The following is a 224536-nucleotide window of genomic DNA, read 5'->3' as shown; positions in this document are numbered from 1 at the left end:
GCGAGGCGGTCGCGCACATCGAACTCGAGCCGTTCATCGAGGCATTCGTCATCATCATCGTCATCCCGCTGATCGCGGCCGCGGTCGTGCAAGCCATAGCCCGCCGACACCGGGCCGGTCGCGCCATCGAACACGTCATGGCGGGCGCGATGGTGCCGCTCATGATGCTCACCTTCGCGGTCGTGATCGGATCCCAGATCGCCGCCGTCGGCAGCGAAGCACTCACCCTCCTCCGCGTCGTTCCGCTCTACGTCGCATTCCTCGTCGTCATGCCACTCGCCGGCCTTGCGGCTGGCCGTTTGAGCCGGCTCAAGGTGCCAGAAACCCGTGCCGTGGTCTTCAGTGGCGCCACCCGCAACTCGCTCGTCGTACTGCCGCTCGCGCTCGCTCTGCCTGCCGAGCTCGCGATCGCGCCACTCGCCGTCGTCACTCAGACCCTCATCGAACTCGTCGGCATGGTCGTGTTCGTCCGACTCGTCCCGAAGCTCATTCCCGACCCTCAGCGGGCTGGGCTGATTCGATTGCATCAGCCCGACTCGTAATCGAGCAGCAAGGTTGAAAAGCGACCGGATCTGAACACTCCTCGCGACGTATTCAGAAGGCCGTATCGGTGATCAGAACTCATCATCTAGTGCCGGCTCTCGAACCCTCGCCGCGGCAACGTTTTCGACTCGTTGCCGTATACGGCCCGAGTCTCGTGAGAATAGAACACTGATCCCACGCCTCTTGCAGATCGAGGGCGCACACCTTCTCCGCGACCGGTGGAGGTGGCGCGGTGACGGTGTCGATGCGGGTGATGAGCGCCGGCGATGGGTTCCGGTACCTGCTCCGTACGGTTGCAGCCGGCGACGGCAATCGATCGATGTCAAAGCCGCTGACTCGTTACTACAGTGCGAAGGGCACGCCGCCAGGCCGATGGATGGGTACCGGGCTTCCAGGGATCGGAGCCGGCGCGATTGCCGAGGGCACTGAGGTCACCGAAGCTCAGCTCCAGCTCCTGATCGGCATGGGCCGGGATCCGGTCAGTGGGGACCCGCTCGGACGCGAATACCCGCACTACGAGCGCGGAGACAGTCGCCGTCGCGCGGTCGCCGGATATGACTTCACGTTCTCGATTCCGAAGTCGGCGAGCGTGCTCTGGGGCATTGCCGATGCAGCGACGCAGGAACGCATCGTGCATGCGCACCACACTGCCGTTGCGCAGGCGCTCGCGTTCCTCGAGCGGGAGGTTGCGGCCACACGCACCGGTGCAACATCCCGCGACGGGGCCGTTGCGCAGGTCGACGTCACCGGTGTGATCGCAACGGCGTTCGATCACTTCGACAGCCGGGCGGGCGATCCGCACCTGCACACGCACGTCGTGATCAGCAACAAGGTGCAGACTGCGCTCGATGGCAAGTGGCGCTCGATCGACGGCCGCCCGATGCACGCCGCGGTTGTCGCGCTCTCCGAACTGCACGAGGCCCTGTTCGCTGACGAGCTCACCCGCGAGCTCGGCGTGCAATGGGAACAGCGAGAGCGCGGCCCCGACCGGCATCCAGCTTGGGCGATCGCGGCCGTGCCGGAGAAATTGGTCAACGAGTTCTCAACACGGTCGCGGCACATCGACGCCGAGACCGACCGCCTGATCGCCGTATTCGTGGAAACGCACGGTCGCCGCCCGGGATCGGCGACGATCATGAAGCTCCGCGCACAAGCCACCCTTGCAACGCGGCCGGCGAAAGAGGTCCGCTCGCTCGCGGACCTCACCGCCGGTTGGCGGGAACGCGCGGCGAAGGTGCGCAGCGCGGATACCTCGAGCTTGACGCACACCGCAACCACGAACTCTGCACAACAAGCGCTGCACGCGGAAGATGTGCCGCTCGACGAGATCGCTGCGCTCGGCGCAAGCGTCATGGCAGCGGTGAGCGAGAGGCGCGCAACCTGGCGGCACTGGAACCTCGTGGCCGAATCGGCCCGCCAGACCATGGGCTACCGTTTCGCCGAGGCATCCGATCGCGAAGCCATCGTCGGGCTCGTCACTGATGCCGCCGAGCAGGCGTCGCTGCAGCTCACACCGCCCGAGCTTGCATCAAGCCCGGCAGCTTTCCGACGGGAAGACGGCTCCTCGGTGTTCCGCCCGAAGCACTCCACCGTGTTCACCGCGACCGAGCTGCTCGACGCCGAGTCGCGCCTGCTCGACCGCGCCGCCGACCAGACGGGTCCACGTCTGGCTCCGACTGCACTGCGCGAGATCGCACGAAAACGGCTGCCCGGCGGGGGAGTGATCGCCGTCGCCCAGCTCGAGGCACTCGAGCGGGTCGCCGGCTCCGGCCGCGTCGTCGAAGTCCTCGTCGGCCCCGCCGGTGCGGGCAAGACCACTGCGATGAACGCCCTCCGCCAGGCCTGGGAACAGGTGCATGGCGGAACGTCTGTCATCGGCCTTGCACCATCCGCCGCCGCCGCCCATGTCCTCGCGGAAGACCTCGGCATCGCGACCGAGAACCTCGCGAAATGGTGGCACGACCACCACGATCACGGCGCGATGTTCCGGCGCGGCCAGCTCGTTATCGTCGACGAGGCATCCCTCGCTGGCACCTTGCTGCTCGACCACGTCGCCACGCTCGCCGCGCAGTCGGGCGCGAAGGTGCTGCTCGTCGGCGACCCGGGTCAGCTGCAGTCTGTCGACGCGGGCGGTGCGTTCGCCCTGCTCGTCAACGACCGGCAGGATGCCGCGGAGCTCGTCGATGTGCACCGCTTCGTGAACGAGTGGGAGAAGGCGGCATCACTCGGCCTCCGTCGCGGCGATCCAGAATCGGTGGACCGGTACCTTGCCCACGGCCGGGTACGCGAAGGCGACACCGACGCGATGGCGGATGCCGCGTACTTGGCCTGGCGGGCAGATGCCCGCGCCGGCCGGGCAACCGTGCTGATCAGCGACTCGAACGACGCGGTCGCCGCGCTGAACCAGCGTGCTCGAACCGAACTCATCCTCGACGGCCGCATCGACGCGCTCCGCGAAATCGACCTGCACGACGGCACCCGCGCCGCCGTCGGCGACCTGATCATCACCAGGCGCAATGACCGCCGACTGCGCACGGGGAGACGCTGGGTGCGCAACGGCGACCGCTGGACGGTCGTCGCAGTGCACCGAAGCGGGGCGCTTGAGGTGCGGCGACCCGAGGGGCGGTGGGGGAGCACGGTGGTCCTTCCCGCCGGGTACGTCTGGCAACACGTCGAGCTCGGATACGCCGTCACCTCCTACCGCGCCCAGGGCATCACGACGGACACGGCGCACGTCGTCGCCGCGCCCGGCATGACCAGGGAGAACTTCTACGTCGCGATGACCCGTGGCCGAGAAGCGAACACTGCCTATGTCGCTATCGACCGCCCGGATGTCGCCCACGCCGGTCCGCGGCCCGGTGACGACAGGGAGCCGACCGCACGGAGCGTCCTGTTCGGTGTCCTGCAGCACGTCGGCGCCGAGCTGTCCGCTCACGAGACGGTCACGGCGGAGCAGGACGCGTGGGGCTCGATCGCGCAACTCGCTGCCGAGCACGAGACCATCGCGGCCGCCGCGCAACACGACCGATGGGTCGCGGTGGTGCGTGCGTCTGGGCTCACGCCGGAGCAGGCGAATGCGGCGATCGAATCGGATGCCTTCGGGCCACTGACTGCCGAGCTACGACGGGCCGAGGCGCACCACTTCGATGTCGAGCGACTGCTCGCGAGCGCGGTTCGCCTTCGCGGGTTCGAGGACGCAGCGGATGTCGCGGCAGTACTCCGTGCGAGGGTGGCCGCAGCCGTCACGCAGGGTGGCAGCCAGCACGCCACCGCCGGCCGTGTGCGGCGGAGCCCCCGTCTGATCGCCGGTCTCATCCCACAGGCGGTCGGCCTGATGGACGCCGAGATGCGGCGAGCCCTGCACGAACGCGCCGAGCTGATCGAGACTCGTGCCCGAGCCATCCTGGATCAGTCGCTGGTCGCGGGGGAGGCGTGGACGCGGGCGCTCGGAAAACCGCCGCCCGCAGACACTCCCGCGGCAGCCCAGTGGTGTCGTCAGGCGCGCACTGTCGCGGCCTACCGCGACCGGTTTGGCGTCGTCGGCGCGACCGCGCTCGGACCCACCCCCGACACGACCGCACAGAAGCTGGATGCCACGCGTGCCCACGCCGCGGTCGTCGCCAGTCGGCAGCTGTCGGCCCAGTACGCGGCCGAGCCGCTGCGACCAATTGTCCCGGCAGCGGTTCCGCCTGTCGGTCGTGAGTTCTAGCCTTTCTCTCAAGGCAATATCTGTACGCCCCGTCGCTCGTTGCGATGGGATGCCTCCCGATCAACGGGCGGCCCTCAAGGTTCTCGTTGCCGAACTCTTGGAGGGATGCAGCATGTTCGGACTCGTCTTGGTGACCGTTGCCCGCGCACGAGGCATCCTGCGTCGGCTGATGCCGACGAACCTCGTGCTCGACGCGATCCATACGCGCCGTGGGCTCAAGTGGGGCGTGCCGGCGATGCTGCTCGCCGTGCCCTACGGTCTGGCGGCGGTGTACTGCGTCGGGCTGGTCGAACGTGGTGCAGCGGGATGGCTGAACCTGCTCGCAATACTATTCGTCTGGAACGGTCTGAAGTTCCTCGTCGCCGGGCCGATGACGGCCATTCGGCTGATCCGTGTGCGGGCCAGTGAGGCTCGTGCACGACGGAGCGCGGCGGCAGGCATGCTCGAAACAGATGTCTCCGCGGAGCGCTTCGAAGAGTTGGAGTTCACTTCGGCCGGGGCTGCCGGCCGTGCGGGCCGATAGGTGCGGAACATTTTCGATTGGGATCGTGCGGCAACATCGCGACACGGACCCTAGAGAAGGCCGCTGATCGTGTTGAGCGGGCGTTCTACCGAGCGCCCGTGCCCGCGCTTCGTACCTCGACGGTGCGAATTGGAATCGAATCGCCTGCGAGGTCGATTTCAATCCACATCGACGAAATGTCTCCGCGCCTCGCTGTGTGAGGATCATGTCGTGAGCATCCTCAAACGAATCTTCGGCGGTGCCGACAAGAAGCCAGCAACGACGGTCGCTCTTCAGGCGCCCTCACCCGCTCCAGCGCAAGAGGGGCGTGTTCGTCTTGAGGTTTCATTCGCAGCGGCCTCCGAACAGGACTTGGTGAAGTTGACCGGAACGACCACCTTCGCGAAGGACGCCATCACGGAACTGGCCAGTCGGCACTCCATCGACGGCGGCGGCTACCTAGAGATCGAGGGCAGCCTGCAGCGCGAACCTGAGAACCAGGCTGACCCAAAGGCTGTGGCTGTACACGTCGAGGGGGAGCGTATCGGGTATCTCCCTGGCTACGTTGCCAGCGGCGTGGATTTGTCCGCTTCGGGTGGACGTGCGGTCAAGGTGCAAATCTTCACCGAAGTTTTGCCGAAGGGTTTGCGCGCCGAGGCCTGGGCGTGGCTGGGCAAAGGGGCGCCGAAATGGCAGTGGTCCGAATCGAAGCGACCTCCTATGTCGTCCGGCGCGAAAGTGGCCGCTCACCAACAAAGCATCGACGCGATGGTCGCTGACGCGCTCGCCAACGGCGGCTCCAGAGCGGAGTCGTTCGAGGACGGCATGGTTTCGGGCGTCCACTATCTCCAGCTCGTCGAACCGATCAAGCAGCTGAAACGCGAGGATCGACTCGAGGACGCACTCGTGCTTTGCTATGCCGCAATCGCCGGTGCAGAGGCTGCAGCAAGACGAGAAAAGCTTGATCCCGCGCCCTGGTACACCGAGCAGGCCGCGATCATCCACCGCAAGCTCGGGCAACGTGCGGAGGAGGTCGCTGTGCTGCGGCGCTACCTGGCCGCTTGTCCGCCAGATCGGAGAAATGGTCGCATCAAGGAGCGGCTTGAGAAGCTGAGAGCATAACGCGGTTACGGAACGAGAGGGTCGTCGCCCGCCTACTTTGCGTTCAGCAGGGGTTGCTGTTCAGCGAGTAGTGAGGATTCGAGGACTGCCGCGTCCTCACGCGTTGCTTGAGTCAGCCACGCGAGATCGCACGCTGCAATCCACGCGTTGACGGCGCGCGCTTGATCATCGGTCACGATGCTCGGACGCTGGCGCGTGGTCGCCCGATCGAGCCCTAATACGTGGACCGCCACCCAGGACCGGAAGGTGCTTCGGCTTAAGTCGTTAGATGCGCTGCGGTGGCTTGTGAGCCGATCGCGCAGGTCACCGGCGATGCCGAGATAGAGGCACTCGCCGTCTCGAAACCAGGCATACAGCCCGGGCTGCGCGGGTATCTCCGCCTTGTTCAAAGCCGAGGATCGGGTGCGCGGAGCCTCAAGTACGTCGGTCCATTCCTGGCTGGAGCGACTCACCGGCGCGGATGGCTGGGGTTCTCGCACGCGCGTTGGCTGCTCGGTTGCCGCAACACCGGTGGGCGCGACGCGGCGACGAGCGAAGTGCGAACGCGCGCGTTCGACCTGTTCCGGTGTCAGATCCCAGCGCGTATCGAACCGCGACGCAAGGTTGCCGTACTCGCGGCGGAGAAACGCTCTGAGCGTCTGGCCGGAGATGCCAAGACCGGCGGCGAGCTCGTTCGGTGTCATGAGCGTGAGAGTAGTCGCTAGCGCCGACAGCGCGACAGGCGCTTCCGGGACTCTGGCATCGACCGCGACGAAACGCCCTTGCCGCGGTTGACCGGAGCGATTCAAGCGGTCACCATCAGGGAGAACACCCCAAGGCACAAGGCGCTGAGATGCGCACATTCTCCAGCGGTTCCGACAGCCAGACCAGGAGCGAAGTCGCCCAGCCTGCGACGCGCGGGCCGAGGGCGTGTGGAAGCGCGAAGTACACTTCAAAGTTATGCATGTCACTCAGCAACGCGCCGCCCTGCAACGCCAGATCTGGCAAATCGCCAATGAGGTGCGCGGTGCAGTCGATGGCTGGGATTTCAAGCAGTATGTGCTCGGCACGCTGTTTTACCGCTTCATCAGCGAGAACTTCTCCAGCTACATCGAGGGTGGGGATGACAGCATCCGCTACTCGCGACTGTCCGACGATGTGATACCTGATGACATCAAGGACGATGCCATCAAGACAAAGGGCTACTTCATTTACCCCAGCCAGTTGTTCGCCAACGTGACCGCTGCTGCCCCAGCCAATGAAGCTCTAAATACGGATCTCGCCAACATCTTTACAGCCATCGAAGGATCCGCCAGCGGCTACCCGTCCGAGCTGGACATCAAAGGCCTGTTCGCTGACTTCGACACCACTAGCAACCGCCTCGGCAACACCGTCAAAGAGAAGAACGCCCGCCTGGCCGCGGTGCTTAAAGGCGTTGCCGAGCTTGACTTCGGCGACTTCGAGGGCAACCACATCGACCTTTTCGGTGACGCCTACGAATTCCTCATCTCCAATTACGCCGCCAACGCCGGCAAATCTGGCGGTGAGTTCTTCACCCCGCAGCACGTTTCCAAACTCATCGCGCAATTGGCCATGCACGGGCAAACCCAGGTCAACAAGATTTACGACCCGGCCTGCGGATCTGGATCTCTGCTACTGCAAGCCAAGAAGCACTTCGACTCCCACATCATCGAAGACGGATTCTTTGGCCAGGAAATCAACCACACTACGTACAACCTGGCGCGGATGAACATGTTCCTGCACAACATCAACTACGACAAATTCAACATTCAGCTCGGCGACACGCTGCGCACACCACACTTTGACGACGAGAAGCCGTTCGACGCCATTGTCTCCAACCCCCCGTACTCAGTGAAGTGGATCGGCTCGGACGACCCCACTCTCATCAACGATGATCGCTTCGCGCCCGCAGGAGTACTGGCACCGAAATCTAAGGCGGACTTCGCTTTCGTGCTGCACGCGCTGCACTATCTGTCCGGCAAAGGGCGTGCCGCTATTGTCTGCTTCCCTGGCATCTTCTATCGGGGCGGCGCGGAGCAGAAAATCCGCCAATACCTCGTAGACAACAACTACGTAGAGACCGTGATTGCGTTGGCGCCGAATCTATTTTTCGGCACCACCATCGCGGTCAACATTCTGGTGCTCTCCAAGCACAAGACGGATACTCTGATCCAGTTCATCGACGCGAGCGGGCTGTTCAAGAAAGCAGTCAATTACAACGTACTCACGGATGATGAGGACCAAGAGAATCCCGGGCACATTCAACAGATCATGCAAGTGTTCGGGAGCAAGGCCGATGTCGCGTATTTTGCCGCGTCGGTGGATTACGACGCCGTAGCCAACAAAGGCTACAACCTGTCGGTCAGTAGTTATGTGGCAGCCGAGGACACCCGCGAAGTTGTCGATATCACCGAACTCAATGCACGCATCGAACGACTTGTCTCACGCCAGGTCGAACTGCGTACTTCGATTGACGTGATCGTTGCTGAGTTGGAGGGCTCAGAGTGAGCCGCCTTGCCGAACTCGTTGCAGAGCACTGCCCGAATGGAGTCGAGTACAAGCAACTCTCTGAACTGGCAACCACAGTTCCAGGACTCAGCGGCAAGAGCAAAGCAGATTTCCATGACGGCAACGCCCGCTTTGCCTCGTACCGGAATATCTTCGCGAACCCTGCTTTGGATCTCGAAGCCCCAGACTTTGTCAAGGTCAAAGAAGGTGAACAACAGAATTCTGTTCAGCGTGGAGACATTCTCTTCACCGGCTCGTCAGAGTCATTCGACGAGGTCGGGATGTCATCAGTTGTTACTGCTGAGCCGTCGGAGCCCATCTACGTCAATAGCTTCTGTTTCATCGTCCGGCCGAACCGGAGTGACTCGCTGGAGCCTGAATTCGCAAAGCACTTGTTTCGTAGTGAGTCGATCAGGAAGCAGATTCGTGGAACCGCCAACGGAGTTACACGAATAAACATCTCGAAGCCGCGTTTCATGGAAGTCAAGATCCCGGTCCCGCCGGTCCAGGTGCAACGTGTGGTCGCTGAAATACTTGACGCGTTCAGCCTGCTCGAAGCGCAGCTCGAGGCCGAGTTGGAAGCTGAGATTGAAGCCCGCCAACAACAATATGTGTTCTATCGCCGCGTGGTGCTGCGGCGCATCGGCGCCGCGAGCGCCTCGTTAGCGAGCCTCGGCAAGTGGCAGGGCGGTGTGACCCCGTCCAAGAGCGACCCGCGCTACTGGGCGAATGGAGACATTCCTTGGCTTGCGTCGATGGATATCAGCGATGAGTCTACGGATGATATTCGGGGCCGAGTGACCCAAGCCGCCTTGGACGAGACGTCTCTCAGGATCGTGCCCGCTCCGTCCGTTGCCGTGGTCATGCGTTCCAATATTCTGCGCCGCCGGCTACCTATCGGTTTGGTCAAGGTTGACACGACCTTCAACCAGGACATGCGTGCACTGGCCCCGCGCGAAGGTGTCGATGCTGAGTACGTCTATCAGGTGCTGAGGGCTGACAGCGAAGAGATCCGTGGCCAGTGCGTGCGTACGGATGGATCGATGGCCGCTGTGAATTCGCAGGACTTTTTCGCATGGAAGATCCCTCTGCCTTCGATAGAGGAACAGCGGGCCACCGCCGCCGAACTTCGGTCGTTCGAAGTAATCGTCAACGACCTCCGTGCTAGCCTCCCCGCCGAGTTAGCTGCGCGGCGGACGCAGTATGAGTACCACCGCGACAGGATACTCGCCTTCAAGCAATCGGAGGAGGACGCGACCTGATATGGGCCAGACGCTCACAGAAATTGCTAGCCAGCTAAGAGACACCGATAAAAAGGTGCAGCTGATCTATGCCTTCAACGGCACCGGTAAGACGCGTCTTTCCCGTGAGTTCAAGCAGCTTGTTGCTCCTAAGGACTGGGGTAGCGACGAAGGATCCGCCGATAGACCCGACCCGCCCCGCACGAAGATTCTGTACTACAGTGCGTTCACCGAAGACCTGTTCTATTGGGACAATGACCTTGAGATGGACACCGCTCCGAAGTTGGTGATTCAGCCCAACTCGTTTACCGAGTGGTTACTCGCGCTACTCAGAGAGCTTGGGCAAGATGGAAACATCGTCAGATACTTTCAGCGCTACGCCAACGACAAACTGACCCCACATTTCAATCAGGACTTCACTGAAATTACCTTCTCGCTAGAGCGCGGCGACGATGAAAGCACCGGCAGCCTGAAGATTTCAAAGGGTGAAGAAAGCAACTTCATCTGGAGTGTCTTCTATACGCTGTTGGACCAGGCCATAAGCACGCTCAATGTCGCCGAAGCGGAAGATCGCGAGACCCGCCAGTTTGATCAGCTTGAATATGTGTTCATCGACGACCCGGTGAGTTCGTTGGATGACAACCATCTGATCGAGTTGGCCGTCAATCTTGCGGGTTTGATCAAGACAAGCCCGCCAGGGCTAAATTTTGTTATCACTACCCACAGTCCGTTGTTTTACAACGTACTGTTCAACGAACTCAACACGAAGACTTGTTACTTGTTCGAGCGTCTCGAGGACGGCACTTTCGCTCTCGAGGCCAAGAACGGGGATTCGAACAGTAGTTTCTCGTACCACCTGCATCTCCGGAGAACGCTTGAGCAAGCAATCTCTTCTAATCAAATCGAGCGATATCACTTCACTCTTCTGCGCAACATCTACGAGAAGACTGCAAGCTTCCTGGGTCACCCGAAATGGTCGGAGCTTCTGCCCGACGACAAGCAGGCCTACCTGAACCGCATTATCCAGTTCACGAGTCATAGCACTTTATCTAATGAAGCGGTTGCGGAACCGACACCTCAAGAGAAACAGACGGTCAAGTTCCTGCTGGACAATCTGATTGACAATTACGGCTATTGGCAGGAGTAACAGAGTGGTTGAACAGACCAAGCCCATCGCCGAATCTAGCAACTTCATCGTTCTTGACCGGTACGTCAAAGAGTGGGTGGCGGCGGAAAGCTTCCAAAGTGAGTCTGATCTAGAGCGCGAGTTGCTTCACGACCTTATCGGCCTCGGGTATGAGTACCTACCAGATCTCAGAACACCACAATCGTTGCTGGTCAATGTCCGTGAGCAGCTTCAATCATTGAACGGTGCGCGGTTTTCAGACAGCGAATGGACGCGTTTTGTAGAAGTTTGGCTTGATAAGCCGAGCGATGGAATCATCGAGAAGACTCGTAAAATTCACGACGACTACGTCCATGACTTTGTGTTCGACGATGGTCGCATCCAGAACATCTATCTGCTCGACAAGAAGAACACTGCCCGCAACAAGATCCAGGTGATCAAGCAGTTCCAACAAGCCGGTAGTCACGCTAACCGGTACGACGTGACCGTTTTGGTCAACGGGCTCCCACTAGTCCAGGTCGAGTTGAAGAAGCGGGGCGTGGCCATCCGCGAGGCCTTTAACCAAGTGCACCGCTACAGCAAGGAGAGCTTCAACCGCGAAAACTCTCTGTTCAGATATTTGCAGCTGTTTGTAATATCCAACGGTACTGACACGCGCTACTTCGCCAACACAACCCAGCGCGACAAGAACAGCTTTGACTTCACCATGAACTGGGCGAAGGCAGATAATGGCCCGATCAAGGACCTGAAGGACTTCACCGCCACCTTCTTTCAGAAACACACACTGCTTAACGTGCTACTGAACTTCTCGGTGTTCGACGTTAGCAATACGCTGCTAATCATGCGGCCGTACCAGATCGCCGCGACCGAGCGAATATTGTGGAAGATCAAGAGTGCGTATCAGGCCAAACGCTGGAACAGCACCGAAGGCGGAGGCTACATCTGGCACACGACTGGTTCGGGAAAGACTCTGACCAGCTTCAAGGCCGCGCGCCTTGCGACTGAGCTTGATTTCATCGACAAAGTCTTCTTCGTCGTGGACCGCAAGGATCTGGACTACCAGACCATGAAGGAATACCAGCGGTTCTCGCCCGATAGTGTGAACGGTTCGGACAGCACGGCGGGGCTGAAGCGCAACCTGGACAAGGACGACAGCAAGATCATCGTCACAACTATCCAGAAGCTCAACAACCTAATGAAGAGCGAAACCGATCTGCCAATCTACGGACGGCAAGTGGTCTTCATCTTCGACGAATGCCATCGTAGTCAGTTCGGCGAGGCGCAGAGGAACCTGACCAAGAGGTTCAAGAAGTTCTACCAGTTCGGTTTTACCGGTACCCCAATCTTCCCGCAGAACGCTCAGGGCGCGGACACCACAGCAAGCGTCTTCGGCCGAGAACTGCATTCATACGTCATCACCGATGCCATTCGCGACGACAAGGTTCTGAAGTTCAAGGTGGACTACAGCGATGTTCGTCCGCAGTTCAAGGTCATCGAGAGCGAGCAGGACGAGAAGAAGCTCAGCGCCGCGGAGAATCGGCAGGCATTGCTGCACCCAGATCGCATCCGTGAAATCACTGAGTACATCCTTTCCAGCTTCCGGCAGAAGACTCACCGCCTGCAAGCGGGCGCCAGCGGCTTCAATGCCATGTTTGCCGTGAGTAGTGTTGACGCGGCGAAGCTCTACTACGAAGCTTTCAGGACCCTGCAGAAGGACAGCGATAAGCCTTTGCGGGTTGCGACAATCTTCTCGTACGCTGCCAACGAGGAGCAGGATGCGTTAGGTGAGATCGCAGATGAAGGTTTCGAAGTGTCAGCCCTGGACACGAGCGCCAAAGAGTTCCTGAACGCAGTCGTTGCCGACTACAACGCACAGTTCAAGACCAGCTTCAGTGTGGACAGTAAAGGCTTCCAGAACTACTACCGGGACCTGGCAAAGCGCGTCAGAGACCGGGACGTGGACCTGCTTATCGTGGTTGGGATGTTCCTGACGGGCTTTGATGCGCCAGCGCTGAACACCCTGTTTGTGGACAAGAATCTGCGGTACCACGGTCTGATTCAGGCCTACTCGCGTACCAACCGCATCTTCGACTCCACCAAGACCTTCGGCAATATCGTGGCCTTCCGTGACTTGGAAGATGCAACCGTCGACGCCATCACGCTGTTTGGCGACAAGAACACCCGCAATGTGGTGCTGGAGAAGAGTTTCACTGAGTACATGGAGGGCTTCACTGACGTAGCCACAGGCGAAGCCCGACGCGGATTCGTCGACGTAGTGAGCGAACTTGAGCAGAGATTTCCTGAGCCCGCGGACATTGTGAAAGAGTCCGACAAGAAGGCTTTTGCAAAGCTATTCGGTGAGTACCTGCGGGTGGAGAACGTGCTGCAGAACTACGATGAATTCGCCATCCTCAAGGAGTTGAAAAGCGTCGACACAAGCGACCCGCAGGCTCTCGATAGCTTTAAGGCTACGCACTACCTGAGCGACGACGACCTGGCGGTACTGCAGAAGATCCGGGTTCCCGCCGATCGGACAATTCAGGATTACCGCTCCACCTACAATGACATCCGCGACTGGCTACGCCGCGAGAAGGCCTCGGAGGAGAAAGTACATTCCAGCATCGATTGGGATGATGTGGTGTTCGAAGTGGATCTGCTTAGGTCCCAGGAGATAAACCTTGACTACATCCTGGAGCTGATCTTTGAGAAGAACAAGAAGACCAAGGACAAGGTGTCTCTGGTCGAGGACGTGCGCCGGATGATTCGCGCTAGCCTCGGCAATCGGGCGAAGGAAAGCCTCGTGGTGGACTTCATCAATCAGACCGACTTGGACACGCTGGCAGATAAGGCCAGCGCAATCGAAGCATTCTTCAGCTTTGCCCAGTTGGAGCAGCAGCGCGAAGCGCAGGAGCTGATCAACGATGAAGCGCTAGATGCGGAAGCGGCCAGACGCTACATCAGCGCCTCGCTGAGGCGAGAGTTCGTCAGCGAGAACGGCACCGAACTCAACGCGCTTCTTCCCAGAATGAGCCCACTCAATCCGGAGTATCTATTTAGAAAGCAGAGTGTCTTCCAGAAGTTGGCTGCGTTCGTCGAAAAATTCAAAGGTGTTGGCGGCGAGATCTGAGCTGAGTCTCTTCTGTAGCGAACGGCGCAGTTGAAATGCGCATGTTGATCGATGAGACTGCTGCAGCTTCGGTTGACTCCTGACCTGTGGTGATTCGTCACTGCTGGAAGGATGTACTCCGTGCCTAAGCCTCGGATGAGAACGGGAACGGCGATCGACTACCAGAGCTCCACGTTCGTGTTCGCTCCGCTGGTGTGATCCCGGACGGCGGCTCTGATAGAGCTAGGAGACGACCGGCGCCCGCACGCTGGGGCCCACTTGGGTCCTTTTTGATCCACAGCCAAGACCAAAGAACCACATCCATCGGGAAGGCCGATCCGACGCGTTCACCGGCGTACCTCGTATAATTACTGGCATCCACAACAAAAGACGGTGCAGACTCTTACTTCAACGTCTGTCAGGGGGTCAGGGGTTCGAGTCCCCTCAGATCCACCAATAACCCCTGATGAACGTCAAGTTCTCAGGGGTTGTTTTCATTGGAGCAGGGCTTTTGGAGCCTTTTGGTCTCGGACGCCGTTCCACAGCGATCCACAGCGGATCACATCGGACGACGAAACAACAGGGTTTGTGCCGCACTCATGAGGAGTATGAGCACATCCGTTCCGTCCACCGCCCCGCCGGCTCGCCTGATCGAGAGCTTCGGGGACTGTCTCACCGTCGACAAGCTGCGCAGAATACGCAGCTGTCGAAGGAAGCGGCCTACCATCGCATCTGGCAGACTGCGACTCCGATGGCACGGATCGAACTAGCGCCTGGCTCGTACGGCGAGGTCACCTATCAGGGCATTCCCGACGGCCGGGTGCGCGGCACGCTGCGCTTCAGGTGTCTCGATGGCATCTAGGGCAAGCTCCGGACGCGAGCCGGGTCCAACGCGGCAGCACGTCGAACTTTGATGGCCTCGATCGAGGACCATTCTGCGCCGCTCGGTCCGTTCGGTGACCTCAGCCCTGATTCTCGGATCATCGACTCCGACGAAGAACGTCACGTATGAGGGCATGCCCTGACGACGGTCGCGCAGCGCGCGTTGGTCGCCACGGCGTAGCCGACCGATCCGAGAAACACCCGCCGCACTGGCCCAGTCTGGGGCGATGCGTCGAAGACCTCTTCGACGACACGTCGGACGATGCGCTTGGCATCAACCGGGGGCCGTACAGCACGGGGCCGTGTGCGGCGCGGCTGTCTCACGAGCCCGAGAAGCTGAAGCACGAGTCCGAGTTCGAACGCGCCTGCGGCGAAAATAGACGGCCTGCAGCCAGCTGAACGGGATCAGGATCATCTGCACGAAGATCCAAATGAGGATTGCGTACGCCGCTGCCGCTGCCGCTGCCGCTGCCGTGACCATCGCCATTGGTCGGCTACGGAGCACGAGTACGAAGGCGAGCGCATGGATCCCGCCGACGATTCCTGCGAGTCCGAGACCAGGAACGTTGTAGGAGTCGAACCACGACCCATCGAGCTACCCTGTCGGCGGCGTCAGTCCCACTTCGAACGTCGCATCGACTGACCTGACGATGAGCGCGAGTCCACCGAGCAACGCGGTGAACGCGACGAATGCCTCGGTGATCAGTAACGTCTGCCACGATGGTTCCTCATGCGTCAGCCTTCTGGAGAGATGGTGGCTGGAACGGACCGAAGGTCCCGCGTCGACGAGGGATGCGGGTTGTCTGCGGACGTGGGACCTTCGGCCCAGGCAGTTCGGTTCGAGTACCGCATCATGACCCTATGGACGAGACACTCGACGAGCGCGCTCCGACCCGCCGCATGGGTGAAGAGGAGTGCTGGCAGCGTATTGCCGATGCGCCGTACGGCCGCCTCGCAGCCGCGGCGGGCGGCGAGGTCGACATCTTCCCTGTCAACCACGCGGTCGACGATCGAACGATCGTGTTCCGCACGTCTCCCGGTACGAAGCTGCTCGAACTCACGATCCGCCATCGGATCGCATTCGAGGTCGACGGCACAGACGAGACGGAAGCGTTCAGCGTCGTCGTGAAGGGGCAGGCAGAGGAGTTCGATCGGCAGGCTGAGATCTTCGAGGCCGAGCGCCTCGGCGTCTCGCCGTGGGCTCCCGAGGAGAAGGACCGCTGGGTTCGCATCACCCCTGACGAGGTGCACGGCCGCGCCTTCCAGCTCCCTCCAGGGCGCCTCGGGTCGTAAACGGCTGAGGGTCGTCGGAGAACCGGTGCTCACTGGTGCGGATCGTGCCGCTCGAATTCGAACGCCGCTGCCTGAGTGCGCCGCTCGAGCCCGAGTTTGCGGAGCAGCCCGGAGACGTAGTTCTTCACGGTCTTCTCGGCAAGGGACAGGCGGTCGCCGATCTGCCGGTTGGTGAGTCCTTCGGCGATGAGCGCGAGCACTTGTCGCTCACGCAGGTTGAGCGAGCCGAACCTGGGGTCGTCGCGGCCTTCGGCAGGAGTCGCTGGGGGGCGAAGCTTCGAGATCAGCGCAGGGGAGAGGAGCGAGCGGCCAGCAGCGACCGCACGGACATCCTCGACGAGACGGCCACCGGCGATCGTCTTCAGCACATAGCCCGACGCGCCGGCGAGCACCGCTGCCATCGCCGCGTCATCATCGTCGTAGGCAGTGAGCATGAGGCATCGGACGGCGGGGTACCGGGATCGGATCTCTCGGCACAGGTCGATGCCATCGTCATCGGGCAATCGGACGTCGAGCAGTGCGACGTCGGGGGAGAGCGCCGCGATGCGTGCGAGCGCATGACGTGCGTCGGGTGCCTCGCCGACGACCTCGAGGTCGTGCTCGCGTTCGAGCAGCTCCGCGACCCCACGTCTGACGATCTCATGGTCGTCGACGAGAAACACTCTCGTCATCCTGCGCTCCCTTCCACGTATCGCGTTCCTCTTCGATGGGCGCGGACCACATCGAGGCGGTGTGGCCGGGTGTCGAGGTGGTCTGGAACGTTCCCCCGAGCGCCTCGGCTCTGGCCGAGAGGTTGGCGAGACCGCTCCGTCTGCCGTCCGGGGGAAAGCCCACCCCGTCGTCCTCGACGGAGACGCGGACGTGACCGAGCTCGGCGGCGACTCCGAGTTGGACGCTCGATGCCGACGAGTGCTTCGCGGCGTTCGTGAGCAGCTCCCGCACCACTGCTGTGACATCCTCGGCGAGCGGGCCGGTGATCATGAGGTCGACGGGGCCGGCGAAGCTCACCGCGACCGGGTGGGGCAGCCCGTTCGAGTAGGCCGCGGCGATATCGAGCACCTGGTGACGGATAGATTGGCTGCGCCCATCACGCGGAGTCATGGCGAAGATGATCGTTCGGATGTGTGCGATGCTCTCATCGAGCGTCGCGACGGCGATCTGGAGCCGGGTCGATATCCTGGGGTCGGGCACGGACTCGGCGACCGCCTGCAACTCGAGTCCAGTGGCGAACAACTCCTGAATGACGTGGTCGTGCAGGTCGCGTGCGATGCGAGAACGGTCTTCGACGAGCAACGTACGCTGCCGCTGTTCGCGCGCGCGGGCGAGCTCTATCGAAAGTGCCACGCGCCCGGCGAGGTCATCGGCGAGCACGAGCTCAGCGCTGCTGAATGCCGCACGCCCCGGCCGACGCGCGACCGCGAGCACGCCCCACGTCGTGGATCCGCTGCGGAGCGGGAGGAACATCACCGCTCCGGCGTTGCCATCCGCTTCGACGATCGCGAAGCCGTCGGAGTCCGGATCGTGCCTTCCTCCCGGACGGGTGCGCGGCTCGCCGTGCTCGAACACGACCGACGCGGCTGTGCGCATCGCCGGGAGCACACGCCCAGTCAGTTCGTCTGCACCGTCGCCGCGTGCTTCTGCGACACGGACGGTCAGTGGTTCGTCGCCCCGCAGGACCACGCACACCCGGTCGGCGGTTGTGCGCCCGATGAGTTCATCGGCGAGCAAGGGCAGGGCGGATTCACTCGACGACTCGAGCAGGGTGGAGGCGATCTGCGCGGCAGCGGCCGCCCACTGCTGTCGGAGTCGGGTCTCTTCGAACAGTCGCGCGTTGGCGATGACGAACCCCGCCGTCGCCGCGAGCGCGGTGACGAGCTCCTCGTCCTCCTCGGTGAATCCGCCGCGCCGCGGGTTCGTGAGGTAGAGGTTTCCGTAGATCTCGGATCGAACACGGATCGGCACACCGAGGAACGCGTCCATGTGGGGGTGCTCAGCTGGGAACCCGACCGAGCGCGGGTGGTCGGCGATGTGCTGCAATCGAATCGGATGCGGGTCGTCGATGAGTGCACCGAGGACACCGCGCCCCTCGGGCAGGTGCCCGATCGCGGCTGCGTCGTCGGTCGACATGCCGACGTGGATGAAGGACTCGAGTCCGTCGCGATCGGTGGCGATCACTCCCAGTGCGCCGTACTCGGCGTCGACGAGTTCGACGGCCGCCCGGGCGATGCGCTCGAGCACGACCGGGAGTTCCTCGAGTTCTACGACCGCTCGAGTTGCTCGAAGCAGCGCCCGAAGTCCCTGCTGCGTTTGCGTCACCATCTCGGCTCGTTCAGCCAGTTCGTGCAACGTGCGCCCGGGAGCCGACGGAGGCCGGTCGGAGATTGGGGATGATCGAGGACTCGCACGGCACCTCCGCTGTGATGCCCGCAGGTTACCACCGGGACTCGTCTGCGGCATCAGAGCGTATAGGACCAATGGCCCAGACGGTCAGCGGGAGCCGCGCGACGCTGTGAAAGCGAAGTGTCATGCTCTGCAGGAAGGAACTTCTCGTGGCGACAGGGATACTGGTCGGCGTCGACGGCTCGATCGCGAGTCGGGCTGCGATCATCTGGGCGATCGAGCAGGCTCGCGACACCGGCGACGAGGTCGCGTTGCTGCTGGTCGTCGACGACGAGTGGGGTGCCGTCGGAGCCAGCGCGATCACCGAACTGGAATCGGAAGCCCTTGCTATTGCTGCTCGCGAGCTGGAGTTCGCTCGTGAACATGCAGCCGAGGTTCCGGTAACGGCGGAGTACTCCATCGGCTCGCCGATGCTCGCGCTCGCGAGCGAGGCCGCCGACTACGCCGCCGTCGCGATCGGCACGCATAAGGTCGGTTCGTTCAATGGGCTCGCCCTCGGTACGCGGGCGATGCAACTCGCTGCGATGTCCCCGGTGCCGGTTTCCATCGTGCCGGTCGCATCCGGTGGGCATCGCAGCGGAGTGGTCGTCGGAGTCAGTGGTGCACCGGGGGAGGAAGCCGTCGTTCGAACTGCGGTCGCGGAAGCGCAACGCCGGAACCAACCTCTGATCCTCGTCCGGGCGAACGACACCTCGGCCGCCGTCAGTTCCGAAGCACTGGAGCGCGCGGGTGAGCTCGCCGAGCGCCTCGGCGTACCGGCAGGCATCACGCACCGGCGCGCGAGCGCTTCCGCCGGCGAGACGCTCGCCTCGATGTCCGGCCGCGCGGTGCTCACGATCGCCGGGCGGCCGACGCAAGCCGGGGCCCGCGGCTTCCGGCCGCTCGGGCGGACGGTCGGCGATCTGGTCATGAATCTCGGCGGGCCGGTCCTCATCGTGCCCTTCGTTCTGGAACGTGCAGTCAGCAGCAATCGCTGATAGCGAAGCAACACAGACAGATCTCGCAAGAGGAGAGAAGGGAAGTACGCCATGTTCGAGCGGATCGTGGTCGGAATGGACGGGTCCCCAGCAGCCGGGCACGCGATGGAGTGGGCGGCCGCGCTCGCGGGTGACACGCAATTGGTGCTCGTCCACGTCGGTCGTTGGTCGGTCGGGGTACGCCTCGCCGGCACACACGGAGGTGGCACAGTAGCGGTCGTCTCAGATGTGGCGAGCAGAGATACCGAACTCGGAGTGGTGGCCGAGATCGATGGCTCGGCCCCGGGTCAGGAGGTCGTGCATGTTGCCGCGGATAACCCAGAAGCCACGCGTCAGCCGATCACCCTGTTGCATGCCTGGGCCGCTCCCAAGATGTGGGAGCAGGATCTGGCGGGTTACGCGGGCGAGTTCGCCGAATACGAGCAGATGCACTGCGACACTCTGGCCGAGACCATCGACGTGGGTATCGACTACGGCGGTTCCGCAGTGGCGCGATTCCTGCTCGGCTCGATGAGCTACGAGTTGCTGTTGAGGTCGCAGATCCCACCGGATTGATCGCGAACCCGAGGCGGGCAGCCGAACGGCTGGGTGTGACCACCTGGGCACCCGGTGCGAAGAACCAATGGGTCCGCATCATCCCCCGCGACATCCAGGGGCGAGCATTCAGACTCTCGCGGCTGGAATCTACTCGCCCAGCATCTGCGTCATGAGCTCGATCTCGGCGGTCTGACTCTCGACGATGGCCTCACCGAGCGCCCGCACCTCGGGGTTGTCGGAGTCCAGGATCATCCGGGCCATCAGGATCGCACCTTCGTGGTGGTCGATCATGCCCTCGAGGTAGAGGCGGTCGAACTCGGCGGCGGTCGCATCCTCCAGTGCGGTCATCTCGTCATCGCTGAGCATTCCGCCCATGGGCATGCGGTCTCCCATGGGCATGCGAACCCCGGCATCTTCGAGCCAGCCCTCCATGAGCGCGATCTCGACGGTCTGGGCATCCCGGATCTGCTCGGCCAGGGCGAGCACTTCGGGGTCGGTGCTCTTCTCGATCGCGAGTTCCGACATGTCGACGGCCTGCTGGTGATGCGGAATCATCATTTGGGCGAACATCAAGTCAGCGGGGTCGTAGGCCGCTGAATCGGTGTCGCTCATCATCCCTGATCGGCGATCGCGGTCAGTGTCGGGGCTCCCGATGTTGATGGTGCACGCCGCCAAGGCAGCCCCCGTCGCAATGACGAGTGCGGCGATTCCTGCACCGCGATACCTGCGGGCGAACATGGCGTCGTCCTTTCGTGTAGTCGCTCCTCACGCGGCGGACGGGGCGCGAGAGCCCACACCCACACTCCTCGATTCCGCCCGGACGGACAGTGCCGTTGGTCCCACGAGCGCGAGGTCTCTCGTCGCGCGGGTCGAAGGTCCCGAGCACCGCGGTTCGCGCGCCATAACGTGAGACGAGCGGAACCGGAGGGAGCTGGTCATGCGCGCACTGGTGGTGTATGAGACGTTGTGGGGGAACACTGGCGAGATCGCCAGATCGATCGCCGATGGGATCCGGACGCAGCAGGGGGTCGATGACGTCCAGCTGGTCGAAGCGGCGACAGCGGCGGAGGAGCTCCCAAAGAGGATCGACCTCCTCGTGGTCGGCGGGCCCACTCACGCGTTCTCGATGTCGAAGGCGTCGACGCGGGACTCGGCACGCCAACAGGGCGCGAACACCGTTCCGGAGCGCGGCATCCGCGAATGGATTGACGGGCTGATGACGCCGCCGTCGCCGGTGATGGTCGCGACGTTCGACACGCGCACGGTCGCCCCGCGGCTGCCAGGCTCCGCGGCGAAGAAGGCGATGAAGAAGCTCGTGGGCCGGGGTTTCCGTCCTGCCGTCAAGCCAGAGTCGTTTGGTGTGCACGGATACTCTGGGCCGGTCGCGGACGGCGAACTCGAGCGTGCGCGCGAATGGGGTGCGGCGCTGACCGCGACGTGATGGGATCGCTCGGGGCCTGGTCGGTTCACGACGGACTTCTCATTGCGCCGCGCGGATCGTTCGGCGATTCGCCCACCGGGCCTCCACATCCCTGCGTGCGTTCGAGTCCCTTTTGAACCACAGGCAACGCCAAAGGTTCACATCGAACTGGAAGGCCGATCCGTCGCGATCGCGGATTCGTCCATTCAATTGCCGGTATCCACAACCACAGACGGCGCAGACTCGCACTTCAATGTCTGCCAGGGAGTTCGAGTCCCCGCAGATCCACCAATCACCCCGAAGAACTCCGGTTCTTCGGGGGTTTTCTGCTTCCGAAGCCTGTGTGCGGCCCTCGTATCGCCGCGAGATTCCGAGCGATCCGCAACTGCTGCGGCATTGTTCGGACTGGCGACGGACAACCGGTGATGGTTGTCGCGGGTGCCCGGCGCTACGCTCGTCGCGGGGGAGGTCGCGCGTCGCGGAGCGTTCGTGAGAGCGTCAGGTGACCGTGCCACGGGGGAGGAGCCGACCCATGAGTCTCGCTCGTACGCCGACCGACGGCGGCGCGTCGCCACGACGGATGCTGCTGCTCGCGATCCCCACGATCGCCCTCGGAGTCTTCGCGGCGTTCCTGTTGTGGGCCCTCGAGCAGCTTGCCGACCTGCTGAGCGGTGTGCTCTGGGACACGCTGCCCGACGTGCTCGACGTCGACCCGAACGGCTGGTGGATCGTGCTGATCCTCACGCTCACGGGTCTCGCGGTCGGCATCGGGCTGCGCTACCTGCCCGGCCACGGCGGACCCGATTCGGCGACGACGGAGCTGATCTCGCCGCCGCTGCGCCTGCGGGTGCTGCCGGGCCTCGCGGTCGTGACCGTGCTCAGCCTCGCCGGCGGGGTGAGCCTCGGCCCTGAGAACCCGATCATCGCCATCAACGTCGGCATCATCGTCGCCCTCTTCGCGCGGTTGCTTCCGCAGGTTCCCACTCAGATCGCGGTGCTGATCGCCGGCGCAGCGACGGTCGGTGCGCTGTTCGGCACTCCGGTGGCGGCGGCCCTGCTGTTCACCGGCATCGTTGCGGCCGCGAAGGGCGGCGGATCGTTGTGGGACCGGCTCTTCCTTCCCGTCGCCGCCGCGGGCGCCGGGGCGATCACGATGCACCTGCTCGGGGCTCCGCCGCTGGCCTTCGATCTCCCGACCTACGGCAGCCCGCAGGCGATCGACCTGCTCACCGGCTCCCTCGTCGCGTGCGGCGCCGTCGCGGTCAGCTTCGCAGCACTCGTCGCGTTCCCGATCCTCTGGCGGGGACTGCACGCGCTGCGGCATCCGATCCTCATCCCGCTCGTGGGTGGATTCCTGCTCGGCATCCTCGGCCTCATCGGCGGCCCGATCACGATGTTCAAGGGCCTCGATCAGATCGGCGAGCTGCTCCAGGATCCCGGCGCTTACGACGGCACCCAGCTCGCCGTGATCGCCGGCATCAAGATCCTCGCCCTGCTGGTGGCGGCTGGGGCGCTCTTCCGTGGCGGCCGCATCTTCCCTGCCACCTTCATCGGTGTCGCGCTGGGCATGCTCGGCCACGTGCTGATCCCCGGCCTGCCCCTCGGCTTGGCTGTGGCCTGTGGCATCCTCGGCGTCATCCTCGTCGTCGCACGCGACGGATGGCTCGCCATCTTCCTCGGCGTCGCCATCCCGTCCGACATCACCCTGCTGCCCGTGCTCTGCGTGATCGTCCTGCCGGCATGGCTGCTCGTCTCACGCGCACCCGAATTCCGGATCGTGCCACCCGACCCCGAATCGGAAGACCCCACAACCCCGAGTGCTCCCGAAAACTCTGCGGCCCACGACAGGTAGCCTTCGTCGCTGAGAACACGGAGAAGGAGGCGATCTCCGCCGGTCCCTGAGCAAGTGAGCGGTTGGGGTTGCCGCCCGAATACCACCGTTACGCGCTGGAGGATCGTGTCGGGCTTCCGGCAGATGACCCGTTGAGGGAGCGCATGCCGGAGCCCTGGTAGACGGGCCCGACGCCCGTCAACCGAGGTCGATCTCTCGCAGCATGTACGCCTCACCGACCTCGCCGGTTTGGAAGTACCTGTGGAAGATCTCGACCGCCTCGGCCTGCCCGAACACCTCGTCGTCGTAGACGAGAACGGAGTGCCCGTCGCCATAGGGCACCCGAACAACCGGTTCACCGTCGCGCGGACCGCCGCGACCAACAGCCAGCTGCGAAAAGGAACCATCCAGGTTCTGCCGGCGGACCTCGATCGCGAGCGCGTCTGCTCGGCCTGCACACTGGACGTACTGGTCCGGGCGCCAGCCGTTGCTCCCGAGCTCGTTGAACCGTTTCCCCTCAGGAAGAGCTCCGAGCTTGAACGCGAAGTTCTCGGTTCCATCGAGTCGCCCGATGGCGTGCACGAGCTGATCGCGATACGGCTTGAACCAATTGACGAAGTCCATCGAGCTCAAGCCGTTCCACGTCGCAACATGGGTCGGATAATCGCTAAGCACGCGGGAAGCTCCGTCTACTCGAACTCGACGATCACTCGCGTGATCTTGATCGACCTACCGTCCAGCATGGCATTTGCCGGATTCTCCGGCGAAACCAATTCGTCGAAGCGTTTCTGTGGACCGCTGTAGCCGGCGTTCCCCGATTTCGTTTCCAGGCCGGTGTAGGTGCCGTCACCGTTGTCAACGAGTCCGTCGTAGAACCTGCCGTCCTGCTCCTCGCCCTCCACATGGGCTTTCACCTGGCGTCGTTCGACCGGGACGCCAAGCTGCGCTTCGACGCGGTCGAGAATTCGCCGTTCAGCGTCTTTGGAGTCGTAATAGGCATCACGGCCGTTTGAGTAGGTCCCATCGACGAACCTGCCATCGCCGCGGTCTGGTCCGCGAGCTTCCCAGATTTCGACCTTCGACGGACCAGAGGCCTGTTGATCGAGCCCGCTCATCGCTGTGCCCGTGAGGCCAGCACCGGCGGTGGCGATCACCCCGCCCGCTACGACCGCTTCACCACCGCCGGCGATCACCCCGCCTGGGACGACTGACCAGCCGAGCCCACCGAGGACCAACGCACCACCGCCGGCCATCCCGCCGATCCCGCCGAGCAGCTCGAGCAGCAGATCGGGGTTCTGGAGCAGCGCGGCGCCGAAGCTCGCAGTGTCGTTGACCACCCGACGCAGCGTCTCCTCTTGTACCAGCAGGGCGGCGAGGGCAACGCCTTGCAGCCTACGCAGAAGACCCTCGAGGGTCACCGAGTGGTCAGCAAGGGCGGCGGAGCAGCGCGCCGCGGCGGTATCCAGGTCCTCGCGAGCCTCCGCGAGCCAGCGCATCGCCTGCCGCTGCATCTCTTCAGCATGCTCATCCGACGGTTCTCGGGGGATGACGAACGGAGCACCCGTGGCCGCAGCGGTGCGTCGCGCTTCATCGACGACGAGCTCGTAGAGCGATGCCGTCCGCCTGGTTTCCGCGTCGGCCCTCGCGAACAGGTCGGCCGCACGGATTGCCTGCCGCTGCGCCGCCTCGAGATCCTCGGCGTACGTGTGAAGGGCTGTGGCGCCTTCGCGGTACACGTCCGCCGCCGTCTGCCATCTGTCCGCGTGCTCGGCGATCTGTCTTGATGCAGTGCGAGCAGCTGGGCCGTCCCAAATATCGGTCAGGGAGACACGGCGGATCTCCACGGCGACCGCTTCCAGACCGATCGCCTGGGCTCTCCATGAGTCGGCCGCATCGCGGACGTCGCCCGGGCGACCAGGCAAGAACAACGTCGCGTCGAGCGTGACGGGTCCGGCGTCGATCACTCTGTGAGCCTCCGACGGCTCGCAACCGAGAGCGCTCCATGTGTTGCGGCCGCCTGCGTCAACGTCAACTGCTCGGCGCCGATCAGCTTCGTTGTCTGCTCGACCCACTCGACGTCGATGGCGTTGCGGTCAACACGGTGGTACTCGGCGCGCAGGACCTGTCGGTCGACGCCGCAGGTCACTCTTCGCGCATCGGAGACACTGAAGCTGGGTGTTTCCCGGTTCGAGAGCGGAGATGACTCCGTTGGCGAAGTGCCGCGTCTCGTCAGTCCGTGCGCGGGGTGAGCTGCAGCACCGGGATCCGGCGATCGGTCTTGTCGAGGTAGCCCCCGAACTGCGGCTCCTCGCTCGCGATGGCGCCGTACGCCTCCTGCCACTCGTCGCCGGCGATCTCGGTCGCCGTCACCGGCACCGTCACGATCTCGCCGTCGACGAGCGCCTCGATCTCGAATGACGGGTTCGCTCGCAGGTTGTGGTACCAGGCGGGATTCTCGGGCGAGCCGCCCTTCGACGCCACCACGCGCCATCCGTGCTCGTTGCGGAAGCCGACGACCGGATTCAGGTGCGTCTCACCCGACCTCGCCCCGATCGAGTGCAAGATGATCAGCTTCGGACCCCAGTGGTTCTCGGTGCCCTTGCTGCTGCGGAACGTCTCTACGACATCGTCATTCCAACCCATGAAACGGACAACGCAGCCGCAGCCCGGAATCTTCCGGTGAGCAGAGGCCGATCCGTTTGCGTGCCCATCGATCGAGCACACGAGGATGATGGAACCATGCCCGCTGCCCATCGCCCCGGTCTCCGGATCGACGCCGGCCTCACGATCCCCGAGGCCGAGCTGTCGTGGCGCTTCTCGCGGTCGTCGGGTCCCGGCGGGCAAGGTGTGAACACCGCCGACTCGCGAGTCGAGCTCACCTGGGATGTTGCAGGCTCGACCGTTCTCTCTCCACTCCAACGGGAGCGACTCCTCGAGCGTCTGAGCAGTCGCCTGGTCGGCGGGGTGCTGACGATCGCAGCATCCGAACATCGTGCACAATTGCGCAACCGGGATGCTGCGCGCTCTCGGTTGGCCGACGTCGTAGCTGATGCTCTGCGGCCATCGTCACCGTCGCGACGACGGACCAAGCCGAGTCGCGGTGCCAAGGAACGGCGGTTGGCAGCGAAGAAGCGGCGCACCGACGTCAAGCAGCTCCGTCGTCGGCCGCACGACTGAACATTCGGAACGGCCGCGCTACTCGACGAGCGTCCGGAACACCTCGTACACCATGAACGCCGGCCAGAAGATGCCCTGGAAGAACGCCCAGACGAAGGCCCAGAACGCATCGGCCTGCTGGAAGAAGAACACCCAGGCCCCGATGATCCCGAGCCCGTAGATCGCACCGCCGCCGGCGAAGCACCCGGCGTTCGAACTCCTGTCAGTCATCTCTCGACCTCCCGGCCACACGATACGCCGCCGGCACCGTTCCCGGGGAGCGACTCCTCGAGAGTCTGCGCGGTCGCCTCGCTCCCGCCGCCGAACATCGGCCGCATTCGGGTGCCCGGGCCTTCGTGCCCGATCTGCCCGCCTGAGTTCACCCCTGGGACACCGCGGGGCAATGACGAACGGAGAGAATCGGGCCCGTCCCTGTTTCCCTACCTTCGAAGGACGATCCATGCTCCGACGTATTCTCGCCGGCGGTGCGCTTGCCGCGACCCTCACCCTTGCCGCTGTCGGCGGCTCTGCGGTTGCCGATCCGGGCGATGCAGCAGACCGGACCGGCGCTCGCGTACTGGACGTGCTCACGTACAACATCCACCACGCCGAGGGCACCGATGGTGTGCTCGACCTCGAGCGCATCGCCGACGTGATCCGCGAGAGCGGCGCCGACGTCGTCGGTCTTCAAGAAGTGGACCGCCACTACTCGGCACGCAGCCAGTGGATCGACCAGCCCGCCGAGCTGGCCGAACTGCTCGGCTACCACGTCGTGTTCGGTGCGAACATCGACAAGCCGGCGCCCGCAGGCAGCACCGATCGAGTGCAGTACGGCACCGCGATCCTCTCCCGGTACCCGATCGTGTCCTCGGAGAACTCGCGCCTGTTCACCTCGCCGGGTGAGGAACCTCGCGGACTCCTCCATGCGGCGCTCGACGTGAACGGCGTGACCGTCGACGTCTACAGCACCCACCTGAACCACCGGCTCCAGTCGGATCGGATGCAGGAGACGGCGGACATCGTCGAGATCGTCGGCGACAACGATCCTGCGATCGTCGTCGGCGATGTCAACGCCGAGCCTGGTGCACCAGAGCTCGCCGTCCTCGACGCCACGTTCACCGACGCGTGGACGGTCGCGGGTCACGGCGACGGATTCAGCCACCCGGCTGAAGACCCGCACGCTCGGATCGACAACATCTATGTCTCCGACTCCGTGCGTCCGGTCCTCGCCCGGGTGCTCATGGACGAGCCCGAGGCCACGGACCACCTGCCCGTGCTGAGCAGGATCGTGGTGATGCCCGAGCAGGCGCCCGACGTCCGCTGATCTTCGCAGACGCATGACAGTTCGGCGGCCCGGGCTCAGGCCCGGGCCGTCGGCGATCGTGATCTGCCGGGACCGGCTGGAGACGCGACGCTCGCGGCAGCGCGGTGGAATTCTGTTGCGCGGGGCGCAGATATACTGCGTGTGGTAGCGCAAACATCGCGCAGCCCTCTTCCCGCTCCGAACCGTTGAGAAGCACATGGCACGAAACCTGACCACTGGCGCCCCGTGGCGGGTCATCCTCGTATTCGCGGTTCCGTTGCTCATCGGCAACGTGGTGCAGCAGCTCTACCAGGTGGTCGATGCGATCGTCGTCGGCCGGCAGCTCGGCATCGACTCGCTCGCGGCGGTCGGCGCGACCGGGTCACTGCTGTTCCTGCTGCTCGGATTCGCGTGGGGAGTCACCTCGGGCTTCGCGATCCCGACCGCGCAGGCGTTCGGTTCGGGTGACCTCGATGCCGTGCGCCGCTCGGTCGCGGCGGGCACGCTCCTCACCGGCGCTATGAGCGTCGTCCTCACGATCGGAGCGCCGCTCATCGCGGGCCCGGCGCTGCAGCTGCTGCAGACACCCGAAGAACTGCTCGCGGAGGCGACGGTGTTCGCGCAGATCAGCTTCGTCGGGGCATCCGCTGTCATGTTCTTCAACTACCTGTCCGCGGTCATCCGCGCGATCGGCGACTCACGCACCCCGCTCGTCTTCCTGACGCTCTCGTGCCTGCTGAACATCGCACTCGTGGTGCTCATGGTGGGCCCGCTCGGGTGGGGCGTCGCCGGGGCCGCCCTCGCGACGGTCGTCTCGCAGGCCGTGTCGGTCGTGCTGTGCCTCGACTTCATCCGCCGGCGGATCCCGGTGCTGCACGTGCGCCGCGCCGACTGGCGGGTGTCGCGTGCCGAGTTGGTGGAGCACCTGCGTCTGGGAATGCCGATGGGCTTCCAGACCTCGATCATCGCGATCGGTACGCTCACGGTGCAGGTGGCGCTGAACGAGCTCGGCGCCGATGCGGTGGCGGCGTACACGACGGCATCGCGAGTGGACTCGATCGCGGTGGCGCTCCTGTCGTCCCTCGGCCTCGCGGCGTCGATGTTCGCCGCTCAGAATCTCGGCGGTCGACGCCCCGACCGCATCCGACGCGGGGTGGTGCAGGCGACCTGGATGTCGATCGGTGCCGCCATCGCGATCGGCGCCCCGCTCATCATCTTCAGCGAAGAGCTGGTGCGCGTCTTCGTCGGCGACGGATCCGAAGCGGTCGTGGATGCCGCGGCGTACATGCTCGTCGTCGACGGCTTCACCTACTCGGCACTCGGCGTGCTGTTCGTGCTGCGCGGTGTGCTGCAGGGCCTCGGCCGAACGGTGGCACCGACCGTGACCGGGGTGGTCGAGCTCGTCATGCGGGTCGGCGCGGCGATCGTGCTCGGATCGGCGTTCGGCTTCGTCGGGGTGGTGTGGAGCAACCCGCTCGCATGGCTCGGTGCGATCGCACTGCTCGTTCCGGCCTACGTGATCGAGCACCGACGCCTCGGCAGGATGCGGGTCGAGCCGCTGGCCCCGACGCCGACCACGCCCATTCCGATCGTCGGCCCGGTCGACGGTTCCATGAACGTCGACGCGGTGGTGACCGGGTCCATCCCCGCACAGGATCCGGGACGTGCCACACGGCGTCGCCGCGCCCGCGACTCGGACTCGGACTCGGCTTCGGCGAGGTAGGCAGGCTCGAACAGCCGGGCTGTCGGCCCTCAGCCCGCGAGGCGCGCCCGGAGGCCGGTCAGCTCATCGGGTGTCAACCCTCCCGACACGAGGTAGCCGGCGGCGCCGCCGTACTCGCCGTCGACCCATTCGAGGGCGCGCTCGATCGCCTCGGGCGGCGTGCCCGTCACGAGGGTGCGCAGCTCGGGGGTCAGCGGGAGTCCGAACGACGCGATCATCTGCAGCATCCCGTCGGCCCAGGGGCCTGCGAGACGCTCCTCGGATGCTGCATAGTCCGCCACGACGGCGGCGCGCTCCGCGCCCGCCGCGTCGAGCATGAGCGCCGTCGCCACTCCCGTGCGGTCCTTCCCGGCGGTGCAATGCACGAGCACCGCGGAGGGGAAGTCATCGGTCGACGCCGCGATGAGGCGCGCGACCTCGGCGAACTGGGCGGCGCCGTGCTGCAGCATGCCGAGGTACAGGTCGCCGAGGGTGGGCACCGACGCCGCCGCGTCGGCGAGCGCCTCGGCTGACGGCGATGCGCCGTCGGCGAAGAACCGCTGTGCCATGTCGGCCATGGCGCCCTCGAGCAGTCCGAGCTGCACGACCGCGAACTGCCGTGACGTCGGAAGGCGGTCCGGAGCGGCCCGCCGCTCATCGGGAGTGCGGAAGTCGACGATGACGCCGATATCGGTGGCGGCGAGGTCGGCGAGCCCGGTGTCGGTCAGGCCCGAGAGGGCGTCGGAGCGGAAGAGCACGCCGCTGCGGGTCGTGCCCCCGTTCGTGAGCGGCATTCCGCCGGTGTCGCGGAAGTTGTGGAGTCCGTCGATCTGCATGATCGGTACCGTATCGCTCGGCTCGGAGATCGGACTGCCAACTGGCGGTGCTGCTGCGAACGGGCGACGAGGTCGATGCGTGATCGTCAGAGCAGTGAAGCAGGATGGATGCCGAACCAGCGAACGGTCTCGTGCGCGACCCCGATGAGCACGTACAGCGCGAGGCCGGTTCCGAGCGCCACCTCTCGCACCGACCCCGTGGCGCCGAGCACCGGCAGGGCGACGTGCCCGCTCGGGCGCCAGATGCGGCTGATGATCGGGGCCCGTCTGAGGAACCTGGGCGGACGCGGCATGATCGGCCAGAGGAGTCCGGGCAGGCCGCCGGTGGTGAGGAAGTCTCCGGCGAGGTGTGCGACGAAGCCGACGACGACCGCGAACGGGAACCAATCGACGCTGTCGGGGGCGAGCACCACGAGCACCAGTCCGAACGCCGCACCGATGGCCCAGGCCGTCAGCCACGAGTTCACCAGGTCGCGGGCCTTCACGGCGAAGCACATGAGGGCGGCGGAGCCGAGCATCATGCCGAGCGAGAAGGTGCCGAGCCGCCCGGTCGTCAGTGTCAGGAGGGTCAGCGCCCAGGCGCCGAGCCCGACGATGACGGCGGCGATGAGGGAGTGCGCGCCATACCGATGGCCGCCGGCGACCGAGCCGACCGCACCCGCCGTGAGCCGTCCGAGGATCGGCACGGACTGCGCGATGGTCGCACTGTGATGGTCGGCATCGGGCAGCAGCGCCGCACCGGCGCAGATGAAGGATCCGGCGACGACGCCGACGGGGTCGAGCGGGTAGACACCACTCGTGAGGTACGGCATCGCTCCGGTGACGGCGATCCACGCGGCGGCGCCGCTGGTGGCATGGTTGACGCCCAGCATCGTGGTGGGGTGGTCCTCTCGAGGGCGTGCATCGTCACCCGATGCGGGTACTCGACGTGCGCACAACCGCTCGTCATTGCGCGGCCTGAGACCGACTCCACCGACCGTATCGCGCCGCGCCGACACTGGGTCGCGAGGCCGGCGAGCGATCGGCCTCGACGGACACGACCGGTCAGGACGTCGTCGCCTCGCCGACGATCAGCGTTCGGAGTTCGTCGGCGAACCGCTCGACGGGGCCGTCGACGACGAGCCCCGGCGCGACGGTCGTGATCGCGAGTGCGGCGACCGGAGACGGCGTCATGCCGACCTCCCGGCGCCACTCGGCGATCTGCGCCGCCGAAGCCGCGTAGACGATCCGTCCCAACCCGACCCAGGCATGTGCCGCGGAGCACATCGGGCAGTGCTCGCCCGAGGTGTAGACCGTGGCGGAGGCGCGTTCCGCGCCCGTCAGGTTCACGGCGGCCCATCGTGCGATCTCGAACTCGGGATGCCGGGTCTCGTCGCCGAGGGTGGTCTCGCGATTGCGGTCGACGAAGCGCTCGACGCCGGCGGCGTCGACGAGCACCGAACCGAAGGCGCCGTCACCGTCGGCCACGGCCTCTCGGGCGAGTGTCACGGCACGCTCGAGGAACGCCAGGTCTTCGTCGGTGATGCCCACGCACCGAGTCTGCCGCGCTTCGCAGCGGTGCGAAACCGTGACTTCGCATTCGATGTGAAAGGGGCCTCGGTTGCCGCCGCCCGACGTAGGCTCGGATCGTGGACATCAGAGACATCCCCCTCACGACGATCGACGGAGCATCGACCTCCCTCGCCGAGTACGCCGACCAGGTCGTGATGATCGTCAACGTCGCGTCGAAATGCGGTCTCACGCCGCAGTACGAGAAGCTCGAGGCGCTGCAGCGCGAGTACGGCGATCGCGGGTTCACGGTGCTCGGCTTCCCGTGCAACCAGTTCGCCGGGCAGGAGCCGGGCAGCGGCGACGACATCAAGGAGTTCTGCTCCATGACCTACGGTGTCAGCTTCCCGCTCATGGAGAAGGTCAAGGTCAACGGGCGCAATCGGCATCCGCTCTACGCCGAACTGACCTCGGTGGCCGACGGCAACGGCAAGTCGGGCCGCGTGAAGTGGAACTTCGAGAAGTTCGTCGTGCAGCCGAGTGGGCAGGTGCAGCGCTTCCGTCCGACGACGCAGCCCGACGACCCCGAGGTGATCGCCGCGATCGAAGCAGGCCTCGCGGAGGCGCAGGCGGCCTGATCCCCGGGCCGGTCGGCTTCTGAGGCATGCCGCGCGGCACCTTGACCCGTCAACCGACCCGGCCCACAATTGGGGGGTTGATCCGAATGCCTAGGGGAGCGGAGCACGAATGTCCGACGCGTACACACGTCCGACCAACGACGAGGCGGCAGGCACTGCGGCACTGCCGAACTTCGCGCCGGCTCCAGGTGACGGGCCGACGCCGAACCGACCGGCCGAACGAGGCAAGTGGAGCGGCGACCTGCGCTTCATGCTCGTCGTGCTCGCAGCGATCGTCGCGCTCTTCCTCGCCTTCGCCCTGCTGATCGCCTTCAGCCCGACCGGTGCCGCGATCAGTGCGCTCGCGATCATCGCCGCGCCGATCGCCACCATGGTCGCGGCGTACTACGGCATCTCGCTCGCCCTCCGGCAGGTGAAGGACGCTCGCAACGCCGCCGAGGCGAGCGAGGCTCGCGCCCGTGCCGCCGAGCAGACCGCTCGCGAGTCCGATGCATGGGCTGCGCAGATGGAGTCCGGACTCCGTGTCGCGGTCGCGAAGCTCAAGGCCGGGGCGCAGGACACCCGCGACGTCGAGCGCGCAGCGGGCACGCCCGACGACTTCTTCTGATCCCGAGGCGATCGCGGCGCCGCATCGGGCGACGCCGCGTCGAACTCAGAGTTCGGCGAGCACCGACACGGGGCGCTCGATGCATCGCGCCACGAAGGTGAGGAATGCCGCGGCCTCTGCGCCGTCGCACACCCGGTGGTCGAACGAGATCGTCAGCTCCGTCACCGTGCGCACGGCGAGGGCGCCATCGACGACCCACGGGCGTTCGATGAACCGGCCGACGCCGAGCATCGCCGCCTCGGGGTGATTGATGATCGCCGCCGAACCGTCGACGCCGAGCGTGCCGTAGTTGTTGAGCGTGAAGGTGCCGCCCGTCAGCGCCGATGGAGGGAAGACGCCCGTGGCGGCCTCCTCGGTGCGTGCCGTGATCGCGTCGCGCAGCGTGCGCAGCGGCATCCGCTCCGCCCCGTGCACGACGGGCACGAGGAGCCCCCGCGGAGTCTGCGCGGCGAGGCCGAGGTTCACGGCCGAGTGCAGGACGAGTTCGTCGCGCTCGGCGTCGAAGCTCGCGTTGAGGGCGGGATGCTTCGCGAGGCCCGCGATGACGAATCGGGCGATGAGGGCGGTGATGCCGAACCGCTCACCCGTCGCCTCCTGCAACTGCCGGCGCGCGGCCAGCAGGCCGGTGGCGTCGACGTCCATCCAGACGGTCGCCTCGGGGATCTCCCGCCGTGAGCGGGAGAAGTGGGCGGCGGCGGCTCGTGCCATGCGGTCGAGCGGAACGCGCCGGTCGCCCTCGCGGTCGGCGATCGGCGCAGTTGCGGGGACCGCCGGCGTCGACGGGGCAGCGGATGCCGCGGCGGTCGGCGCCGTCGTCGGTGCCTCCTGCTCGGCGATGAAGGACTCGACGTCGCGTCGCATCACGAGGTGATCGTGACCCGAGCCGAGCAGCTGGCTCGCGTCGAAGCCGTGCTCACGCGCGAGGCGGCGCACGATCGGGGAGACGACAGGGGAGCGGCGCGCGGCGTCGAGTCGTGCTGCGCCGTTCGAGCGCGGCCCTGTGGACGCACCGCCACCGACGCCGCCGGAACCGGTACCGACTCCCGCGCCACCGCGGCGTCCGAAGCGTGCCGGCGCTGAGGCCGCCCGCTTCGTCACGGTCGATTGCCGCGTGCCGTAGCCGATCAGCACGGCGCCGGATTCCTCGGCGAGCGCGGTCTCACTCGTCACGATGCCGGGCTCGGCGGGCTCGGCGACATCCGGAACCTCTGCGTCACTGCGCAGCGTCAGCAGCACGGTGCCGGCGTGCAGCACCTGGCCGACCTCGCCGCCGAGCGACTCGACGACGCCGGCGAACGGCGTGGGCAGCTGCACGACCGATTTCGCAGACTCGAGCTCGACGACGACCTGGTCGATCGCCACCTGGTCGCCGGGGGCGACGAGCCAGGCGACGATCTCGGCCTCGGTGAGCCCCTCGCCGAGGTCGGGGAGGATGAACTCGCGGCTCATGCGTCCCACTCCCAGGTGTCGAGGGCGGCGAGCACCCGGTCGGCGGTCGGCAGGTGGTATTCCTCGAGCTTCGGCGAGGGGAACGGGATGTCGAAGCCCGCGATGCGCAGCACCGGCGCGGCGAGGTGGTGGAAGTTGCGCTCGGTGACCCGGGCGGCGACCTCGGCGCCGTACCCGCCGAACTGCGCGGCCTCGTGGATGACGGCGGCCCGGGAGGTCTTGCGCACAGAGGCGCCGACCGTCTCGTCATCGAAGGGGGAGAGGCTGCGGAGGTCGACGACCTCGATCGAGAGGCCTTCGGCGGCGGCCGCCTCGGCGGCCTCGAGCGCGGTGCGCACGGTCGGGCCGTAGCCGATGAGCGTCACGTCGGCGCCCTCGCGCACGACCTCGGCGCGATCCATCGGCGCGGTCGTGACCGGCAGGGCGAGCGGCGCCTTCGACCAGTAGCGACTCTTCGGCTCCATGAAGACGACCGGGTCGTCGCTGTCGATCGCCTCGCGCAGCATCGAGTACGCGTCGGCGGGATTCGAGGGCATGACGACGGTGAGGCCGGGTGTCGACGCCCAATACGACTCGGACGAGTCGGAGTGGTGCTCGACGCCGCCGATCGCGCCCGCGCACGGGATGCGCACGACCATGGGCAGTGTCACCCGCCCCTTCGTGCGGTTCCGCATCTTCGCGACGTGCGAGACCATCTGCTCGAACGCCGGGTAGCTGAAGGCGTCGAACTGCATCTCGACGACCGGGCGCATGCCGTACATGGCCATGCCGACGGCGGTGCCGATGATGCCGGACTCGGCGAGCGGCGAGTCCCAGATGCGCTGGTCGCCGAACTCGGCCTGCAGGCCGTCGGTGACGCGGAACACGCCGCCGAGCGGCCCGACGTCCTCGCCGTAGACGATGACGCGGTCGTCGGCCGCCATGGCGTCGCGAAGCGCCGCGTTCAGCGCGCCCGCCATGGTCAGTTGCGTCGGCGCAGCGGATGCCTCGGCGGCCGGGGTGCTCGTCGCGGTCGCGGTCATCGTGCCGCTCCCTCGTGGCTCGCGAATGCGCCGGCGGCGATCTCCGCCTCGAGCGCGGCGCGCTGTTCGAGGAGCGCGGCGCGCTCCCGCCCGTAGACGTGGTCGAAGAGCTCGAGGGGATCGAGCTCGGCCTCGGTCGTCATGACGTCGCGCGTGCGGGCGGCGAGGGCCTCGGCGGCATCCGTGATCTCGGTGCGCATGGCCTCGGTGAGCGCGCCCTCGGAGACGAGGAACTTCTCGAGCCGCTCGATGGGGTCGCGGCGCTTCCAGTGCTCGACGTCGCGGGCAGCGCGGTAGCGGGTGGGGTCGTCGGAGTTCGTGTGCGCCTCGATGCGATAGGTCACGCCCTCGATGAGCGTGGGGCCGCCGCCGCTCCGGGCGCGCTCGACGGCGGCGCTCGTCACCGCATACATGGCCGCGATGTCGTTGCCGTCGACGTGGTAGCCGGGCATGCCGTAGCCGACCGCCTTGTCGGCGAGGGTCGCCGCGCGGGTCTGCCGCTCGAGCGGCACGCTGATCGCGAACTGGTTGTTCTGCACGACGAAGACCGTCGGCGTCTGCCAGACCGCCGCGAAGTTGAAGGCCTCGTGGGCGTCGCCCTCGCTCGTGGCGCCGTCGCCGAGGAAGGTCAGCGCGACGATCGGGTCGTGTCGCAGGCGGGCCGCGTGCGAGAGGCCGACGGCGTGCAGCGCCTGCGTCGCGAGCGGCGTCGCCTGGGCGGCGGTGCGGTGCGCGTGCTGGTCGTAGCCGTTGTGCCAGTCGCCGCGGAACGACTGCAGGATGTCGGCGGGCTCGATGCCGCGGGTGAGCAGGGCGATGCTGTCGCGGTAGGTCGGGAACAGCCAGTCCTCGGCGGCGAGCGCGGCGACGGCGCCGATCTCGCAGGCCTCCTGGCCGTACGCCGAGGGATAGGTCGCGAGGCGACCCTGCTTCGTGAGCGCGGTGACCTGCACGTCGAAACGGCGGGCGACGACCATCTTGCGGTAGAGCTCGAGCAGCGTCTCGGTGTCGGGCAGACCGAACCCGCCGGTCGCGGAACCGGTGACCGCGTGACCGGCATTGTCGAGGAGGCGCAGGGGTTTCTCGCTCGGCAGGGTGCGGACGGATGCATGCTCGACATTGAGGCTCATGACCTCATCGTCGGACACTCTCGCGCGCCGTGGAGGAGTGCCCGAGCAACCGTGAACGAACGGCACGGCGGGCTCGAAAGCGATGCCGTTCGTCCGCCGCAATGGTCGTCAGGTGCGCCAGATGTCCAGCGTCTGCGCCGGGGGATGGCCCTCGATCTCGGCGAGGATCAGGTGCGAGCGCGTCGACACGACGCCCGGCATGTCGTGGATGTCGCGGAGGATCGCCTGGCTCAGCTGCTCGTGGTCGGGCGCGCTCACCGTGAGGATGATGTCGATGTCGCCCGAGACGGCCTGCACCTTCTCGACGAAGGGCAGCGTCGCGAGCTTGGCCGCGATCTCCTCCCACGAGACCTCGCCGATGCGCACCACGACGAGCGCCGAGATGTTCAGGCCGATCGCCTTGCGATCGATGTGGGCGCCGAAGCCGGTGATGACGCCGCGCTGCTGCAACTGCTGCACGCGGTTGTGCGCCGCAGTGCGGGAGATGTGCACGCGCTCCGCGAGGGTCCGCACCGAGAGGCGGCCGTCGCGGCTCAGCTCGGCGACGATGCTGCGGTCGATACTGTCGAGCGCATCATTGCGGTGCGGTACTGACTGGGTCATCCTCGTCCTCGTTGCTCGGTTCCAGCGTACCGGCTGCGACGCTTCGCGCGACGAAGGGATGCGCGCATCGGCGCGTGCCTGACGGCCCTGGGCAGCAGCGGCCAGACGGCGGCGATCGCGTCGAGCCATCCGTTCGCGACGCGATCGACCCGTGGCGTCCAGCGGAACCCGTAGGCCGTCCGGATCGGCGCCGGGAGCAGCGCTGCCGTCATGAGGCGCACGAGCGGCAGCAGCAGGCCCGCGCCGAACGGCAGAGCGGATGTCCCGCCGAGCAGGCTCCTCGCCACCGCTCGCGCCTCGTCGCCGACCTCGAGGGCGGCGAGCTGTTCGGCCCACCAGGCGTCGAACTCGGCGCGCGTCTCGGGCCAGCCCTCGCCTGCGGCCTGGAGCCGTGTGCCGAGCGGCGCGTAGCCCCGCACGATGACGTCGGCGGTCGCCGCGGGCAGCGGCCCCTCGAGACGCTCGTGCAGCTCGAGCGCGACGGCCAGCAGGGTCGAGGCGACCCAGCGCTGGGCATCGGCGTCGAACGCGTTGTACGCGGGCTGCCCGCCCTCGGCGTCGCCGCGCACGGGCGCGTGGCGACGGTTCACGGCGCGCACCGCTTCGGCGGCGAGCTGCTCGTCGCCGAAGCCGATCGCGTAGACGTAGTCGAGGGTGCCGATCAATCGGTCGAGCGGACGTTCCTTGAACCCGCTGTGGCGTGCCACGCCCCGGGCGACTCGGGGGTCGGCGAGCTGCAGCAGGATCGCGGCGCCGCCGCCGAGCAGCAGCACGCCCTCGGCGCCATGGCGCCGGAACACTGCGAGTTCGTGGTCATCGGTGTCGGCATGCATCAGTACCAGTTGTAGCGCTAGTACCAGTTGAACCGCTCCGAGTGCGCCCATGCCCCGCACGGTGCGCCGTACCGATCGGCGATGTACGAGAGGCCCCACTCGATCTGCGTGGCGGCGTTGGTGCGCCAGTCGGCGCCCGCGCTGGCCATCTTGCTGCCCGGCAACGACTGCGGAATGCCGTAGGCGCCGCTCGAGGCGTTGTAGGCGTCGGCCCGCCAGCTCGACTCACGGGTCCACAGGTCCAGCAGGCACTGGTACTCGCCCGAACCCCAGCCGTAGCGCGCGACCGCGCCTGCCGCGTAGGCCTTCGCGCCGGAGGTGTCGCCGACGACGCCCGGCGGCGGCGCGCTGCCCACGTCGACCGAGTTGCCGCGCGCCGCCTCGGCGGCGCGCTGCCGCTCCTCCTCAGCCATCCGCAGCTGCTCGCCTGCTCGGTACTGCCGCTCGAGCGCCGCGGTGCTGTCGCGCAGGCTCGCGAGTTGCGCGAAGAGCGTGTCGACCACGGTTCGCTGCTCGGCGAGTTCGGCCTCGGCGGCCGCGTGCGCGGACTCGGCTTCGGCGGCGGCACGGGCCGCCGCCTCCGCACGGCGCGATCGCTCCTGTTCGGCGACGTCGGCCTGGGCGGAGAGCGAAGCCGACTGCGCTTTCGCGGCCTCGGCGCGGTCGGCGATGCCGCCGTAGACGTTCGTGAGCTGGGCGGCACGGGAGAGCCCCTGCAGCAGATCGGTCGAGGCACCGTCGTCGAACACCAGTCGCAGCGTGACATCCGCCCCGCCCGAACGGGCGAGCACCGCCCCGACCCGGCCGAGCCGTTGGGCCGATGCCGCGGCCTCGGCATCCGCCGCGGCCGACTGCGTCGCGAGTGTCGCGGCTCGGTGCTCGGCCTCGGCGAGTGCCGCCGATGCAGTGGCGGATGCGCCGGCCGCCTGCACCGCTGCGTCTCCGAGCGCCGCGGCGGTCGTCTCGAGCGAGGCGACGAGCCCGCTGATCCGCGTCGCCTCCGCCTCGCGGGACGCCACGTCCTGCTTCGCGGCGGTGACCTCGTCCCAACTGGGGTAGTCCTCGCCGAACGCGGGGACGGCGGGCAGCACGAGCGCTGCGGCGACGAGTATCGCCGCGGCTGCCGCGTACCTCGGTCCAGTTCGCACGAGACCCCCTTCGAGGCGGCGAGTCTACCCACGGCGGCTCTCGGCGCTCGTTCGGACACGCACCGTAGAGTCGTTCGAATGCGCGCCACCCGAACTGCACGACTGCCGCTCCTCTTGGCGGCGATGCTGTTCGCACTGACGGCATGCGCGGGCGCCGGGGGCGACGCTGAGACGTCGGACCCGGCGCCGACTCCGACCTCGACTCCGACGCCGATCGATCCGATCGCCGAGTGGGTCGACGAGCGGATGTCGCAGCTCACGGTCGAACAGAAGGCGGCGGCACTGCTCATGGTGCACGCGCCAGGCACCGACCCGGCACCGCTCCGCGCGTACGTCGACGCTGGGGTCTCCGGACTCATCCTCATGGGCGACAACGTGCCGGCCGGTCCGGCCGAACTCGGTGCGCTCACCGCTGCCGTGCAGGCCGACGCCGAGGCTCCCGTGCTGATCGGCATCGACGAGGAGGGCGGCGAGGTGCAGCGACTGCCCTGGGACGGCGCTGCTGCCGCCGACACCCTGCGCGCCCAGGCGCCCGCGGCTGCTCAGGCGGCCTTCGCGGCCCGGGCGGCCGTGCTCGCCCAGAGCGGCGTCAACGTGAACTTCGGCATCGTCGCCGACGTCACCGCCGACCCCGACTCGTTCATCTTCGGTCGTGTGCTCGGCACCGACCCGGGCGGCGCGGCCGATCGGGTGGCCGGGGCCGTCACGGGGGAGCAGGGCGTCGTCGCGAGCACCCTCAAGCACTTTCCCGGGCACGGTGCGGCACCGGGCGACTCGCACTCGAGCGTGCCGACCGCGCCGCTCACGATCGATGAATGGCGCGCGGGCCCGGCCCTGCCGTTCGCGAGCGGCATCGACGCGGGAGCCGAACTCGTGATGACCGGCCATCTCAGCTACCCCGCCGTCGACGCGGCTCCGGCGTCGCTCTCGCCCGAGTGGCATCGGGTGCTCCGCGACGAGCTCGGCTTCGACGGTGTGGTCGTGACCGACGACATGCTCATGCTGCAGCACAACGGGCTGCCCGAGTACGCGGATCCCGGCGAGAACGCGGTGCGCGCGGTGGCCGCCGGCGCAGACCTGCTCCTCTACGTGCTTCCCGCCGATCCCGCATCGATGGGCATCTCGGTCGATGGTCTCGTCGGCGCGATCGTCGCCGGCGTGCACTCGGGGCGCATCACCGAAGCCCAGCTCGACGACGCCGTCGAGCGGGTGCTGACCCTGCGCCGCACGCTCGCGAGCTGAACCCGAGAAGTTCCTGAGACATCTCGGTCGGGTGGGAATACCCACGTTCTCCATGCGTTTGCATAGGCGTGGCCGAACGGCCGCCACGACACCGAACCACGGGAGACCGCCCAACATGACGACGACTGCACCGACGATCGAGATCCCCGGCTACCGCGCTGGCACCTGGAACATCGACCCCACGCACAGCGAGGTCGGCTTCAGCATCCGCCACATCATGATCAGCAAGGTCAAGGGCAAGTTCGAGCGCTTCACCGCGACGTTCGTCACCGCCGAGAACCCGCTCGACTCGAGCGTCACCGCGTCGGCCGAGGTCGCCTCGGTCACCACGAACGAGCCGAACCGCGACGCGCACCTGCGCACCGGCGACTTCTTCGAGGCCGAGACCTACCCGACGATCGACTTCGTCTCGACCGGCGTGCGTGTCGAGAAGGGCGACTTCAAGGTCGACGGCAACCTCACGATCCGCGGCATCACGAAGCCGGTCACCTTCGACTTCGACTTCGGCGGCTTCGGCGGCGACCCCTACGGCAACTACAAGGGCGGCGCCACGGCGAAGACCGTCATCAACCGCGAGGACTTCGGCCTGCTCTACAACTCGGCCCTCGAGACCGGCGGTGTGCTCCTCGGCGACCAGGTGACGATCACACTCGAGCTGCAGGCCGCACTCGAGCAGTAGTCCCGACGCTCCGCTGAACGGCGGCCGTGCACCCTGCACGGCCGCCGTTCGTGCGTCCGGGCACGGCAGGTGACCTCGTCTCAGTGGAGCGCGGTCACCTCGCCGAGTTCCCTGCCCCAGAACCGTGCCCACTCGCGCAGGCGCGGGGTGAACGCCGCGGGATCGATCGTGCCGTCGAACCCGTCGAGCGTCACGGATGTCGCGCGCGCCCGTTCGACCTTCCGCCAGAGCCCGACCACTCGGCCGTTCTGCACGAGCGTGGGCTGGAAGACGCCGTTGCCGCCCGGCACCACCCGCGGCGCATGCGCCGGGTCGCAGACCGGGCCGCGATCGCGATACCCGAGGTAGTACTCGTCGAACGCCGCGAGCACGTGGCGTCCGGTGGCACGCGAAGCTCCAGTGCTCTCGCTCGGCTCTGAATCGGAGACGACGAAGCGCTCGTCGTCGAATGCGACGACCTGATCACCCGCTTCGGCGAGGGCCGCGCGCGCATCGGTCAGCGTGAGCCCGCTCCACCAGGAGAAGTCCTGCACGGTGGCGGGCCCGTGCCCGGTCAGATACGCGACGAACAGCGCCGTCAGCGTCGCGTCACGCGCCCGCGCCGGTGCGACGCGCGGCGACCATTCGTCGAGCAGCACGAATCGCTGACCGCGACCCTCGACGGGTCCGCAGCAGAGCACGCCGTCGTGAGCGAGCCACCAGATCAGGTGGTAGCCGCGCTGCCCCGCCGTCGAGATGCCGGCACTCTGCCAGGCGGCCTGCAGTTCGTCGCGCGAGAGCGAGCGGCCGCCCACGAGTTCGCGCTCCGCGATGCCGCGCGCGGCGGCGTAGACCTCGGCGTCGAGCCCGAGCTCCCGGTGGGTCGTGGTTGCCTTCTGCAGGATGCGCGGGCCCGTGATCGCGAGGATGTCGCGCAGTGACTCGGCGGGCACCAGATGCAGGGTGCCGCGCATGGGCCACGACCGGAGCACCTCGCGCGACTCGATGGCGGCATCGACGTCGGCGGCGACCGATCCGCGCACGCGCGCGCCGAGCACCCATTTCGAGGCGGCGAAGTCCTGCGCTTGCACCGCACCGAGACGTCGTACCGCCGCGGTGACCGAGGGCAGGCCCCGTGCGAGCCCGTGCGAGTCGAGTCGGGCAGCGCGGACGCGCGCGTCGCTGGCGAGATTCGGCATGCTCAGAGTCTGGCGGAAGCCTGAGACATCCGCTGTGCTGCGGTCTCGCCACCACGGAGCCGCGCCCGGCGGGATAGACTGGGAGGCTGTGCCGCTCGGCACGCCATCCCACCCCTTTCGTTTCGGAGGAACCCCCGTGCTCGCCGTTCATGATCTCGAGATCCGCATCGGTGCGCGCGTGCTGATGGAGCACGTCGACTTCCGCGTCTCCGATGGCGACAAGATCGGCCTCGTCGGCCGGAACGGTGCCGGCAAGACCACCCTCACGAAGACACTCGCGGGCGAGACGATGCCCACGGGGGGCCGCATCGACCGCAGCGGCGAGATCGGCTACCTGCCGCAGGATCCGCGCTCGGGCGACCCCGAGATGCTCGCTCGCACCCGCATCCTCGATGCACGCGGGCTCGGGCAGATCGCACTCGGCATGCACGAGGCGAGCATGAACATGGGCAGTGACGACCCCGAGGTCGCCGAACGCGCCATGAAGAAGTACGGCAACCTGACCGACCGCTTCAACGCGCTCGGCGGGTACGCCGCCGAAGCCGAGGCCGCCTCGATCGCCTCGAACCTGAACCTGCCCGACCGCATCCTCGACCAGCCGCTGAAGACCCTCTCCGGTGGTCAGCGACGCCGCATCGAGCTCGCTCGCATCCTCTTCTCCGACGCCGAGACGATGATCCTCGACGAACCGACGAACCACCTCGACGCCGACTCCGTCGTCTGGCTCCGCGAGTTCCTGAAGAACTACCGCGGCGGCGTCATCGTGATCTCCCACGATGTCGTGCTCGTCGGCGAGGTCGTGAACCGGGTGTTCTACCTCGACGCGAACCGCTCGGCGATCGACATCTACAACATGGGCTGGAAGCACTACCAGCGCCAGCGTGCCGCAGATGAGGAGCGCCGCAAGAAGGAGCGGATGAACGCCGAGAAGAAGGCGGGGGTCCTGCAGCTGCAGGCCGCGAAGTTCGGTGCCAAGGCGTCGAAGGCCGCCGCGGCGCACCAGATGGTCGCCCGAGCCGAGAAGCTGCTCGCCGGCCTCGAAGAGGTGCGCGCCGTCGACCGCGTCGCGAAGCTCCGCTTCCCGACGCCGGCTCCCTGCGGCCGCACCCCGATCACGGCAACAGACCTGTCGAAGAGCTACGGCTCGCTCGAGATCTTCACCGCCGTCGACCTCGCGATCGACCGCGGCTCGAAGGTCGTCATCATCGGCCTGAACGGTGCCGGCAAGACGACCCTGCTCCGCATCCTCGCGGGCGTCGACGCGCCCGACACGGGCGTCGTCGAAGCCGGCCACGGCCTGCGGGTCGGCTACTACGCGCAGGAGCACGAGACGATCGACGTCAAGCGTTCGGTGCTCCAGAACATGGTGAGCGCATCGCCGAACCTCACCGAGACCGAGGCGCGCAAGGTGCTCGGCTCGTTCCTCTTCACGGGCGACGACGTGCACAAGGCGGCCGGCGTGCTCTCGGGCGGTGAGAAGACGCGTCTCGCGCTCGCGATGATCGTCGTCTCTGGTGCGAACGTGCTGCTCCTCGACGAACCGACCAACAACCTCGACCCCGCGAGCCGCGCCGAGATCCTCGACGCCCTCGCGCACTACGAGGGCTCGGTCGTGCTCGTCTCGCACGACCCGGGCGCCGTCGAGGCGCTGAATCCCGAGCGCGTGCTCATCATGCCCGACGGCACCGAAGACCACTGGAGCCGCGAGTACCAGGAGCTCATCGAGCTGGCGTGAGGCCGGCGTGCTCGGCTAGTGCCGGTCGAGCACGCCGTCTTCGAGGTCGGCGTCGGCGTCGCGCCGCTTCTGCTTCGGCTTGCGGGCCGCGCGCGTCGCGGCATCCGTCGAACCGGATGTCTCCGCGAGCGCCTTGCGCTCCTGGTTCGCCGCCCAGGCGAGGCCGACGAAGCCCATGAGGGCGAAGACGTACCACTGCAGCGCGTACGAGAGGTGCGGGCCTTCGTCGCGTTCGGGGCGGGCGGCCGCCAGCGGCGGTTCGTCGGCGTCGGCCCCGGTCTGCACGAGCACGCCGTAGGCCGCCGTGTAGCTCGGCTCGCCGACGCGCTCGGAGAGCTCTTCGAGGTCGATGGTCGCGAACTCGTTCCCCGTCGACGTTCGGCCGTCGATGCGCCCTTCACCGGCCTTCAGTCGGGCCTCGATCTCGACGTGCCCGCTCGGCGGCGGCGGCACGTCGCTCGGCCGGCCCTCGGAGTTCTGCGCGATCCACCCGCGGTCGACCATGAACACGGTGCCGTCGTCGAGCCGGAACGGCGTGATCACCTGGAAGCCCGAACTGCCCTCGAACGGGCGGTTGCGCACGACGACCTCCTCGTCGGCGAGGTACTCACCCGAGAGGGCGACCACCTGCCAGCGCTGATCGATGGCGAAGGCGTCGGGGTCGGGCAGCGCCTCGGCGACGGACACGGCGGCGGCGTCGTAGTTCGCGTCGATACGCGCCACTTCGGCGAGCGCCTCGGTGCGCCGGTTGAACTGCCAGGCGCCGAGCGCAGAGCAGACGATCGCGAAGACGACGGTGAGCAGCAGGTAGCCCGCCCATCGCCGGTGCAACAGGAATCGCCAGTCGTTCACTCGTCGTCTCCGTCTGCGGCGTCGGGCCGCGATCCATCGATGTCTGCGAATGCCGCGACCGCGACCGGGAACGAGCGCGCCTCGAGGAAACCGCGCAGGTAGTCGACGTGCTCGTCGCACGCGAGCCAGGTCTTGCCGCGGTCGCCGGTGTGGATGCGCGGGTTGCGCCAGTCGATGCGCCAGGTCGCGGGCTCGCGGCATTGCGCGCGCGAGCAGGCGCCGTGGTCGGGCGACGCGCCCAGTCCACCGATCATGCCGCGCCGCGTTCGTCGTGGCGGGAATCGTCCTCTTGGTGAGGCGGTTCCTGGTGAGGCTCGTCGCGTGGTGCGGCGTTCCCAGTGCTCGGCGCGTCATCCGTCGGCGGGGGAGTGCGACGCAGGAGCCCGCCGGGGCGGAGCACCGCGCGCTGGCGGCCGGAGCCCTGCACGTTGGCGATCACCACCGCGAAGTACGGGAGGAAGATCGCCCCTGCGGCGAACACCGCGAGCCACCAGCCCCGTGCGAAGAGCAGCCCGATGACGCAGAGCACGCGGATCGACATCGCGATCGAGTACTTGATCATGCGCGACCGCCGCTCCGCTTCGGGCGAGGGCGGCAGCGTGGTGATCGACTGCTGCTGCTTCATGGTGGTCGCCGTGGTCCTGCGGCACTCCTCTTGCGTCAAGCCTACGTCCGACTGCGGGCGACGGATGCCTCGAATACGCGAGCCTCTAAGCTGAAACGGGCCGATCGGCCCGACGCCAGAAGGAGAAGTACGCATGACGACGAGCCGCACCGTTCTCGTGACCGGTGGCAACCGGGGAATCGGGTTCGCGATCGCCCGCGAGTTCATCGCCCAGGGCCACCGCGTGGCCGTGACCGCCCGCTCGGGCGAAGGGCCCGAAGGCTCGCTCACCGTTCGGGCCGACGTCACCGACGCGGCATCCGTCGACGCCGCCTTCACCGAGATCGAAGCGGCACTCGGCCCGGTCGAGGTCGTCGTCGCGAACGCCGGCATCACGCGTGACACGCTGCTGCTCCGCATGAGCGAAGACGACTTCACGAGCGTCATCGACACCAACCTGACCGGCGCGTTCCGTGTCGTCAAGCGCGCATCCAAGGGCATGCTGAAGGCGCGCTTCGGGCGCATCGTGTTGATCTCGAGCGTCGTCGGCCTCTACGGATCGGCCGGCCAGGTCAACTACTCGGCGTCGAAGGCCGGACTCGTCGGCATGGCGCGCTCGCTCACCCGCGAGCTCGGAGCGCGCAACATCACTGCCAACGTCGTCGCCCCCGGGTTCATCGAGACCGACATGACCGACGCATTGCCCGAGGCCCAGCAGGCCGAGTACCAGAAGAGCATCCCGCTCGGTCGCTTCGCAGCGCCCGAGGAGGTCGCGAAGGTCGTGGCCTGGCTCGCGGGCGATGACGCCGGGTACATCTCGGGCGCCGTCATCCCCGTCGACGGTGGACTCGGCATGGGGCACTAGCCGACTCCAGTTTCGCCGATCATTGACCCCGCCGCGCACCCGCGGGAGACTTGGGACACTCGGGTCGAGATTCGACATCCGATGCAGGTTCAGTTCGGGGGAACGATGAATCGCATTGCGAGACGCCTCGCGGTGCTGCAGCGGAGAGCATGGGCGAGGGGGAGCCATGTCGGAGCACGTCGAACCACCGCAGCCGGCCGCCAAGCCGGGTCGCGGATGGATCTGGATCGTCGTGGTGATCGCGGTCGTCCTCGGACTGGTCGCGGGATTCCTCGGCGGACTGCTCGGTCGGAACCTCGCGAGTCCGGCACCCGCTTCGGCGCCTGAGGCGTCGGCGTCCTCGGCGGTCGCCGATGGCAGCGTCTGCGATGCGACGCAGGTCTCGGAGTCCGTGCTGCCCGCCGTGGTGACCATCTCCGCGAGCAACGGCTCCGAAGGCGGTGTGGGAACCGGCGAGATCATCAGGGACGACGGCTTCATCGTCACGAACAACCACGTGATCTCGGTCGCGGCCGACGGCGGCGAGATCGCCGTGCTGTACAGCAGCGGCGAGACCGCACCCGCGACCCTCGTCGGTCGCGATCCACGGGCCGACATCGCCGTGCTCAAGGTCGACCACCCGTCCGCGCTGCCGACGATCGAGGTCGGGAGCTCGGCGAATGTCGTCGTCGGGCAGCCGGTCGTCGCTCTCGGTGCCCCGCTCGGCCTCTCGGGGTCGGTGACCGCGGGCATCGTCAGTGCGCTCGGCCGTGAGGTGACGGTGCCGGGCGACGGTGACGAGACGACGATCCTGACCGGTGCGATCCAGACGGATGCCGCGATCAACCCGGGCAACTCGGGCGGTCCGCTCGTCGACTGCGATGGTCTCCTGATCGGCATCAACACCGCGATCGCCACGGTGCCGAACGAGGCGGGCGAAGCGGGAGGCGGCAGCGTCGGCATCGGATTCGCCGTGCCCGTCGACCGCGCGATGTCGATCGTCGACCAGCTCATCTCGAGCGGCACTGCGACCTATCCGTACTTCGGAGTGTCCGTCGTCGCGATCCCCGAGAGCGCCGCCGCGGACTTCGGTGTCGAGGGCGGCCTGTACGTGGCCTCGGTCGTCGCTGGCGGGCCCGCCGACGAAGCCGGGATCCGGGCCGGCGACATCATCCTCGCGGTCGACGGCGAACCGGCGACCGACCCGGAGGCGCTGACGGCGATCACGCTGGAGGCCCAGGTCGGCGACGAGGTCGAGATCGCGTACCTCCGCGACGGCACCCCGGCGACGACGACCGTGACGCTGCAGGAGGCGCCGCTGGGCTGATCCGAGCGCAGGGCGGGGCCGGAACACGCTGACCGCATGGGCGACCGGGCATCACGAACCGGCCGCCCATCCCGCCTGTCAGAGCGCGGCGACCATCAGCGAGGTCCCGGAGTCCTGCCGGCCGATATCGGCACGATCGAACGGTCCACCCCACGACAGACCGAACTGGTTCGCATCATTCCGGTCGACGGAGTAGGCGAGCTCGGCCTGATTCTTCAGCCACTTCTTGTACGGATGGCCCGGCAGCACGTCGTCCAGTTCCGCGAGGTTGCGCGCGAAGATCCCCTTGAACGCCGACTGATCCGTGTTGCACCGGGTCGGCTCGCACGGCTCCGTCAACACGCCTCCCGGCGCCAACGCGGGGCTCGAGAGCGTGGCATCTGCGATCGCCCTCGCCTCGGTGAGCAGACTGCGGTCGCCCGTCGCCTCAGCGAGCTCGACCAGACCGCCGATGAGCGAGCCCTGGTTGTAGGTCCAGGTCGTCCCGCCGTTGCTCGTGCAGTCATCCCGGAGCCCATCGTTGACCAGATGGTCCGAATTGATCATGCCGCTCGCCTTGAACCACTCCCATTCCTCGAGCGCACGGGAGAGGTAGAACGTGTCCCCGGGGATGGCGTTGTGGAGTGAAGCCGTCAGCTTGAGGTACAGCGAATTGCTGATGGCGTTCTTGTAGCTGTTCGACGGGATGTCCCAGACGATCCCGCCACCGCAACGGTCGTCCCAGTAGTCGCGCATGTAGGCCTCATCGAGCTTGGCGATGTCGAGGTACTCGGTCTTCCCCGTGAGTTCGTACAGGCGCACCATCGCCAACGCGTACCATCCCGTGTCGTCGGTGGAGTCGGTCCGGAACTCACCTCCGCCCTGCGGCCACCAGTCCTGCGGAGCCCGCAGCATCGTCACGGCCTCTTCGACCAGCGGGAGGTAGGACGTGTCGTTCGCTCGCTGCTCGAAGTCCAGCACCACCTGCAGTGAGTTTCCGGTCTGCCACCATGAGGGGCCCGGATCGAACCGTCCGTTCTCCGGGTTGTAGAAGTCCACCAGCGCAGCCACCGCCGCCGCGGCGTGATGACGAGAGCTGTCGGACTGCGTCTGCACCTGCGGGGGCCTGTGCGCGCCATCGGGCGGTGCCGCCTGCGCCGATATCGTCGTCGTTCCGATCATCAACGCGCCCGCAGCTGCGCCGATGATCACCTTCCACGTGCTCTGCATGTGCCGCATATCTTCGTCTCGCTCCTTTGCTCGACAACTATGTGCGGACAAGAATACATGGACGGGTTCGTCTCGAGTCAAGCCCGCCAACCACCCGCTGTTCATGGAGAAGGTCCGTTCGCAGCGTCCGACACCATCGTCGGCTCGCACCGAACCACTCGACGCTCCGGAGCGGTCAGAACGCGCTGCCGAGCCAGAGCCCGAGGCCTGCGGCCGTGAGCGAGAACACGAGCATCAGCACCCCGCTGACGAACGAGGCGGCGAATCGTCGCTGTCGAACGAGCTGCACCGTCTCGTAGCTCGCGGTGCTGAAGGTCGTGTAGCCGCCGAGGAACCCGGTTCCGAGCACGAGCGCGAGCTCGGGGGACAGCAGGTTCGAGAGGGTTGCGCCGATGATGAGGCCGAGCGCGAAGGAACCCGACACGTTGATGACCGTCGTCGCCCAGGGGAACGCGGTGCGGACTCGTGACCGGATGAGGCCGTCAACCACGAAGCGCACGCCCGCGCCGAGCCCGCCCGTGACGACGATCAGGAGGAAGAGCGGCAGCGTCATGCGGCTTCACCACCTCGACCGGTGCGTCGCCGGCTTCCGTCGGATGCGGTCCCGGCGACGATTCCCGCCCAGGTGGCGAGACCGCCGACCAGCAGGGTGCCGAACGCGTAGAGCGTCGCCGCGCCGAGCCCACCGTTCACCGCGAGCACGACGGTGTCGTTGGCGAGCGCGCTGTAGGTCGTGAATCCGCCGCAGAAACCGGTGCCGAGGAGGAGGCGGATCCGCACGGCCGATGCGTCCGCGGGGCTCCGGTGCGCGAGCAGGGAATACAGGCAACCGAGCACGAACGCGCCGACGATGTTGACGAGCGCGATGGCGATCGGCACCCCAGCGACGGTGGGGATCGCCAGAGTGAGCCCGGCGCGGGCAGCGGACCCGGCCATGCCTCCCACCACGACGAGCCCGATGGCCGCCCACCGGAGGTGTGGTGGCCGTGCATCCGTCACGAGTCGGTTCCGCGGCCGGGCTCGGCCGCCGCGTGCTGCGATGCAGGAACGATGACGATCGGTCGCGGTTGGCGGTGCGCCAGTTGCGCGCCGACCGAGCGACTGAAGAACTCGCGCACGCTCCCGCCGAGTGAGTGCTCGTGCGCGCCCACGACGATCATGGCGGCGTCGAGCGTCTCGGCGAGGTGCCCGAGAGCACCGGCGACGTCGCCGGCGAGCGCGAGCGTGCGCCAGGGCACGGCGGTCGTGGCGAGGCGCTCTCGCAGCGATCGGGTCAGCGATTCGTCGAACACCGTCTCATCGTCGCCGGCGAAATCGGGATCGAGCGAGGCGCTCTCGACCGATCCGTCGGCGGCCTCCTCGACCGGATAGCGAGCAGGGTTGACGTACGCGCACACCAACTCGGTTCCGAACCGACTCGCGAACACGGCAGCCTGCTGCACCACCTGTGCGGGCTGCCCGGGTACCACGCCGACGATCACCGGCTGCGTCGAGCGCACACCCTCGACCTCAGCCATGCCGCGATGCTACGCCGCCGCGTGCACAGGGGTCAACGAGCGGCACTCCCCGGTTCACCCACGAAGGCCGAGCACGGTGAGCACCGGCGACAGGTCGGGGCGGTCGATCATGAGATCCGCCTGCGCTCGCACGATCGGCTTCGCGCAGAAGGCGATGCCGAGTGCTGCCCGGTCGAGCATCTGCAGGTCGTTCGCGCCGTCGCCGACCGCGACGGTGCGCCGGATCGGGATGCCGGCGGCATCCGCCCATTCGGCGAGCGCGGTCGCCTTCGCGGCGGCGTCGATGATCGGCCCGTCGACCCGGCCGGTGAGTCGTCCATCGGTGACCTCCAGCCGATTCGCCCGGCAGAAGTCGAGCCCGAGACGCTCGGCGAGCGGGTCGAGCAACTCGTGGAAGCCGCCGGAGACGACGCCGACGCGTCCGCCGGCCGCATGCACGCCGTCGATGAGCTGCTGCACGCCGGGGGTGGGCGTCATCCGCTCACGTGCGGCGGCGAGCACCGAGACGTCGAGTCCGGCGAGCGTCGCAACCCGCTCGCGCAGGCTCTCGGCGAAGTCGAGCTCGCCGCGCATGGCCCGCTCGGTGACGGCGGCGACGTGTTCGAGGGTGCCTGCGGCCTCGGCCAGCAGTTCGATCGCCTCTTCGCGGATGAGGGTCGAGTCGGCGTCGAGCACGACGAGGGGGCCGCTCGCGCGGCCGATGGTGCCGGCGCTCACGCGGTGGCCCGGACGCGCGAGCCCTTGCCCACGACGGTGATTCCGCTGTCGGTCACGATGAACCCCCTGGCGATGTCTTCGGCCCGGTCGACGCCGATGCGCGCTCCCGCCTCGACGATGACCTCCTTGTCGAGGATCGCCCGTTGCACGGTCGCTCGGGCGTCGATGCGCGCCCGGTCGAAGAGGATCGAGTCGGAGACGTGCGCACCGGAGCCGACCTTCGCCCACGGCCCGATGACGCTGCGTTCGACGTGGGCACCCGAGATCACGGAGCCGAGCGAGACGATCGAGTCGATGACCGTACCGAGGGTGCCTCGGGCGTCGCGGGTGAACTTCGCCGGCGGGGAGTTCAGTTGCTGGCTGAAGATGGGCCACTCCCGGTTGTACAGGTTGAAGACGGGCAGCACCGAGATGAGGTCTTGGTGCGCCTCGAAGAACGAGTCGATGGTTCCGACGTCGCGCCAGTAGTACCGGTCGCGATCGGTCGACCCGGGCACCTCGTTGCGCTGCAGGTCGTAGACGCCCGCTGCGCCCTGCGCCACGAATGCCGGGATGATGTCGCCGCCCATGTCGTGGCTCGAGTCCGTGCGTTCGCCGTCGCGCAGCACGGCATCGATGAGCGCATCGGCGTCGAACACGTAGTTGCCCATCGAGGCGAGCACTTCACCGGGGGAGTCGGGCAGCCCGACGGGGTCGGTGGGCTTCTCGAGGAAGCGGTGGATGCGGCCGGGGTCGGCGGCGTCGACCTCGATGACGCCGAACTGGTCGGCGAGCCCGATCGGCTGCCGGATCGCAGCCACGGTCGCCGCAGCGCCCGACTCGATGTGCGCGTCGATCATCTGGCTGAAGTCCATGCGGTACACGTGGTCGGCGCCGACGACGACGATGATGTCGGGCTGCTCGTCGTAGATGAGGTTGAGGCTCTGCAGGATGGCGTCGGCCGACCCCGAGAACCAGCGCTTGCCGAGGCGCTGCTGCGCCGGCACGGAGGCGACGTAGGAGTTCAGGAGTCCGCTCATGCGCCAGGTCTGCGACACGTGCCGGTCGAGGCTGTGCGACTTGTACTGGGTGAGCACGACGATCTGCCGCAGCCCCGAGTTCAGCAGATTCGAGAGCGCGAAATCGATCAGTCGGTATTGCCCTCCGAAGGGCACCGCCGGCTTCGCACGGTCTTCCGTCAGGGGCATGAGTCGCTTGCCCTCGCCGCCGGCGAGGACGATGCCGAATACCTTGCGCGTCGCCATGCCACAACTGTAGTCAGCGCGAGCCGTCGGCGGGCCGCGAAGTCGGGGCATGACGGATGCCGCTGCGCTACGTTTGCTGCATGCGCGTCGACCTGCTCACCCGCGAGTACCCACCCGAGGTCTACGGCGGTGCCGGTGTGCACGTCGCCGAGCTCGTTCGCGCGCTGCGCACGAGCATCGACGTGCAGGTGCGGTGCTTCGGTGCGCCGCGTGACGAAGTGGGAACCTTCGGCTATCCGACGCCGCCCGAGTTCGCGGAGGCGAACCCGGCGCTCGGCACGATGGGTGTCGATCTGCTCATGGCCGGCGACGCGGCCGGGGCCGATCTCGTGCACTCGCACACCTGGTACGCGAATTTCGCCGGCTTCACGGCGAAGCGCCTGCACGGGGTGCCGCACGTCGTGACCGCGCACAGCCTCGAGCCGCTGCGACCGTGGAAGGCCGAGCAGCTCGGCGGCGGCTACCGGCTCTCGTCGTGGGTCGAGCGCGCCGCCTTCGAAGACGCCGATGCGGTCATCGCAGTCAGTGAGGGCATGCGCCGCGACATCCTTCGGTCGTATCCCTCGATCGAGCCGAGCCGGGTCGAGGTCGTGTACAACGGCATCGATCTCGTCGACTGGGCTCCGCACCACGACCCCGATGTCGTGCGGTCGCTGGGCGTCGACCCCGATCGGCCGTCGGTGATCTTCGTCGGCCGCATCACGCGGCAGAAGGGGCTGCCCTACCTGCTGCGTGCGGCGCGGCTGCTGCCCGACGACGTGCAGCTCGTGCTGTGCGCCGGTGCGCCCGATACCGACGAGATCATGGCGGAGGTCACCTCCCTCGTCGACGAGCTGCGCAGCGAACGCGACGGCGTCGTGTGGATCGATCGTCATCTGCCCCGCGCGGAGCTCTCGGCGCTCCTCACGGCCGCAACGACCTTCGTCTGCCCCTCGGTCTACGAACCCCTCGGCATCGTGAACCTCGAAGCCATGGCCTGCGGCGCTCCGGTCGTCGGCACCGCGACGGGCGGCATCCCCGAGGTCGTCGCCGACGGCGTCACGGGGGTGCTCGTGCCGATCGAGCAGCTCGACGACGGCACCGGCACGCCGGTCGATCCCGACCGGTTCGTCGCCGATCTCGCCGCCGCGCTCACGGCCGTGGTGAGCGATCCCGCCCGCGCGGCCGAGATGGGTGCTGCAGGGCGCCGCCGCGCCGAGACCGACTTCGGCTGGGCCGCGATCGCCGAACGCACGCTCGACCTCTACGGGCGCGTCCTCGCTCGATGACCTGCCGCCGACGCGCTCTGCGTGCGGGGTGCGCCGAGCGACCTCCGCGCTGCCGATAGCATGGGACGCATGGCGAGCACGGTTCTGCAGTTCCACGATGTGTCGGTGGTCCGCGATGGCAACACGATCCTCGACTCCGTCAACTGGAGCGTCGCCTCCGATGAGCGATGGGTCATCCTCGGGCCGAACGGCGCGGGCAAGACCACGCTGCTGCAGATCGCAGCCGCAGCGATGCACCCGACCTCGGGCTCGGCCGACGTGCTGCAGGAGGCGCTCGGCAAGGTCGACGTCTTCGAGCTGCGCCCCATGATCGGCTTCGCCTCGACGGCGATGGCCCGTAAGATCCCGCGCAACGAGACCGTCATCGACGTCGTGCTCACGGCGGCGTACTCGGTCACCGGCCGATGGAACGAGGAGTACGAGGCGATCGACCTGCGTCGTGCGCAGCGCGTGCTCTCGGAGTGGGGCCTCGAGGGCTTCGCCGACCGCCGCTTCGGCAGCCTCTCCGACGGCGAGCAGAAGCGCGTGCAGATCGCCCGATCGGTCATGACCGACCCCGAACTGCTGCTGCTCGACGAGCCGGCCGCGAGCCTCGACCTCGGTGCCCGCGAAGAGCTCGTCGCGCTGCTCGGCGGCTACGCCGCATCGTCGGCTTCTCCCGCGATCGTGATGGTCACCCACCACGTCGAAGAGATCCCCGTCGGCTTCACGCACGCACTGCTGCTGCAGAAGGGCGGCATCGTGACCGCGGGTCCGCTCGCGGAGTCGCTCACCGCCGAGAACCTCTCGAAGACGTTCGACATGAAGATCGAACTGACCGAGACCGACGGTCGATACGCGGCTCGCGCCGTGTGACCGCATTTCGCTGTCGACTCTGCTAAGATCGATAGCTGGCCCGTGGGCCGCCTTTCTTCCCTGCGTGCGCGCAGGTTTCGTATCCACCGTCCGAATGCTTCACCAGCTGAAATCCAAGGAAGTCTCCATGAAGACCGACATCCACCCCGAGTACAACGCGATCGTCTTCCGCGACCTCGCTTCGGGCGCCACGTTCCTCACCCGCTCGACGGCGACGAGCGACAAGACGATCGAGCTCGACGGTGAGACCTACCCGGTCATCGACGTCGAGATCTCGTCGGAGTCGCACCCGTTCTACACGGGCAAGCAGCGCATCATGGACTCGGCCGGTCGCGTCGAGAAGTTCAACCAGCGCTTCAAGAACTTCGGCGCGTAAGCACTGTCGTCCACGAAGGCCCCGCCATCGGCGGGGCCTTCGTCGTACGCTCGGCCGTCGACGGGCGGCCGCAGCGGGCGTCGTGCTAGCGTCGCCGGATGCCGGGACGATCGAGCACTCGCAGGAGCATGCCACGAGCACTCGTGCTGCCCGCCGCAGTGACGGGTGCGGGCATCGCGCTCCGCGCGTTCTGTGACGATGACGTCGAGACGGTGTGCGAGGCGTCGCGAGACCCGCTGATCCCCGACCTCACGACCGTTCCTCGCGACGCCGATCGGCGCGGCGCCCTCGCCTACATCGCCCGCCAGCATCGACGCCTGCGCTCGGGCACCGGGTACTCGTTCGCGATCGCGGACGCAGCGGATCGCGCCATCGGCCAGATCGGGCTCTGGCCCGTTCGCGACGATCCGGGGCGCGCGAGCGTCGGCTACTGGGTCGTCGAGTCGGCGCGCGGCAACGGCCACGCATCCGCGGCGCTGCGTGCGCTCAGCGAGTGGGCGTGGACCCTGCCGTCGATCGAGCGTCTCGAACTGTTCGTCGAACCCTGGAACACCGGCTCCTGGAAGGCGGCCGAGGCGGCCGGGTTCCAGCGCGAGGGGTTGCTCAGGTCGTGGCGCGTGATCCGCTCCGAGCGACGCGACCTGCTGGTCTACTCGCGCATTCGCGAGTCGGGGGAGCCGAACGTCGGCTCAGCGCACCGGCCAGGCGCCTGAGGTCGTGAACTCGGGCTCGCCGTTCTTGCGGCGCCACGCCTGGTAGCTTTCGGCCTGCTCGCGGCTCCAGTCGACCTGTCGCGCGTGCAGCTCGGCGACGGCGGTCGCGGCGAGCTCTGGGAAGCTGCGGGCGATGGCCTGCGCGACCCGACCTGCCGCGACCGCGTCGGCACCGGCGTCGTGGGCGTCGTCGAGCACGACGCCGTAGTGCTCGGCGGTCGCGGAGAGCGTGCGCTTGCCGCGGCGGTACTTGTCGACGGCCTTGTCGATGACGAGCGGGTCGATCACGGCACCGGGGACGGGCAGGGGATCGATGCCGTAGCGCGACGCCTCGCGGTCGAGGATCGTGAGGTCGTAGGCGGCGTTGTACGCCACGATCGGCAGGCCGCGCGAAGCGGCATCCGTCAGGGCGCCGATGATCTCAGCGACCGCGTTGATGGCCGACTGCCCCTCGAGGCGGGCGCGCTCGGTGCTGACGCCGTGGATGAGCGACGCCGCCGTCGGGATCTCGACCCCTGGGTCGACGAGCCACTCGCGCTGCTCGAGCACCTCGCCCGACGCGCCGATGACGCCGACGTGCGCCGTGACGATGCGACAGGTGTCGACGTCGATGCCCGTCGTCTCGAGGTCGAAGACGGCGAGCGTGTCGGCCCAGTGGCCACCCAGAAGATCCATGCCGTCAGGCTATGGTCGGCCACCGTCATCGAGGCCGCGCGAGGGCGCGTGTCGGGGGCATCCACACGGCGTCGCCTCTCCACAGGGAACGGGAATCGCCCAGCACCGCGCCATAGAATGGAAAGGATGATCACCTCTCCGTACGCCGAGCAACTCGCTCGCATCCCCGTGCGAGCGCACCGCGTCGACGTCGACGGCACCGAGACCGCCTGGTGGGAGTACGGCGAAGCCGACGCCCCGGTGCTCGTGCTCGTGCACGGCTTCCGCGGTGATCACCACGGCCTCGAACCCGTCGTCGCCCAGCTTCCCGGGTTCCGCATCATCTCGCCCGACCTGCCGGGCTTCGGCGAGTCGGCGACCTTCGCAGGCCGCCCGCACGACATCGAGGCGTACGCCGACTGGCTCGGCGCCTTCATCGACGCCGTCGGCATCACCGGGCCCTACGCGCTGCTCGGCCACTCGTTCGGCTCGATCGTCTCGTCGGCCGCGGTCGCAGGCGGGCTCGCACCCGAGCGCCTCGTGCTCGTCAACCCCATCGGCGCCCCGGCGCTCGAAGGCCCTCGCGGTGTCATGACCCGGCTCGCGGTCCTCTACTACCGCACCGCGGCCGCGCTGCCCGAGCGCGCCGGGTTCGCACTGCTGCGCAACGGCGTGGTCGTGCGCGTCATGAGCGTGACGATGGCCAAGACCCGGTCGAAGTCGCTCCGTCGCTTCATCCACGACCAGCACGACCAGTACTTCTCGGCGTTCGGCGACCGCGATGCCGTGCTCGAGGCGTTCCAGGCCTCCGTCAGCAACGACGTCAGCGAGTACGCCGCCGACATCGCGGTGCCGACGCTCCTCGTCGCCGCCGAGCGCGACGACGTCACCCCGATCGCGGCGCAGCACCGACTCGTCACGCTCTTCCCCGACGCGACGCTCGAGGTCATCCCCGAGGTCGGCCACCTCATCCACTACGAGACGCCCGGCGACGCCGCGTCCCGCATCCTGACGTTCCTCGGCGCCGGGGCGCGCGCGTGAGGATCGTCGTCGACTGCCGCTACACCCGCATCGGGCAGCACGACGGCATCAGCCGGTTCACGTCGGGCATCGTGACCGAGCTCGGCAAGCGGCATCCGCTCACCATGCTCGTGAGCGACCACCGCCAGCTCGCGATGCTGCCCGAACTGCCGTGGCAGCTCGTGAGCTCGCCCACGAGCATCCGCGAGCCGCTCGTCGCACTGCAGGTCAAGAGGCTCCGGCCCGATGTCGTGTTCACGCCGATGCAGACGATGGGCTCGTGGGGGCGCGACTACAAGCTGCTGCTGACCCTGCACGACCTGATCTACTACGAGAACCGCACACCGCCGCGCGACCTGCCGGTCCCGGTGCGGCTGCTCTGGCGCCTCTACCACCTCGCCTGGTGGCCCCAGCGCATGCTGCTGAACCGCGCCGACCAGGTCGTCACGGTCTCCGAGACCACAGCCGGGCTCATCCACGAGCACCACCTGACCGACCGGCCCGTCACCGTCGTGCCGAACGCGGCCGACGACCTCGGCACTCCTGCGCTGCCGCGCACGCGGCCCGAGGGGCACCGCCTCGTCTACATGGGCTCCTACATGCCCTACAAGAACGTCGACACGCTCGTGCGCGCCGTCGCCGCGCTGCCCGACCACGAGTTGCACCTGCTGAGCCGAATCAGCGCCGACGAGCGGTCGCGGCTCACGCGACTCGCACCGCAGGCTCGGCTCGTCTTCCACGACGGCGTGACCGATGCCGCGTACGCCGAGCTGCTCTCGGGCGCGACCGCGCTCGTGCACGCGTCGAAGGCCGAGGGCTTCGGCATCCCGCTCGTCGAGGCGATGCGGCTCGGCACCCCCGTGGTCGTCAGCGACATCCCGATCTTCCGCGAGATCGGCGGCGACGCCGCCGTCTACTTCGACCCCGAGAACCCCGAGTCGCTCGTCGCGGCACTGTGGTCGCTCGAACGCGCGGGCGAGTGGGAGCGGCGCTCCGAGGCGGGCGTGGGCGTGGCCGCCCGCTACAACTGGGCGGCGTCGGCCGACCGCCTGCTCGCGCTCATGCTGTCGACGGTCGCGGGCGATCGCCGACGTCGTCGCCGACGGGTCGGCTGAACCGAGAGCGGTCAGGCACGGCCCGACGGGTGCCGTGCGGGCGCAGCGCGGCGTCTCGTCACGCGTCGGTGCCCGTGAGCGCCTCGGGCTCGACGAGCGCCAGCTCGCCCGCCTCGAAACGCACGAGGTGCACCGAGCCGTTGGCGACCGCGTAGCCGGTGCCGGGCAGCGTCCAGTCGCTGAGATGCAGCATGAGCGAGTGGATGACGCCGCCGTGCGTGACCACGACGATCGAGCCGCCGGGGTGCGCCGCGGCGACCCCCGCGAGCGCCGCGGTCGATCGGGCGATCACGGTCGAACGAGGCTCGAGGCCCTCGATGGTCGCCGCCTGCGCCTCGACCGCTGCCCTGCCTGCATGGTCGAGTCCTTCGAGCACGCCGTGGGCGCGTTCGGCGAGATCGGCCAGGAGTTCGGGCTCGGGCAGTTCGAGGGTGCGCGCGATGATCTGCGCGGTCTCCGCCGCGCGGGAGAGCGGCGTGCCGTAGACGGCGTCCCACTGCTCGCCTGCGAGTCGCTCGCCCGTCTCCGCCGCCTGCAGCCGACCGGTGTCGTTCAGTGGGATGTCGGTCGTGCCCTGGATGCGTCGCTGACGATTCCACTCCGTCTCGCCGTGACGCACGAGGGCGATGAGCACCGAGTCGGTGCGAGTGGCGTCGGTCGGGGCATCCGTCATGACGTCAACTCTCGCAGAACGACGACGACGGTCACGAATCGAGGGCGGCCGCGATGGCGACGAGCGTCTCGCTCGCGCCCGCCTCGATCTTGACCGCGGCACGGCCGTCGCCCTTCGTGAGTCCGCGGTTGATGATGACGATCGGCAGGCGCTTGCGCCTCGCCTGCTCGATGAGCCGCATGCCCGAGTTCACGACGAGCGATGAGCCCGCCACGAGCAGCACGTCGGCGCCCTGCACGAGCGACGCCGCAGCCTGGAACCGGTCGGCGGGCACGAACTCGCCGAAGAACACCACGTCGGGCTTCAGGATGCCGCCGCAGACGGTGCAGGCCGGCACCACCATCGCGTCGACGTCGTCGACCTCGACATCTCCGTCGGGGGCCGGGCGGATCGCGGTCTCGAGGTCGATCTCGGGGTTCAGGTCCTCGAGTCGCGCCGCGACCGCCTGACGAGCGTAGTGCTGTCCGCAGGTGAGGCACAGCACCCGGTCCATGCTGCCGTGCAGTTCGATGACGTGCTGGTTGCCCGCGCGACGGTGCAGGCCGTCGACGTTCTGGGTGATCACGCCGCTGACGATGCCGCGGGCTTCGAGTTCGGCGAGGGCGAGGTGGCCGCGGTTCGGCACCGCGCTGGCGAAGGTGCGCCAGCCGAGGTGGCTGCCCGCCCAGTAGCGCTTGCGAGCCTGCTCGGAGGCGAGGAAGGTCTGCACGGTCATCGGCGTGCGCACCGGCGCGCCTTCGCCGCGGTAGTCGGGGATGCCCGAATCGGTGCTGACGCCCGCACCGGTCAGCACCGCGACGCGCGCGCCGCGGAGGAGCTCGATCGCCTCGGCGACGTGCGCTTCGGCCTCGACCGGAGCCTCGATACCAGTGCTCACACGACTCTCCCTTCGGCGATGTTCCCGAGTCTAGACGCGTCCGTTTTCCGGAATGTTTCGCGCACTGGCAGGCTGGAGGGTGAGGAGACGCATGCACATCGAACGAGTCCGCGACGCGGCATCCGATGCGGTGGCCGATTACGCACGGCTCACCGACGTCGCGCTGCGCAGCGCCCACGAGCCCGAACAGGGCCTGTACATCGCCGAATCGGCGAAGGTCATCCGCCGGGCGATCGGCGCCGGCCACCGCCCGCGCTCGGTGCTCATGGAGGAGAAGTGGCTCGCGGGCCTCGAACCGGTGCTCGCGCCGTTCGACATCCCCGTGCACCTCGCCGACCCCGACCAGCTCGAGGCGATCACCGGGTACCGCGTGCACCGCGGCGCCCTGGCGGCCTTCGAACGCCCGGTGCTCGCCGATCCGGCCGAGCTCCTCGCGAGCGCCCGCCGCGTCGTCGTGCTCGAGGACATCGTCGACCACACGAACGTCGGGGCGATCTTCCGCAGCGTCGCCGCGCTCGGCGCCGATGCGGTGCTCGTCAGTCCTCGCTGCGCCGACCCCCTCTACCGGCGGAGCGTGCGCGTGAGCATGGGCACCGTGTTCCAGGTGCCGTGGACCCGGCTGCCCGAATGGCCGCAGGCGGCCGAGCTGCTGCACCGGCACGGTTTCACGATCGCGGCCCTCGCCCTCGCCGACGATGCGGTCTCGCTGCCCGAGCTCGCCGCCGACGCCCCGGAACGGCTCGCACTCGTGTTCGGCGCCGAGGGCGACGGACTCAGCCGCACGGCGCTCGAGGCGGCCGATCAGGTCGTGACGATCCCCATGCGCCACGGCGTCGACTCGCTGAACGTCGCGGCCGCCGCCGCGGTCGTGCTGTACGCGGTCGCGCTGCCCGACGAGGTCGGTGCGCCCGACGAGGCGACGTCATGACCGAACTCGACGCCGCTGCGGCGAAGGCGAAGGTGTACCGACGCCGGCGCATCGTCGTCTTCAGTGCGATCGCAGTCGTCATCGCGCTGATCACCACTGGCGGCCTGTACACGGCCAACGCGCTCGGTGCCGCCGTGCCCGCTGCCGCTCCGCAGGTCACCGACCCCGAGCCGGTCGCAGCGGCGCCGCAGTCGCTGGCGCTGCCCGGCTTCGGGGGCTATGCCGTCGGCGCCGTCGGATTCGAGGGGCTCATGGCCGCCGGCAACGAGTCGACCCCCATGCCGATGGCGAGCATCACCAAGGTCATCACCGCACTCACCGTGCTCGCCGAGCATCCGATCGCCGCAGGCGAGAGCGGGCCCGACATCGAGTACACCGACGACGACGTCGACATCTACTGGGACATGGTCGCCCAGAACGGCTCGGTCGCCCCCGTCGAGGCGGGTGCGACCCTGAGTCTGAAGGAGAGCCTCGAGGCGCTCCTCATCCCGTCGGGCAACAACTACGGCATCTCCATCGCGAACTGGGCCTTCGGTTCCGAGCAGGCGCTGGTCGAGAAGGCCAATGCCTGGCTCGCCGCCAACGGGCTCGCGAACACGCACGTGGTCGACTCCAGCGGCATCTCCGACGACAACCTCGGCACGGCGTCAGACATGGTCCTCCTCGGCGAGATCGCGCTCCGCGACCCGACGATCGCAGCCATCGTCGCCTCGAAGAGCGTCGAGATCCCAGAGCTCGGCACGCTGGAGAACTCGAACAAGCTGCTCGGCACGCACGGCGTCGACGGCATGAAGACCGGCACGACGGATGACGCGGCGAACCTGCTCTTCACGGCCGACTACGCGGTCGGCACCTCGACGGTGACCGTGGTCGGCGTGCTCCTCGGCGGCGAGAACCACTCCGTCCTCGACGAGGCCATCGCCGCGCTGCTCGACTCCGTCGCCCCCGGCTTCCACGAGGTCGTGCCGCTCGAGGCGAATCAAGTGCTCGCCGAGTACACGACGCCGTGGGGCGTGTCCGCTCGGGCCCGCACCGCCGACGGCGCCACCGTCGTCGTATGGAGCGACACGCCCGTCGACGTCGAGGTGCGGGCCGATCCCATCACGCTGGCGCAGCGGGGCGAGGAGGTCGGCAGCGCGATCGTTCGCGCCGGCACTCAGGAGATCAGCGTGCCGCTCGTGCTCGATGCCGGCATCGAAGATCCCGGGGCGTGGTGGCGCCTCTCCAACCCGGGGGCGCTCGACTGACAGCCCTGGCCCTCGGCCGTGCCGCCGAGCGTCGTCCGACCTACTCGGGTGACCCGTACGGCGCGGCATCCGGTCGCTTGGCGCTGATGAGATCGCCCGACGACTGGTGACGGATGCGCCGCACGACCCACGGCACGAGGTACTCGCGCGCCCAGGAGATGTCGTCGACGCGCGCCTGACGCCACGTGCTCGACGGCAGCGGCTCGGGTCGCAGCGGCTCGAGATCGTGCTCGACGTTCAGCGCGTCGATCACCATGCGTGCGACCGTGTGATGGCCGAGGGAGTTCAGGTGCAGGCGGTCGGGGGCCCACATGCGCTGGTCCTGAATGGCCGTCAGCGCCCACTGGTCGGCCACGATGCAGTCGTACTTCGCGGCGATCGTGCGCAGGTTCTCGTTGTAGATCGCGACCTTGCCGCGGATGCCGCGGAACACGGGGGAGAAGCCGACGTCGACGCCCGTGAAGATGACGATGGTCGCGTGGTCGCGGGAGAGTCGCTCGATCGCGTACTCGAAGCGCGCCGCGATCTCGTCGGGATCGGTGCGCGGCCGGATGACGTCGTTGCCGCCCGCCGAGATCGTGATGAGATCGGGGTGCAGCGCGAGCGCCGGCTCGATCTGCTCGTCGATGATCTGCTGGATGAGCTTTCCGCGCACGGCGAGGTTCGCGTAGGCGAAATCCTCGGTGCCCTGGGCGAGCTCTTCGGCGACGCGGTCGGCCCACCCGCGGTGTCCGCCGGGTGCGTTGGGCTCGGGATCTCCGATGCCCTCGGTGAAGGAGTCGCCGAGGGCGACGTAGCGCGACCAGGGATGCTGTTGCGAGACCATTCCTCCATTGTGCCAACTCGGTCCCGGTTCGGGGATGTCGGGCGCCTCCGCTACGCTCGGATCCAGTGAGTACCGCGATCCCTTTCGGCCCCCAACCGGGCACGTCAGCCGCCGAACACCTCTCACCCTCGTTCCCCGAACGCGCAGCGTGGGGAACGGCTTCGAAGCTCCGGGCCTGGCAGGCCGAGGCCCTCGAGCAGTACCTCACCGAACTGCCGCGCGACTTCCTCGCTGCCGCGACGCCGGGTGCCGGCAAGACGACCTTCGCCCTGCGACTCGCGGCAGAACTCCGGGCGCGGCGCATCATCGACCGCATCACCGTGGTGGCGCCGACCGACCACCTGAAACGGCAGTGGGCGGATGCCGCGGCGCGTGCCGGTATTCGACTCGACCCGGATTTCCGCAACGCCCACGGTCGCACCGCCCGCCACTACCACGGGGTCGCCGTCACGTACGCGCAGGTCGCGATGCGGCCCGGTCTCCATCGCGAGGTGACGATGTCGGGCAAGACCCTCGTCATCCTCGACGAGGTGCACCACGGCGGCGACACGCTCTCGTGGGGCGACGCGATCCGCGAGGCGTTCGAACGCGCCGAGAAGCGGCTGTCGCTGACCGGTACGCCGTTCCGCTCCGACACCGCTCCCATTCCGTTCGTCGACTACGTTCCCGACGCGCAGGGAGTGCGTCTCTCGAGGTCCGACTACAACTACGGATACGGCCGCGCCCTCGCCGACGGCGTCGTGCGCCCGGTGCTCTTCATGGTCTACGCGGGCCACATGCGCTGGCGCACGAAGGCCGGCGACGAGATGGAGGCGAAGCTCGGCGAAGACAACACCAAGGACATCACTTCGTCGGCCTGGCGCACGGCGCTCGAACCGAGCGGCGAGTGGATCCCAGCGGTGCTCGCCGCTGCGGACCGGCGCCTCACCGAGGTGCGCCACGGCATCCCCGACGCCGGTGGCCTCGTCATCGCGACCGACCAGACCGTCGCCCGCGCCTACGCGCAGATCCTCGAACAGATCTGCGGCGAGAAGGTGACGATCGTGCTCTCCGACGAGAAGGAGGCGAGCTCGCGCATCGAGGAGTTCTCGGCGAACACCAGCCGGTGGATGGTCGCCGTGCGCATGGTGTCCGAGGGCGTCGACGTGCCGCGCCTCGCGGTGGGCGTCTACGCCACGAGCGCTTCGACACCCCTCTTCTTCGCCCAGGCGATCGGCCGCTTCGTGCGGGCGCGCCGTCGCGGTGAGACGGCTTCGGTCTTCCTGCCCAACGTGCCCACCCTCATGAACCTCGCGTCTCAGATGGAGCTCGAACGCGATCACGCCCTCGACCGCCGGGGCGGCGACGATGACGACGACGGCCTCGACGACAGCCTGCTCGAGTCCGCGAACCGCGAGGAGCGGGCCTCCGAAGAAGAGATGGGGCTCGGCACCTGGGAGGCGCTCGGGTCGGATGCCTCGTTCGACCGCGTGCTCTTCGACGGCACGGAGTTCGGCACGCTCGCCGAGCCCGGCAGTGACGAGGAGTTCGACTTCATCGGCATCCCGGGCATCCTCGAGCCCGAGCAGGTCTCCGAGCTGCTGCGGCACCGGCAGGCACGGCAGGCGCGACGTGCGGGGGAGCGGCGCAAGCACGTGGTCGCCGACGAGAACCCTGAACCCGTTGCGCTCTTCCGCACGCTGAAAGAGCAGCGGTCGCTGCTCAACAGCCTCGTCGGGCTCTGGGCGCGCCACACGGGCGACGCGCACTCGCAGGTGCACAACGAACTCCGCCGGGTCTGCGGCGGCCCCGCGGTCGCGCAGGCCACCGTGACGCAGCTGCAGGCGCGCATCGAGTTCCTGCGCAAGCGGCTCGCCAGTCGCTGATCCGGCCCGCCACGGGTGGGCGGAGGCGATTTGGACATGTTTTCTACAGCGTGTAGAAATGGAGCGGAATCCGGTCGTCACGTACCGGTTCGACGCTCGAAGGAGAAACGATGCTGTCTGAGAAGTCCCGCCCCGTCATCGAGGCCACACTGCCCGTCATCGCGGGACGCATCGACGAGATCACGCCGAAGTTCTACCGCCGACTGTTCGCCGCCCATCCCGAGCTGATGGACGGCATGTTCAGCCGCGCCAACCAGCAGAACGGCACGCAGCAGCGAGCACTCGCCGGCAGCATCGCCGCCTTCGCCACGCACCTCCTGGCCCACCCGGGCACGCTGCCGGAGGCCGTGCTCGCGCGCATCGCGAACAAGCACACCTCGCTCGGCATCCCCGAGTCGGGCTATCCGATCGTCTACGAGCACCTCTTCGCCGCCATCGCCGAAGATCTGGGCGAGGCCGTCACGCCCGAGGTGGCCGAAGCCTGGACCGAGGTCTATTGGCTCATGGCCGATGCGCTGATCAAGCTCGAGCAGGGTCTCTACGCCCAGCAGGCGAACGGCGAGATGTGGACGATGTGGCGCGTCACGGCGAAGGAGGCCGCCGGCGTGGGATCCGTCACGTTCCGGCTGACGCCGGCCGACAGCACCCCGGTCACCCGTGCCACCCCGGGGCAGTACGTCTCCGTGCGCGTGCGCCTCGCCGACGGCCTCCGTCAGGCGCGCCAGTACTCGCTCTCGGACAACGTGGACTCGCTGAGCGAGCGGGTCTTCACGACCAAGCTCGACGAGGGCGGGGAGGTCTCGCCGTTCCTGCACGGCTCGGTGAACGTCGGTGACATCGTCGAGCTGTCCAACCCCTACGGAGACATCGAACTCGACGATTCGGATGCGCCGATCGTGCTCGCCACCGCGGGAATCGGCTGCACGCCGAGCGCGTCCATCCTGCAGTCGCTCGCGCAGCAGGCCTCCGGCCGTCGAGTCCTCGTGCTGCACGCGGAGCAGCGCGCCGAGAACTGGGCCCTCGCGGGCCAGATGCGCGCTGCCGTGCAGCAACTGCCGAACGCGGAGCTGCAGCTCTGGCTCGAGGAGTCCGCCGCCGGCGTGGAAGCCGAGGCCGGCTTCATGGACCTGAACGGCATCGAACTGCCCGCGGGCGCCAAGCTGTACCTCTGCGGACCGCTGCCCTTCATGCGCTCCATCCGGTCGCAGGCGATCAGCGCGGGTATCGCGGCAACCGACATCCACTACGAGGTGTTCGGTCCGGACGTCTGGCTGGCCGCCTGACGAGACGCTCCGCGGAGGGCGGTGGTGGCCGCGAACCGGCCGCTGTCGCCTTCCGGAGCGGGTCTAGCATGACCGTATGGACCGTCGTTCGCGGGTGCTCGTCGTCGCCATCGTCGTCGCCTTCATCGCGTTCCTCGACGGTGCGGTCATCAACGTCGCACTCCCCGCGATCGAGGCGGAGCTCGGCGGCGGGCTCGCGCTGCAGCAGTGGGCGGTCGACGCCTACCTGTTGACCCTCGGGTCGCTCATCCTGCTCGCGGGCTCCCTTTCGGACTCCTATGGGCGGCTGCGCATCATCCGCATCGGCCTCTACGGCTTCGCCGCCACCTCGGTGCTCTGCGCCATGGCACCCGACGGGCTCGTCTTCGTCATCGGTCGAGGGCTGCAGGGCACCGCAGGAGCCCTGCTCGTGCCGAGCTCGCTCGCACTCATCATCGCGACCTTCCCGGCAGCGCAGCAGGGCAAGGCGATCGGGCGCTGGACGGCGTGGACCACCGTCGCGTTCCTCGTCGGACCGCTCCTCGGCGGACTGCTCGTCGACCTCGTCTCGTGGCGGCTCGTCTTCTGGATCAACCTGCTGCCGATCGCGTTCACGCTCGTCTTCATGCACGCGCTCGGTCGCGACGCCCCGAATCCGGCGAAGGAACGCATCGACTGGTTGGGTGCCTCCCTCGGTGTCGTGGGCCTCGGCGGCACGGTCTTCGCACTCATCGAGCAGGGACGGTTCGGCTGGTCGTCGCCGGTCGTCTACATTCCGCTCGTCGTGGGGCTGGCCGCACTGATCGCGTTCGTCTGGTGGGAGCATCGGGCGCCGCAGCCGATGCTGCCGCTCAGCCTCTTCCGAGCGCGCAACTTCGCCGCGGGCAATCTCGCCACCCTCTTCATCTACGCCGCGTTCTCGCTCGGACCCTTCGCGATCACGATCTTCCTGCAGGAGTACGCGGGCTTCTCGGCGACGGCCGCCGGGCTCGCGACGCTGCCGCCGACGATCATGATCGTCCTCCTGGGGTCCTGGTTCGGCGGGCTGTCTACCCGATTCGGGCCGCGCATCTTCATGACGCTCGGCCCGATCACCGTCGCCCTCGGGTACCTGCTCACCCTCACGGTCACCACCGAGGTGTCGTACTGGACGCAGCTGCTGCCCGGCATCATCGTGATGGGGCTCGGCATGGCGATGACCGTCGCGCCGCTCACCGCGGCGATCCTGGGTGCGGTCGATCCCGCCCGCGCCGGCATCGGCTCCGCTGTCAACAACGCCGTCGCACGCATCGCCGGACTCGTCGCGATCGCCTCGATCGGCGTCATCGTCGGCACGCAGCTCGACGTCACGGGGTTCCACCGCGCCGCGATCGCGACCGCGGGCTTCCTCGTGATCGGCGGCATCGTGTCGTGGATCGGCATCAGGAACCCCGTGCACACGGCCGCGACGCCGGCACCCGAGCCGGCGCGCGACTGAGCCGGGACTCGCTCAGCGCGCGCCGGACCGGGAGTGGCTCAGCGAGCGTTCACCGCTTCCCGGTCGGGGGAGGCGTCCCCGGTGACGGCGGCATCGAGGCCGCCGAGTTCCGCCGCCCGGTCGAGCGCCGCCATGAGGTCGTCCGTGAGGTCGGCGACATGCTCGAGCCCGATCGCGAGGCGCACGATGCCCGCGCCGGGCTTCGCCTCACCGGCGACGGGTCGGTGCGTCAGGGACGCCGGATGCTGCACGAGCGAGTCGACGCCGCCGAGCGAGACGGCGTGGGTGATGAGCTCGCACGACTCGGTGAACCTCGCGGCGGCGTCGTACCCGCCGACGAGGTCGAGCGCGATGATCGAGCCGGGGCCTTCGAGCTGACGGCCGATGAGGCCGGCAGGATCCTGGCCGGGCAGTCCCGGATAGTGCACGCTCGCGACCGCGGGGTGGCTCAGCAGGCGCTCGGCGAGCACGGTCGCGGTCGCCTGCTGCGCGCGAACCCGCAGCGGCAGCGTGCGGAGCCCGCGGTGCAGGAGGTACGCGCCCATCGGATGCAGCAGGCCGCCGGTCAGCGCGCGAACCTGTCGCAGCCGCTCGACCCAGGCCGCGTCGGCCGCCACGACGCCGCCCATGACGTCGCCGTGGCCGCCGAGGTACTTGGTCGCACTGTGCAGCACGAGGGTCGCGCCGTGTTCGACCGGGCGCTGCAGCACCGGGGTGGCGAACGTGTTGTCGACGAGCACCGGCACGTCGCCCGCGGCATCCGCCACCGCTCGGATGTCGAGGAGCTCGAGTGTCGGGTTCGCGGGCGTCTCGATGACGACGAGCCCGGTGTCGGGCCGGATGGCACCGGCGATGCCCGCGGCATCCGTCCAGGTCACCTCGGTGCCGAGCAGGCCGCTCGCGAGCACGTGGTCGGTGCCTCCGTAGAGCGGGCGCACCGCGACGATGTGCGGCCGGCCGGCCGTCGCCGTGGCGATGAGCGTCGCGGCGAGCGCGGCCATGCCGCTCGCGAAGGCCACCGCACCCTCGGTGCCCTCGAGCCCGGCGAGCGACTCCTCGAAGCGGGCGACACCCGGCTGCCAGAGTCGCTGGTACACCGCCGACCGGCCTTCGCCGAGGTCGTGGCCCGTCGCGAGCTCCTCGTAGGAGGCGCCGCCGGTCTCGACGTCGCCGAGCGGGTTCGTGGTGGAGAAGTCGATCACGGGCACATGGGATCCGCTCTCTCGAACGCCCGTCATTCCGCCGTGGACGGCGCGGGTCTCGAGGTGCGACGACGATGTCTGCATGGCTCGAATCAAGCAGAATCTGTGACTTTCAGCAAACCTGCGTGAAGCTTCGATGCGATACGCTCGAATTGTCGAATGTTCTGCATTCCCGACCCCTGAGGAGACCACCATGGCGCAGAAGCCGGAACTCGACCGCGTCGACCGGGCACTGCTCCAGGCACTCTCGACCAATGCCCGTGCCTCGGGTGCCGCCCTCGCCGCCGAGGTCGGGGTCGCCGAGTCCACCGTATCGCTCCGACTCCGGCGACTGCAGACCCTCGGCACCGTGCGCGGGTACCGCGTCGACGTCGACCTCGCCTCGCTCGGCGTCTCGCTGCAGGCCCTCATCGCGATCCGTCTCGTCAAGCACGACCGCAGCGAGATCGACGCGTTCCGCCAGGCCGTGCCGCATCTGCCGGGCGTGATCGGCGTCTTCCACATGGCCGGCGCCGAGGACTACCTGATCCACGTCGCGGCGCGCGATGCCGAAGAGCTGCGCGAGTTCGTGCTCAACTACCTCACCGGCCACCCCGCCGTCGCCCACACCGAGACGAACCTGATCTTCGAGCACGCCGACGGCGACGGCTGGAACAAGCTCGTCGGCTGAGCCCGGTTCGGCGATCCGAAATCCTGCCAATCCGGGCGAATCCGCCGATCGCGCCGACCCTGCCCGATAGCGTGGCTGAGGCCGTTCGAACGGCCGCATGCGATGGCGCGGGTCGAGCTCGGATCGCAGGCAGCCGAGCGCCCGCGATGGACGGGAGCACCATGAACGACGTACAGCCGGCGGGCACGGCCGCCGACCGGGCGAGATGGCGGCGCTACCTCGCCGACGAACGCGCCGAGGCCGCCGTCTATCGTGAGCTCGCGGCGCGGCGCGACGGCGAGGAGCGCGACATCCTCCTCGCCCTAGCTGCAGCAGAGGGCCGTCACGAAGCCCACTGGCTCGCCCTGCTCGGCGGCGACGACCGCGGCATGCCCCGCGCCGATGTGCGCACACGCCTGCTCGGAACCCTCGCGCGCCGGTTCGGTTCGATCTTCGTGCTCGCGCTCGCACAGCGTGCCGAGGCGCGATCGCCGTACGCGAGCGACCCCGACGCCACCGCGGCCATGGCCGCCGACGAACGCATCCACGGCGAGGTCGTGCGCGGGTTGGCATCCCGCGGTCGACGGCGCCTCGCCGGCACCTTCCGCGCCGCCGTCTTCGGTGCCAACGACGGACTCGTCTCGAACCTCGCGCTCGTGCTCGGCATCGGTGCCACGGGCGTGCCCGCAGCCGTGGTGCTCTTCACGGGAATCGCGGGCCTCCTCGCCGGCGCCCTGTCGATGGGCGCGGGGGAGTACGTCTCGGTGCGGTCGCAGCGCGAGCTGCTCGAGGCATCCGCCCCCGACCCCTCCGCCCGCGAGGCGCTGCCCGACCTCGACATCGACGCCAACGAGCTCGCACTCGTCTACCGCGCGCGCGGAATGGAACAGCAGGAGGCCGTCGATCACGCGGCGCTCGTGGTCGCCCGCGTGCACGCCGCCGAGCAGCTGCAGGCGCCGACCGACGCGCTCAGCATCGTCGAGCATGACGACGAGGCAGTGGGCACCGGCCTCTCCGCCGCGATCTCGAGCTTCTGCTTCTTCGCCTCTGGCGCCCTGATCCCCGTGCTGCCGTACCTCTTCGGCATGACGGGCCTCCCGGCGATCCTGACGGCGACGGTGCTCGTGAGCATCGCGCTGCTCGCGACCGGCGCGATCGTCGGCCTGCTCTCGGGCGCATCGCCGCTGAAGCGCGCGCTCCGCCAGCTCGGCATCGGCCTCGGCGCGGCGGCGGTCACGTACGTCCTCGGCCTCGCCTTCGGCACCACGATCGTCTAGGAGCGGCATGACCAGACCCGTCGCGCTGCTCACCGGCGCCGGCCGCAGCAACGGCATCGCCTGGGCGATCGCCACCACCCTCGCCGCCGACGGCTGGGACGTCGCGTTCAGCCACTTCGGCGACTACGACCGGCGGATGCCGCTGGGCGGCGATCCCGATCGCGATCCGGCGGCACTCGTGGCCGAACTGCAGGGTCTCGGTGCGCGCACCATCGTCCTCGACGCCGACCTCGCCGACCCGTCGGTGCCCGCACAGCTCGTTGCCGAGGCATCCGCTGCGCTCGGACCGATTACCGCGCTCGTGCTCTCGCACGCCGAGAGCGTGGACTCCGGCATCCTCGACACCACGCTCGAGAGCTTCGACCGGCACTTCGCGGTCAACACCCGTGCGTCGTGGCTGCTGCTGCAGGCCTTCGCCGCCCAGGTCCCGAGTGAGGGCGGCCGCGTGGTCGCACTCACGAGCGATCACGTCGTCGGCAACGTGCCCTACGGCGCGAGCAAGGGCGCACTCGACCGCATCGTCATCGCGGCGGCTCGCGAACTCGCCTCGCGCGGCATCACGGCGAACCTCGTGAACCCCGGGCCGGTCGACACGGGCTGGATGGACGACGAGACGCGCATCGCGCTCACGGCCGCACAGCCGAGCGGCAGGCTCGGCACGCCCGACGACGCCGCGCGCCTCGTTCGCTTCCTCGTCTCGGATGACGCCCGCTGGGTCACGGGTCAGCTGATCGTGAGCGACGGCGGCTTCTCGATCTGAGCTGCTGGCATTCTGCTGAGGACCCGTTCGGCGCCGGAGGCCCCGAGCTGCATTGCAGGTGAGGTACTCGTGCACGCATCGGGTACTCGGGGGCCGTCGTCGTCAGCCGGCGGGTGCGGTCACGAAGTCGATGAGCTCCTCGACCCGGCCGAGCAGGGCGGGCTCGAGGTCGCCGTAGCCGCGCACCCGGCCGAGGATGTGCTGCCAGGCCCGCGCGATGTCGGCCTGCTCGGCGTGCGGCCAGCCGAACGCATCGCAGACGCCGTGCTTCCATTCGATGCCCCGCGGGATCACGGGCCACGCCTCTTTGCCGAGGCGGGCCGGCTTCACGCCCTGCCAGATGTCGATGAACGGATGCCCCACGACGAGCACGTTCGCCCCGTGAGGGCCGCGCATGACGGCGTCGGCGATGCGCTGCTCCTTCGAACCGGCCACCAGATGGTCGACGAGCACTCCGGCCTTGCGACCCGGCCCCGGGCGGAATTCGGCGAGCACGTCGGCCAGAACGTCGACACCCTCGAGGTACTCCACGACGACGCCCTCGATGCGGAGGTCGGCGCCCCAGACCTTCTCGACGAGTTCGGCGTCGTGGCGCCCCTCGACGAAGATGCGGCTCGGCAGTGCGACCCGTGCGGGCGACGACTCCACCGCGAAGGAGCCCGAGGCCGTGCGAAGTCGCCCGGCGGGCGCCTTCGGCTTCGGCGCCACGAGCTGCACCGCCTCGCCGTCGACGAGGAAGCCATGGCCGAGCGGGAACATGCGCTTCGCGCCGAAGCGGTCCTCGAGCACGACGATGTTCTTCTCGATGCCGATCACGGCGCCGCAGAACCCGTTCTCGGCGAGTTCGACCACGAGGTCGCGTTCGGCCTCGACCGTCGGGATCACCTTGCGCCCGCGCGCCTTCCAATCGCCGGCGAGCACGTCGCCGCCGTATCGGTCATCGGGGTCGTTGCGGAAGGAATCCAAGGGCGTCGCGGGCACCGATCGAGGCTAGCGGAAGTCGCGCGATCGGTGCGGCGCCGACACGGTGAGGGGCTCGAACCGATCGGCGACGAGATTGGTGACGCCCTCGTGCGAGCGTTCGAGCATGCCGCGCACGATCATGGCCGGTGCTTCGCGGGCGATGCGGCGGTAGCGGTTCCACACGCCGACACCCGCGATGACGTTCAGCGTGCCCGATTCGTCTTCGAGGTTGAGGAAGGTGATGCCGCTCGCCGTCGCGGGCCGCTGCCGGTGCGTGACGACCCCGCCCACCTCGATGCGCCGCCCCGACTCCGCCTGCTGCAGCAGGTCGATGCGGATGACCCCGCGTTCGTCGAGCCGCTCGCGCACGTGTCTGATGGGGTGGTCGTCGGGCGAGATGCCCGTGGCCCAGAGATCGTAGACGACCTGCTCGGCCGGGCTCAGCATCGGCAGCAGCGGCGGCTGCACGACGACGACGGAGCCCGCGAGGTACTCCTCGCGGTCGAGGGCGGCCTCGCCCGCCATCCAGAGCGCCTCGCGCCGTTCGAGCCCGAAGCCGTCGAAGGCGCCCGCCGCGGCGAGCGCCTCGAGTTGCGCGGCGTCCAGCGCTCCTCGCCGTGAGACGTCGGCCATGTCGCGGTACGGTCCGCGGGCCTCGCGTTCGGCGACGAGCCGTTCGGCGACCGCCTGACCGATCGAGGAGACGTCGGCGAGTCCGAGCCGCACCGCGAACGCGCCGTCACGCCGGTGCTCGGCTCCGCGATCGGGCGCGCGACGTTCGAAGGGGCCGACCGGCGGCTGCACGGGGTCGGCGCACGTCTCGAGACCGGTGGGCGCGCGGCATCCGTCGCCGTTGCCTGAGACCGCACCGTCTGCGGTCTCGAGCCCCGCGTGCACCCCCGACCGCAGGATGTCGGGTCGCAGCACCTCCACCCCGTGCCGCCGCGCGTCGGCGGTGAGGGTCTGCGGCGAGTAGAAGCCCATGGGCTGGGCGCGCAGCAGCGCCGCGAGGAACGCCGCCGGGTAGTGCAGCTTCAGCCACGAGCTCGCGTAGACGAGCAGGCCGAAGCTCAGCGCATGGCTCTCGGCGAAGCCGAAGTTCGCGAAGGCCTCGATCTTCTCGTAGATCGAGTCGGCCACCTCGGGCTCGATGCCGTTCTCGGCCATGCCGGCGTAGAGCTTCGCCTTCAGCCGCTCGATCTTCTCGACCCCGCGCTTGGAGCCCATGGCGCGCCGCAGCAGGTCGGCATCGGCGGCGCTGCAGTTGCCGACCGCGACCGCCATCTGCATGAGCTGCTCCTGGAAGAGCGGCACGCCGAGCGTGCGCTCGAGCACCGGTTCGAGCTTCGGATGCAGGTAGGTGACGGCCTCTTCGCCGGTGCGCCGGCGGATGTACGGATGCACCGCACCGCCCTGCACCGGACCGGGGCGGATGAGCGCGATCTCGACCACGAGATCGTAGAAGCACCGGGGCTTCAGCCGAGGGAGCGTGCCCATCTGCGCCCGGCTCTCGACCTGGAACACGCCGATCGAGTCGGCGCGGCAGAGCATGTCGTAGACCGCGCCCTCTTCTTTCGGCAGGCTCGCGAGCTCCCACACCTCGCCCGTCGACTCGCGCACGAGGTCGAAGGTGTACTGCAGGGCCGCGAGCATGCCGAGGCCGAGCAGGTCGAACTTCACGAGGCCCATCCACGCGCAGTCGTCTTTATCCCACTGCACCACGGTGCGATGCTCTTTACGGGCGTGCTCGATCGGCACCACCTCGCCGACAGGGCGATCGGTGAGCACCATGCCGCCCGAGTGGATGCCGAGGTGGCGCGGAAACGTGAGCACCTGCCCGGCGAGCTCGACGACGGCATCGGGGATGTCGTGGTCGTCGGTCTCGACCACGGCGCCCCAGCGCTCGACCTGTCGCGACCAGGCGTCCTGCTGCCCCGTGGAGTAGCCGAGGGCCTTCGCCATGTCGCGCACCGCGACCTTCGGCCGGTAGCTGATGACGTTCGCCACCTGCGCCGCGTTCTGCCTGCCGTACTTCGCATAGACGTACTGGATGATCTCCTCGCGCCGGTCGGAGTCGAAGTCGACGTCGATGTCGGGCTCCTCGTCGCGGAGCGCGGAGAGGAACCGCTCGAAGGGCAGCCGGTACCCGATCGAGTCGACCGCGGTGATCCGCAGGGCGTAGCAGACCGCCGAGTTGGCCGCCGAGCCGCGACCCTGGCAGAGGATGCCGCGGCGCCGAGCCTCGGCCACGATGTCGTGCACGATCAGGAAGTAGCCCGAGAAGTCCTTCAGCTCGATGACGTCGAGCTCGCGCTCGAGCCGTTCGCGCACGTGCTGCGGCACGCCGGGGTAGAGCTCTTCTGCGCCCTGCCAGACGAGCACCCGCAGCCAGCTCATCGGCGTGTGCCCCTCGGGCACCTCTTGCTTCGGCAGCTTCGGGCGGGCGCTGCGCAGGGTGAAGGCGAGGTCGTTCGCGAGCGTCACCGAGCGGGCGACGGCGCCGGGATAGCGGGCGAACCTGGCGGCCATCTCGGCGCCGCTGCGCAGGTGCAGCTGGTCGGAGGCCGGCAGCCACCCGTCGAGCTCGTCGAGGCTGCGCCGGGCCCGCACCGCGGCGAGGGCGGCCGCGAGGCGGTGCTCTGGCGGCGTCGCGTAGTGCACGGCGTTCGTCGCGAGCAGCGGCAGGCCGGCCCGCTCGGCGAGGCCGGCGAGCACGTCGTTCGCCTCCTGGTCGAATGGGTGCCCGTGGTCGAAGAGCTCGACGACGACGTTGTCGCGACCGAAGAGCGCGGTGAGGCGATCGAGCTCGCGCGCCGCCGCATGCGCCCCGCCCTCGGCGAGCGCACGGCGCACGGCGCCCTTGCGGCACCCGGTCGGCACGACCCACTCGCCGTCAGCGCGCTCGGCAAGCGCTTCGAGCGAGTACACCGGTCGCCCCTTCTCGCCGCCGGCGAGCTGGGCGTCGGTGATCGCACCGGCGAGCCGGTGATAGCCCGTCTCACGCCGGGCGAGCACGAGAAGGTGCTCGCCCTCGGGGTCGGCGAAGCCGTTCTGCGGCCCCTGCAGCCCGAGCGAGAGCTCGGCGCCGAAGACCGTCTGCAGCTCGGGGAAGCTCTCGGCGGCTTCGGCGAAGTGCACGATGCCGTAGAAGCCGTCGTGGTCGGTCATGGCGAGCCCGGTGAGCCCCAGGCGCTGCGCCTCCTCGACGAGCTGCTCGGGCGACGAGGCGCCGTCGAGGAAGCTGAAGTTCGAGTGCGCGTGCAGCTCGGCGTAGGGCACGACCGGCCCGGTCGGGGCCGCGAGCCCCTCCGACGGACGGTACGGGTGCCGCTTGCGGCTCCACGCGGGCGAGTCGCCGCCGTCGCCGATGGTCTTCGGTGTGCCGGGCGTGCCGGGCGCGCCCGGCCGCCGTACGTCGGAGAGCTTGCGTTCGAGCTCCGACCACGGAATGCCCGGATTGTTCCACCCCATCAGTCACCGCCCCCTCGATCCGCCCTCGCCCGCTCCATATGCGGCGGGTTCAGTCGTACCTCGCCTCGGCCCACCAGCCCTCGTCGTCGCGCACGAGCAGCCACGCGCACCCGTCGTCATCGACGATCTGGAACCGGTGCACGCGCCTCGCATGCTCGGCGTCCCACCAGCGTTCGACGACCGGCCAGGGGCCCGCCCAGGCCCGCACGGGTGCCGGTGCCGCCCCGGCGAGCGCGAAGCGTTCGGGCTTCGCCGAGATCACCCCCCGGGCGTCGATCGTGACGATGGCGCCCCCGCCGTCGAGCAGTCCGATCGGCAGCCGCTCGCGGAACACGCTCGCGGGGGCCAGAGCCGGCAGGCTGCCGGGCCACGGTGCAGCCGAGCCCGAGCCCGAGCCCCCGCCGGCGCGTTCGGGCGCCCGATCGCCCCAGGGCACGAGCACCTGCCGGTCGGCGAGCATGCGACCGCCGCCGATCGCGGCGGTGACGACCCCGTCGTGCCCGAGCATGCTCTGCACGCGCGTGAGCCCGTGGTGCACGCGCTCGTCGGGCCCGCCACCCCAGAGCCCCTCTTCGTGGTTGCCGGTCGAGTCGATGCGCTCGGGCACGACGCGCAGGCGCACGATCGGGCGGGACAGCGCGCTGTCGGCGGTGCCCGCGCCCTGCAGTTGCCAGCGCACGCGGTCGACGACGTCGGCGGGGGTGAACCAGCGGGGGTGCAGCCAGCTACGGCTCGAGTGCCCGCCCGCCTCGTCGTCGATCTCGACCCGGATGCCGGTGCACACGAGCCGCTTCGCCCGCATGCGTTCGATGAACTCGTCGGCCCGGAGCCGGAAGGCGAAGGCGAGCTGGTCGATGCGGTCGAGTGGTGGCTCGAACTCCTGCGCGACCTCGAACTCGGGCGGCGGCGTGCGGGCGAGCACCCTCGCCTGCTCGCGCCCGGCCGCCCGGTCGTGTGCGAAGGCGCCCGCCGCGCCGAACCGGCGACGCACGTCGGCTTCGGGCAGGGCCGCGAACTCGCCGAGGGTGCGCACCCCGAGACGGTTCAGCAGGGTGCCGATGCGGGCGTCGACGACGAGGCGCACCGGCAGCGGTGCGATGAAGGCAGCGGATGCCCCGGGCGCGACGATGCCCACAAAGGACTCGCCCGGGTCGCCCACGGCATCACCGGCACTCGTGGCGCCCGCAGCTCGGGCCGCCTGCTCGGCCGCGAACGGACCGTCGGCGACCCCCACCCGTGCGCCCACCACGTCGAGTGCGGCGACGGTGTCGAGCAGGGCCCGCGCCGCGGCATCCTCACCGCCGTAGTACCGGGCCGGGCCACGGGCCCGCATGGCGAGCGTGCCGGGGCGGATGAGCTGCACCCCGGGCACCGTCTCTTCGACCCGCCTCACGACCGGTTCGAAGGCGCGCACGTCGAGCGAGGCGTCGTAGTCGAGCAGCGCGAGCCCGGGGGAGCGGTACTGCGCCTCGCGGAGCTTCAGCCCCCGCACCACGCCGTCGCGGCGCGCTGCGGCCGAGCAGGCGTAGATCTGCCCGCCCACGGTGAGGGCGACGGGTGCATCGGGATCGAGTCCGTGTTCGCGGCAGGCCGCGAACACGGGCCAGTCGGGGCACCAGAGCACGATCGTGCGGATGGGATCGGCGTGCACGAGGTCGACCGCCATCAGACGGCCCGCCGAACGTACTCGTCGAGGCGCACCGGCTCGCCCAACGGCACCGGCTCGCCGGGCGGTGCCGCCGCATCGGCCGCGACCTCGAACTCGAGTGAGCGCCCGGGCAGCCGGAGTCGTGAACGGCCTCGCCGGCCGAATTCTCCGCGCCCGCCCGCCGAGACGACGACGTCGCGGTCGCTGAGGTGCCCGTGTCCGAGTTCGAGCCCGTGCCAGTCGCTCGTCTCGACGCCGAGGCTGGCGTCGCTGCCCGGCCACTGGCCGGCGACGAGCAGCACGGTGCCGCGCTGCCTGAGCCTGGCGGTCAGCCGTGACGCCTCGGCGGAGGAGACCCGGCCGGCCGGCCGCACGGCGACCACGGGGATGACGTCGGCGAGCGCCGCGACCACGGCGAGCCATTGCCGCCCGGGGTCGGGCACGAGCGCGAGCCGCTCGAGGTCGATGCCGAACCGCGAGGCCGCCTCGACGCCGAACTCGGGCATGCCGGCCACCGCGACCCAACGGCCGCTCGCCGAGGGGCCGGCGAGCAGGGCCATGAGCAGGGTCGTCGACCCCTCGACCGAGACGACCGTGCCCTCGCGGAGGCTGCCGCCGGGCAGCACGTGTTCGAAGGCCGGATGCGTGGGCACCGTCTTCGAATCGAGCCGCGTCGCCTGCATGCCCCGGATGCGCGCCTGCAGCTCCTCGACGCGCGAGGGCGCATCGGCCGGGGCGAGGGGAGCGGTCATGGTCACCCTCACAGTTTCGAACACATGTTCGAATACGGCAAGTCGGCAGTGCCGACCGTCCAGAACGTCGGACGATCTCGCGACAGACATCGGATGAGGGCGAAACAGAGAAAAAGAAAATTCGCACCGACTCCGGAAAGCCAGGCCCGGAAATGCGAAAAGGCCGGATCAGTAAACTGATCCGGCCTTCTCGACACAAGCGTGCGCGAGGGGGGACTTGAACCCCCACGCCCGTTAGGGCACTAGCACCTCAAGCTAGCGCGTCTGCCATTTCCGCCACCCGCGCTCGTGTCAGGCCGTTCCGATCACTCGGTGGCCCGAGAGAAGACATTAGCACGGTTTCAGAGGTGCCTTCGACCACGGTGGCCAACCACGGATGCCCCGGCTACCGTGAAGGGCATGGCCCCGTCTCCCACTGGCACCCCTTCCGATGCAGAACTCGACGAGACGGCGATCGTCGCGCGCGACCTGATCCGCTTCGACACCTCGAACTACGGCGAGGGCAGGGCCAACGGCGAGCGCGAGGCCGCCGAGTACGTCGAGGCGCGACTGGCAGCGCTCGGCCTCGCCCCGCAGCTCTTCGAACCCGAGCCGCGACGCACGAGCGTCGTCGCACGCGTGCCCGGCCGCGATGCGTCCAAGCCGGCCCTGGTCGTGCACGGCCACCTCGACGTCGTGCCGGCCGACGCCCGCAACTGGAGCGTCGACCCGTTCGCGGGCGAGGTGCGCGACGGCATGCTGTGGGGCCGCGGCGCCGTCGACATGAAGGACATGGACGCGATGATGCTGACCGCCCTCGGCGACATCATCGGCTCGGGCTCGCAGCCGGCGCGCGACCTCGTCGTCGCCTTCTTCGCCGACGAGGAGGCCGGGGGAGGCGTGGGATCGGGCTGGCTCGTCGACCACCACCCCGAGCTCTTCGAGGGCGCAACCGAGGCGATCAGCGAGGTCGGCGGCTACTCGATCACGGTCGGCGGTCGCCGCGCCTACCTGCTGCAGACCGGTGAGAAGTCGCTGCTCTGGGTGCGCCTCGTCGCGAAAGGCACCGCCGCCCACGGGTCGCGGCTCATCCGCGACAACGCCATCACGAAACTCGCCGAGGCCATCGCGACACTCGGCCGCACCGAGTGGCCCGTGCGGCTCACCGACACCACCCGCGAACTGCTCGGCGAGATCGCGGGCGTGCTCGGCGTCGACCCCGAGCAGGTCTCGCCCGACGAGCTCGCCCTCGCCACGGGTTCGGCATCGGGCTTCATCACCGCGACGCTGCGCACGACGACGAACCCCACGCTCCTGACCGCGGGCTACAAGCACAACGTCATCCCCGACCGCGCCGAGGCGCTCGTCGACATCCGCACCCTGCCCGGCGAGGAGGAGGCGGTGCTCGCCGAGGTGCGTGCACTCGTCGGCGACGAGGTCGAGGTCGAGATCGTGCACCGCGACGTGGGGCTCGAGGCCGCGACATCCGGTGCCCTCGTCGACGCCGTGAAGCACACGCTCGGCGTGCACGATCCCGGCGCCCCCGTCTTTCCGTACCTGCTCTCGGGCGGCACCGACAACAAGGCGCTCAGCCGGCTCGGCATCGCCGGCTACGGCTTCGCGCCGCTGAAGCTGCCAGAAGGCTTGGACTTCCCGGCGATGTTCCATGGTGTTGACGAGCGGGTGCCGCTCGACGCATTAGTCTTCGGGAGGCAGGTTCTCCGGGACCTCCTCCTCGAGTACTGATCGAACGAGTCGGTCTTCGGGAGGCAGGTTCTGCGCGACCCCTCCTCGAATACCGGCCCGACGAGTCGGTCTTCGGCGGGCGGGTACTGCGCGACCTCCTCCTCGACTATCGACCGAACTCAGTCCTCCTGCTTCCGCGGGGGCGGAAGGCGGATGCACCACGTGATCGAAGCGCTCATCCTCGGCCTGGTTCAGGGGCTCACCGAGTTCCTGCCGATCTCTTCGAGCGCCCACCTGCGCATCCTGGGGGAGTTCCTGCCCGGCGCCCAAGACCCGGGGGCCGCGTTCACCGCCATCACGCAGCTCGGCACCGAGACCGCGGTCGTGGTGTTCTTCTGGCGCGACATCGTGCGCATCGTCTCGCACTGGTTCGGATCGTTCACCGGTCGTGTGCCGCGCAACGACCCCGATGCCCGCATGGGCTGGCTCATCATCATCGGCTCGGTGCCGATCGTCGTGCTCGGCATCCTGTTCCAGGACCAGATCGAGACGAGCCTGCGCTCGCTCTGGATCGTCGGAACGATGCTCATCGTGTTCGGCCTCATCCTCGGCCTCGCCGACTGGGCGGGAGCCAAGCGCCGCAAGCTCGAAGACCTCACGGTGCCGCACGGCGTCTTCTTCGGCCTCGCGCAGGCGCTCTCCCTCATCCCGGGGGTCTCGCGCTCGGGCGGCACCATCACGATGGGGCTCTTCCTGGGCTACGAGCGTGCAGCAGCGGCGCGCTACGCCTTCCTCCTCGCGATTCCGGCGGTCTTCGGCAGCGGGTTCTTCCAGCTCGTCAAGAGCCTCGACGAGCCGAGCGTCTACGGTCCGATCGAGACGGCGGCGGCCACGCTCGTCGCGTTCGTCGTTGGCCTGCTCGTGATCGCGTTCTTCATGAGCTACATCTCGAAGCGCAGCTTCCTGCCGTTCGTGATCTACCGGGTGCTGCTCGGCTCCACGATCCTCGTGCTGCTCGGCACCGGGGCGATCAGCGCCTGATCACGCAGCGCCTGATCACTGCGCACCCGAGTACCCGATGCGCGGCAGAGGGCAGCGGCATCCGCTCGAATGGGGTACTCCCAAGCCCAACGGGTACTCGGCAGTGAGCGGATGCCGCGTGGCGGCAGCGGCTCGCGGGTGCGCGAGTGCTCAGCGCGGCCCGTCGCCGCGCCCGTCGGCACGGCCTCCGGGCTCCTCGCCGCGGCGCCGCAGGTAGCGTTCGAACTCCTGCGCGATGGCCTCGCCGCTCGCCTCGGGGGCGTCGACCGCGTCGCGGGCCTGTTCGAGCTGGGTGATGTAGCCGGCCATCTCGTCGTCTTCGGCGGCGAGGGCGTCGACGCCCGCCTCCCAGGCCTTCGCGTCGACCTCGAGGCTGCCGCGGGGGATGGAGAGCCCGGTGAGCTCCTCGACCTTGCCGAGGAGGGCGAGCACCGCCTTCGGCGACGGCGCGTTGTGCACGTAGTGCGGCACCGATGCCCAGAGCGAGACCGTCGGGATGCCGACGCGCTCGGCCTGGTCGGCGATGACGCTGAGGATGCCCACGGGGCCCTCGTAGGTCGAGCGTTCGACGTTGAGCGCCGACCGCACCTCGGGGTTCTCGCTCGACGCGAAGACGGACAGCGGCCGGGTGTGCGGCGCGTCGGCGAGCATGGCGCCCAGCAGCACGATGCCCTCGATGTCCGCAGCGAGGGCGGCGTCGATGAGCTCGGCGGCGAATCCCTTCCAGCTGCGGGCGGGCTCGGCGCCGAGCAGCACGTGCAGGGCCTCGGCGCCCGGGCCGGTGACCCGGTCGTCATCGTCGTCGGATGCCGGGAGGCCGCCCGGACCCATGATCGCGGCGCCCGGCCACTCGAGGCGGCGGGTTCCGTCGTCGCCGAGCACGATCGTGGGGCGAGTGAACTGGTAGTCGAAGTAGAGCTCGGGGTCGACCGCGGCGATCTCGACGAGGCCGAGACGCTCGACGAGGAGCTTGGCCGCCCCGGTCGCCGCCTCTCCGGCGTCGTTCCATCCTTCGAATGCGACGACGAGCAGCCTTCCGCCCTCGAAACCGGCCGGCTGATTCACTCCTGGTGCCCCGCTTCCCGCCCCGGATCTCCGGGTTCACCTCCACAATAGGCCGTGCCCGTAGACTTGTCGGTTGTGACCACTCGCCTCCCCGCCGCAGTCCTCTGGGACATGGACGGCACCCTTGTCGACACCGAGCAGTACTGGATGGCCGCAGAGACGGAGCTCATGGAGGCCTTCGGGCTCCCATGGAGTCACGAGAATGCGCTCGAGCTCGTCGGCAGCGGCCTCTGGGACGGGGCAGCGTACTTCCAGGCGAAGGGCGTCGACCTCGACGCCGACACGATCGTGAACCGCCTCACCGAACGGGTGCGCGAGCAGCTCGAGGAGCACGGCGTGCCGTGGCGTCCCGGCGCGCGCGAGCTGCTGCAGGCGCTGCGCGAGGCATCCGTGCCTACCGCGCTCGTGACCATGTCGGTCCGGTCGATGGCCGACGACATCGTCGCCGCCATCCCGTTCGAGGCGTTCGACCTGATCGTGTCCGGCGACAGCGTCGAGAACGCGAAGCCGCACCCCGAGCCCTATCTCACCGCTGCGGCGCAGCTCGGCGTCGACATCGCCGACTGCATCGCGATCGAGGATTCGCCCACGGGCCTCGCCTCGGCGCACGCCTCGGGCGCGATCGCCCTGGCCGTGCCGAACTTCATCCCGCTCGACGGACTGCCGGCCGCGGCACTGTGGCCGACGCTCGACGGCACGACCGTCGACGACGTGGCAGCACTCCTGACGATTCGCGAGGTCACGGCATGATCGAGAGCAGAGGCGAGCAGAGCGGTCCGTTCCGCGTCGGCGACCGCGTGCAGCTGACGGGTCCCAAGGGGCGCCTGCACACGATCACGCTCCAGCCGGGTCAGCACTTCCACTCGCACAAGGGGCTGCTCGCGCACGACGACCTGATCGGCCGGCCCGACGGTTCCGTCGTCGCGAACCAGGCCGGTGTCGAGTACCTGGCCCTTCGGCCGCTCCTCACCGACTTCGTCATGTCGATGCCGCGCGGCGCCGCGATCGTCTACCCGAAGGACGCCGCGCAGATCCTCGCACAGGCCGACATCTTCCCCGGCGCACGCGTGGTCGAGGCCGGCGTCGGTTCGGGTGCGCTCTCGCTCTGGCTGCTCCGCGCCATCGGCCCGGCCGGTCACCTGTACTCCTTCGAGCGACGCGACGACTTCGCGAGCGTCGCACGCGGCAACGTCGCCACCTTCCACGGCGCCGACCCCGAGAACTGGTCGATCACGCTCGGCGACCTGGCAGAAGTGCTGCCCGAGACGGTCGACGAGGCATCCGTCGACCGTGTCGTGCTCGACATGCTCGCCCCGTGGGAGTGCCTCGAGTCCGTCTCCACCGCGCTGAAGCCCGGCGGCGTGCTGCTCTGCTACATCGCCACGGCCACGCAGCTCTCGCGCGTCGCCGAGGCGATCCGCGCGACGGGGGAGTACACCGAGCCGCAGTCGTCCGAGACGATGGTGCGCGGCTGGCACGTGCAGGGTCTCGCGGTGCGGCCCGATCACCGCATGATCGCGCACACCGGCTTCCTCATCACCGCTCGACGCCTCGCACCCGACACGATCCTGCCCGAGCTGAAGCGCCGGCCGTCGAAGACGGAGTTCAGTGATGAAGACTTCGAGGCCTGGACCCCCGGCGCGCTCGGGGAGCGCAACGTGAGCGACAAGAGCCTGCGCAAGCGCGTCAGGCAGGCGGATGCCGCAGCCACCCGTTCGCGCGCAGGCGACGAGTCCGCCGTGACCGAAGCGAACGGCGTCGCCGACCCGTCCGACCCCGAATCGCCCGAGACGAACCCCGCCGGTCTGGGCGGGTAGGCTTTCATCGCCCCTCACCGATCACCCAAGAATCGAGGATCAGTGCGCTCGTCATTCGCGCTCATCGCCACGGCCGGCATCATCGCCCTGACCCTGTCGGGGTGCGCTTCGGCGCCCGCTCCCGAGACGGGATCCGGTGATTCCTCGAACGCGGTCACGGTGACAGGCGAGTTCGGTGAGAAGCCGCGCGTGGAGTTCCCGTCGCCGCTCGAGCCAGAAGAGACCCAGTGCACCGAGGTGATCGCCGGCGAGGGCCCGCTTCTTCACGAGGGTCAGATGGTGATGCTCGGCGCGTCGCTCTTCAACGGATCGACCGGTGAGCTGGTGCAGTCGATCGGGTACGACGACGATGCGGCGCCGCTCGCGATCGGCGGCGACACGTTGATCGCGTTCACGAAGGGCCTCAGCTGCGCCCGCGAGGGATCCCGGGTCGTCGTGGTCGCGCCGTCCGAAGAGGCCATCAAGCCTTCGCAGGACCCCAGTGGCGCCGAGGGTCGCGAGAGCCTCGTGGCGGTCTTCGACGTGCAGCGCGCCTTCCCGGCTCGCGCCGACGGCGCGGTGCGCCTCAGTCGTGACGGCTTCCCCGCCGTCGTGCTGGCGCCCGACGGCCGTCCCGGCATCACGGTGCCGAATGCCGACCCGTTCGAGACGACCGAGGTCGAGGTCCTGAAGGAGGGGTCGGGCGCTGTCGTCGAATCCGGTGACGCGGTCGTCGTGCACTACACGGGCGTGACATGGGACGACAGCAAGGTTCTGGACGACTCGACCTGGAAGGCCGGCTCACCGACCATCGTGACGGTCACCGACGATGAGGGCGGCCAGATGCCTCAGGGATTCTCGGAGGCGGTCATCGGCCAGAAGGTCGGCTCGCAGGTCGCGGTCGTGGTGCCGCCGAGCGCCGGCTTCGGCGATCAGGGCAATGACTCCGTGCCCCCGGGAGCCACCTTGTTCTACGTGATCGACATCCTGGGCGTGATCTGAGCCCGTCGCGGCGGCCCTCGCCGTCACCGCGGTTCAGTAAGATCGCACCTGTGGCGAGCGGCGGAGTGAACAAGGGCGAGTCGAAGATCCCGGTCGAGGATCGCCTGTTCAGCCTCGTCCTGGCCCTGCTCGCGACTGAGACGGGCCTCTTGAAGTCCGAGATCCTCTCGACAGTGCGTGGCTATGCCGAGCGATTCGATTCTGCTGGTCAGAATGCGAATCTCGAGCGCCAGTTCGAGCGCGACAAAGACGATATCCGCGAACTCGGCATCCCGCTCGAGACCGTGGAGTCGCCCGACCGTCCGGGCGACAACCAGGCGCTGCGCTACCGCATCCCCAAAGGGCAGTACGACCTGCCCGCCGACGTGCGATTCACGCCCGACGAGCTCGCCCTGCTCGGTCTCGCCGCCGAGGTCTGGCGCGAGGCCTCGCTCTCGGCCGATTCGCAGCGCGCCCTCACGAAGCTCCGTTCGCTCGGCATCGAGCCTCGTGAACCGGTGATCGGCTACGCCCCGCGACTGCGAGTGCGCGACACCGCATTCGAACCGCTGCGGCAGGCGCTCGATCGTCGCCAGTCGGTGCGGTTCCGCTACTTCAAGCCCGGTGAGCCCGAGCCGCGCCGTCGCACGGTCGACCCGCTCGCCGTGGTGCTGCACGACGGCCGGTGGCACCTCCACGCGTACGACCACGATGCGGCGAATTCCCGCACCTTCCTGCTCTCGCGCATCATCGGCGAGGTCACGCCCGTGCCCGGGTCGAGTTTCGATGCTCCGCCGCTCGGCGTGCAGGACCGCATCATCGCCGAGCTGCAGGAGCTGCACCAGCGCAACGTCGCCGATCTGGCGGTGACCGGCGGCAGCGATGCCGAGGTGCGGCTCGGCAAACGCGCGATCGAGGGCGACGAGGACGCCGGGGTCATCCGTCTGCACTACACGGACGCCGCCGTCTTCGCCGACGAACTCGCCGCCTACGGTCCCGAGGTCCGAGTGCTGTCACCGGCGTCGCTGCGAGATGCCGTCCGAGACCGGCTGCGCGCCGTTGCCGCCGCGCATCGCGACGCGGCCGATGCCGCCGATGGGGGAGAGCGATGATGGCCAAGCGGCCGAAGCCGTTGAAGGCGCCCGACAAGCTCGTCTTCCTGCTCTCGTTCGTGCCGTACCTGCTCGAACAGCGCGTCGTCGACGTGGCCGAGGCCGCCACTCATTTCGGGCTCTCCGAAGACGAGATCAGGCACGCCGTGCGACTCATCGCGACCTCGGGCCTGCCCGGGGAGACCGGCACCTACCAGCCGAACGATCTGTTCGACATCGACTGGGACTCCTTCGAAGAAGAAGACGTGATCGTCATCGTGCACCACGTCGCGATCGACGATGCGCCCCGGCTCTCCGCTCGCGAAGCGGCCGCCCTCATCGCCGGGCTGCAGTACCTCTCGGCCTCGCCCGAGAACGCCGGACGGGCCTCGCTCGCCGCGCTCATGGCCAAGCTCACGGCCGGGGCATCCGCCGCGCCCAGCCGCCTGGCGGTCGCAGAGACCGAAGCGGATGCCTCGCTTGCCCTGATCCGCGAGGCCGTGACGGGCGGCCGGCAGCTCGAGTTCGACTACCGCAACGCACTCGGGGTCGCGGGGCGCCGACGTGTCGACCCGCTCCGCATCCTGTCGCAGGACGCCGACTGGTACCTGCAGGCCTACTGCCACACGCGGGAGGACGTGCGGAACTTCCGGGTCGACCGCATGAGCGAATTGCTCGTCTCCGATGCGCCGATCGAGGACCACTCCGACCGCACGGTGCCCGACACGCTCTTCCAGAGCTCGGATTCCGACCTCGACGTGGTCGTCGACGTCGCGCCCGAGACGTTGCCGCTGCTCGCCGACTACCTGGCCGACGCTCGCACCGAGCAGGTCGACGGGCGCCTGCGGGTGACGCTGCGCCTGGCGCACGTGCACGGGCTCAAGCGCCTCGTGGCGGGACTTCCCGGCCTCGTGACCGTCGTGGCGCCGGCCGAGGCGCGCGCGGTGGTCGCGGAGTGGGCGGCAGCGGGTCTGGCAGGCTACGCTGAACCCGTTCCCTCCGATGCCGGGCGGCATCAGCCTGACATCGACGACAGGTAGACTGTCGTCACCCTCACCGACGAAACGGACGAACCCCCATGTGGCAAGGCTTCACTGGTTGGCACGCGCTGATCATCCTCGTGGTCATCCTCTTGCTTTTCGGAGCTCCCAAGCTTCCCGCGCTCGCCCGTAGCCTCGGCCAGTCGATGAAGATCCTCAAGACCGAGGTCCGCTCCGACAAGACCGATCCTGACGCGACCGACGAGACGCCGAAGGCCGACGCCCCGGATTCCGGCAAGAACTCCTGACCACGGTGACCGCGGTGAAAGATCGCGGTGAGAAGGACCGCGAGAAGCGGATGTCGCTCGGTCAGCATCTGATCGAGCTCCGCAAGCGCCTCTTCATCTCCGCGATCGCGATTGTGGTGGGCGGTGTGCTCGGCTGGTGGCTGACCGACGTCCTCGTCTGGGAAGCGATTCAGGCGCCGGTGCACAACGTGGCCGAGGCGCAGGGCACTGAGACGGCGATCGTCTTCCCGACGATCTCGAGTGCGTTCGATCTGCGACTGCAGATCGCGTTCACGATCGGCCTGGTGATCTCGAGCCCGGTCTGGCTGTACCAGATCTTCGCGTTCCTCGTTCCGGGGCTCAACAAGAAGGAACGACGGTTCACGCTCGCCTTCTTCGCGACGGCGATCCCGTTGTTCTTCGCGGGCTGCGCGGCCGGATGGTTCGTGCTGCCGAACATCGTGAAGCTCATGACGAGCTTCGTGCCGGGCGATGCGCTGTCGTTGCTCACCGCGAAGGAGTACATCGACTTCGTGCTGAAGCTCGTCGTCGCGATCGGCGTCGCCTTCGTGGTGCCGGTGTTCATCGTGTTGTTGAACTTCGCCGGTGTGATCAGTGCGGCGTCGATCATCAAGTCGTGGCGCATCGCGATCCTCGTGATCGTGCTGTTCACTGCGATCGCGACGCCGTCGGCCGATGTCGTCTCGATGTTCATGCTCGCCATTCCGATGATCGTGCTCTACTTCGCGGCATGGTTCATCGCGCACCTGCATGATCGTCGTGTCGCGCGCCGCAACCTGCTCGAATTCGGGGAGCCTGTCTAGGCTGGAGGAGTGATGAGCCTCTCGCCGGCCGAGCGTTACGCGCTCTCCCGCCAGCAACGCCGCCAGCCGCGTCTCGCCGACTTCGTCGCGGGTCAGCGTTTCGACCTCGACCCGTTCCAGCTCGCCGCCTGCGGCGCGCTCGACGAGGGGCGCAGCGTGCTCGTTGCCGCGCCGACGGGCGCGGGCAAGACGATCATCGCCGAGTTCGCGGTGTTCCTCGCCATGCAGGAGCAGGGCGCGAAGGTCTTCTACACGACCCCGATCAAGGCGCTCTCGAATCAGAAGTACCAGGAGTTCGTCGACACATGGGGGGCCGAATCGGTCGGCCTGCTCACCGGAGACACGAACGTCAACTCGGGTGCGCGCATCGTGGTGATGACGACCGAGGTGCTCCGCAACATGCTGTACGCCGACTCGCCGCTGCTCGATCGTCTCGCGTACGTGGTGATGGACGAGGTGCACTACCTCGCCGACCGCTTCCGCGGCGCCGTCTGGGAGGAGGTCATCATCCACCTCCCCGAGGCGGTGCGTCTCGTCTCGCTGTCGGCGACCGTCTCGAACGCCGAGGAGTTCGGCGACTGGCTGCAGGCGGTTCGCGGTGACACCGACGTCATCGTCTCAGAGGAGCGGCCCGTGCCGCTCGAACAGCACGTGATCGTGAAGTCGAAGATGCTCGATCTGTTCGACTCCTCAGGGCAGGCGGCGACGAATCGCGTGAATCCCGAGCTCAAGCAGCTCGCGCGAGCGGGCGGGCGATCGATCTCCGGTCGTTCGACCCGTGGGCAGCGCGGCGGCGATCGTGGCAGGTATCACCGCGATGCACGGGCGGGAAACGGCCGGGCGGACCGCCCCGAGATCGTCGCGATGCTGCAGGGAAAGAACCTGCTGCCGGCGATCGTGTTCATCTTCTCGCGGGTCGGGTGCGATCAGGCGGTGCGTCAGGTGCTGCGCAGCGGCATCCGTCTCACCGAATCGGCCGAACGCTCTGAGATCCGGCAGATCGTCGAATCGCGCGCACGCATGCTCCGCGATGAGGACCTCGCGGTGCTCGGCTACTGGGAGTGGCTCGAGGGACTCGAACGCGGCGTCGCCGCCCACCATGCCGGCATGCTCCCGGCGTTCAAGGAGATCGTCGAGGAGCTCTTCCAGCTGAAGCTCCTGAAGGTCGTCTTCGCGACCGAGACCCTCGCGCTCGGCGTCAACATGCCGGCGCGCTCGGTGGTGCTCGAGAAGCTCGAGAAGTTCAACGGCGAGGCACGGGTGCCGATCACGCCGGGGGAGTACACCCAGCTGACGGGTCGCGCCGGCCGTCGCGGCATCGACGTCGAGGGGCACTCGGTGATCCAATGGGTCGACGGGCTCGACCCCGAGGCGGTCGCCGCGCTCGCCTCCCGGCGCAGCTATCCGCTCAATTCGAGCTTCCGGCCCACGTACAACATGGCCGTCAACCTCATCGATCAGTTCGGCCGTGAGCGCACGCGCCAGATCCTCGAGCTGTCGTTCGCGCAGTTCCAGGCCGACCGGGCGGTCGTCGATCTCGCCCGCACCCTGCGCAAGCAGGAGGAGTCGATGGCCGGCTTCGAGCAGGCGATGCGCTGCCACCTCGGCGACTTCGGCGAATACGCGGCGCTCCGGCGTCGTATCGGCGAGATCGAGCGTCAGTCGTCGAAGGGCAACCCGACGCACGCACAGCGCGATCGGATGCAGCGAGAGCTCACGTCGGCGCGCAAGGCGATGCGCGCGCACCCGTGCCACGGCTGCGCCGAGCGCGAGTCGCACGCCCGCTGGGCCGAGCGCTGGTGGCGGCTGAAGACCGAGCACGAGCAGCTCTCACGGCAGATCCGAACCCGCACCGGCCAGGTCGCGAAGCGATTCGACCGGGTCACCGAGGTGCTCGAGTCACTCGGTTATCTCGACCGCGACGCATCCGGAGCCCTCGTCTCCACCTCGTCGGGGCGCATCCTGAAGCGCATCTACGGTGAACGCGACCTGCTCGTGGCCGAGTGCCTGCGACGCGGCCTCTGGGACGGCCTCGACGAGGCCGGCATCGCCGCGATGGCGGCATCGCTCGTCTACGAGCCGCGACGCGACGACAGCAATGTCGAGTACCGGCTGCCCCGCGGGCGGTTCCGTGAGGCCTTCGAACGCACGACCGACACGTGGGCGGTGCTCGACGATATCGAGCGCGACCACCGGCTGTCCGGCAGCGAGGTGCCCTCACCCGCACTCGCATCGGCCATGCACGCGTGGGCGCGCGGCACGAGTCTCGGAACCGTGCTCGCCGACACCGAGCTCGCGGCCGGCGACTTCGTGCGCCTCTCGAAGCAGGTGGTCGACCTGCTCGACCAGGTCTCGATCGTCGCCGACGCCGAGCTCGGGGCGACGGCGCGATCCGCGATCGACGCCGTGCGGCGCGGGGTCGTCGCCTACGGCGCACCCGCATGACCGGCCCCCACGGTCGCTTAGGCTGATCTGGTGCCCGAGAAGTCCCATCGCCCCCTCCTGCCGCTCTGGGGCGCGGTGCTGGCCGCCGCAGCCGGCGGGTTCGCCTACGACCTCGGTTTTCCCGGCGCGAGCATCTGGCCGCTCGCATTCGTCGGCATCGCGCTCGCGCTGATCAGCCTCATCGGTCGCTCGGCGTGGGGGGCCGCGCTCGTCGGCCTCGTCTTCGGACTCTCGTTCTATCTGCTGCAGGTCTCGTGGACCTCGCTCTACCTCGGCCCGGTGCCGTGGCTCGCGCTCTCGATCCTCGAGTCCCTCTTCGTCGCGGGCGGCGGCGTGCTGATCGCGCTCGCCTACCGGTGGTTGCCCCGGGTGAGCGACTCACCGTGGATCCGGCTGGTCGCGCTGCCGCTGCTCGTCGCGGGCCTCTGGTGCGTGCGCGAGGCCGCCGTCGGCACCATGCCGTACGGCGGGTTCCCATGGGCACGGGCTGCGCTCAGCCAGTCCGAGAGCCCGTTCGCCCAGGTGGTGTCGTGGGCCGGCTCGACAGGCCTCAGCTTCGTGATGGTGGCCATCGTGGCCGGCATCATCGAGTGGGTGCGTGTCGCGGGGTGGCGCCGGCCGGTCTCCGTGCTGCCCGTCGCGGCGCTGCTCGCGGTGTCGATGCTCGTGCCAGCATGGCAGACGACGCCGGCGGGTGAGCTCCGGGTCGCGAGCGTGCAGGGAAACGGGCCCTCCGGCTACTTCGACGAGCGCGAGCCGGGCGACGTGCTCGCCGCGCAGCTCGCGGCGACCGAGCCGATCCTCGACGAGGAGGGCATCGACGTGCTGCTCTGGCCCGAGGGCGGTTCCGACATCGACCCGACGCGGAGCGACTCCGTCGCCGGCATCTTCGATCGGCTGGGCGAGGAGCTCGATGCGCCGATCGTGTTGAACACCGTGACCGTGCGCGACGACGAGTACTTCAACACCTCGATGCTCTGGAGAGCGGGGGAGGGCGCCGTCGCGCTGTACGACAAGCGGCACCCGGTGCCCTTCGGCGAGTACATCCCCGATCGGGACTTCTGGTACGCGCTCGCACCGGACTTGATCGGGCTCGTGCAGCGCGGCTACACTCCCGGCACGAACGCGCCGGTGTTCGACCTCGGCGACGCCGTCACCGGGCTCGCGATCTGCTTCGACGTCATCTACGACGACGTCATCTGGGAGGGGGCGCGCGACGGTGCGCAGCTCTACATGCTCCAGACCAACAACGCCGACTTCCGCGGCACCGACGAGAACCAGCAGCAGCTCGCGATCGCGCGGCTCCGGGCGATCGAGACGGGTCGCTCGGTCGTGAACATCTCGACCGTCGGAACGAGCCAGGTCATCGACCCCTCGGGTCGGACGATCGACTCGCTGCCCGCCTACGAGCAGGGTGCGATGGTCACCGACGTCGAGCTGCGCGACGGGCTCACGCCGTCGGTCGTGCTCGGCTCGAGTGTGCCGATCGTGATCGTGATCGGTTCACTGGCGGCATTGATCGCCGCGGGCATCATCGCCCGCCGACGGTCTCGCGACCGCGGCGGCGATGACGACGACGCCATCCGAACGGATGCGCCCTAGGCGCCGATCTTCTGGCCGCGACGGGCGCGAAGATAGCTGAGCCGCTCTTCCAGCAGCTCCTCGAGCTCGGCACGGGTGCGTCGCTCGAGCAGCATGTCCCAGTGGGTGCGGGCGACCTTCTCGCCCGAGCGGTCGATCTCGACCGGCTTCGAGTCCACGAGCAGCACAGCGGATGCTCCGCAGTGCTTGCACTCCCACGACTCGGGCAGCTCGGCCTCGGTCGAGAACGTCATCACGGTCTCGCGACCGCAGGTCTCGCAGCGATAGGCGTATTCCGCACGGTCTGCGAACACCACGCCGTCTTCACTCTGCAGGCTCTGTGCGCCGATGCGCATGCCTCGAAGGCTCCTGTCCGCCATGGCGTACTCCTCTCGCTCGTCTCCATGTCTAAACGATCAAGCTGGGCGTTCCCTTTCCGGACCCTGAGGTTTAGCGGGGAATTCTCAGTTTCGAGCGTCGATGAGGGGGAGTGCGAGGTCGGCGCGGTCGGTCACGAGGCCGTCGACGCCGAGGTCGAGCAGTCGTGCCATGTCGGCGGGGTCGTTGATGGTCCAGACGTGCACTTCCGCTCCAGCGCGGTGCACGGCGGCGACGAAGCGCTCGGTCACGAGTGGCAGCACGCCGACCCGCTCGGGCACCTGCAGTGCGCGAGCTCCGTGCAGTGCTCGGTGCATGGCGGACGTCGAACCGGTGAGCGACGCCAGGCGGGTTCGGATGACTCCGGCGCCGCCTGCGGAGGTCGCGGTGTCGGGCAACAGTTCGGCGAGGCGCCGCCGGCGGCGCTCGGAGAAGCTCGTGAGCAGCACTCGAGAACCGGCGCGGGTCTTCGTCACCGACGCGACAGTCGCCTCGACCGCGCTCTCGACCTTCACGTCGATGTTGAATAGGGTCTCGGGAAACGCATCGAGCGCCTCTTCGAGGGAGCAGAACCCCTGCCCGTTCCCGAGGGCGATGCGTCGCAATTCGCCCATCGTGAGTTTCTCGACGTCGACGGCGCGATCGGCGACACGTTCGAGTGTCGGGTCGTGCGCCACCACCGCGACACCGTCGGCGGTCAGATGCACGTCGGTCTCGATGTACTCCGCGCCGAGCGCGACGGCCTTGGCGAATGCGAGGAGGGTGTTCTCGGGTGCTTCGAGGGCGAGGCCGCGGTGCGCGAGCACTCGCGGCCTCGACGGCTCGAAGTAGGCAGTGACCACGGGCCTTCCGTCAGAGACGCGGGCCGGTCGCCCCGGGCGCCTCCGGCGCCTGCGGGGGAGCCGCGGGGGTGAACGCCTTGCCGATGCCCTTCAGCGCCTCGGTGAGTTCGCTCGGCACGATCCAGAGCTTGTTCGACTCGCCCTGCGCGATCTGGGGGAGCATCTGCAGGTACTGGTACCCGAGCAGCTTCGGGTCGGCGTCGCCCTTGTGGATGGCGTCGAAGACCGTGAGGATCGCCTCGGCTTCACCCTGGGCGCGCAGCACCGCGGCCTTCGCATCGCCCTCGGCTTCGAGGATCGCGGCCTGGCGGGCGCCCTCGGCCGTGAGGATGGCGGACTGCTTGGTGCCCTCGGCGGTGAGGATGAGTGCACGGCGGTCGCGCTCGGCGCGCATCTGCTTCTCCATCGAGTCCTGGATGGAGTGGGGCGGGTCGATCGCCTTGAGCTCGACGCGTCCGACGCGGATGCCCCACTTGCCGGTCGCCTCGTCGAGCACGATGCGCAGCTGACCGTTGATGTTGTCGCGCGAGGTGAGCGCTTCCTCGAGGTTCAGGCCGCCGACCACGTTTCGCAGCGTCGTGGTCGTCAGCTGCTCGACGGCGCCGAGGTAGTTCGCGATCTCGTACGTCGCGGCACGGGCGTCGGTCACCTGGAAGTAGACGACCGTGTCGATCGAGACGACGAGGTTGTCTTCGGTGATGACCGGCTGCGGCGGGAAGGAGACGACCGTCTCGCGCATGTCGACGAGCGGGCGCAGCCGATCGATGAACGGCACCAGGATGTTGAGCCCCGGGCTGAGGGTCTTGTGGTAGCGCCCGAGCCGCTCGACCACGCCGGAGTAGGCCTGGGGGATGATGCGGATCGACTTCGCCAACACGACGATGACGAAGATGACGATCGCGACGACGACGATCGTCGCGATGATGCCGGAAACGTCCATCAAGCCCCAGTGCTCCTCTCCACCGGAACGACGACCGCCGTCGCTCCGTCGATACCGGTCACGAGCACACGCTCGCCGACCGCGACATCCGTCTGCTCGGTGATGGGCGACAACCGAGCCGTCCACACGTCGCCGTTCTGCAGGCGCACCTGACCCCCTGCGGGGGTGACGGTGCGCACGACCTGGCCATCGGCGCCGATGAGTGCGTCGATGTTGCTGCGCGTCGGATCGCCGCCACGCCGCAGCATCCGCAGGAGCGGTGGCCGGAGCAACAGGATCAAGGCGACCGCGACGAGCGCGGCGATGATGAACTGCGCCCACCACGGAATGCCGAACAGGCCCGACAGCAGCCCGGCGACGCTGCCGAGCGCGAGCATCAGGAACGTCATCTCGAGCGTGAAGACCTCGATGGTCGCGAATGCGAGGATCAACACGAGCCAGACGATCCACGCGTACTGGGTCAGTACATCCAATTCGTTCTCCTTCGCACGGCGTCTACTGAAACTATCAGGGCGCCTGACCCAGTGGGTCGCGCCGGTGGACTTGATAGTCTCGGTTCGCCTGTTCTGTGCGGACCAGTCCGTCAAGCCCCGAGGAGTTCCCCTGTGACCAACCCGCTCGCCCCCGAAATCCTCGACGGCCGCGTCGCGCTCGTCACCGGCTCCTCGCGTGGAATCGGCGCCGACACCGCCCGCTACCTCGCGGCCGCCGGGGCATCCGTCGTCATCAACTACCGCAGCAAGGCCCCGCGCGCCGAGAAGGTCGTCGCCGAGATCACCGAGGCGGGCGGCACCGCCATCGCCGTCGGCGCGGACCTCACCGATGCGGCATCCGTCGCCTCGATGTTCGAGCGCGCCGCTGCCGAACTCGGCCCGATCGACATCCTCGTGCTCAACGCCTCGGGCGGCATGGAGACCGGCATGGGCGAGGACTACGCGATGCGCCTGAACCGCGACGCCCAGGTCAACGTCGTCGAGGGCGCGCTGCCCCACCTCGCTCCCGGAGCGCGCATCGTGTTCGTCACGAGCCACCAGGCGCACTTCATCCGCACGACACCGACGATGCCCGAGTACGAGGCCGTCGCGCTCTCGAAGCGTGCCGGTGAAGACGCGCTCCGCGCGAAGCTGCCCGAGCTCGAGGCCGCCGGGTTCGAGTTCGTCGTCGTCTCGGGCGACATGATCGAGGGCACCATCACGGCGACCCTGCTCGAGCGCGCGAACCCCGGAGCGATCGAGGCCCGCAAGCAGGACGCCGGCCGGCTGTTCAACGTCGCCGAGTTCGCAGCCGAGGTCGCTTCCGCCGCGGTCGAGCCGGTGCCCGCCGACAACACCCGCTACGTCGGCGACACCTCGGGCTTCGCGCGCGAGGGCGACGCCTGAGTCAGCGCCACTGAGCCGAACCGTCTGAGACGGCGAAAGCCCGCCGAAGCATCCGCTTCGGCGGGCTTTCGCGTTCGTTCGGGCTACTCCGCAGCGGGAGTGACGCCGCGTCCGAAGGTGAACGCACGCACGATCTGCACGATGCCGAGCACGATGAGGCTGATGCCGGCGATGACGAAGAGAATCGCGATTCCCCACAGCGGCGAGAACAGCACCACGATGCCGGCCACGATGCTCAGGATGCCGAAGAAGATCGCCCATCCTCGCGAGCCGGCGTCACTCGACTGGGCGAGCGCGACGATCCCCTCGACGATCCAGAGGATGCCGACGAGGATGCCGAGGAAGATGCCGAAGAAGACGGCCGACTCGCTCGGGTTGGCGAGCACGATGATGCCGCCGATCACGAAGAGCAGGCCCAGGATGATGTCGAGCGTTCGTGCGCCGCCCGAGATGCCCTTCGAGAAGATGCCGAGACCGAGGTAGGCGATGCCGGCGATCAGGAAGTAGATGCCGAACAGCACCGTGATCACGACGGCGGAGTCCTTCGGCCAGAAGGTGATGAGGAAGCCGAAGATGAGGGCGACGGCGCCGCTGATGCCGAGCGTCGCGCGGATGGTGTTGATCGCCGACTTCGTGAGTGACGATGCGTCGAGCGAGAATGACGCGAAAACCCCGGTGGGTTGCGACGTAGACATTGTTGTGTCCTTTCTGGCGGCGGCGGGTGCCGTGCAGGGATCAGGCTATGGCCGTCGGTCGCCTGAGTGTCGGATGTGAATCCGCGAGTCTTCGGATGTCGCGGGGTGACCGTGTGCTGTCGTTGTTCCCCGATTTCGGCGAACGCAGGCCGCGACGAGGCGGGACTGCCAGTATCGGTGCATGGCGGAAGAGGTGCTGAGCGGCGGCAACATGGAAGTCGTGGTGCGGGTCGGCGACACCGTGCGCCGAGTGGCAGGCGAGTGGACCCCCTCGGTTCAGGCGTGGCTGACGGCGATTCGCGGGAGCGGCGTCGAGCAGGTGCCGGAGCCGCGGGGGAGTGACATCGAAGGTCGGGAAGTGCTCAGCTACCTCCCGGGTTCGACGCTCGATCGTGCGGAGCCGGCCGTGCTCTGGTCGTCGGCCGTGCTCGAGCAGGCGGGCCGGTTGCTGCGGCGGATTCACGATGCCGAGGTGCCACCCGCGCTCGCCTCCGGTGTCTGGCGTACCCAGCGGCACGATCCGGTCGAGGTGATCTGCCACAACGACTTCGCACCGTACAACCTGCTCGTCGATGGCGAACGACTGGTCGGCGTCATCGATTTCGACATGGCGTCGCCTGGGCCGCGAATCTGGGATCTCGCGTACCTCGCATATCGCCTCGCACCTTTCGCCGAGGATGCCGACGGATTCGACGAGGTTCAGGCGAAGGGCAGTGAATCCCGGATGACCCGGCTGCACCGTGTGATCGACGCGTACGGCGTTCCGTACGAGGCATCCGCTGTACTGGCGACCGCCGTGGAACGACTCGAGGAACTCGCCGCGTTCACCGATGCCCGCGCGATGGAGACCGAGCGCACCGACCTCGTCGCGCACGCCGCGATGTACCGTCGAGACGCTCAGCGACTCCGTCATCGCCTGCAACGGCCGGCACGATGAGCGCCGACACGGCGACCGTGCTGTCCCTGCCGTTCACCGGGATGTGGATGGCGCAGAACAGCCCTGCCCGCCGAGTGCCGAGCCACGGGGTCGACCTCTTCGGCGAGCGGTACGCCATCGACTTCGTCGCCGTAGATCGGCGTCGACGATCGGCGGAGCGACGCGACTGGCGCACGCTCGTCTCGACCGAACCTGCCGAGCGGTTCCGCGGATTCGGACGCTCCATCCTCGCTCCGGCCGACGGCGTCATCGTCGACGTCCACGACGGCGAGGCCGATCACGAGGGCCGGCGATCGCAGCTCGCGCTGGTGCCGTACGCGCTCGGGCAGGCATCGCGACTTCGACAGGGCCACCACGCCGTGGCGGGCAACTCGGTGACGATCGCGTTGCAGGACGGGCGGGCCTTCGTCTCGCTCGCCCACCTGCGCCTCGGATCGATCCGCGTCGCGGTCGGCGACGCGGTGACGACCGGGCAGCCGATCGCCGCGTGCGGCAACTCCGGCAACTCGACCGAGCCGCACGTGCACCTGCAGGTGATGGACCGAATCGATCCGACTCATGCCGAGGGGCTGCCGCTGGCGTTCCGATCCTTCAGGGAATGGCGACTGCGGTCTGGCCGGCCGTACAAGGTCGAGACAGGCATCCCCGGTGAGCGTTCCATCGTCGAACCGCTCGCCTGAACCGCGCAGGAATCGAGAAGCGGCGTCGCGAACGTGCGGCTAGCGTGACGCCATGGACATCACGATTCACTCGAGCTTCCTGCCGCACACCGACCCCGATGCATCCGTGGCCTTCTACCGCGATGCTCTCGGGTTCGAGGTCCGAAGCGATGTCGAGTACGAGGGGATGCGCTGGGTGACCGTCGGTCCGACGGGTCAACCCGACATCTCGATCGTGCTGGAGCCGCCGGCGGCCGATCCTGGCATCACCGATCACGAGCGCGATCTCATCATCGAGATGATGGCGAAGGGCACCTACTCCGGCATCCTGCTCGCCACCGACGACCTCGATGCGACGTTCGCACAGCTCCAGGCCGTGGGCGCCGAGATCGTGCAGGAACCGATCGAGCAGGGCTGGGGGGTGCGCGACTGCGCGGTGCGCGACCCTGCCGGCAACATGATCCGTATTCAGGAGGCGAGCTGACGGGCGGTCCGCGGAATCACTCCGCGGCGGCGAGGGCGCGGTCCAGAGCGGCGCGGATGTCATCGGGCGACGTCAGCGGAACGAGCTCGTCGTTGATGAAGATGGTCGGTGTTCCCTCGGCTCCGAGGGTCACGGCCGCGTCGAAGTCGAACTGCACGCGCGCCTCGGTGGCGGGGTCGGCGACGGCCTCGTCGTAGGCTGCCATGTCGAGCCCGAGGTCGGCGGCGTACTGGCGGAAGAGGTCGGCCTTCGACTCCTGCTGCTCGCCCCACTCGGCCTGGGTCTCGAACATGCGGTCGTACATCTCCTCAAACTCGCCCTGCTGGGCGGCGGCCTCGACGGCGATGGCGGCCGTGCGCGAGTTCGTGTGCCCGGGCATCGGGAAGTACCGCGCCACGAAGGTCACCTCGCCGGCATAGTCGGCGCGCAGCTCCTCGACGAACGGATGGACCGCGGCGCACACCTCGCACTCGAAGTCCAGGAACTCGGTGAAGGTCACCGTGCTGCCATCGGCGACGTCGAGTCGGTGGCTGTTCTCGGCCACGACCGGCGTGGCCGCCGCCGCGGTGCCCGGCGCCGCGGCAGGCGCCTGATTGGCGCTGACGGCGAAGACGATCCCCACGGCGGCGACCACGAGACCCCCGATCACGGCGAGCTGGATCTTCGTGCTGTTCTTCATCGCCAAGGGAGCGCCTCTCGAGCCGGTGCAGGGCGGATGCCTCGGAGAACGTCGTCTCCGAGGCATCCGTCGGTCTCGATACAGCGTACGGGGGCCGCCCTCGAGCCTGCTGAGCGGATCGGATCGCGTTACGCCGTCCAGCGCTCTCTCAGCCATTCCATTCCGTAGCCGTAGTCGCTGATCCACACCTTGGTCTCGATGAAGACGTCGTCGCGGGCGAGGCCGGAGTTGCGGATCGCGTCGCCGACGCCACGCTCGTTGCCGTAGGCGGCCGCCGTGTCGATGAGCCGGTAGCCCGTGGCGAGCGCGGTCTCGACGGCCTGCGTGGTGACCTCGGGCGGGGTCTGGAAGACGCCGAAGCCGAGCGCCGGCATCGTGACGCCGTTGTTGAGGGTGACAGTCGTGGAAGTCATGAGTCCATTCGACAGCATCCAGTGCGATCTGGGGGAGTCACCGACGTGACCAGCACTGCCAGTACCTCCCTCACCGCGACTCGGCGGCATACCCTCGAGACATGGACAACCGGAGCGAGGTGCGCGAGTTCCTTCGCACGAGACGCGCCCGCATCACTCCCGAGCAGGCAGGACTACCGGCCTACGGCGGCAATCGCCGGGTTTCGGGACTGCGCCGTGAAGAGGTGGCGATGCTCGCCGGTGTGAGCGTCGACTACTACACGCGTCTCGAGCGCGGCAGCCTCGCCGGGGCATCCGACACCGTGCTCGAAGCCCTGGCCAGGGCGCTGCAGCTCGACGACGCCGAGTCCGCCCATCTGTTCGACCTCGCCCGCGCTGCCAATGCCTCGCCGACGGCCCGACGCCCGCGCCCGAAGACGGGGGAGGTGCGACCGACCCTGCAACGTGTGCTCGATGCGATCACCGAGGCTCCTGCGATCATCAGCACCAACCGGCACCGACTACCTCGCCGCGAATGCACTGGGCCGGGCGGTCTACTCGGTGGTCTTCGACGCGCCGCAGCCGAACGGCGCGAGGTTCGCGTTCCTCGACCCGGCCGCCCAGGAGTTCTACCCCGACTGGGATCGCGTCACTGAAGACGTCGTCGCGGCACTGCGCGGCGAGGCCGGCCGCAATCCGTACGACAAGCGACTGACCGACCTCGTGGGGGAGCTGTCGACGCGCAGCGAACGGTTCCGCACGCTCTGGGCGGCCCACAATGTGCGCCACCACCGCACCGGTGTCAAACGTCTGCATCATCCGGTCGTCGGCGCCCTCGAGCTGAGTTTCGATGCGATGGAGCTCCCCGCCGATCCGGGGCTCAAGCTCTCGATCTTCACGGCCGAGCCGAACTCGGTATCGGCCGACGCCCTGAAGATGCTGGCGAGTTGGGCTGCGACAGCGGATGCCGCGGCGCACGCGCCTCAGGTCGACGACGCCTGATCGGGGGAGTGGGCGTCCGTGGCGCGCGCTTGCGCGGGCCACCGTGCGCGATATCGCGGAGCGCATCGAGATGCCGGGCGAAGGCGGCATGTGGAGTGGAGCCTGACACCGCGGGCGGTGTCGTTGCGGTTTCGATACTCTTCGCCCATGGACTCGCGGTTCGTTGTTCGACCAGCCAGTCTCGAAGACGTCCCGGGCATGGCTCGCATGCTCGTCGCGTCGTGGCGCGAGACATACCGCGGGACGATGCCCGATCGTGTGCTCGACGATGACGGGCTCGTCGAAGCTCGCGAACGATTCTGGACCGCCGCACTCGTCGACGAGCGGTACCGCGCGAATCGCGTCGCGCTGGCCGAACGGGAAGGAATCGTCATCGGGGTCGCGATGGCCGGCCCGCCAGAAGTGCCGACGGCCGAATGCAGCGCGCATCTCTTCGTGCTGTACGTCCTCGCGGCAGAACACGGCACCGGCGTCGGCGCGGCGCTCCTCGACGCTGTCATCGAAGGAAACGATGAGTCGGTCGCCCTGTGGGTCGCCGATCCGAACCCGAGAGCGCAGGCGTTCTATCGCAAGCACGGATTCCATGCTGACGGGGCGGTGCAGAGCGTGGAGGGTGTCCGCTCGATCCGGATGGTACGAATCCCATCGCAGCACACGAACTGAGACGTCGCCGAGCGGGGGAGCGCTCGCGGAGATTCACCTCCGCTTGTGCCGCGCGATGGGATAGGCTCGCGCCAATAAGGAGATCGACATGGAACTGGTGTTCTGGCTTGCGGGTTTCGGCGTCATGATCGCGTGCGCCACGGTCTTCCTCGTCGTGCGAGCGCGACGTGCTCGACGACTCCCGGGTGATCACGACGCATCGATCCCCGGCGAACGGTCGCACAGCGAAGCGATTGCCGCGGCCCACACGGCCGGCGCCGTTCGCAGCGCCCACTGATCGAACGCACGCACTGCTTGAGTGAGTTGAAGCAGCGCTCGACGACGTTCGGATGCCGCGCTCCAAAGTAGCCGCAGACAACGCCGATCAGCTCCGGCGATGAGGATTGGCAACAGGGCCTAATAGCGCTCCCGCGGGTTGCGTGTGAGTCGTTCCGCCTCGTCGATCGCGTGCTGGCGAGCGACCTCGGCATCCGTCTGCGTCGACGTGCTGCTCGAGGTCCTGCTCCGTCGCTTCTTCAGCCAGCTTGCGATGAAGCCGCCTGCGACGAGCGCGACTGCGACAATGCCGAGCGTCAGCCAGCCGCTCGCATCCATGTCCGGTGGGAGGTCGCTCATGTCGGCAGTCTAGGGCTCCTGCAGTCCAGCCCGTTCGGCAGTTTCGCGATCCATTTCTACGCGGATGGTTCGTCGTACGGGTCGGGCAGGTATGCCGTGATGTCGATCGGTTCGGTCGGCGGCAGTTCGATCGCAGGGTCGGTCATGGCGGACTTCCTCACTGAACGAGGCGGTGATTGTATGCGTGGGCGACGACCTGCAGCCGGGATGCGAGCTCAAGCTTCGCCAGGATGCTCGAGATGTGCGACTTGACGGTCGTTTCGCTGATGTACGCGGACTCGGCGATGTCGGCGTTCGAGAGTCCGCGTGCTGCGAGGAGGTAGACCTCGCGTTCTCGGGCCGTCAGCGCCGCGATCGCCTGCTGATCCGGCTCGACGCGCGCCGACGGCGTGAGGTCGCGGATGAGCGCGAGCGTGGTGGAGGGTGCGTAGACGGAGTTTCCTTCGTGCACGGTGCGAATCGCGGCCAGGAGTAGTTCGGGTCGGGCGTCCTTCATGAGGAAGCCATGTGCGCCGGCGTCGATCGCGTGCGCGACCGCCTCCTGTCGTTGGTGCGTCGTCAGCACGATGACCCGGGAGGTGGGGGACTCGATCAGCACCTTCCGCGTGGCGGTGATGCCGTCAGCCCTCGGCATCCGGATGTCCATGAGGATGACGTCGGGGCGCACCTCGGTGGCAAGGGTGACGATGTCGTCGCCGTCGTGCGCGGTGCCGGCGAACTCGAGATCCGTCTGCGACCGGATGATCATCTCGATGCCCGCGCAGAACAGCACGTGGTCGTCTGCGATGGCGACCCGGATGGGTTCACTCATGCGACGGCCTCGACCGCGAGCCTGGTGGGCTCGTCGACGGGGATGTACGCGTTGACGATGAACGCGTCTCCCTCATCGACGGCGGCGGTGAGCCAGCCGCCGGCGATCTGCGCGCGTTCCTGCATGCCGCGGATGCCGCGGCCCGGGCGAGTCGCACCCGTGGCGGAGGCCGGTGTCGCGATCAGGAGCGCCAATCCGGGCCCTCTCCAGTCCAACGTGACCGTCGTGGAGCCGTCGGTGTCGGCATGCCGGACCGCGTTCGTGAGCGCCTCCTGCACGATTCGGAAGACGCTCAACTGCTGGATGGGGGAGAGGGGCTTGCTCTCGCCGTGCTCGGCATACTCGCAATCGAGCCCCGCGCCGCGGACTCGATCCAACAGCGCCTGAAGATCGGTGAGCTTCGGGCGTTCTGCTTCACCGAGGAGGGGGCTCGAGTCCAGGAGCTGGCGGAGTTCGGTCAATCCGTCGCGTGCCGTGTCCGCGATCGTGCTCAGCGCGTTCCGCGTGCTTGGCGCGAGCGAGTCATCCGTCATTCGCGTTCCATCTGCCTGGGCGGCGATCACGGCGAGCGAATGCGCCATCACGTCATGCACTTCCTGGGCGAGCTGCTCGCGTTCCGACAGGGCGACCAGCTCGTCTTCAACCGCCGCGAGATCGCGTTCGAGCGCCTGGGCGTGCCTGCGAGCCGAGTACACCTTCGTGACCATACGAAGGGCCAGCCCGGCACACCACGCGCCGGTTGCGAGGCCGACCGCGATGACGCACCCCGCCGCGAACATCCCGACGACCTCGAACTCGCCGCCGTTCTGGTAGTCACGGGCGGCTTGCGGCGAGTACAGCACCGGCCATTCAGCTGCGCCGAAGCTGCGCAGAGTCAGGAGCACGGTCACGATCACCGCGTAGAGGCCGGAGACCGGTAGCGAGATCCAATGCACGACGTGGCTGCCGAAGGCGCTGATGTTGAAGAGCGCGTAGAGCAGCGGCAGGTAGGCCGGCCAGCTCGTGTTGCCGAACCTCGCGCTCTCCACCAGAAGCTGCACGACGAGAACTGCACCGATCAAGCCCAGGGCCGCGGCCGGCCATCTCTGCGAGATCGCGATCGAGAGGCCGAATGCGATGAACGGCACCACGGCCACGATCGGCCCGAGCGGGGCGTTCCCGAGGTGTCCGGCCTCGGCGATCCACCACAGGACGATGTAGGCCGTGCCTGCCGCCGGGGCGAGGAGAACGAGCCGGTTCGGGGGAGACGGTTTCAGATCCACAGGGCAAACGTATGGCCCGGTCGCGGCTCCGGAATCAGCCACAACGCGATGTCCTCCAGACGAACCGGCAATCTCATCCCGAAGGAGGACACCGCGCGGGGAGTGCTCTCAGCAGCTTCAGTGCTTCCGAGGGTACGCCGATCTGCCATCTTCTCGTTCATGCATCCGCCTCCACCGCCGCACTACGCGGCCGCGCCGGGTTGAGACGTCGACCCGTTGGCCGGCGACATGCTGCGATGGTGGGACGGAAGCAACTGGTCGGAGACCGAGTTCAAACTCGCCAGAACCATGATCACGACCGAGGTTCGCAGAGACTTCCTGCTCGGTCCCCTCGGGCGTCGCGGCTCGGTACTCAGCGTCGTGTTCTGCTCTGCGCTCGTAGTCGTCGGGATCGTGTTCGCGCTGACGATGCATCCGTTCTTGTGGGGGATCGTGGCCGTCTGCGGATTCCTCGACGTGATCTTCATCGTGATGGCGAGTGCCGTTCACCACTTCGACGTTCCGGCAACCATCCAACGGCTGATCTGGCCTTCGGAAGAGTCGTGATGGGCGAACGAGGGCCCGAGCGGGCGTATCTCGGCGGCGTCCTGTTCATCGACAATTGACGTCCCGGACTACGTCCGACCGTTTCTGAAGCGAGAGATGATCGTTCGCCACATCTGTGATCATCTCAAGGCCCCGGGCGCGATGTGCTCCCTCAGCGTCGCCGCCAATAGCGGCACGTCCACCGCCGTGGTCGTCTCAACCGACATCACGGGCAGGCCTGTGATGGGAGCTGCGGATGAACTGAGCAGCTCCCACTCTGGAAGGCGCCCAGCATCGGAATGCGCAGCGTGGCGATCACGCGTGAGGAATCGCTCCCGTGCAACGTCATGCGATGTATGGCACCAGATCTCGACGCCGCGCGGTGCCGCCAGCGCCTCGAAGCCGCGACGAAAATGCGAGTCGTCTCGACCTGCCGCCCAGAAGGATTCGACGATCACCGTTCCGCTGAGCATCCTTGCGATCGCCCAGACGTTCTCAGCGGCGACCGCTCCAAGCTGCGACGTCGGCAGCGAGCCGTTCATCGCGTCGCTCAGCGCTTCCTTGATCGCATCCTTCGCGATCAGAGGAACCGCGAGTTCTCGAGCGAGCGAACCGGCCAATGTCGTCTTGCCCGCACCCGGAACGCCGTTCACAACAATCAGGAAGTCGATCACGACTCGAGCGTAGATGCAGCGGTCTGCCAACGTATACAAACGGATGATGTAGTCCGTTTCTTGCAGTGAACCAGGAGCGCTCCAGCTCGTAATGCTCAATGGCGAGACCTCGGCAAGCCGGTCATCGCGACGAGTGTCGACGAAGCGTCTCGCGTATCTAGCACCCGAGCCGGTAACTGAGGTATTCGTGCTTTTCCCTAAGCGCATTCTCACTGACGCAACGACGCAGCGGATCGCATGGACAGCAGATACGGTCGGTTTGCGTTTGCTGACGCTTCTCCGGGGGAACATTCGCATTGGTTGAGCGTTCGATGGCACTCCGGGGTTGTAGCCGATAATGCACATTATGTCGGATTGGTAATCCCCTACCTGCAGAAATTGCAGGAACTGGCACGACCCAGCTCGTCGACTTGGGGCAACCCTCCTTCATCGACGCGCGAGTAAGGCTGACGTTGCCTTCGGGCTCAGCGGCTACGACAGGTACATCGACCACGTAACCACGGCGATCACGACCAGCGCCACGCCTACGAGCACCAGAACTGCTCGCATGATGCGGCGCCGGCTCACACTCCCAGTTGGCCTCACGACGACCGGCTCAGACAACTCCTTACCGCCCGCGTGCGTGACTACGGCAAGTTCGGGGCTGAAACCTTCGACATGCTCGGCTCCCGTTCCAGGTAGGACTGTGGGATGAACAGGGGCAGATCGACGTTCTCGGCGCCGGTCGCCTTGATGCGACCGTCAACCTCAGCCTGCATCCGCTCCCACAGCCCGTAGGCATACGGTCGGATCACCATCGTGCCGCGGACCGGAACGTTCTCAGCCAGTTCGGCCTTCTCCAAGACGTCCTGGTACCAGCGGGGAAAATCATCCTGCTGGGAAGTGAGCACGCTCGTCCGACTGCTGTCTGCCATTGGGCCACGCTACCGGCAGCGCGAAGTTCAGTGATAGCGCCCCTACTTGCAGAAAATGCAGGATCTGCCGAGCCTCCTCCCCCGGCCGCGCGGCGCTCACGTGGGGTCCAACAGTCAGATCTGGAACGCCGGGATGAACTCAAGAATGCCGGGATAGCTGGCGTAGTAGAGGATGCCGTCGCGCCAGGCGAATCCGCGCGACGGATAGCTCTCATCTTCACCGTCCGGTCCGTTCGTGAACCCGTCGACTCCACCGGCGTTGTCCTGCTGGTAGCCGGCCGCCTCGAGCTCGGCTTGCGTTGTCTCCCAATTCGCCTCATCCATCGCCAGCTGGCCGATGACGACGAATACATCGCCGCCGCCGGCCCACTTGCAGACCACACCGTCGGCCGCGAAGTCAGCGAGCAGCGGATAGTCCCAGTTCTGGAATGCGAAGTCGACCGGTGTGAGATTCGTCGCAGCGAGATCGGCGTTGCCAGCGTCGTCGAGCGCGGTGTCGCAGCCCGCGAGCTCCGCTACGGGTGCGGTGCTCGCCTCAGGGGTCGGAGTGACGGCATTGCGGGGAGGGGCCGTTGACACCGTCGCGGCCGGACCTGGGAGGCTTGTGCAGCCGACAAGCGTAAGAGCGAGGACTGTGGTGCCGATTCCGACAATGACCGACCGAGCGGAGAGACGCATCCGGTTAGCGTAAGGCTCAGCCGAGAGTCCGAACGTCCGGGACGCCCCTGTTGTGGTAACTTCGCCGGCCCGATCTCGCCCTCCGAAATGGGGCGATCATGCTCATCTCGAACACGACGCAGCCGAATGCCGCCCCGCCGGAGCGAGCTTTGTGGGGTTCCGATAGGTGACTTCAGTACGACGGTTGATCGATACGCTCGGGACATGTCGCGAAGACTTCCGGTGGCGCGAACCTCGGTTGGGTTGGTTGGCGGGTTCGTTTCCTTAGGGCTGCTGGCGGGGTGCAGCATGTTCGAATTGAACCTGTCGTCGGACGCAGAGGTCGAGACGACCGAGAATCTCCGCATTTCGGCGGAAGAGATCAGGTATTCAGATGGCTATTGCGGAGTTGGGGTGCAGATCGAGAATGTGAGCACTACGGTGATCGAGTTCAGCCCGAACGACCTCTCGGTCTTCAACGGTGCAGATTCAATCGAGTGGGATCTTCCTTTCGGCGGACCCGCGGGCACAGTTACGACGGAGTACCGAGGATATGCGGTCGGCGAGTTCCCGACGACCCTGGAGCCCGGCGCGACCGCTACGGATGCCTTCGTCGTGTATTGCAAGGAGGAACGTGAATTCACCATCAAGGTAGCCTCATTCGCCGGCGACGGCGCCACGTTCGAGTTCCCCGACTAGTTCCCCGACGCAAGTGCCGAGGCTGGTGGGGTTGGGTCGATCTGGTTCGAACCGATGTGCACTCGATTCTCGTCTGTCGAGACTCCGGCATCCACTGCGGTCAGCACGCCGACGCCGAAGCACGAAACCGCGGTTCCTGTTTGGCCGGACGACAGGTGTCAGTACGAGCAGTTCGCCCCTCCCCTGTGCCTACATCGCCGACTGCGAGAAAGCGCTTCCAATGCTCACGAAAGTAGTCGTGGTGCGCCAGAACCGTGCTGTGTGGAAACCCGAACAAGCGACCGGCCGTCCCCTAACATCGGCTTGTGACTTACGCCCGTGTATCCGCCACACACGCATTCCCGCGGCCAGGAGCGTCGCTGCCGCAGGCAATGGGCCGGTTCATGGCGGGCGCTTTCCGCATCAGGGGCCGCGCGAGCCGCAGCGAGTACTGGTGGTGGATGCTCGTCAACGTCATCGTGCTCGGAACGACCCAGTTCCTGATCCCCGCGCTCGTCTCGGGCAAGACCCCACAACCGACCTTCCGTGTCGGGCCGTTCGGCTCGTGGCTCTTCGCGAACATCGAGTTGTTCACCCTGCCGGCCACCGTGGCGCCCAGCTCACCGCTGGCCTCGATCTCTCTGTTGTTCGCGGGGATCTGGATCATCATCACCGTCGTCCCGGGGTTCACCGTCGCGGTTCGGCGGCTGCACGATTCGAACCTGTCCGGCTGGTGGGCGCTTCTCGCACTCGTCCCTCCCGGAACATTCGTTCTCCTGCTACTCGCCGCCCGGCGATCACGGCGCGAAGGCGCCCGTTTCGATATCTAGTGCTGGATACGCAACCAAGGCAACTGCCCGCATGGCGGATGGGTGGGAGGGGGCCGGTCGCCACACATTCACTGATCCAACCGACCCACCGGTCATCGGAGAACAGTGGTAGAACGGCGGCATGCACATGATTCTCACGTTCTCCGAGCAGCTGCGGCTGATCAACGAACGGTCGGCCGCCTTCCGCACTGCGGTCGCCGCGTCGCCGAGCCTCGACATTCAGATGACGACCCATCCCGCGCGGACGTTGTTCGATCACGTGCAACACGTGGGCATGGGTCGCCGCAAGGCAGCCGCCATCGTCACCGCCGGGCCCGCGGACGGTCCGCCAGAGGAGTCGGCATGGGGAGGCAGCAGGGGTGCGCCTCGGGAGCGCGATGCTCTCCTGGCCTGGTGGCTCGAGTCAGTAGAGCACCTGGCGAGTGTGCTGCGCGAGGCGGGCCCGGATCGCGGTTGCTGGACTTGGTGGGCGGACTCACCGTCACCGCAGACCTCAGGGGCCTGGGCGCGGCGCCAGCTCCACGAGATCGCGGTGCACACCTACGACGTCCAGCTCACTGGGGGTGCCCCGCAGCCGATACCGGAGAAGATCGCCCTCGACGGTTTCGACGACTGCCAGTTCACCCTCTGCGCGACGACGGTCGCCTGGCCGCACGACCCTGCCATCGTCGAGTACCACACCACCGAGGGCCGCTCCTGGCGCCTCCGGCTGTCCCACGACGGCGCACAGGTCGCCCACCTCGCCCCCGCTGCCGGCGAGGACGCCGACGCGGCCGACGCCTCCGCGCGGGGCACGGCCAGCGACCTGGTCCTGTACTTCTACGGCCGCAAGACGCTGGATTCGCTTGAGTCCGAAGGCGACCGTCGCATCTTCGACCAGCTCGCAGCCTGGGATCCGTCCGTGTGACAACGCCCACATGCGATCTCCTGCATCCGAAGGCGACGGGGCCCTGAACGCGTCATTGACGACCATTGTGGGAAGAGCGGTTCAAAGACTCCTGCTCACCAGCGTGAACGAATAGGTCACCGCCCTATGGAGTCGAGACGACGATCGCGATGACCGCGCAACCGACGCCGCATGCCAGCATCGCAATCAGTCCGATCGAGGCCACGCGCGGCAAGCGCTCGGGGCGGCGCCAAGCAATAGTCAGGGTCGCGACTGCGATGATCACGACCAGCGCCACGCCGACCAGACACCAGCCGGTTCGGACCGTGTAGTCAGGTGTCGGCTGAGGCGGATCGGCCAAGGTCACCGGAAACCGGAGAGAGGCCAGCCACAGGAGCCCGACCATGAGAAGGATCCCGATGACGCTGACCCTGACGACGGCCCGTCGAGTCTCCGTCCATAGTGATCTCTCGACGTCCATGACTCATCGTGACCCGGGAAACGAGCCGGTGTCCGCAAGCGTTATCCATTCGATGACAAGCGAACCCTTCCACCGCTGTGCGAGATCGGTTCCAGCCCGCAAGCCGGTCCCCCACCAGGCTTGAATCGAGACAGGAGCACCTGAGGCCAACTCTCCGGCTGCGACTCTCCGTATGACCGACCCTCAAGCGTGAGCGAGCTTTGCGGAGAACGATCGAGCGGCTTCACCCTCAGAAGGAGTCAAACGGTCTGAGTCCTGCACTCGGTTGAAATGGCGCCGATGACTCATGGTCTTCGTGCGCTTCCACTGCCGCTGGATGGCCGTGCTGGATATTCTCAGCCCATGAGCGGTTCATGCGAAGACCTGGTCTCGCCGGCAGTCAGGTGAGTGGCGACGCGCTGAGCAACATGGGAGAGCGATGAGATGAAACCACTTCGATACTCGATCAACGTCACGCTCGACGGCTGCTGCCATCACGAGGCAGGACTCCCCCCGGACGAGGAGTCCATGCACTACTGGACTGAGGAGATGGAGCGTGCCGATGCTCTGCTGTTCGGCCGGGTGACCTACTGGATGATGGAGTCCGCGTGGCGGAAGCCGGCCACGGGAACGTGGCCCGATTGGATGGGTGAGTGGCAGATCCCGTTCGCCGAGACCATCGACGGTGCGAAGAAGCACGTCGTGTCGAGCACGCTCGACAAGGTCGACTGGAATGCCGAGCTGGTGCGAGGCGATCTTGAAACCGCGGTTCGGCATCTCAAGCAAGAGCCAGGCGAAGGCCTGTGGGTGGGTGGAGTGACGCTCCCCCTGGCGTTGGCGGAGCTGGGACTGATCGACGAGTACGAGTTCCTCGTGCAGCCGGTCATCGCCGGACACGGGCCGACGTTGCTCGCCGGACTGCGAGAGCGCATCCAGCTCGAGCTCGTGGATCGCCAGGAGTTCCGGTCGGGGGCGGTCGCAATGCGGTACCGGCCGCGCGAGCAGAATGCGGCCGCTCCCCGCTAGCATGCGGAGATGAGTACTCTGCAGGCTGAGAAAGCCACGCCGAGGAGCGCCTCCAGGCCGTGGCCCCGGTACTACGTTTGGGTCGCCGTTGGAGGCGTGCTCGTGGTGCCGCTCGTACTCACCTTTGCTTTCAACAGCTGGGCGGCACCCGACAATGCGGCTTTCGTCCGGATGGCGTTCGCGCAGGTAACTGGCGGAACCATCGCGATCGCGACGATGCTCACGCTGGTGGTCGTGAGCATCGTGAACCGCACCAGAACAGCAACGCCGGTGCTCGTCCTCGTCGCCGTGATTGTCACCCAGTACTGGGCCGTGTCTCTCTCCACCGCGGCAGACATGCTGCTTCAGAGAATCAGCTGACCCCGCCGTTTCGCCGGATCGCCGTGTGCATCGGCATCTTCACGGGCACACTCGAACCCTGCGTCCATCGAAGCCGACGATGTCGCCGACCTGCAACTGCCGTCCGCGTCGTCGATCAACCTCGCCATTCACGGCCACTGCGCCGTGGAGGATGGCCTCTTTCACGTCTCCACCGGAGTCGAGGAGGCCAGCGAACTTCAGGAACTGCCCGAGGCGAATGACCTCACCTCCGATCGGGACGTCTTCGATCGGAGCCGGGTTCGTCATCCCCGAATAGTAGTCGACGCGGTGCTTGCGAGGTCGCCCGGTCACGGTTGCGCACATGGGTCAGGCGAATGCGCAAGCGGTTGCCGCGCATCGCTCCCCCGGTTAACGTTGCGCCCACTGACCGACGAAACGGAGAGCGGGGGCTTTCATGTGCACCGGACTGAGCTACACCACGAGGGATCACTACTTCGGTCGCAATCTCGACCTCGAGTTCTCGTACAACGAGACCGTCACCATCACCCCCCGGAACTTCCCGTTCGAGTTCCGCAAGGCGGCTGCACTGGCGACACATCACGCGATCATCGGGATGGCCACCATCGCGGACGGTTATCCGCTGTACTACGACGCGACGAACGAGAAGGGCCTCAGTATGGCGGGGCTCAACTTCCCGGAGAACGCCGATTACAAGCCCGAAGCTGTCGACAAGACGAACATCACTCCGTTCGAGTTCATCCCCTGGATCCTCGGGCAGTTCGAGACCGTGGACGAGGTGAGGGCGGCCCTCTTGTCGCTGAACCTCGTGAAGATCGATTTCAGCGACACCTTCCCGCTCTCCCCGTTGCACTGGATCATCTCCGACAGAACGACATCCATCACGGTCGAGAGCGTGAAGGACGGACTGAGGGTCTACGACAACCCGGTCGGGGTGCTCACCAACAACCCGACCTTCGACATCCAGTCCTTCAACCTGAACAACTACATGCACCTGTCGAGGAACCCGCCCGAAACCAACTTCTCGGACGAGCTGGAGTTCGACGTCTACAGCCGGGGAATGGGCGCGATCGGCCTCCCGGGAGACCTGTCTTCGGCATCTCGCTTCGTCAAGGCGGCCTTCACGAAGATGAACTCGGTGTCGGGCGACTCCGAGTCGGAGTCGATCAGTCAGTTCCTCCAGATCCTGGGGTCCGTTGCGCAGCAGCGGGGATGCGTCGAGGTCTCCCCCGGAAAGTACGAGATCACGATCTACTCGTCGTGCTGCAACACCGACAAGGGCGTCTACTACTACACGACCTACGAGAACAGCCAGGTGAGCGGTGTCGACATGCACAAGGAGGACCTCGACGGAAACGCACTTGCTGCGTACCCTCTGGTCAAGGGCCAGCAGGTGCATATGCAGAACTGACGTTGGTGCAGCCTGAGAAGGGCCAACCCGTGCAGATCCGGTTGCACGAGACGGTGATCGAGTCCACCAGACTTGATGCATGTCTGCGCCCTACACGCTGATCAGCGATGCCCCACCCCTCGAGGACTATCTGCGTCTTCGTCGCGAATCCGGTCTCTCACCCAAGGCTCCCGAACAGGGCGCAGGTGCGATCGCCGGCAGCTGGTCGCGATGGGCCGCACGATCGGCGACGGCGGCTGGTATTTCCACATCGTCGACATCGCCACCGATCCGGTGCACCAGCGCCGGGGGCTCGGCCGCCAGGTCATGGAATGGCTCGTCGCCGATGTTCTCGAGCGGGCACCGAAAGGCGCGTACGTCAGCCTCATCGGTGACCCTCCCGGGCAGCGCCTCTATCGCTCGCTCGGGTTCGACGACGTCGCCCCGAGCCTCGGAATGGCATTGCGCACCTAGGTAGCAGGAGGCCTCGAACCTCTGCAACAGGTCGACGCGGTCGACCCACGCGGGAGTCGCGTGCAGCACTCCGAGGTGATACCTTGCAGCTCTAGGTATCTAGATGCTCGAGGTATCCCCCTGAGCCGCGATTGGAGCACGCATGCGCATCGGCAAGGACCTGGTGGCCGCAGCGGCCACCCCGGTGGTCCTCGGCATCCTCGCCGAGGGCGAGTCGTACGGGTACGCGATCCTGCAGCGGATCACCGAGCTTTCGGCCGGTGAGCTCGAGTGGAGCGACGGCATGCTCTACCCCCTGCTGCACCGGCTCGAGCGACTCGGGCACGTCGAATCCGAGTGGCGCCAGTCATCCGGCGGTCGGCCGCGCAAGCACTATCGCCTGAGCGCGCAGGGCGCGTCGACGCTGGCCGACCATCGTCGGCAGTGGTCGATCGTCGGTGGCGTGCTCGACCAGGTCTGGCCCGGCGACGGCGACAACCGACAGCCGCGCCTCGCACTCGGGTTGGGCTGAACGATGACCACCGAAGACGCCCCGCACCTCGACGAGCTCATCGCCTCGTGGCGCGACTGGATCGAGCGGCGCGACGCCCTGAGCATTCGTGACGTCGACGAACTCGAATCGCACCTGCGCGATCGTGTCGACGCCCTCACAGCAGCAAGGCTCACCGATGACGAGGCGTTCCTCATCGCGGTCAAGCGCCTCGGCAGCATGGACGAGCTCTCGCGCGAGTATGCAGCCGAGCATTCGGGTCGGCTGTGGAAGCAGCTCGTGCTCCACGACTCGTCGGACTCCGAGGGCACGGATGCCGCGAACGGCACGATGCCGTTCGTGCGACGCGCAAACGGGCTCGCGATCGCCCTCCTGCTCGGCGTCGGCGCCGGCATCGCGGTGAAGGTGACCGAGCTGCTCACCGACGATCCCGAACTTGTCTTCCGCAACATCGCCGTCCTCGTGCTCCCCTTCCTGGCCGCATGGTTCGCCTGGCGGCGGCGACCGCCGGTGGGCACGCTTCTCGGCGTCGCAGGCGCCTTCGTGATCGTGGCGCTCGCACTGAATCTCTACCCGTTCGACGGAGGATCCTCGACCGTCACAGTCGCGACGCAGAATTCCGCGACCGCCGTGCTCGCGACCATCGGCTCGATCGTCGCGCTCTGGCTCGTCACGGGCATCGTCGACGCCAGGGGCGTCTGGCGCAGCGACCGCACTCGGATGGACTTCCTGCGGTTCAGCGGTGAATGGCTCGTCTACTACGTGCTCATCGCGATCGTGGGCGGCGCCCTGAGCGGCCTCACCGTCGCGGTGTTCGCGTCGATCCAGGTCGACATCGCGCCGTTCGTCGTCGAGTGGGTGCTGCCGTGCGGGGCGGCGGGCGCGGTCCTCGTCTCCGCCTGGCTCGTGGGAGCGAAGCAACGCGTCATCGAGAACATCGCCCCGGTGCTCACCAAGGTGTTCACGCCGCTCTTCACGCTCATGATGCTCGCGCTCATCGTGGCATCCGTCATGCAGTGGAACCTCGTCGACGGCAGCCGTGAACTGCTCATCGCCTTCGATGCCGTGCTCATCGTGGTCGTCGCGCTGCTCGTGTACGCGATCTCTGCGCGCGACCCAGCGGTTCGCCCAGGCTGGTTCGACCGACTGCAAGTGCTCATGCTCGCTGCCGCGCTCGGCGTCGACGTCATCGTGCTCGTCGCGATGATCGCCCGCACGGGCGAGTTCGGATTCAGCGCGAACAAGACGGCGTCACTCGGGCTCAACCTCATCCTTCTCGCCAACCTCGCATGGGCAACGTGGCTGCAGATCGGCTTCGTGCGTCGGCGCGTGCCATTCGGCCGTGTCGAGTCCTGGCAGACCGGATATCTCCCGGTCTACCTCGGCTGGGCTGCCATCCTCGTGCTCGCGTTCCCGCCGATGTTCGACTTCGCGTGACCGGCGGGGCTGAGCGCACTCCCCTGCTCAGCCGGCGACACGGACGCACGTGATCGGGGGCCCGCCGCTCAACCGCGGCCGGCCACGACGACGAACTCGTTGTACGGAAACACGCGTCCGATGAATCGGGGGAAGGGGAACGAGAACTCGCGCTCAGTGGTCATTCGCACCTCGTCGACGACCTCGCGAATCGAGGCGAAGTCGACGAAACGCACGTGCGTGGCATCCGAGCGGTATCCGCGTTCCTGAGGCGTGATCACGCACAGCCGGCCGTCCTCGCGCAGATACGGCAGGTATTCGCGGATCAGGCGGAGACCTGCTGCAGTATCCATGTGCTCGAGCACGTGAGCGTACAGCAGCGTGTCGAACGACGCCGGCGGCGTTGCGAGATCGGCGAACTCCTGCGGCGTGTACGCAGCGAGCCCGCGCTCACGTGCGATCCTGATCGACTCGGCATTGTGGTCGACACCGACAGAATCGGCACCGAGGTTCACCAGATTGCGCCCGAGCCCGCACCCCACGTCGAGCACGCGCCCGAGGTGGAGTCGTCTCAGGTTCCACCGGTAGGGCGCCTGGACGTCGACGACACGACGGATGCCTCGACGCTCGAGCGATCGGAGTCGCTCCGCATAGGCAGCTTGAGCCGTGGGTTCCGACTCGACGCCGTCGTCTTCCGCATCGCTCATGCGACAAAGCTAGTCGGCGGCACAGGCGACCGCATCCCGATGACCATCGCTACTCGACGAGTCCATCCGCCGGCACCCGGAAGACGTCGCTCTCGTAGTCCCAGATGGGGCTCGGCCAGCGCTTGATCACCATGTCGCGTTCAACCGGATCGGCAGTGTAGAAGTGACGGCTGTTCCGCGGGCTCCAGAACCGCGCCATCGCGACCGTGTTCGGCTCCGTGCTGTCGAGCGGGTACACGTAGTACGCGACCTTCTCGTACTTCCACACGTCGGGCCACTTCGCGATGACGCGAGCCTTCTCCGCCTCATCGGTCGTGTAGAAATGCGCCTGGTAACGGTTGCTCCAGAAGCGATACAGCGGGACGGTACCAGCGACCTGCGAGTCGAACGCTTCGTACTTCGGACCCTCGTACGACCACACACGGGGCCAGGTTGCGATCACATGATCGCGTTCGGTCTCGCTGATCGTGTAGAAGTGCGCACGCAGCTTCTCGCTCCAGAACCGGTACACGGGCTTCGTCGGCTCGGCCGACGGGCGCGTCAGCGTGACCTCCACGGTCGCGAAGCTCCCGCAGTTGCCGCCGATCGCTTTCGCCGAAACGCTCCCCGATCGGTTCGAGATCCTGGCGTCCTGGTGGTAGGCGTCGTACCACGCGGCACCCTGGCTGTAGCCTCCTCCAGCGAGCTGGCGCACGTAGGTTGCTGCCGACGTGACTTCGCGAGCGATGGAGACGGTATCGCCGTTCTCCTCCGACTTGACGAGCCGAACGCCATCGGAGAACCACACAGGGTCGCCGCCGAGCCCATCCATTGACATGAGGGCGCCATCCAAACCCTGGTTGGGATAGAAGTCGTGATAGAACGTGTTGTCGTATCCGTCACAGCGAAACTCGGCGACGTAACGATCGCCATTGATCGGATCGATGAGCTGGGCGAGCTGGGGCTGACTCTGCCCAACTGCATGCAGATCTACCTCCCACGTCCGTCGTGATTCGTCGCCACCGAGTTCGAACCGAGGCGAGTACAGCGGTTCGTTCCAACCGACCTGCAGGAGACCGGCACCGCTCACCAGCGATGCCGCATTGAATCCCTCGACACCGGCCGACATCGGATCATAGAGGTCACCTTGCGGATACTCGGTACAACCGAGCACGACCGAGTCCTCCGAGCACACCATGAGGTTCGCATGCCCGAGCCCGAAGTTGTGTCCCAGTTCATGGTGGACTGTTGCACGCTCGCGGTCGTTCCCGAGCGTCACGAGAGCGAGGCCGTTCACGTTCGCCGCCCCGATCGTGGCAGCGGATGAGGGCTCGACCGGCAGGCATCCCTCCGGAAGGTAGACGAAGAGGTGCCGGACTTCGCCGCTCGAGCCGGGTCTCGAAATGTACTCGCCTGCGTCGCTGTAGCCGAGCGACTGGGCCGCGAGATCCCAGAAATAGTCGAAACTCGCTGCGCAGGTCTCCGCACTCGTGACACGGACGACGTTTCCGGCCGTCGAGAACGTCGCCAGCCCCAGCTCCACTGGCAGGTACGAGCCGTCCGGGCCGTCGAAGCCGCCCCGAATGGACTGCGCCCACCATCCTTGACCGGCGTTGTGGGTGAGATCCCGCAGGGTGACATCCGAGAACGTCTCACCGACGGGTTCGACGTTCGCGGGGTCGATGACGACGACATCGGCCACATGATCCCGAGCCTCGGCGCTCTCGTCTGGACTCGCCGGGGTCACATCGGCTTCGACCACCTCGACTCCATGGTCGGTGACACGTCCAACGGCGAGAGCCTCGTCCGACCGGGAAGGGTCATCTCCTTCGGGGTCGGCCGTCTGAATCTCACCCTCGAAGTGGTCTCCAGTCTTGGCTTCAGCGAGTTCGGGTGACGGTGCGAGTGCGATCGATCCACCGTCTGCGGTCCGCAGGTGAACGGTACGCGTCATCCCCTCGTTCCCATCGGAGTCGCGCGTTCCTCCGACCTCACTGACGATGAGCGTGCCTTCGGTCTGGATCGTTGCATTTCCGCCGCTGTCGCCGTCTTCTGCCGCGATCGCCGGCGGGACGGCAGCGGATCCGAGAAGCGCGACAGTGAGCAGGGAAGCGGAGAGGATCCTCCGGGCGCGTGACGGCATGAATCGACCGTACTGTTCGCGGCAGACATGAGTGATTACGAGATGATCTCGATCGCCATCGTGTCAGCTCACCCACGTCCCGTCGCCGCGTGATCGGCGACCGGCAGGGCCGCCCTCACGGGGCCGAATATCAGCCGTCCGAGCCAGGCGAGGTGGAGTCCCGTTCGGCGCGCTGACGTTGCCACCGAATGGTTCGCCCGAGCCATGAATTGGGGGTGAATCGCGGGTCGTCGTGATGCAGGAGTTCATTTCGCACCGCACGGATGGCAAGCGGAATGCACAGCACGATACCGACGATCGCGCTCCAGACGAGGAAGTCGAGAACGAACTGCATCAGCTCAGGGCGCCGTCGGAAACGGTCAACCGGCACCGAACGGCGAATCTGAGCATGGCGCCAACCTACTCCCGTCTCCCGCTCCCCCGTGCGAGGTCAGTCCCGATACGCCGCGAGGAACACGCGGACGCCGGATTCCAACCCGGACTCGACTTCGGCTTCGGTGATCGCGTCGAACCGCCCGGTCATCATGATGCGGTTGCTCGGGATCCAGAGCAGGAGCCCTGCCAGCTGATTCGCCGCGATCCGCGGCTCCTCGATGTGCAGCCAGCCGCGCTCGCTCGCGCTGGCCAGCAGATCGGCCATGTGCCCGATCGTGTGCTCGAACGCCCCCTCGTAGTAGGCGCGGCCGATATCGGGAAAGCGTGCAGCTTCGGCGATGACGAGCCGGCGGAATCGTTGCACCCGACGATCGAGCACCGAGTCGCTCAGGAGTCGGGCGAGTGCTCGCACGACCGCCTCCCCATCGGCGTAGGCATCGATGTCGAGGCGCACGATCGAGTCGTGAACCCGGTCGACGACATCGGAGATCAGCGCCCGGAAGAGCCCCTCCTTGTCGCCGAAGTACTTGTAGACGGTCTGCTTCGAAGCTGCTGCCGCCGCCGCGATGACGTCGGTGCTCGCACCGGTATACCCGTCGAGCACGAATGCGTCCAGAGCGGCGTTCAAGATGCGAGCTCGCGTCGCCTCGACCCGTGGGTTGGTGTTCATGGGTTGACTCCTCCGGTACCTGTCAGTACTGTACCACTCAGTACCGTACTGAACGGTACCGTTCAGATGGAGGAAGATTCTCATGACCCATTTCGTGCACTCTGCCGATGGCACGCAGATCGCGTTCGACGACCTCGGCCCGACTGCTGCCCCGGCGGTGATCCTCGTGCACGGTGCGACCGCCTACCGTGCCATCTCCCCCAGTGCCGCAGCGCTCGCCGCAGCCGGCGGGCTTCGCGTCGTCACCTACGATCGCCGTGGTCGCGGCGAGAGCGGCGACGCCGAGACGTATGCCGTCGCACGCGAGATCGAAGACATCGCCGCGCTCCTCGAACACGTCGGTGGCGACGCGATCCTGCTGGGCGAGTCCTCGGGGGCCATCCTCGCGCTCGAAGCCGCTCTGGCCGGCGTACCCGTCTCCGCTGTCGCCGCCTTCGAGCCGCCGTTCATCGTCGACGACGCACGTCCGCCGATCCCTGCGGACTACGTCGCGCGGCTCGACGCATTCGCCGCCGCCGGCGATCGACTCGGGGCCCTTCGGTACTTCTCGCTCGAGGCAGTCGGGCTGCCCCCGGAGATGGTCGACCAGATGATGGCGTCGCCGTTCATTTCGGCCGTGGAGCCCTACGCCGGCACGCTGCGCTACGACGCGCGCATCGTGGGCGACACCATGTCGGGCGACCCTGCCGCGCTCGATCGCTACGTTCCGATCCCCCCTCCCGTCACGGTCCTGGTCGGTGAGTCGACGTTCCCGTCGATCCGATCCGGTGCTGCGGCGCTCGCCGAGGTCCTGCCGGACAGCCGGCTCGTCGTGGTGCCCGGCGGCGACCACCAGCTTCCCGCAGACGACGTCGCTCCCATCCTCCGGTCGATCGCTGTGGGCGTCTGAAATGGCCAGGACGATCACCGCCGAACTGTTCGCGAGCCTCGACCTCGTCGTCGAAGCGCCGGAGACCTGGCACTTCCCCTGGGTCGGCGAAGAGATGCTCGCCGAGGTCGCACGCGAACAGGGCGAAGCATCCGCTCTGCTGCTCGGTCGCCGCACGTACGAGGTGTTCGCCGACTCGTGGCCGAACCGCGGAGACGAGGTGCCCCTCGCCCGCCGGCTCAACGCGATGCCGAAGCTCGTCGTCTCGAGCACGCTCGACTCTCCGACCTGGCGCAACACCGAGGTGACCGGATTCGACGAGCTCGCAGCGCACAAGGCCAGCGGTGAAGGGCGCATCACGGTGGCCGGAAGCATCCGCCTCGTCGAGGCGCTGATCGCCGGCGGCCTGCTCGACGAGCTCCGCCTGCTCACCCACCCGGTGGTGCTCGGTCAGGGGCGACGCCTGTTCGACACCTACGACGGGCCCCGTGCCGACCTCGAACTGGTCGAGTCCCGCATGCTCGAACGCGGCGTGCAGCTCACCGTCCACCGCCCCACCGCGCGGCCCTGAAGCACCGTATACCGACCACCGACCACCGACCACCAAGCACCGAGAAGGAGCACGAACATGTCCCAAGGGCAGTCCTACCTCGACAACGTCGAGACCTCGACCGGCCTCACGCCTCGCCGGTTCATCGAACTCGCCGATGAACGCGGCCTCGGATCAACCGGTACCAGGACCGGCGAGGTCGTGGCGTGGTTGAAGACCGAGTACGCACTCGGTCACGGCCACGCGATGGCCATCGCCCAGGTCATCAAGCACCGCGAGACCGTCGACATCAAGAACGCCGAGACGACGCCCGAACCACCGATCAGCATCGGCCGGCTCTGGCTCGACGGCAAGGACACCAGGCCCTGGTGAGCGCGGTCGCCGCCGTGCAGATCAGGCGCGCTGCGGTCGCCTCGACCGTACGACACCGCCCTTCGCGCGGTCCATGTACCAGTTGTAGAGGTCCCATCGCTCCGACTCGAGTGCGGCGTACAGCTGTCGTGCGCCATCGTCGTCCGAGAGGAGGAGGTAGCGCTCGTCGGCCATGATGGCGCCGACGCCCCGGGAGAACACCTCGTGGTGATCCTGGTCGTCCTCGTCGATCTTCGCGCGCGCATGATCGAGGTACGACTGCATGATCGGCAGATACGCACCGCCGGCAAGGCGCTCCTGCGCCAACGCCTTCGACCTCCGGAAGAACATGGCGAGGCCGCGGGCGAAGTCTCGAGGGAACTGCTCCGTGCGGGGATCATCGGGCTCGGCACCCGTGGAGAACGCGAGTGCGAACCGTTCCGCGAGTGCCCTCGACGACACCTGGAAGCGCAACAGGTCACGTTCGGTTCCGGGAATCGCGAGCGCATAGCCCGCCCGGTACTTCTCAGCGAACGAAGCGCGCGCGGTCCCCCGAGGCGTCGGCTGCCACGAACGCTCGGCCACCCACCCCGTGACGATGGCGGACACGTGGTCCTGGTCGACAGCCCGGGACTCCGCGAGAGCCAGGCTCGTGCGGATGTCGGAGAGGAGCTCCAGGAGCACTTGACCGTCGTGCAGAACCGTGATGTGGATGCTGTGCGGTACGACTGGTGACGTCACGTCGTCAGCGTAGATGATGCAACGGATGCCGCCGCGTGCACCTACTCGGTCGAGTGACGCTCGGCGTACTTCTCGAGTCGGCGGCCCGTCGCGGGCATGCCGAGCTCGTTGTAGGGCCCGCCGACCTCGTGCTCGGGCAACCGCTCGTCGGTCGGGCAGACCAGCACCGTGTTCGGCGTCGAGTGGTCGATGAAGTGCTCGAACATGGGATGCCCGCAGATCGGACACGCCTTGCCGTCGGTCGGCTCGAGCGGCGCCTCTTCCGCTGGAGTCGGCGGGTTGCTGAACACCGGCTCCAGCACCCGGTCGACCTTGTCGAAGAAGTGGGTGAATGCGTTGCCGTCATCTCGGCTCGCGTCGTCACGTGCCATCATGCGCCTGATGGTACGCCCGCTGCGCACCGATCCGCCAGTGCCCGCCTTCGGGTCGATTTCGCGGCATTCGGACCGGCGCCGCCAATAGGCTTGGCACATGACGGATGCCTCAGCCACACGCCAGGTCACGATCATCACGGGTGCGAGTCGCGGAATCGGTGCAGCGATCGCCGAACGTCTCGCCGCCGACGGGCACGACCTCGTGCTGACGTACCGTGAGCGCCGTGACGAGGCCGACGCGATCGCACGTCGGTGCGCGGCATCCGGTGCTCGGGTGCTGCTGCTGCAGGCCGACCTCGCCGACCTCGAGGCAGCGGCGACGGTGGTCCCCGCGGCGGTCGCCGAATTCGGCCGGGTCACCGGCCTCGTCAACAACGCGGGCATCACGGGGCACATCGGGGGCTTCCTCGACGCGAGCATCGACGAGAGCGACGAGCTCTTCCGCGTGAACGTCCTCGCCCCCATCGTGCTCACGCGTGCCGCCGTCGCGCACATGGCGACCGACCGCGGCGGGTCGGGCGGCAGCATCGTGAACATCTCCTCGGGCGCGGCCCGCAGCGGTGCCCCGAACACCTACATCCCCTACGCCATGAGCAAGGCGGCGCTGAACGCGCTCACGACGGGCGCGTCAAAGGAGTTCGGTCCGGTGGGCGTGCGCGTCAACACCGTCTCCCCCGGTACGACGCACACCGAGATCCACGCGGCGGCCGGTCGGCCGAACGCCCCCGAAGAGCGCGCCCCGAACATCCCGATGCGTCGCGCAGGCGAGCCGCACGAGATAGCCGGCGCGGTCGCCTACCTCTTCTCAGCGGATGCCTCGTACACCTCGGGCGCCGACATCCGCGTCGCCGGCGGCAACTGACGAGACCCGGTTCACGCTTCGCCGAAGCCCGACTCCGCGAGTGCCGCCAACGCGTCGACCGCTTCGCGGCCGTTCAGATCCCTGCTGGTGATGTCGACCTGCGCACCCTTGGTGAGGCCGAGCGACATGATGCCGAGCAGGCTCTTGGCGTCGGTGCCGTTCACGGTGACCTTCTGCGGGAATGTGCTCGCGAGCTTCACGAGTTCGGCCGCCGGTCGAGCGTGCAGCCCGTCGGAGTTCACCAGGCGGATGCTCCGGGTGTAGCCCGACGCCGCCGCCGCCGGCGCTGCTGTGCCGGCATCCGCGGCACCCGCACTCGGCCCCGCGGCGGCCCCCGCGGTCGCCGTGGTGGCCGGCCCCCGTGCCGATTCGGCGGCCGCCACGACCACCTCGAGTGCGTCCCCCGCCTCGGCGGCGACTGCAGCGGCGACCCCGCCCTCGACGAGCGGCGCGTCGATGATGCGCACCCGCTCGCGCACCTCGTCGTCGAGGAAGTCGAGGGCCGTCTCGGCCGTGAGGATGGCGGAGCCGAGATCGCACAGCACGACCACGCCCCGGCCCGAATCGGCCTCGGCGATGCCGGCGGTCACGAGATCGAAGCTCGTACCGATGCGGCCGTCGTCGGTGCCGCCCGCGGCGACGAGCGATGCCGTCGGCGCCATCTGCCGCGCCAGTTCGACGAGCCCTGCGGCGATCGCCGCGGAGTGCGAGACGAAGAGCACGCCGACCTTCTCCGGAGTGCCCATGTCAGGCACCCGCTGATGCCGCCGCCGCGTCGGCGGCGGCTCGGAGCAGCAGGGCACTCGACTCGGCCCCCGGATCGCGATGCCCGGCCGAACGTTCGCCGAGATAGCTCGCACGGCCCTTGCGCGCCACGAGCGGCTCGGTGGCGACGGCACCGGCTTCCGCCGCATCGGCGGCCGCGGCGAAGACGCCGGCCGCGTCGACACCTGCTGCTGCAGCGGCGTCCGCTGCGTCGACGGCGGGCGTCCACGCGTCGATCATCGTCTTGTCGCCGGACTCCGCCTTGCCGCGCGTCACGACCCCGTCGCGGGCGGCCGTGAGGATGGCGGCGATCGCCGGGCCGTCGAGCGACACCGCGCTGCCGGCGGCCGCAGCGGCTTTCAGATACGCGGTTCCGTAGAGCGGACCGGCAGCGCCGCCGACCGTCGAGATGAGCGTCGTCGCGACGAGCTTCAGCACATCCCCTGGTGTCGAACCGGCGGCGAGGTCATCGAGCTTCGGCAGCACTGCCTGGAAGCCACGATCCATGTTCTCGCCGTGGTCGCCGTCGCCGATCTCGCGGTCGAGCGTGATCAGCTCGACTCGATGATCCGAGATCACCTGTGCGCTTCGTCTGACCCAGTCCACGGCCCAGGTGATGTCCAATCCCACCGAGATTCCCCCTTCGATCCTTCTTCTACCGGCCCCACCGCAGCGCAGCCGTCTGCACCGGGGCATCCCACAATTCGACCATCTCGTCATCGAGCTTCAGCAACGTGATCGACATGCCCTGCATCTCGAGCGCGGTGATGTGGTTGCCCACGAGCGATCGGGCGATCCCGATGCCGCGCTCCTCGAGCACCTCCGCCGCCCTGCGGTAGGCGAGGTACAACTCGACCTGGGGCGTGCCGCCCATGCCGTTGACGAAGAGCAGGGCGCGTTCGCCGCGCTCGTACGGCAGGTCCTCGAGGATCGGCTCGAGGAGTCGGTCGACGAGACGATCTGCGGGTTCGAGCTTGACACGTTCGCGACCGGGTTCGCCGTGGATGCCGATGCCGATCTCGATCTCGTCCTCGGCGAGCGTGAAGCTGGGCTCGCCGGCGTGCGGCACGATGCAGGGCGTCAGGGCGAGCCCCATCGACCGGGCGTTGGCGTTCACCCGCTCGGCCACCGCGACGACCGCGTCGAGCGAGTCGCCCCGCTCGGCTGCGGCACCGGCGATCTTCTCGACGAGCACCGTGCCGGCGACGCCGCGTCGGCCGGCCGTGTAGAGCGAGTCCTTCACCGCGACGTCGTCATTCGTGATGACGGCCCGAACCTCGATGCCGTCGGCGGCGGCCAGGTCTGCGGCCGTCTCGAAGTTCAGCACGTCGCCCGTGTAGTTCTTCACGATGTGGAGCACACCGGCTCCTCCGTCGACCGCCTTCGTCGCGGCCAGGATCGGGTCGGGCGTCGGCGAGGTGAACACCGCACCCGGCACAGCAGCGTCGAGCATGCCGAAGCCGACGTAGCCGGCATGCAGGGGCTCATGCCCGCTGCCGCCGCCGCTCACGATGCCGACCTTGCCCGCGACCGGCGCATCGGCGCGCACGACGTGGATCGGATCGAACTCCACGCGCACGATATCGGCGTGAGCGAGGCCGAAACCGGCGACCGACTCGTCGACGACCCGCTTGGGATCGTTGATGATTTTCTTCACGACATCCCCTTCCCCTCAGCCAGCGGGCGCCGTGCAGCCGTGCAGCGACGTCGACGCAGCATTCCTCCGCCAACCTACGCCCGAGACGCTGCACACCGTAAGGGGCAGTGCGAAATCTCATCCGCCCCATTCCCCGCAGTTGCCGGTCTGAGTATCGTGGGCAGTGTTCCGCCCCTGGGCGACGCCCTCGGGCTAGCGAAAAGGATGGATGGTCAACGTGGACAATCTCGGAGTGTTGTTCCTCAGCGAGCTCGTCGGCACGGCGATGCTCGTGCTCCTCGGCTGTGGTGTCGTGGCCAACGTGGCCCTCGCCAAGACGAAGGGCTTCAACGGCGGATTCCTCATGGTGACGATCGGCTGGGGCCTCGCGGTCTTCGCCGGTGTCATCGTCTCCTACGCGTCGGGCGCGCACATCAACCCGGCCGTCACCCTCGGTCTCGTCGCCAACGGCGCGACCGAGTTCGGCAACGCCGGGCTCGGCCTCACCGTACCGGTCGATCCCGTGTCCGTGAGCGCCTACATCGGCGCCCAGTTCATCGGAGCGATCATCGGCGCCGTGATCGTCTGGCTCGCCTACAAGCAGCACTTCGACGAAGAACCGCAACCGGCCTCGAAACTCGGCGTCTTCTCGACGGGCCCCGGCATCCGCAACTACGCCTGGAACCTCGTCACCGAGATCATCGGCACCTTCGTGCTGGTGTTCGTCGTGATCGGCTTCGGCGGCGGGCGTCAGGGCGACGGCGGCCTCGCGGCCCTCGGCGCACTGCCCGTGGCGCTGCTCGTGATCGGCATCGGCGTCTCTCTCGGTGGCCCGACCGGCTACGCGATCAACCCGGCCCGTGACCTCGGTCCGCGCATCGCGCACGCCCTCCTGCCGATCCACGGCAAGGGCGGCAGCGACTGGTCCTACTCGTGGGTGCCCGTGATCGGCCCGGTCATCGGCGGACTCCTGGCCGGGTGGCTGGCGATCCCGCTGCTGCCCATCATCACCTGATGAGGTGGGGCCGGCCCGTCGGGCCGGCCCCGCTTCACCCGCGGAACGACCGCCGGCCTCGACCGGCTGAACAGATTGAGAGAAACCGAATGGCCGACTACATCCTCGCGATCGACCAGGGCACGACCTCGTCGCGCGCGATCATCTTCGACAAGCACGGATCGATCATCTCGACCGGGCAGCTCGAGCACGAGCAGATCTTCCCGCAGGCCGGTTGGGTCGAGCACAACGCCACCCAGATCTGGGACAACACGCGCGAGGTGATCGGCCAGGCCCTCAGCAAGGCGAATCTGACGCGACACGACATCGCCGCGGTCGGCATCACGAACCAGCGCGAGACCGCCGTCGTGTGGGACAAGACCACGGGCCGGCCCGTGTACAACGCGATCGTCTGGCAGGACACGCGCACGCAACCGATCGTCGACCGTCTCGCGGCCGACGGCGGCGTCGAGCGGTTCAAGCAGCAGGTCGGCCTGCCGCTGGCGACCTACTTCTCGGGCACGAAGATCGTCTGGATCCTCGAGAACGTGCCCGGCGCGCGCGAGAAGGCCGAGGCCGGCGACCTGCTGTTCGGCACGACCGACACCTGGGTGCTCTGGAACCTCACCGGCGGCGTCGACGGTGGCGTGCACGCGACCGACGTCACGAACGCCAGCCGCACGATGTTCATGGACCTCGAGACCCTCGCCTGGGACGACGAGATCCTCGCCGCCTTCGGGGTGCCGAAGTCGATGCTGCCCGAGATCAAGTCCTCCTCCGAGGTGTACGGCCACGCCCACTCGTCGAGCCTGCTCCGGGAGGTGCCGGTCGCCGGCATCCTCGGCGACCAGCAGGCCGCGACCTTCGGCCAGGCCGCGTTCGATGCGGGCGAGTCGAAGAACACCTACGGCACGGGCAACTTCCTGATCTTCAACACGGGCGAGGAGATCGTCCACTCGAAGAACGGGCTGCTCACCACGCTCGGGTACAAGCTCGGGGACGCCGCCCCCCACTACGCGCTCGAGGGATCCATCGCGGTCACGGGCTCGCTGATCCAGTGGCTCCGCGACAACCTCGGCCTGTTCTCGAGCGCTCCCGAGGTGGAGGCGCTCGCCAAGACCGTGGAGGACAACGGCGGCGCGTACTTCGTGCCCGCGTTCTCCGGCCTGTTCGCGCCGTACTGGCGCCCTGACGCCCGCGGCGCGCTCGTCGGCCTCACGAGGTTCGTGAACAAGGGCCACATCGCCCGCGCAGCCCTCGAGGCGACGGCCTTCCAGACCCGCGAGGTGCTCGAGGCCGTGAACGCCGACTCGGGTGTCGACCTGACCGAACTCAAGGTCGACGGCGGCATGATCGCCAACAACACCCTCATGCAGTTCCAGGCCGACATCCTCGGCGTGCCTGTGGTGCGCCCGGTGGTCGCCGAGACCACGGCACTCGGCGCGGCCTACGCCGCCGGCCTCGCAGTGGGCTTCTGGTCGAGCCTCGACGAACTGCGTGCGAACTGGCAGGAGGATTCGCGCTGGGAGCCGAAGATGGATCCCGCCGAGCGCGACCGTCAGATCCGGCTCTGGAAGAAGGCCGTCACGAAGACGTTCGATTGGGTGGACGCCGACGTGAAGTGACGTTCTGTGCTCGCTGAGCCTGTCGAAGCGGGAAGGCCGCTTCGACAGGCTCAGGGCGCAGGAGTCATCAGGACTTCGTGGCCGCGATCCACTGCTCGAGCTTGCGTGCGGCCGCACCACTGTCGATCGCGGCCTCGGCGACGGCGATCTTCTCGGTGAACCGGTCGAGGATGGCGCGCTGGAACTGGCTCGGGTCCTTCGCCAGCTCGAACGAGACGAGACCGGCCGCGGCGTTCAGCACGACGATGTCGCGAACCGGACCGCGGGCGCCCGCGAGCACGTCGTGCACGACGGCGGCGTTGTGCTGCGCGTCACCGCCCGCGAGCTGATCGATCGTGGCGCGCGCGATGCCGAGGTCGCGCGGATCGAGGTCGTGCTCCTTGACGGTGCCGAGCGAGACCTCCCAGACGTGGCTGTGGCCGGTGGTCGTGAGCTCGTCGAGGCCGTCGTCGCCACGGAAGACGAGTGCGGTCGCGCCGCGGGTCTGGAAGACGCCGACGATGAGCGGCACCCGGTCGAGCTGCGCCACGCCGACAGCGGATGCCTCGGGGCGGGCCGGGTTCACGAGCGGGCCGAGGAAGTTGAAGACGGTCGGCACGCCGAGCTCGGAGCGCACACGGCCGGCGTGACGGAACCCGGGGTGGAAGGCCGCCGCGTAGGCGAAGGTGATGCCGGCCTCGCCGAGCACGTCGGCGACCCGCTCTGCGGGCAGCTCGAGGTCGAGTCCAAGTGCGGCGAGCACGTCCGACGAGCCCGACGACGAACTCGCGGCACGATTGCCGTGCTTGATCACCGGCACACCGGATGCCGCGGCGACGATCGAGGCCATCGTCGAGACGTTGACCGTGCCGAAACGATCACCGCCGGTGCCGACGATGTCGAGCGCCATCGGATCGACCGGCAGGGCGACCGCATGGTCGAGGATCGCGTCGCGGAAGCCGACGATCTCGTCGACGGTCTCCCCCTTCACACGCAGTGCGATGAGGAATCCGGCCAGCTGGGCCTCGCTGATCGCGCCCGTCATGACCTGTTCCATGCACCACGCGGCATCCGAAACGCTCAGATCGGACCCCTCGAGAAGGGAATTCAAGATGTCTGGCCAGTTCTGTCCTGCGGGCATGCGTCGATCCTATCTGCGGGATTCACGGCGGATTCGCGGCCTTCGCACAGCGCAACTTAGGTTTGCCTAACTCGAAGAGAGCGACACGACTCCCCCGGATGACGAAAACTCAGGCCTCGTTTCAGCCATAATGGGATGGTGACGAGCACCTCAATCACTTATCAGGCGAGCGCGCCCCTGATCAAACGACCGAACACCGTAGCGGTGGGAACGATCGTCTGGCTCGGCAGCGAGGTCATGTTCTTCGCGGGACTCTTCGCGATCTACTTCACGCTGCGGTCGACATCACCCGAGCTGTGGTCCTTCGAGGCCGGCAGGCTGAACGTGCCGTTCGCGGCGGTGAACACGCTGATCCTCGTGCTGTCGTCGGTCACGTGCCAGTTCGGCGTCTTCGCGGCCGAGCGACTTCAGCCCTACGCGACCGGATGGAAGCCGACCCAATGGGGCGTGGTGGAGTGGTTCTTCCTCACCTACGCCATGGGCGGCGTCTTCGTCGCGGGCCAGGTCTGGGAGTACGCGACGCTGGTGTCCGAGGGCATCGCGCTCGACTCCAACGCCTACGGATCGGCCTTCTACCTCACGACGGGCTTCCACGCCCTGCACGTCACCGGTGGCCTGATCGCGTTCCTCTTCGTCATCGGCCGCGTCTTCGCGGTCAAGAACTTCGGTCACCGCGAGGCGACCAGCGCGATCGCCGTCTCGTACTACTGGCACTTCGTCGACGTGGTCTGGATCGGACTGTTCTTCGTCATCTACGTCCTCAAGTAACTCGCATCAGGAGCGTCACCACAGCATGCCCGTGAACAGGAAGATACCCATGACTCGCCAGAAGCGACGCACCGGACGCCGGCACCCGCTCGCCACCGTCGCGCTCCTCGCGCTCGGCCTCGTCTTCACCGGTGGTGCATACGCTGCGCTGAGCAGCGGCACCATCGCGCAGGCCGAAGTGGACCCGAACTCGCAGCAGACCATCGAAGAGGGCAAGAAGCTCTTCCAGGCCAACTGCGCCACGTGCCACGGGCTCTCCGCCGAGGGCACCGACGAGGGACCGAGCCTCATCGGCGTCGGTGCGGCAGCGGTCGACTTCCAGGTCGGCACCGGCCGCATGCCGATGCAGATGCAGGGCCCCCAGGCGCAAGTGAAGCCTCCGCAGTTCACCGACGAGCAGGTCAAGCAGCTCGCGTACTACGTCGCCTCGCTCGGCCCCGGCCCCGACATCCCCAGCGACCACCTCGTCAACGGCGGTGGCGACGCAGCGAACGGCGCGGAGCTCTTCCGTATCAACTGCGCGATGTGCCACAACGTGGCCGGCGCCGGCGGTGCGCTCACCGAGGGCAAGTTCGCTCCCCCGCTGACGGATGTCTCGGGCGTGCACATCTACGAGGCCATGGTCACCGGCCCGCAGAACATGCCGGTCTTCAACGACCTGAACATCTCGCCGGAAGACAAGCGCGACGTCATCACGTACCTCAAGTACGTCCAGGACAACCGCTCGCCCGGCGGCATCGAACTCGGCTCCCTCGGGCCGGTCGCAGAGGGTCTGTTCATCTGGATCTTCGGTCTCGGCGCGATCGTCGCGATCACCGTGTGGATCACGGCGAAGTCCAACTAGCGCACGCCCCGGCACAGTAGTAGCTGAAGAAGGAGAACCATGGCACAGGACGACCACAGCGGCGCAGAGCTCGCCGCTGCCGACTCGTCGCACGCCGCGCACGACACTGCCGTCTCGCCGGGTACCGCGGTCATCGCGGCCGACTCGTTCGAGAACCCCGGCTTCCCGCCGCACCGACCCCGGGTCACCGACGAGAACCCCAAGCGAGAGAAGCGTGCCCAGCGCACCGTCTACACGCTGTTCTACCTGTCGATCCTCGGAAGCGTCTGGGCGATCGCTGCGTACATGCTGTTTCCGATCGAGTCCAACGACGTCGGTGCGGTCCGCCTGAACAACATGTTCTTCGGCCTCGGCGCCACGCTGGCCCTGCTCGCCATCGGCTTCGGCGTGGTGCACTGGGGCAAGGCGATCATGGCCGACGTCGAACTCGTCGACGAGCGTCACCCGATCGGCGGCTCCCCCGAGACGCAGGCCGCAGCCGTCAAGGTGTTCGCCGACGCCGACCGCGAGTCGGGCTTCACCCGTCGCGCTGCGATCCGCAACAGCCTCATCGGTGCGCTGCTCGTCTTCCCGCTGCCCGCCATCGTGCTCTTCCGCGGGTTCGCACCGCAGGATCAGATGCCCGTCGAGCTGCTCAGCCACACCATGTGGAAGAAGGGCACGCGCCTCGCGCTCGACCCGTCGGGCGTGCCGATCAAGGCCGCAGACGTCACCATCGGCAGCGCCTTCCACGTCATCCCCGAGGGCCTGCAGGACCTCGAGCACGGCAAGCTCGAAGAGAAGGCCAAGGCAGCGGTGCTGCTCATGCGCCTCGAGCCGAGCGAGCTCAACGAGGCTCCCGGCAAGGAGAACTGGTCGTACGAGGGCATCGTCGCGTACTCCAAGATCTGCACGCACGTCGGATGCCCCGTGGCCCTCTACGAGCAGCACACGCATCACCTGCTGTGCCCGTGCCACCAGTCGCAGTTCGACGTCGCCAACCACTGCGAGGTCATCTTCGGCCCGGCAGCGCGTCCCCTGCCTCAGCTTGCGATCGCCGTTGACGACGAGGGCTACCTCATCGCGCAGCACGACTTCACCGAACCCGTCGGCCCGAGCTTCTGGGAGCGCAATTGACCACCGCACCGTCCGCAACCGCGCCGCAGAAGCGGTCGTTCACGTCAGCTGCGTCCGTGTACGTCAACGAGCGCACGAGCATCGCGGGATTCGTCAAGGAACTCGGCCGTAAGGCCTTCCCCGACCACTGGTCGTTCCTGCTCGGCGAGGTCGCGCTCTTCAGCTTCGTCGTCGTGCTCATCTCGGGCACGTTCCTGACGTTCTTCTTCCAGGCGTCGATGGTCGAGGTGCACTACGACGGCTCGTACGTGCCCCTCAAGGGCGTCGAGATGTCGGTCGCCATGGCGTCGACGCTCGACATCTCGTTCGACATCCGCGGCGGCCTGTTCGTGCGCCAGATGCACCACTGGGCTGCGCTGCTCTTCGTCGCCGCCATCGGCCTGCACATGCTGCGCATCTTCTTCACCGGTGCGTTCCGCAAGCCGCGCGAGCTGAACTGGGTGATCGGCTTCATCCTCTTCATCCTCGCGATGGCCGAGGGCTTCACCGGCTACTCGCTCCCCGACGACCTGCTCTCGGGCAACGGTCTCCGCATCATCGACGGCATGGTCAAGGGCATCCCGCTCATCGGCACGTGGACCTCGTTCCTGCTCTTCGGTGGCGAGTTCCCCGGCACGCAGATCGTCGGGCGCCTCTACACGCTGCACATCCTGCTGCTGCCGGCCCTCGTCGTCGCGCTCGTCGCGCTCCACCTCGTGTTCGTCGTGGTGCACAAGCACACGCAGTACGCAGGACCGGGCAAGACGCAGCAGAACGCGGTCGGCCCGCCCATCCTCCCGATCTACGCGGCGAAGGCCGGTGGGTTCTTCTTCATCGTCTTCGGTGTGCTCGCGCTCATCGCCTCGATGTTCACGATCAACCCGATCTGGAACTACGGCCCCTACGACCCCTCCCCCGTCTCCGCCGGTACCCAGCCCGACTGGTACATCGGCTTCGCCGACGGCGCCCTGCGACTGATCCCGCCGGGCTGGGAGTTCGTCTGGCTCGACCGCACGTGGTCGTTCAACATCCTCGTGCCGCTGATCGTGATCGGCATCTTCATCGTGACCGTGCTGATCTACCCGTTCATCGAGGCCTGGGTCAAGGGCGACAAGCGCGAGCACCACATCGCCGACCGTCCCCGCAACGCTCCGACCCGCACGGCGATCGGTGCAGCCGGTGTCACGTTCTACGCCGGCCTCTGGGCGGCTGCGAGCTCCGACATCCTGGCGACGCACTTCTCGCTCACCATGGAAGGCGTCATCCACGCACTCCAGGCGGTCGTCATCGTCGGCCCGTTCATCGCCTACTTCATCGCGAAGCGCGTCTGCATCGCGCTGCAGAAGAAGGACCGCGAGATCGTGCTGCACGGCTACGAATCCGGGCGCATCGTGAAGCTGCCCGGCGGCGAGTTCATCGAGGTGCACCAGCCCCTCGATGAGTACGACCGCTGGAGGCTCGTCAGCTTCGAGAGCTACGCGCCGCTCATGATCCGTCCGAACGCGCGCGGCAAGATCACGGTCGGGCAGCGTTTGCGCGCATCGTTCTCGCGTTGGTTCTTCGAAGACCGCATCGCGCCGGTCACGAAGGGCGAGCTCGAGTCCGGCCACGACACCCACCACTGACGATCCCGTCAGACGGATTCGGGCACCGCACCATGTCGATCGATTCGACCTGGCTGCGGTGCCCGAACTGCTTTCAGGACCTCGAACCGGTCACCGACCGCGTGCTCGGCTGCTCTGCCGGTCACCGATTCGATCTGGCCAAGCACGGCAGCGTCACGCTACTCCCGCCGAAAGCGCCTCGCACTGCCGGCGACGACCGCCAGATGCTCGAGGCGCGATCGCAACTCCTCGAGTCGGGTGCCTACGCGCCGATCGTCGACGCACTCGCCGCATCTGTGCGCGGCGAGACGGATCGGGGCGAACCGGGCGCTCCTCCGTCGGCGCCGAGCGCAGATCCCAGTGAGCGGCTCGGCCCGAGGATCGCGGATCTCGGCTGCGGTACCGGCTACTACGCCCGGGGACTGTCGGCGTCGGTGGACGGCGCCTCGGTCCTCCTCGCCGACCGGTCGCCGACCGCGGTCCGAATGGCCATGCGCGGCGTTCCCGAGTCGACCGGTGTCGTGCTCGATCTCTGGCGACCGCTCCCTCTCCGCGATGCCAGCGCCGACCTCGCCATCAACGTCTTCGCCCCGCGTAATCCCCCCGAGTTCGCGCGCATCGTGCGCACGGGCGGGCTCCTGATCGTCGTCGTACCGACGGCCGAGCACTTCCTGGAGCTTCGGCGCCTGGGGGCGGCACTCGACGTCCCCGAGGGCAAGGCCGAGCTGGTCACGGCTCAATTCACGGCCGCGGGTTTCACGCCCAGCCGAACGACCAGGGTCGAGTATCCCCTCGTCACCGACGCCGCGACGCGCGAGCTGCTGGTCGACATGGGCCCCGCTGCCCATCATCGTTCGCACGCAACAGGCGCCGAGGCATCCGGCGACCTCTCGGTAACCGTCTCGGTCGACGTCGTCACGTTCGTCCGCAGATCACCGCAGACGCAGACGCAGACGATCGATCCGGCCCCGACGCCGGAATGACACGCCGGCCGGCCGGCCGATCGAGTGCTTGCAAGAGCGGGCAGCTCACGAGACCCTACTCTGGGGGCACCTGAAGCGCTCTGGGGCCACCGCGAAGCAGAGGAGGGCCCTGTGGGCAAGGTGGTCATGTACAGCTCAGTATCGGTCGACGGCTTCATCGCCGACGAGAACGACCAGCCCGGGTCGCTGTTCGACTGGTTGCTCAGCGGTGACGTGCCGTTGGACGAGAGCGGCGCGTTGAAGGTGTCACAGGCGTCCTTCGACTACACCCGGACGTACTGGGACCAGATCGGAGCGACGGTTGTCGGCCGCCACGTCTTCGACCTGACGGAAGGGTGGGGCGGGAAGCCTCCGAGCGGCATCGACCACGTGGTCGTCGCGACGCACCGGCCGCAGCCCGAGGGTTGGGATCCCGAGGCGCCGTTCCACTTCATCGACGGCATCGAAGCAGCCGTGGCCACAGCGCAGGAGCTCGCGGGTGACCGCATCGTCGAGGTCGCTGCCGGCGACGTCGGTGGCCAGGCGCTTGCCGCCGGCCTGGTCGACGAGGTGCGCATGGACGTCGTACCCGTCGTGTTCGGCTCTGGAAAGCGCTATTTCGGGTCGGTCGACGCGCAGCACCTGCTTGAGGAACCCGATGTGGTGATTCAGGGCAACCGGGTGCTCCACCTGCGCTATCGGGTGCGCCGCTCGGAGTAGTGCCGTCCCTCAGCCCGTGTTCCGCCGGCAACGGTGGAGAACGACGAACGGCCCCGTGCGCGATGCGCACGGGGCCGTTCGATCAGCCTGCTGAGATCAGCGGGCGAAGTTGCCGCGGTAGTACTCGTAGACCCAGCCGACGAGGGCGATCACGCCGAGCCCGACGGCGATGAACGAGATCCAGAACCCGACCGCAAGCCCGAGGAACATCAGTGCCGCAGCGCCGGCGAGCACGATGGGCCACCAGCTCCACGGGCTGAAGAACCCGAGCTCCGCGTCGCCGTCGTCGATGTTCGCGTCGAGGCGGTCTTCGGGCAGCTCGGCACCCTGGGCCTTGTGCACCCGGCCGAGGTAGAACGCGATGAACGCGCTCAGCACGGCCGTCAGCGTGATCGCGACCGTGCCGGCCCACTCGGGGTGATTGAGGCCGTGCGCCGAGTTGTCGGCCCAGCTCCAGCCGATGTAGACGCCGGCGACGATCGCGAGGAATACCGTCAGGATCCAGAAGAGGTTGACGTTGGCGCGCATTACTTGATCTCCTCCGAAGCGGCGTCATACGTGGGCGACTGCGGTGCGTCCTTCGCCGGACCGATGCCGATCGGGATGCCGGCCTCGGGGTGGTTGAGGTCGAACGCAGGACGCTCCGAACGGATACGCGGAATCGACGTGAAGTTGTGGCGCGGCGGCGGGCAGCTGGTCGCCCACTCGAGCGATCCGCCGTAGCCCCACGGGTCGTTGACGGTGACCTTCGGCGCACGACGAGCCGTGATGTACACGTTCAGGAAGAACGGGATCATCGAGATCGCCAGGATGCCGGCGCCGATCGTCGACAGCTGGTTCATCCACGTGATGTTGTCTTCGGGCAGGTACGAGTAGTACCGGCGGGGCATCGCCACGACTCCGAGCCAGTGCTGGATGAGGAACGTGGTGTGGAAGCCGATGAAGAGCAGCCAGAAGTGCCACTTGCCGAGCGTCTCGTTCAGCATCTTGCCGGTCCACTTCGGCCACCAGAAGTAGAAGCCGGCGAACATCGCGAAGACGACGGTGCCGAACACCACGTAGTGGAAGTGGGCGACGACGAAGTACGTGTCGGACACGTGGAAGTCGAGGGGCGGCGAGGCGAGGATGACACCCGTGAGGCCACCGAACACGAAGGTGATGAGGAAGCCGAGCGACCAGATCAGCGGCGTCTCGAACGTGATCGAGCCCCGCCACATCGTGCCGATCCAGTTGAAGATCTTCACACCCGTCGGCACTGCGATGAGCATCGTCATGAGTGCGAAGAACGGCAGCAGCACGGAGCCGGTGACGTACATGTGGTGAGCCCACACCGTGACCGAGAGCGCCGCGATCGCGATGGTCGCGTAGATCAGGGTCTTGTATCCGAAGATCGGCTTGCGGCTGAACACCGGGAAGATCTCGGACACGATGCCGAAGAACGGCAGCGCGATGATGTAGACCTCGGGGTGGCCGAAGAACCAGAAGAGGTGCTGCCACAGGATGACGCCGCCGTTGGCGGGGTCGAACACATGGGCACCGAAGATGCGGTCGGCGGCTGCGGCGAGGATCGCCGCGGCGAGCACCGGGAACGCCATGAGCACGAGGATCGAGGTCACGAGGGTGTTCCACGTGAAGATCGGCATGCGGAACATGGTCATGCCGGGCGCGCGCATCGTGATGATCGTGGTGATGAAGTTCACCGCGCCGAGGATCGTGCCGAAACCGGAGAGGCCGAGTCCGAGCATCCAGAGGTTTCCGCCGACACCTGGCGAGAACGTCGTCGATGCGAGCGGCTGATATGCGAACCATCCGAACGACGCAGCACCCTGGGGGGTGAAGAAGCCGGCGACCGCGATCAGCGAACCGAAGTTGAAGAGCCAGTACGCGAACGCGTTCAGACGCGGGAACGCCACGTCGGGGGCGCCGATCTGCAGCGGCATGAGCACGTTGGCGAAGCCCGCGAACAACGGGGTCGCGAACATGAGCAGCATGATCGTGCCGTGCATCGTGAAGAGCTGGTTGTACTGCTCACGCGTCTGGATGATCTCGAGGCCCGGCTCGAAGAGCTGCGCCCGGATGATCAGCGCCATGACGCCGCCGATGCAGAAGTAGATGAACGCGGTGATCAGGTACATGTACCCGATGACCTTGTGGTCGGTGGACGTGATCCACTTGACGAGGATGTTGCCCTTGCGTTCGACCTTGGAAGCGCCGAACGGAAGCGTGCTCGCGGAGGGGCGAGCCGGTGCGGTCGTGGTGCTCATCGCGGCTTAGTGCTCCTCTTTCAATTCGGGCGCGCCCGTACCGGGCAGGTTCTGGTTGCGGTCGTACTCGTTCGACAGCTGGCCCTCCTGGCCGGCGTCGCGAAGCGACTCGATGTAGTCGTCGTACTCGTCCTGCGAGACGACCTCGACGTTGAAGAGCATGAGCGAGTGGTATTCACCGCAGAGCTCGGCGCACTTGCCCGCGTACGTGCCTTCGCGCTCGGGCACGAACGACATGTAGTTGGTCTTGCCGGGGTACATGTCCTTCTTGTAGAGGAAGTCCACGACCCAGAACGAGTGGATGACGTCGCGCGATTCGAGCTCGATCTCGACGTTGGCACCGACGGGCAGGTAGAGGGTCGGCAGTTCCTCCTGCACGAGCGAGCCCTTGGGGCCCTCTTCGGAGAGCTGGCCCTGGATGCCGGGCGAGTACACGTCTTCCTTGACGTAGTTGAAGTCCCACGCCCACTGCTTGGCGATGACCTCGACCTTGACGTCGATGTCCTGCTCGGCGAAGCGCTCCTCGATGGCCGCCTGATCGCGTGCGGTGAAGGCGAAGAAGCCCAGCACGAGGATCAGCGGGATGATCGTGTAGAAGACCTCGATCGGCATGTTGTATCGCAGCTGCACCGGGAGGCCGGTCTGGCCCTTGCGGCGGCGGTAGGCGATGACGGCCCAGATCGTCAGACCCCAGGTGATGACACCCACGATCAGCAGCACGATCCACGAGGTGACCCAGAGGCCTGAGACACGCTCGGTGTGGTTCGTTACCGGCGCCTCACCCTCGACGAATCCGGGGAGGAATCCGTTCAACTGGGCCTGCGTGCACCCTGCGAGGACGAGACTGAGCGACGCTGCGATCGGGATTGCAGCCCATCGGAGACGGCGGTTGTTGCGCACCGGTGACCTTTCGGGAGACTCGAAGGCGCTTCACAGTGAAGCGCGGTGATCGGTGTCTAGCCTACTCCGACTCGACCCCCGGGGTGTGCACTCAGGCGCGGTGTCGGGCGCGTCGGGCCGCTGATTTCCTGCACGATCGGCGAAAACACAGAAGGGAGGCCGCTTTCGCGACCTCCCTTCGGAGCTGATCAGGATGCCTCAGTGGAACGAGTCACCGCACGCGCAGCTGCCTTCTGCGTTCGGATTGTCGATCGTGAAGCCCTGCTTCTGGATCGTGTCCTCGAAGTCGATCGATGCACCATCGAGGTACGGCACGCTCATCTTGTCGACGACGACCTCGACGCCCTCGTAGTCGACGACGGCGTCGCCGTCGAGGAGGCGCTCGTCGAAGTAGAGCTGGTAGATGAGGCCCGAGCAGCCGCCGGGCTGCACCGCGACGCGCAGGCGGAGGTCGTCGCGACCCTCCTGCTCGAGGAGGCTTCGCACCTTGTCGGCGGCGGGGTCGCTCAGCTTCACGCCGTGCGCGGTCTCGGTGATCGTGTCGCTCATGTCTCTCCTCGGTGCGTCAGGGAACGCGGAACCTACTTCCATGGTAACCGCAGGAACGGCGGCCGGGGTCGGCCGGCTCTCAGGAATCCTCGCTCCGCGCGTCGAGACGGGCGAGGAAGACGGCCTCGCTCAGCAGCGCACGCTGGAAGACGCCGAGGTGCAGCGACTCGTTGGGGCTGTGTGCGCGCGAGTCGGGGTCCTCGACACCGGTCACGAGGATCTGCGCGGCGGGGAACTCGGCGACGAGCTCGGCGATGAACGGGATCGAACCGCCGACGCCGATCTCGACGGGCTCCTTGCCCCAGGCCTCGGCCATCGCCGCGTTCGACTCGGCGACCGCCCAGCCCGAAGTGTCGACGAGGAACGGATTGCCGAGTTCGATCGCGTCGAACTCGAGCTTCGCGCCGAACGGTGCGCGTGCTTCGAGGTGGGAGCGGATCGCGTCGAGGGCGTCGACATCGCGCTGGCCCGGCGCGACGCGGGCGCTCACGCGCACGGCGACGCTCGGCACGAGCGTGTTCGAGGCGTTCGCCACCGAGGGCGCGTCGATGCCCGTGACGGTGATCGCCGGCTGCGCCCAGATGCGCGAGAGGATCTCGCCGCGCCCGATCGGGGTGACGCCGTCGAGGAGGCCGGTCTCCGCCCGGAGCTGCGTCTCGTCGTAGGCCGGCGTCGCGAGGTCGGCCGAGGTCAGCCCCTCCACCGCTACCGAACCGTCGGCATCGTGAAGGGTCGCGAGCAGCTGGATCGCAGCGAGCATGGCGTCGGGCACCGCTCCCCCGAACATGCCCGAGTGCGAGGCGTGGCCGAGCGTCGACACCCGCATGCGGAAGGCCACTGCCCCGCGGAGCGCGACGGTCAGCGCGGGCGTCTCGAGGTCCCAGTTGCCCGAGTCGGCGACGACGATCGCGTCGGCCTCGAGCAGCTCGCGGTTCTCGTGCAGGAAGTTGGCGAACGAGAGCGAGCCCGACTCCTCCTCGCCCTCGATGAAGAGCGCGATGCCGAGGTCGAAGTCGGTGCCGAGTACCTCGGTGAGTGCACGGATGGCGCCGATGTGCGCCATCACTCCGGCCTTGTCGTCGGCGGCGCCGCGGCCGTACAGGCGGTCTCCGCGGAGCGTCGGCTCGAACGGCGACGACTCCCAGTCGGCGTCCTCACCGGGCGGCTGCACGTCGTGGTGCGCGTAGAGGAGGACCGTCGGCCGCCCGTTGCGCGCAGCACGGCGCGCCACGACGGCCGGCTTGCCGAGCGGGGCATCCGTGCCCTCGCCGTCGCCGATCGCAGCGCGACGGATCTCGACGAGGTCGAAGACGCCGAGCCCGCGAACGAGCTCGGCGACCGCCTCGGCGCTCGCCTCGACATGCGCGTCGTCGAACGCCGCCCACGACACCGAGGGGATCTTCACCAACCGCGTGAGATCGGCGATGGTGGTGGGGAATGCGGCTTCGACGGCACTGCGCAGCGCGTCGCTCGTGGACGAGGGGTCGGAAGTTCCGCCGACGGCGGGATGAGACTCGGTCATGCCGGTAATCTTAAGGGGAACCGATTCGAGGAATCCCGTGGCCAAGAACCCGAACAACACCGAAGAACCGAGCGCCGAGACGCTCGAAGAGACCCAGGCTCGTCTGAAGGCCGGCAAGGGTGCGCCCACGCCGAGCCGGGCGCAGCAGGAGGCGGCGCGGAAGCGCCCGCTCGTGCCGAACGACCGCAAGGAGGCGGCGAAGCAGGCCCGCGCCAAGGCGGCGGAGTCGCGCGAGCGGGCCCGCATCGGCATGGCGGTCGGCGACGAGCGCTACCTGCCCGCCCGCGACCGCGGCCCCCAGAAGAAGTACGTTCGCGACTACGTCGACGCACGGTTCAGCATCGGCGAGGTGCTCATCCCCGTGATGTTCGCCGTCATCCTGCTGACGTTCGTGCCCAGTGCCCAGGTGCAGTCCATCGGCATCCTCGCGCTCTGGTCGTTCTTCCTCATCGCGGTGATCGATGTCATCGTGCTCGGCTTCATCCTCACGAAGAAGCTCGCTGCGAAGTTCGGCGCCGACAAGGTCGAGCGCGTGCGCTGGTACGCCGCGATGCGCGCACTGCAGCTGCGCCCGCTGCGCCTGCCGAAGCCGCAGGTCAAGCGCTGGAACTACCCCGAGTGATCCCGATGCCTCGGGCGGCGCCGTCGCCGTCCGGGGCGTTCGCAGCGCTCTGCAGCATCAGTCGCGGCCGAACGCTCCCCCGCGGATGAGCGGCACCCGGGTCTCCTCGTCGCTGAGCGACCCGTGCTGGCCGATCATGGCCTCGGCCTGACGGTTCGGCTCCCTGCGGTCGTAGTACGCGATGCCGGCCCGCGCCGCGATGATGACGTCGCCGATGCGATCGCGCACGTCGCCCGCGACCTCGCCGTAGAGTCCGGCGTCGATCGCCTCGTCGCGGCTCACGACCCACGAGCGGTGCCCCTCGGCGGCGCGCCATCCCTCGACGAGGGCGGTGCGAGCGGATGCCTCGAGCCCGGGTTCGAAGTACAGCGCCACGCATCGCGGCTCTCCGCCGACGTGACGCACTCCGACGAGCAGTTCGGGCCGGTCGTCGATGAAGACGTGGCGGTGCGCGGGCACGTCGACCACGCCGTGGTCGGCGGTGACGAGGAGGCCGGCGCCACGTGGCATCCGTCGTTCGAACGCCGCCAGTTCGGCGTCGAGCATCTCGAGCTGGCCGAGCCACTTGTCGGACTCCCAGCCGTGCGCGTGCGCGGCCTGATCGAGTTCGGGCACATACAGGTAGACGACCGCGCGCTCGCCCGTCGCGAGGATGCGGTCGGCTTCCGCGAAGCGGTCGGCGACGGTTGCCCCCGGTCGGTACTCGGCTCCGCGGAGCACCGCACGGGTGAAGCCCGAGTCGGAGTATCGGGCGGCTCCGATCGCGTAGCTCGGGATGCCGGCCTCGCGCATCGTCTCGAAGAGCGTGGGCAGCCGTTGCCAGGTCTCGGGCGGCATGCCCGCGTCCCATCCGCTCAGCTGGTTGACGACGCGGTCGTGCGCCGCGTCGAGCACGCGGTATCCGACGAGACCGTGCTCGCCAGGGGGTCGGCCCGTCGCGAACGTCGCGATCGCGGCCGCCGTCGTCGACGGAAACACGGTGCGGAGCACGTCGCGCTTCGCCATGCGGGAGGCGAGGAACCTGGCGTGCCCGGCCCGCGCCTGGATGTTCGAGGCGCCGAGGCCGTCGACGAGCACGACGACGACGGCCGTCGCCCGGGGAAGGCCGAGATCGTTCGGAAGGCCCTGAACGGCCGACATCGAACTGCCGAGCACCCCGGCAAGGCGCGGAGCGGTGTCGGCGGGCACCGGTAGCATGGCAGACATCGCGCCCAGTCTGGCACAGGCCGGGCGCGCCCCTGTTTCCCGCGTGCATGCCACGCCCGCCCCAGAGACGACGGATGACCCGAGCAAAGAATCAGCCCGCTGAAGAACCGATCGTCGAGCGCATCGAAGACGTCGACGTCGCCGCTGAGATGCAGGGCTCGTTCCTCGAGTACGCGTATTCCGTCATCTACTCGCGAGCGCTTCCCGACGCCCGCGACGGCCTGAAGCCCGTGCAGCGGCGCATCCTCTACCAGATGACCGAGATGGGCCTGCGGCCCGATCGCGGCCATGTGAAGTCGGCGCGCGTCGTCGGCGAGGTCATGGGGAAGCTCCACCCGCATGGCGACACCGCCATCTACGACACGCTCGTGCGCATGGCGCAGGCGTTCACCCTGCGCGTGCCGCTCATCGACGGTCACGGCAACTTCGGCTCACTCGACGACGGCCCCGCGGCATCGCGCTACACCGAGGCCCGCCTCGCCTCCCCCGCGCTGGCGATGACCGAGGGACTCGACGAGAACGTCGTCGACTTCGTGCCGAACTACGACAACCAGCTGACCCAGCCCGAGGTGCTCCCCGCCGCGTACCCGAACCTGCTCGTCAACGGCGCGAGCGGCATCGCGGTCGGCATGGCGACCAACATGGCGCCGCACAACCTCATCGAGGTCGTCGGCGCCGCGCGGCACCTCATCGCGCACCCGAACGCCACGCTCGACGAGCTCATGGAGTACGTGCCGGGCCCCGACCTGCCCACGGGCGGCACCATCGTGGGCCTCTCGGGCATCCGAGACGCCTACGCCACCGGTCGCGGCAGCTTCAAGACGCGTGCCAAGGTCAGCGTCGAGTCGATCACCGCCCGCAAGACCGGCCTCGTCGTCACCGAGCTGCCCTACCTCGTCGGCCCCGAGAAGGTCATCGAGAAGATCAAAGACGGCGTCAACGCCAAGAAGATCAACGGCATCTCCGACGTCACCGACCTCACCGACCGCACCAACGGGCTGCGACTCGTCATCGGCATCAAGACGGGCTTCAGCCCAGAGGCCGTGCTCGAACAGCTCTACCGGCTCACGCCGCTCGAGGACTCGTTCAACATCAACAACGTCGCACTCGTCGACGGCGGCCCCCAGACCCTGGGCCTGCGCGAGCTCCTCCAGGTCTACGTGGCGCACCGCATCTCGGTCGTCACTCGCCGCTCCGAGTACCGGCTCGCCCGACGGCGCGAACGCCTGCACCTCGTCGACGGCCTGCTCATCGCGATCCTCGACATCGACGAGGTCATCCAGCTCATCCGCGGCAGCGACGACACCGCCGCCGCGCGCGCCCGCCTGATCGAGGTCTTCGACCTCAGCCAGGTGCAGGCCGACTACATCCTCGAACTGCAGCTGCGCCGGCTCACGAAGTTCTCGCGCATCGAGCTCGAGGCCGAGCGCGACACGCTTCGCGCCGAGATCGCCGAGCTCGAGGCGCTGCTCTCGAGCCGCCACCGCATCGAGGCCCTCGTCTCCGACGAGCTCGCCGAGATCGCCGAGCGCTTCGGCACTCCTCGCCGCACCCTGCTCACCGACGCCCGACCGAGCATCGCCGGCGCCGCCGCCAAGCGCGCCGCCGCGATCCTCGAGGTCGCCGACGTGCCCTGCCGGGTCTTCCTCTCGGCCACCGGGCGCATCGCACGCGTAGACCTGCCCATCGGCGACGAGGGCGCGCCCGTCATCACCGTGCCCGCCCGTCGCAGCAAGCACGACGCGATCCGCTCGACGCTCGACACGACGAGCCGGGCCGAGATCGGCGCCGTGACGAGCCTCGGCCGGCTCATCCGCTTCACTCCGGTCGACCTCCCGATGCTGCCGCCGACCTCGGTGCAGCTCGGCGCCGGCGTCAAGATCGGCGACTACCTCGCGCTGCCGAACCGCGACGAGAAGGTGCTCGCGATCGTCTCGCTCGACGCCGATCGATCGATCGCGCTCGGCACGAAGCAGGGTGTGGTCAAGCGCGTCGCCACCGGCGCCTACCCGAATAAGCCCGAGTTCGAGGTGATCGGGCTGAAGGCCGGCGACGAGGTCGTCGGAGCCGTGCAGGGCGATGAGACCGACGAGCTCGTGTTCGTGGCGAGCGATGCGCAGCTGCTTCGGTTCCCCGCTGCGACGGTGCGCCCCCAGGGCTGCCCCGCCGGCGGCATGGCCGGCATCAACCTCGGCAGCGGCGCGCACGTCGTGCACTTCACGAGCATCGCCGCAGACGACGTACCCGATGCGGTCGTCGTCACGATCGCGGCGACGACCGACACCCTGCTCGGCACCGACCCCGGCAGCGCCAAGGTCAGCGAGTTCGCCGAGTTTCCGGCGAAGGGCCGCGCGACCGGCGGTGTGCGTGCACAGCGCTTCCTGAAGGGCGAAGACGCGCTGCACCTCGCCTGGGTCGGCCGCTCCCCCGCCCTCGCCGTCGGACCCGATGGCACGGCTCGCACACTGCCTGACAGCGGCGCCAAGCGCGACGCCTCGGGCCAGCCGCTCGAGGCCGTCGTCGGCGCGATCGGCACGCGCATCGGCTGACCGCGTTCGTCCGGGGTTGACGCGGGCACGGTCGAGGAGCATATTCGGCCGTGCCGGCCGATGCACCTCGTACCTCGCTCGCGCCGGCTCTCGGGCGAACGGAAGGCTCCTCATGGCGCGCGCGTCATTGCACGACATCGCCGGCACCGTGCTGGAACCGGGTGACGACGGCTACGACGAGGCCCGCACGGTCTGGAACGGCATGGTCGACCGGCATCCGCGTCACATCGTGCGCTGCGCCGACGCGACCGACGTCGCCACGGCGATCCGGTTCAGCACCCGGAACGACCTCGAGATCGGCGTGCGCTGCGGCGGGCACGGCATCGTCGGGCACGCGGTCGCCGACGACGGTCTCATGATCGATCTCCGGCCCATGGGCGATGTGCGGGTCGATGCGCTCGGGCGTCGCGCGCGGGTGCAGGGAGGCGCCCTCCTCGGCGCCCTCGATCGGGCAGCACAGCAGCACGGCCTCGCAACGACGGCGGGGAACGTCTCGCACACCGGCGTCGGCGGGCTCACCCTCGGTGGCGGCATGGGCTGGCTCGCGAGGCGGCTCGGGCTCGCCTGCGACAACGTGCTCGCGTTCGAGCTCGTCACGGCCGATGGGGAGCTGCTGCGGGTCGACCGCGACTCCCACAGCGAACTCGACTGGGCGCTTCGCGGTGGGGGCGGAAACTTCGGCGTCGTCACCGCGTTCGAGTTCGCACTGCACCCTGAACCCGGCGACGCGATCGCCGTCGAGTTCCACTTTCCGATCGAGGATGTCGCGGACACTGACGCGGCCGCAGCTGCGATGCGCGCCTGGCGCGACCTCAGCATCGACGCGCCACGCGCATCGACCTTCACCGCGACGATCTCAGGCGGAACGGTTGCGCTCGGGTTCGTGTGGGTCGGCGATCCGCTCGACGCCCGTGCACGCATCGCCGAGCTCGAGCAGCGCCTCGACCAGGCGGCCGAGCCCGCCGCCAGATCGGTCGACCCGCTCAGCTACCTGCAGTTGCAGACACGGGAAGACGACGTCGAGGGTCACGCATGGCGTCGGTACTGGAAGGGCCACTACTTCCGGGAGCTCGGCGATGACCTGATCGATGCGCTCCTCGATCGCGATGACGAACTTGCGCCCGACGTGAGTCTGCAGGCATACGGCGGCGCGATCGCAGATGTTCCCGGCGACGCCACCGCCTTCTCGAGGCGTGACACGGCGTTCGAGTTCGTGGCAGCCTCCCGCTGGCGCTCGCCCGACGAGGATGCGTCGCGGATGGCGGTCGCTCGCCGATACGCGAGCACGATGGACGGCTACGCCAGCGGCGCCTACGTCAACGTGCTCGGCGACGATGGAGACGTGGGGCTCCGGCGTGCGTACCCGACCGAGCAGCTCGCACGATTGACCGCCGTCAAGGACGCGTACGATCCCGGCAACGTCTTCCACCTGAACCAGAACATCCGACCGACCGCCGGTCGCGCCTGACGCGCGGAACACCCGGAAATCCTTGACACGCACGATTCGCGCAGGCTAATTTTGTGCCCACTTCGGGGGACAGGCAATGACGCCCGTCCACAGGCAACGACGCCCGTTCCATGGACCCGAAGCCGCTCGCCGACCAGGCGAACGGAGATCGCTCATTTCAGAAGGAGCACACTGCATGAGAATCACGAGAACACTCGCGCTCGCCGCCACCGCGGCGGCCGCGCTCGCTGTCGGCACGGCAATCCCGGCCGCCGGCGCAACCACGCTCGATGACACCGACGTTCCCTCCTACCAGGAGTTCGCGGCATCGACCTACCGAGACGTCGACGGCAGCTACATCGTCAACGGTGACGAGGTGATCTCGGACAAGGGCGACCTGAAGAAGTTCTACGACCTGCTCGTCGGTCCCGAGACGCCGACCGACGGGCTCATCGTCAACACGGTCAACGGCGCCGACGACAAGTGGTCGGCCTCGCAGGTCGGCAACCTCACCTATTGCGTCAGCACGAAGTTCGGCACGCGTCACGCCGACGTCGTCAACGCGATGGCGGGCGGCGCAGCCCTCTGGGAGGCCGCGTCATCGAAGATCAACTTCGTGTACGTGAGCAGCGCAGACGGACAGTGCACGACGCGCAACAAGTCGGTGCTGTTCTCGGTCGAGCCGGTGCAGACCTCGCAGTACATCGCTCGAGCCTTCTTCCCGAGCTCGCCCGACCGTCAGCAGAACGTGCTCATCGACGACTCGATCTGGAGCTCGGGCTCCTGGACGCCGGCCAACATCCTCGGTCATGAACTCGGCCACACCCTCGGGTTCCGGCACGAGCACACGCGCCCCGAATCGGGCACGTGCTTCGAAGACAACAACTGGCGTCCGCTGACGCCGTACGACTCGTCATCGATCATGCACTACCCGCAGTGCAACGGTTCGTCCGACGATCTGTCGATGACGAACTCCGACCGCACGGGGGCCGTCGCCCTCTACGGCAACTGAGTCGCCGCTCTCGTCAGAGCGCAGTCAGGGTCCGCTGGGCTCGGTCGTATTCGACCGGGCCCAGCGGCTCACGTGCAGCGTGGCGAGCGCATCCGGCCGACCGCCGGGTGAGCGTCACGCGTCGATGCGGTCGCGCTCGAGCGAGTCGGAGCTCTCGATGATGAACTCCTTGCGCGGCGCGACATCCGTGCCCATCAGCAGCTCGAACACGCGCCCGGCATTCTCGGCGTCGCCGATGCCCACGCGGCGCAGCGTGCGATGGCGACGATCCATCGTCGTCGTCGCGAGCTGATCGGCATCCATCTCACCGAGGCCCTTGTACCGCTGGATCGGGTCCTGGTAGCGCTTCTTCTGTCGGTCGAGCGTCGCGAGCACGCCCTTGAGCTCGGCCTCGGAGTAGGTGTAGATCGTCTCGTTCGGCTTCGAGCCCGGGTTCATCACGACGACCCGATGCAGCGGCGGCACCGCGGCGAACACCCGGCCGTGCTCGATCATCGGCCGCATGTAGCGGAAGAAGAGCGTGAGCAGCAGCGTGCGGATGTGCGCGCCGTCGACGTCGGCGTCGGCCATGAGGATGACCTTGCCGTAGCGGGCGGCCTCGAGGTCGAAGCTGCGACCGGAGCCGGCACCGATCACCTGGATGATCGACGCGCACTCGGCGTTGGCGAGCATGTCGGCCACGCTCGCCTTCTGCACGTTGAGGATCTTGCCGCGGATCGGCAGCAGGGCCTGGTGCTCGCTGTCGCGGGCGAGCTTGGCGGTGCCGAGGGCCGAGTCGCCCTCGACGATGAAGAGCTCGCTGTGGGCGACGTCGTTCGAGCGGCAGTCGACGAGCTTCGCTGGCAGCGACGAGCTCTCGAGCGCGTTCTTGCGGCGCTGCGTCTCTTTGTGCGCCCGCGCGGAGATGCGCGACTTCATCTCGGCGACGACCTTGTCGAGGAGCAGGGCGGCCTGGTTCTTGTCGTCGCGCTTCGTGGAGGAGAAGCGCGCCCCGAGCTCTTTCGTCAGCACGCTCGAGACGATGGCGCGCGCAGCGGGCGTGCCGAGTACCTCTTTCGTCTGGCCCTCGAACTGCGGCTCGGGCAGGCGCACCGTGACCACGGCGGTGAGGCCCGCGAGCACGTCGTCCTTCTCGAGCTTGTCGTTGCCGGCTTTCAGCCGTCGGGCGTTCAGCTCGACCTGCTGACGCAGGAACTTCAGGAGTCCCTGGTCGAAGCCGGCCTGATGCGTGCCTCCCTTGGGCGTCGCGATGATGTTCACGAACGAGCGGATGACCGTGTCGTACCCGGTACCCCAACGCAGGGCGATGTCGACCACGCACTCGCGCTTCAACTCGGTCGGCACCATCGCGCCGCCCTCGGTGAGCACCGGCACGGTCTCGGTGAAGTTGCCAGTGCCGGTCAGACGCCACACGTCGGTGAGCGGGGCATCGGTCGCGAGGTGCTCGACGAACTCGGAGATGCCGCCCTCGAACTGGAACGACGTCGTGTGCGGGGCCTCGCCCCGCTCGTCGGTGACGTCGATGGCGAGCCCGGGAACGAGGAACGCGGTCTGTCGCGCGCGACCGAGCAGCTCTTCGGTCTGGAACTCGGCGCCCTTCGTGAAGATCTGACGGTCGGCCCAGTAGCGGATGCGCGTGCCGGTGACGCCCTTGGCGACCTTGCCGACGACCCGGAGCTCGCTGCGCTGCTCGAACGGTGTGAACGGCGCATCGGGCGACGGTGCACCCGAATCGGCGAAGTTGCCGGGCTCGCCCCGGTGGAACGACATGGCCCAGGTCTTGCCGTCGCGATCGACCTCGACGTCGAGTCGTTCGGAGAGCGCATTGACGACGGATGCGCCGACACCGTGCAGGCCGCCGGAGGCCGCGTAGGAGCCGGAGCCGAACTTGCCGCCCGCGTGCAGCTTCGTGAACACGACCTCGACGCCCGACAGTCCGGTCTTCGGTTCGATATCGACCGGGATGCCGCGTGCGCGGTCGCGCACCTCGACGCTGCCGTCGGGGTGCAGGGTCACGCCGATCTCGTTGCCGTGACCCGCGAGCGACTCGTCGACGGAGTTGTCGATGATCTCCCAGAGGCAGTGCATGAGGCCGCGGGAGTCGGTCGAACCGATGTACATGCCGGGTCGCTTGCGCACGGCCTCGAGGCCCTCGAGCACGGAGAGATGGCGGGCGGAATAGTCGGAGCTCACGTCGATCAAGCCTACTGAGCTGCACCGACACATCCGTTCAGCCACTACGCGCTGAGCGAAATGCCCGGCCCAACGGAAGGAACCGGCGCCCACTCGTGTTTTCATTGATGAACGGAACACCACGCATGAGCGACGAAGGAGGAGCCATGACCCAGTACACCGAGACCACCGGTGCGGTCGATGAACTCGAGACCCCTTACGAGCTCACCGCGCTCGATCGATGCGATGCCTGCGGCGCGCAGGCGTACATCCGCGTCGTCGTCGCGAGCGGCGAACTGCTGTTCTGCGCCCACCACGGTCGCAAGCACCAGGAGAAGCTCTCGCAGATCGCGCACAGCTGGCACGACGAGTCGAGCAAGCTGCTCGCCGACCGCAGCTGACCGACCGACTCCACGAACGCCCCGGCTCGACCGGGGCGTTCGTCGTTTCAGGACTCGGGAGGCTTCAGGACTCGGGAAGCGAGACGCCGGCGGCGGACAGCTGCGCGGCACGCGCCGCCGACGCGTAGGCGTCGACGGCGTTCGCCCGCTCGCCCGAGACGTACTCGAGCCCGGCGCGCGAGGCCATGGTCTCGAGGATCCGATCGGCGAACACGGGATTCTTGGCGAGCACCGGGCCATGCAGGTGGGTGCCGTAGACATCGCCCATGACCGCGCCCTCCTGACCGGAGTCGCGGCCGTTGCCGTGCCCGGCGCGAAGACGGCCGAGCGGTGAGGCCTCTGCGCCGACGTAGTCGCGGGCGTGGTTCTCGAAGCCGACGAGCATGCCGAACCGCGGGCTCTTCACCACGACGTCGCCGGTCACCCGGTTCGCACGCGGCACCGAGCGGCCCGGCAGGATGCCGAGGCCCTCGATGCTCCGTCCGCTCGCGAGCTCGATGCCCCAGCTGAGCAGTTCCCAGCCGGTGCCGATGGAGAGGATCGGCACGCCCTCGGTGCCCCAGCGGCGGAACTCGTCGTGCATCGTCAGCAGCAGTCCGCGGCTCTCGTCGAGTGACGAGTCGCTGCCCGAACCGAGCACGATCGCGTCGACGCGGGGCGGCAGCTGCGCGGCCGACTCGGCCTCGACGACCTCGGCGTCGAGGCCAGCCCACCGCGCACGCGTCGCGAGCACGCGGGCGTTCTCGGCGTCGCCGTTCGTATTCTGGAGTCGGGGCAGCAACGAGACGATCGTGAGGGTCATTCTGCTCCAGCGAGTCCGAGGTGTGCGCGGGTGCGCCGCATTGCGTCGGCGGTGAAGACGATCGTCTTGACGCCCGACGCGGGCGCCGGCATCGCCAGGAAGTCGTCGACGGCCGTGCCGAGGTCGGGCTCGACGCGGTCGATCTCGACGCCGTCGTAGGCCAGCATGAGCGCCGCCTCGGCCGACTTCGAACCAGTCACGATCGAGACCCGGCCGAGCGAACCGGCATCCGTCGGCCAGAAATAGGACGGGTCGCGCACGTCGGAACCGATGGCGAACAGGATCTGCTCGGTGCCCGGCGCGATGCTGTCGACGTTGAGCTGATAGCTGGCGGGGTTCTGCACGAGCACGAACTCGACATCCTGCCCGCGAACGGTGGTGCGCTCGCCACGGCCGAACACTGCGGGGATCGCGCTCAGGGCATCGGCAGCCGTCGAGCTCGAGAACCGCTCGCCCAGCACGGCCTTCGCCGTCGCGTACGCGGCCGCCGCATCGACGGCGTAGTGCACACCGCGTGCAGGCAGACCGATCGAGAGGGATGCCCCGGCATCGTCGAGCACCGCGGAGGCGCCGTCGACCGTCTCGACGAGCACGTCGGTGCCGCTCGACAGGCGGATGTCGCTCGTCTCGGTGTACCCGAGGCCGCGCGGCGAGGCTGCGAGCACGGCGTCGGTCACACCGAAGCGGTGCACGGCGACCTCGGGGCGAACCCGTTCGGCCAGGCGCTCGAGGTACGCATCGTCGGCGTTCACGACGATCGATTCACCGGCGCGTGCCGCGATGCGCGCGAGCATGGAGGCGACCATCTCGGAGTCGTGGAACCGGTCGATCTGATCGACCATGACGTTCGTCAGGCACACGACGCGCGCATCGACGCCCTGCATGACGAGGGCGCCGTGGCCCTCGTCCATCTCGAGCACCGCGACCTCTCCGGGCACGCGACCCTGCCAGTCGGCCTGCTCGAGCAGCGCCGAGGTGAGGCCCTGGCTGATGTTCGCGGTCGACGGATTGGTGAAGACGTCGATGCCGTGGGCGCGGAGGATCGCGACGAGCATCTTCGTGGTCGTCGACTTGCCGCTCGAACCCGAGACGACGACGAGCCCCTGCGGGAAGCCCGAGAGCGTACGCTTCAGGTACTTCGGGGCGATGCGGTTGACGACCAGGCCGGGAACAGCCGATCCGCCGCCGGGCTTGCGCAGCCGGGCGGCGAATCGGGTGAGCCTGCCGACGAGGATCGCCGGGGCGTAACGCACTGGCGGCCTACTCGAGGTAGTCGCGGAGCGACTGCGAACGCGAGGGGTGACGCAGCTTCGCCATCGTCTTCGACTCGATCTGACGGATGCGCTCACGCGTGACCCCGAAGGTGTCGCCGATCTGGTCGAGGGTCTTCGGCATGCCGTCGCCGAGGCCGAAGCGCATGCGGATGACGCCCGCCTCGCGCTCGCTCAGCGAGTCGAGGAGCGACTCGAGCTGCTTCTGCAGCATCGTGAAGCCGACCGCGTCGGCCGGGACGACGGCCTCGGTGTCCTCGATGAGGTCGCCGAACTCGCTGTCGCCGTCTTCACCGAGGGGCGTGTGCAGCGAGATGGGTTCGCGGCCGTACTTCTGCACCTCGATGACCTTCTCGGGGGTCATGTCGAGTTCGCGGCTGAGCTCTTCGGGCGTGGGCTCGCGACCGAGATCCTGCAGCATCTGGCGCTGCACTCGGGCGAGCTTGTTGATGACCTCGACCATGTGCACCGGGATGCGGATGGTGCGGGCCTGGTCGGCCATGGCGCGGGTGATCGCCTGGCGGATCCACCACGTCGCGTAGGTCGAGAACTTGAAGCCCTTGGTGTAGTCGAATTTTTCGACCGCACGGATCAGACCGAGGTTGCCCTCCTGGATGAGGTCGAGGAACTGCATGCCGCGACCCGTGTAGCGCTTGGCGAGCGAGACCACGAGGCGGAGGTTCGCGCCGAGCAGGTGGCTCTTGGCGCGCTGACCGTCCTTCGCAACCCACTGCAGTTCGCGACCGAGCTGCGACCGCTTCTCGGCGTCGGTCATGTGCGAGAGCTTCTCTTCGGCGAACAGGCCCGCCTCGATGCGCATCGCGAGCTCGACCTCTTCGGCCGCGTTCAGGAGCGCGACCTTTCCGATCTGCTTCAGGTAGTCCTTGACGGGGTCGGCCGTCGCGCCGGTGATGGCGCTCGAGTAGACCGGAACCTCGTCTTCGTCGTCGACCGCGCGCAGCACGAGGGCACCGGTGGGGTGCGGCTCGACCGCGACGGCCTTCGTGTCGTCGTCGTCGCCGTCGGTCGCCGAGTCGTCGGCGCCGTCGACGACCTCGAGGTCGACGACCTCTTCGCCTTCATCGTCATCGCTCTTGGCCTTCGCCTTGGCGCGGGGCTTGGTCGCGGTCTTCGCGGTGGTAGCGCGAGGCGTCTTGGTCGCGGGGGTGGCCGCGGCCTTCGCCGGCGTCTTCGCGGCGGTCGACTTCGCGGCGGTCGCGCGCTTCGCAGCGGGCTTCTCCGCCTCGCTCGCAGCCGTCGTCGCGGCTTTCGTCGTTGCCATTCGTTGAACCTCTCCTACCGTTGTGCCCGCGTGCCCTCGCGGACCCGGCTCATGCACTCGGTCCGGTCGTTTTCGGACACTATGAGGACCCATGTCAAGTCCGCTGCATCGGCGTGGTCTTTCACCACGCCAGCGGGCCAGAACGGGTCCTGCTTCCATTATACAGACGTGTGCACCGCTTCATGCCCGATCAGGGCCGGACTCGCCCTCTCGTTGCTACAACATCGACGCGGCCGGGGGCATTCCCCGCTGCTCAGCGTCCGCGCGGCGTGTCGTCGTCGTTCGCGCGGCGGAACGCGAGGAACTTCTCGAGCTCCGCGGCGATCTCGTCGGCCGACGGCAGCTCGCCGTCTTCGTCGGTCAGCGGCGAGCGGAGCGTGGTGCCCTCCATGTAGGAATCGTGCCGCTGCTCGAGCGTGCCCACGAGCTTCGCGAGCTCGGCGTTCTCGGACACCTGCTCGTCGATGCGTGCGATGAAGTCCCGCCCCTGCTCGCGCAGCGCGTCGGTGGGGAAGATGCGACCGGTCGCGGCGCTGATCGCCTCGAGCGCGGTGATCGCGGCCGAGGGGTACTCGGCGTCGGAGAGATAGTGCGGAATCAGGAGCACGAACCCCGTCGTCGGGTGGTCGAGCCCCTGGAGCCGGAACTCGACGAGGTGCAGCACGTTGGCGGGCACCTGCGTCGTCGGACGCCAGATCGACATCGCCTCGATGAGTTCGGAGCGGTTGCCGCTCACGGTCACGCCCACGGGCCGCGTGTGCGGCACGGGCATGGGGATCGAGTTGATCCACGTGGTCGACGACACCTCGAGTCGCTCGATCAGGTCGAGCACGGCCGAGCTGAACCGCTGCCACTGGTAGTCGGGCTCGAATCCGGTGAGCAGCAGGAACTGCTGGCCCAGCTCGTCGACCGCGAGGTCGAGGCTCAGCCGCGGCGGCGTGTAGTCGGTGAGGTGGTCGCCCTCGAAGAGGATGATCGGCCGGCGAGCTCGATAGTCGAGCAGTTCGTCGGCCTCGAAGGATGCCACGACCGTGCTGTCGAGGGTCGAGAGCAGGTATTCGGTGGTCTGCGCGACGGCTCCGCCCGCATCGGCGTAGCCGGTGAGTCCCGCGACCAGCGGAAGCCCGGCGGGAACGATCACGTCGGGGTTCAACTCGTACAGGGAGCGGGGGTCTCGCATGCTTCCAGCCTACTGAGGCCTGTTGCACCCTCCTCCGGATCACCGCCCGACCACGTGATGCCGAGAGCGAACACGTACGATCGACCGCATGGCTGTTCCCACCCTCTCCGTGACCGACTCCCCCGCCTCCACCTCCGACGCCGACGTCGTGCTGCTGGCCGTCCGAAAGGGCGCCGACGGCCCGGAACTGCTGGCCGAGGCCGGCTTCGACTGGGTGGCGCCCGTGCTGGAGGCGCTCGACGTGAGCGGGGCGGCCGAAGAGCTCATCCGCATCCCCGGCGTCCCCGGCGGCCCGCGCGTCGTCGCACTGGTCGGCGTCGGTGAGCGAGCGGATGCCGCGAGCCTCCGCCTCGCCGCGGGCAGCGCGCTCCGCCAGCTGAAGGGCGAGCTCGCGGTGGCGATCGCGGTTCCGACCGACGACGCCGACGCGGCCGCTGCGCTGCTGGAGGGCGCAGGCCTCGGCGCCTACGGCTACGACGGATTCCGTTCTGAGCCGACGCCGCGGCCGACGAGCATCGTGCTGCACTCCGAGTTCGACGGGTCCGCGATCGGCGTCGACCGGGTCCGTGCGGTGGTCGCGGCCGTCGCGACCACGAAGGACCTCGTCAACATGCCGCCCGCCGACCTCTTCCCCGAGCGGCTCGCGCAGATCGCCGTCGAGACGGCCGCGGCCGTCGGCATCGGCTCGAAGGTGTGGAACGAGCAGACGCTCGCCGCCGATGGGTTCGGCGGCATCCTCGCCGTCGGTCAAGGCTCGAGTCGCGGGCCGCGACTCGTGCGCCTCGACTACACGCCGGCCGGGGCATCCGTTCACCTCGCCCTCGTCGGCAAGGGCATCACGTACGACTCGGGCGGCATCTCGCTGAAGCCCATGACCGCGCTCGTCGGCATGAAGACCGACATGGCGGGCGCCGCGACGGTGCTCTCCGCGATGGTCGCCCTCGCCGAGCTCGAGGTGCCGATCCGGGTCACGGGATGGCTCTGCATCGCCGAGAACCTGCCCTCCTCGACCGCGGTGCGCCCGAACGACGTGCTGCGGATCCGCGGCGGCAAGACCGTCGAGGTCATCAACACCGACGCAGAGGGCCGGCTGGTGCTCGCCGACGGCCTGGTCGCCGCGAGCGAGGAGCAGCCCGACGCGATCGTCGACGTCGCGACCCTCACCGGTGCGCAGATGGTCGCCCTCGGTCACCGCATCGCGGGCCTGATGGGTGACGAGGAGCTCGTCGGGCAGGTGCGGGCAGCCGCAGACGCGGTCGACGAGTCGACCTGGCCGATGCCGCTCCCCCGCGACCTCATGCAGTACCTGAAGTCGGATGTCGCCGACCTCGCCAATACCAAGCTCGGCATGACGGTGCCCGGCATGCTCCTCGCGGGCGTCTTCCTGCAGGAGTTCGTCGGGCGTCGCGAGGGCGACGACACGCGCATCCCGTGGGCTCACCTCGACATCGCGGGCCCCTCGCACAACACCGCGGCCGGCTACGGCTTCACCGGATCGGGCGCCACCGGCATCGCCGTTCGCACACTCGTCCGCCTGGGCGAGCAGCTCGCCGCAGAGTAGTAAGGTCGTTGGGGGCGAGATCCTCGCCCATACACCCTGTCCCGGCAACGAACCGGGAGCAGTCCGTGTCGCAGATCTGGTGCGCAAGGGAGAGAGCGTTTGTCCGAGCAGAACTTTGACATTGTCGTCCTGGGCGGAGGCAGCGCCGGTTACGCCGCTGCGATCCGCGCCGTCGAACTCGGCATGACCGCCGTGGTGATCGAGAAGGACAAGCTCGGCGGCACGTGTCTCCACCGCGGTTGCATCCCCACGAAGGCCCTGCTGCACTCGGCAGAGGTCGCCGAGGTCGCCCGCGAGTCTGCGAAGTACGGCGTCAAGACCTCGTTCGAGGGCGTCGACATCGCCGGCGTCTCCGCTTACCGCGAGGGCATCGTCGCGAGCAAGTGGAAGGGCCTGCAGGGTCTGCTGAAGGCACGCGGCATCCCTGTCGTCGCCGGTGAGGGCCGTCTCGTCGGCGCCAATGCCGTCGCCGTCGGCGACGACCGCTACGTCGGCAAGAACGTCGTGCTCGCCACGGGTTCGTACTCGCGCTCGCTCCCCGGCCTCGAGATCGGCGGCCGCGTCATCACGAGCGAGCAGGCCCTCGAGCTCGACTTCATCCCCAAGAAGGTCGCCGTGCTCGGCGGCGGCGTCATCGGCGTCGAGTTCGCGAGCGTCTGGAACTCCTTCGGCGCCGACGTCACCATCATCGAAGCGCTGCCCCACCTCGTGCCCAACGAGGAGGAGACGATCTCGAAGCAGCTCGAGCGCGCCTTCCGCAAGCGCGGCATCGAGTACTCGCTCGGCGTGCGCTTCCAGAGCGTGACCCAGAACGACGAGGGCGTCGTCGTGACGCTCGAGAACGGCACCACCTACGAGGCCGAGCTGCTGCTCGTCGCCGTCGGCCGTGGCCCCGTCACGCAGAACCTCGGATACGAAGAGGCCGGCATCACGATCGACCGCGGCTTCGTCATCACGAACGACCGCCTCGAGACGAGCGTCCCGGGCGTCTACGCCGCCGGCGACATCGTTCCCGGCCTGCAGCTCGCGCACCGCAGCTACCAGCAGGGCATCTTCATCGCCGAGGAGATCGCTGGCCTCGCCCCGATCGTCGTCGAAGACGTGAACATCCCGAAGATCACCTACTGCGAGCCCGAGGTCGCCTCCGTCGGCTACACCGAGGCCAAGGCCGCCGAGAAGTTCGGCGCCGACCAGGTGTCATCGTTCGAGTACAACCTCGCCGGCAACGGCAAGAGCTCGATCCTCGGCACGTCGGGCTCGATCAAGGTCGTCCGGGTGAACGAGGGCCCGATCGTCGGCGTCCACATGATCGGCGGCCGTGTCGGAGAACTCATCGCCGAGGCGCAGCTCGCCGTGAACTGGGAGGCGTACCCCGAAGACATCGCCCCGTTCATCCACGCCCACCCGACCCAGGGCGAGGCATTCGGCGAGGCCGTGCTGAAGCTGGCCGGCAAGCCGCTCCACGCCATCTGAACCCGTCGTTCCCATCCACGACTGCAATAAGCTAGATAGCGTTCCCACGCTGTGAAGGAGACAAGCGCATGAGCGAATCCGTCAGCCTCCCGGCACTCGGAGAGAGTGTCACTGAGGGCACGGTCACCCGCTGGCTGAAGAATGTCGGCGACCGTGTCGAGGTCGACGAGCCGCTGCTCGAGGTCTCGACCGACAAGGTCGACACCGAGATCCCGTCGCCCGTCGCGGGTGTCATCGAGGCGATCCTCGTCCAGGAGGACGAGACCGTCGAGGTCGGCACCGCGCTCGTGACGATCGGCGATGGTTCGGGTGCAGCTGCTGCCCCGGCTGCTCCCGAGGCCGCAGCGCCCGTGGCGGAGGCGGCTCCGGCTGCTCCTGCCGAACCCGCAGCTCCGGCAGCACCTGCTGCTCCGGTCGCCGAGCCCGCAGCCCCGGCCGCCCCCGCAGCTCCCGCTGCTCCGGTCGCCGAGCCCGCAGCCCCGGCCGCCCCCGCCGCTCCGGTCGCCGAGCCCGCAGCCCCCGCAGCTCCGGCCGCCGAGCCCGCAGCTCCGGCCGCTCCCGCTGCTCCGGCCGAACCCGCAGCTCCCGCTGCTCCGGTCGCCGAGCCCGCAGCCCCCGCAGCTCCGGCCGCCGAGCCCGCAGCTCCGGCGGCCCCCGCAGCTCCTTCGGCGCCCACGGGCGGCTCGCACGCCGGGCCCGCAGGCTACGTCACGCCGATCGTCCGCAAGCTCGCGAACGAGCAGGGTGTCGACCTCGCGAGCGTCACCGGCACCGGTGTCGGCGGTCGCATCCGCAAGCAGGACGTCATCTCGGCGAACGCTGCACCCGCGGCATCCGCTGAGGCCGCCCCCGCTCGTCAGGAGCTCGAGGTCTCGCCGCTGCGCGGCACCACCGTGCCGATGACGCGTCTGCGCAAGGTCGTCGCCGAGCGCGCCGTCGTCTCGATGACGTCGACCGCCCAGCTCACGACCGTCGTCGAGGTCGACGTGACCCGGGTGGCTCGCCTGCGCGACAAGGTCAAGGGCGACTTCCTCGCCAAGACCGGCAACAAGCTCTCGTTCCTGCCGTTCTTCGCGATGGCAGCGGCCGAGGCGCTCCGCGCCTACCCGATCATCAACTCCACGGTCGACGGCGACAGCATCGTCTACCCGGCGCAGGAGAACATGAGCATCGCGGTCGACACCGAGCGCGGCCTCCTCACTCCGGTGATCCGCGACTCGGCCGAGCTCGACATCGCCGGCCTCGCCGCGCAGATCGCCGACCTCGCCGAGCGAACGCGCAACAACCAGCTGAAGCCCGACGAGCTGTCGGGGGGCACCTTCACCCTGACGAACACCGGCTCGCGCGGTGCGCTCTTCGACACCCCGGTCGTGTTCCTGCCGCAGTCGGCGATCCTCGGCACCGGCACCGTCGTGAAGCGCCCCGTGGTCGTCTCGACCGACGGCGCCGATGCGATCGCCGTGCGCTCGATGGTCTACCTGGCGCTCTCGTACGACCACCGCATCATCGACGGCGCAGACGCCGCCCGCTTCCTCACCGCCGTCAAGCAGCGGCTCGAAGAGGGTGCGTTCGAGGCCGACCTCGGCATCTAGCCGAAGATCTCTCGAAGTCGCCAACCGGCCTCGCCCCTCATCACGAGGAGCGAGGCCGGTTCTCGTTCACTCGTCGCATAGGGAACCGTGACGAGCACTGCCGAACCCATCTCGGCCGTCAGCGCGATGCCGGCCGGATCGAACGCGGGCGGAGCGTCACCGCCATCGCGTGCGACGCCCATGGCCGCGAGCTCGTCGGCTTCGGCGGCGGAACCGGCCTGCACGATCGTCTCGAGGCACGCCAGGTCGAGCTGATCGAAGCACTCGGCTCGGCGAGCGAGCAGGGCGTGCACCGCGGCCAGGACGTCATCGCCTGCAGTCGCATCCGCGGGCGCGTCCGCCGTCTCCGACGGCTCCACCTCGGGGGCCGCGGTCGCGATCGCAGCGGTGTCGTGCACGGAATCCGACGCCACGACCTCGCTCGTCTCCGGCGGCACCAGGGTCAAGAGCAGCACCAGTGCTCCCCCGCCGACGAGGGAGCCCACGATGAGCGCGGGTCGGCGTCGACGCAGCATCGTTCGGATCCGGTTCCTGACGCCGACGGGCGCATCGGGCGAACCGGAAGGCGGTGCACCGTCGACGCTGCGACGCCCGTCCGCCACGAACGCAGGCCATTGCGCGAGGTCGAGCAGGGTGGCGAACGATCTGCGTGCCGGCGCCTCGGTGGCACCGAGGTGCTCGGCATCGTCGCCGTGCGCGACCGACGGTCCGACTTCGAGCGGCGCGGTCGCCCGGGATGGCGGGCCCGGCCGTGGAGCGGCGATGACGATGCCCCGCACGGCTTCCGGCTCCGCTGCCGCGAAGAGCGCTCGTTCGAGCTCGGCGTCGCACGGCGTGAACGGCCGTGTCGTGAGACGCGCCTGCATCATTTCTTCGACGGCGGCGAACGCTCCCGGCCGCTCCGTCGCCGCGACCACCTCGGCGACCAGGTCGGCGAGGGCGACATGCCCCGTTCGAAGGAGCTGGTTGCGCTCATGCGGCGCCGTGGGAAGCCGCTCGAGACCGCCGAGGCCGATGAGCCGCGGACGCCCGTGCCCGTCGAGGAGCACGTCACCGGGCGACAGCCGGGTGTGCACGAACCCCCGGCGCTCGAGTTCGCCGACCGCCACCGCGATGGGCGCGAGGATCGTGACGGCTTCGCCCGGGGTCACGCGCCGCTCTGCGATGATGCGAGCGACCGGTGCGCCCGCCAGACGCTCGACTGCGAGTGCGCATCGCCCGTCGTCGAGGGTCGCGATGTCGAAGAGCGCAGGCAGCGACCCCGAGGCATCCGTCGACATGGCCTCGACCTCGAGCGCGATCGCCGCTCCGTCCGCCGTGGCGTCGTAGACCCGCACGACCACGAGCGGTCCCGGTTCGTCGGTCGGGCCGTCGACGGCGGCGAGGAACACGTCGGCACGCTCGCCCGACGCGATGCGCCGGAGCAGGCGGTAGCCGGCGAGCGTCGACGACGCCGAAGGCGGTGTGTCGCGCGTCACCGCCTCTGCCTCCGGGCTGGAGCCGGAGCGGTGGTCGGGGCGTCGCCTGCTGGATCGAACCATGCCGAACAGCATGCTCGCACGCCGTGGTCGGGACCGAGCAGCACCGACCGTTGAGGAGCGCTGCCCGTCGACGACCGCTGTCGAGGAGGAGTGACCTAAGCTGATTCCCATGCTCGACATCGTCGTCACGGGGCTAAGCGCCAACTCCGTGCCGTACATCGAGGGTCTCGACCTTCAGCGCGCCGTCCATCGCGCGGTTGTCGGGGGCGAACGCCCCGACACCGTACTCCTTCTGGAGCACCCCTCCGTCTACACCGCCGGCAAGCGCACTGCGCCCGAGGAACGGCCGACCGACGGGACTCCCGTCATCGACGTCGACCGCGGCGGCAAGATCACCTGGCACGGCCCCGGCCAACTCGTCGGGTATCCGATCCTGCGCCTGCCGGAGCCCATCGACGTCGTCGGATACGTCCGGCGGCTCGAAGGCATCCTCATCGACGTGCTCGCCGACATCGGCCTCGAGTCGCACCGCGTCGACGGCAGGTCCGGTGTCTGGGTCGGCCCGCCCGGACGCGAGAACAAGATCGCCGCCATCGGCATCCGCGTCGAGAGCGGCGTCACCATGCACGGCTTCGCCCTGAACGCGAGCAACGAGCTCGACGCGTACGACCGTATCGTCGCTTGCGGCATCCGCGACGCGGGAGTGACCACGATCAGCCGTGAACTGGGTCGCACCGTGACCCCGGCCGATCTCGTCGAACCGATCTCCGCACGCTTCCGCGCCGAGGCGGCGATCGCCGCGTGAGCACGACACCCGAGGGGCGCAGGATGCTGCGCCTCGAAGTCCGCAACGCCCAGACGCCGATCGAACGCAAACCCGAGTGGATCAAGACGCGCGCGAAGATGGGGCCCGAGTACCGGGCGCTGCAGTCGCTCGTGAAGAGCGAAGACCTGCACACCGTGTGCCAGGAGGCCGGCTGTCCCAACATCTACGAGTGCTGGGAGGACCGCGAGGCGACCTTCCTCATCGGCGGGGCGCAGTGCACGCGTCGCTGCGACTTCTGCCAGATCGACACCGGCAAGCCGGCCGACTACGACGCCGACGAACCCCGCCGCGTCGGCGAGTCGGTGGTGAAGATGCAGCTGCGCTACTCGACCGTCACGGGCGTCGCCCGCGACGACCTGCCCGACGGAGGCGCCTGGCTCTACGCGGAGACGATCCGCGAGATCCATCGTCAGTCGCCCGGCACCGGGGTCGAGATCCTCGTGCCCGACTTCAACGGGGTGCCCGAGCTGCTGAAGCAGGTGTTCGATGCCCAGCCCGAGGTGTTCGCACACAACGTCGAGACGGTGCCGCGCATCTTCAAGCGCATCCGTCCGGCGTTCCGCTACGAGCGATCGCTCGACGTGATCACGCAGGGACGTGAGGCCGGCCTCATCACGAAGTCGAACCTCATCCTCGGCATGGGCGAGGAGCGGGAAGAGATCTCGCAGGCACTGCAGGACCTCCACGATGCGGGCACCGACATCATCACCGTGACCCAGTACCTGCGGCCGAGCCCCCGGCACCTGCCGGTCGCCCGCTGGGTGCGCCCCGAGGAGTTCATCGAGATCAAGGAGGAGGCCGAGGCGATCGGCTTCCTCGGCGTCCTCGCCGGCCCCCTCGTGCGTTCCTCCTATCGGGCAGGTCGCCTCTGGGCGCAGTCGATGCACGCGAAGGGGCGAGAACTCCCCGCCGAACTCTCGCATCTCGCCGACGCATCGCTCGGCTTCGCGCAGGCGGTCGGCTAGCGGCATCCGCCGTCTCGGACCGCGTGCAGATCGCGGTCCGAGACGGCCCTCCGCGCCGGTATCCTTGAGGACATGGCACGTACCAAGGACGCATCGAAGGCTCAGAAGGAGCCCGGCCGCATGAAGCAGATGTGGCAGGTCTTCCAGATGACCCGCCGCTACGATTCCACCGCGCAGTGGCTGATGCTCCTCGGCTTCCTCGCCCCCGTGCTCGTGAGCCTCGGCCTCGCGCTCTGGCTGAGCGAGGGCAACGGCTTCACGATCGCCCTCTGGGTCGTCGCGGGCGTGCTCGCCGGCCTCCTCATCGCACTCGTGATCCTCGGCCGTCGCGCCGAGCGCGCCGCGTACTCGCAGATCGAGGGCCAGCCCGGCGCGGTCGGCGCGGTGCTCCGCAGCGGCCTTCGCGGCGGATGGGTCGGCAACGAGATGCCCGTCGCCGTCAACGGCAAGACGCAGGACGCCGTCTATCGCGCCGTCGGCCGCGGCGGCGTCGCCCTCATCAGCGAGGGCCCCTCCTCGCGCACGAAGCGCATGCTCGACGACGAGCAGCGCAAGGTCGCCCGCATCCTGCCGAACGTTCCCGTCATGCAGCTCTCGGTCGGCGACGACGAGGGGTCGATCGCCCTCCACAAGCTCCCTGCGGCGCTGCGCAAGACCAAGAAGGCCCTCACCAAGCCTGAGGTGCTGGCCGTCTCCAATCGACTCAACTCGCTCCAGACGTCGCTGCCGATCCCGAAGGGCATCGACCCGATGAAGGCCCGGCCCCAGCGCGGCAAGATGCGCTGACCAGGTACTGAGCGAAACGAACGCGGCCTCCGTCACGACGGAGGCCGCGTTCTCGTTGTACGGCCGAGGAAGGCTGCGGCTCGTTGCTTTCGCCTGCTTCACCTTCCACGGCGGTAGCCTCGCGGAGTGCGTCTTCTTCCTCTCGTCGTACCAGTCGCGACCATCGCCGGCGTCATCGCCTGGGCGGAGTTCATCCACCACCGATCGAACGGCCGGAGGCTCGGTACCGCGGCACGGTCGGGTACCTCTGAGGCAGTCGTCGTCCTCGGGTACCGGAATCGCGGCACGCGAGCGAACCTCTTGAACCGCTACCGGGTTCGCGCCGGGCTCCGCTCGCAGGATCCGCGCGCCTCGGAGAGCGTGCTCGTGCTGTGCGGCGGCGGCGTGGCCAGCTCCGTCCCCGAGGCTGAGCTGATGGCCGGCTACGCCCGACGACGCGGCAGCACGGGGCCGATCCGACTCGACTGCGACAGTTCGACCACCTGGGAGAACATCCAGAACGCGATCCCGTTCCTCGAAGACGCGGACGCGATCAAGATCGTGTCCAATTCGCTCCACGCCGAGAAGGGCCGAGCGCACCTGTGGAAGCTGCGGCCCGACCTCGCAGAACGACTCGTGCGCGCCGAGGACCACCGGCTCGGTGAGCTCGCACTGGTGAAACCGCTCGCGGCCGTGCTCGGATTGCGGAGTCTGCGCGGCCAGTGAACCGGAGTCGCGAGAGGCTCGTCGAGCCTAGTAGCGGATGAGCACCGTGCCGGCGACCTTGTCGTGGAAGCCGCGCTGGTCGGAATCCCAGACGAGCGCCGGAATGACGATCAGGAGCAGCGCGGTGCGCACGACGGGGCGCCGGACGCCGATCCATCCGCCCTCGAGCGGAATGACCCGCATGCCCAGCAGGCGATGCCCGAGGCTGCCGCCGATGGTCGGGATGAAGACGATCTGCAGCACGGCGAACACGAGGGGCGTGACCCAGGTGTACGCGGCGGACTCGTAGGGCGTGAAGAGCAGCGAGATCAGCATGGCGCTCGCCCAGTCGACGAGCAGTGCGGCGATGCGGCGACCGGGTCGGGCCACGGACCCGCGCCCTTCGGCCGGCAGTCCGAGGCGCTCCCCCGGCCATCGACTCGGCTCGAGGTCTCCGAAGGTCTGGGGTTTCGCGTCAGGCACCAGAAGAGTCTACCGAGCCCTACTGGGCGTAACATGGCCGAAACATTCCGGTCACGGCAGGGAAACGGCACCCGGCTAGCGTCGCTACCGGCTGTGAAAGTCCGTCCGGTTCTAGTCCTCTTGGAGACTGCGCAAACATGTTCAGCGATTCGTCCGAAGTTCTCAAGTTCATCAAGGAGACGGATGTCAAGTTCCTCGACATCCGCTTCACCGATCTTCCGGGCGTGCAGCAGCACTTCAACATCCCGGCCTCCACTGTCGATGAAGAGTTCTTCACCGTCGGCCAGCTGTTCGACGGCTCCTCGATCCGCGGCTTCGCGAACATCCACGAGTCCGACATGCAGCTCATCCCCGACGTGACGACCGCGTACATCGACGCGTTCCGCGCTGAGCGCACGCTCATCATGGTCTTCGACATCTACAACCCGCGCAACGGCGAGATCTACTCGAAGGACCCGCGTCAGGTCGCCAAGAAGGCCGAGAAGTACCTCGCGTCGACCGGCATCGCCGACACCGCGTTCTTCGCCCCCGAGGCCGAGTTCTACATCTTCGACGACGTGCGCTACGAGGTCAACCAGCACTCGAGCTTCTACTCGGTCGACTCCGAAGAGGGCGCCTGGAACTCGGGCCGCGTCGAAGAGGGCGGAAACCTCGGCAACAAGACCCCCTACAAGGGCGGCTACTTCCCCGTCTCCCCCGTCGACAAGCAGGCCGACCTGCGCGACGACATCTGCCTCAAGCTCATCGACGCAGGCCTCATCCTCGAGCGCTCGCACCACGAGGTGGGCACCGGCGGCCAGGCCGAGATCAACTACCGCTTCGACACGATGGTCGCCGCAGCCGACGACATCCTGAAGTTCAAGTACATCGTCAAGAACACCGCCGAGCAGTGGGGCAAGACGGCGACGTTCATGCCGAAGCCGATCTTCGGCGACAACGGCTCGGGCATGCACACCCACCAGTCGCTCTGGAGCGAGGGCAAGCCGCTCTTCTACGACGAGGCCGGCTACGGCGGTCTCTCCGACCTCGCGCGCTGGTACATCGGCGGCCTGCTGAAGCACGCCCCCGCGGTGCTCGCCTTCACGAACCCGACGGTGAACTCGTACCACCGTCTGGTGCCCGGCTTCGAGGCGCCCGTGAACCTGGTGTACTCGGCGGGCAACCGTTCGGCGTCCATCCGCATCCCGATCACCGGCACCAACCCGAAGGCCAAGCGCATCGAGTTCCGCGCTCCGGATGCCTCGGGCAACCCCTACCTCGCGTTCGCCGCGCAGCTCATGGCCGGCCTCGACGGCATCAAGAACCGCATCGAGCCGCACGAGCCCGTCGACAAGGACCTCTACGAGCTCCCGCCCGAGGAGGCCAAGGCGATCCCGCAGGTCCCCGGCTCGCTCGGCGAGGCCCTCGCGGCGCTCGAGGCCGACCACGACTTCCTCCTCGAGGGCGGCGTGTTCACCAAGGAGCTCATCGAGACGTGGATCGACTTCAAGCGCGAGAAGGAGCTGAAGCCGCTGGCTCTGCGTCCTCACCCGTTCGAGTTCGAGCTCTACTACGGCGTCTGATCCTGCAGCCCCCTCTGCAGTCCCCAGGATCCGAACCTGCATCCCCCCTGCAGTCGTAAGGATCCGGCCTGGATGGGCCCGCACCGCTTCGGCGGGGCGGGCCCATTCGTCGTTTCCCGGCGACGCGTTGCGACGCGACGACCGGTCGACCATGTCGCCGCTCTCGAGATCCGGGTGCCGCTCAGCCGATGGACGGCTCACGCCGGGGCTCGACCCCGTAGAAGCCGCGATCGAAGACGGCGCGGGCGCGCCGGGTGACATGCAGATAGTCCTGTTCGAGCTGTGTCGCCGATCCAGGCGGGTAGCCCATGATGCGGGCGACGCCCTCGAGCTGCGATCGCTCGACGGGCAGCACGTCGGTGGTGCGGTCGAGCCAGAGGGTGAGCGCCGAACGGGCGCGCGAGGCGAACACCCACGCGGCGCGCAGCGTTTCGGCATCGGATGCCTCGACGAGCCCGTGCTCGACCGCTGCGGCGAGGGCGTCGAGCGTCGACGTCGTGCGCAGCGCGGGAACGGCGGCGGCGTGCTGCAGTTGGATGAGCTGCACGAACCATTCGACATCGGAGAGCGATCCGCGCCCGAGCTTCAGGTGCCGGTTCGGATCGGCTCCCTGCGGCAGTCGTTCGTTCTCGACGCGAGCCTTGATGCGCTTGACCTCTCGCACGTCGCGTTCGCTGATCGACTCGGGATAGCGCACGGTGTCAGCGAGGTCGGTGAACTCCTCGATGAGCGGCAGGTTGCCCGCCACCCCGCGGGCTCGCAGCAGCGCCTGCGCCTCCCACGTCAGCGACCACCTCGCGTAGTACGCACGGTAGGCGTCGAGCGAGCGGGCGACGACGCCGTTGCGTCCCTCGGGGCGGAGGTCGGCGTCGAGGTCGAAGGGCAGCCGCGCGTCTTCGCTGAGACGCACGAGTTCGGCGACGATGCGCAGCGCCCGCGAATGTGCGGCGTCGGCCGCGGCATCCGTCGCCCGGTAGACGTAGATGATGTCGGCGTCGGAACCGATGCCGAGCTCGCGGCCGCCGAAGCGGCCCATGCCGATCACGGCGAACTCGATACCGTCGGGCTCGCCGCCGCGGATCGCGGCGACGAGGGCGGCGATGTGGTTCTCGGTGACGTCGCTGAGGGCGTGGCCGAGTTCTTCGACGGTGCAGACGTCGAGGATTCCGGAGAGCGCGAGCCGCAGCACCTCGCGGCGGCGGATGGCGCGGAAGATCTTGGCCGCGACGTCGGGTTCCTCGTGCCGACGGAGCACCGCCCGGCCTTCGTCTTCGAGCGCGGCGATCGATCGCGGCCGCAGCTCGTCGAGGTCTTCGAGCCAGGCCACCGATTCGGGGCTGCGCTCGAGCAACTCGGCGGCGAAGCGTGAGCCCGAGAGCACCCGCGTGAGCCGCAGCGCCGCGTCGGAGGAGTCGCGGAGCAGCCGCAGATACCAGTGGGTGGTGCCGAGGGTGTCGCTGAGGCGCCGGAACGAGAGCAGCCCGAAGTCGGGGTCGGTGCCGTCGGCGAACCAGGAGATGAGCACCGGCATGAGGTTGCGCTGGATCTGCGCGCGCCGCGACACACCGGTGGTGAGCGCCGCGATGTGCGCGAGCGCACCGCGCGGGTCGCGGAACCCGATCGCCGCGAGTCGAGCCTCCGCCTGCACGCTGGTGAGCCCGAGACCGGATGCGGGCAGCGCCGCCACGGCCGACAGCAGCGGCCGGTAGAAGAGTCGTTCGTGCAGGCCGCGCACGCGTTGGCGCGTGGCGAGCCACACCGCCCTGAGTTCATCAGCCGTGCGGCCGAGCCCCGACGCACGGGCCAGGACGCGGAGTCGGTGCTCGTCGCGCGGCATGAGGTGCGTGCGGCGCAACCGCTCGAGCTGCACCCGGTGCTCGAGCACGCGCAGCACCCGGTAGTCGCGCGCGAACTCGGCCGCCTCCTCCCGCCCGACGTAGCCGAGCTCCGCGAGTGCCGCGAGGGCGGGCAGCGTGCCCCGCTGGTGGATGCCGTCGTCGGAGGCGCCGTGCACGAGCTGCAGCAGCTGCACCGTGAACTCGATGTCGCGGATGCCGCCCGGGCCGAGCTTGATCTGCACGTCGACCTCGTCGGCGGGGATGTGCTCGGTGACGCGCTCGCGCATCGCCTGAACTGACTCGACGAAGCCCTCTCGGCTCGAACTCGACCACACCTTCGGCGCGACGCCCTCGATGTATCGGCCGCCGAGCTCGAGGTCGCCGGCGAGCGGGCGGGCCTTGAGGAGTGCCTGGAACTCCCAGCTCTTCGCCCACCGGTCGTAGTACTGCAGGTGCGACTCGAGCGTGCGCACGAGTGCGCCGTCCTTGCCCTCGGGGCGGAGGTTCGGGTCGACCTCCCACAGCGGCGGCTCGATGCCGGGCTCGCCGATGATGCGCATCGTCAGCATGGCGAGGCGGGTGGCGATGTCGAGCGCTCGCGCGGTCGAGACCACGTCTTCGTCGGCGGATTCGGCGACGAAGATGACGTCGACGTCGCTCACGTAGTTGAGCTCACGGGCCCCGGCCTTGCCCATGCCGATGACGGCGAGCCTCGTGGCCTCGACCTCGGCGGCCGGGTACCGTCCCGGTGCTGCGGGCTCCCCCGGTGCCCGCCCGATCACGCGACGAGCGGCCGCAAGCGCTGCATCGAGCGTGGCGCCGGCCAGATCGGCGAGGCCGGCTGCCACGACGTCGACCACGTCGACCGCGTCGGCGCGGGTGAGGTCGTACACCGCGATGTCCGCGAGGAGCCGTCGGTACCGGATGCGGATCGCCCTCGCCGCCGCTTCGGGGAGGTCCGCCGGCGGGGCGGTGACCGCGTCGAGCGCGGCGAGCAGCGATGCTCGTGCCTCTGCGACGCTCGGCGGAGCGACCGGCACCTGCGCGAACGATGCGAGGTCCGACGGATGCCGCAGCAGGAAGTCGGCGAATCCGCGCGAGGCTCCGACGAGTCGCACCAGGCGCGCCGCGGCGTTCTCATGATCGAGGACGCCGGCGAGCTCGGTCGGCGCCTGTTCGTGGAGTCGCGCGACGACCGCGAGCGCCTCGTCGGGGTCGGCGGCCTGCGCGAACACCTCGAGCAGCGAGTCCGCGGCGACACCGGTGGACGCCGACAGCGACTCGAGCGCCGCTGCGGCGCCGCTCAGCTCGACGAAGCCCGCACGAGCGACTCTTCCGAGCGTGGGGGCCTGACGAGACATCCGATGCGTCAGAGGATCTCGAGGTTGCGCTTCAGCTCGAACGGAGTGACCTCCGAGCGGTAGTCGCGCCACTCGGCCCGCTTGTTCGCCAGCACGTAGTTGAAGACCTGCTCGCCGAGCGTCTCGGCGACGAGCTCCGACTCCTCCATGAGCTGGACCGCGTGGTCGAGGCTCGCGGGCAGTGGGTCGTAGCCGAGCGCCCGTCGCTCACGATCGGTCAGCGCCCACACGTCGTCTTCGGCCTCGGGCGGGAGCTCGTAGCCCTCTTCGATGCCCTTCATGCCCGCAGCGAGGAGCAGCGAGAACGCGAGATAGGGGTTCGCCGCGGAGTCGATCGCACGGTACTCGACGCGGGCGCTCTGCCCCTTGCCGGGCTTGTACAACGGCACCCGCACGAGCGCCGAACGATTGTTGTGCCCCCAGCAGACGAAGCTGGGCGCCTCGGCGAGCTTGTCGGGCCCGACGCCGCCCCACAGGCGCTTGTACGAGTTCACGAACTGGTTGGTGACGGCCGTGATCTCGGGAGCGTGGGTCAGCAGCCCGGCGATGAACTGCCGGCCGACCTTGGAGAGCTGGTACTGCGCACCGGCCTCGTAGAAGGCGTTGGCATCGCCCTCGAAGAGCGACATATGGGTGTGCATGCCGCTGCCGGGTTGACCGGAGAACGGCTTCGGCATGAACGTCGCGTAGACGCCCTGCTCGATCGCGACCTCTTTGATCACGGTGCGGAACGTCATGATGTTGTCGGCGGTGGTCAGCGCGTCGGCGTACCGCAGGTCGATCTCGTTCTGGCCGGGACCCGCCTCGTGGTGGCTGAACTCGACCGAGATGCCGAGGTCTTCGAGCATGCGCACCGAACGACGACGGAAGTCGTGGGCGGTGCCGCCCGGAACGTTGTCGAAGTAGCCGGCGGAGTCGACGGGCTCGGGGCCCGAGGCGCCGTACTTCGACGACTTGAGCAGGTAGAACTCGATCTCGGGGTGCGTGTAGAAGGTGAAGCCGCGATCGGCCGCACGCGCGAGGGTGCGCTTCAGCACGTTGCGCGGATCGGAGACGGCGGGCTCGCCGTCGGGCGTCGTGATGTCGCAGAACATGCGCGCGGTGGGGTCGATGTCTCCGCGCCACGGCAACGTCTGGAACGTCGTCGGATCGGGGTACGCGAGCAGGTCGGACTCGAACGTGCGGCTGAGGCCCTCGATCGCCGAGCCGTCGAAGCCGATGCCCTCGGTGAACGCACCCTCGACCTCGGCGGGTGCGATCGCCACCGACTTCAGGGTTCCGACCACGTCGGTGAACCAGAGCCTGACGAACTTGACCCCTCGCTCCTCGATCGTGCGAAGAACGAAGTCGCGCTGCTTATCCATCCACACCCTCTCTCGCACCTCTCAGCGTACTGGCTCGCGGTGCTGCCTTGCGCGCTCCGCGAGGGCGGCACCGGATGTCGCGTGTGCCAGACTTGCCCCATGTCAGGCGAGCCCCAGAACGCAGCATCCGACACGTCGGCCGGCACCGAGCAGAACCCCTACGGCGGTGCCGCCGCGACCGGAGGGCCGAAGCGCGTGCGCACCCGGCACTTCCAGAATGCGAAGCGCGACGGCATCAAGATCACGGGGCTCACGAGCTACGACCAGCTCACCGCTCGCATCTTCGACGAGGCCGGCATCGACTTCCTGCTCGTCGGCGACTCGGCCGGCAACAACGTCTTCGGCTACGAGACCACGCTGCCCGTCACCGTCGACGAGCTGATCCCCCTCACGCGCGCGGTCGCCGGCGCGGTCAAGCGCGCCTTCGTCGTGGCCGACATGCCGTTCGGCTCGTACGAGAACGGGCCCGAAGACGCGCTGCACACCGCGGTGCGGTTCATGAAGGAGACCGGCGCGCACGCCGTGAAGCTCGAGGGCGGTGAGCGCAGCCACAAGCAGATCCGCCGCATCGTGGGTGCCGGCATCCCGGTCATGGCGCACATCGGCTACACGCCGCAGAGCGAGCACGGCCTCGGCGGCCACGTCATCCAGGGACGCGGCGAGGGCGTCAAGCGGCTGCTGGCCGACGCCAAGGCCGTGCAGGAGGCGGGCGCGTTCGCCGTCGTGCTCGAGATGGTGCCGGCGGATGCCGCGCGGCAGGTCACCGAACTCCTCGACATCCCGACCATCAGCGTCGGCGCGGGCCCCCACACCGACGGCCAACTGCTCGTCTGGACCGACTGGGCGGGCCTCACGATCGGTCGCGTGCCGAAGTTCGTGAAGCAGTACGCCGACCTGTCGGGCATCCTGAGTACAGCCGCGAAGGAATGGCGCACCGACGTCGAAGCCGGCGTGTACCCGAACTCCGAGCACTCGTACGAGTAGCCGCGCCGCCGGCCGAGCCTCGGTCTCGACGGCTCGACCAGCAGGAGCTCAGTCCTCGGCGGCCTCTTCTTCAGCCCATTTCGCGCTGTTCGCGCGCAGGATCTCGAGGGCCCGTTCGGCCTCGGCGCGGGTCTCGAAGGGCCCCACCCGATCGACCGACGGCGACACGAATCCCTGCTCCACCTCACCGGTGTTCAGGTTGTACCAGAACATGTGCTCGACATCCTCGGCCATAGGCTGATCCTATGCCCAAGGACGTCTCAGGCCACCTGATCCCCGGCCGCCTGTCGCCGCTTCGCGCGGTGCCCGAATCGATCCCGCGACCCGAGTACGTCGGCAGGCGCGCGCCGGCGCCGTACTCCGGCGGCGATCGGTACACGCCCGAAGAGGTCGAGCTCGTCCGTGCGGCCGGGCGTGTCGCTGCGGGTGCGATCGAGGCGGCGTCCGCCGCGATCCGTCCCGGCGTCACGACCGACGAACTCGACCGCATCGCACACGAGTATGTCGTCGCGCACGGCGCGTACCCGTCGACGCTCGGCTACCGGGGCTTCCCGAAGTCGTCGTGCACCTCGGTCAACGAGGTCATCTGCCACGGCATCCCCGACGACACCGTGCTCGCCGACGGCGACCTCGTGAACATCGACGTCACCGCCTATCTCGACGGCTATCACGGAGACCTCAACCACACCTACCTGGTCGGAGCGGCGAGCGAAGCGGCCTCCCAGCTCGTGGAGCGCACCCGTGAGGCGCTGCACCGCGGCATCCGCGCCGTCGCACCCGGCCGCCAGGTCAACGTGATCGGCCGGGCGATCGAGGCGTACGCGAAGCGGTTCGGCTACGGCGTCGTGCGCGACTACACGGGCCACGGGGTCGGTCGCGCGTTCCACTCGGGGCTGATCATCCCCCACTACGACGCCCCTGCGTTCGACACCGTCATGGAGCCGGGCATGATCTTCACGATCGAGCCGATGCTCACGCTCGGCGGCATCGAATGGGATGTCTGGGCGGACGACTGGACCGTCGTGACACGTGATCGTTCGCTCACCGCCCAGTTCGAGCACACCCTGGTGGTCACCGAGCGAGGCGCCGACATCCTGACCCTTCCCTGAACAGCACCCGAACGGCCCCGCGATAGTGTGGCCGACATGGCGACACAGCACGCGATCGGGATCGACATCGGCGGAACGGGCATCAAGGGCGCGGTCGTCGACCTCGGCTCCGGGCAGCTCGTCTCCGGACGGCGCAAGGTCGCGACGCCCGAAGGAGGCCGCCCCGCCGACATCCTGACCGCGACCGGCGAACTGCTCGCCGGCCTCTCCGACGAGTTCGGCGACGCGCTGCCCCTCGGCGTGTGCTTCCCGGCGATCGTCAAGCACGGCCGCACGCTCTCGGCGGCCAACATCTCGAAGGAGTGGATCGGCCTACCCGCCGAGGAGCTCTTCGAAGACGCCTTCGGTCGCGAGATCCACTTCATCAATGATGCGGATGCCGCCGGCTACGCCGAGTCCCGCTACGGCGCCGCGGTCGACGCCGACGGCCTCGTCATCCTGACGACGCTCGGCACCGGCATCGGCTCCGCGTTCCTCTACGACGGCGTGCTCGTGCCGAACACGGAGCTCGGGCACATCGAGCTCGACGGGCGCGAAGCCGAGAAGAACGCCGCGTACTCGGCGATGGCGCGGGATTCGCTCGACTGGCAGGAGTGGGCGACCCGGCTGCAGCGCTTCTACGCGCACGTCGAGTTCATCTTCTCGCCCGACCTCTTCGTCGTCGGCGGCGGCGTGTCGAAGCACCACGAGCAGTTCCTGCCCCTGCTCGATCTGAAGACGCCGATCGTGCCGGCCGTGCACCGCAACAATGCGGGCATCCTCGGTGCGGCGTCGCTCGCGGCGTACTAGGGCGACTCGCGCCTGCTCGCACACCCGCGTCGCTCACTGTACCTGAGGTGCGAATGGGCCGGCTGATACGCCGGGTTCTGTTCACCGGGCGCTTTCGCGACACCGGCTGGACGGCCATCTCTCTCGGGACTACGTTGCCGCAGCCCTCCAGCGGTCTACCCGGGAACGGGACGGGCAGCCCCATCGTTCCCTGTCTGACCTTGCTCCGGACGAGGTTTACCGAGCCGACCGCGTCACCGCGGTCGCTGGTGGGCTCTTACCCCACCGTTTCACCCTTACCCGGCGCTTGCGCACCGGGCGGTCTGCTTTCTGTGGCACTGTCTCGCGGGTTGCCCCGGGTGGGAGTTACCCACCGTCCTGCCCTGTGGAGCCCGGACGTTCCTCGGCGCACGGTCGAAACCGTGCGACGCGACCGTCTTGCCGACCCACTCGCGGTTCGAGTCTACCGTCGCGGGCGAGGCCGGATCGCCGCGGCATCCGGGCCCGCTCGCCGACGGTCAGCTCGGAGCGCGGCTCAGAGGCCCGACTCGTCGGTGCGCACCAGGATGCGGTCGCACTCGGGGCACAGCACGACCTCGTCGGGCACCGCACGGCGCACCGACTCGAGGTCGGAACCCGTGAGCGTGATGCCGCAGCCGCCGCACGTGCGGGCGCGCAGGAGGGCCGCGCCGACTCCCCCGCCGCGCACGCGGCGCTGCTCGTAGAATGCGAGCAGCGGCTCGGCCACGCCCTCGGCGACGACCGCACGATCGCGTTCGGTCTGCTCGCGCTCGACCCCGAGTCCGCCCGCGGCCTCGTCGCGCTCGGCCTCGAGGGCGGCGACCTCGGTGACGATCGCGTCGCGCTGCAGGTCGATGCTCGAGAGGGCCACGTCGGCCTCCTCGACGCGCTCCATGACGACGAGCTCCTGCTCCTCGAGATCGTTCAGCCGACGCCGGAGCGAGACCAGCTCGGCCTCGAGCGCCGAGACGTCCTTCACCGACGAGGTGTGCTGCAGGCGCTCGCTGTCGCGCGCGATGCGCGCTTCGACGACGGCGACATCGGACTCGAGGCGCTTGAGCTCGACTCGCGCGTCTTCGAGGGTGCCGAGTGCCTCGGCACGGGTGCCGCGCACCGCCTGGTCACGGGCGGCGAACTCGGCGAGCCGGCCGGCCTGCGGCAGCGAGCCGAGCTTGTGCGCGAGCTGCGCGAGGCGGGTGTCGAGCGACTGGAGCCGCAACAGCTGTTCTTGTTCGGCGGGGCTGGCCTTCACGTGGTGCTCCTCGTGGGATCGGGTCGTCGGTGAGGACGGTGGTCGGTGGTGCTGCTGTTCACTGCACGATCTGGAAGTCCCAGGGGTCGGTGCGGAGTTCGGAGACGACGACGGCGAGCTCGGGATGGGCGGCGCGCAGCTGCGCGGCCGCGACGTCGAGCCACAGCCATTCGCTCGCCCAGTGCGAGACGTCGAGCAGCGCGGGGCCGCCCGTGAGCTTCGCCTGCTCGCGCGCTTCGGACGCCGGGTGGTGGCGGAGGTCGGCCGTGATGTACGCGTCGGCTCCGCGAACCGCCGGGTCGCCGAGCAGCGAGTCGCCTGCGCCGCCGCACACGGCGACCGTCTCGACGGGGTCGTCGAAGCCTCCGGAGACGCGGACACCGGTCGCGGTCGCGGGAAGGATGTCGGCGACCACCCGGGCGAGGCGGCCGACGGTCGTCGGTTCGGGCAGTCGACCGACGCGGCCGAGTCCGAGCGACGGGTCGAGCGATGGCCGGATGGGCCGCGCCTCGACGAGTCCGAGCCGATCGGCCAGTACCGCCGAAGTGCCTTCGGCGACGACATCTGCGTTCGTATGGGCGGTGACCACTGCGCAGTCGCCGCGGATCAGGCGCGCGATCAGCGAGCCCTTGTAACGGTCTTCGGCGACCGAGGTGACTCCGCGAAGGAGCAGCGGGTGGTGGGCGATGACGAGATCGACGCCCTCGGCGATCGCTTCGTCGACCGTCTCGGCGACGGTGTCGACCGTGAAGAGCACGCGCCGCACCGGGGCTGACGGGTCGCCGGTCACGAGGCCAGGGGAATCCCACGACTCCGCGCCCGCGATCGGCCAGAGACGTTCGATCGTCGTCAGCAGGTCGGCGAGGGTGGCGGTCACCCGCTCAGCCTACCTTCGGAGCACGCGACGCCGCGGCGCGGCGCTGCGCCGCATCCACTCCGCGCCCGTGTCGATCAGGTGTCGGCGGGGATCAGGTGCCCCATCCGGTCGCGCTTCGCCCTGAGGTACGCGAGGTTGGCGGGAGCGGCGCCCGTCACGAGGGGCACGCGTTCGACCACCTCGATGCCGTGGCCGGTCAGCTGGGTGATCTTGTCGGGGTTGTTCGTGAGCAGCCGTACCGAGTGCAGGCCGAGATCGTCGAGGATCGCCGCAGCGGCCGCGTACTCGCGATCGTCGGCGGGCAGGCCGAGCGCGAGGTTGGCGTCGAGCGTGTCGAGGCCCGACTGCTGCAGGCGATAGGCCTTGAGCTTGGCGACGAGGCCGATGCCGCGTCCCTCGTGCCCGCGGAGGTAGACGACGACTCCGCCGTCCGCGATCCGCTCGAGGGCGGCATCGAGCTGCGGGCCGCACTCGCACTTCTCCGACGCGAACACCTCGCCCGTCAGGCACTCGGAGTGCACGCGCACGAGGGCGCCCTGGGTCACGGGTGCGAGGGAGACGATCGCCAGGTGCTCGTCGCCCGTGGCCCGATCGCGATATACGCGGAAGCGGAACGGCCCGTGCGCGGTCGGGATCTCGGTCTCGACTTCGAAGGCGACGCGTCCGGCGACCCCGGGCTCCACGGCCACGGGCGCCGGCTCACGAGCGGTCTCGATCTGGTGCGGCATCCGTCATCGCCTTCCGGTTCGTGCGCGCTCGAGTGCGGTCGAGGGACTCACAGCTCCTCCAATGGAATCCGCTCGTCGGCGAGGCGCGCCGGGTCGACCGGGTCGCCGCGCCGGATGACGCCCTGCACCGCCTCGTTCACGTCCCACACGTTGACGTTCATTCCCGCGACCACTCGGCCACCGGAGAGCCAGAACGAGATGAACTCCCGGGCAGCAGGGTCGCCGCGGTACACGATCTCGGCGCCGCGGGTCAGCGGGCCGAAGCCCGAGTACTCCATGCCCAGGTCGTACTGGTCGGTGTAGAAGTACGGGATGTCGTCGTAGGTGACCGAGAGCCCGAGCATGGAGCGGGCGACGGCGGCACCACCGTGCAGCGCATTGGCCCAGTGCTCGCTCCGCAGCCTCATCTCTGCGAGCGGATGGTACGCCTCGGCGATGTCGCCCGCCGCGTACACGTTCGGCAGATCGGTGCGGAGCGCCGCGTCGGTCAGCACGCCCGAGCCGATCGCGGCGCCGGCGTTGCGCGCCAGATCGAGGTTCGGAACCGCGCCGACGCCGACCAGCACGAGGTCGGCGGCGAAGCGCTCGCCGGTGTCGAGCCGAACACCGGTGGCACGACCCTGCTCCCCCGTGATCTCGGTGACGACGACGGAGGTTCGCAGCTCGACACCATGCTCGACGTGCAGCTCGGCGAACATGCCGCCGAGCTCGTCGCCCAGCGCGTTCGCGAGCGGCACCGGGTCGCGCTCGAGGATCGTCACCTCGTTGCCGAGGGTGCGCGCCGTCGCGGCGACCTCCATGCCGATCCAGCCCGAGCCGATCAGCACGAGTCTTCGGCCGCCACCCGCGAGCTCGTCGTGCAGCGCTTCGGAGTCATCGAGGGTGCGAAGCGTACGCACGCCCTGCAGATCGGCGCCGGGGATCGACAGGCGACGGGCGGTCGACCCGGTCGCGAGCAGCAGTGCGTCGTATTCGATCGACGCACCCGAGTCGAGCGACACACGTTGTGCGCGGGGGTCGAGCGCCGTCGCCGAGGTGCCGAGCTGCAGGTCGATGTCATGTCGGCGATACCACTCGGGCGACTCGACGAACACCGAGTCGCGCTCTGCGGCGCCCGCGAGGTAATCCTTCGACAGCGGCGGCCGGATGTACGGATGATGCGGCTCGGCCGCGATCAGGTGGATCTCGCCGCTGAACCCCTCGTCGCGGAGCGTCTTCGCCGCGGTGGCGCCGGCGAGTCCCCCGCCGACGATGACGAAACCCGGCGACTCGGTCACGATCTCCCGCCTCTCGATGCGACTCGAGCGCATCTCATGTTCCCGACTGTACGAGTCGGGAATTCTTAAGTCAACGATTGCTGTTTTAGATTCTCGTCTTTCGTCAAGAATCGCCGTTATAGAGCTAGGCTGACCGCATGGACGACTCCGCGCGGCACGACGCCCTGGTGGCCGTCGCCTCGATCGCAGACCCGCAGCGGCGGGCGCTGCTCGAGTTCGTCGCCCGGCAGCCCGAGCCCGTCGGCCGCGACGAAGCAGCCCGTGCGCTCGGCATGGCGCGCGGAACCGCGGCGTTCCACCTCGACCGGCTCGTCGAGGCAGGGTGGCTGGTCACCGAGTTCCAACGTCGCAACGGCCGCACCGGACCGGGCGCCGGGCGCCCCGCGAAGCTCTACAGCGCCGCCTCCGGCGAGGTCTCCGTCTCAGTGCCCGAACGCCACTACGACATCGCCGCCGAGCTCTTGAGTCGGGCCGTCGAAGAGTCGGATCGCACGGGCCGCCCGATCCGGCCGACGCTCGAACGCGTCGCGACCGACCTCGGCCGGGCGCTCGGCTCGGCCTCCGACTCGATGACCGAGGTGCTTCAGCGACTCGGCTACGAACCCGTCGACGACGGCGCCGACGGGCTGCTCCTCACCAACTGCCCGTTCCACCGGGTCGCGCAGAACCACACCGCGACGATCTGCGGTGCGAACCGGGCCCTCCTCCAGGGGGCCACCGAAGGCGTCGACGAGGAGGCGCGAGCGGTCGTGCTCGAACCTCGCATCGGGCACTGCTGCGTGCGACTCGTGGCCGCAGGCCCGGCGTAGGCAGGCGGCATCCGCTCGGCTCGTTCGCCCCGGCGTGCCTGCAGCACCGTCTGTCATCGTGTGTGGGCCCTGCCGGGCTCGAACCGACGACATCCACGGTGTAAACGTGGCGCTCTACCAACTGAGCTAAAGGCCCGCGACCGCGCGCGGCGCACGCTCATGCTATCGCGAGCTGCCTAGACTCACGGCCATGGAGCCGATGCAGCAGCATCCGAGTCGAAGCACGCCGTCGGAGCATCGATGGCCCTCCGTCGTCGCCGTCTGCGTTGCGCTCGCGCTGTACGCCGCGCTGCCGAACGAGTTCCTCGGCGCGCAGCGCTTCATCGTCGTCGTCTTCGGCCTGGCGCTGCTCGTTCCGCTCCTGATCTCGAATCCGCACCGACTCACCCGGCTCACCCCGTTCACGAAATGGACGTCGATCATCCTCGCCGGCGGCCTCGTCGTGGCGAACCAGCTCACGCTCGTACTCCTACTCGTGGCGCTCGCCGGCGGCGAGGCCGACGACGCGCACGGCCTGCTCCTCGCGGCGCTGCAGGTGTGGGTCGCGAACGTGATCGGATTCACGCTCCTGTACTGGGAGCTCGATCGCGGCGGCCCGGTCATGCGCACGATGGTGGCCCGCACCGACCTGCCGCCCGCTGACCTCCGGTTCCCGCAGGACGAGGACGACGACGCGGTCACCGAGGTCGCCGCACGCTCCTCGGCGGTGCGCGACTGGATGCCCCGCTTCGTCGACTACTTCTACTCGGCGCTCTCGAACTCGATGGCGTTCAGCGCGACCGACGCGATGCCGCTGTCGCCGCGCTTCAAACTCCTGATGGCGCTGCAGGCGTTCGGCGGATTCCTCATCCTCGCGCTCGTGATCGCCAGGTCGGTCAACATCCTCGGCTGACTTCCGACGGCAGAGCGATCGGATGCCGCAGCCGCACGCTCAGAGCGCCGCGAGCGCCGTTCGGTACTGCTCGAGCGACCGCGCCTCACCGCGGGGCGTCGCGAAGCTCGCCGCCACGACCCCCTCGCCATCGATCAGGAACGTCGCCCGTTCGGCGAGCCCGGTGCGAGCGTCGAAGGCGCCGAACGAGTCCGCGACCGCGCCGTGCGGCCAGAAGTCGGCGAGCAGCGGGAAGTCGTAGCCCTCGCGCTCGGCCCAGGCGCGCAGGGTGTGCTTCGAGTCGACCGAGATCGCGTGCAGCGCGACATCCGGCCCCTCGAACATGGCGATGTTGTCGCGCAGTTCGCAGAGTTCGCCGTGGCAGATGCCTGAGAACGCCAGCGGGAAGAACACGAGTGCCACGGCGCGACCCCTGAGCTCCGAGAGCTGCACGGGCTGGCCGAACTGGTTCACGAGCGTGAAATCGGGCGCGGCAGCGCCGGGAACGAGGATCACGGGGCGGCTTCCTTCCACGGGACGTTCGGTCGGATCGAGGCCTCAGCCTAGCCCGCACCCCGCGGGCATAGAATCACTAGGATGGCGTGGTGCCGCCCGGCCGAGAACCCGGCCCATTCGGTGTGCGCACATCCCACACCCCGCAGGCACGATCTGCTGAAGAGAGAGGTCGAGTGTGACTGTCAACGACCAGGATCCCTACTCGGTCGAGGCGATGGACGCCGATCCGGAAGAGACTTCCGAATGGGCCGAATCCCTTGATGCGCTTGTCGCCGAGAAGGGACACCAGCGCGCGCGAGAGATCATGCTGAGCCTGCTGAAGCGCTCGAAGGAACTGCACCTCGGCGTGCCGATGGTTCCGACCACCGACTACCTGAACACGATCGCTCCCGAGAACGAGCCCGAGTTCCCGGGCGACGAGGAGATCGAGCGCCGGTACCGCGCCTGGATCCGGTGGAACGCCGCAGTGCTCGTGCACCGCGCACAGCGCCCCGGCATCGCCGTCGGCGGCCACATCTCGACGTACGCCTCGTCTGCCGCGCTCTACGAGGTCGGCTTCAACCACTTCTTCCGCGGCCAGGACCACCCCGGCGGCGGCGACCAGATCTTCGTGCAGGGCCACGCCTCCCCCGGCACCTACGCTCGCGCGTTCCTCGAGGGCCGGCTGTCGGCCGACCAGCTCGACGGCTTCCGTCAAGAGAAGTCGCACGCGCCCAACGGCCTCTCGTCGTACCCGCACCCGCGCCTCATGCCGGAGTTCTGGCAGTTCCCGACCGTGTCGATGGGTCTCGGACCGATCAACGCGATCTACCAGGCGCAGCTCAACAAGTACCTGACGAACCGCGGCATCAAGGACGCCAGCGACCAGCAGGTCTGGGCGTTCCTCGGCGACGGCGAGATGGACGAGGTCGAGAGCCGCGGCCAGCTGCAGGTCGCCGCGAACGAGGGCCTCGACAACCTGAACTTCGTGATCAACTGCAACCTGCAGCGCCTCGACGGCCCCGTGCGCGGCAACGGCAAGATCATCCAGGAGCTCGAGAGCTTCTTCCGCGGTGCCGGCTGGAACGTCATCAAGGTCGTCTGGGGCCGCGAGTGGGACGACCTGCTCGCGCGCGACCACGACGGTGCGCTCCGCAATCTCATGAACGTCACCCCCGACGGCGACTACCAGACCTACAAGGCCGAGTCGGGCGCCTACGTGCGCGAGAACTTCTTCGGCCGCGACCCGCGCGCCCTCGAGCTCGTCTCGCACCTGTCCGACGACGAGGTGTGGGGTCTCAAGCGCGGCGGCCACGACTACCGCAAGGTCTACGCCGCGTTCAAGGCCGCGAGCGAGCACAAGGGCCAGCCGACGGTCATCCTGGCGAAGACGATCAAGGGCTACGGCCTGGGTCCGGCCTTCGAGGGGCGCAACGCGACCCACCAGATGAAGAAGATGACCCTCGACAACCTCAAGACGTTCCGCGACCAGATGCGCATCCCCATCACGGACGCGCAGCTCGAGGAGAACCCCTACCTGCCCCCGTACTACACGCCCGGCGACCAGGACGAGGCGATCCAGTACCTGCACGAGCGTCGTCGCGAGCTCGGCGGCTACCTGCCCGAGCGCCGCTCGAACCACACGGCGATCTCGCTGCCCGACGACTCGGTCTACGCGATCGCGAAGAAGGGCTCCGGCACGCAGGAGATCGCCACGACCATGGCGTTCGTGCGACTGCTGAAAGACCTGATCCGCTCGAAGGACTTCGGCCACCGCATCGTGCCGATCATCCCCGATGAGGCGCGCACCTTCGGCATCGACGCGTTCTTCCCGACCGCGAAGATCTACAACCCGAACGGCCAGCACTACACCTCGGTCGACCGCGAGCTCCTCCTCGCCTACAAGGAGAGCCCGCAGGGCCAGATCATCCACGTCGGCATCAACGAGGCCGGCGCCATGGCGGCGTTCACGAACGTCGGCACGTCGTACTCGACGCAGGGCGAGCCGCTGATCCCGGTCTACGTCTTCTACTCGATGTTCGGCTTCCAGCGCACGGGCGATGCGATGTGGGCGGCCGGCGACCAGATGGCCCGCGGGTTCATCATCGGCGCCACGGCCGGCCGCACGACCCTCACCGGCGAAGGCCTCCAGCACGCCGACGGCCACTCGCCGCTGCTCGCGTCGACCAACCCGGCCGTCGTCTCGTACGACGCCGCCTACGGCTACGAGATCGGGCACATCATGCGCTCCGGACTCGAGCGGATGTACGGCGGCTCGCACGCCGACCCGAACGTCATGTACTACCTCACGGTCTACAACGAGCCGCTCGTGCAGCCCGCCGAGCCCGAGGGCGTGGACGTCGACGGCATCGTCCGCGGCATCCACCGCCTGAGCACGTCGGATGTCGCCGGGCCCAAGGCCCAGCTCCTCGCCTCCGGTGTCTCGGTACCGTGGATCCTCGAGGCGCAGCAGCTCCTCGCAGAGGACTGGGGCGTGTCGGCGGATGTCTGGTCGGTCACGAGCTGGTCGGAGCTGCGTCGCGACGGCCTCGCCGCCGACGAGCACAACTTCCTGAACCCCGACGCCGAGCGCCAGGTTCCGTACCTCACGCAGAAGCTGACCGGGGCGAACGGACCGTTCGTCGCCGTCTCGGACTTCATGCACGCGGTGCCCGACCAGATCCGCGCCTACGTGCCGGGCGAGTACGCCACGCTCGGCGCCGACGACTTCGGGTTCTCCGACACGCGCCCCGCCGCGCGTCGCTTCTTCAAGATCGACGGCCCGTCGGTCGTCGTCCGCACGCTCGAACTCCTCGCAGACCGCGGTGAGGTCGACCGTTCACTCCCCGCCCGGGCGATCGAGAAGTACCGCCTGCACGACGTGAACGCCGGCACCACCGGATCGGCCGGCGGAGAGAGCTAGCAGGCGACGAGGTGGCGACGAGGCCCAAGACGAAGGCGGAGACGCTCGCATGGTTGCGCACCATCGCGGGCGAACTCGCGACGGCGACGCTCAAGCGTCTCGAAGACACGTTGCCGTGGTACGGCGACATGCCACCCAGCCGTCGCTCCGCCGTGGGCCTCGTCGCCCAGGCCGGCATCTCCTCGTTCGTCGCGTGGTTCGACGACCCCCGGTCCACGCCGTGGATCGCGGCCGATGTCTTCGGGGCGGCTCCACGCGAGCTGCTCCGCTCGGTGAGCCTGCAGCAGACGCTGCAGCTCATCCGGGTGACGGTCGAGGTCGTCGAAGACCGCGTGAAGGACGGCGGCGAGCCCCTCCGCGAGGCGATCCTCCTCTACTCGCGGGAGATCGCCTTCGCGGCCGCCGACGTGTACGCCCGCGCCGCCGAGGCGCGTGGCCTCTGGGATGCCCGTCTCGAAGCCCTCGTCGTCGACTCGATCCTCTCCGGCGAGGCCGACGACGAACTGCCGAGCCGCATCGCGGCCCTCGGCTGGCACGGACACGGCGAGGTGTCGGTGCTCGTGGGCACGGCGCCGAAGCAGCTCGACGTCGACCACGTGCGCCGGGCGGCCCGTCACATGCACGCCGATGTGCTCATCGGCGTGCAGGGCAACCGCCTCGTGCTCGTGATCGGTCGTGCCGACCCCCTCGCCCGCGAGGCGGAAGAGGCGATCGGCACCGCTCCCGCGCTCACCTTCATGGAGATCGCGAGCCAGCTCGAGCCGCACTTCGGCCCCGGGCACCTCGTGCTCGGTCACGCCGTGCCGAACCTCGTCGACGCCTCGAAGAGTGCGAAGGCGGCACTCGCCGGGTTCGCGGTCGCCCGCTCCTGGCGGCACGCACCCCGACCGGTGCACGCCGACGACCTGCTGCCCGAACGCGCACTGGCCGGCGACCCGCTCGCCCGGGCGACGCTCGTGCACCGCATCTATCGGCCGCTGCAGGCCCACTCGACCGAACTCCTCACCACGCTGTGGAGCTACCTCGACAACGGGCGTTCGCTCGAGGCCACGGCACGTGAGCTCTTCGTGCACCCCAACACCGTGCGCTACCGCCTGAAGCGCGTCTCCGACGTCATCGGCTGGGATGCGACGGGTGCACGCGAAGCGCTGATCCTGCAGTCGGCGCTCATCATCGGTTCGATGAGCGATCACGAGCTGGCCCCGCGCCGACGACCCACCAGCTGACCCGACTTCTGTACCGTTCGTACAAGGCTTCCGCCGAGAGCTTGTCGCGTGTGCACACCCCGGGTCGCGCGCCGGTTGGCAGACTGGGGTGGTGATCGTCGTCGTCTGCCCTGGACAGGGCTCTCAGACCCCCGGATTCCTCGCTCCCTGGCTGGCCGACCCGGCCTACGCCGAACGGCTGTCGGTGCTGTCCGATGCCGCGGGGCTCGATCTCGCGCACTTCGGCACCGAAGCGGACGCCGACACGATCCGCGACACGGCGATCGCTCAGCCGCTCATCGTCGCGGCCGGCATCCTGACGCTCGGTTCGCTGCTGGCCGACGGCCGTGCGGCGCGCATCGGCGGCATCGCCGGCCATTCGGTCGGCGAGATCACCGCTGCCGCCGGTTCCGGCGTGCTCAGCGAGACCGACGCGATCCGCTTCGTCGCCGAACGCGGCCGGGCGATGGCGGATGCCGCTGCGCTCGTGCCGACCGGCATGAGCGCGGTCATCGGCGCCGACGAAGCGGCCCTGCTCCCCCGTCTCGACGAGCTCGGCCTCGAGCCCGCCAACTTCAACGGCGGCGGCCAGATCGTCGTCGCCGGCGCGCTCGACGCCCTCGAGGCGCTGAAGGCCGAGCCCCCGGCAGGTGCACGGGTCATCCCGCTGCAGGTCGCCGGCGCCTTCCACACCCGCTACATGCGCCCGGCGGTCGACCGTCTCGCGGCCGTCGCGGCCGGCCTCACCCCGGCAGATCCGACGCTCCCGCTCTGGACCAACCGCGATGGCGCAGCCGTGACATCCGGTGCCGCATTCCTCGACCTGCTCGTCGGCCAGGTGTCCTCCCCCGTACGCTGGGATCGCTGCATGGAGTCCTTCCAAGCGGCAGGAGTCACGGGCATCATCGAACTCGCACCGGCCGGCGCCCTCGTCGGCCTGGCGAAGCGCGCACTCAAGGGCGTGCCGACGGTCGCCGTGAAGACTCCCGAAGACCTGTCGGCCGCGATCGAGCTCATCGAGCAGCACGCCTGAGCCGGCGACGAGTTGAGAAAGCCGAGCATGACGAATCCCACCCTCCAGCAGGCGCACGGGCCTGCCTTCACGCGCATCTACGCCGTCGGCGCGGCGCGCGGCGAGAACGCGGTGCCCAACGCCGACCTGATCGGCCCGATCGATTCGTCCGACGAGTGGATCCAGCAGCGCACGGGCATCGTGACGCGCACGCGTGCCGGCGCAGACGTCTCGGCGACCGACCTGGCCACGACCGCTGCCCGTGAGGCGATCGAGAAGTCGGGCATCGCCCCCGAGCTCATCGACCTCGTCATCATCGCGACCATCTCCAACGTGCAGCAGACCCCGTCGATGGCGGCCGTCGTCGCCGACCGCGTCGGCGCGAACCCCGCCGCGGCGTACGACATGAACGCCGCCTGCGCGGGCTACGCCTACGCGGTCGCGCAGGCCGACGCGCTGATCCGCTCGGGCGCCGCGACCTACGCCCTCGTCATCGGGGCCGAGAAGCTCTCCGACGTCGTCGACCCGACCGACCGCTCGATCTCCTTCCTCCTCGGCGACGGCGCCGGCGCCGTCATCGTCGGCCCGAGCGAGACGCCCGGCATCGCGCGCACCATCTGGGGCTCCGACGGCTCGAAGGCGGGCGCGGTCGGCATGAACGGCACCCTCACCGAGTTCCGCGACGGCGCGGCCGAATGGCCGACGCTCCGTCAAGAGGGCCAGACGGTCTTCCGCTGGGCCGTGTGGGACATGGCGAAGGTCGCGAAGCAGGCGCTGGATGCCGCGGGCGTGACGTCCGACGACCTCGCCGCCTTCATCCCCCACCAGGCGAACATGCGCATCATCGACGAGTTCGCCAAGCAGTTGAAGCTGCCCGAGACGGTCGTCATCGCCCGCGACATCGCGACGACGGGCAACACCTCCGCCGCCTCGATCCCGCTCGCGACGCACCGCCTGCTCGAGGAGCACCCTGAACTTTCCGGAGGCCTCGCCCTCCAGATCGGCTTCGGCGCCGGACTCGTGTTCGGCGCCCAAGTGGTGGTTCTTCCCTGAACCACCTCCCCCTGTCCATCTAGACTGTCTCTCGGTCAAACGAGACACCCCCAAGGAGAAGAACAATGGCATTGTCCACCGAAGAAGTGCTTGCCGGCCTGGCCGAGCTCATCAACGACGAGACCGGCATTGCGACCGACACGGTTGAGCTGGACAAGTCGTTCACCGACGACCTCGACATCGACTCGATCTCCATGATGACGATCGTCGTCAACGCCGAAGAGAAGTTCGACGTGAAGATCCCCGACGAAGAGGTCAAGAACCTGAAGACCGTCGGCGACGCCGTCACCTTCATCGTCAAGGCCCAGGCCTAGCAGCTGCGTGGAGCGGGCCGGCGCCTTCCGCCCGGCCCGCTCGATCAGTGTGACCATTTCCTCCATCGGAGTGTTTCTCGAATGACCAAGAAGATCGTCATCACCGGCATCGGTGCGACCTCGCCGCTCGGCGGCACCGCCCCTGAGAGCTGGAACGCCCTGCTCGCCGGCGAGTCCGGTGCGCGCTCGCTCGAGCACGACTGGGTCGCGAAGTACGAGCTGCCCGTCACCTTCGCCGCCGAGGCGAAGGTTCGGCCCGAAGAGGTGCTCGAGCGACCTGTCGCGAAGCGACTCGACCCGTCGAGCCAGTTCGCCCTGATCTCCGCGAAGGAGGCGTGGGCCGACGCCGGCTCACCCGATGTCGCCCCCGAACGCCTCGGCGTCGACTACGCCACCGGTATCGGCGGCATCTGGACCCTGCTCGACGCGTGGGACACGCTGCGTGAACGCGGCCCCCGCCGTGTGCTGCCGATGACCGTGCCGATGCTCATGCCGAACGCCGCATCCGCCGCGATCTCGATGCACTTCGAGGCCCGCGCGTTCGCACGTACGGTGGCGTCGGCCTGCGCATCGAGCACCGAGTCGCTCGCGAACGCCTACGAGCACCTCCAGCTCGGCTACGCCGACGTCGTCATCGCCGGCGGCTCCGAGTCCGCAGTGCACCCCATCACGCTGGCCTCCTTCTCGTCGATGCAGGCGCTCTCGCGACGCAACGACGACCCGGCTCACGCCTCACGCCCGTACAGCGTCGACCGCGACGGCTTCGTCATGGGCGAGGGTGCCGCGAGCCTCGTGCTCGAGACCGAGGAGCACGCCCTCGCGCGCGGCGCCCGCATCTACGCGGAGCTCGCGGGCGGTTCGGTGAGCGCCGACTCGTACCACATCACCGCGAACGACCCCGAGGGCCGCGGCGCGAGCCGGGCGGTGCTCGACGCACTCGCACAGGCCGGTGCGACGGTCGACGACGTGACGCACATCAACGCCCACGCGACGAGCACGCCCGTCGGCGACATCGCCGAGTACACGGCGCTGCGCAACGTCTTCGGCGATCGCGTGCACGAGATCCCCGTCTCCGCCACGAAGGCCTCCACCGGGCACCTGCTCGGCGGCACCGGGGCGCTCGAAGCGGTGTTCACGGTGCTCGCGCTCCAGAACCGACTGGCGCCGCCGACGATCAACCTCACCACGCAGGATCCCGAGATCCCGCTGCGCGTCTCGGGCGAGCCGCAGCCGCTCGGAGACGGGCCGCAGCTCGCGATCAGCAACTCGTTCGGCTTCGGCGGCCACAACGCGGTCGTCGCGATCCGCACGCCGTAGACGAACTCCGGGCCCGCCCGGCGCACGTATGAGAAGACCCCGGTCGCAGTGCCTGCGCCGGGGTCTTCTCGTGCACGGTCCGAGGGTTTCGCTCATGCGCCGCCGGGAAGAGGCATCCGACTTCGCGTCACGCCGCCGGCGGACCGAGGCTCGCTCAGCCCACCTGGTGCAACCAGACGACCGGGGCGAAGTCGCTCGCGTGACGGAAGGGCTCGAGTTCGTCGTCCCAGGCCTGCCCGAGGGCGAGGCGCAGTTCGCGATGCAGTTCGATGGGGTCGGTACCGCCGACGTCCATCGCATAGCGGATGCGGTCTTCGGGCACCACGACGTTGCCCGCGGTGTCGGTCTGGGCGAAGAAGACGCCGAGCTCCGGGGTGTGCATCCATCGTGCACCGTCGGAACCGGGTGTCGGGTCTTCGCTCACCTCGAAACGCAGCTGCTCCCAGCCGCGCAGCGCTGAGGCGAGCTTCGCGCCGCTGCCGGCCTCGCCCTCCCAGTAGAACTCCGCGCGCATGGCACCGCGAAGCACCGGCTGCTCGTTCCAGTCGAAGTTCACGGCGACACCGAGGGCGGTGCCTGCGGCCCATTCGACATGTGGACACAGCGCCCTCGGCGAGGAGTGCACGAACAGCACGCCTCGCGCGGTGCGCACTGCCCGCGTGGCATTCTTCGTCATCTCATACTCCGTTCTCGAGGTGCGTCTTCCCCAACGACCTCAACGGACAGATGACGGTATTCGGTTGTCGACGAGCGAGCCGTCACCGCCGATTATGCCCCGCATCAGGCTCATTGACAAGGCGCGAAACCATATACTCGGTGAAACGTTGACTTCGATCGGAGTACGAATGGCTGTTCGCGACGCACTGCTCGCCCTGCTCTCCGCGGGCCCGGGGTACGGGTTCCAACTGCACGGCGACCTCGCCGAGCGCACCGGGGGGCGTCGCGACGTCAACGTCGGCCAGAGCTACGCGACGCTCGAGCGGCTCGGCAAGCAGGGCCTCGTGGAGTCCGCGGGTGCCACCGATGACGGCCTCCCGCTCTATCGCGCGACGAAGGCGGGCACCGCTGCGACGTCGGCCTGGTTCGCCGGCACGGATGCCTCGGGCAGCGACCCGTGGGATGAGACCGTCGATCGGGTGCTCGTCGCGGCGTCGCTGCCGAGCATCGAGGTCGGCCCGGTGCTCGAGGCCGAGCGTCTGCGGTGGCAGGAGCGTGCGCTCGAGGCATCCGCTCGCGCCGCCGTCGACGACGGAGAGCGCGACGACCGCACCGCCGTCGCCTCCCGTCGACTCGCCGCCCTGGCGGCCTCCGCCGAGGCCGCGCGCGCCCAGGCGGCGCTCGACTGGCTCGACGGGGTCGCCTCGCTCACCGCGCGGCACGATCTCGCCTTCGCGCCCCGCATGGAGCGGCCACGCCGCGGGCGGCGGCCGTCGGCGCGGTCGGCCGACTCTGCGTCACTCGCCGCCGAGGCCAACGCGGCTCAGGCGTCGGCCGAGGCGTAGCTCTCGACGATCGCGAGGTCGAGCGGGAACTCCACGGGAAAGTCGCCGAAGAGCAGCCTGCCGGCCTCGGTCGCCGACTCCACGACCGCGGCCGCGACGTCGTCGGCGTATTCCGCCGGCGTGTGCACGATGATCTCGTCGTGGAGGTAGTAGACGAGGTGCGGCATGCGCTCGAATGCCGGCCCAGAGCGGGACGCGATCGCACCGGGCCCGGGGGCATCGCCCGCGATCGACACGAGCCGCGATCGGAGGCCCGCCATCCAGCAGAGTGCCCACTCGGCCGCGGTGCCCTGCACGACGAAGTTGCGGGTGAAGCGGCCCCAGTCGCGGGCACGCGAGCGCGCACGTCGTTCGTCGACCGATGTCGCATCGGGCTGGGAGGCCAGCGACTGCGTCGCGCGCCACTCCGCACCCGGAGCCGGTGACGACCTGCCGAGCAGGGTGGTGACGCTGGCGCCGCGCTCCCCCTCGGCCGCCGCGCGATCGACGAGCGCCATCGCGCGCGGGTACGCGCGTGCGAGGCGCGGCACGAGCCGGCCGCTCTCGCCGGTCGTCGCCCCGTACATGGCGCCGAGGATGGCGACCTTCGCCTGATCGCGCGTCTCGACGACGCCCGCGCCCACGATGCCGCTGTAGAAGTCGCGCCCCCTGCCTGCTGCGGCCATCGCCTGGTCGTGCGCCAGGCCCGCGAGCACACGCGGTTCGAGCTGGGCGGCATCGGCGACGACGAGCGTCCAGCCGGGGTCGGCGACGACGGCGCTGCGCACGTTCTTCGGCAGTTGCAGGGCACCGCCGCCCGACGTCGCCCATCGCCCGGTGGCCGTGCCGCCGGGAACGTAGTCGGGCCGGAATCGGCCGTCGACCACCCACTCGTCGAGCCAGGACCACGCGTTCGCACTGAGCAGCCGGGCGAGCTTCTTGTAGGCGACGAGCGGTTCGATCGCCGGATGGTCGTGCTCGCGCAACTCCCAGCGGCTCGTCGACTCGACCTGGATGCCGGCACGGCGCAGTGCCTTCAACAGGTCGACCTGGGAGTCGAGGTTCACGGCGGGGGCGCCGAGCAGGGTTCGCACCTCGGTCGCGAGCTCCTCCATGCGGGCGGGCTTGCGACCGGGAGCGGGCTTCGGTCCGAGTTCGGTCTCGAGCACGCGCTCGTGCACGCCGCGGTGCCACGGCAACCCGGCGGCGTGCAGTTCGGCGCCGATGAGCGCGCCGGCGGACTCGGCCGCGAGCAGCAGGCGGAGCGCGCCCGGCCGCTCGGACGCGGCGACGAGCGCCAGTTGCCGTGCGTGCTCGGCGAGCACCGCGTCGACCGGCACCCCGAGCACGTCGCGAGGGCCTGCTGCGGTCTCGGGCGCCGCGGCATCCGCCTCGCCGTCGAAGTCGAGCAGCTCGAAGAGCGCCGAGTGCGCAGCGGATGCCGCGGGCACGGCAGGTATCGGCTGCCCGGCCTCGGCCGGCCCGAGCGGCAGCCATTCGGGCCGCGCGTACATGCCGTCATCGCGAGCCGCCGTCGTCGCAGTCGAGTGGTCGAGGATCGCGGAGGCGAGCACGAGGTCGTGGCAGCGCTCGACGCGCACTCCCTCGGCGAGGAGGCGGGGGTACCAGCGACGGGTGTCGGCCCAGATCCAACGGGGGCGGTGAGTCGCCTCGAGGGCGCGGACAACGCCCGGGAGGTCGTGCAGCGGCACCGTGTCGAACGGTGCGATCGAGACCGAGGGGTCGACCAGTGCGACCCGGCCGGGCCCCATCGCACCGACCACGATCCGCATGCTCCCATTCTCGCCCGTGCGTCCGACATGCCGAGCGCATCATGTCGGTGGCAGCGGCGATGATCGAGCCCATGGACGAATGCGGGCGGCGTCGATGGTCGCGGTGAGCTTCCGATGCGGGCACGGCGCCGAGGCGGGCGCTGCCGGTGCCGTCGCGCTCTCCCGCGTGTGCCCCCTCTGCATGCTGCTGCACGAGACGCAGCGCTCGCGCGCCGAGCTGCTCTCACGCGTCGCTCCCCCGCAGCGCGCCGCGCTCGCCCGCGAGACGCGCATCGGAGCGAGCTACGACTGGCGCTGCGCCCGCGGGCACGATCGATACCCCGCCACGGTGGGCGAGGTGCTGACCGGCCCGAGCTGTGCCAAGTGCCGGTCGAACGCGGCAGCGCCCGGTGCGCGGCGCGAGGCCGGCGTCGCCTTCATGAAACCGGGTCTGAGACTCGGCACCTCCCAGGTCGAGCAGCGGTTGCGCATGCTCCTCGGCGAACGCATCCGCCTCCACCATCGCGTCAACGCCGTGCGCACCGCGCGCATGTTCTACGGCAAGCAGGAGGTCTGGCCCGACATCCTCGTGCCGCAGCTTCGCATCGCCATCGAGTACGACGATCCCGGCCGATCGAGACGCGCCCACCTCGGCCTGAAAGAGGCGTCCGACATCGAGAAAGACGAGGTGCTGCGCGAGGTCGGCTGGGAGGTCATCCGCATCAGGGCCGGCGGGCTCGAAGCCCTCGGGCCGTACAGCATCGTATGCCGCGGCCTCACCCTCGCCGTCGTCGACGAGGTCGTCGCGCTCATGCGGCGCATCCGCGGCGACGCTGCGGTCGAGCGCCTCCTCATCCCGCAGCAGCACGCCATGTGACCGTCGACGACGCCGTTCACGCATCTCGCGCCGACGCCCTGTGGAGACCGTGCTGCACGGAGCGCGCCCGACCGATAGGGTGAGTCGACCCGAGCACCCCTTCGCCCGGGTTCTCGCGCGCAGAGAGGCAGTCGATGCTCCTTCCGTTCCTCATCGTCGGAGGCATCGGCCTCGTACTCCTCGTCATCTCACTCGTGCTCGGCGACATCTTCGACCACCTCGAGATCGGCGACGGCGCCCTCTCCGGCACGGCACTCGCCGTCGGCATGGTCGTCTTCGGCGCATCGGGCGCCCTCGTCGCCAGCATGGGACTCGAGATCGTCTGGGTGTACGTGCTCTCGATCGTGCTCGCCGCAGTTGCCTACCTGCTCTGCGTGCTCGCGATCCGCAACCTCACCCGGAGCTCCGACGGGGTGCCCGCCTCGGCCGTAGGGCTTTCGGGCGTCGCACGCTCGGACGTCACGACGGCAGGCGGCGAGGTGAGCCTCGACGGCCCCGGTGAGCTCGAGCGCCGCCTGGCGTACTCCGACGAGCCGATCGCGGAGGGCGCTCGAGTGCGCGTCGTCGAGCACGCCGGCAGCCGCGTGAAGGTCGTCGCGGGCTGACCACGCCCCTCCGCTCGCACTTCCCGCTCAACCCCCGAAAGTCCCCTGCACCACCCTTCCTGCGTCTCCTCCCGAAAGGAAACCCGATGCTCTCCCCCCTGCTGATCCAAGTCATCTCGGTGATCGCGATCGTCATCGCGCTGCTCGCACTGCTGACGTTCATCGCCCGCCGAATCCGCCGCGTGCCGCCGAACGAGGCGCTCGTCATCGTCGGTCGCGGCGCCGGCCGCGCCGCCCCCGAGCAGTCGTCGGCGCAGCGCGTGGTCATCGGCGGCCGCACCTTCATCTGGCCGATCCTGCAGCAGGGCTTCGCGATCTCGCTCGAGCAGCGCCAGATCGGCATCACCGTCGAGGGCGTCGACAAGAACCGCATCAAGATCGCCATCAAGGCGTCGATCAACTTCAAGGTCAGCGGCACCGAAGACGGCGTCCGCCGTGCGGCCCAGCGATTCCTCTCGCAGCAGAGCCTGCTCACCGAGATCATCAAGGAATCGCTCGAGGGCTCGCTTCGCTCGATCGTCGGCGACATGACGATCGAGCAGATCATCTCCGATCGCAAGAGCCTCTCCGACCGCGTCGTCGCCGAGACCAAGACCGACCTCGTCGAACAGGGCCTGCAGGTCGACCTGCTGAACATCTCGGACATCTCGACGCCCGGCAGCGAGTACCTCGCGAACCTCGGTCGCGCCGAGGCCGCCCGCGCACGTCAGGTCGCCGAGGTGAGCGAAGCCGAAGCCGCCCGGGTGAGCGAGTTCGCGCGCATCGAGGCCGCCGAGCAGGTCGCCGAGCGGCAGAAGGCGTTGAGCCTGAAGCAGGCCACGATCAAGGCCGAGACCGATCGGGCCAACGCCGAGGCCGAGGCATCCGGTCAGCTCGCGAAGGCCGAGCAGGACAAACTGGTCGCCGTGCAGGAGCGCGATGCGCTCTCGGAGCAGGCGCTCGTGACGCAGGAGCGCCTCGACATCGAGATCCGCAAGCCCGCCGAGGCCGAGGCCTACGCCGAGGTGCAGCGCGCCACCGCCATCCGCGACGCCGCGAACGCGAGCACCGAGGCCGAGGCGTACAAGCGCACCAAGATCGCCGAGGCCAACAAGGTCGCGGCGGTGCAGGACGCCGAGGCATCCGCCACGTCGGTGCGCTTCGCCGGTGAGGCCGAGCGCGACCGTCAGGTCGCACTCGCCGCCGGTATCCGTGCCGACGGCGAGGCCCGCGCCGCCGCCATCCAGGCTGAAGGTCTCGCCGAGGCCGCCGCCACCGATGCCAAGGCCATGGCGCTGAAGAAGTACGGTGAGGCGGCCCTCGCACAGGAGATCATCTCGCGCCTGCCCGAGATCGTACGTGCCGCGGCGGAGCCGATCTCGAACATCAAGACGCTGACCGTCGTCTCGACCGACGGCGCGAGCGCCGTCACGAAGACCGTCGGCCAGGTGCTCGGCGAAGGCACCGAAGTCGTGAAGTCGCTGACCGGGCTCGACGTCGGGTCGATCCTCGCCGGACTCGCGGGCGGCCAGCTCGTGAAGGCGGCCGACACCAAGGCGGAGTGACGCGCCGCCCCCTTGGTCGACTTCGACCCTCACCACTGCCAAGGTGAGAGGACGTTCGATCAAGGGGGAACATGTCAGAGCACGCGCGTCCAGGACTCACCGCTGCCCAGATGGCGGAAGCCGTGGCCTCGGTGAGCACACCCGACACCGTCCCGTCGCCGTTCGGCGATCTGCACTTCTTCGATGGAGTGCCGGTGCCCGAGACCGTCGAGACCGCGTACAACGCGCTCGACCTCATCCGAGCCGTCGATGTGTTCCTGAACGCCGTTCCCGGCGCGTCGCTCGTGGCGTTCCGCGCGGGCCTCCGCAGCGCCGGCGTGACCTCGGCCCGGCAGATCGGCATCACCGAGCCCCGGGCGACCTCGAAGGCACTGTTCCTGACGCCCAACACCGAGACGACCTACGGCGTGACCATGCTCGACCTGAAGGCGTGGGGGCCGACGGTCATCGAGGCCCCACCGCAATCGCTGTGCGTCGTCGACGACTTCTGGTTCCGGTACGTCGCCGACATGGGCATCGCAGGGCCCGACCACGGCGCCGGCGGCAAGTACCTCTTCCTGCCGCCGGGCTACGACGGCGAGGTGCCCGACGGCTACTTCGTCTACCGCACACCCACGTACACGAACTTCGTCGTGCTGCGCGCGCTCGGCGGCGTGCCCGCGATGAAGCAGACGCGCATCTATCCGCTCGCCGACGCGGCGAACCCCGCAGAGAACGAGTTCGTCACTCTCTCGGAGACCCCGTTCAATACCGTGCACGCGAACGACTACTCGTTCTACGAAGAGGTCGCCGAGCTGGTTCAGGAGGAGCCGGCAGACGCTCTCGACGCGGAACGGGCAGGTCAGCTCGCCGCGATCGGCATCGTGAGCGGTCAGCCCTTCGCGCCCGATGCGCGACTGCGCGCCATCCTCGAGCTGGCGGCGCCGATCGCCGCCGGCCTCGCCCGAACGGTCAGCTACGCACCGCGCGACCCCGAGGCGGTGCTCTACGGGTCATGGCGCAACGCCTTCGTCGGCGGCGACTACGAATTCCTTCGTGACGGTGCTCGGCTTCTCGATGCCCGCACGCAGTTCCATTACCTCGCGACGGTCATCACCCCGGCGATGGCGCACGCGCAGGTCGGTGCCGGGTCGGCGTACGCCTACACTGTGCACGACTCCGAAGGACAGCTCCTCGACGGCGCGCGCAGCTATCGTCTGCACGTCGACGCCAATCCCCCGGCGAAGAACTTCTGGGCCGTCGACCTGTACGACACGCAGACGCGGTCGCTCCTCGTCATCCCCTCGACGCCGTACCCGGCTCTCGCTAGCAACGACGGCAAGCTCCAGTCCAATGACGACGGCTCGTTCGACCTCTACTTCGGCCCGACCGCTCCGGAAGGCAAGGAGTCGAACTGGGTCGAGACGCTGCCCGGCAAGTCCTGGTTCCCGGTGCTGCGAGTCTACGGTCCGCTCGAGCCCTGGTTCGATCAGACCTGGCGCCTCAACGAGTTCGAGCCGATCGGCTGAGCCCGGCCGAGACGTTCGAGCTGCACGTCGAGTCGTCACCAGGGGCCCACGCCCGTTAGCGTTGTACGGGTGCACACGCCTGTCAATTCCGTCGTCGTCGGCCCACTCGGCCACCTGAGTCTCAATCGTCCGGAGTCGATCAACGCGATCGACCTCGAGATGATGCGCGCCATGACCGAAGCGCTCGACGCGTGGGCGGAGGATCCCGCCGTCTCGGCGATCCTGCTGGACGGCGTCGGCGACTACGGGTTCTGCGCGGGTGGCGACTTCCGCGAGATCCTGGCTCGTGCGGCCGAGGGCATGACGATCGGTGCGGTCTTCTTCCGCGATGAGTACCGTCTGATCGCGAAGCTCGCCGAGTACCCCAAACCGATCGTGTCGATCATGCACGGCATGACGATGGGCGGCGGCATCTCGCTTGCCGGCCATGCCTCCACACGAGTGGTGACGGATCGGGTGAAGCTCGGGCACCCCGAGACCGGATACGGCTTCGTCCCCGACGGGGGTGCGACGTGGCGGCTCGCGCGCACCCCGGGCGAGATCGGAACGTACCTCGCCTTGAACTCGGTCGACCTGACCGCAGCGGACGCGATCGCCCTCGGCTTCGCCGATGTGATGGTGCCGACGGAGCGGGTCGGCGAGTTGACCGCGGCGCTCGAGGACGACGGTGACACGAGCGCGCCCCGTGAGAAGGTTCAGCGATTCGCGGCCGATCCCGGAATCTCGACGGTGCTCACCCGTCGCGACTGGATCGACGCCTGTTATGCCGCGGACTCGGTCGATGCGATCCTCGAGCGCCTCTGGGCGTTCTCGAACGACGAGGTGGTCGCCGGGCTGCGCGCCGCCGATTCGAGCGACCCCGAGGCTGCCGCGAACGCGGCCGAGGCCGCAGACACGCTCCTCCGACTCTCGCCGACAGCACTTGCCGCGACCCTTCGCTCCGTGCGCGCCGCGCGAGACGGTGAATCGTTGCGTGAGGCGCTCGAGCGCGAGCTGCGGCTGGCACGCTGGTTCACGACGCAGCCCGACATGTTCACCGGGGTGCAAGCACTGGTGGCGCAGAACACCGAGTCGCTCCATCAGGACGCCGTGCCCGACTGGCTGCCCGCGGATCTCGCGGCGGTCGACATCGCCGGCATCGTCGGCGCCATGGAGACCCAGCTCCGCCACAGCGTGTTCCCTCGCGGCCTCGGCATCCCCGAGGAGGAGCCGGCTTAGGCGGCATCGACCGCGACGCTTAGTCCCCTCGTGACGGCAGGGCGGCGGTCTCGGGGCCGAGCTCGTCGAATCGGGCCCGCAAGTACTTCGGAGCCTGCACTCTCCACGCCTCGGTCACCAGCTCTGCGAGGTGCTGCTCGTCGATCCCCGCCATGCGGAACGCCACCTTCGGCTCGCCCCACCTCGTGGTGGTGCGCAGGAACACACCGGGTGCCATCTCGACGAGCGCGAGTGCATCGACTGGGTCGGCGACCTTCACGCCGACGACGAGTTCTGCCGCGATGATCGTACGCATGTCTTCAGGGATGCTCGGCCAGGGGTGGCACTCCCAGGCGTAGAGCTTGCCGCGCACGAACCAGGCGGCGCCGCCCGTCGTCGCTCGCTCTTCGCTCCCGGGCAGCCCGACGGCGGTGCGACGGAGATCATCGAGGTTGGCCACGGCGCAAGCCTACGACGCACCACCGACCGGAAGCGCCTTCACGGGGCTCACGCGCCCGGCGCCGGCGCCGGGCCGAAGAAGTCCGGCTGGGCGACCTACGACCAGTTCCACGTCGCGAGCACGGACTCGGACAGCTCGTCGCGGTCGGGCTGCGACACGGTCGGGCTGAACGAGAACGTGACGACGTAGGTCTGGCCGTCTTGGGTCACGTAGTACTGCTCGATCAGATAGTCGGCTCCGTTCGACGAGAGACCGGCCGAGATGTGCGCGGACTCCGACTCCGCAACCACGATGCGGTCTCGGACCGTCACCTCGGTGGCACCTGCCCCCTCGAGTTCGCCGACACCCATCGACTCGACCTGGTCGGGCGCGAGCTCACCCGCAGGCGAGAGGAAGACATTCACGTTGTCTGCGAAGCCGTCGGAGTCCGTCAGGTCGGCGACGATGACGTCGGCACCGGGCAGCGAGAAGTCGGCCGGCACTTCCCAGCCCTCGGGTGCGGTGAACTCGTAGCCGGTCCCCTCGACCGTGATCCCCGTGGCGGGTGCTGCAGCCGGCGTCGGCGCTGCACTCGCGGACGGAGAATCGCTCCCCGCGTTGCTCGAGCAACCTGCGAGGGCGAGTGCGGCCGCAACGGCCAGAGCGACGGGCTTGAGGATTCGAGGCATCCCGAAAGCATATTGCGACGTGAGGTGCCCTCTGTGGACGGAACGATAACGATCGGATAGCGCATCGGTCCGCAGCCGATGCGTCCTCGACGGCCATCCCGACGGCCGCCTGGGCAGTCAGCCACGAGCTGGGTGACGCCGCCGCTCGGAGTCGGTACGTCGTTCTGTCCTCGCGGCCGAATCCCGGTGTCGCCGGTGCGTGCGATGATCCGCGGTACGACCGGTTCGGAGGACGAGATGCGGGGCGAGGCGACCGTGCTGCACGCGGATCTCGATGCGTTCTACGCCTCCGTCGAGCAGCGCGACGCGCCCGAGCTTCGCGGGCGACCCGTCATCGTCGGCGGCGGTGTCGTGCTGGCGGCGAGTTACGAGGCGAAGGCCCGCGGGGTGCGCACCGCGATGGGTGGCCGACAGGCACGCGACCTGTGCCCCGATGCCGTTGTCGTCCGCCCGCGGATGGACGCATACTCGGCAGCCAGTCGAGCCGTGTTCGCGATCTTCCGCGACACGACACCGGTTGTGGAAGGGCTCTCCATCGACGAGGCGTTCCTGGAGGTCGGCGGTCTGCGGCGCATCGCGGGCACGCCCGAGCAGGTCGCGGTGCGATTGCGCGAGCGGGTTCGCGGAGAGGTCGGGCTGGCCATCTCGGTCGGGATCGCACGGACGAAGTTCCTCGCGAAGGTCGCGAGCGCGGTCAGCAAGCCCGACGGGCTGCTGGTCGTCGAGCCCGAACGGGAGCAGGCGTTCCTGCTGCCGCTGCCGGTGGAACGGTTGTGGGGAGTCGGTGCCGTGACCGCCGAGAAGCTGCACCGACTCGGCATCGTCACGGTGGGCCAACTGGCCGAGCTCGAAGCCGCGACCGCGGAGCGGCTGCTCGGCAAGGCGACGGGCGCGCATCTGCACGCGCTGGCCCGACTCCGGGATCCGCGCCCGGTCGACACCACGCGCCGCCGCGGCTCCATCGGCTCCCAGCGCGCACTCGGCAACCGCCCGCGCTCCGCTGACGAACTCGACCTCATCCTCACCCAGATCGTCGATCGACTCGCCCGCCGTCTTCGCGGCGGCGACCGATCATGCCGCACGGTCGTGCTGCGTCTTCGCTACGGCGACTTCGCGAAGGCCACCCGATCGCGCACCATCCACTCCGCGACCGACCGCACCGCAGTGCTGCTCTCCGTGGCACGAGAGCTGCTCGCCGGCTCGCAGCCCGAGATCGCCGAGCGCGGCATCACGTTGATCGGCGTCTCGCTGTCGCAACTGGCGCGCGCCGACAGCCTCCAGCCGGAGCTGCCGATCGACTGGGACGACGGGATGAAGCTCGACACCGTGCTCGACGCGGTACGCGATCGCTTCGGCGCGGCGTCGGTCGCGCGAGCTGCGCAGCTCGGTCGCGACCCCGGGTGGTCGCCCCCGATGCTGCCCGAATACGAGTGAGCACGATGGCCGATGCCGCGTCATCGCGGGGCCGATCACGCCGATCTGGAGCGACCTGCGCGAACCGCCTCAGCGAAGCGAGATGACTGCTGCACCGACGACGGGACTTGGATGTGGTCGTCGCAGAGTTCGGCCTCGATCCGCACCCACGAAGCGAACCGTGTCCGATACGGCAGCACTGAGCAGGGCGACGAGATGGTCATCGGGATCTGCGACGCACGCCCGCGCGATCCCATCGACGGCGCTGGTGGCGAGAGCGGAGCACTGGCGCACAGTCATGCCGGGGCGGGAAGGACCGACTTCCTCCATGAATCTCTCAGCCCAGGCATCGGCGGCGGGAGTGGCGCGCAGGGCGGCCTGGCCCAGTGCGCGCAGCTCCGGGGCGGGATCGTCCCGATCCGCGAGCACCCTGAGGGCGACTCGCAGCCCCACCGCCAGCGAACGCTGACGCTCTTCGGCGGCGATGGGCAAGGCGGCGCCGGCAGCTCGTACGGCGAGCAGCACGTCGAGAAGCGGGTCATCGCTCGTCAGGCCGATGACCGTCGGGATGAGCGGCGTGAGCCGGGCGCGGCCGGCTTCGCTCGTCCGGTCGTTCACCATCCGTGCGAGCAGCGCGAGGGTGCGGTGCGTGCATGCGGGATGGTCGCTCCAACGCTCCCCCGCGAGGTACGACGCGAACTCCATGAAGCAGGCCCCACGCCGTGGGGAGAAGTGCCGGCCCGGGGACAGGATCGGCATGACGTCAGGTCGAGGCATCCAGTCGCGCATGAGACCCCCTCTCGCTCCTTCTACTGTGCGCCCGCTGCGGCCAGGATTCAAGTACCTCGGCCGGCGCGCGGGCTCAGGACCCCGGGCTCGCGCGGCGTTCGAGAGCTTCGAGGACGGTCTTGGCCACATCGATGTCGTACAGCCTCTCGACGCTCTGGAACCCGCCGGGACTCTCCGCGTTGATCTCCACCACATGGCCGCCGATCACGTCGATGCCCACCAGAAACATGCCGTCGGCGACGAGCTTGGCACCCATCGCCTCGACGATGCCGAACTCGGCCTCACCGAGTTCGAGAGGCACAGATCGGCCGCCGGTGCTGATGTTGGCGCGGGGGTCGTTGCCGGTGGGCACGCGTCGGAAGGCGGCCGGCCTGCCGTCGCGCTCGAGAATGCGGCCCTCCAGTAGGAAGATCCGGGCATCGCCGTCGTCGGCTCCGTCGATGAACTCCTGGATGATGGCGTAGCCGTCCTGCAGCACCGCCTCCGTCATCTGCGCGAGGTTGGTCTCTCCCGGGCCCTCGATCATGAAGACGTTGCGGCCCTTGGCCCCGTAGAGCGGTTTGACGACGCAGTGACCGACTTCGTCGACGAACCGCTTGATCGCCTCCGGATCTCGTGTCACCAGCGACCGTGGACGGACCGTCTCGGGGAACTCCTCCAGGTAGAGCTTGCTGGTCGCTCGATGGAGGGTGTTCGGGTCGTTCACCACGGTCACACCTCGGTCCGCGAGCATCTGTCCGAACACGACGCCCATCGGGCTGGCCCACGGGCGCTCCTGCAGGTCGTCGATCGATTCATTGCGCAGGACGAGCGCATCCAGGTCGTCCATGATGATCCGCTCGGTGTCGCGCGCCTTGATCCTCTCCATGAAACGGTCGAGGGTGTCGTCGCTCTCCCACCTCGCGGCGCGAGCCGTGGCCGCGAACTGCCCGTCGCTGCTGCCGTGTTCGAGATCCCCGACGCCGACGTACCACGTCTCGTGCCCGCCCCGGGCTGCGGCCCTGGCGAGTCGAGTGGTCGTGTACTCGGCCATCTCGGTGTCGACGTCGTTGACGAGGAATGCGAGCTTCATGCCGCCACGTCTCCCTCGTAGAGGTCGGTGACCGTCGCGCCCGCGCGCAGCCTCTCCAGGCGCTCGTGCGCGCCCGGCACGTCCAGCCAGCGTGGCCGAACCCATGGTGCGTGAAGCACCTCGCGGTCGAGCAGGTCCTGCACCAGGGGGATGTGGTCCAACGCGAGCTTGCCGACGAGCAGAACGTCGAGGCGGCTGCCCTCGGCGAGGGCGTCGAGGATGCGCGTGATCCCCCGCAGGTAGATCGCATCCTTCACCGATCCGCCCCCGACGACGACCCGGATGGCGATGGACCAGGCGGTCCGCGCCGGTATGCGATGGTCGGCGCGCAGCGACTCGAAGATGTCCAGGAAGCCGGCGCCGTCGAGCATCTTGCCGACCGCGACCACTCGCGCCGCGAGCACGCGCAGCCGCCGCGGATCCAACCCGCCGGTCAGGTACTCGGCGAGCACGGCGAGCCCCTCCTGGGTCTCGTCGTAGCCGGGCAGGCCGATGGTCAGCATCGTCAGTGGCTGCCGGGCACCGTTCTGATAGGTGACCACGTGGGTGCCGACCTCGTGGTGCAGCAGCGGCTCGACCCGGTCGGCCCGGAAGGCGGCGGACTCCGGAATGAGCAGGCGGCCGAACGACACCATCAGCTCGGAGACGTCATCCCGCACCTCGACGCTGACCGGGAAGTCCGGATACACGGCACGGTAGCGCTCGAACTCCACCCGAGCCGCATCGGCGAACGCCCCGGCCGTGATGGTCTGGGTACTGGGCGCCTGCGGGGGGATGGTCTCGAGCAACTCCTCCGCCGCCGTGGCCAGCGGAGGAGCCACCGTGCCGTAGAGCTGGAGTGACCCGTAGAGGAACCGTGACGTGTCGCGGTCCTCCAACGCGGTGATCTGCCGGGCGATCTCATCCCTCTTCGCCCGGAAGAGCGTGTGCAGCGCCGGGTCGTCCACGTCCTCGACCTCGAGGTCGTACAGGTCGCGCTGCAGCAGGTCCGGGTCGAAGTCCAACGGCCGCAGCCGCAACGTGGGGGCCGTGCCGAAGTCGCTGCGTTCGAAGTCCGCCCACGCCTCCGCCGCGTTGAGTGGGGTGACGTTGACGAGCAGGTTCACGCGACGCTCGATCTCGGTGAGCCGTGCGTCGATGTCGAGTGCCGGCGCCAGCCGCTCGGTCGGTGATGGCGTCTCGCGAACATGCTCGTCCTCGGGAGTGCCAGGATCGCCAGGGCGAGCGTCACTCATCGTCGTCCCCGGGGCTCTGGGTCCCACCCGACGCAGTATCGATCCCGACGGTCTCGTCTTCGATCTGGGTCTCCGCAGGAAGGGTGACGTCGTGGCTCGACCCGCGACGGTCATCGCTCTTCCCACCTGAGTCGTCAGCCGTCCGCGACGGGGTGATCTCCGGATCGGACATGGTGGCTCCGTTCACTCGATGATCAGACCGTATGCGTGCCGCCGTCGCGGCGTCGAGGCCTTGCATGCTGGCACGGAGTGCACTATGCGTAGGTGAACGATGTCGAAGTACTCACGACGCCAGTAGCGGGGGTACGTCGCAGCGATGTGAGATCAGCTGGACCCGGCTAGATTGCCGTAGTGGGTCCGAGTTCAGTTGACGAACTCACGGATGGGCCGAACAAGAACTCCCACTCACTGGTTACTCGGCCAGCGCGTAGCTCGAAGATCTCGACGGACACCGCGCCTTGATCATCAATGAGTTCGACGAGCACCCGCCCATCGTCGGATAGTCTGAACCGCTCGGCTCGCGCCTCGCGCTAACGAGAATCGGACACCGAGGGATACGTGACGAATCGCAATAGGCCCCGGGTGAGAAGCCGGAAGCCAGAAGCAGATTCCGAGGTTCCGCGCCCGTGATCAGGATGCCGTTATGTCAGCCTCGGCGAGGCGAGAGCCGCAACCCGAGAGGAGGACCCCTGGAGGAGCCGTGCGCTGTGGCTGGTACCCGGAGCGTTTGTAGCTGTGGGAGCTCTCACCAGCTGGAGCTGTGGTCATCGACGATTACCTTCGCGTGGACGTCCCGATTGGGATCGAGTATGAGGCAGCCCAGTGTGCTGGCGGGCGTCAATCCTTACTCACGACATGAATGCCCTACCGACGAGAAGGGGCTGGTATGCGCGGCCTTCCTCGAACGGGCGAACGCTGTCGTCACCGCGCACGGCATCACCCGCGTGCGGTTCCACACCGGCACTGCGCCTGTACCCCGAGCTGCACTACTGGTCAGAACGGTGTCCCGAGGCTTCCCCGCGGCAGCCAGGTGACCTTCCAGCCGTCCTCAGTCACGCCACGCTCCAGCTCAACCACGTCGGCGAACCAGAAGTCTGCAATCGTCTCCAGAGATCCAGGCTGACCATTGCAGATGAGCGCAATGATCGACCCGCTCTCGTCCTCCTCGGCGACCAAGAATTTGCCGGCATGGGGGCCGGCTGTGAACTGCGCGTCTCTTCGGATCATCGCCCTCACCCTGGTGAAACCATATTTGTAGGGCGGACGGGACTTGAACCCGTGACCGATGGATTATGAGTCCACTGCTCTGACCAGCTGAGCTACCGCCCCGCGCACCGGCTCACTCTGGAGTGGCGGCCGGTGCGACGTCGGTGACCGGATCGGTCACCGGCTTCCCACGATACAGACTCTCGAACGTCGAGATCGTGCGCTGGATGTCGTGTGCGGCGATGAGCCGGATCGAGCCCTCTTTCAGCGTGCGATACTCGGCCGGCGACGCCTCGAGCACGACTCGGAGCTTCGCGGCGAGGTCTTCGGCGTTGCTGGGCTCGAAGAGGTAGCCGTTCTCGCCGTCGTGCACGAGATGCGGAAGCGCCATCGCGTTCGCCGCGACGACGGGCAGCGCCGAGGCCATGGCCTCCATGGTGACGATGCTCTGCAGCTCGGCGATCGAGGGCATCGCGAGCACCGATGCGCGGTGGTAGGCCTCGCGGAGCTGGTCGTCGGTCACGTAGCCGGTGAACGTGACCCGGTCGGCGATGCCGAGTTCGACCGCAAGGTGCTCGAGGTGCTTCTTCTGGTCGCCGCCGCCGACGATCTCGACCTTGGCGTCGAGCTCCTTCGGCAGCAGGGTGAGCGCTCGCAGCAGCACGTCGATCTGCTTCTCGCCGGTGACCCGGCCGACGAAGAGGATGCGGTTCTCGGTGCGCGGCTCCCAGCTCGGCGAGTACTTGTGCGCGTCGATGCCGCACGAGATCGCGTGCACGCCGACGAGGCCGGTGTGCTTCTCGAGGAACTGGGCCGCCTTGCGGGTCGGCGTCGTCACGGCCTCGGCGCGGCCGAAGGTGCGACGTGCCGCCTTCCAGGCGAGACCGACGGCCCACTCCTGCCACGCCGCGGGCAGCAGCGTGAACTCGAGCATGTTCTCGGGCATGAAGTGATTGGTGCCGACGATGCGGATGCCGCGCTTCTGCGCTTCGATCGAGAGGCCGCGGCCGGTGATGATGTGCGACTGGAAGTGGACGACGTCGGGCTTGACCTGGTCGATGACCCTCGCGCTGTTCTGCCGGATGCGCCACGGCAGCGCGAATCGCAGCCAGTCGTGCGGATACCAGCGCCAGCTGAGCAGGCGGTGCGCGGTGATCTCCTGACCCTCGTGCACCTCTTTCCAAGTGCCGTGCTTGCGGTTGCCCGCGGGGGCCATGACGTGCACGTCGTGGCCGCGTTCGGCGAGGCCTGCTGCGAGGCGCTCGGCGAAGCGCGCGGCGCCGTTGACGTCGGGGGCGAAGGTGTCGGCGCCGATCAGAACCGTGAGCGGTCGCTCGATATCGGCTCCGGCGGTGCCGGGGGTACTCGCACCGGGGGTGTCTGACACGTGGGGTTGTTCCTCACCATTTCAAGGGATCGAGGGCGATCGGCCATCGTCGGGGCATCGGGGCGCTGCGATAGGCGGCTCGACGCGCGGAATGAATCCGACGATAGTCTACGCAGCGCACAGGATGCTCCCCAGCGCTGGCATGTCGTCGGAGCCGGTTCCGCTCAGCTCACAGGCGCGTCTGGGGGTGATTGCGTGCGAGCTGGAAGACGCCCCAGACCGCGATGACCCCGGCCACGATGAACACGCCGATCGCCCAGAGCGGCGCCTGCGACGCCTCGCCGAGCACCGCGATGCCGATCGCGACGGCGACCATCGGGTCGACGACCGTGAGTCCGGCGATGACCAGGTCGGGCGGACCAGAGGCGTAGGCGTTCTGCACGAAGTACGCGCCGAGGGCGGCGGCGCCGAGCAGTCCGATCAGGCAGAGGGCGGTGAGCCACTCGAACTCGCCCTGTTCCACGCGGCCGATGACGACCTTGGCGAGCGTGGCGACGAAGCCGTAGAGCACGCCCGCCATGATGACGTAGTAGATCGCGCGGATGTGCTGGCGGAACAGCGCGAACGTGACGCCGGCAGCGGCGAGCACGACGGCGAGGATGATCAGGATCGTGATCAGTTGCCGCTCGGTGACCGGCTTGTCGACGGCCGTGAACGCGGCGACGCCGACGAAGAGGAACACGCCGCCCACGCACATCACGATCGCCGTGATCGACTTGCGATTCAGCTTCACGTGATTGATGCGCGAGTTGAGGATCGAGGTGATGACGAGGGCGATGGCGCCGAGCGGCTGCACCACGATGAGCGGGGCGAAGTAGAGGCTCGACAGCTGGAAGACGATCGCCAGCCCGAGCATGACCGTGCCGAGCACCCATGAGGGCCGGGCGAGCAGCAGCGCGAGCTGCTTGAAGTTCAGCCCCTTGCCGAAGCTGTCGACGGTGCGCGACTCGACCTTGACCACTCCGCGGTGCTGGAACTGCGCACCGAGGGAGAGGAACACCGCGCCGACGAGGGCGAGCGGGATCCCGATGAACTGGGTGGGGTCGAGTGCGATCTGCTCGGTGAGGTCGCTCAGGTCCGGTTCCACGCATCGACCCTACCCGTTCCGTGCCGGATATCCTTGCCGAATGGCCGTGCTCCCCATTCGAATCACCGGTGACCCGGTGCTGCATTCCCCCGCTCTCCCGATCGAGGAGATCGACGACGAGATCCGCACCCTCGTCGACGACATGTTCGAGACGATGGACGCGGCGCCTGGTGTCGGCCTCGCAGGCCCGCAGGTCGGCGTGGGGCTGCGCCTCTTCACGTACGGCTGGGTCGACGAAGACGGCACGCGCTGGCGCGGCGTCGCGATCAACCCCGAACTCTGGATCTCGCCGCCGCCGGCCGGCGAGCCCGACATCGACGAGGAGGAGGGCTGCCTCTCCTTCCCGGGTGAGCGATTCGGGCTGCGCCGCGCCGAGCGCGCGATCCTCCGCGCGACCGACATCGACGGCAAGCGGTTCGAGATCGAGGCCGAGGGATGGCTCGCGCGCATCTTCCAGCACGAGTACGACCACCTCGACGGCACGCTCTACACCGACCGCCTCGGTGAGCGCGACCAGCGCATCGTCGCGAAGATCACCCGCAAGCTCGGCTGGGGCAAGCCCGGCCAGCAGTGGATGCCCGGCGTCGACGACCTCGAGGCCTGAGCACCGCCAGAACTGCGGATGCCGCGTGGCGCGGGATCATCCGAGTGCGCGGATGCCGGCCGCCACGAGTGCGGCGACCGCCACGACCACGATGAACGGCACCCTCAGCGCGTAGAGCGCCGCGGCGACGATCAGCGCTGGGACCCGCGCGTCGACCACGATCTCCTGGCCGACACCGAGGGTCTGCACCGCGATGAGCGCGGCGAGCAGTGCGACGGTCAGGAGGTCGGCGATGCGGGCCGGGCGCTCGCGCTCGAGGAAACCGGCCGGCACGAGGTGCCCGACGAGTTTGAGCGCGAGCGTGGCCGCACTCGCGATGAGGATGATGTGCCAGGTGGTCACGACGCCCGCCGCCGATCGAAGAGGTTGAACCAGCCGACGACGATCGCGACGACCGCTGCCACCAGCACGGGAAGTCCGGGCATGAGCACCGGCGTGGTGAGGGTGGCGACGACCGCCGCCGCCACTGCCACGGCCCCTGCCTGGAATCGCTTGAGGCGCGGCCACAGCAGTCCGAGGAAGGCCGCGGCGGCCGCGGCATCCAGTCCCCATGCCCGGGTGTCGCCGATCGCGTCGCCGATGAGTGCGCCGACGAGCGTCGTGAGGTTCCAGCCGACGAAGATCGTGATGCCGGTCACCCAGAAGCCGACGCGTGCGGCGCGATCGCTCGGTTGCGCGAGTGCGACAGCCGTCGACTCGTCGATCGTGACCCACGCTGCCGCGACGCGGCGCCAGATGCTGCCGCGCCCGGTGGACGGGTCGATCTCGTCGACGATCGGCTTCATGCGCATGCCGTAGACGACGTTGCGGATGCCGAGCATCGCAGCGGTGGCGATCGCCGAGCCGCCCGCGGCGACTCCCCCGCTCGCGAGCACGCCCACGAGGGCGAACTGCGACCCGCCCGTGAACATCACGAGGCTGAGGAAGCACGTCTGCCAGATGTCGAGGCCCGCGGCCACCGCGAGGGCACCGAAGGAGATGCCGTAGATCGCGGTCGCGAGCCCGACGGCGAGGCTGTCGCGGATCGCCGTCGAACGCTCGACCGCAGCGCCGTCGCCGTCGCCGGCGGCAGACGCGTCGGCAGCGGTGCGCTCGTCCACAGACCCTCCTGTTCCGACCATCAGAATATCCGGATGCTTCGGCCCTGAACTCCGCTCGACGGGCCCGCGCTAGCGTTGGCGGGTGCTCACCTTCGTACTGTCCGACCCGACCACCGAGTCCTCCCGAAGCATTCTCCGCCGCTATTACGACGACATCATCGGCCGCTACAACGGGCGCCCCGCGACGACCGCCGAGGTCGACGAGACGCTGATCGACGAACCGAGCGACGACCTGCAGGGCGAAACGGGCGCGTTCATCGTCGCGCGCGAGAGCGAGCGGGTCCTCGGTTGCGCCGGGGTGCGCTACATCGAGGCCGAGATCGGCGAACTCACTCGCGTCTTCATCACGCCCGAGGCGCGCGGCCGCGGACTCGGGGCAGCGCTGATCGGCGAGATCGAGCGCATTGCGGAAGAGCACGGGGTACGACGCATGCGACTCGATGTGCGCGGCGACCTGGTCGAGGCGCAGCGCCTGTATCGGCGCGCCGGCTACCGCGAGGTGCCGGCGTTCAGCGATGCGCCCTACGCCGACCACTGGATGGCGAAGGATCTCATCGCCCGCGACTGAATCGCCCGCGAACACGACGCGATTCGACCAGCGCAGACGAGAACGGCCCGGCCTCCGAAGAGACCGGGCCGCGAATGCTCCCCCACTTGGACTCGAACCAAGAACCTACCGGTTAACAGCCGATTGCTCTGCCAATTGAGCTATGGAGGATCGCTTGTTCAGCGATGGATACTCTAGCAAAAGGTTCGCCCGACTCCCAATCCGAGGCCCCCTCGACAATGCCGAGCCCGACCTGGACGGCTCAGTAGCCTGCGACGGGATCGATCCGACCCTCGAAGTCGCCGTCACCGAGGAACGCGCGCACGTTCTGCGAGATGCGCTCGGCGAACAGCGGCACGGTCATGTCCTCGGTGTCGGCGACGTGCGGCGTCACGATGCAGTTCGGCGCCTGCCAGAGCGGATGCCCCGCGGGCAGCGGCTCGGGATCCGTGACATCGAGGCCCGCTCCGCCGAGGTGGCCCGACTCCAGGGCGTCGACGAGCGCACCGGTGTCGACGAGGCCGCCGCGCGCGACGTTGACGAGCACGGCGCCGCGAGGCATCCGCTGCAGTTCTGCTTCGCCGATCAGCCCGCGCGAGTCACCTGTGAGCGCTGCCGCGAGCACGACCACGTCGGCACCGGTGAGTGCCTCGCCGAGTCGCGCGGTCGGCAGGGTGCGTTCGGCTCCGGCCACCGGCTCGGCGCTGCGCCGCACGACCGTCACGTGCGCCCCGAACGGCTGGAGCAGGCGCATCAGCTCGACGGCGATGCCGCCGGCGCCCACGATCACGACGTTCGCGCCGTAGAGCGAGCGGCCGAGCTCGTCGACCTGCCACGATGTCGCACGCACACGCCTCGGCACCTCTCGGAGCACCGCGAGCACGAGCATGAGCGCGTGCTCGGCCACGGGCTGCGCATACGCGCCCTTGGCGCTCGTCCACACCCGGCCGTCGCCGGCGGCGCGCTCGATCAGCCCGGCGAACGCGTCGACGCCCGCCCACGGCAGTTGCAGCCAGCCGATCGAGGGGTGCTCGTCGAGCACCCGTGCGAGGTCGTCGCCTCCGGATGCCTCGGTCCACACGAGTCCGCGCGTCGCCGCCGACAGCGGTGCGGCGACTCCCCCGGCCCGCTCGACGGCGTCGACGAATGCCGGATCGGCGGCCGGCAGGATCGCGACGGGCCCCGCCTCCACCGGAGTCGAGGGAGCGCGGCGCCCTGCGGCGGCGCCGTGCACGACGCGGTGCCGTGCACGCGAAACGGATGCCGCGGCATCCGTCATATCGAAGGCCCCAGGTCGAGGTCGTCGATCACGGCATGCCCGGCGTCGAGCGCGCCGGCCAGTGCCATCACGTACGGGTGCTTCGGATCGTCGAGCACCTCGTCGATCGTGCCGATGGCGACGAGCCGACCCCGGTCGAGCACCGCGACGCGCTCGGCGGTGCTTCGCAACACGGGAAGGTCGTGGCTGATGATGACCGCCGAGAAGGTGTGCTCCTGTCGGAGCTCGCCGATCAGCTGCGCCACCACGTCGCGCACGGTGAGGTCGATGCCGGCCGTGGGTTCATCGGCGATGAGCACCGACGGCCCGAGCACGAGCGCGCGGGCCAGCGCGACCCGCTGCCGTTGGCCGCCCGAGAGCTCGTACGGGTACATGTCGAGCTTGCCGAGCGAGAGACGCACCCCGTCGAGCATCGTGGCGACCCGGGTCGCCAGGGCACGCGCGTTGTATCGGTGGTCGCGTTCGAGGATCGGCTCGCCGATGATCTCGGCGACGGTGCGGTCGGCGGGCAGCGTCGACGCGGCGTCCTGCGGCAGATAGCCGACATGGAACTGGTACTCGGGCACCTTGCGCTTCGGTATGCGCCGGAGCGACTGCCCCAGCACGGTGGCGTCGCCGCCGGTGATGAGCGGCCGCCCCTCGGCCGCGCGCGTGTCGAACGCAACACCCGACAGCAGCTTGGCGAGGGTGCTCTTGCCGCTTCCGGCGCTGCCGAGCAGGCCGAGCACCTCGCCCGGCGCGACCGAGAAGCTCAGCCCGTGCAGCGCGACGTGGGCAGGACTCGGCCCTCGCGCCGGATACTCCACCGTCAGGTCGTCGAGCACGATCGGGAAGCCGTGGGCGGCGCCACGCATCACACGGCCTCCCGGAGTCGGCGGAGCTCTTCCCGCCGCTCGGCCTGCGCGACGGGATCCGGCACCGGGAGCGACGCGAGCAGCCGCTGGGTGTACGGGTCGCTCGGTGCGCCGAGCACCTCGGCGCCTGTGCCCTCCTCGACGAGCGAACCTCGGTAGAGCACGGCGATGCGGTCGGCGAGGATGTCGACGACGGCGAGGTCGTGGCTGATGAAGAGCGAGGCGAAGCCGAACTCGCGCTGCAGCTCGGCGAAGAGCTCGAGCACGCGGGCCTGCACCGAGACGTCGAGTGCCGACGTCGGCTCATCGGCGATCAGCAGTTCGGGCTCGAGTGCGAGCGCACGCGCGAGGCTCGCGCGCTGGCGCTGGCCGCCCGACAGTTCGTGCGGGTAGCGATCGCCGTAGGCCTTCGGCAGCTGCACCGCCTCGAGCAGTTCGTCGACCCGCTTTCGCGCCGCGGCCGGGTTCGACGCCCTGCCGTGGATGACGAGCGGCTCGGCGACGCACTCGGCGATCGTCAGCAGCGGGTTGAAGCTCGACGCCGGGTCCTGGAAGACGAAGCCGATGCGACTGCGGAGCGGCCGGAACTCGCGCTCGCGCACGCCGTTCATCTCGTGGCCGAGCACGCGAAGCGAACCGCCCGTGACCTTCGTCAGCCCGGCGATGGCACGGCCGATGGTGGTCTTGCCCGAGCCCGACTCCCCCACGAGCCCGAGCACTTCGCCCGGACGGATCACGAAGTCGACGCCGCCGACGGCCCGGAAGCCCGGTCGCCCGAAGCGACCCGGGTAGACGATCTCGAGACCGGATGCCTCGACCACGGGCGCCTGCTCGACCCAGTCCGCCGGTCGCTTCGCCGCGCGTTCGATGGCGCTCGCCGTGCCGGTGCCGACGTACGGCACCGCCGCGAGCAGCGCCTTCGTGTAGTCGGCCTTGGGCGACGCGAAGAGCGTCTTCGCATCGGCCTCCTCGACGACCTTGCCCTGGTACATCACGGCGACACGGTCGGCGAGGTCGGCGACGACCCCCATGTTGTGCGTGATGAGCACGATGCCCATGCCGAACTCGTCGCGGCATCGGCGCAGCAGATCGAGGATCTCGGCCTGCACGGTGACGTCGAGCGCCGTGGTCGGCTCGTCGGCGACGATCAGGCCGGGGTCGAGCACGAGCGCCATGGCGATGACGATGCGCTGCTTCTGGCCGCCCGAGAACTGGTGCGGGTAGTGGTCGACGCGGTGCTCGGGGTCGGGGATGCCGACCCGCCCGAGGATCTCGATCGCCTTCGCCCGCGCGTCCTTCGCCGAGATCGAGGTGTGGGCCCGCAGGCCCTCGATGATCTGCCAGCCGACGGTGTAGACGGGGTTCAGGGCGCTCGAGGGCTCCTGGAACACCATCGCGACATCCGTGCCCCTGACCGCCCGCAGCTGCTTCTTCGACAGTGCGACGACGTCGCTCTCGGCTGTGCCGGCCTTGTTCGAGAGGATGACGGCGCCGCTCGCGGTAGCGGTCTCGGGCAGGAGGCCGAGGATCGTCTTCGCGGTGACGGTCTTGCCGGATCCCGACTCGCCGACGATCGCGAGCACTTCGCCGCGCTCGACCTTCAGCGAGACGTCGTCGACGGCCTTGACGGCGCCCGCGTCGGTGGCGAACGAGACGCCCAGTCGCTCGATGTTGACGACCGTGCTCATGAGCGGACCTCGATTCCGTGTTCGTCGAATGATTCGCCGTCTTCGAGACCCGCGAGCCCTCCGGGACCCGCCGTCAGCGTGCCGCCGGGAACGACTGAGGTCTCGGCGACCTCGCCGGATGCCTGTGCGACACGTCGACGACCGCGCAGACGCGGGTCGGCGAGGTCGTTGAGGCTCTCGCCGACGAGCGTGATGCCGAGCACCACGAGCACGATTGCGACGCCCGGGTAGAGCGCCGTCCACCAGATGCCGCTCGAGACGTCGGAGAGCGCCTTGTTGAGGTCGTAGCCCCACTCGGCCGCCGCCGTCGGCTCGATGCCGAAGCCGAGGAAGCCGAGGCCCGCGAGGGTCAGGATCGCCTCGGACGAGTTCAGCGTGAAGATGAGCGGCAGGGTGCGAGTCGCGTTCCGCAGCACGTGGCGGAACATGACACGGCTGTTCGAGGCACCCAGCACCTTGGCCGACTCGACGTACGCCTCGGCCTTGATGCGCACCGTCTCGGCGCGGATCACCCGGAAGTACTGCGGAATGAACACGACCGTGATCGAGATCGCCGCGGCGAAGACGCCGCCCCACAGGTTGGACTGGCCGCCCGAGATGACGATCGCCATGACGATCGCGAGCAGCAGCGACGGGAACGCGTAGATCGCGTCGCACACCACGACGAGCACCCGGTCGAGCCAGCCGCCGAAGTAGCCGGAGACGAGGCCGAGCAGCACACCGGCGAAGATCGAGAGGATCACCGCGATGACGATGACGTACAGGGCGGTCTGGGCACCCCACAGCACGCGCGAGAGCACGTCGTAGCCGCCGACGGTCGTGCCGAAGAGGTGTTCCGCCGACGGCGGCTGCTGGCTGCCGAAGGGGCCCTCGGCATCGCGCAGCTGGGCGAAGCCGAACGGTGCGATGAGCGGCGCGAAGATCGCGACGAGCACGAAGAGACCCGTGAGCACGAGACCCGCGATGAGCATGCCGCGCTGGAGGCCGACGCTCTGGCGCAGCTGGTGCACGACGGGAAGACGGTCGCGCAGGCGCCGCTTCGGCGGCTGGATGACGGTGTCGGTCGACATGTCAGTACCTCACCCTCGGGTCGATGAGCGCCGCGATGATGTCGACGATGAAGTTGGTGAGCGCCACGATCACGGCGAGCAGGGCCACGATGCCCTGCACCGCGACGAAGTCGCGCGCCTGGAGGTACTCGGAGAGCATGAACCCGAGGCCCTTCCACTCGAAGGTCGTCTCCGTGAGCACCGCGCCGCCGAGGAGCAGTGCGATCTGCAGGCCGATGACCGTGATGATCGGGATGAGCGCCGGGCGGTAGGCGTGCTTGCGCACGAGCCGGTATTCGCTGACACCGCGCGAGCGGGCCGCATCGACGTAGTCGGTCGAGAGCGTGCCGATGACGTTGGTGCGCACGAGCCGGAGGAACACGCCGGCGGTGAGCAGGCCGAGCGCGATCGACGGCAGCACCGCGTGGGCGAGCACGTCGCCGAGCACCGCCGGATTGCCGGTCATGATCGCGTCGATCGTGTAGAGGCCGGTCTTGTTCGGCAGCAACTCCATCTGGAGTTGCGCACTGACCGAGGCGCGACCGGCGACCGGCAGCCAACCGAGCCACACCGAGAAGATGAGCTTCAGCAGCAGGCCGGCGAAGAAGACCGGAGTGGCGTAGCAGAGGATGGCGAACACGCGCAGCGAGGCATCCTGCCCCTTGTCGCGGAAGTACGCGGCGATGAGCCCGAACGGGATGCCGACGACGAAGGCGACGAGGAGCGCGTAGAACGCGAGCTCGAGGGTGGCAGCGCCGTAGGTCACGAGGATCTCGGTGACCGGACGGTTGTCGGTCAGCGTGGTGCCGAAGTTGCCCGTGGCGATCTGACCGAGGTACTCGAGGTACTGCACGATGATCGGGCGGTCGTAGCCGGCGGCGTGGATGCGCTCGGCGAGCTGGTCGGCCGGGAGCTGGCCGCCGAGCTTCGCGGTGATCGGGTCGCCGGTCGAGCGCATGAGCACGAAGACCAGGGTGACCAGGATGAACACCGTCGGGATGATGAGGAGGGCCCGCACGATGATGTAGCGGCCGAGGCCGCCGCCGGAGGATCTGGGTGGTCTCCGTGTTGCGGGGGACGCGCTACTGGCGGGCGCCGTCGTCGTTGAGGTCAATGTTCGCCAATCGGGTGAGGCTCGAATGCGGATGGCCCGCTCGGGAGAGCGGGCCATCCGTTCCTTGCGTAGAAGTGACTCTAGCCGTTCAGTCGGCTCAGCCCTTCGTCAGCGCCGCGTAGCGGAACTTGAACGAAGCGTCGAGCGTCTGGTCGGCGCCCTCCACGTCGGTGCCCGTCACGGCGACCTGAGCGCCCTGCAGGTACGGCACGGTCGAGAGGTCGGCCGCCACCTTCTCCTGGATCGCCTCGATGTCGGCGGTACGGGTTGCGGGGTCGGGCTCGGAGGCCTGCTTGATGATCAGGTCGTTGACTTCCTGGTTCACGTAGTGGTTCGAGAGGAAGTTCTCGATCAGGAAGAACGGCGTGACGTAGTTGTCGGCGTCCGAGTAGTCGGGGAACCAGCCCAGCTGGTACGCCGGGTAGACGTCGGCGACGCGGTCCTCGGAGTACTGCACCCACTCGGTGGTCTGCAGGTTCACCGTGAACAGGCCGGTCGACTCGAGCTGGTCCTTGATGAGCGCGTACTCGTCGGCCGACGACGGGCCGTAGTGGTCGTTCGAGTACTGCAGGTTCAGCTCGACCGGAGTGGTGACACCGGCAGCCGTGAGGCGCTCGGCGGCCTTGTCGGCGTCGGGCGCACCCTGGCCGTCGCCGTACATCTCGACGAGCGGCTCGACCGCACCTGCGATGCCGGCGGGCACGTAGGAGTACAGCGGCGTGTAGGTGCCCTTGTAGACCTGGTCGGCCAGCTCATCGCGGTCGATGAGGTCGGCGACGGCCTGGCGGACGGCGAGGGCCTTGGCCGGGTCGGCCTCGGGCGTCTTCGCGCCGTACGGCTGCGTGTCGAAGTTGAAGACGATGTAGCGGATCTCGCCGCCGGGGCCCTCGACCACGTTGACCTTGTCGTTGCCCTTGAGGTCTTCGATGTCGGTCGCGGAGAGGCTGCGGTAGGCGACGTCGATGCCGCCCTCCTGCACGTCGAGCTTCAGGTTCGACGACTCGGCGTAGTACTTCAGGTTGACCGTGTCGGTCTTCGCCTCGGCGAGCAGGCCCTTGTACTCGGGGTTCTTCTTGAACGAGATGAGCGTGTTGAAGTCGTAGCTCGTGATCGTGTACGGGCCCGCGAACGCGTTCGCGGCGACGATGTCGTCGTCGGGGGTCAGCGCGTCGGCCGCGAAGACCTCGTCGTCGACGATGGCGCCCGGGAAGCTGGTGAGGATGAGCGGGAAGACCTGGTCGTTCTCGGCCTTGAGGTGGAAGACGACGGTGGTGTCGTCGACGACCTCGGTGCTGTCGAGGTTGTACAGCAGGCTCGACGCGCCGTTGGGGTCGGCGATCGCGAGCTGGCGGTCGAACGAGAACTTGACGTCGTCGGCCGTGAGGTCGTTGCCGTTCGCCCACTTCAGGCCTGCGGGAAGCGTGACCGTGTACTCGGTCGGCGAGGTGAACTCGGCCGACTCGGCGAGGTCGGGCACGACCTCGGTGCTCTGGTAGTCGGTGTTCAGCAGGTACGGGAAGACCTGCGTCTGCACGGCGAGCGAGCCGTTGTCGTACGAGCCGGCCGGGTCGAGCGTGGTGACCTTGTCGGTGGTGCCGACGGTGATCGAGCTGCCGGAGGCTTCGTCGCCCCCGCCGCCGGCCGTGCAGCCGGCCAAAGCGAGGGCTGCGGCCGAGAGACCGGCCACTGCGACGAGGCTGCGCCGCCCGTTCTTGGATGCGGATGTCATATCCGTCTACCTCTTCCTGTCAGGACTCAATCGCGCTGCGCTGCGCGCAGACGCGTTTTCGTATCCCCAAGACGTAGCACACGGCCTCGGAATGGTGCTTGGAGCGGCGGCTCCACGGCCGAATGTTTACCGATCTGCAACATTGGACGCAATGGATGCGCGTCGACGGGCACCTTCGTGGGGATGGCCCTCAGTCGGCCCTGAGCGCACGGCGCTCGGTCTCGATCTCGACGAGGGCGCGTTGCAGTGCCGCGTACGCGGCGACATCGGTGCGGTCGGTGCGCTGCAGGCGCCCGAGCAGCTCGGACTTCTGACGCAGCAGTTCGCGATCGACGAGCGCACTCACGATGCCCTGCACGTAGACGGTGAGCTCGGCCTCGTTGCGATGCGGCATCGGTGCGACCGCGAGCTGCTGCACGAGGCTCGCGAACGGTGCGGGCACCTCTGTGATGACGCGGTCGACGCGCACCTGGGGGTCGGGTGAGGCGAGCACCGAGGCGATGCCGTCGCGGATCACCGCGAGCGAGGGATTGCCGAACCGGCAGTCGATCGCGTGCCGGAGCAGGTCGGCTCCGACGGTGTCGGGATGCTGCACCATCGCCTGCAATGCGTCGCGTTCGAGGCGGGTCGCCGGGTCGCTCGGCAGCTGCGTGATCGAGAACGGTCGCTCGGGGACATCCGTCGCCTCGCCGGCGCCGGCGGTTCCGGATGCCGCGGCCTGGCCGCCGCCCGACTCCCCCGACTTCGGCCGGCTCGCCGCCGATCGCACCGCCCGCGTGACCTCGCCGAGCTCGACGCCGAGCATGCGGGCGAGCTCTCTCGTGTATCCGGGTCGCAGCGCGGGGTCGCGGATGTCGGCGACGACGGGTGCCGCCGCCCGGAGCGCGGCCACCCGGCCCTCGACCGTCTCGAGGTCGTAGCGGGCGAGCGTGTGCTTGATGACGAACTCGAACATCGGCGTGCGCGACTCGATGAGGGTGCGCACGGCTGCGTCGCCGCGGGCCAGGCGCAGGTCGCACGGGTCGAGCCCGTCGGGGGCGACGGCCACGAAGGTCTGGGCGGCGAAGCGCTGCTCTTCGCCGAACGCGCGGATCGCAGCCTGCTGGCCGGCCGCGTCGCCGTCGAACGTGAAGACGACCTCGCCGACGCCCGAGGCGTCGCCGAGCACGCGGCGCAGCACCTTGATGTGGTCGACGCCGAACGAGGTGCCGCACGTCGCGATCGCCGTCGTGATGCCGGCGAGGTGGCACGCCATGACGTCGGTGTACCCCTCGACGACCACGACGCGGTGGGTCTTCGAGATGTCGCGTTTGGCGAGGTCGAGCCCGTAGAGCACCTGCGACTTGTGGTAGATCGCGGTCTCGGGGGTGTTCAGGTACTTGGGGCCCTTGTCGTCGTCGAGCAGACGCCGTGCGCCGAAGCCGACGGTCTGGCCGGTGACGTCGCGGATCGGCCACACGAGCCGGCCGCGGAAGCGGTCGTAGACGCCGCGGTCGCCCTGGGAGACGAGGCCGGAGGCCGAGAGCTCCTCGGTCGTGAAGCCGCGACCCTTGAGGTGGTCGGTCAGGGCGTCCCAGCTCTTGGGCGCGAAGCCGACCCCGAAACGCCGGGCCGCCTCGGCGTCGAAGCCGCGCTCGCCGAGGAACCGTCGGCCGACCTCGGCATCGGGCGCGCTGAGGCGCTCGACGAAGAACTCGGCGGCCGCCTGGTTCGCGGCGAGCAGCCGGGCACGGTTGCCGTGGTCGGAGGCCTGCCCGCCGTCTTCGTAGTGCAGCTCGAAGCCGATGCGACCCGCGAGCCGCTCGACCGCCTCGGTGAACGAGACGTGGTCCATGCGCTGCAGGAACGAGTAGACGTCGCCCGACTCGCCGCAGCCGAAGCAGTGGTAGTAGCCGAGCCCCGGCCGCACGTGGAAGCTCGGGCTGCGCTCGTCGTGGAAGGGGCAGAGGCCCTTCATCGAACCGACGCCGGCGGACTTCAGGCTGACGTGCTCGCCCACGATGTCGGCGATGTTCGTGCGGGCCTTCACCTCATCGACATCGCTCTGTCGAATTCGGCCCGCCATGGCTCTCATCCTAGTTCGCCGAACGCAGCCGAGCGCCGGAGGCCGGCTCGCGTCGTCACTGCTGCACGAGTCGCTCGTACCAGGCGAGCGCCGACTGGTCGGTGAGGCTCGCGACCTGGTCGACGACGACCCGCTTGCGAGCCGTGTCATCGCCGGCCGCGCGCCAGTCTTCGGCGAAGCCGGCGTCGAGGTGCTGCTCGCCGCCCGCGAGCAGCACGTCGGCGAGCGACGTGAGCACCTCGCGCTGCTGGTGGTAGATCGGCTGGCGCGTGTTCTTCGACATGACGTACGCCGCGACGATGCCCTTCAGCACGGCGATCTCGGCCTGGATCTCGCGGGGCACGATGACGTCGGCGTCGAAGCGGATGAGGCTCGCGAGCGGGAACGCCGATCGGGTCGCCGTGGTCGCGGCGTGCGCGAACCGGCCGATGAGCTGGCTCGTGAGGTTCTTCAGGCGGCCCTGGTCGAAGCGACTGCCGTTCCACGTGTCGAGCCAGCCGTCGAGGGAGTCGAGGCGGTCGAACGCGGCGATGAGCTCGTCGTGGGTGATCGAGCCGCCGACCCACTCGTACATCGAGGTGACGAGGCTCTCGTGATCGACGCGCGCGCCGAGCGCTGCGACGTCGATGTAACCGTTGACGATCGCGTCTTCGAAGTCGTGCACGGAGTAGGCGATGTCATCGCTGAGGTCCATGACCTGCGCCTCGATGCAGAGACGACGATCGGGGGCACCGGCGCGGAGCCAGCGGAACACCTCGGTGTCGCCCTGGTAGAAGCCGAACTTGGCGCGGCCGGATGGGTCGGCGACGCTCGTCGCCTCGGGCCACGGGTACTTGCAGCTCGCATCGAGGCTCGCGCGGGTGAGGTTCAGGCCGTAGCTGCGGCCGTCGGGTCCGAAGACCTTGGGCTCCAGCCGCGTGAGCAGCCGCAGCGTCTGCGCGTTGCCCTCGAAGCCGCCGATGTCGGCCGCCCAGGTGTTGAGCGCCTTCTCGCCGTTGTGGCCGAAGGGCGGGTGCCCGAGGTCGTGCGCCAGGCACGCGGTGTCGACGACGTCGGGGTCGAGCCCGAGGCTCGAGGCGAGTTCACGACCGACCTGCGCGACCTCGAGCGAGTGCGTGAGCCGGTTGCGGGCGAAGTCGAGTCCGGCGGTGGGGCTCAGCACCTGCGTCTTCGCCGCGAGTCTGCGCAGCGCGCTCGAATGCAGCAGCCGAGCTCGGTCGCGCGCGAAGTCGCTGCGCCGAGAGGAGTGCTCTTCGGGGAGCCAGCGTTCGGTGTCGGCGGCCTCGTAGCCGCCGAAGAGAGGTTCGCGCACGATCAGCCGCCGCTCGTGTCGAGTTCGGCGTCGACGAGGGTCACGCGGTCGTGGCCCGCCAGCTCTTGCGAGTCGAGCCAGCCGTCGGGCAGCGCCGGCTTCTTCGGCGTGCCGGCCCGGCCGCGCGGCCCCTCTGCGCCCTCGCCCGGGTAGGGCATCGACCAGTCGAGCGTGCCGAGCAGCTCGTCGAGCTGCTCGAGCGACTCGACGGTCGCGAGGCGCGCGCGCAGGTCGCCGCCCACGGGGTAGCCCTTGAAGTACCAGGCGACGTGCTTGCGGATGTCGCGGCACCCGCGCTCTTCGCTGTCGAAGAACTCCGTGAGGAGCTCGGCGTGCCGGCGGAAGGTCTGCGCCACCTGCCCGAGCGACGGGTGGAAGCTCTGCGACTCGCCGCGGAAGGCTGCGGCGAGGTCGCCGAAGAGCCACGGGCGGCCGAGGCATCCGCGCCCGACGACGACGCCGTCGCAGCCGGTCTCGGCGACCATGCGCAGCGCGTCGTCGGCCGACCAGATGTCGCCGTTGCCGAGCACCGGCACGCTCGTGACCGTCTCTTTGAGCCGCCCGATTGCCGACCAGTCGGCCTGACCCGAGTAGAACTCGGAGGCGGTGCGCGCGTGCAGCGCGACCGCGGCGACGCCCGCACCCTCGGCGATGCGCCCGGCCTCGAGGTAGGTGAGGTGGTCGGCGTCGATGCCCTTGCGCATCTTGATGGTGAGCGGGATGTCGCCGGCCGCGCGCACGGCGCCCTCGACGATGTCGCGGAAGAGCCCGCTCTTCCACGGAAGCGCGGCGCCGCCGCCCTTGCGGGTGACCTTCGGCACGGGGCATCCGAAGTTCAGGTCGATGTGGTCGGCCCGGTCTTCGGCGACGAGCATGGTGACCGCCTCGGAGACGGTCTTGGGGTCGACCCCGTAGAGCTGGATGGAGCGCGGCGTCTCGGACTCGTGATGCGTGATGAGGCGCATCGACTCGGGCGTGCGCTCGACGAGGGCGCGCGAGGTGATCATCTCGCTGACGTAGAGGCCGGCGCCGAATTCGCGGCAGAGGCGACGGAAGGCCGTGTTCGTGATGCCGGCCATGGGGGCGAGCACGACGGGCACGTCGAGCTCGAGCCCGCCGATCGTGAGCGGGCCCGTTGGAAGCGTGGTGGTTGAAGACATCACCGTCGATTCTCCCAGAATTCTGCGACCATCAGGCCTCGGCTCCGCTGCGCGCCGGAGACGGGCGAAGACGCCGTCCTGTGGAGGAACTGTCGGACGAGCGCGCAGCCGCCCATCGAGGCGCGCGGAGCCCGACGCGCGCGCGTCAGCCCGGGTACGCGGCGGTGAACGCGGCCTCCCACTGCTCGGCGTCGTCGGGGCAGAGGTACCCGGTGCCGAAGACCATCACGCTCGCGACGTTGCGCTCGGCGGCCCTCCGCTCGTCTTCGGCGAGGTCGTCCGCGATGAGCTGTGCGAAGAGCGGCGACGTGGCCACGTGCGTCTCCAGCGTCATGAGTTCCACCTCGTGCTGGTTCAGGATCGCCGTCTCGCAGGCATCGGCGGCCAGCGCCAGTGCCGTGCTCTCGAGTTCCGGCGACCACGTGCCGCCCTGCTGCTCGATGTAGGCCCGCTGCTCGGCGATGAACTCCTTCTGGGCGTCGGTCGTCGCGACCAGCAGCGAACCGTCCAACGGCAACTGCTGCGCCGCGATGAATGCATCGCGTTCGGCGAACGCATCGGCGTACTCGTCGCCCTCGTCGGGCGTCGGCACCGCGGTCTCCGTCGGGCGGGGCGACGTCTCGGCCGCGTCGCCGGATGCGATCGAGCACCCCGACATGACGAGTGCGCCGGCGATGACGACGAGCGCGAGAGCGCGCGGAACGATCGAATCCAAGACTGCCCCCTGTTCGAGTGACGCTCAGTCTGGCACACGCGGTGCGCGCCTAGGATTCGAGGAAACGGAATCGGGGAGGACGACATGTCGGAGCTCACGGGTGCGGATCGGGTGCGAGCGGATGCCGCTGCACGCGGCCTCGAGGTCGAGATCATCGAGCGACCGGCGGCGAACAGCCTCGAGGAGGCCGCCGAGCTCATGGGCATCACGCCCGCCGACATCGTCAAGTCGCTCGTCGTCAAACGCAGCGACGACACCTTCGTCTTCGCCCTCGTGCCCGGCGGCCGCAAGATCTCATGGCCGAAGCTGCGCGCGGTCGTCGGGGTGAACAAGCTGCAATTGCCCGACGCGTCGCGCGCGCTCGCCGCGACGGGCTACGAGCGCGGCACCATCACGCCGCTCGGCTCGACCACCGCGTGGCCCGTCGTGGCAGACGTCTCGATCGCGGGGCGGCGCGTCTCGATGGGGGCCGGCGAGCACGGCCGCAGCCTCTTCGTCGATGCCGATCGGCTCATCGACGCGTTCGGCGCGACCGTGGCCGACATCTCCGACCCCGAGTAGCGCGAGCCCGCACGAGGCGAGCCCGCACCTGCGGGTCGAGCCTGTCGAGACCGGGGTTTCGACAGGCTCAACCAGCAGGGGGGATGAAGCAGACGTCGCCCTCGCAGACCATGGCCGACGGGTCGCCCGTGATCATCGCGAAGGGCGCGGGCGCCGCGGCATCCGTCGTCGTCGCGGTGTCGACCTCGCTCACGCGACGGCGCCCTCGCGCTCGCCGGCGATCTGCGTGAGCGCCTGCGCGAAGACCTCGGCGGGCTGCGCGCCCGAGATGCCGTACTTGCCCTCGATGACGAAGAACGGCACCCCGTTGATGCCGTAGGCCTGCGCCTGGGCGATGTCGGCCTGCACGGCGGCGGCGTACCGGCCCGACTCGAGCGCCTCGCGTGCCGCATCGGCATCGAGGCCGGCCTCGACGCCGAGCTCGACGAGCTCGTCGATGCGTCCGACGTGACGGCCCTCGGTGAAGTAGGCGCGCAAGAGGCGCTCGGTGAGCTCGAGCTGCAGGCCCTGCTCCTTGGCGAAGTGCAGCAACTCGTGCGCCTTCAGCGTCTTGGTGTGCTGCAGTGCGTCGAAGTCGTAGTCGAGTCCGGCGGTGGCCGCGACGCCCGTGACGTGCTCGAGCATCTGCTGCACGCGCTCGGCGGGCATGCCCTTGTGCTTGGCGAGGAAGTCGATCTCGGAGCCCTCGAAGTCGACCGGGGTGTCGGGAGCGAGTTCGAAGGAGTGGTAGGTGATGTCGACCTCGGGCGCGTCGGCGCCCAGCGAGGCGATGCCGCTCTCGAGGTGGCGCTTGCCGATGTAGCACCACGGGCACGCGATGTCGGACCAGATGTCGATCTTGATGGGTTCACTCACGACGTATGCGAACGGATGGTTCGGTCTCCGTATTCCCGAGTCGACCACCGCGAAGTCGAGCACGTGGCCGACCGAGCCGCCGCGGCGCCGCGAGTGCGCCCGGTCTAGGGTGATCGGATGCCCCACGCCGCCGCCGACCCGCACAACCCCCCTCCGCGCCGCATCCTCGTCGCCGGGGCCAGCGGGGCGGGCAAGTCGACGCTCGCGCGGCGGATCGCCGCGGCATCCGGATTGCCGTTCCAGGAGATCGACGCGCTCTTCCACGGACCCGATTGGACGCCGCGTCCGAGCTTCGTCGCCGACGTCGACGCGTTCACGTCGCAGCCGGGATGGGTGACCGAGTGGCAGTACGACTCGGCGCGTGAACTGCTCGCCGACCGGGCGCAGGTGCTGGTCTTCCTCGACTACTCGCGGGCGCGCGTCATGCGGCAGGTCGTCGTCCGTACGGTGCGGCGCCGCGTGCGGCGCGAGGAACTGTGGAACGGCAACCTCGAGCCCTCGTTGACCACGATCTTCAGCGACCCCGAGCACATCATCCGCTGGGCGTGGAACACGCATGGCAGCCGGGGCGAACTCGTCGCCGACGCCGCGCGCCGGCGCCCGCACCTCGAGGTCGTGCGGCTGCGGAATCCACGCGAGGCCGAGGCCTGGCTCGCCACGACGTACCCCTTCCATTCGGGGCGCTAACGATATATCGTTGAGTATCGCTCAGTCGTGAACCGGGAGGTCATCATGAACGGTCAACGCCCGACAGGCGGATTCGGTGGAGCAGGTTTCAGCGGTGAACGCAGCTTCGGGGCAGGCAGCCCCGGCGCGGCGATCTGGGAGGCGATGGAGCAGTTGCGCTCCACCTTCGACCCACGACCAGGAGTGAAGCGGATGGCGCGCGGCGACGTGCGCGCGGCGGTGCTCGCCCTGCTCGCCGAGCAGCCCATGCACGGCTACCAGATCATCCAGGAGATCGAGGAGCGCAGCGGCGGCATGTGGAAGCCGAGCGCCGGCTCGGTCTACCCGACGCTGCAGTTGCTGGCCGATGAGGAGCTCATCGTCGCCGAGGAACTGCGCGGTCGCAAGACCTACTCGCTCACCGACCTCGGCCGTGCCGAGGTCGAGGCGGCGGCCGACCGGCCGGCACCGTGGGAGTCCTCTTCGTCCAACGGCACCGAACAGCACCGCGCGCTCTCGAAGGCGGCCGTCGATCTCGCAGCCGCAACGGCGCAGCTCGGCCGGAGCGGAACCCCCGACCAGGTGAAGCAGGCCGTGACCGTGCTCGACGACGCTCGCCGCGCGCTGTACTCGATCCTCGCCCAGAGCTGACACGTGGCGCCCCTGCTTCCCCATCGAGCAACCGGCGAGCGGATGGCGCGATGAGCGACGGTGCACGCCGGGCGCGCTCCCGCCGCATCCTGACGTTCGCGGCCCGGCGACTGATCCAACTCTGGTGGTTCGAACTCGCGCTGCCGAAGCTGGGCCTCGCCCGGGTCGCCGAGAACACGCGCGAACGGCGCATCCGAAAGCTCGCCGAGGACTTCCGCGTGCTCGCCGTCGAGCTCGGCGGGCTCATGATCAAGGTCGGGCAGTTCCTCTCCTCACGCCTCGACGTGCTGCCGCCCGAGATCACCTCGGAGCTCGAGGGCCTGCAGGACGAAGTGCCGCCGGTGCCGTTCCCCGCGATCCGCGAACTCGCAGAGGCCGAGCTGGGCGCACGCCTCGAGCGGATCTTCGACCGGTTCGACGAGGTGCCCGTGGCGGCGGCCTCGCTCGGGCAGGTGCACCGCGCCCGGCTCTCCGACGGCGATTCCGCGGAGACCGGACTCCACGACGTCGTCGTCAAGGTGCAGCGCCCCGGCATCGACCAGATCGTCGCCGTCGACCTCGCCGCACTCCGCCGCGTCGCCGGTTGGCTACGGCGTGTGCGCATCGTGTCCGACCGGGTGGATGCCCCTGCCCTCGTCGAGGAGTTCGCCCAGACGAGCCTCGAGGAGATCGACTACCTGCACGAGGCCGCGAGTGCCGAGCGCTTCGCGGAGTCGTTCGCCGACGACGACCGCGTGTACGCCCCGGCCGTGGTGTGGGAGCGGACGACCCGTCGGGTGCTGACCCTCGAAGACGTCACGGCGATCAAGATCAACGACACCGACGCATTGCAGGCGGCCGGCATCCCACCCGCCGATGTCGCTCGGGTCTTCGCCGAGATCATGTTCGACCAGGTCTTCACGCACGGCTTCGTGCATGCCGATCCGCACCCCGGCAACATCTTCGTCACGCCGTTGCCGCCCACGACCGTGCACGGCGACGGGCCGAACGGCTCTGTTCCGCCGTGGCGGCTCACCTTCGTCGACTTCGGCATGATGGCCGAGGTTCCGGCCGAGCTGCGCTCCGGGCTTCGCGCGCTCGTCATCGCCGTCGCCGCCCGTGACGGTCGCGCCATGATCGACGCCGCCCGTGAGATCGGCGTGCTCATGCCCTCGGCGGAGACGGGCGAGCTCGAGCGCGCGCTCTCCCAACTCTTCGCACGCTTCGGCGGCATGGGGTTCGCCCAACTGAAACATGTCGACCCGCGCGAGTTCCGCGAGTTCGGCGAGGAGTTCGGCGATGTCATGCGCTCGCTCCCCTTCCAGCTGCCCGAGCACCTGCTGCTGCTGATCCGGTCGATGGCGCTCACCTCGGGCATGTGCAGCGGACTCGACCCCGAGTTCAACGTCTGGGACGCCGTCGAACCGTATGCGGCCCGACTCCTCGATGAGGAACGCGGCGATCTCGCGCGGGATCTCGCCGCCGAGGCGATGAAGAGCGCCGGACTCCTGTGGCGGCTGCCGCAGCGCGTCGATGCACTCATCACGAAGGCCGATGAGGGTCGGCTCTCGTTCGACACCTCACGTCTCGAACGGCGTCTCGACCGAGTCGAGGGCGTCGCCCGCCGCGTCGTATCGGCCGTGCTGTTCGCCGCGCTGCTCATCGGCGGCGCGGTGCTGGTGGCCCCGAACCCCGTGCTCGGAACGACGCTCATGATCGCCTCCGCCCTGCCGCTGCTGCACGCGTTGTTCGCCGGAGTGATGGGGCGTCGCGGACGTCGCTGATCCCTCGTCTGAAGCCCGGTCCGCTCGGCGACGCCCAGCGCCTCGTTGCGGGGGTGGCCTCCGCTAGCCTCATCCCCATGGGTGTTCGCGGGTTCACGACGGCGTCATCGGCGACTCAGGATCGGCTCGAACTCGCGCTCGCCCCGGCACTCACGCCCGCCGGTACCGTCGCCAGTCCGAGCTTCTTCCACGGCTTCGCGACCGAGCCG

General features: G+C 68.4%; 218 protein-coding genes, 4 tRNA genes, 1 other RNA gene and 3 pseudogenes (2 of these 226 only partly in view). 114 read left to right on the top strand and 112 right to left on the bottom strand.

All coding sequences use genetic code 11. The annotated features are described in order from the left end of the window. The 4 genes from BJY17_RS03800 to BJY17_RS03785 form a co-directional block, all read left to right on the top strand. Positions 1–542: the 3' portion of an arsenic resistance protein gene (locus BJY17_RS03800; RefSeq protein ID WP_179550195.1), read on the top strand. 460 nt of this gene lie to the left of the window's left edge; only the last 542 of its 1002 coding nucleotides appear in the window; the start codon falls outside the window, past its left edge; the stop codon is at positions 540–542. A gap of 245 nt (positions 543–787) precedes the next feature. After that, the gene (gene mobF / locus BJY17_RS03795) at positions 788–4252 is read left to right on the top strand and encodes a MobF family relaxase (RefSeq protein WP_179552700.1); all 3465 of its coding nucleotides are present in this window, start codon (positions 788–790) and stop codon (positions 4250–4252) included. Between the two features lie 112 nt (positions 4253–4364). Beyond that, positions 4365–4775: a sulfate permease gene (locus BJY17_RS03790; RefSeq protein ID WP_179550194.1), complete on the top strand. Its 411-nt coding sequence runs from the start codon at positions 4365–4367 to the stop codon at positions 4773–4775. A 210-nt stretch (positions 4776–4985) separates the two neighbouring features. Then, complete coding sequence (locus BJY17_RS03785; protein WP_179550193.1) at positions 4986–5876, top strand: hypothetical protein; 891 nt, start codon at positions 4986–4988, stop codon at positions 5874–5876. 32 nt (positions 5877–5908) lie between these two features. Here BJY17_RS03785 and BJY17_RS03780 read toward each other — a convergent pair whose 3' ends face one another. Further along, positions 5909–6559, bottom strand: coding sequence for a GIY-YIG nuclease family protein (locus tag BJY17_RS03780; RefSeq protein WP_179550192.1), 651 nt, complete (start codon positions 6557–6559; stop codon positions 5909–5911). Positions 6560–6815: 256 nt separating this feature from the next. Between BJY17_RS03780 and BJY17_RS03775 the strand changes: the two genes are divergently transcribed. The 5 genes from BJY17_RS03775 (at position 6816) to BJY17_RS03755 (ending at position 16032) form a co-directional block, all read left to right on the top strand. Next, entirely contained in the window at positions 6816–8384 is a 1569-nt protein-coding gene (locus tag BJY17_RS03775; protein WP_179550191.1) for a type I restriction-modification system subunit M, read from the top strand. Continuing rightward, positions 8381–9646, top strand: coding sequence for a restriction endonuclease subunit S (locus BJY17_RS18875; protein WP_179550190.1), 1266 nt, complete (start codon positions 8381–8383; stop codon positions 9644–9646). The genes BJY17_RS03775 and BJY17_RS18875 overlap by 4 nt, the downstream gene beginning before the upstream one ends. 1 nt (position 9647) lies before the next feature. After that, a complete protein-coding gene (locus BJY17_RS03765) occupies positions 9648–10772 on the top strand; it encodes an ATP-binding protein (protein WP_179550189.1) in 1125 nt (374 codons plus the stop codon). A 4-nt stretch (positions 10773–10776) separates the two neighbouring features. Beyond that, positions 10777–13878 (top strand): HsdR family type I site-specific deoxyribonuclease, encoded by a 3102-nt coding sequence (locus tag BJY17_RS03760; protein ID WP_179550188.1) that lies wholly within the window; start codon positions 10777–10779, stop codon positions 13876–13878. Positions 13879–15600: 1722 nt separating this feature from the next. Further along, a complete protein-coding gene (locus BJY17_RS03755) occupies positions 15601–16032 on the top strand; it encodes a pyridoxamine 5'-phosphate oxidase family protein (protein WP_179550187.1) in 432 nt (143 codons plus the stop codon). 29 nt (positions 16033–16061) lie between these two features. Here BJY17_RS03755 and BJY17_RS03750 read toward each other — a convergent pair whose 3' ends face one another. Both BJY17_RS03750 and BJY17_RS03745 read right to left on the bottom strand, forming a co-directional pair. Continuing rightward, on the bottom strand, positions 16062–16703 hold the full coding sequence (locus BJY17_RS03750; protein WP_179550186.1) for a response regulator: 642 nt from the start codon (positions 16701–16703) through the stop codon (positions 16062–16064). Further along, positions 16672–18351: a sensor histidine kinase gene (locus BJY17_RS03745; RefSeq protein WP_179550185.1), complete on the bottom strand. Its 1680-nt coding sequence runs from the start codon at positions 18349–18351 to the stop codon at positions 16672–16674. The genes BJY17_RS03750 and BJY17_RS03745 overlap by 32 nt, the downstream gene beginning before the upstream one ends. Before the next feature lie 206 nt (positions 18352–18557). On the opposite strand from BJY17_RS03745, the gene BJY17_RS03740 reads away from it, so the two are divergent. Together BJY17_RS03740 and BJY17_RS03735 are read left to right on the top strand one after the other, a co-directional pair. Next, the gene (locus tag BJY17_RS03740) at positions 18558–19409 is read left to right on the top strand and encodes a universal stress protein (RefSeq protein ID WP_179550184.1); all 852 of its coding nucleotides are present in this window, start codon (positions 18558–18560) and stop codon (positions 19407–19409) included. Positions 19410–19460: 51 nt separating this feature from the next. Further along, the gene (locus BJY17_RS03735) at positions 19461–19964 is read left to right on the top strand and encodes a universal stress protein (RefSeq protein ID WP_179550183.1); all 504 of its coding nucleotides are present in this window, start codon (positions 19461–19463) and stop codon (positions 19962–19964) included. Between the two features lie 129 nt (positions 19965–20093). On the opposite strand, the gene BJY17_RS03730 is transcribed toward BJY17_RS03735, so the two are convergent. Beyond that, complete coding sequence (locus tag BJY17_RS03730; protein ID WP_179550182.1) at positions 20094–20684, bottom strand: DUF305 domain-containing protein; 591 nt, start codon at positions 20682–20684, stop codon at positions 20094–20096. A gap of 199 nt (positions 20685–20883) precedes the next feature. Between BJY17_RS03730 and BJY17_RS03725 the strand changes: the two genes are divergently transcribed. Both BJY17_RS03725 and BJY17_RS03720 read left to right on the top strand, forming a co-directional pair. Beyond that, complete coding sequence (locus BJY17_RS03725; RefSeq protein ID WP_179550181.1) at positions 20884–21387, top strand: flavodoxin family protein; 504 nt, start codon at positions 20884–20886, stop codon at positions 21385–21387. A 511-nt stretch (positions 21388–21898) separates the two neighbouring features. Beyond that, entirely contained in the window at positions 21899–23218 is a 1320-nt protein-coding gene (locus tag BJY17_RS03720; protein WP_179550180.1) for an ion channel protein, read from the top strand. 177 nt (positions 23219–23395) lie between these two features. Here the strand turns inward: BJY17_RS03720 and BJY17_RS03715 are convergent, their stop codons facing one another. The 3 genes from BJY17_RS03715 to BJY17_RS03705 form a co-directional block, all read right to left on the bottom strand. Next, positions 23396–23821, bottom strand: a complete 426-nt coding sequence (locus tag BJY17_RS03715; protein WP_179550179.1) for a hypothetical protein — start codon at positions 23819–23821, stop codon at positions 23396–23398. Positions 23822–23886: 65 nt separating this feature from the next. Continuing rightward, entirely contained in the window at positions 23887–25269 is a 1383-nt protein-coding gene (locus tag BJY17_RS03710; RefSeq protein WP_376866037.1) for a putative T7SS-secreted protein, read from the bottom strand. 157 nt (positions 25270–25426) lie between these two features. Beyond that, entirely contained in the window at positions 25427–25840 is a 414-nt protein-coding gene (locus BJY17_RS03705; protein ID WP_179550177.1) for a nitroreductase/quinone reductase family protein, read from the bottom strand. A 96-nt stretch (positions 25841–25936) separates the two neighbouring features. Here BJY17_RS03705 and arfB point away from each other — a divergent pair, with 96 nt between their 5' ends. Continuing rightward, on the top strand, positions 25937–26374 hold the full coding sequence (gene arfB / locus BJY17_RS03700; protein ID WP_179552699.1) for an alternative ribosome rescue aminoacyl-tRNA hydrolase ArfB: 438 nt from the start codon (positions 25937–25939) through the stop codon (positions 26372–26374). 18 nt (positions 26375–26392) lie between these two features. Here the strand turns inward: arfB and BJY17_RS03695 are convergent, their stop codons facing one another. Then, on the bottom strand, positions 26393–26584 hold the full coding sequence (locus tag BJY17_RS03695; protein ID WP_179550176.1) for a hypothetical protein: 192 nt from the start codon (positions 26582–26584) through the stop codon (positions 26393–26395). A 229-nt stretch (positions 26585–26813) separates the two neighbouring features. Between BJY17_RS03695 and BJY17_RS03690 the strand changes: the two genes are divergently transcribed. Next, positions 26814–27677, top strand: a complete 864-nt coding sequence (locus tag BJY17_RS03690) for an endonuclease/exonuclease/phosphatase family protein (RefSeq protein ID WP_179550175.1) — start codon at positions 26814–26816, stop codon at positions 27675–27677. A gap of 196 nt (positions 27678–27873) precedes the next feature. Beyond that, complete coding sequence (locus BJY17_RS03685; RefSeq protein WP_179550174.1) at positions 27874–29379, top strand: MATE family efflux transporter; 1506 nt, start codon at positions 27874–27876, stop codon at positions 29377–29379. A 29-nt stretch (positions 29380–29408) separates the two neighbouring features. Here the strand turns inward: BJY17_RS03685 and BJY17_RS03680 are convergent, their stop codons facing one another. The 3 genes from BJY17_RS03680 to BJY17_RS03670 all read right to left on the bottom strand — a co-directional run bounded on the left by BJY17_RS03680 (position 29409) and on the right by BJY17_RS03670 (position 31724). Further along, positions 29409–30194, bottom strand: a complete 786-nt coding sequence (locus BJY17_RS03680; protein WP_179550173.1) for a tyrosine-protein phosphatase — start codon at positions 30192–30194, stop codon at positions 29409–29411. Between the two features lie 86 nt (positions 30195–30280). Continuing rightward, positions 30281–31066 (bottom strand): metal-dependent hydrolase, encoded by a 786-nt coding sequence (locus BJY17_RS03675; protein WP_179550172.1) that lies wholly within the window; start codon positions 31064–31066, stop codon positions 30281–30283. Between the two features lie 172 nt (positions 31067–31238). Then, positions 31239–31724 (bottom strand): nucleoside deaminase, encoded by a 486-nt coding sequence (locus BJY17_RS03670; protein ID WP_179550171.1) that lies wholly within the window; start codon positions 31722–31724, stop codon positions 31239–31241. A gap of 98 nt (positions 31725–31822) precedes the next feature. On the opposite strand from BJY17_RS03670, the gene BJY17_RS03665 reads away from it, so the two are divergent. Next, on the top strand, positions 31823–32320 hold the full coding sequence (locus BJY17_RS03665; protein ID WP_322789738.1) for a glutathione peroxidase: 498 nt from the start codon (positions 31823–31825) through the stop codon (positions 32318–32320). 109 nt (positions 32321–32429) lie between these two features. Next, entirely contained in the window at positions 32430–32927 is a 498-nt protein-coding gene (locus BJY17_RS03660; protein ID WP_179550170.1) for a hypothetical protein, read from the top strand. Between the two features lie 45 nt (positions 32928–32972). On the opposite strand, the gene BJY17_RS03655 is transcribed toward BJY17_RS03660, so the two are convergent. From BJY17_RS03655 to BJY17_RS03630, 6 genes are all read right to left on the bottom strand, one after another. Continuing rightward, on the bottom strand, positions 32973–34376 hold the full coding sequence (locus tag BJY17_RS03655; protein WP_179550169.1) for a dihydrolipoamide acetyltransferase family protein: 1404 nt from the start codon (positions 34374–34376) through the stop codon (positions 32973–32975). Beyond that, positions 34373–35398, bottom strand: coding sequence for an alpha-ketoacid dehydrogenase subunit beta (locus BJY17_RS03650; RefSeq protein WP_179550168.1), 1026 nt, complete (start codon positions 35396–35398; stop codon positions 34373–34375). The genes BJY17_RS03655 and BJY17_RS03650 overlap by 4 nt, the downstream gene beginning before the upstream one ends. Continuing rightward, positions 35395–36528: a pyruvate dehydrogenase (acetyl-transferring) E1 component subunit alpha gene (pdhA, locus tag BJY17_RS03645; protein WP_179550167.1), complete on the bottom strand. Its 1134-nt coding sequence runs from the start codon at positions 36526–36528 to the stop codon at positions 35395–35397. Before pdhA ends, BJY17_RS03650 begins: the two co-directional genes overlap by 4 nt. Positions 36529–36636: 108 nt before the next feature. Continuing rightward, positions 36637–37131: an Lrp/AsnC family transcriptional regulator gene (locus BJY17_RS03640; RefSeq protein ID WP_056008950.1), complete on the bottom strand. Its 495-nt coding sequence runs from the start codon at positions 37129–37131 to the stop codon at positions 36637–36639. Next, positions 37128–37964, bottom strand: coding sequence for an oxygenase MpaB family protein (locus BJY17_RS03635; protein ID WP_179550166.1), 837 nt, complete (start codon positions 37962–37964; stop codon positions 37128–37130). The genes BJY17_RS03640 and BJY17_RS03635 overlap by 4 nt, the downstream gene beginning before the upstream one ends. Before the next feature lie 17 nt (positions 37965–37981). Next, positions 37982–39112 carry an aggregation-promoting factor C-terminal-like domain-containing protein gene (locus BJY17_RS03630; protein ID WP_179550165.1) on the bottom strand — a complete coding sequence of 377 codons (1131 nt, stop codon included), beginning with the start codon at positions 39110–39112 and terminating at the stop codon, positions 37982–37984. A 78-nt stretch (positions 39113–39190) separates the two neighbouring features. Here BJY17_RS03630 and BJY17_RS03625 point away from each other — a divergent pair, with 78 nt between their 5' ends. Then, positions 39191–40354 (top strand): glycoside hydrolase family 3 N-terminal domain-containing protein, encoded by a 1164-nt coding sequence (locus tag BJY17_RS03625; protein WP_179550164.1) that lies wholly within the window; start codon positions 39191–39193, stop codon positions 40352–40354. 115 nt (positions 40355–40469) lie between these two features. Further along, positions 40470–41033, top strand: coding sequence for a YceI family protein (locus tag BJY17_RS03620; RefSeq protein ID WP_179550163.1), 564 nt, complete (start codon positions 40470–40472; stop codon positions 41031–41033). A gap of 80 nt (positions 41034–41113) precedes the next feature. Here the strand turns inward: BJY17_RS03620 and BJY17_RS03615 are convergent, their stop codons facing one another. Next, positions 41114–42211 (bottom strand): winged helix DNA-binding domain-containing protein, encoded by a 1098-nt coding sequence (locus tag BJY17_RS03615; protein WP_179550162.1) that lies wholly within the window; start codon positions 42209–42211, stop codon positions 41114–41116. A 136-nt stretch (positions 42212–42347) separates the two neighbouring features. Here BJY17_RS03615 and BJY17_RS03610 point away from each other — a divergent pair, with 136 nt between their 5' ends. Beyond that, on the top strand, positions 42348–43946 hold the full coding sequence (locus BJY17_RS03610) for an ABC-F family ATP-binding cassette domain-containing protein (RefSeq protein WP_179550161.1): 1599 nt from the start codon (positions 42348–42350) through the stop codon (positions 43944–43946). A gap of 15 nt (positions 43947–43961) precedes the next feature. On the opposite strand, the gene BJY17_RS03605 is transcribed toward BJY17_RS03610, so the two are convergent. The 3 genes from BJY17_RS03605 to BJY17_RS03595 are packed head-to-tail and all read right to left on the bottom strand — an operon-like array spanning position 43962 to position 45423. Further along, positions 43962–44798: an SURF1 family cytochrome oxidase biogenesis protein gene (locus BJY17_RS03605; RefSeq protein ID WP_179550160.1), complete on the bottom strand. Its 837-nt coding sequence runs from the start codon at positions 44796–44798 to the stop codon at positions 43962–43964. Further along, positions 44795–45052: a hypothetical protein gene (locus tag BJY17_RS03600; protein WP_179550159.1), complete on the bottom strand. Its 258-nt coding sequence runs from the start codon at positions 45050–45052 to the stop codon at positions 44795–44797. Before BJY17_RS03600 ends, BJY17_RS03605 begins: the two co-directional genes overlap by 4 nt. Further along, positions 45049–45423, bottom strand: coding sequence for a DUF3099 domain-containing protein (locus tag BJY17_RS03595; protein ID WP_179550158.1), 375 nt, complete (start codon positions 45421–45423; stop codon positions 45049–45051). Before BJY17_RS03595 ends, BJY17_RS03600 begins: the two co-directional genes overlap by 4 nt. A 133-nt stretch (positions 45424–45556) precedes the next feature. Here BJY17_RS03595 and fabG point away from each other — a divergent pair, with 133 nt between their 5' ends. Next, entirely contained in the window at positions 45557–46267 is a 711-nt protein-coding gene (fabG, locus tag BJY17_RS03590; protein WP_179550157.1) for a 3-oxoacyl-[acyl-carrier-protein] reductase, read from the top strand. A gap of 166 nt (positions 46268–46433) precedes the next feature. Further along, a complete protein-coding gene (locus BJY17_RS03585) occupies positions 46434–47573 on the top strand; it encodes a S1C family serine protease (RefSeq protein ID WP_179550156.1) in 1140 nt (379 codons plus the stop codon). A gap of 78 nt (positions 47574–47651) precedes the next feature. On the opposite strand, the gene BJY17_RS03580 is transcribed toward BJY17_RS03585, so the two are convergent. The 6 genes from BJY17_RS03580 to BJY17_RS03555 form a co-directional block, all read right to left on the bottom strand. Then, entirely contained in the window at positions 47652–48782 is a 1131-nt protein-coding gene (locus tag BJY17_RS03580; RefSeq protein ID WP_218889844.1) for a glycoside hydrolase family 76 protein, read from the bottom strand. Positions 48783–48957: 175 nt separating this feature from the next. After that, positions 48958–49335, bottom strand: a complete 378-nt coding sequence (gene crcB, locus BJY17_RS03575; RefSeq protein ID WP_179550155.1) for a fluoride efflux transporter CrcB — start codon at positions 49333–49335, stop codon at positions 48958–48960. Continuing rightward, positions 49332–49730, bottom strand: coding sequence for a fluoride efflux transporter FluC (locus BJY17_RS03570; protein WP_322789899.1), 399 nt, complete (start codon positions 49728–49730; stop codon positions 49332–49334). The genes crcB and BJY17_RS03570 overlap by 4 nt, the downstream gene beginning before the upstream one ends. Positions 49731–49777: 47 nt before the next feature. Further along, positions 49778–50299 (bottom strand): universal stress protein, encoded by a 522-nt coding sequence (locus BJY17_RS03565; RefSeq protein WP_179550153.1) that lies wholly within the window; start codon positions 50297–50299, stop codon positions 49778–49780. 54 nt (positions 50300–50353) lie between these two features. Continuing rightward, positions 50354–51016 carry a phosphoserine phosphatase SerB gene (serB, locus tag BJY17_RS03560; protein ID WP_322789737.1) on the bottom strand — a complete coding sequence of 221 codons (663 nt, stop codon included), beginning with the start codon at positions 51014–51016 and terminating at the stop codon, positions 50354–50356. Then, a complete protein-coding gene (locus tag BJY17_RS03555; RefSeq protein ID WP_179550152.1) occupies positions 51013–52260 on the bottom strand; it encodes a glucose-1-phosphate adenylyltransferase in 1248 nt (415 codons plus the stop codon). Before BJY17_RS03555 ends, serB begins: the two co-directional genes overlap by 4 nt. 80 nt (positions 52261–52340) lie before the next feature. Here BJY17_RS03555 and glgA point away from each other — a divergent pair, with 80 nt between their 5' ends. The 4 genes from glgA (at position 52341) to BJY17_RS03535 (ending at position 55472) form a co-directional block, all read left to right on the top strand. Then, positions 52341–53528 carry a glycogen synthase gene (glgA, locus tag BJY17_RS03550; protein WP_179550151.1) on the top strand — a complete coding sequence of 396 codons (1188 nt, stop codon included), beginning with the start codon at positions 52341–52343 and terminating at the stop codon, positions 53526–53528. A 69-nt stretch (positions 53529–53597) separates the two neighbouring features. Then, positions 53598–54383 (top strand): ABC transporter ATP-binding protein, encoded by a 786-nt coding sequence (locus BJY17_RS03545; protein ID WP_179550150.1) that lies wholly within the window; start codon positions 53598–53600, stop codon positions 54381–54383. Positions 54384–54510: 127 nt separating this feature from the next. Next, the gene (locus BJY17_RS03540) at positions 54511–54759 is read left to right on the top strand and encodes a type B 50S ribosomal protein L31 (protein ID WP_056650308.1); all 249 of its coding nucleotides are present in this window, start codon (positions 54511–54513) and stop codon (positions 54757–54759) included. A gap of 128 nt (positions 54760–54887) precedes the next feature. Further along, the gene (locus BJY17_RS03535; protein WP_179550149.1) at positions 54888–55472 is read left to right on the top strand and encodes a GNAT family N-acetyltransferase; all 585 of its coding nucleotides are present in this window, start codon (positions 54888–54890) and stop codon (positions 55470–55472) included. On the opposite strand, the gene BJY17_RS03530 is transcribed toward BJY17_RS03535, so the two are convergent. Next, complete coding sequence (locus BJY17_RS03530; RefSeq protein WP_179550148.1) at positions 55449–56147, bottom strand: exonuclease domain-containing protein; 699 nt, start codon at positions 56145–56147, stop codon at positions 55449–55451. The genes BJY17_RS03535 and BJY17_RS03530 overlap by 24 nt on opposite strands. A 126-nt stretch (positions 56148–56273) precedes the next feature. Between BJY17_RS03530 and BJY17_RS03525 the strand changes: the two genes are divergently transcribed. Both BJY17_RS03525 and BJY17_RS03520 read left to right on the top strand, forming a co-directional pair. Continuing rightward, positions 56274–57167, top strand: a complete 894-nt coding sequence (locus tag BJY17_RS03525; protein WP_179550147.1) for an alpha/beta fold hydrolase — start codon at positions 56274–56276, stop codon at positions 57165–57167. Continuing rightward, positions 57164–58261: a glycosyltransferase family 4 protein gene (locus tag BJY17_RS03520; RefSeq protein ID WP_179550146.1), complete on the top strand. Its 1098-nt coding sequence runs from the start codon at positions 57164–57166 to the stop codon at positions 58259–58261. The genes BJY17_RS03525 and BJY17_RS03520 overlap by 4 nt, the downstream gene beginning before the upstream one ends. 58 nt (positions 58262–58319) lie before the next feature. Here BJY17_RS03520 and BJY17_RS03515 read toward each other — a convergent pair whose 3' ends face one another. Continuing rightward, positions 58320–58934: a histidine phosphatase family protein gene (locus tag BJY17_RS03515; RefSeq protein ID WP_179550145.1), complete on the bottom strand. Its 615-nt coding sequence runs from the start codon at positions 58932–58934 to the stop codon at positions 58320–58322. 31 nt (positions 58935–58965) lie between these two features. After that, a complete protein-coding gene (locus BJY17_RS03510; RefSeq protein ID WP_322789736.1) occupies positions 58966–59811 on the bottom strand; it encodes an NAD-dependent protein deacetylase in 846 nt (281 codons plus the stop codon). Between the two features lie 91 nt (positions 59812–59902). On the opposite strand from BJY17_RS03510, the gene BJY17_RS03505 reads away from it, so the two are divergent. Together BJY17_RS03505 and BJY17_RS03500 are read left to right on the top strand one after the other, a co-directional pair. Further along, entirely contained in the window at positions 59903–60739 is an 837-nt protein-coding gene (locus BJY17_RS03505; RefSeq protein ID WP_179550144.1) for a TrmH family RNA methyltransferase, read from the top strand. Beyond that, positions 60736–61986 (top strand): D-alanyl-D-alanine carboxypeptidase family protein, encoded by a 1251-nt coding sequence (locus tag BJY17_RS03500; RefSeq protein WP_179550143.1) that lies wholly within the window; start codon positions 60736–60738, stop codon positions 61984–61986. Before BJY17_RS03505 ends, BJY17_RS03500 begins: the two co-directional genes overlap by 4 nt. A gap of 40 nt (positions 61987–62026) precedes the next feature. Here the strand turns inward: BJY17_RS03500 and BJY17_RS03495 are convergent, their stop codons facing one another. After that, positions 62027–62812, bottom strand: coding sequence for an SGNH/GDSL hydrolase family protein (locus BJY17_RS03495; protein WP_179550142.1), 786 nt, complete (start codon positions 62810–62812; stop codon positions 62027–62029). 65 nt (positions 62813–62877) lie between these two features. Here BJY17_RS03495 and BJY17_RS03490 point away from each other — a divergent pair, with 65 nt between their 5' ends. The 3 genes from BJY17_RS03490 (at position 62878) to BJY17_RS03480 (ending at position 67416) form a co-directional block, all read left to right on the top strand. Continuing rightward, entirely contained in the window at positions 62878–64677 is a 1800-nt protein-coding gene (locus BJY17_RS03490) for a DEAD/DEAH box helicase (RefSeq protein ID WP_322789735.1), read from the top strand. Positions 64678–64787: 110 nt separating this feature from the next. Continuing rightward, positions 64788–65960, top strand: coding sequence for a globin domain-containing protein (locus BJY17_RS03485; RefSeq protein ID WP_179550141.1), 1173 nt, complete (start codon positions 64788–64790; stop codon positions 65958–65960). Between the two features lie 76 nt (positions 65961–66036). Beyond that, complete coding sequence (locus BJY17_RS03480) at positions 66037–67416, top strand: MFS transporter (RefSeq protein ID WP_179550140.1); 1380 nt, start codon at positions 66037–66039, stop codon at positions 67414–67416. A gap of 38 nt (positions 67417–67454) precedes the next feature. On the opposite strand, the gene BJY17_RS03475 is transcribed toward BJY17_RS03480, so the two are convergent. Next, positions 67455–68702, bottom strand: coding sequence for a trans-sulfuration enzyme family protein (locus tag BJY17_RS03475; RefSeq protein WP_179550139.1), 1248 nt, complete (start codon positions 68700–68702; stop codon positions 67455–67457). A gap of 109 nt (positions 68703–68811) precedes the next feature. Here BJY17_RS03475 and BJY17_RS03470 point away from each other — a divergent pair, with 109 nt between their 5' ends. The 3 genes from BJY17_RS03470 (at position 68812) to BJY17_RS03460 (ending at position 71304) form a co-directional block, all read left to right on the top strand. Next, positions 68812–69288 (top strand): Lrp/AsnC family transcriptional regulator, encoded by a 477-nt coding sequence (locus BJY17_RS03470; RefSeq protein ID WP_179550138.1) that lies wholly within the window; start codon positions 68812–68814, stop codon positions 69286–69288. Positions 69289–69449: 161 nt separating this feature from the next. Further along, positions 69450–70544, top strand: coding sequence for a VIT1/CCC1 transporter family protein (locus BJY17_RS03465; RefSeq protein ID WP_179550137.1), 1095 nt, complete (start codon positions 69450–69452; stop codon positions 70542–70544). A gap of 7 nt (positions 70545–70551) precedes the next feature. Next, positions 70552–71304, top strand: coding sequence for an SDR family oxidoreductase (locus tag BJY17_RS03460; protein ID WP_179550136.1), 753 nt, complete (start codon positions 70552–70554; stop codon positions 71302–71304). A gap of 102 nt (positions 71305–71406) precedes the next feature. Here the strand turns inward: BJY17_RS03460 and BJY17_RS03455 are convergent, their stop codons facing one another. The 5 genes from BJY17_RS03455 to BJY17_RS03435 all read right to left on the bottom strand — a co-directional run bounded on the left by BJY17_RS03455 (position 71407) and on the right by BJY17_RS03435 (position 78424). Beyond that, complete coding sequence (locus BJY17_RS03455) at positions 71407–72285, bottom strand: DUF3097 domain-containing protein (RefSeq protein ID WP_322789734.1); 879 nt, start codon at positions 72283–72285, stop codon at positions 71407–71409. A gap of 9 nt (positions 72286–72294) precedes the next feature. After that, positions 72295–75738 carry an error-prone DNA polymerase gene (locus BJY17_RS03450; RefSeq protein ID WP_179550135.1) on the bottom strand — a complete coding sequence of 1148 codons (3444 nt, stop codon included), beginning with the start codon at positions 75736–75738 and terminating at the stop codon, positions 72295–72297. Between the two features lie 49 nt (positions 75739–75787). Then, positions 75788–77404, bottom strand: coding sequence for a DNA polymerase Y family protein (locus tag BJY17_RS03445; RefSeq protein WP_179550134.1), 1617 nt, complete (start codon positions 77402–77404; stop codon positions 75788–75790). Further along, positions 77404–78138 (bottom strand): hypothetical protein, encoded by a 735-nt coding sequence (locus tag BJY17_RS03440; protein ID WP_179550133.1) that lies wholly within the window; start codon positions 78136–78138, stop codon positions 77404–77406. The genes BJY17_RS03445 and BJY17_RS03440 overlap by 1 nt, the downstream gene beginning before the upstream one ends. 202 nt (positions 78139–78340) lie before the next feature. Beyond that, positions 78341–78424, bottom strand: a tRNA-Leu gene (locus BJY17_RS03435). Positions 78425–78537: 113 nt separating this feature from the next. On the opposite strand from BJY17_RS03435, the gene BJY17_RS03430 reads away from it, so the two are divergent. Then, positions 78538–79863: a M20/M25/M40 family metallo-hydrolase gene (locus BJY17_RS03430; RefSeq protein ID WP_179550132.1), complete on the top strand. Its 1326-nt coding sequence runs from the start codon at positions 78538–78540 to the stop codon at positions 79861–79863. A 153-nt stretch (positions 79864–80016) separates the two neighbouring features. After that, positions 80017–80844 carry an undecaprenyl-diphosphate phosphatase gene (locus tag BJY17_RS03425; protein WP_179550131.1) on the top strand — a complete coding sequence of 276 codons (828 nt, stop codon included), beginning with the start codon at positions 80017–80019 and terminating at the stop codon, positions 80842–80844. A gap of 150 nt (positions 80845–80994) precedes the next feature. On the opposite strand, the gene BJY17_RS03420 is transcribed toward BJY17_RS03425, so the two are convergent. After that, a complete protein-coding gene (locus BJY17_RS03420) occupies positions 80995–81909 on the bottom strand; it encodes a PAC2 family protein (protein WP_322789733.1) in 915 nt (304 codons plus the stop codon). 75 nt (positions 81910–81984) lie between these two features. On the opposite strand from BJY17_RS03420, the gene BJY17_RS03415 reads away from it, so the two are divergent. From BJY17_RS03415 to lnt, 9 genes are read left to right on the top strand one after another with little or no spacing between them, the layout of a single operon-like run. Continuing rightward, the gene (locus tag BJY17_RS03415; RefSeq protein ID WP_322789732.1) at positions 81985–82659 is read left to right on the top strand and encodes an HAD family hydrolase; all 675 of its coding nucleotides are present in this window, start codon (positions 81985–81987) and stop codon (positions 82657–82659) included. Then, positions 82656–83726 carry a tRNA (adenine-N1)-methyltransferase gene (locus tag BJY17_RS03410; protein WP_179550130.1) on the top strand — a complete coding sequence of 357 codons (1071 nt, stop codon included), beginning with the start codon at positions 82656–82658 and terminating at the stop codon, positions 83724–83726. Before BJY17_RS03415 ends, BJY17_RS03410 begins: the two co-directional genes overlap by 4 nt. A gap of 42 nt (positions 83727–83768) precedes the next feature. Next, on the top strand, positions 83769–84707 hold the full coding sequence (locus BJY17_RS03405) for an FKBP-type peptidyl-prolyl cis-trans isomerase (protein ID WP_179550129.1): 939 nt from the start codon (positions 83769–83771) through the stop codon (positions 84705–84707). Between the two features lie 50 nt (positions 84708–84757). Further along, on the top strand, positions 84758–85798 hold the full coding sequence (locus BJY17_RS03400) for a helix-turn-helix transcriptional regulator (protein WP_322789731.1): 1041 nt from the start codon (positions 84758–84760) through the stop codon (positions 85796–85798). Beyond that, positions 85798–86817, top strand: a complete 1020-nt coding sequence (locus tag BJY17_RS03395) for a helix-turn-helix transcriptional regulator (RefSeq protein WP_179550128.1) — start codon at positions 85798–85800, stop codon at positions 86815–86817. Before BJY17_RS03400 ends, BJY17_RS03395 begins: the two co-directional genes overlap by 1 nt. A gap of 38 nt (positions 86818–86855) precedes the next feature. Beyond that, positions 86856–87065: a twin-arginine translocase TatA/TatE family subunit gene (gene tatA / locus BJY17_RS03390; RefSeq protein WP_074259078.1), complete on the top strand. Its 210-nt coding sequence runs from the start codon at positions 86856–86858 to the stop codon at positions 87063–87065. Between the two features lie 50 nt (positions 87066–87115). Further along, a complete protein-coding gene (gene tatC, locus BJY17_RS03385; RefSeq protein WP_179552689.1) occupies positions 87116–87868 on the top strand; it encodes a twin-arginine translocase subunit TatC in 753 nt (250 codons plus the stop codon). A gap of 12 nt (positions 87869–87880) precedes the next feature. Further along, the gene (locus BJY17_RS03380; RefSeq protein WP_179550127.1) at positions 87881–90313 is read left to right on the top strand and encodes a DEAD/DEAH box helicase; all 2433 of its coding nucleotides are present in this window, start codon (positions 87881–87883) and stop codon (positions 90311–90313) included. A gap of 30 nt (positions 90314–90343) precedes the next feature. Continuing rightward, positions 90344–91915, top strand: coding sequence for an apolipoprotein N-acyltransferase (gene lnt, locus BJY17_RS03375; RefSeq protein ID WP_179550126.1), 1572 nt, complete (start codon positions 90344–90346; stop codon positions 91913–91915). Here lnt and BJY17_RS03370 read toward each other — a convergent pair. The 4 genes from BJY17_RS03370 to BJY17_RS03355 form a co-directional block, all read right to left on the bottom strand. After that, positions 91912–92274, bottom strand: a complete 363-nt coding sequence (locus BJY17_RS03370; RefSeq protein WP_179550125.1) for an RNA polymerase-binding protein RbpA — start codon at positions 92272–92274, stop codon at positions 91912–91914. The two genes, lnt and BJY17_RS03370, sit on opposite strands and share 4 nt — an antisense overlap. An 84-nt stretch (positions 92275–92358) precedes the next feature. After that, positions 92359–93114 carry a glycerophosphodiester phosphodiesterase family protein gene (locus BJY17_RS03365; protein ID WP_179550124.1) on the bottom strand — a complete coding sequence of 252 codons (756 nt, stop codon included), beginning with the start codon at positions 93112–93114 and terminating at the stop codon, positions 92359–92361. A 10-nt stretch (positions 93115–93124) separates the two neighbouring features. Continuing rightward, positions 93125–94054: an SPFH domain-containing protein gene (locus BJY17_RS03360; protein ID WP_179552687.1), complete on the bottom strand. Its 930-nt coding sequence runs from the start codon at positions 94052–94054 to the stop codon at positions 93125–93127. Next, positions 94054–94527 carry an NfeD family protein gene (locus tag BJY17_RS03355; protein ID WP_246303641.1) on the bottom strand — a complete coding sequence of 158 codons (474 nt, stop codon included), beginning with the start codon at positions 94525–94527 and terminating at the stop codon, positions 94054–94056. Before BJY17_RS03355 ends, BJY17_RS03360 begins: the two co-directional genes overlap by 1 nt. A gap of 132 nt (positions 94528–94659) precedes the next feature. Here BJY17_RS03355 and BJY17_RS03350 point away from each other — a divergent pair, with 132 nt between their 5' ends. Continuing rightward, on the top strand, positions 94660–95433 hold the full coding sequence (locus tag BJY17_RS03350) for an SDR family oxidoreductase (RefSeq protein WP_179550123.1): 774 nt from the start codon (positions 94660–94662) through the stop codon (positions 95431–95433). Positions 95434–95516: 83 nt separating this feature from the next. On the opposite strand, the gene BJY17_RS03345 is transcribed toward BJY17_RS03350, so the two are convergent. Continuing rightward, complete coding sequence (locus BJY17_RS03345) at positions 95517–96128, bottom strand: HdeD family acid-resistance protein (RefSeq protein ID WP_179550122.1); 612 nt, start codon at positions 96126–96128, stop codon at positions 95517–95519. A gap of 181 nt (positions 96129–96309) precedes the next feature. Between BJY17_RS03345 and BJY17_RS03340 the strand changes: the two genes are divergently transcribed. Genes BJY17_RS03340 through BJY17_RS03330 form a run of 3 tightly spaced genes read left to right on the top strand, consistent with a single transcriptional unit; the run spans position 96310 to position 98208 of the window. Next, positions 96310–97065, top strand: coding sequence for a phosphotransferase (locus BJY17_RS03340; protein ID WP_179550121.1), 756 nt, complete (start codon positions 96310–96312; stop codon positions 97063–97065). Beyond that, entirely contained in the window at positions 97062–97745 is a 684-nt protein-coding gene (locus BJY17_RS03335) for a M23 family metallopeptidase (RefSeq protein WP_179550120.1), read from the top strand. Before BJY17_RS03340 ends, BJY17_RS03335 begins: the two co-directional genes overlap by 4 nt. 52 nt (positions 97746–97797) lie before the next feature. Beyond that, entirely contained in the window at positions 97798–98208 is a 411-nt protein-coding gene (locus BJY17_RS03330; protein WP_179550119.1) for a VOC family protein, read from the top strand. A gap of 16 nt (positions 98209–98224) precedes the next feature. On the opposite strand, the gene BJY17_RS03325 is transcribed toward BJY17_RS03330, so the two are convergent. Both BJY17_RS03325 and BJY17_RS03320 read right to left on the bottom strand, forming a co-directional pair. Then, positions 98225–98887, bottom strand: a complete 663-nt coding sequence (locus BJY17_RS03325; protein WP_179550118.1) for a DsbA family protein — start codon at positions 98885–98887, stop codon at positions 98225–98227. Between the two features lie 164 nt (positions 98888–99051). After that, a pseudogene (locus BJY17_RS03320) lies at positions 99052–99300 on the bottom strand (aldo/keto reductase); the annotation flags it as partial. Between the two features lie 101 nt (positions 99301–99401). On the opposite strand from BJY17_RS03320, the pseudogene BJY17_RS03315 reads away from it, so the two are divergent. Beyond that, positions 99402–100281 (top strand): annotated as a pseudogene (locus BJY17_RS03315) (helix-turn-helix transcriptional regulator). A 207-nt stretch (positions 100282–100488) separates the two neighbouring features. Beyond that, on the top strand, positions 100489–100944 hold the full coding sequence (locus BJY17_RS03310; RefSeq protein ID WP_246303639.1) for a GNAT family N-acetyltransferase: 456 nt from the start codon (positions 100489–100491) through the stop codon (positions 100942–100944). 396 nt (positions 100945–101340) lie between these two features. Here BJY17_RS03310 and BJY17_RS03305 read toward each other — a convergent pair whose 3' ends face one another. The 3 genes from BJY17_RS03305 to BJY17_RS03295 all read right to left on the bottom strand — a co-directional run bounded on the left by BJY17_RS03305 (position 101341) and on the right by BJY17_RS03295 (position 103632). Beyond that, positions 101341–101559, bottom strand: coding sequence for a hypothetical protein (locus BJY17_RS03305; RefSeq protein WP_179550117.1), 219 nt, complete (start codon positions 101557–101559; stop codon positions 101341–101343). 157 nt (positions 101560–101716) lie between these two features. After that, the gene (locus tag BJY17_RS03300; RefSeq protein ID WP_179550116.1) at positions 101717–102370 is read right to left on the bottom strand and encodes a response regulator; all 654 of its coding nucleotides are present in this window, start codon (positions 102368–102370) and stop codon (positions 101717–101719) included. Beyond that, complete coding sequence (locus BJY17_RS03295) at positions 102367–103632, bottom strand: sensor histidine kinase (protein ID WP_179550115.1); 1266 nt, start codon at positions 103630–103632, stop codon at positions 102367–102369. The genes BJY17_RS03300 and BJY17_RS03295 overlap by 4 nt, the downstream gene beginning before the upstream one ends. 216 nt (positions 103633–103848) lie before the next feature. On the opposite strand from BJY17_RS03295, the gene BJY17_RS03290 reads away from it, so the two are divergent. Further along, positions 103849–104178 carry a hypothetical protein gene (locus BJY17_RS03290; protein WP_179550114.1) on the top strand — a complete coding sequence of 110 codons (330 nt, stop codon included), beginning with the start codon at positions 103849–103851 and terminating at the stop codon, positions 104176–104178. 119 nt (positions 104179–104297) lie between these two features. On the opposite strand, the gene BJY17_RS03285 is transcribed toward BJY17_RS03290, so the two are convergent. The 3 genes from BJY17_RS03285 to BJY17_RS03275 form a co-directional block, all read right to left on the bottom strand. Beyond that, positions 104298–104831, bottom strand: a complete 534-nt coding sequence (locus BJY17_RS03285) for an AAA family ATPase (protein WP_179550113.1) — start codon at positions 104829–104831, stop codon at positions 104298–104300. A gap of 626 nt (positions 104832–105457) precedes the next feature. After that, positions 105458–105745 (bottom strand): class-II aminoacyl-tRNA synthetase family protein, encoded by a 288-nt coding sequence (locus BJY17_RS03280; protein WP_218889842.1) that lies wholly within the window; start codon positions 105743–105745, stop codon positions 105458–105460. Positions 105746–105859: 114 nt separating this feature from the next. Then, positions 105860–106423 carry a hypothetical protein gene (locus BJY17_RS03275; protein ID WP_179550112.1) on the bottom strand — a complete coding sequence of 188 codons (564 nt, stop codon included), beginning with the start codon at positions 106421–106423 and terminating at the stop codon, positions 105860–105862. Positions 106424–106627: 204 nt separating this feature from the next. Between BJY17_RS03275 and BJY17_RS03270 the strand changes: the two genes are divergently transcribed. From BJY17_RS03270 to BJY17_RS03260, 3 genes are all read left to right on the top strand, one after another. Next, positions 106628–107101, top strand: a complete 474-nt coding sequence (locus BJY17_RS03270; RefSeq protein WP_179550111.1) for a hypothetical protein — start codon at positions 106628–106630, stop codon at positions 107099–107101. 305 nt (positions 107102–107406) lie between these two features. Next, positions 107407–107910 (top strand): DUF805 domain-containing protein, encoded by a 504-nt coding sequence (locus BJY17_RS03265; RefSeq protein ID WP_179550110.1) that lies wholly within the window; start codon positions 107407–107409, stop codon positions 107908–107910. A 121-nt stretch (positions 107911–108031) separates the two neighbouring features. Beyond that, a complete protein-coding gene (locus BJY17_RS03260) occupies positions 108032–108817 on the top strand; it encodes a maleylpyruvate isomerase N-terminal domain-containing protein (RefSeq protein WP_179550109.1) in 786 nt (261 codons plus the stop codon). 124 nt (positions 108818–108941) lie between these two features. Here BJY17_RS03260 and BJY17_RS03255 read toward each other — a convergent pair whose 3' ends face one another. Next, a complete protein-coding gene (locus tag BJY17_RS03255) occupies positions 108942–109277 on the bottom strand; it encodes a hypothetical protein (RefSeq protein ID WP_179550108.1) in 336 nt (111 codons plus the stop codon). Positions 109278–109700: 423 nt separating this feature from the next. Between BJY17_RS03255 and BJY17_RS03250 the strand changes: the two genes are divergently transcribed. Both BJY17_RS03250 and BJY17_RS03245 read left to right on the top strand, forming a co-directional pair. Beyond that, positions 109701–110282 carry a dihydrofolate reductase family protein gene (locus BJY17_RS03250; RefSeq protein WP_179550107.1) on the top strand — a complete coding sequence of 194 codons (582 nt, stop codon included), beginning with the start codon at positions 109701–109703 and terminating at the stop codon, positions 110280–110282. Positions 110283–110291: 9 nt separating this feature from the next. After that, complete coding sequence (locus BJY17_RS03245; RefSeq protein WP_179550106.1) at positions 110292–110642, top strand: hypothetical protein; 351 nt, start codon at positions 110292–110294, stop codon at positions 110640–110642. 39 nt (positions 110643–110681) lie between these two features. Here BJY17_RS03245 and BJY17_RS03240 read toward each other — a convergent pair whose 3' ends face one another. Next, positions 110682–110909, bottom strand: a complete 228-nt coding sequence (locus tag BJY17_RS03240; protein ID WP_179550105.1) for an RNA-binding S4 domain-containing protein — start codon at positions 110907–110909, stop codon at positions 110682–110684. A gap of 148 nt (positions 110910–111057) precedes the next feature. Between BJY17_RS03240 and bsh the strand changes: the two genes are divergently transcribed. The 4 genes from bsh to BJY17_RS03220 all read left to right on the top strand — a co-directional run bounded on the left by bsh (position 111058) and on the right by BJY17_RS03220 (position 114412). Beyond that, positions 111058–112032 carry a choloylglycine hydrolase gene (gene bsh, locus BJY17_RS03235; RefSeq protein WP_179550104.1) on the top strand — a complete coding sequence of 325 codons (975 nt, stop codon included), beginning with the start codon at positions 111058–111060 and terminating at the stop codon, positions 112030–112032. Between the two features lie 210 nt (positions 112033–112242). Next, complete coding sequence (locus tag BJY17_RS18870; protein ID WP_322789730.1) at positions 112243–112485, top strand: GNAT family N-acetyltransferase; 243 nt, start codon at positions 112243–112245, stop codon at positions 112483–112485. A gap of 142 nt (positions 112486–112627) precedes the next feature. Then, a complete protein-coding gene (locus BJY17_RS03225) occupies positions 112628–112996 on the top strand; it encodes a PadR family transcriptional regulator (RefSeq protein WP_074259104.1) in 369 nt (122 codons plus the stop codon). A 3-nt stretch (positions 112997–112999) separates the two neighbouring features. Further along, positions 113000–114412 (top strand): permease prefix domain 1-containing protein, encoded by a 1413-nt coding sequence (locus BJY17_RS03220; RefSeq protein WP_179550103.1) that lies wholly within the window; start codon positions 113000–113002, stop codon positions 114410–114412. 68 nt (positions 114413–114480) lie between these two features. Here BJY17_RS03220 and BJY17_RS03215 read toward each other — a convergent pair whose 3' ends face one another. From BJY17_RS03215 to BJY17_RS03200, 4 genes are all read right to left on the bottom strand, one after another. Beyond that, positions 114481–115098: a class I SAM-dependent methyltransferase gene (locus tag BJY17_RS03215; protein ID WP_179550102.1), complete on the bottom strand. Its 618-nt coding sequence runs from the start codon at positions 115096–115098 to the stop codon at positions 114481–114483. Positions 115099–115147: 49 nt separating this feature from the next. Continuing rightward, positions 115148–117220, bottom strand: a complete 2073-nt coding sequence (locus BJY17_RS03210) for a hypothetical protein (protein ID WP_179550101.1) — start codon at positions 117218–117220, stop codon at positions 115148–115150. A gap of 130 nt (positions 117221–117350) precedes the next feature. Then, positions 117351–117554, bottom strand: a complete 204-nt coding sequence (locus tag BJY17_RS03205) for a hypothetical protein (protein WP_179550100.1) — start codon at positions 117552–117554, stop codon at positions 117351–117353. A gap of 96 nt (positions 117555–117650) precedes the next feature. After that, a complete protein-coding gene (locus BJY17_RS03200; RefSeq protein WP_179550099.1) occupies positions 117651–118265 on the bottom strand; it encodes a TetR/AcrR family transcriptional regulator in 615 nt (204 codons plus the stop codon). An 82-nt stretch (positions 118266–118347) separates the two neighbouring features. Here BJY17_RS03200 and BJY17_RS03195 point away from each other — a divergent pair, with 82 nt between their 5' ends. From BJY17_RS03195 to BJY17_RS03185, 3 genes are read left to right on the top strand one after another with little or no spacing between them, the layout of a single operon-like run. Then, positions 118348–119154 carry an alpha/beta fold hydrolase gene (locus BJY17_RS03195; RefSeq protein ID WP_179550098.1) on the top strand — a complete coding sequence of 269 codons (807 nt, stop codon included), beginning with the start codon at positions 118348–118350 and terminating at the stop codon, positions 119152–119154. 1 nt (position 119155) lies between these two features. After that, a complete protein-coding gene (locus BJY17_RS03190) occupies positions 119156–119704 on the top strand; it encodes a dihydrofolate reductase family protein (RefSeq protein ID WP_179550097.1) in 549 nt (182 codons plus the stop codon). Positions 119705–119761: 57 nt separating this feature from the next. Continuing rightward, positions 119762–120055, top strand: a complete 294-nt coding sequence (locus tag BJY17_RS03185; protein WP_179550096.1) for a DUF4287 domain-containing protein — start codon at positions 119762–119764, stop codon at positions 120053–120055. Positions 120056–120076: 21 nt separating this feature from the next. Here the strand turns inward: BJY17_RS03185 and BJY17_RS03180 are convergent, their stop codons facing one another. Next, positions 120077–120775, bottom strand: coding sequence for a hypothetical protein (locus BJY17_RS03180; RefSeq protein ID WP_179550095.1), 699 nt, complete (start codon positions 120773–120775; stop codon positions 120077–120079). Between the two features lie 41 nt (positions 120776–120816). Further along, positions 120817–121149: a hypothetical protein gene (locus tag BJY17_RS03175; RefSeq protein WP_179550094.1), complete on the bottom strand. Its 333-nt coding sequence runs from the start codon at positions 121147–121149 to the stop codon at positions 120817–120819. A gap of 97 nt (positions 121150–121246) precedes the next feature. Here BJY17_RS03175 and BJY17_RS03170 point away from each other — a divergent pair, with 97 nt between their 5' ends. Then, the gene (locus BJY17_RS03170; RefSeq protein ID WP_179550093.1) at positions 121247–122011 is read left to right on the top strand and encodes an SDR family NAD(P)-dependent oxidoreductase; all 765 of its coding nucleotides are present in this window, start codon (positions 121247–121249) and stop codon (positions 122009–122011) included. Between the two features lie 11 nt (positions 122012–122022). Here BJY17_RS03170 and dhaM read toward each other — a convergent pair whose 3' ends face one another. From dhaM to dhaK, 3 genes are read right to left on the bottom strand one after another with little or no spacing between them, the layout of a single operon-like run. Then, positions 122023–122757 carry a dihydroxyacetone kinase phosphoryl donor subunit DhaM gene (gene dhaM, locus BJY17_RS03165; RefSeq protein WP_179550092.1) on the bottom strand — a complete coding sequence of 245 codons (735 nt, stop codon included), beginning with the start codon at positions 122755–122757 and terminating at the stop codon, positions 122023–122025. 1 nt (position 122758) lies between these two features. Continuing rightward, positions 122759–123406: a dihydroxyacetone kinase subunit DhaL gene (gene dhaL, locus BJY17_RS03160; protein ID WP_179550091.1), complete on the bottom strand. Its 648-nt coding sequence runs from the start codon at positions 123404–123406 to the stop codon at positions 122759–122761. Positions 123407–123431: 25 nt separating this feature from the next. Further along, positions 123432–124433 carry a dihydroxyacetone kinase subunit DhaK gene (gene dhaK / locus BJY17_RS03155; protein WP_179550090.1) on the bottom strand — a complete coding sequence of 334 codons (1002 nt, stop codon included), beginning with the start codon at positions 124431–124433 and terminating at the stop codon, positions 123432–123434. A 208-nt stretch (positions 124434–124641) separates the two neighbouring features. Here dhaK and BJY17_RS03150 point away from each other — a divergent pair, with 208 nt between their 5' ends. After that, entirely contained in the window at positions 124642–125427 is a 786-nt protein-coding gene (locus tag BJY17_RS03150; protein WP_179550089.1) for an MIP/aquaporin family protein, read from the top strand. An 89-nt stretch (positions 125428–125516) separates the two neighbouring features. Beyond that, positions 125517–127031, top strand: a complete 1515-nt coding sequence (gene glpK / locus BJY17_RS03145; RefSeq protein WP_179550088.1) for a glycerol kinase GlpK — start codon at positions 125517–125519, stop codon at positions 127029–127031. 67 nt (positions 127032–127098) lie between these two features. On the opposite strand, the gene trpD is transcribed toward glpK, so the two are convergent. Further along, positions 127099–128151 carry an anthranilate phosphoribosyltransferase gene (gene trpD, locus BJY17_RS03140; RefSeq protein ID WP_179550087.1) on the bottom strand — a complete coding sequence of 351 codons (1053 nt, stop codon included), beginning with the start codon at positions 128149–128151 and terminating at the stop codon, positions 127099–127101. Positions 128152–128286: 135 nt separating this feature from the next. Here trpD and ctaE point away from each other — a divergent pair, with 135 nt between their 5' ends. The 6 genes from ctaE (at position 128287) to BJY17_RS03110 (ending at position 134144) form a co-directional block, all read left to right on the top strand. Beyond that, the gene (ctaE, locus tag BJY17_RS03135) at positions 128287–128919 is read left to right on the top strand and encodes an aa3-type cytochrome oxidase subunit III (RefSeq protein ID WP_056008750.1); all 633 of its coding nucleotides are present in this window, start codon (positions 128287–128289) and stop codon (positions 128917–128919) included. Between the two features lie 49 nt (positions 128920–128968). Beyond that, the gene (gene qcrC, locus BJY17_RS03130; protein WP_179550086.1) at positions 128969–129763 is read left to right on the top strand and encodes a cytochrome bc1 complex diheme cytochrome c subunit; all 795 of its coding nucleotides are present in this window, start codon (positions 128969–128971) and stop codon (positions 129761–129763) included. A gap of 39 nt (positions 129764–129802) precedes the next feature. After that, positions 129803–130879, top strand: a complete 1077-nt coding sequence (gene qcrA / locus BJY17_RS03125; protein ID WP_179550085.1) for a cytochrome bc1 complex Rieske iron-sulfur subunit — start codon at positions 129803–129805, stop codon at positions 130877–130879. Then, positions 130876–132483: a cytochrome bc1 complex cytochrome b subunit gene (qcrB, locus tag BJY17_RS03120; protein ID WP_179550084.1), complete on the top strand. Its 1608-nt coding sequence runs from the start codon at positions 130876–130878 to the stop codon at positions 132481–132483. Before qcrA ends, qcrB begins: the two co-directional genes overlap by 4 nt. A gap of 32 nt (positions 132484–132515) precedes the next feature. Beyond that, positions 132516–133445, top strand: a complete 930-nt coding sequence (locus BJY17_RS03115) for a putative RNA methyltransferase (RefSeq protein WP_179550083.1) — start codon at positions 132516–132518, stop codon at positions 133443–133445. Positions 133446–133556: 111 nt separating this feature from the next. Continuing rightward, complete coding sequence (locus BJY17_RS03110) at positions 133557–134144, top strand: dihydrofolate reductase family protein (protein WP_179550082.1); 588 nt, start codon at positions 133557–133559, stop codon at positions 134142–134144. Positions 134145–134240: 96 nt separating this feature from the next. On the opposite strand, the gene BJY17_RS03105 is transcribed toward BJY17_RS03110, so the two are convergent. The 5 genes from BJY17_RS03105 to BJY17_RS03085 form a co-directional block, all read right to left on the bottom strand. Further along, positions 134241–134672, bottom strand: a complete 432-nt coding sequence (locus tag BJY17_RS03105) for a cytochrome c oxidase subunit 4 (protein WP_179550081.1) — start codon at positions 134670–134672, stop codon at positions 134241–134243. Next, positions 134672–136408, bottom strand: coding sequence for an aa3-type cytochrome oxidase subunit I (gene ctaD / locus BJY17_RS03100; protein WP_179550080.1), 1737 nt, complete (start codon positions 136406–136408; stop codon positions 134672–134674). The genes BJY17_RS03105 and ctaD overlap by 1 nt, the downstream gene beginning before the upstream one ends. A 6-nt stretch (positions 136409–136414) precedes the next feature. Further along, positions 136415–137308 carry an aa3-type cytochrome oxidase subunit II gene (gene ctaC, locus BJY17_RS03095; RefSeq protein WP_179550079.1) on the bottom strand — a complete coding sequence of 298 codons (894 nt, stop codon included), beginning with the start codon at positions 137306–137308 and terminating at the stop codon, positions 136415–136417. A 198-nt stretch (positions 137309–137506) separates the two neighbouring features. After that, positions 137507–137857, bottom strand: coding sequence for an iron-sulfur cluster insertion protein ErpA (gene erpA, locus BJY17_RS03090; protein WP_074259126.1), 351 nt, complete (start codon positions 137855–137857; stop codon positions 137507–137509). A 79-nt stretch (positions 137858–137936) separates the two neighbouring features. Next, positions 137937–139379 carry a dipeptidase gene (locus tag BJY17_RS03085; protein WP_179550078.1) on the bottom strand — a complete coding sequence of 481 codons (1443 nt, stop codon included), beginning with the start codon at positions 139377–139379 and terminating at the stop codon, positions 137937–137939. Between the two features lie 37 nt (positions 139380–139416). On the opposite strand from BJY17_RS03085, the gene BJY17_RS03080 reads away from it, so the two are divergent. Further along, positions 139417–140001, top strand: coding sequence for a DUF3043 domain-containing protein (locus BJY17_RS03080; protein ID WP_322789729.1), 585 nt, complete (start codon positions 139417–139419; stop codon positions 139999–140001). 57 nt (positions 140002–140058) lie between these two features. Here the strand turns inward: BJY17_RS03080 and BJY17_RS03075 are convergent, their stop codons facing one another. After that, positions 140059–141207: an alkaline phosphatase family protein gene (locus BJY17_RS03075; protein WP_179550076.1), complete on the bottom strand. Its 1149-nt coding sequence runs from the start codon at positions 141205–141207 to the stop codon at positions 140059–140061. 74 nt (positions 141208–141281) lie between these two features. On the opposite strand from BJY17_RS03075, the gene BJY17_RS03070 reads away from it, so the two are divergent. From BJY17_RS03070 to BJY17_RS03060, 3 genes are all read left to right on the top strand, one after another. Then, positions 141282–143756, top strand: a complete 2475-nt coding sequence (locus tag BJY17_RS03070; RefSeq protein WP_179550075.1) for a DNA gyrase/topoisomerase IV subunit A — start codon at positions 141282–141284, stop codon at positions 143754–143756. A 112-nt stretch (positions 143757–143868) separates the two neighbouring features. Then, positions 143869–145224 (top strand): FAD-binding oxidoreductase, encoded by a 1356-nt coding sequence (locus tag BJY17_RS03065; protein ID WP_179550074.1) that lies wholly within the window; start codon positions 143869–143871, stop codon positions 145222–145224. Positions 145225–145399: 175 nt separating this feature from the next. Continuing rightward, positions 145400–146215, top strand: a complete 816-nt coding sequence (locus tag BJY17_RS03060; protein ID WP_179550073.1) for a M57 family metalloprotease — start codon at positions 145400–145402, stop codon at positions 146213–146215. Positions 146216–146329: 114 nt separating this feature from the next. On the opposite strand, the gene BJY17_RS03055 is transcribed toward BJY17_RS03060, so the two are convergent. Beyond that, positions 146330–148441, bottom strand: coding sequence for a DNA gyrase/topoisomerase IV subunit B (locus BJY17_RS03055; RefSeq protein ID WP_179550072.1), 2112 nt, complete (start codon positions 148439–148441; stop codon positions 146330–146332). Between the two features lie 113 nt (positions 148442–148554). Between BJY17_RS03055 and BJY17_RS03050 the strand changes: the two genes are divergently transcribed. Beyond that, positions 148555–148788, top strand: a complete 234-nt coding sequence (locus BJY17_RS03050; RefSeq protein ID WP_056008697.1) for a DUF7455 domain-containing protein — start codon at positions 148555–148557, stop codon at positions 148786–148788. Positions 148789–148852: 64 nt separating this feature from the next. Here BJY17_RS03050 and BJY17_RS03045 read toward each other — a convergent pair whose 3' ends face one another. The 4 genes from BJY17_RS03045 to BJY17_RS03030 all read right to left on the bottom strand — a co-directional run bounded on the left by BJY17_RS03045 (position 148853) and on the right by BJY17_RS03030 (position 153323). Then, positions 148853–149590 (bottom strand): type 1 glutamine amidotransferase, encoded by a 738-nt coding sequence (locus BJY17_RS03045; protein ID WP_179550071.1) that lies wholly within the window; start codon positions 149588–149590, stop codon positions 148853–148855. Next, positions 149587–150843, bottom strand: coding sequence for a Mur ligase family protein (locus tag BJY17_RS03040; protein ID WP_179550070.1), 1257 nt, complete (start codon positions 150841–150843; stop codon positions 149587–149589). Before BJY17_RS03040 ends, BJY17_RS03045 begins: the two co-directional genes overlap by 4 nt. A 7-nt stretch (positions 150844–150850) precedes the next feature. Next, positions 150851–152143, bottom strand: coding sequence for an RNA polymerase sigma factor (locus BJY17_RS03035; protein WP_179550069.1), 1293 nt, complete (start codon positions 152141–152143; stop codon positions 150851–150853). A 253-nt stretch (positions 152144–152396) separates the two neighbouring features. Continuing rightward, entirely contained in the window at positions 152397–153323 is a 927-nt protein-coding gene (locus tag BJY17_RS03030; protein ID WP_179550068.1) for a proteasome assembly chaperone family protein, read from the bottom strand. Positions 153324–153411: 88 nt separating this feature from the next. Here BJY17_RS03030 and BJY17_RS03025 point away from each other — a divergent pair, with 88 nt between their 5' ends. The 3 genes from BJY17_RS03025 (at position 153412) to sucB (ending at position 157949) form a co-directional block, all read left to right on the top strand. After that, positions 153412–154884: a leucyl aminopeptidase gene (locus tag BJY17_RS03025; protein WP_179550067.1), complete on the top strand. Its 1473-nt coding sequence runs from the start codon at positions 153412–153414 to the stop codon at positions 154882–154884. 99 nt (positions 154885–154983) lie between these two features. Then, positions 154984–156357, top strand: coding sequence for a dihydrolipoyl dehydrogenase (lpdA, locus tag BJY17_RS03020; RefSeq protein WP_179550066.1), 1374 nt, complete (start codon positions 154984–154986; stop codon positions 156355–156357). A gap of 68 nt (positions 156358–156425) precedes the next feature. Further along, complete coding sequence (sucB, locus tag BJY17_RS03015) at positions 156426–157949, top strand: 2-oxoglutarate dehydrogenase, E2 component, dihydrolipoamide succinyltransferase (protein WP_179550065.1); 1524 nt, start codon at positions 156426–156428, stop codon at positions 157947–157949. On the opposite strand, the gene BJY17_RS03010 is transcribed toward sucB, so the two are convergent. Next, positions 157946–159427 carry a serine/threonine-protein kinase gene (locus BJY17_RS03010; RefSeq protein WP_179550064.1) on the bottom strand — a complete coding sequence of 494 codons (1482 nt, stop codon included), beginning with the start codon at positions 159425–159427 and terminating at the stop codon, positions 157946–157948. The two genes, sucB and BJY17_RS03010, sit on opposite strands and share 4 nt — an antisense overlap. Before the next feature lie 172 nt (positions 159428–159599). Between BJY17_RS03010 and lipB the strand changes: the two genes are divergently transcribed. From lipB to BJY17_RS02990, 4 genes are all read left to right on the top strand, one after another. Beyond that, complete coding sequence (gene lipB, locus BJY17_RS03005; RefSeq protein ID WP_074259141.1) at positions 159600–160235, top strand: lipoyl(octanoyl) transferase LipB; 636 nt, start codon at positions 159600–159602, stop codon at positions 160233–160235. Next, positions 160232–161221: a lipoyl synthase gene (gene lipA, locus BJY17_RS03000; protein WP_179550063.1), complete on the top strand. Its 990-nt coding sequence runs from the start codon at positions 160232–160234 to the stop codon at positions 161219–161221. The genes lipB and lipA overlap by 4 nt, the downstream gene beginning before the upstream one ends. A gap of 72 nt (positions 161222–161293) precedes the next feature. After that, on the top strand, positions 161294–162007 hold the full coding sequence (locus BJY17_RS02995; protein WP_179550062.1) for a DUF4191 domain-containing protein: 714 nt from the start codon (positions 161294–161296) through the stop codon (positions 162005–162007). Positions 162008–162133: 126 nt separating this feature from the next. Continuing rightward, the gene (locus tag BJY17_RS02990; RefSeq protein WP_179550061.1) at positions 162134–162712 is read left to right on the top strand and encodes a YdcF family protein; all 579 of its coding nucleotides are present in this window, start codon (positions 162134–162136) and stop codon (positions 162710–162712) included. Between the two features lie 27 nt (positions 162713–162739). Here BJY17_RS02990 and BJY17_RS02985 read toward each other — a convergent pair whose 3' ends face one another. Continuing rightward, positions 162740–163174, bottom strand: coding sequence for an RDD family protein (locus BJY17_RS02985; protein ID WP_322789728.1), 435 nt, complete (start codon positions 163172–163174; stop codon positions 162740–162742). A 137-nt stretch (positions 163175–163311) separates the two neighbouring features. On the opposite strand from BJY17_RS02985, the gene glnA reads away from it, so the two are divergent. Beyond that, on the top strand, positions 163312–164736 hold the full coding sequence (gene glnA / locus BJY17_RS02980) for a type I glutamate--ammonia ligase (RefSeq protein WP_179550060.1): 1425 nt from the start codon (positions 163312–163314) through the stop codon (positions 164734–164736). A 181-nt stretch (positions 164737–164917) separates the two neighbouring features. Here the strand turns inward: glnA and BJY17_RS02975 are convergent, their stop codons facing one another. After that, positions 164918–167935 (bottom strand): bifunctional [glutamine synthetase] adenylyltransferase/[glutamine synthetase]-adenylyl-L-tyrosine phosphorylase, encoded by a 3018-nt coding sequence (locus tag BJY17_RS02975; protein WP_179550059.1) that lies wholly within the window; start codon positions 167933–167935, stop codon positions 164918–164920. Between the two features lie 8 nt (positions 167936–167943). After that, complete coding sequence (locus tag BJY17_RS02970; protein ID WP_074259147.1) at positions 167944–169299, bottom strand: glutamine synthetase family protein; 1356 nt, start codon at positions 169297–169299, stop codon at positions 167944–167946. Positions 169300–169398: 99 nt separating this feature from the next. On the opposite strand from BJY17_RS02970, the gene panB reads away from it, so the two are divergent. Next, positions 169399–170283 (top strand): 3-methyl-2-oxobutanoate hydroxymethyltransferase, encoded by an 885-nt coding sequence (gene panB, locus BJY17_RS02965; RefSeq protein ID WP_179550058.1) that lies wholly within the window; start codon positions 169399–169401, stop codon positions 170281–170283. A 48-nt stretch (positions 170284–170331) separates the two neighbouring features. On the opposite strand, the gene BJY17_RS02960 is transcribed toward panB, so the two are convergent. Then, on the bottom strand, positions 170332–170517 hold the full coding sequence (locus BJY17_RS02960) for an SPOR domain-containing protein (protein ID WP_056008634.1): 186 nt from the start codon (positions 170515–170517) through the stop codon (positions 170332–170334). 11 nt (positions 170518–170528) lie between these two features. Here BJY17_RS02960 and map point away from each other — a divergent pair, with 11 nt between their 5' ends. Then, complete coding sequence (gene map / locus BJY17_RS02955; RefSeq protein ID WP_179550057.1) at positions 170529–171392, top strand: type I methionyl aminopeptidase; 864 nt, start codon at positions 170529–170531, stop codon at positions 171390–171392. 36 nt (positions 171393–171428) lie between these two features. Then, positions 171429–172181 carry a polyphosphate--glucose phosphotransferase gene (gene ppgK / locus BJY17_RS02950; RefSeq protein WP_179550056.1) on the top strand — a complete coding sequence of 251 codons (753 nt, stop codon included), beginning with the start codon at positions 171429–171431 and terminating at the stop codon, positions 172179–172181. Between the two features lie 50 nt (positions 172182–172231). Here ppgK and rnpB read toward each other — a convergent pair. The 5 genes and pseudogenes from rnpB to BJY17_RS02925 form a co-directional block, all read right to left on the bottom strand. Continuing rightward, positions 172232–172609, bottom strand: an RNA gene (gene rnpB / locus BJY17_RS02945) — RNase P RNA component class A. Positions 172610–172695: 86 nt separating this feature from the next. Beyond that, positions 172696–173433, bottom strand: a complete 738-nt coding sequence (locus BJY17_RS02940; protein ID WP_179550055.1) for a zinc ribbon domain-containing protein — start codon at positions 173431–173433, stop codon at positions 172696–172698. 58 nt (positions 173434–173491) lie between these two features. Continuing rightward, positions 173492–174310 (bottom strand): Nif3-like dinuclear metal center hexameric protein, encoded by an 819-nt coding sequence (locus BJY17_RS02935; protein WP_179550054.1) that lies wholly within the window; start codon positions 174308–174310, stop codon positions 173492–173494. A 74-nt stretch (positions 174311–174384) separates the two neighbouring features. Continuing rightward, positions 174385–175005: pseudogene (gene ribA / locus BJY17_RS02930) on the bottom strand (GTP cyclohydrolase II); the annotation flags it as partial. 80 nt (positions 175006–175085) lie between these two features. Continuing rightward, positions 175086–176315, bottom strand: coding sequence for an NAD(P)/FAD-dependent oxidoreductase (locus BJY17_RS02925; RefSeq protein WP_322789727.1), 1230 nt, complete (start codon positions 176313–176315; stop codon positions 175086–175088). A gap of 137 nt (positions 176316–176452) precedes the next feature. Here BJY17_RS02925 and BJY17_RS02920 point away from each other — a divergent pair, with 137 nt between their 5' ends. Continuing rightward, positions 176453–177124: a helix-turn-helix transcriptional regulator gene (locus tag BJY17_RS02920; RefSeq protein ID WP_179550051.1), complete on the top strand. Its 672-nt coding sequence runs from the start codon at positions 176453–176455 to the stop codon at positions 177122–177124. Positions 177125–177187: 63 nt separating this feature from the next. On the opposite strand, the gene BJY17_RS02915 is transcribed toward BJY17_RS02920, so the two are convergent. Then, positions 177188–177260: transfer RNA gene (locus BJY17_RS02915), tRNA-Val, on the bottom strand. Positions 177261–177314: 54 nt separating this feature from the next. On the opposite strand from BJY17_RS02915, the gene BJY17_RS02910 reads away from it, so the two are divergent. After that, positions 177315–178016, top strand: a complete 702-nt coding sequence (locus BJY17_RS02910) for a hypothetical protein (RefSeq protein ID WP_246303638.1) — start codon at positions 177315–177317, stop codon at positions 178014–178016. Positions 178017–178055: 39 nt separating this feature from the next. Here the strand turns inward: BJY17_RS02910 and BJY17_RS02905 are convergent, their stop codons facing one another. Then, a complete protein-coding gene (locus BJY17_RS02905; RefSeq protein ID WP_376866119.1) occupies positions 178056–178511 on the bottom strand; it encodes a peroxiredoxin in 456 nt (151 codons plus the stop codon). Between the two features lie 175 nt (positions 178512–178686). On the opposite strand from BJY17_RS02905, the gene aceE reads away from it, so the two are divergent. The 6 genes from aceE to BJY17_RS02875 all read left to right on the top strand — a co-directional run bounded on the left by aceE (position 178687) and on the right by BJY17_RS02875 (position 186314). Next, positions 178687–181413, top strand: coding sequence for a pyruvate dehydrogenase (acetyl-transferring), homodimeric type (gene aceE, locus BJY17_RS02900; RefSeq protein WP_179550050.1), 2727 nt, complete (start codon positions 178687–178689; stop codon positions 181411–181413). Between the two features lie 11 nt (positions 181414–181424). Then, positions 181425–182639 carry a PucR family transcriptional regulator gene (locus tag BJY17_RS02895; protein ID WP_115958085.1) on the top strand — a complete coding sequence of 405 codons (1215 nt, stop codon included), beginning with the start codon at positions 181425–181427 and terminating at the stop codon, positions 182637–182639. 91 nt (positions 182640–182730) lie between these two features. Beyond that, complete coding sequence (locus BJY17_RS02890) at positions 182731–183651, top strand: ACP S-malonyltransferase (RefSeq protein ID WP_179550049.1); 921 nt, start codon at positions 182731–182733, stop codon at positions 183649–183651. A gap of 27 nt (positions 183652–183678) precedes the next feature. After that, positions 183679–184683: a beta-ketoacyl-ACP synthase III gene (locus BJY17_RS02885; protein ID WP_179550048.1), complete on the top strand. Its 1005-nt coding sequence runs from the start codon at positions 183679–183681 to the stop codon at positions 184681–184683. Between the two features lie 65 nt (positions 184684–184748). Further along, on the top strand, positions 184749–184997 hold the full coding sequence (locus tag BJY17_RS02880; RefSeq protein ID WP_056008597.1) for an acyl carrier protein: 249 nt from the start codon (positions 184749–184751) through the stop codon (positions 184995–184997). A gap of 81 nt (positions 184998–185078) precedes the next feature. Beyond that, a complete protein-coding gene (locus BJY17_RS02875; RefSeq protein ID WP_179550047.1) occupies positions 185079–186314 on the top strand; it encodes a beta-ketoacyl-[acyl-carrier-protein] synthase family protein in 1236 nt (411 codons plus the stop codon). A gap of 154 nt (positions 186315–186468) precedes the next feature. Here the strand turns inward: BJY17_RS02875 and BJY17_RS02870 are convergent, their stop codons facing one another. Next, entirely contained in the window at positions 186469–186990 is a 522-nt protein-coding gene (locus BJY17_RS02870; RefSeq protein WP_179550046.1) for a DUF3145 domain-containing protein, read from the bottom strand. Positions 186991–187159: 169 nt separating this feature from the next. On the opposite strand from BJY17_RS02870, the gene BJY17_RS02865 reads away from it, so the two are divergent. Further along, positions 187160–187816: a PadR family transcriptional regulator gene (locus tag BJY17_RS02865; protein WP_179550045.1), complete on the top strand. Its 657-nt coding sequence runs from the start codon at positions 187160–187162 to the stop codon at positions 187814–187816. Here the strand turns inward: BJY17_RS02865 and BJY17_RS02860 are convergent. After that, positions 187795–189588 carry a bifunctional 3'-5' exonuclease/DNA polymerase gene (locus BJY17_RS02860; protein WP_179550044.1) on the bottom strand — a complete coding sequence of 598 codons (1794 nt, stop codon included), beginning with the start codon at positions 189586–189588 and terminating at the stop codon, positions 187795–187797. The genes BJY17_RS02865 and BJY17_RS02860 overlap by 22 nt on opposite strands. A gap of 79 nt (positions 189589–189667) precedes the next feature. On the opposite strand from BJY17_RS02860, the gene BJY17_RS02855 reads away from it, so the two are divergent. The 5 genes from BJY17_RS02855 (at position 189668) to BJY17_RS02835 (ending at position 195319) form a co-directional block, all read left to right on the top strand. After that, complete coding sequence (locus BJY17_RS02855) at positions 189668–190444, top strand: hypothetical protein (protein ID WP_179550043.1); 777 nt, start codon at positions 189668–189670, stop codon at positions 190442–190444. 134 nt (positions 190445–190578) lie between these two features. Beyond that, positions 190579–191049 (top strand): NfeD family protein, encoded by a 471-nt coding sequence (locus tag BJY17_RS02850; protein WP_179550042.1) that lies wholly within the window; start codon positions 190579–190581, stop codon positions 191047–191049. Between the two features lie 86 nt (positions 191050–191135). Then, on the top strand, positions 191136–192593 hold the full coding sequence (locus tag BJY17_RS02845; RefSeq protein ID WP_179550041.1) for a flotillin family protein: 1458 nt from the start codon (positions 191136–191138) through the stop codon (positions 192591–192593). A gap of 71 nt (positions 192594–192664) precedes the next feature. After that, positions 192665–194101, top strand: coding sequence for a DUF1254 domain-containing protein (locus BJY17_RS02840; protein ID WP_179550040.1), 1437 nt, complete (start codon positions 192665–192667; stop codon positions 194099–194101). Between the two features lie 69 nt (positions 194102–194170). Next, on the top strand, positions 194171–195319 hold the full coding sequence (locus BJY17_RS02835; RefSeq protein ID WP_179550039.1) for an enoyl-CoA hydratase/isomerase family protein: 1149 nt from the start codon (positions 194171–194173) through the stop codon (positions 195317–195319). 19 nt (positions 195320–195338) lie between these two features. Here the strand turns inward: BJY17_RS02835 and BJY17_RS02830 are convergent, their stop codons facing one another. After that, positions 195339–195758 carry an MmcQ/YjbR family DNA-binding protein gene (locus tag BJY17_RS02830; RefSeq protein ID WP_179550038.1) on the bottom strand — a complete coding sequence of 140 codons (420 nt, stop codon included), beginning with the start codon at positions 195756–195758 and terminating at the stop codon, positions 195339–195341. Positions 195759–195853: 95 nt separating this feature from the next. Further along, on the bottom strand, positions 195854–196426 hold the full coding sequence (locus tag BJY17_RS02825; protein ID WP_179550037.1) for a hypothetical protein: 573 nt from the start codon (positions 196424–196426) through the stop codon (positions 195854–195856). A gap of 237 nt (positions 196427–196663) precedes the next feature. Here BJY17_RS02825 and dinB point away from each other — a divergent pair, with 237 nt between their 5' ends. Further along, positions 196664–197860, top strand: coding sequence for a DNA polymerase IV (dinB, locus tag BJY17_RS02820; protein ID WP_179552681.1), 1197 nt, complete (start codon positions 196664–196666; stop codon positions 197858–197860). 69 nt (positions 197861–197929) lie between these two features. Here dinB and BJY17_RS02815 read toward each other — a convergent pair whose 3' ends face one another. The 7 genes from BJY17_RS02815 to BJY17_RS02785 form a co-directional block, all read right to left on the bottom strand. Continuing rightward, complete coding sequence (locus BJY17_RS02815) at positions 197930–198628, bottom strand: hypothetical protein (RefSeq protein ID WP_179550036.1); 699 nt, start codon at positions 198626–198628, stop codon at positions 197930–197932. A 73-nt stretch (positions 198629–198701) separates the two neighbouring features. Next, positions 198702–199661 carry an ATP-grasp domain-containing protein gene (locus BJY17_RS02810; RefSeq protein ID WP_246303636.1) on the bottom strand — a complete coding sequence of 320 codons (960 nt, stop codon included), beginning with the start codon at positions 199659–199661 and terminating at the stop codon, positions 198702–198704. A gap of 35 nt (positions 199662–199696) precedes the next feature. Continuing rightward, positions 199697–200806: a flavohemoglobin expression-modulating QEGLA motif protein gene (locus BJY17_RS02805; RefSeq protein ID WP_322789726.1), complete on the bottom strand. Its 1110-nt coding sequence runs from the start codon at positions 200804–200806 to the stop codon at positions 199697–199699. A gap of 1122 nt (positions 200807–201928) precedes the next feature. Then, complete coding sequence (locus tag BJY17_RS02800; RefSeq protein WP_179550035.1) at positions 201929–202162, bottom strand: hypothetical protein; 234 nt, start codon at positions 202160–202162, stop codon at positions 201929–201931. Positions 202163–202190: 28 nt separating this feature from the next. Next, positions 202191–202264: transfer RNA gene (locus BJY17_RS02795), tRNA-Ile, on the bottom strand. A 10-nt stretch (positions 202265–202274) separates the two neighbouring features. Next, positions 202275–203528, bottom strand: coding sequence for a glycosyltransferase (locus tag BJY17_RS02790; RefSeq protein WP_322789725.1), 1254 nt, complete (start codon positions 203526–203528; stop codon positions 202275–202277). A 169-nt stretch (positions 203529–203697) separates the two neighbouring features. Then, positions 203698–204615, bottom strand: a complete 918-nt coding sequence (locus BJY17_RS02785) for a DMT family transporter (protein ID WP_179550034.1) — start codon at positions 204613–204615, stop codon at positions 203698–203700. 40 nt (positions 204616–204655) lie between these two features. Here BJY17_RS02785 and def point away from each other — a divergent pair, with 40 nt between their 5' ends. Continuing rightward, on the top strand, positions 204656–205219 hold the full coding sequence (def, locus tag BJY17_RS02780) for a peptide deformylase (RefSeq protein WP_179550033.1): 564 nt from the start codon (positions 204656–204658) through the stop codon (positions 205217–205219). 36 nt (positions 205220–205255) lie between these two features. On the opposite strand, the gene BJY17_RS02775 is transcribed toward def, so the two are convergent. Both BJY17_RS02775 and BJY17_RS02770 read right to left on the bottom strand, forming a co-directional pair. Further along, on the bottom strand, positions 205256–205561 hold the full coding sequence (locus tag BJY17_RS02775) for an AzlD domain-containing protein (protein ID WP_074259180.1): 306 nt from the start codon (positions 205559–205561) through the stop codon (positions 205256–205258). After that, the gene (locus tag BJY17_RS02770) at positions 205558–206319 is read right to left on the bottom strand and encodes an AzlC family ABC transporter permease (protein WP_376866129.1); all 762 of its coding nucleotides are present in this window, start codon (positions 206317–206319) and stop codon (positions 205558–205560) included. The genes BJY17_RS02775 and BJY17_RS02770 overlap by 4 nt, the downstream gene beginning before the upstream one ends. 82 nt (positions 206320–206401) lie before the next feature. Between BJY17_RS02770 and BJY17_RS02765 the strand changes: the two genes are divergently transcribed. Then, entirely contained in the window at positions 206402–206887 is a 486-nt protein-coding gene (locus BJY17_RS02765; protein ID WP_179550031.1) for a GNAT family N-acetyltransferase, read from the top strand. A 77-nt stretch (positions 206888–206964) separates the two neighbouring features. Here the strand turns inward: BJY17_RS02765 and BJY17_RS02760 are convergent. The 11 genes from BJY17_RS02760 to BJY17_RS02710 form a co-directional block, all read right to left on the bottom strand. Further along, a tRNA-Asn gene (locus tag BJY17_RS02760) sits at positions 206965–207037 on the bottom strand. Between the two features lie 91 nt (positions 207038–207128). Beyond that, positions 207129–208145, bottom strand: a complete 1017-nt coding sequence (locus BJY17_RS02755) for a D-isomer specific 2-hydroxyacid dehydrogenase family protein (RefSeq protein ID WP_179550030.1) — start codon at positions 208143–208145, stop codon at positions 207129–207131. Beyond that, positions 208142–208999 (bottom strand): ATP-binding cassette domain-containing protein, encoded by an 858-nt coding sequence (locus BJY17_RS02750; RefSeq protein ID WP_179550029.1) that lies wholly within the window; start codon positions 208997–208999, stop codon positions 208142–208144. Before BJY17_RS02750 ends, BJY17_RS02755 begins: the two co-directional genes overlap by 4 nt. After that, on the bottom strand, positions 208999–210687 hold the full coding sequence (locus BJY17_RS02745; protein ID WP_179550028.1) for an ABC transporter ATP-binding protein: 1689 nt from the start codon (positions 210685–210687) through the stop codon (positions 208999–209001). Before BJY17_RS02745 ends, BJY17_RS02750 begins: the two co-directional genes overlap by 1 nt. Next, complete coding sequence (locus BJY17_RS02740) at positions 210684–211757, bottom strand: ABC transporter permease (RefSeq protein WP_179550027.1); 1074 nt, start codon at positions 211755–211757, stop codon at positions 210684–210686. The genes BJY17_RS02745 and BJY17_RS02740 overlap by 4 nt, the downstream gene beginning before the upstream one ends. Position 211758: 1 nt before the next feature. Beyond that, positions 211759–212850 (bottom strand): ABC transporter permease, encoded by a 1092-nt coding sequence (locus BJY17_RS02735; protein WP_246303635.1) that lies wholly within the window; start codon positions 212848–212850, stop codon positions 211759–211761. 97 nt (positions 212851–212947) lie between these two features. Next, the gene (locus BJY17_RS02730; RefSeq protein ID WP_179550025.1) at positions 212948–214579 is read right to left on the bottom strand and encodes an ABC transporter substrate-binding protein; all 1632 of its coding nucleotides are present in this window, start codon (positions 214577–214579) and stop codon (positions 212948–212950) included. Positions 214580–214769: 190 nt separating this feature from the next. Beyond that, entirely contained in the window at positions 214770–216644 is a 1875-nt protein-coding gene (gene dnaG / locus BJY17_RS02725; protein WP_179550024.1) for a DNA primase, read from the bottom strand. 55 nt (positions 216645–216699) lie between these two features. Continuing rightward, positions 216700–217959: a deoxyguanosinetriphosphate triphosphohydrolase gene (locus tag BJY17_RS02720; protein ID WP_376866758.1), complete on the bottom strand. Its 1260-nt coding sequence runs from the start codon at positions 217957–217959 to the stop codon at positions 216700–216702. Continuing rightward, on the bottom strand, positions 217959–219116 hold the full coding sequence (gene dusB, locus BJY17_RS02715) for a tRNA dihydrouridine synthase DusB (RefSeq protein WP_179550022.1): 1158 nt from the start codon (positions 219114–219116) through the stop codon (positions 217959–217961). Before dusB ends, BJY17_RS02720 begins: the two co-directional genes overlap by 1 nt. 145 nt (positions 219117–219261) lie before the next feature. Beyond that, complete coding sequence (locus BJY17_RS02710; protein ID WP_179550021.1) at positions 219262–219831, bottom strand: hypothetical protein; 570 nt, start codon at positions 219829–219831, stop codon at positions 219262–219264. Positions 219832–219915: 84 nt separating this feature from the next. Between BJY17_RS02710 and BJY17_RS02705 the strand changes: the two genes are divergently transcribed. Continuing rightward, positions 219916–220392 carry an aminoacyl-tRNA deacylase gene (locus tag BJY17_RS02705; protein ID WP_179550020.1) on the top strand — a complete coding sequence of 159 codons (477 nt, stop codon included), beginning with the start codon at positions 219916–219918 and terminating at the stop codon, positions 220390–220392. A gap of 67 nt (positions 220393–220459) precedes the next feature. On the opposite strand, the gene BJY17_RS18720 is transcribed toward BJY17_RS02705, so the two are convergent. Both BJY17_RS18720 and BJY17_RS02700 read right to left on the bottom strand, forming a co-directional pair. Further along, positions 220460–220585 carry a hypothetical protein gene (locus BJY17_RS18720; protein ID WP_281371090.1) on the bottom strand — a complete coding sequence of 42 codons (126 nt, stop codon included), beginning with the start codon at positions 220583–220585 and terminating at the stop codon, positions 220460–220462. Continuing rightward, the gene (locus BJY17_RS02700; RefSeq protein WP_179550019.1) at positions 220582–221247 is read right to left on the bottom strand and encodes a DsbA family oxidoreductase; all 666 of its coding nucleotides are present in this window, start codon (positions 221245–221247) and stop codon (positions 220582–220584) included. The genes BJY17_RS18720 and BJY17_RS02700 overlap by 4 nt, the downstream gene beginning before the upstream one ends. 117 nt (positions 221248–221364) lie before the next feature. On the opposite strand from BJY17_RS02700, the gene BJY17_RS02695 reads away from it, so the two are divergent. From BJY17_RS02695 to BJY17_RS02680, 4 genes are all read left to right on the top strand, one after another. Continuing rightward, a complete protein-coding gene (locus BJY17_RS02695) occupies positions 221365–221934 on the top strand; it encodes a P-loop NTPase family protein (protein WP_179550018.1) in 570 nt (189 codons plus the stop codon). Between the two features lie 45 nt (positions 221935–221979). Further along, a complete protein-coding gene (locus BJY17_RS02690) occupies positions 221980–222564 on the top strand; it encodes a PadR family transcriptional regulator (protein WP_179550017.1) in 585 nt (194 codons plus the stop codon). 50 nt (positions 222565–222614) lie between these two features. Further along, positions 222615–224327, top strand: coding sequence for an ABC1 kinase family protein (locus BJY17_RS02685; protein WP_179550016.1), 1713 nt, complete (start codon positions 222615–222617; stop codon positions 224325–224327). A gap of 77 nt (positions 224328–224404) precedes the next feature. Further along, positions 224405–224536 carry the beginning of an SWIM zinc finger family protein gene (locus BJY17_RS02680; protein ID WP_179550015.1) on the top strand. 1209 nt of this gene lie beyond the right edge of the window, so only the first 132 of its 1341 coding nucleotides appear in the window; its start codon is at positions 224405–224407; its stop codon lies off the right edge, out of view.

The sequence above is a fragment of the Agromyces hippuratus genome (assembly GCF_013410355.1).
GTDB classification, from domain to species: Bacteria; Actinomycetota; Actinomycetes; order Actinomycetales; family Microbacteriaceae; genus Agromyces; species Agromyces hippuratus.
Note: the sequence above shows the minus strand (reverse complement) of the source record. Positions and strands in the feature narration are given on the sequence as shown.

What these genes read in the sequence shown, in the direction of transcription:
- tatA (WP_074259078.1), top strand. Translation starts at nt 86,856, where the DNA reads ATGTGGCAAGGCTTCACTGGTTGGCACGCGCTGATCATCCTCGTGGTC.
- BJY17_RS03465 (WP_179550137.1), top strand. Translation starts at nt 69,450, where the DNA reads ATGAACGACGTACAGCCGGCGGGCACGGCCGCCGACCGGGCGAGATGG.
- map (WP_179550057.1), top strand. Translation starts at nt 170,529, where the DNA reads ATGCCCAAGGACGTCTCAGGCCACCTGATCCCCGGCCGCCTGTCGCCG.
- BJY17_RS03060 (WP_179550073.1), top strand. Translation starts at nt 145,400, where the DNA reads ATGAGAATCACGAGAACACTCGCGCTCGCCGCCACCGCGGCGGCCGCG.
- BJY17_RS03035 (WP_179550069.1), bottom strand. Translation starts at nt 152,143, where the DNA reads ATGGCAACGACGAAAGCCGCGACGACGGCTGCGAGCGAGGCGGAGAAG.
- BJY17_RS02800 (WP_179550035.1), bottom strand. Translation starts at nt 202,162, where the DNA reads ATGATCCGAAGAGACGCGCAGTTCACAGCCGGCCCCCATGCCGGCAAA.
- BJY17_RS03735 (WP_179550183.1), top strand. Translation starts at nt 19,461, where the DNA reads ATGTTCGAGCGGATCGTGGTCGGAATGGACGGGTCCCCAGCAGCCGGG.
- BJY17_RS03505 (WP_179550144.1), top strand. Translation starts at nt 59,903, where the DNA reads ATGCACATCGAACGAGTCCGCGACGCGGCATCCGATGCGGTGGCCGAT.
- BJY17_RS03425 (WP_179550131.1), top strand. Translation starts at nt 80,017, where the DNA reads ATGCACCACGTGATCGAAGCGCTCATCCTCGGCCTGGTTCAGGGGCTC.
- BJY17_RS03625 (WP_179550164.1), top strand. Translation starts at nt 39,191, where the DNA reads ATGCGCGCCACCCGAACTGCACGACTGCCGCTCCTCTTGGCGGCGATG.
- dusB (WP_179550022.1), bottom strand. Translation starts at nt 219,116, where the DNA reads ATGTCTTCAACCACCACGCTTCCAACGGGCCCGCTCACGATCGGCGGG.
- BJY17_RS03615 (WP_179550162.1), bottom strand. Translation starts at nt 42,211, where the DNA reads ATGCCGAATCTCGCCAGCGACGCGCGCGTCCGCGCTGCCCGACTCGAC.
- BJY17_RS02840 (WP_179550040.1), top strand. Translation starts at nt 192,665, where the DNA reads ATGTCAGAGCACGCGCGTCCAGGACTCACCGCTGCCCAGATGGCGGAA.
- BJY17_RS03485 (WP_179550141.1), top strand. Translation starts at nt 64,788, where the DNA reads ATGCTGTCTGAGAAGTCCCGCCCCGTCATCGAGGCCACACTGCCCGTC.
- BJY17_RS03715 (WP_179550179.1), bottom strand. Translation starts at nt 23,821, where the DNA reads ATGGACTTCGTCAATTGGTTCAAGCCGTATCGCGATCAGCTCGTGCAC.
- BJY17_RS03640 (WP_056008950.1), bottom strand. Translation starts at nt 37,131, where the DNA reads ATGACCCAGTCAGTACCGCACCGCAATGATGCGCTCGACAGTATCGAC.
- BJY17_RS02740 (WP_179550027.1), bottom strand. Translation starts at nt 211,757, where the DNA reads ATGTCGACCGACACCGTCATCCAGCCGCCGAAGCGGCGCCTGCGCGAC.
- BJY17_RS03245 (WP_179550106.1), top strand. Translation starts at nt 110,292, where the DNA reads ATGAGTACTCTGCAGGCTGAGAAAGCCACGCCGAGGAGCGCCTCCAGG.
- BJY17_RS03555 (WP_179550152.1), bottom strand. Translation starts at nt 52,260, where the DNA reads ATGGCGACGCGCAAGGTATTCGGCATCGTCCTCGCCGGCGGCGAGGGC.
- dinB (WP_179552681.1), top strand. Translation starts at nt 196,664, where the DNA reads ATGCGGGGCGAGGCGACCGTGCTGCACGCGGATCTCGATGCGTTCTAC.
- BJY17_RS03280 (WP_218889842.1), bottom strand. Translation starts at nt 105,745, where the DNA reads ATGGCAGACAGCAGTCGGACGAGCGTGCTCACTTCCCAGCAGGATGAT.
- BJY17_RS02975 (WP_179550059.1), bottom strand. Translation starts at nt 167,935, where the DNA reads ATGTCTCGTCAGGCCCCCACGCTCGGAAGAGTCGCTCGTGCGGGCTTC.
- BJY17_RS03305 (WP_179550117.1), bottom strand. Translation starts at nt 101,559, where the DNA reads ATGAGCGACCTCCCACCGGACATGGATGCGAGCGGCTGGCTGACGCTC.
- lipB (WP_074259141.1), top strand. Translation starts at nt 159,600, where the DNA reads ATGCTCGACATCGTCGTCACGGGGCTAAGCGCCAACTCCGTGCCGTAC.
- BJY17_RS03270 (WP_179550111.1), top strand. Translation starts at nt 106,628, where the DNA reads ATGTCGCGAAGACTTCCGGTGGCGCGAACCTCGGTTGGGTTGGTTGGC.
- BJY17_RS03085 (WP_179550078.1), bottom strand. Translation starts at nt 139,379, where the DNA reads ATGACCGAGTCTCATCCCGCCGTCGGCGGAACTTCCGACCCCTCGTCC.
- BJY17_RS03790 (WP_179550194.1), top strand. Translation starts at nt 4,365, where the DNA reads ATGTTCGGACTCGTCTTGGTGACCGTTGCCCGCGCACGAGGCATCCTG.
- glpK (WP_179550088.1), top strand. Translation starts at nt 125,517, where the DNA reads ATGGCCGACTACATCCTCGCGATCGACCAGGGCACGACCTCGTCGCGC.
- sucB (WP_179550065.1), top strand. Translation starts at nt 156,426, where the DNA reads ATGAGCGAATCCGTCAGCCTCCCGGCACTCGGAGAGAGTGTCACTGAG.
- BJY17_RS03545 (WP_179550150.1), top strand. Translation starts at nt 53,598, where the DNA reads ATGGCGAGCACGGTTCTGCAGTTCCACGATGTGTCGGTGGTCCGCGAT.
- BJY17_RS03200 (WP_179550099.1), bottom strand. Translation starts at nt 118,265, where the DNA reads ATGAACACCAACCCACGGGTCGAGGCGACGCGAGCTCGCATCTTGAAC.
- BJY17_RS03535 (WP_179550149.1), top strand. Translation starts at nt 54,888, where the DNA reads ATGCCACGAGCACTCGTGCTGCCCGCCGCAGTGACGGGTGCGGGCATC.
- BJY17_RS03515 (WP_179550145.1), bottom strand. Translation starts at nt 58,934, where the DNA reads ATGACGGATGCCCCGACCGACGCCACTCGCACCGACTCGGTGCTCATC.
- BJY17_RS02870 (WP_179550046.1), bottom strand. Translation starts at nt 186,990, where the DNA reads ATGACGAAGAATGCCACGCGGGCAGTGCGCACCGCGCGAGGCGTGCTG.
- BJY17_RS02880 (WP_056008597.1), top strand. Translation starts at nt 184,749, where the DNA reads ATGGCATTGTCCACCGAAGAAGTGCTTGCCGGCCTGGCCGAGCTCATC.
- BJY17_RS03105 (WP_179550081.1), bottom strand. Translation starts at nt 134,672, where the DNA reads ATGCGCGCCAACGTCAACCTCTTCTGGATCCTGACGGTATTCCTCGCG.
- BJY17_RS03170 (WP_179550093.1), top strand. Translation starts at nt 121,247, where the DNA reads ATGACGGATGCCTCAGCCACACGCCAGGTCACGATCATCACGGGTGCG.
- BJY17_RS03055 (WP_179550072.1), bottom strand. Translation starts at nt 148,441, where the DNA reads ATGTGTCGGTGCAGCTCAGTAGGCTTGATCGACGTGAGCTCCGACTAT.
- BJY17_RS03070 (WP_179550075.1), top strand. Translation starts at nt 141,282, where the DNA reads ATGACCCGAGCAAAGAATCAGCCCGCTGAAGAACCGATCGTCGAGCGC.
- tatC (WP_179552689.1), top strand. Translation starts at nt 87,116, where the DNA reads ATGTCGCTCGGTCAGCATCTGATCGAGCTCCGCAAGCGCCTCTTCATC.
- BJY17_RS03410 (WP_179550130.1), top strand. Translation starts at nt 82,656, where the DNA reads ATGATCGAGAGCAGAGGCGAGCAGAGCGGTCCGTTCCGCGTCGGCGAC.
- BJY17_RS02850 (WP_179550042.1), top strand. Translation starts at nt 190,579, where the DNA reads ATGCTCCTTCCGTTCCTCATCGTCGGAGGCATCGGCCTCGTACTCCTC.
- BJY17_RS03065 (WP_179550074.1), top strand. Translation starts at nt 143,869, where the DNA reads ATGGCGCGCGCGTCATTGCACGACATCGCCGGCACCGTGCTGGAACCG.
- BJY17_RS02750 (WP_179550029.1), bottom strand. Translation starts at nt 208,999, where the DNA reads ATGCGTGGCGCCGCCCACGGCTTCCCGATCGTGCTCGACGACCTGACG.
- erpA (WP_074259126.1), bottom strand. Translation starts at nt 137,857, where the DNA reads ATGAGCGACACGATCACCGAGACCGCGCACGGCGTGAAGCTGAGCGAC.
- BJY17_RS03500 (WP_179550143.1), top strand. Translation starts at nt 60,736, where the DNA reads ATGACCGAACTCGACGCCGCTGCGGCGAAGGCGAAGGTGTACCGACGC.
- BJY17_RS03430 (WP_179550132.1), top strand. Translation starts at nt 78,538, where the DNA reads ATGGCCCCGTCTCCCACTGGCACCCCTTCCGATGCAGAACTCGACGAG.
- BJY17_RS03255 (WP_179550108.1), bottom strand. Translation starts at nt 109,277, where the DNA reads ATGGACGTCGAGAGATCACTATGGACGGAGACTCGACGGGCCGTCGTC.
- panB (WP_179550058.1), top strand. Translation starts at nt 169,399, where the DNA reads ATGTCAGGCGAGCCCCAGAACGCAGCATCCGACACGTCGGCCGGCACC.
- BJY17_RS02865 (WP_179550045.1), top strand. Translation starts at nt 187,160, where the DNA reads ATGGCTGTTCGCGACGCACTGCTCGCCCTGCTCTCCGCGGGCCCGGGG.
- BJY17_RS03440 (WP_179550133.1), bottom strand. Translation starts at nt 78,138, where the DNA reads ATGACCGCTCCCCTCGCCCCGGCCGATGCGCCCTCGCGCGTCGAGGAG.
- BJY17_RS03690 (WP_179550175.1), top strand. Translation starts at nt 26,814, where the DNA reads ATGCTCCGACGTATTCTCGCCGGCGGTGCGCTTGCCGCGACCCTCACC.
- BJY17_RS03680 (WP_179550173.1), bottom strand. Translation starts at nt 30,194, where the DNA reads ATGCAGATCGACGGACTCCACAACTTCCGCGACACCGGCGGAATGCCG.
- BJY17_RS02885 (WP_179550048.1), top strand. Translation starts at nt 183,679, where the DNA reads ATGACGAATCCCACCCTCCAGCAGGCGCACGGGCCTGCCTTCACGCGC.
- BJY17_RS03580 (WP_218889844.1), bottom strand. Translation starts at nt 48,782, where the DNA reads ATGCAGAGCACGTGGAAGGTGATCATCGGCGCAGCTGCGGGCGCGTTG.
- BJY17_RS03250 (WP_179550107.1), top strand. Translation starts at nt 109,701, where the DNA reads ATGAAACCACTTCGATACTCGATCAACGTCACGCTCGACGGCTGCTGC.
- BJY17_RS02705 (WP_179550020.1), top strand. Translation starts at nt 219,916, where the DNA reads ATGTCGGAGCTCACGGGTGCGGATCGGGTGCGAGCGGATGCCGCTGCA.
- BJY17_RS03340 (WP_179550121.1), top strand. Translation starts at nt 96,310, where the DNA reads ATGGCGGAAGAGGTGCTGAGCGGCGGCAACATGGAAGTCGTGGTGCGG.
- BJY17_RS03325 (WP_179550118.1), bottom strand. Translation starts at nt 98,887, where the DNA reads ATGAAGAACAGCACGAAGATCCAGCTCGCCGTGATCGGGGGTCTCGTG.
- BJY17_RS03215 (WP_179550102.1), bottom strand. Translation starts at nt 115,098, where the DNA reads ATGAGCGATGCGGAAGACGACGGCGTCGAGTCGGAACCCACGGCTCAA.
- BJY17_RS03565 (WP_179550153.1), bottom strand. Translation starts at nt 50,299, where the DNA reads ATGGCTGAGGTCGAGGGTGTGCGCTCGACGCAGCCGGTGATCGTCGGC.
- BJY17_RS03030 (WP_179550068.1), bottom strand. Translation starts at nt 153,323, where the DNA reads ATGCGAGACCCCCGCTCCCTGTACGAGTTGAACCCCGACGTGATCGTT.
- crcB (WP_179550155.1), bottom strand. Translation starts at nt 49,335, where the DNA reads ATGACGCTGCCGCTCTTCCTCCTGATCGTCGTCACGGGCGGGCTCGGC.
- BJY17_RS03755 (WP_179550187.1), top strand. Translation starts at nt 15,601, where the DNA reads ATGGACGAGACACTCGACGAGCGCGCTCCGACCCGCCGCATGGGTGAA.
- qcrC (WP_179550086.1), top strand. Translation starts at nt 128,969, where the DNA reads ATGACTCGCCAGAAGCGACGCACCGGACGCCGGCACCCGCTCGCCACC.
- fabG (WP_179550157.1), top strand. Translation starts at nt 45,557, where the DNA reads ATGACGACGAGCCGCACCGTTCTCGTGACCGGTGGCAACCGGGGAATC.
- BJY17_RS03370 (WP_179550125.1), bottom strand. Translation starts at nt 92,274, where the DNA reads ATGGCGGACAGGAGCCTTCGAGGCATGCGCATCGGCGCACAGAGCCTG.
- BJY17_RS02685 (WP_179550016.1), top strand. Translation starts at nt 222,615, where the DNA reads ATGAGCGACGGTGCACGCCGGGCGCGCTCCCGCCGCATCCTGACGTTC.
- BJY17_RS03650 (WP_179550168.1), bottom strand. Translation starts at nt 35,398, where the DNA reads ATGACCGCGACCGCGACGAGCACCCCGGCCGCCGAGGCATCCGCTGCG.
- BJY17_RS03220 (WP_179550103.1), top strand. Translation starts at nt 113,000, where the DNA reads ATGACCACCGAAGACGCCCCGCACCTCGACGAGCTCATCGCCTCGTGG.
- BJY17_RS03185 (WP_179550096.1), top strand. Translation starts at nt 119,762, where the DNA reads ATGTCCCAAGGGCAGTCCTACCTCGACAACGTCGAGACCTCGACCGGC.
- BJY17_RS03260 (WP_179550109.1), top strand. Translation starts at nt 108,032, where the DNA reads ATGCACATGATTCTCACGTTCTCCGAGCAGCTGCGGCTGATCAACGAA.
- BJY17_RS03445 (WP_179550134.1), bottom strand. Translation starts at nt 77,404, where the DNA reads ATGGCGGTCGACCTCGTGCACGCCGATCCCATCCGCACGATCGTGCTC.
- BJY17_RS03675 (WP_179550172.1), bottom strand. Translation starts at nt 31,066, where the DNA reads ATGCTGGGCGTCAACCATGCCACCAGCGGCGCCGCCGCGTGGATCGCC.
- BJY17_RS03620 (WP_179550163.1), top strand. Translation starts at nt 40,470, where the DNA reads ATGACGACGACTGCACCGACGATCGAGATCCCCGGCTACCGCGCTGGC.
- BJY17_RS03495 (WP_179550142.1), bottom strand. Translation starts at nt 62,812, where the DNA reads ATGGTCTCGCAACAGCATCCCTGGTCGCGCTACGTCGCCCTCGGCGAC.
- BJY17_RS03075 (WP_179550076.1), bottom strand. Translation starts at nt 141,207, where the DNA reads ATGTCTGCCATGCTACCGGTGCCCGCCGACACCGCTCCGCGCCTTGCC.
- BJY17_RS03725 (WP_179550181.1), top strand. Translation starts at nt 20,884, where the DNA reads ATGCGCGCACTGGTGGTGTATGAGACGTTGTGGGGGAACACTGGCGAG.
- glgA (WP_179550151.1), top strand. Translation starts at nt 52,341, where the DNA reads ATGCGCGTCGACCTGCTCACCCGCGAGTACCCACCCGAGGTCTACGGC.
- BJY17_RS03750 (WP_179550186.1), bottom strand. Translation starts at nt 16,703, where the DNA reads ATGACGAGAGTGTTTCTCGTCGACGACCATGAGATCGTCAGACGTGGG.
- BJY17_RS03540 (WP_056650308.1), top strand. Translation starts at nt 54,511, where the DNA reads ATGAAGACCGACATCCACCCCGAGTACAACGCGATCGTCTTCCGCGAC.
- BJY17_RS03660 (WP_179550170.1), top strand. Translation starts at nt 32,430, where the DNA reads ATGTCCGACGCGTACACACGTCCGACCAACGACGAGGCGGCAGGCACT.
- BJY17_RS03300 (WP_179550116.1), bottom strand. Translation starts at nt 102,370, where the DNA reads ATGAGTGAACCCATCCGGGTCGCCATCGCAGACGACCACGTGCTGTTC.
- BJY17_RS02860 (WP_179550044.1), bottom strand. Translation starts at nt 189,588, where the DNA reads ATGCGGATCGTGGTCGGTGCGATGGGGCCCGGCCGGGTCGCACTGGTC.
- BJY17_RS02855 (WP_179550043.1), top strand. Translation starts at nt 189,668, where the DNA reads ATGCGGGCGGCGTCGATGGTCGCGGTGAGCTTCCGATGCGGGCACGGC.
- BJY17_RS02815 (WP_179550036.1), bottom strand. Translation starts at nt 198,628, where the DNA reads ATGCGCGACTGGATGCCTCGACCTGACGTCATGCCGATCCTGTCCCCG.
- BJY17_RS03720 (WP_179550180.1), top strand. Translation starts at nt 21,899, where the DNA reads ATGAGTCTCGCTCGTACGCCGACCGACGGCGGCGCGTCGCCACGACGG.
- pdhA (WP_179550167.1), bottom strand. Translation starts at nt 36,528, where the DNA reads ATGAGCCTCAATGTCGAGCATGCATCCGTCCGCACCCTGCCGAGCGAG.
- def (WP_179550033.1), top strand. Translation starts at nt 204,656, where the DNA reads ATGGCCGTGCTCCCCATTCGAATCACCGGTGACCCGGTGCTGCATTCC.
- BJY17_RS03345 (WP_179550122.1), bottom strand. Translation starts at nt 96,128, where the DNA reads ATGTCTACGTCGCAACCCACCGGGGTTTTCGCGTCATTCTCGCTCGAC.
- BJY17_RS02690 (WP_179550017.1), top strand. Translation starts at nt 221,980, where the DNA reads ATGAACGGTCAACGCCCGACAGGCGGATTCGGTGGAGCAGGTTTCAGC.
- BJY17_RS03360 (WP_179552687.1), bottom strand. Translation starts at nt 94,054, where the DNA reads ATGGACGTTTCCGGCATCATCGCGACGATCGTCGTCGTCGCGATCGTC.
- BJY17_RS03275 (WP_179550112.1), bottom strand. Translation starts at nt 106,423, where the DNA reads ATGCGTCTCTCCGCTCGGTCGGTCATTGTCGGAATCGGCACCACAGTC.
- BJY17_RS03240 (WP_179550105.1), bottom strand. Translation starts at nt 110,909, where the DNA reads ATGACGAACCCGGCTCCGATCGAAGACGTCCCGATCGGAGGTGAGGTC.
- ctaD (WP_179550080.1), bottom strand. Translation starts at nt 136,408, where the DNA reads ATGAGCACCACGACCGCACCGGCTCGCCCCTCCGCGAGCACGCTTCCG.
- BJY17_RS18870 (WP_322789730.1), top strand. Translation starts at nt 112,243, where the DNA reads ATGGGCCGCACGATCGGCGACGGCGGCTGGTATTTCCACATCGTCGAC.
- BJY17_RS03685 (WP_179550174.1), top strand. Translation starts at nt 27,874, where the DNA reads ATGGCACGAAACCTGACCACTGGCGCCCCGTGGCGGGTCATCCTCGTA.
- BJY17_RS03600 (WP_179550159.1), bottom strand. Translation starts at nt 45,052, where the DNA reads ATGATCGGTGGACTGGGCGCGTCGCCCGACCACGGCGCCTGCTCGCGC.
- BJY17_RS02960 (WP_056008634.1), bottom strand. Translation starts at nt 170,517, where the DNA reads ATGGCCGAGGATGTCGAGCACATGTTCTGGTACAACCTGAACACCGGT.
- BJY17_RS03335 (WP_179550120.1), top strand. Translation starts at nt 97,062, where the DNA reads ATGAGCGCCGACACGGCGACCGTGCTGTCCCTGCCGTTCACCGGGATG.
- BJY17_RS03475 (WP_179550139.1), bottom strand. Translation starts at nt 68,702, where the DNA reads ATGCAGACATCGTCGTCGCACCTCGAGACCCGCGCCGTCCACGGCGGA.
- BJY17_RS03450 (WP_179550135.1), bottom strand. Translation starts at nt 75,738, where the DNA reads ATGGGGTGGAACAATCCGGGCATTCCGTGGTCGGAGCTCGAACGCAAG.
- BJY17_RS02845 (WP_179550041.1), top strand. Translation starts at nt 191,136, where the DNA reads ATGCTCTCCCCCCTGCTGATCCAAGTCATCTCGGTGATCGCGATCGTC.
- BJY17_RS03775 (WP_179550191.1), top strand. Translation starts at nt 6,816, where the DNA reads ATGCATGTCACTCAGCAACGCGCCGCCCTGCAACGCCAGATCTGGCAA.
- BJY17_RS03225 (WP_074259104.1), top strand. Translation starts at nt 112,628, where the DNA reads ATGCGCATCGGCAAGGACCTGGTGGCCGCAGCGGCCACCCCGGTGGTC.
- dnaG (WP_179550024.1), bottom strand. Translation starts at nt 216,644, where the DNA reads ATGGCGGGCCGAATTCGACAGAGCGATGTCGATGAGGTGAAGGCCCGC.
- BJY17_RS03730 (WP_179550182.1), bottom strand. Translation starts at nt 20,684, where the DNA reads ATGTTCGCCCGCAGGTATCGCGGTGCAGGAATCGCCGCACTCGTCATT.
- BJY17_RS02730 (WP_179550025.1), bottom strand. Translation starts at nt 214,579, where the DNA reads ATGACATCCGCATCCAAGAACGGGCGGCGCAGCCTCGTCGCAGTGGCC.
- BJY17_RS03705 (WP_179550177.1), bottom strand. Translation starts at nt 25,840, where the DNA reads ATGGGTTGGAATGACGATGTCGTAGAGACGTTCCGCAGCAGCAAGGGC.
- BJY17_RS02810 (WP_246303636.1), bottom strand. Translation starts at nt 199,661, where the DNA reads ATGGCCGAGTACACGACCACTCGACTCGCCAGGGCCGCAGCCCGGGGC.
- BJY17_RS02910 (WP_246303638.1), top strand. Translation starts at nt 177,315, where the DNA reads ATGGAGCCGATGCAGCAGCATCCGAGTCGAAGCACGCCGTCGGAGCAT.
- BJY17_RS03210 (WP_179550101.1), bottom strand. Translation starts at nt 117,220, where the DNA reads ATGCCGTCACGCGCCCGGAGGATCCTCTCCGCTTCCCTGCTCACTGTC.
- qcrA (WP_179550085.1), top strand. Translation starts at nt 129,803, where the DNA reads ATGGCACAGGACGACCACAGCGGCGCAGAGCTCGCCGCTGCCGACTCG.
- dhaM (WP_179550092.1), bottom strand. Translation starts at nt 122,757, where the DNA reads ATGGGCACTCCGGAGAAGGTCGGCGTGCTCTTCGTCTCGCACTCCGCG.
- mobF (WP_179552700.1), top strand. Translation starts at nt 788, where the DNA reads ATGCGGGTGATGAGCGCCGGCGATGGGTTCCGGTACCTGCTCCGTACG.
- BJY17_RS02920 (WP_179550051.1), top strand. Translation starts at nt 176,453, where the DNA reads ATGGACGACTCCGCGCGGCACGACGCCCTGGTGGCCGTCGCCTCGATC.
- BJY17_RS03525 (WP_179550147.1), top strand. Translation starts at nt 56,274, where the DNA reads ATGATCACCTCTCCGTACGCCGAGCAACTCGCTCGCATCCCCGTGCGA.
- BJY17_RS03195 (WP_179550098.1), top strand. Translation starts at nt 118,348, where the DNA reads ATGACCCATTTCGTGCACTCTGCCGATGGCACGCAGATCGCGTTCGAC.
- BJY17_RS03115 (WP_179550083.1), top strand. Translation starts at nt 132,516, where the DNA reads ATGTCGATCGATTCGACCTGGCTGCGGTGCCCGAACTGCTTTCAGGAC.
- BJY17_RS02695 (WP_179550018.1), top strand. Translation starts at nt 221,365, where the DNA reads ATGCCCCACGCCGCCGCCGACCCGCACAACCCCCCTCCGCGCCGCATC.
- BJY17_RS03190 (WP_179550097.1), top strand. Translation starts at nt 119,156, where the DNA reads ATGGCCAGGACGATCACCGCCGAACTGTTCGCGAGCCTCGACCTCGTC.
- BJY17_RS02745 (WP_179550028.1), bottom strand. Translation starts at nt 210,687, where the DNA reads ATGAGCACGGTCGTCAACATCGAGCGACTGGGCGTCTCGTTCGCCACC.
- BJY17_RS03175 (WP_179550094.1), bottom strand. Translation starts at nt 121,149, where the DNA reads ATGATGGCACGTGACGACGCGAGCCGAGATGACGGCAACGCATTCACC.
- arfB (WP_179552699.1), top strand. Translation starts at nt 25,937, where the DNA reads ATGCCCGCTGCCCATCGCCCCGGTCTCCGGATCGACGCCGGCCTCACG.
- glnA (WP_179550060.1), top strand. Translation starts at nt 163,312, where the DNA reads ATGTTCAGCGATTCGTCCGAAGTTCTCAAGTTCATCAAGGAGACGGAT.
- bsh (WP_179550104.1), top strand. Translation starts at nt 111,058, where the DNA reads ATGTGCACCGGACTGAGCTACACCACGAGGGATCACTACTTCGGTCGC.
- BJY17_RS03205 (WP_179550100.1), bottom strand. Translation starts at nt 117,554, where the DNA reads ATGCAGTTCGTTCTCGACTTCCTCGTCTGGAGCGCGATCGTCGGTATC.
- BJY17_RS02995 (WP_179550062.1), top strand. Translation starts at nt 161,294, where the DNA reads ATGGCACGTACCAAGGACGCATCGAAGGCTCAGAAGGAGCCCGGCCGC.
- BJY17_RS03765 (WP_179550189.1), top strand. Translation starts at nt 9,648, where the DNA reads ATGGGCCAGACGCTCACAGAAATTGCTAGCCAGCTAAGAGACACCGAT.
- ppgK (WP_179550056.1), top strand. Translation starts at nt 171,429, where the DNA reads ATGGCGACACAGCACGCGATCGGGATCGACATCGGCGGAACGGGCATC.
- BJY17_RS02755 (WP_179550030.1), bottom strand. Translation starts at nt 208,145, where the DNA reads ATGACGGATGCCGCGGCATCCGTTTCGCGTGCACGGCACCGCGTCGTG.
- BJY17_RS03460 (WP_179550136.1), top strand. Translation starts at nt 70,552, where the DNA reads ATGACCAGACCCGTCGCGCTGCTCACCGGCGCCGGCCGCAGCAACGGC.
- BJY17_RS03395 (WP_179550128.1), top strand. Translation starts at nt 85,798, where the DNA reads ATGGCCAAGCGGCCGAAGCCGTTGAAGGCGCCCGACAAGCTCGTCTTC.
- BJY17_RS03585 (WP_179550156.1), top strand. Translation starts at nt 46,434, where the DNA reads ATGTCGGAGCACGTCGAACCACCGCAGCCGGCCGCCAAGCCGGGTCGC.
- BJY17_RS03380 (WP_179550127.1), top strand. Translation starts at nt 87,881, where the DNA reads ATGAGCCTCTCGCCGGCCGAGCGTTACGCGCTCTCCCGCCAGCAACGC.
- BJY17_RS03740 (WP_179550184.1), top strand. Translation starts at nt 18,558, where the DNA reads ATGCTCTGCAGGAAGGAACTTCTCGTGGCGACAGGGATACTGGTCGGC.
- BJY17_RS03025 (WP_179550067.1), top strand. Translation starts at nt 153,412, where the DNA reads ATGGCTGTTCCCACCCTCTCCGTGACCGACTCCCCCGCCTCCACCTCC.
- BJY17_RS03695 (WP_179550176.1), bottom strand. Translation starts at nt 26,584, where the DNA reads ATGACTGACAGGAGTTCGAACGCCGGGTGCTTCGCCGGCGGCGGTGCG.
- BJY17_RS02875 (WP_179550047.1), top strand. Translation starts at nt 185,079, where the DNA reads ATGACCAAGAAGATCGTCATCACCGGCATCGGTGCGACCTCGCCGCTC.
- BJY17_RS03310 (WP_246303639.1), top strand. Translation starts at nt 100,489, where the DNA reads ATGCTCGTCGCGTCGTGGCGCGAGACATACCGCGGGACGATGCCCGAT.
- BJY17_RS03150 (WP_179550089.1), top strand. Translation starts at nt 124,642, where the DNA reads ATGGTCAACGTGGACAATCTCGGAGTGTTGTTCCTCAGCGAGCTCGTC.
- BJY17_RS03745 (WP_179550185.1), bottom strand. Translation starts at nt 18,351, where the DNA reads ATGGTGACGCAAACGCAGCAGGGACTTCGGGCGCTGCTTCGAGCAACT.
- BJY17_RS02825 (WP_179550037.1), bottom strand. Translation starts at nt 196,426, where the DNA reads ATGCCTCGAATCCTCAAGCCCGTCGCTCTGGCCGTTGCGGCCGCACTC.
- BJY17_RS03330 (WP_179550119.1), top strand. Translation starts at nt 97,798, where the DNA reads ATGGACATCACGATTCACTCGAGCTTCCTGCCGCACACCGACCCCGAT.
- BJY17_RS03780 (WP_179550192.1), bottom strand. Translation starts at nt 6,559, where the DNA reads ATGACACCGAACGAGCTCGCCGCCGGTCTTGGCATCTCCGGCCAGACG.
- BJY17_RS02970 (WP_074259147.1), bottom strand. Translation starts at nt 169,299, where the DNA reads ATGGATAAGCAGCGCGACTTCGTTCTTCGCACGATCGAGGAGCGAGGG.
- trpD (WP_179550087.1), bottom strand. Translation starts at nt 128,151, where the DNA reads ATGCCCGCAGGACAGAACTGGCCAGACATCTTGAATTCCCTTCTCGAG.
- ctaE (WP_056008750.1), top strand. Translation starts at nt 128,287, where the DNA reads ATGGTGACGAGCACCTCAATCACTTATCAGGCGAGCGCGCCCCTGATC.
- BJY17_RS03470 (WP_179550138.1), top strand. Translation starts at nt 68,812, where the DNA reads ATGGCGCAGAAGCCGGAACTCGACCGCGTCGACCGGGCACTGCTCCAG.
- BJY17_RS03655 (WP_179550169.1), bottom strand. Translation starts at nt 34,376, where the DNA reads ATGAGCCGCGAGTTCATCCTCCCCGACCTCGGCGAGGGGCTCACCGAG.
- BJY17_RS03045 (WP_179550071.1), bottom strand. Translation starts at nt 149,590, where the DNA reads ATGACCCTCACGATCGTCTCGTTGCTGCCCCGACTCCAGAATACGAAC.
- BJY17_RS03480 (WP_179550140.1), top strand. Translation starts at nt 66,037, where the DNA reads ATGGACCGTCGTTCGCGGGTGCTCGTCGTCGCCATCGTCGTCGCCTTC.
- BJY17_RS03530 (WP_179550148.1), bottom strand. Translation starts at nt 56,147, where the DNA reads ATGGATCTTCTGGGTGGCCACTGGGCCGACACGCTCGCCGTCTTCGAC.
- BJY17_RS03595 (WP_179550158.1), bottom strand. Translation starts at nt 45,423, where the DNA reads ATGAAGCAGCAGCAGTCGATCACCACGCTGCCGCCCTCGCCCGAAGCG.
- BJY17_RS03050 (WP_056008697.1), top strand. Translation starts at nt 148,555, where the DNA reads ATGACCCAGTACACCGAGACCACCGGTGCGGTCGATGAACTCGAGACC.
- BJY17_RS03635 (WP_179550166.1), bottom strand. Translation starts at nt 37,964, where the DNA reads ATGCATGCCGACACCGATGACCACGAACTCGCAGTGTTCCGGCGCCAT.